We start from the raw sequence: 230,686 nt of genomic DNA on the forward strand, positions 1-230,686 counted from the left end.
AACCAGGTGATCTAGCCATGGGCAGGTTGAAGGTTGAGTAACATCAACTGGAGGACCGAACCGACTAATGTTGAAAAATTAGCGGATGACTTGTGGCTAGGGGTGAAAGGCCAATCAAACCTGGAGATAGCTGGTTCTCCCCGAAAGCTATTTAGGTAGCGCCTCGGACGAATACTACTGGGGGTAGAGCACTGTTAAGGCTAGGGGGTCATCCCGACTTACCAACCCTTTGCAAACTCCGAATACCAGTAAGTACTATCCGGGAGACACACGGCGGGTGCTAACGTCCGTCGTGGAGAGGGAAACAACCCAGACCGCCAGCTAAGGTCCCAAATTACTACTAAGTGGGAAACGATGTGGGAAGGCCCAGACAGCTAGGAAGTTGGCTTAGAAGCAGCCATCTTTTAAAGAAAGCGTAATAGCTCACTAGTCGAGTCGGCCCGCGCGGAAGATATACCGGGGCTCAAACTGATAACCGAAGCTGCGGATGCTCTTATGAGCATGGTAGAGGAGCGTTGTGTAAGCCGCTGAAGGTGAACTGTGAGGTTTGCTGGACGTATCAGAAGTGCGAATGCTGACATGAGTAACGATAAAGGGGGTGAAAAACCTCCTCGCCGGAAGACCAAGGGTTCCTGTCCAACGCTAATCGGGACAGGGTTAGTCGGCCCCTAAGGCGAGGGCGAAAGCCGTAGTCGATGGGAAACAGGTTAATATTCCTGTACTTGCAATTGCTGCGATGGAGTGACGGAGAAGGCTAGGCCAGCACGGCGATTGGTTGTCCGTGTTTAAGGTAGTAGGCTGGGGACTTAGGCAAATCCGGGTCCCTAAGGCCGAGAGCTGATGACGAAGCTTACTTCGGTAAGTGAAGTGGTTGATGCCATGCTTCCAGGAAAAACTTCTAAGCTTCAGGCAATTGCGAACCGTACTCTAAACCGACACAGGTGGTCGGGTAGAGAATACCAAGGCGCTTGAGAGAACTCGGGTGAAGGAACTAGGCAAAATGGTACCGTAACTTCGGGAGAAGGTACGCCGGTTTTGGTGATGGGACTTGCTCCCTAAGCTGAGGCCGGTCGAAGTGACCAGGTGGCTGCAACTGTTTATTAAAAACACAGCACTGTGCAAAATCGTAAGATGACGTATACGGTGTGACGCCTGCCCGGTGCCGGAAGGTTAATTGATGGGGTTAGACTTCGGTCGAAGCTCTTGATCGAAGCCCCGGTAAACGGCGGCCGTAACTATAACGGTCCTAAGGTAGCGAAATTCCTTGTCGGGTAAGTTCCGACCTGCACGAATGGCGTAATGATGGCCACGCTGTCTCCACCCGAGACTCAGTGAAATTGAAATCGCTGTGAAGATGCAGTGTACCCGCGGCTAGACGGAAAGACCCCGTGAACCTTTACTACAGCTTGGCACTGAACATTGACCCTACATGTGTAGGATAGGTGGGAGGCTTTGAAACGAGTACGCCAGTATTCGTGGAGCCGTCCTTGAAATACCACCCTTGTAGTGTTGATGTTCTAACGTCGACCCCTTATCGGGGTTGCGGACAGTGCCTGGTGGGTAGTTTGACTGGGGCGGTCTCCTCCCAAAGCGTAACGGAGGAGCACGAAGGTGCACTCAGCATGGTCGGAAATCATGCAATGAGCATAATGGTATAAGTGCGCTTGACTGCGAGTCAGACATGACGAGCAGGTGCGAAAGCAGGTCATAGTGATCCGGTGGTTCTGAATGGAAGGGCCATCGCTCAACGGATAAAAGGTACTCCGGGGATAACAGGCTGATACCGCCCAAGAGTTCATATCGACGGCGGTGTTTGGCACCTCGATGTCGGCTCATCACATCCTGGGGCTGAAGTCGGTCCCAAGGGTATGGCTGTTCGCCATTTAAAGTGGTACGCGAGCTGGGTTTAGAACGTCGTGAGACAGTTCGGTCCCTATCTGCCGTGGGCGTTGGAGAATTGAAAGGGGCTGCTCCTAGTACGAGAGGACCGGAGTGGACGAACCTCTGGTGTTCGGGTTGTGTCGCCAGACGCATTGCCCGGTAGCTAAGTTCGGGATCGATAACCGCTGAAAGCATCTAAGCGGGAAGCGAGCCTTGAGATGAGTTCTCCCTGATACTTTAAGTATCCTAAAGGGTTGTCGTAGACTACGACGTTGATAGGCAGGGTGTGTAAGCGTTGTGAGGCGTTGAGCTAACCTGTACTAATTGCCCGTGAGGCTTAACCATACAACAGAGATGGTTACTAACGATTACTGATCAGATGATCGATCAGTGGATTGTGCGCGAGACGAGACATACAGTTCTTGCGGTGTATTACTACAGAATGTTTTACCGACTTATTTGGGTTGACTGTTAACTGCGAGAGCAGTGGCAAACGGACAGTCAAGTGGCAGCGCAGAGCACAAGCTCATAAGACCAAGCCAACCCAAGCCAGTTTGCCTGACGACCATAGAACTGTGGAACCACCTGATCCCTTGCCGAACTCAGAAGTGAAACGAAATAGCGCCGATGGTAGTGTGGGGTTTCCCCATGTGAGAGTAGGACATCGCCAGGCTTCTAAATAAAAGAAAGGGCCACCCATTTGGGTGGCCCTTTTTTTATTTTGGATACGGTGAATTACTGTCACTACCACGCAGCACCCCACACCACCAGACCGAACATAAAAAAGGCCCCGATCGCTAACGCGACCAGGGCCTTTTTTATGTCTACACGGCGCTACTGAATTAGCTTCCTGGGCAGGTTTAAGTAAAGGAGGCGTTTGAGAAACGGGTGCTACCTGCCCGAGGCCGGACTGATCACATTGGCTGCGCCAATGTGCCCTTGCGGGCGCCTGCGGCGTCCCAACCGCTGGCGCGGTTACTCGAACCGAGTGCAGGGTCTCGCCGGTCTCAAGTGCCAAACAAAAAAGCCCTGACTGCTTTCGCAATCAGGGCTTTTTTGTTTGGTACCAGAGGCCGGACTCGAACCGGCACACCCGTTAAGGCGGGGGATTTTGAATCCCCTGTGTCTACCAATTTCACCACTCTGGCAGCTTCACGAGCGAAGATCGAACTCGGCTCGGAAAGGACGATGATTATAGCGATGGGCCAGTTGCGGTCAACAGGATTTGGCTGCGGGAGTGCTTTCCGTTAGGATTCGCGACCAATCAATAACCACCTAGACTGAATTCATGCAACGCCAGGATTTCTACTTTGATCTGCCGGAATCTCTGATCGCCAAGGCGCCAACCGAGGAGCGCCGGGGCAGTCGTCTTTTGTGCCTCGATGGTGAGACCGGTGAGCTGGCTCACCGCCGCTTTAGCGACCTTCTTCAACTGGTAGAGCCCGGTGATTTGCTGGTATTCAATGATACCCGGGTGATCCCTGCGCGCCTGTTTGCCCGCAAGGCCAGCGGAGGCAGGCTGGAAATTCTCATAGAGCGGGTGTTGGACGAACATCGCGCCCTGGCCCATATCCGTTCGAGCAAGTCGCCCAAGCCCGGTAGTGAAATTCTGCTGGAAGATGACACCGTCTTGAAGATGGTGGACCGTCACGATGCCCTGTTTGAGCTGGAGTTTCCGCAGGAAGGGGCATTACAGGTGCTGGAGCGCCTGGGGCACATGCCACTGCCTCCTTATATAGATCGTGCGGATACCGATTCCGACAAAGAGCGCTATCAGACGGTGTACAGCCGCAACGCCGGAGCGGTAGCTGCGCCCACCGCTGGATTGCATTTCGACGATGAAATGATCGAATCCCTACGGCACAAGGGGGCAGATACCGCTTTTGTCACCCTGCATGTGGGTGCTGGTACCTTCCAACCGGTGCGCGTGGATGATATCCACACCCACAAGATGCATACCGAGATTCTGGATGTGTCGGAAGAGGTGTGTGCAGCAGTTGCAGCGTGCAAAGCCCGTGGTGGGCGGGTAATCGCCGTGGGCACAACCAGTGTTCGCGCCCTGGAGAGCGCCGCGGCTTCCGGCGAACTGAAGCCGACTCAGGGGGAGACCGACATCTTCATCTACCCGGGGTACCAGTTCAGGGTGGTGGATCGCCTGATCACCAATTTCCATTTGCCGGAGTCGACACTACTGATGTTGGTGAGTGCCTTCGCTGGATATCGAAACACAATGAACGCCTACGCGGCAGCGGTGGAAAATGAATACCGTTTTTTCAGCTATGGCGACGCGATGCTGATAGAGCGCAACGATGCGGTAGATCCCGCTGAAGTGGGTCGAAAGTAATATTTCGGCCTGAATCGTATATTTAACAATATCGATACTACGACATTGATTTAGCGACAGTTTGCGAGGAGATCGTCTTGAGCCGCGAGTGTTTTATGAAGTTTGAATTGGATACCACGGACGGCAAGGCCCGCCGTGGGCGGCTGCATTTCCCTCGCGGTGTGGTCGAGACACCGGCGTTTATGCCGGTAGGTACCTACGGCACCGTGAAAGGCATGCTGCCGCGTGATGTGGAAGAGATCGGGGCTCATATCATCCTTGGCAATACCTTCCACCTGATGTTGCGCCCCGGTACCGTGGTCATCAAGGAGCACGGAGACCTGCACGATTTCATGCAGTGGCAGGGGCCGATTCTTACGGACTCTGGTGGTTTCCAGGTGTTCAGCCTGGGCAAGATGCGCAAGATCAGCGAAGAGGGGGTTTCCTTCAAATCGCCGGTGGATGGCAGCCCGGTATTCGTGGGGCCGGAAGAGTCCATGCAGGTGCAGAAAGACCTGGGCTCGGACGTGGTAATGATCTTCGACGAGTGCACGCCTTATCCGGCAACACCGGACGAGGCGCGCAAGTCCATGGAGTTGTCACTGCGCTGGGCAAAACGCTCCAAGGATGCCCACGGTGAGAATCCCTCCGCCCTGTTCGGTATCGTGCAGGGGGGCATGTATCCGGAATTGCGGGACGTGTCCCTGGCAGGACTGACAGATATCGGGTTTGACGGCTATGCCATTGGCGGGCTTTCCGTGGGTGAGCCCAAGGAAGAGATGATCAAGGTGCTGGATCATCTCGCATACAAAATGCCGGAGGACAAACCGCGCTACCTGATGGGGGTCGGCAAGCCTGAAGATCTGGTAGAAGGCGTCCGCCGCGGTGTGGATATGTTCGACTGCGTTATGCCTACCAGGAACGCGCGCAACGGCCATCTGTTCACCTTTGCCGGTGTTGTGAAGATCCGCAATGCCAAGCACCGTCACGATACCGGGCCGCTGGAGGAAGGGTGCGATTGCTACACCTGTGAAAACTTCTCCCGCAGCTATCTCCATCATCTGGACAAGTGTGGAGAAATTCTCGGTTCCCAGCTCAATACCATCCACAACCTTCGCCATTACCAGCGCCTGATGCAGCGCCTGCGGGATGCCATCGCGGCCGGCGCGCTGGAAGAGTATGTGGCCTCGTTTTACGCGGGGTTGGGGCGAGAGGTGCCGCCACTGGGGTGAGTGGCGGGGTGCTGATTTGTGCCACCTGCCTATCCCCGTATAATCAGCTCCCTGTTCAGATTTGGGGCGCCCGGTGGTTGTAATCACTGGCGCGCGTCCGCATATCGTGAGTTATCGAAAAAAATGTGCCCGTGGAACGGGCCACTCCAACAATGAGACCAGCATGAATCGCTTCCCCCTCTGGAAATATCTACTGATCCTGATCATTACCGGGTTGGGGCTGTTGTACGCAGCGCCGAATCTGTATCCCCCCGACCCTGCTGTACAGATATCCGGCCAATCCAGTGCACTGCAGATTGATCAAAATGTGCTCAACGAGGTGCAGGAAGCGCTGGACGAAGCGGGCATCGCCTATTTTGGCGGTGAGGTGCAGGACAAGGCGGTACTGATTCGCCTGAAGTCCATCGAGGAGCAGTTGCCGGCCAAGCGCGCGATCCAGGAATCCCTCGGTCACAGCGAATACGTGGTGGCTCTCAACCTGGCACCGACCACGCCTGAGTGGCTGCAGAGTATGGGCGCGAGCCCGATGAAGCTCGGTCTCGACCTCGCCGGTGGTGTGCACTTCCTGATGGAAGTGGATACCAACTCCATCGTCAAAACCAACATGGAAGGCTATGTCTCCGACGTAAAATCCAAGCTGCGTGGGGCCAAGGCGCGCTACCGCAGTGTGGATCTGGAAAACGACCGGGAAATCATTGCCAAATTCCGCTCGGAAGATCTGCGCGATCTGGGCATGCGCACGCTGCGTAAAGAGTTCCCAACCCTGCAGCTGACCGAAGCCGGTGGCGGCAGCAACCTGGAGATCCGTGCGACTCTTGCCGAGCAGGAGATCAAGCAGCTGGAAGACTACGCGGTAACCCAGAACCTCACCACCCTGAGAAACCGGGTGAATGAGCTGGGCGTGGCCGAGCCCATTGTTCAGCGTCAGGGGCGCAACCGTATCGTGGTAGAGTTGCCCGGTGTACAGGACACCGCGGAAGCGAAGCGGATCATCGGTAAGACCGCCAACCTCGAATACCGTATGGAAGCCAAGTCCGATGCGCTGGTAACCAGTAAAGAGTACTTCGAATACCGCGACGAGCAGGAGCGTGCGGCATACGGCGGTGCCTGGCTCGAGCGCAAGATCATCATCTCCGGTGAGCGAGTGACCGATGCGCGCGTTGGTTATGACGAGAGTGGTTTCCCGCAGGTAAATATCACCCTGGATTCTCGCGGTGGTGAAATGATGCACCGCGCGACCTGGAAGAATGTTGGTCGCCGTATGGGCACCCTGTTCGTAGAAAGCCGCTTCACCCCGGAGAAGCAGGTCGATGCCGAAGGCAATGAGATTATTGTCCAGAAGCGTACGGACGATAAGAAGATCATCAGCCTGGCGACGGTGCAGAGCCCGCTGGGACGTCAGTTCCGCACCACCGGCCTGGGCAGTCCGGCAGAAGCGCAGGAACTGGCGCTGCTGCTGCGCTCCGGTGCACTGGCCGCGCCGATGTACTTTGTCGAAGAGCGGGTTATTGGTCCGTCTCTGGGTGCGGACAACATTGACGTCGGTGTGACTTCTGTACAGATCGGCCTGCTGGCGGTCGTCATTTGTATGCTGCTGTTTTACCGGGTGTTTGGTCTCGCCGCCAACATCGCACTGGCTACCAACCTGGTTCTGTTGGTGGCGGTAATGTCCATTCTGGGCGCGACCCTGACCCTGCCGGGTATTGCCGGTATGGTGTTGACCATCGGTATGGCGGTGGATGCGAACGTGTTGATCTTCTCCCGTATCCGGGAGGAGTTGCGCAACGGATTGCCACCCCAGTCGGCGATCAACGCCGGTTTCGACAATGCGTACAGTGCGATTGTGGATGCAAACATCACTACATTGATTGTCGCGGTGATTCTGTACGCCATCGGCTCAGGCCCGGTTCAGGGCTTTGCGGTGACACTGTCTATCGGTATTCTCACCTCCATGTTCAGTGCCATCATGGGTACTCGGGCGTTGATCAATTTGTTCTACGGCGGCCGCCGTGTGCAGAAACTTTGGATTTAAGGGGACGGTGATGAGCAATACCAAAGAAGAGAACGGCAAGATCACCGAATATATGGGCAAGCGTGTGTACGACTTCATGCGCTGGCGCAAACTGGCCGCGGCCATTTCCCTGTTGCTGGTGGTTGCCTCCATTGTGGCCCTGGCCACCAATGGCCTGAAACTGGGGCTGGATTTCACCGGCGGTACCCAGATCGAGGTGGGTTACGAAAATGCGCCCAAGATTGAAGATGTCCGTACTCAGTTAACCGATGCCGGATTTGAAGGTGCTGCGGTGGTGCGGTTCGGCTCGGATAGCGAGCTGCTGATCAAGCTGCCACCGGAAGTCGCCGAGCGGCAGACACAGCAAAATGCACGGGATGCGGAAGCGACTAATTCCATTGGTGACAAGGTTGTCGGCGCCTTGCGCCAGCACTCAGATGGCAAAATTGATCTGCGTCGTGTGGAAATGGTTGGCCCGCAGATCGGTGAAGAGCTGCGTGATGATGGCGGCCTCGGCATGCTGTTCGCGCTTGCGGTGGTGATGGCCTACGTGGCATTGCGCTTCCAGTACAAATTCGCCGTTGGTGCGGTGGTGGCCCTGATTCACGATGTGATTATCGTGCTTGGCTTTTTCGCGATTCTGCGCCTGGACTTCGACCTCACCGTTCTTGCGGCAGTGCTGGCGGTGATCGGTTACTCGATCAATGACACCATCGTGGTGTACGACCGCGTGCGGGAGAATTTCCGCAAGGTGCGCCAGGCAGAGCCCGCGGAGGTGATCAATATCTCCATGAGCCAGACGCTGAGCCGGACGTTCATGACCTCGTTCACTACCTTGCTGGTGCTGTGGGCACTACAGTTCTTCGGTGGAGAGCTGATTCACAACTTCTCGCTGGCACTGATTGTGGGTGTGATCATCGGTACCTTCTCTTCCGTATACGTGGCAGCCAATATTCTGATGGCCATGAATACCACCAAGGAAGACCTGATGCCGCCGGTGAAAGAAGGGGCCGAGCTGGACGAAATGCCCTGAGGCGAGACTTCTTCAGGCATAAAAAAGGCGGGTTTTACCCGCCTTTTTTATGCCCGCCGATTGCCGATTCAGTTGATGGCGCCGGCATGTTGCGCCAGTGCTGCCACGGGTTTCACCGGGTGGCTGGCGTTTCGGTGGGCGAAGAAGACACTCAGGCGCGGGGTTTTTTACCCAGGGTGATGTGCTTGGGGCCGGAGGTGTTGGTCTGGCCGCTGACGCCTTTGGGCACCTGCTCGATCTTGCCGCCACTGGCGAGGAAGGCCTGAACCTGGGATTCGATAGCTTCGCGTGACTCGGTTGAAACCGTTTCCTTGCCGCGCTTGCTTGCGCTGGATGCTTTTTTAGCCACAGTTCTGTCCACTTTTATGTATGAACGGTAGATATTACCGCAATTTGTGCAAAAAATCACCCATTAACCCGGGGCCGCCTCAGGTGGGCCCGGCAGAATGTGGCCGGACCGCGGGCAAAAAATCGAAAAAACTTGAAAATTCAATAGCTTATCGACGTTTATCAATGCTCAGGTGTGCTGCCGCTAAGCGCCTCTCCATTGCTGCGTTCGACCCGTTGGTTGTGTTTTATGAAGAACTGGCCCAGGTACTTGGCATAGTTGATCCCTGTGCCGCTGATATAGCTACCGCTGGCACCCTCGCCCCCGGACCAGGAGTGATCCACGCCGTTTAGCCATACCATGGAGACCCTTCCGTCTTGCCAAAGGGTCTCCTTGGCGATGCTGGAGCCTTCTGAATAGGTGGTGCTTGCGGACACTTCCGCTGCATCATAAACCGCGGCCATGCCCTCTGCATTCTGGGTGTTGTAGCAGTCGTCGACGATGGTGTCGTCGGTGCCGTGGGCAATGGAGGCGATCTGGGTGTCTAAGTGGTCGGAATACTCGCCCGCATAGGCGTTGCAGCGGGCGGCAACATCTGCGGCTTCGCAGTTGCGGATAGCGCCACTGGCACTGGTGCCGATACTTGGGCCAGCGCTGATTCCCATGCCGGAGAATACGTCGGGAGCGATACACGCCGTGGTATTGGCAAATACTGCTCCCGATGAGAGTCCGGCGATGTAAACCTGGGCGGGGTCGATATTGCGTTCACTATCTCCGCTCATGGCATTCGCCAGATCAACCAGGTTTTTGTAGTCGCCGGTAAAGCGGGACTTGTCGCTCTCCCAGTAGGCCCAGCAGCCGTAACCGGCCTTGTTCATGGCGTCGGGCACTGCGACGACCATGCCGTATTCATCCGCAGCGCTTTCCAGATTGGCGGTCAGGTAAGTATCGATGGACTGGGTGCAGCCATGCAGCACCACCAGCAGGGATTTGCCGCTGCCGATCGGCGAGACACTGTCCGGAGTATAGATATGTACCTTGTCGAATCCGCCGATGGTTACATTCTGCTGCCAGCTTCCTGCATGGGACACGTTGGTGCCCAGATAAAGGCAGGCTGCGCCCATTACCCCGAGGCTGCTGCCCAGCAGCTTGCGCAGTTTCATCTTGTTCATCGCTCTCACCGTTATTCTTTTCGGAATTGGCCCCAGCCTAGCGGGGAGAATATGCGGTGGGTATGCGACCTAGGTATTAGGGGGTTGGCGGGCTGTGGGGCGGTCGGAGGTGGCGGCCAGGGGCGGAAGCCCAGCGCGATGGCTGGGCGTATGGTTCAGCTCGCGGAAGATTCACTGTCCGCGGAGACATCGCCGTCCTCAGCTGCGGGAACACTCAGGGGCCAGCCACCCAAGTCCCGCCAGCGGTTGACGATGCCGCAGAACAGTTCCGCGGTCTTCTCCGCGTCGTATTCCGCGGAATGCGCGCTGTTATTGTCGAACTCGATACCGGCAGTCTGGCAGGCTTTGGCCAGCACGGTCTGCCCGTAGGCGAGGCCTGCCAGGGTTGCGGTGTCCATGCAGGAGAAGGGGTGGAAGGGGTTGCGCTTCAGCCCGCAGCGCTCCACGGCGGCATTGATAAAGCCGAGGTCAAAGTGTGCGTTGTGCGCCACCATGATCGCACGGGTGCAGCTGTGAGCTTTTATTGCGCTCCGAATCTTGCGGAACAGCTCTGGAAGGGCAATCTCTTCAGGCCAGGCATCGCGATCCGGTGATTCCAGATCGACACCGATGAAATCCAGTGCGGATTGCTCGATATTCGCGCCTTCAAATGGCTCGATATGGAAGCTGTGGGTTTCCTCGGCAAACAGGGTTCCCTCATCGTCCATATTGAGGATGACGGCCGACACCTCCAGAAGGGCATCCGTGCGGGCATTGAATCCCGCTGTCTCGAGATCCAATACCACGGGGAGAAAGCCGCGGAATCGCTGAGCCAGAGGACTTTTGGGGCCGGTGGGGGCTTCTGCTGGGGTCACGGAAAATCCTGGTGTGTGGGTATCTGTTGGTTGTCGGTGTTTGCTTCGTCAGCGGTAACCGGGTGGTTACTGTGGCGCCGTCAGACGAGGCGCCAGTTCAGGGTCTCGCCCGCGGCCAGAGGGATCAGCGACTCGGTACCCATCTGTAAGCCCGACGGCAGAGTCCAGGGTTCCCGCACCAGGGTGATGGTGTCCGTGTTGCGCGGCAGGCCGTAGAAGTCCGGGCCAAATTCGCTGGCAAACGCTTCCAGGCGGTCCAGCTTGCCGGCCTGCTCGAAGGCTTCAGCGTAGAGTTCGATGGCGCTGAACGCGGTGTAGCAACCGGCGCAGCCACAGGCGGTTTCCTTCTTGCCCTGCGCGTGTGGTGCGGAATCGGTGCCGAGGAAAAACTTCGGGTTGCCACTGGTGGCCGCCTCGATCAGTGCGTTCTGATGGTAGCCGCGCTTCAGGATCGGCAGGCAGTAGTAATGAGGGCGGATGCCTCCCACCAGCATATGGTTGCGATTGTACAGCAGATGGTGGGCAGTAATGGTGGCTGCCACGCCGTCGCGCGCCTGGGCCACAAATTCTGCCGCATTGGCGGTGGTGATGTGCTCAAGCACAATCTTGAGGCTCGGGAAGTCATCCACCACCGGGCCGAGGATGGTGTCGATAAACACCTGCTCGCGGTCAAAGATATCGATATCCGCCGTTGTCACTTCTCCGTGCAGCAGTAGTTTCATGCCGCAGGACTGCATGGCTTCAAGCGCCGGATAGATATTGGCGATATCGGTAACCCCGGAATCGGAGTTGGTGGTGGCGCCAGCGGGATACAGCTTGGCAGCAACAACGCCCGCTTCGTGGGCTTGCTGCACCACTTCCGGGGTCGTGTTGTCTGTCAGGTAGATCACCATCAGCGGGGTAAAATTGCCGCCTTCTGGGATCGCTGCCTCGATACGGCTCCGGTAGGCGAGGGCGCCTTCGGCGTCGGTTACCGGCGGTACCAGATTGGGCATGATGATGGCGCGTCGAAACTGCTTCGCGGCATCGCCAACGGTGCGGGTAAGGGCCGCATCGTCGCGTAAATGAATGTGCCAGTCGTCAGGTGCGCGCAGGGTAATTTGCTGCTTGGAGTCCACCGAATATCTCCTCCCGGATTGATCGCGGCGCCGATGCTACCCGAAGCGCCAAAAAATTGCGAAAACTGCGGTGAATGCCTCATTCACCACCAGATTGAATATAAAGTAATCAGGGGCTGCTGTTTGCTTAGCAGGCAAATACCGGACTGGCCGTCTGGTGCTGGTCGTGGACGTTTCAAGGCGCTACAATCGCGCCCCGAAAAAAGCGGCCTATCCGCAGTTCCTGGGCACACATCCAACAATAAAACTCCCCAGACCAAGACTTTTCACAGGTGCTCGGCGTCCGGTGTGGCAGTCGTGTACCTGTTGTGACGGTATAGCCCGTGTATACGGGCCCACTATACAGAGGATAGTAATGAGCAAGATCGATAAGGTGGTATTGGCGTATTCCGGCGGACTCGATACTTCAGTGATCGTGCGCTGGCTCCAGGATACCTACGGCTGCGAGGTCGTTACCTTTACCGCCGACATCGGTCAGGGTGAGGAGGTGGAACCGGCACGCGCCAAGGCTGAAGCCCTGGGCGTCAAGGAAATCTACATCGACGATCTGCGCGAAGAGTTCGTGCGTGATTTTGTCTTCCCCATGTTCCGCGCCAACACCATCTACGAAGGCGAATACCTGCTCGGCACCTCTATTGCCCGCCCGCTGATTGCCAAGCGCCTTATCGAGATCGCCAACGAGACCGGCGCCGATGCCATTTCCCACGGTGCCACCGGCAAAGGAAATGACCAGGTGCGTTTTGAGCTGGGCGCCTATGCGCTGAAGCCAGGCATCCAGGTGATTGCCCCCTGGCGTGAGTGGGACCTGAACTCCCGCGAAAAGCTGATGGAGTATTGCGAGCAGCACAAGATCCCGGTGGACTTTTCCAACAAGAAGAAAAAGTCCCCTTACTCCATGGATGCCAATCTGCTGCACATCTCCTACGAAGGTGGTGTGCTGGAAGAGCCCTGGGCCGAGGCCGAGGAAGATATGTGGCGCTGGAGTGTCAGCCCGGAAGCGGCGCCGGATCAGCCCACTTACATCACCCTGCAGTACGAAAAAGGCGATCCGGTAGCGATCGATGGCGAGCGTTTGAGCCCCGCCACACTGCTGGAGAAACTGAACAAGTTGGGCGGCGCCAATGGTATTGGCCGCCTGGATATCGTCGAGAACCGCTACGTGGGTATGAAGTCCCGCGGCTGCTACGAAACTCCCGGCGGTACCATCATGCTTAAAGCGCACCGCGCGATCGAATCCATCACCCTGGATCGGGAAGTCGCGCACCTGAAAGATGAACTGATGCCGCGCTACGCGAAACTGATTTACAACGGCTACTGGTGGTCCCCCGAACGCGAAATGCTGCAAGCGGCGATTGACCAGTCCCAGTCTGTGGTAAATGGCGAAGTTCGCCTGAAGCTGTACAAAGGTAGCGTCACCGCCGTCGGTCGCCGCTCTGAAGACAGTTTGTTTGATGAGCGCATCGCCACCTTTGAAGACGATGCGGGCGCCTACGACCAGAAAGATGCCGAAGGCTTCATCAAATTGAACGCCCTGCGCCTGCGAATTGCCGCGGGTAAAGGTAGAGACTTGATCTAAATCAGTCGGAAACGGCGATTGAAGCGTTTAAATCGTCGTCTCTGTACCCGCCCGGTCTACCGTGAAGGGTATAGCCGCTATTTCGCTGGCGGACCCTTCGCGCTTGACGGAAACGAATCTTAAAAAGCAACGGAAGTTACACCATGAGCACAACGGTGGCAGAGGCCGGCAAGTTGCCGGACTATGACTACAACATCGTGCGCCAGTTCACCATCATGTCGGTGGTCTGGGGTATCGTTGGTATGGGCGTCGGCGTTCTCATCGCCGCACAGCTGGCATGGCCGGCGCTGAATGACCTTTGGCAGCCCTTCACGCACTTTGGTCGCCTGCGACCCCTGCACACCAACGCGGTGATTTTCGCGTTTGGCGGCAGCGTGCTGTTTGCGACTTCCTACTATGTCGTCCAGCGCACCTGTCAGACCCGCCTCTGGGGCGGCTGGTTGATCCCGTTCACTTTCTGGGGTTGGCAGGTTGTCATTATCGGTGCCGCGATTACCCTGCCGCTGGGTCTTACCTCAGCGAAGGAATATGCGGAGCTCGAATGGCCGCTGGATATCCTGATTGCGCTGGTGTGGGTCGCCTATGCCATTGTGTTCTTTGGCACCATCGTCAAGCGTCGCACCTCCCACATTTATGTAGCTAACTGGTTCTTTGGTGCATACATCATCACCATTGCTGTGCTGCATATCGTCAACAACCTCGAAGTGCCGGTGAGTGCGTGGAAGTCCTACTCCATGTTCGCCGGTACCACTGATGCGATGATCCAGTGGTGGTACGGCCACAACGCGGTAGGCTTCTTCCTGACTGCTGCCTTCCTCGGCATCATGTACTACTTCGTGCCCAAGCAGGCTGGCCGCCCGGTATATTCCTACCAGCTGTCCATCGTGCACTTCTGGGCGCTGATCTCCATCTATGTATGGGCCGGTGGTCACCACCTGCATTACTCCGCACTGCCGGACTGGACCCAGAGCCTGGCGATGATCATGTCCGTGATCCTGCTGGCGCCTTCCTGGGGCGGCATGATCAACGGCATCATGACCCTGTCCGGTGCCTGGCACAAACTGCGCACCGACCCGACCCTGCGCTTCCTGGTGGTATCCCTGTCCTTCTATGGCATGTCCACCTTCGAAGGCCCGATGATGTCCATCAAGACCGTGAACGCACTGTCGCATAACACCGACTGGACTGTGGGCCACGTGCACTCCGGTGCCCTTGGCTGGGTGGCAATGATCTCCATCGGTGCGCTGTACCACCTGGTACCGGTACTGTGGAACCGCAAAGAAATGTTCAGCGTGAAGCTGATCAACGCACACTTCTGGCTGGCTACCGTAGGTACCGTACTGTACATCGCCGCCATGTGGGTGAACGGTATTACCCAGGGCCTGATGTGGCGCGCCTTTAACGCCGACGGCACCCTGACCTACAGCTTTGTGGAAAGTGTGATTGCCAGCCACCCGGGCTACATCGTTCGCTGGTTGGGCGGTGCCTTCTTCCTGACAGGTATGTTCCTGATGGCTTACAACGTATTCCGCACCATCACCGATGCGCCGCGGGAAGGCGAAGTGCGTCACGACGAAAACCTGCCGGTTGCGAAGAACGTTTAAGGGGAATCGATCGTGAAGAATCATGACATCGTAGAAAAGAACATCGGTCTGATGATGGTGCTGATCGTTGTGGCGATCAGCTTCGGCGCCCTGGTGGAAATCGTTCCCCAGTTCTTTACCACCAATAACAATGAGCCCATTGCGGGCCTCAAACCGCTGGGTCCGGTGGAACTGGAAGGCCGCGATATTTATATCCGCGAAGGCTGCCACGTTTGCCACACCCAGATGGTGCGTCCGCTGCGCGCTGAAGTAGAGCGTTACGGCCATTACTCCATGGCCCAGGAGCATGTGTACGAGCATCCGTTCCTGTGGGGCTCCAAGCGCACTGGGCCGGATCTGGCGCGTGTGGGTGGCCGTTACTCTGACGAGTGGCACCGCGCGCACCTGTACGATCCGCGCAACGTTGTGCCCGAGTCGATCATGCCTTCCTATCCCTGGCTGTTCGACAACGTCATCACTGGCGAAGACACCGCAGCCAAGATGCGCGCCCTGCGTTTCGCGGGTGTGCCTTACACCGATGAAGATATCGCGAATGCCAGCAAGCCGTTTGTTGGTGGCCGGGTTACCGAAATCGACGCACTGGTAGCCTACCTGCAGCAGCTGGGTACCCTGGTGCAGCAGAAGCGCTAAGCGAGGTCATCGGTGGATATCGATATTCTGCGGCAGATCGGCGTTGTACTGGGTTCACTGGCATTTCTGGGTATCTGCTGGTGGGCCTTTTCCCCGAAGCGCAAAAAGCGCTTTGAAGAGGACGCCAAACTTCCGTTTGCTGACGAGCAAGAAACTTCTGACAAGGCCGCTCGCAAGAGCGAAACCAGTACCGGCGAAGAAGCCGGCGAGAAACAGGAACAGGGGCAGGACAAATGAGTACATTTTGGAGTGTTTGGGTAATTGTGCTCACCCTCGCCAATCTAGGATTGGTAACTTGGGTTCTTTTCGCTAACCGCAAAGTGGCGGTGGACGATCAGGACGATCCGGAAAACCGCACCACTGGCCATATTTACGATGGCATTGAGGAGTACGACAACCCGCTGCCGAAATGGTGGTTCCTGTTGTTCGTGCTGACCCTGGTGTTCTCTGCCATTTACCTGGTGATTTACCCGGGCATGGGTAACTTCAAGGGTATTGGCGGCTGGACTTCCGTGGGTGCGCTCAAGGCTGATCAGGCCAAGGCGCAGGCGGAGTTCAAGGAAACCTTCGGCCAGTACGTGGATATGCCGATCGAGAAAATTGCCGAAAGCCGCGAAGCGCTCAAAATGGGTGCGCGGATCTTTGCCAACAACTGCTCCGTTTGTCACGGTGCTGATGGTGGTGGTAACTACGGCTTCCCGAACCTGACCGATAACGACTGGCTGTACGGTGGCACCCCGGAGAAAATCCTGGAGACCCTGCACAACGGTCGCCAGGGCATGATGCCTGCCCAGGGCCCGATCATCGGTGAAGACGGCGTGAAGAATACCGCTGAATATGTGCTGGCCATGAATGGTCTCGAGCACGACGCGGCGATGGCAGAGCAGGGCAAACAGGTATTCGGTACCGTGTGTATGGCCTGTCACGGCGCGGACGGTAAGGGCAATATTGCGCTGGGTGCGCCGAACCTGACCGATGACATCTGGCTCTACGGCGGTACCCGCGAAGAGATCCAGCACACCATTCGCGGTGGCCGTAGCAACCACATGCCGGCCCAGAAAGACAAACTGCGTGAAGACAAGATTCGTCTGGTCGCAGCCTATGTCTACAGTCTGTCGCGTCAGGAAGACGTTCAGCAGTAAATCAGCGGACATTTAAACGCTGAGTCAAGGAATGGGCGGTGGCCTCGCGCCGCCGCCCAGATCGCTGGAAGGGCACGCAGGGAAGAAAAACAAGCCTCATTGCATGTCGTAAGTCATTGCAGTCGTGACCCGATCCGGTCTTTTTCGGGAAGAGAGGTTTTGTGAGCGATAGAATACCCACCCGCGAAGAGCAGGAAGGCGATGGCGAAGTCCGCTACCGCATGCTCTACGAATCCGACGACAAGGTTTATATTCGTCACATCCGTGGCGTTTACACCCGTATCCGTAAATACACCGGCCTGCCGCTGTTGTTGGCCTTCTTCTTTATCCCCTGGCTCAATATCGATGGGCACCAGGCGGTTCATTTCGATCTTCCCGCACGCCAGTTCCATATTCTGTGGATGACATTTGGTCCCCAGGACGGATTCCTGCTTGGCTGGTTACTGATCATCGCGGCCTTTGCGCTGTTTGCGGTGACAACCTGGCTCGGCCGGGTGTGGTGCGGGTTTACCTGCCCACAGACGGTGTGGACCCTGATGTTTATCTGGGCGGAGCGGGTATGTGAGGGTGACCGCAGCAAGCGTATGAAGCTCGATGCGGCCCCCTGGAGTGCAGAAAAGGTACTGCGTAAGGGTGGCACCCATGCCATCTGGCTGCTGATCTCGCTCGCCACCGCACTGGCTTTTGTCGGGTACTTTTACGGCATCCGCGACCTGGTGGTGGATCTGGCCACGTTGAAGGCCCATCCCCAGGGCGCTTTCTGGGTGGCGTTTTTCACCTTTGCTACCTACATGAACGCGGGATTCCTGCGCGAGCAGGTGTGCAAGTACATGTGCCCCTATGCGCGTTTCCAGTCGGTCATGTACGACAAGGATACCCTCGCGGTCTACTACGATGCGCGGCGCGGCGAGGCGCGCGGGCCGCGCAAAAAGAATATCGATTACAAGGCCCAGGGCATGGGCGATTGCATTGATTGCTACTGGTGTGTGCAGGTGTGCCCTGTGGATATCGATATCCGCGACGGCATGCAGTACGAATGCATCAATTGCGGACTGTGCGTGGATGCCTGTAACAGCGTCATGGACAAGATGGAATATCCCCGGGGGCTGATCCGCTTTACCTCCGAGGACGAGCTGGAAACCGGCAAAACCCAGTTCGCGCGGCCGCGCCTGTTTGGTTACGGGCTGGTGCTGGCATTGATGCTGGGGCTGTTTGCGCAGCAGGTGATGACGCGCTCGCCGGTTTCGGCGGAGGTGTTGCGAGACCGCGGTGCGCGGATGTACCGGATTTCCCAGGGCATGGTGCAGAACGTCTATACGGTCAAGATCAACAATATGGACCAGAAGCCGCACCAGTTCTCGATCAGTATCGAGGGCAAGCCCGGGTATGACTACTCGTTGCGGATGCAGCGGGGCATGCAGATCAAGCCCGGCGAGATATACTCCGTGCCAATCCGGGTGAGCGTGCCGAAGGCGCAGCTCGAAGAAACAAAACACGATATCGTCATTGTGATCCAGGCGAAGGATGCTCCGGAGCTGGAGGATCGCCACAAAACGGTATTTATCGGCCCCAAATAGCGGGATCCTGATCCCGGCTAGCCTCCCGGGGTGTCCCGCGCCCGCAGTCCGTGTTACACGGGCTTTTATCTATCAATGGTTGAGCAATTAGTGTCACACAAAGCGGATAAACAAACGCCGGCTCCCTGGTACCGCGAGCCCTGGTTCTGGATGGTAATGGCGCCACTGATTCTGGTGGTCGTGGTGTCGTTTACCATGGTCTCCATCGCCGTGCGCCACGGCGACGACGTGGTGAGCGATACGTATTACAAAGACAGCCGCATGTATCACTACAGTGCGGAACAGGATCAGCGTGCCCGGGAATTGAACCTGGCGGGAATGCTGTTGTTCTCCCCGGAAGACAAGACCGTATCCCTGGATCTTCGCGGTCAGGTCGAGTTCCCGGAAAAGCTGCTGCTGACCCTGAGTCACCCGGTGGAGGCAGATCTGGATGCGCATGTGGTGCTGGAGCAGATATCCATCGGCCGCTATCGGGGCAAGGTCGAGGCACCCCTGCAGCACCGCTGGTATCTGCAGGTTATGCCGGAGCTGGATCCGGAGCAGTTCCGCGATGCCCAGTGGCGTCTAAAAGGGGAAATCAACTTTGACATCGGCAATGGAGTGCCCCTGAAGCCCGTCGAGCCGTGAGCCTATGACTGACCCGCTCGCTTCTGCACCCGCCGCTTCTTCCTGCGATTCTCCAGTACATCCGGTGGATTGTTACCACTGTGGCCTGCCGGTGGCTGAAGGCAGCCACTATGCGGTGCTGATCGACGGTGTGCGCCAGCCCATGTGTTGCCCCGGGTGCGAAGCGGTGGCGGGCGCCATCGTGGCCGGTGGGCTCGACAATTTCTATCGCTTCCGCGAACAGAGCAGTGAGCGCCCGGAAGGCGCTCCGCAAGAAGCGCGCTGGAGCGCCTACGACCTGCCGGAAGTGCAGGGTGAATTTGTCCGCGCGTTTGACGACCATAAATCTGCCACTTCTTCTCCGGAAACACTGCAGGTGGCGAGCCTTCTGGTCAGTGGAATTACCTGTGCCGCCTGTGTGTGGCTGATCGAAAAGCACCTGCTGCGACTGCCTGGGGTAGAGCGGGTCTCGGTCAATGCCAGCACCCACCGCGCCCAGGTGGTGTTCGATCCACAGCAGACCCCGGTCAGCCAATTGTTTTCCTCGCTCGCGGCTATCGGCTATCGCCCGGCGCCCGCTACAGCGGCCAACAGTGAGCGCCTGATCCAGCAGGAGCGCCGCGCCGCCATGCGCCGGCTCGGTGTCGCGGGGCTGGGAACCATGCAGGTAATGATGTTTGCCATCGCCCTGTATTTTGGCGGCAGCAAGGGTATCGACAGCCAGTTCGAGCAGTTTTTCCGCTGGGTCTCCCTGGTGGTGGCCACCCCGGTGGTGTGTTACGCGGCGCAACCGTTCTTTGCCGCCGCCTGGCGGGCATTGCGCAGCGGCCAGCTGGTGATGGATGTCCCCGTATCCCTCGCCATCGGACTGGCCTATGGAGCCAGCGTCTACGCAACCGTGTTCGAGACCGGCGAGGTCTACTTTGAATCGGTTTCCATGTTTACCTTCTTCCTGTTGCTGGGGCGCGCGGTAGAAATGCGCGCGCGGCATCGGGCCGGGCTGGCCAGCGGCGGTCTGGCGCAATTGCTACCGCTCGCAGCCATGCGCCTGGACGATTCCGGCAACGCCGAATCGGTACCGGTGACGGCGCTGGTCGCCGGTGACCGGATACTGCTGCGCCCGGGCGACACCATTCCAGCGGACGGTATCGTGCTCGATGGCGAAAGCGGGGTGGACGAGTCGGTACTCACCGGCGAATCGGCCCTGCAACAGAAACAGATCGACAGCCCGGTGTTTGCCGGCAGCGTGAACGGCGATTCCTCACTCACCGTGCGGGTCAGTGCGGCCGGCAGCAGCACCCGCTTGTCCGCCATCGAAAAGCTGGTAGAGCAGGCTCAGCTGGACAAGCCCACTCAGGTGGCGTTGGCAGACCGGCTCGCGGGCCGGTTTATTGCCGCGGTCCTGTGTATCGCGGTGGCCGCATTTGTCTTCTGGTGGCAGCAGGCGCCGGAGCGCGCCTTCTGGGTGGCACTATCGGTGCTGGTAGTGACCTGTCCCTGTGCACTGTCCCTGGCAACGCCCGCGGCACTGGCCGCTGCCACCCTGCGCCTGCAGCAACTCGGCCTTTTGGTAGCCAAGGGGCATGTACTGGAAACCCTGCCGCGGCTCACGCGGGTAATTTTCGACAAGACCGGCACCCTGACCGAAGGCGAGCCGCGACTGCGTGCGGTGATACCACTGCGCGAGGGTGTGGCCGAGAGCGAGATCCGGGATATCGCGGCGGCGTTGGAAAGCCACAATAACCATCCCCTGGCGCGGGCTTTCCGCTCCTGGTTTGGCAATCGCCCGGTGCGGGAACTGCGGTCGGTCACCGGTCGCGGGGTTGCAGGCATCTGCGCAGAGACCCCCTATCGCCTCGGGCGACAGGATTTTGTGCGCGAGCTGGCGAAAGATTCGGCTCCGTCGCTGCAAGTACCCGCGGCGCCGGGGCAGTGGTTATTGCTGGGGGACCCAGAGGGACCTGTGGCCTGGCTGGGCTTGGGCGATACGGTGCGGCCGAGCGCGGCCGAATCGGTGGCCGCGCTGCGCGACCAGGGTCTGGAAGCAGAGCTGCTGAGTGGTGATCAGTCGGAGGAAGTGCCGCGCCTGGCGGAAGTCACCGGAATCGCCGATTTCCGCGGTGGGGCCTCGCCAGAACAGAAGCTCGCGCACTTGCGCAAGCTGCAGTCCGAGGGGCAGCGGCTGCTGATGGTGGGGGACGGCATCAACGACGTGCCCGTGTTATCCGGGGCAGATGTTTCAGTTGCCATGATGTCGGCAGCGGATCTGGCGCAGTCCCGTGCCGATGCGATCCTGCTGCAGGGCGATCTGCGCGCATTGCCTCGCGCCTTTGAATTGGCGCGCAAGTGTCGCACAATTATTCGCCAGAACCTGACCTGGGCGATTCTGTACAACGCCCTGGCGTTGCCGCTCGCGTTTCTTGGTCTGGTGCCGCCGTGGGCCGCTGCCATCGGTATGTCGCTGAGCTCGCTGCTGGTGGTGGTCAATGCTTTGCGTCTGTCGCGCTGGCAACCGGCCACCTAGCGCCTGCTAGATAGTGCAGTCGACGCGCTTGCCAATGGGGCGCGCGCCGTTCGGCAAATTTTTCCGAATTGTTTTTCGAGGTAACACGTGGACAGTATTTTCCTGCTGGTACCCATTGTCATTTTGTTTGTCGCCGGTGCGGTGAAGCTGTTCTTCTGGGCCGTTAACAACGGGCAGTACGACGATCTGGAGACTGAGGGACGTCGCATACTGTTTGATGACGATGCGCCGCGTCACACCCCGCCACAGGGGGAGAGCACCGAGCATCGGGATTTCGAGGCGCGCGCGGATTCCGGTGTGGATAACGTGGATGGAAATCGATAATGCTGGATTGGGGTACGCTCGCCGCGGCGCTGGCAATCGGTTTTTTCGGCAGTAGTCACTGCGTTGGTATGTGCGGCGGGATTTCCGGCGCGCTGGGACTGGCGGTGCCCGGACAAAAGCCCGCCTGGCCCCGACTGATCGGTTATTCCACGGGGCGTGTGGCCAGCTACACCCTGATGGGGTTGCTGGTGGGGGTTCTGGGGGCTTACCTGGCGACGGATATCGCTAGCAGCCTGGCGCCGCTTCGGGTAGTGGCCGGACTGATGCTGATCGCCATGGCGCTGTATCTGGCGGACTGGTGGCGAGGCCTGGTTTGGCTGGAGCGGGGTGGAGCCGTCCTTTGGCGGGCGGTCCAACCGCTTTCGCGCCGCTTATTGCCGGTTAACTCCACGTCGCAGGCAATTGCACTGGGCGCTGTCTGGGGGTGGCTGCCCTGTGGTCTGGTGTACAGCGCACTGGCCTTTGCCCTGGCGCAGGGCAGTGGCGAACAGGCGGCCCTGGCCATGCTGGCCTTCGGCCTCGGCACGGTGCCGGCGGTACTGGCGACCGGCGCTGCCGCGGCTCGCCTGCGTACACTGGTACAGAAACCGGGCGTGCGACTGGGGATGGCGCTGCTGGTGCTGGTCTTCGGCCTGTGGACCTTATGGGGCGCGGGCGGACACGGGGCTCACGGTACTCACAATACTCACAATGCAGACAGCTCCCATGATTCCTCCCACAGCGCCGGGACGCACCAGATGGTGGGGGATGTGGATAGTGGCCCGGCTGCGGAGCACGCCCAGCACATGCCGGTCGATCACTCGACCCACGGGGATCACCCGGGGCCGAATGCCGACGATGAGCCGTCTCAGGAGCAGGCAGGGGATTCCGCCGCGCAGGAGGAGGATCACTCCGGCGCTGCGCATGGACGCGCTCATCACGATCATCACCAGCACCGAGCTGACTCGAGTGGCGGGTCGGTTCACGACCATCCTGAGGTGGACCAGAAAGTGGAAAACGAAACTGGCGCCGCAACTGAGGACTGACTCCCGCTGGTGGGCAATGTGCGCCAGCGCACCGTGGAAGCGGCGCGACGATAGGGGTAAACTGGCGCAATTCTGACCTCTGGTCTGACCACTTTGGTTGTGATCAAGTGGCGGCCGGCAAGTCGCGATGTACCAGTTGGACTCAGTATGAAAAAAATAAAAAATAAATCCGCCGGTGCCAGACGGTCCTCCGGCCCCGACAAACGTGCGCAGCGATCATCTGTTGCGCCAGCAGAGACGCTCAGCTGCCCGAGCGCGCCTACCAGTGTCTGGATCAACCTGTGTGCGCTGGCGATTTCCCTGGCGGCCGTGGTCTGGCTGCGGGAGTACGGCCAGCACCTCGCAGTGAAAACCCAGTCCCTGGTTGTGGTTGCCGTCGCCCTGGCGCTGCCGATCATCGTGCTCGAGTGGCTGTTTCTCAAACCCTATCGCAACCCGTCCGCCGGGCTTGATTTCAACCGCAAGAACCACAGCCTGAGGCGCACCGCGGTAAAACTGCTGGGCTTTTATCTGGCCGTGGGCTCGGTGGCATTCGTTTACTGGCTGTTCCCGGAGTACCACGGTTCCTTCTACGACAACTATTTTTCCGTGGTGCGGGCAGTCCTGCCCTGGTGGATGCTGCTGGCGGTGCCTTATTTTTACCTGCTGGACGGCGCCATGCGTGAGCCCAAGGACAGTTACTGGCAGCTGGGCAGCTGGCTGCTGGGGCGTCGCAAGGGAGTTTCCGGCAAGGCGATCGGCCAGCTGTACCTGGGTTGGCTGGTAAAGCTGTTCTTCCTGCCGCTCATGTTTGTCTACATGGGCAACAACCTGAACACCCTGCTCAATTTTGATTTCGCACGGCTGTTTGGCAGTTTCAAGGCGGTGTTTGATTTCACCTTCAATTTCCTGTTTTACATCGACCTGTTGTTCGTAACCGTTGGGTATGTATGTACCCTGCGGCTGTTCGACTCCCATATCCGTACTGCCGAGCCCAGTTTCCTCGGCTGGGGGGTGGCTCTCATCGGTTACCAGCCGTTCTGGAGCCTGTTCTCGGGTACCTACCTGAAATACGATGATGCGCCAGCCTGGGGTTACTGGTTCTGGGATACACCGGTGGCTTACAGTATCTGGGGCAGTGCAATCCTGTTGCTGATTGCCATTTATGTATGGGCGAGCATCCCGTTCGGTATCCGCTTTTCCAACCTTACCCACCGCGGGATTCTCACCAATGGTCCCTACCGCTTTACCAAGCACCCGGCCTATATCAGCAAGAACATCTCCTGGTGGATGATCTCAATGCCGTTCATGGTCAGTGCCAGCGCGCCCGAAGCCTTGCGGCACTCGCTGTTGTTGTTGCTGGTGAACTTCATTTACTTCATGCGCGCGCGCACCGAAGAACGACACCTGTCCTGGGATCCTACCTACGTCGCTTACGCCCGCTATATTGAGCAGCGCGGTACCTTCGCATTCCTGGGGCGCTGGTTCCCGGTGCTGCGATTCGGCCACGGCCGCCTGTTCAACCGCGGCGAAGAATCCCCGCCGGCCGAGCCTCTCGTTTCCGGGATCTCGGCATCACAATCGAATGCGACCGGCACCGCCGGTGCCTGAAGAACTGTGGATCTCGTGTAGGAGCGGTGCGATGGGGTGGGGTGTAGCGAGTTCGAATTCAGCGGTGACCAGACTGCGGCAGTGGTGGCAGTTCACCCTCGCCGACCTGCGCGGGCCGAGCGGTTTCCGCGGATCGCTGATAGAGCGGATTCCGGCGGGTGCCAAGCGTATCGATGGCCGCTGGTGGATTTACGCGGGACTCTATCTGTTAATCGCCGTGGGTATCTGGCTGCGGGTGGAGCACGTGTTCACCCACAACCCCATGGACCATATCTGGAGCGATCCCCAGCGTCACTGGGAGCAGGGCACCCAGACCCTGCGGCGCGACCCGATGACGTTAACCGACCCGGTGATGTACCAGGTCTACGTGGGTATCCTCGGCAAGCTGACCCTCGGCGAGCCCTTTCTTGTCGCTCTCTACACCGCGTTGCTCGCCTGCCTGACACCGTGGCTCTGGTACCGGTTTGCGCGGGAGCTGTTGCCGGGACGCCTGCAGGCCACGGCGGTGTGGGCGTTGCTGTCCCTGTTGCCATCGTGGATCGCCATCTACGGCTATTTCATGCAGGAGACGTTGCTGCTGCCACTATTGGGGGCAGCGCTGTATGCCAGCTGGCGCTGTCGACGGAAGCAGACCCTGGGAAGTTTCCTGTTGATGGTGACGCTGTGGACCTGTGCCGGGCTGACCCGCGGCATCGCTATTCCCCTCGCTGCTGTCGTAACCACCTGGCTGTGGCTGGTACAGCCGCGCAAGCTGGCCAAGGCGGGCTACAGTCTCGCGTTACTGGCGCTGTTGATGGGGCCGCTCGCTTACCGCAGTTACGCGGCCATGCATATGATTTCCCCCCACGGTATCGGCCAGCTGGTGGCGTTGTATCTGCGCTCCGGCAAGCGCGAGATCCACGTGCATTACAGCCGCGAAGGCGCGCAGTGGAATTACTGGTTCGGCTCTCCTTCCACCGGGGAAAAGCCACTGGCGCCGCTCAGCGATTGGACGACCAGCCGCGATGGCCAGGTGCACGCAAGAATCCATATTGAAAACGGTGCTGACGATTGGGCGACGGCACTGGCGCGCTATCCGATGACGCTGGAGCGCTACCTGTCCCTGGCCAGTGAAAACCTGATCTACCTGTTTTTCGGCTCGTCCTGGCCGGATAACAACCGCGAGCGAACCCTTGAGAAAATCAATCACCACAGTCGCTGGCTGTGGGCGCCACTGACCCTGGTGTTGTTGATCGGTACGATATTGAGCTGGCGTCACCTGCGAGGTGCACGGCTGTTTGCGGTACTGCTGGGAACCTGGATCCTGGTGCAGGGACTGTTGCCGATCGCTGTCAATGAAGGGCGCTATCGCAAACCGGCCGAGGGCATGCTACTGGTGCAGGCACTCCTGGTAGCCGGTGCCCTGCGGCGGCGCGTCTCCCGCAAAAATACCGCGGCAGAAGAACTGGCCGGGGAGCGCGAGGCCAGCCCCGAATTTATTGCTGCCGCCAGGGGGCAAACGGATTCGATATTAACCGAAAGTGAGGACCGGCCAGTGAAGCAGCCACAGCGGGAAGCCGATGATGCGCCCGTCTGAATACTCACAGCACGAGCCTGTTTCAGGTGCGCAGAAACCAGGCAGGTCGCTGGCAGCGGTCAAGCTGATGTCACGCGCCGGACGTTTTGCCCTGGTGGGAGGGATAGCCACCGCTTTGCAGTACGGCTTGCTGGTGGCCATGATTGAAGTGCTGGGCGTGTTTGCGGTGCTAGCCTCGGCGCTATCGTTTTGCTGTTCGGCGCTCGCCAACTACCTGCTCAATTACTACCTGACGTTTCAAGGCGGAGTGCAACATCGCCGTGCGCTGCCGAGGTTTGTGCTGGTGGCGGCGCTCGGGCTTACCATCAACACCCTGTGTTTTTCCCTGGTGTTGGCCGTGGCTCCGTATCTTTTGGCTCAGGTCGTCGCCACTCTGGTCACGCTGGTGGTTAACTTTCTCCTGCATCACTTCTGGATATACCGGGAGCCCGAATGGAATCCATGACCGAACAGGCTTTGCCGACACTGGCGATCGTTGTCCCCTGTTACAACGAAGAAGAGGTAATTTCGGATACCACGGCCGAGTTGCTGTCCACGCTTTCACAACTTGAAAATAGTGGCCGTATCGCTGCCGGTTCGAAAATCTACTACGTGGATGACGGCAGTCGCGATGGTACCTGGCCAATCCTGCAAAAGCTGGCCGGGGAAGATACCCGTATCGTGGCGGTGGCGCTGTCGCGCAATCGCGGTCACCAGAATGCGCTGTATGCGGGGCTCTCGCAGACCAGTGAAGACATGGTCGTCAGTATCGATGCGGATCTGCAGGACGGCCCGGAAAACATCGCGTCCATGATTGACGCTTTCCTGGCGGGCAGTGAGGTGGTATTCGGCGTGCGCAAGGAGCGGGCAACGGATACCTGGTTCAAGCGCATGACCGCGGAAGGGTATTACCGCGTGATGCAAGCCCTGGGGGTGGATCTGGTATTCAACCACGCGGACTTCCGCCTGATGTCGCGGCGGGCCGTGGACACGCTGCTACAGTACCCGGAAACCAACCTGTTCCTGCGCGGTATGGTGCGCGAGCTGGGCTTCCGCTCGTCGACGATTTCCTATGCGCGTCGCCCGCGCCTGGCCGGGGAAAGCAAATACCCCCTGCGTCGAATGTTGTCCCTGGCCTGGAAGGGCGTCACCGCTTTTTCCATTGCCCCGTTGCGGGCGATTACCCTGCTGGGGCTGATTTCTGGTGGTATTGCCCTGGGTCTGATTGTCTGGGTGCTGATCGTGAAGCTGGTATCCAACAGCGTGGTGCCGGGCTGGGCGTCAATTATGGTCCCGGTGCTGTTTATTGGCAGTGTCCAGTTACTCTGCCTCGGCGTGATTGGCGAATACCTCGGCAAGATTTACGAGGAGGTCAAGCGTCGTCCCCGATTCCACCTGCGGGAAGTTGTTGGAGGGGAGAGCGTTTTGCCGCAAGCGGATGTGGGCCGCGTCATGCATGCGGAGAGCGCTGCCAGCGCGGCAGCGCAGTATGTGAAGAAAGAGCAGTGTGCAAACAGGTCGACAGTGGGTGAACGCCCCGAGGGCTGATCAGTCGGTTGCTCTACTCGGAAAGCAGGCGCAATGACAGGTCCACTGCGCGCAGGTGCTTGGTCAGGCTGCCGCTGGAAATATAATCCACCGCCAGTCCGGACAGTTGCTTGAGACGCTCCTCATTCACACTGCCAGAGATTTCGATCTTGGCGCGCCCCTGGGCCCGGTTCAGCGCTTCCGCCGTCATGGCGTCGGTGAATTCGTCCAGCATGATCACGTCGGCACCGGCATCCAGGGCCTGCTTGAGTTCGTCAATACTTTCCACCTCGACTTCCACCAGCGCGCCTGGTTTGATCTGGTGCGCCTGGGCCACTGCGTTGGCAATGCCGCCGGCGGCGGCAATATGGTTTTCCTTGATCAGGAACGCGTCGTAGAGGCCGATGCGGTGATTTTCACAGCCGCCGCAGAGCACCGCATATTTCTGCGCACTGCGCAGGCCGGGAATGGTTTTGCGGGTATCCAGAATCTTGATATCGGAGCCTTCCGCCAGGGCTGCATAGGCGGCCGCGGTCGTCGCGGTACCGGACAGGGTCTGTACGAAATTCAGCGCACAGCGCTCGCCGGTCAGAATGGTGCGGGCGTTGCCTTCCAGCTCAAACAGGGTGCTATCAGCGGCAACGCGATCGCCGTCCCGCACGTGCCATGTCACCTGCAATGCCGGGTCGAGCTGGCGGAATACTTCGTTCACCCAGGCTTTCCCACAGAACACACAGTCCTCGCGGGTAATCACGCGGGCCTTGGCCTGACGTTCCGCCGGTATCAGCTGGGCGGTAATGTCACCATCGCCAATATCCTCTGCCAGCGCGTCGCGGACGGAACGCTCGATATCCTGTTGCAGGTTGGGGATAGCGACAGTCGCTGGTGTCATGGCTGAACCTCGGTGATCGGGTGGCGTCTTGTTAGGGGGCGATATTGCTGGGTTGCGAATACTAGCAAAATGTAGCTCGCTGTCAGTATGGATGTGGTTATTTCCGGCCGGCAACGTCTTTCGGGGCACTGACGTGCCGGGTCCAGGATCAGTTCGGGGGCGCAGCTTTGCCGGGATTTGAGGCGGGCCTGTGATGATCGTCGCAAAACGATCTGCGCCAATGACGATACAGTTGTGCTATTGGTTTGCGTGTCCGTAGAATCTACCTTCGATCAAAATTGATCACTGCGTATCCACTGTCCCGCGACAGTTATAAGCCCTGCCTAGCGGGGCCCACGAAGCAAGAATAAACCAGGTCCGCAGGGCGCATCCCAGAGCCCCTGTGGTTGCATCACCCGGCACTCCTTTCACCAAGTCCGCCGGCCGAGGCTATATGGCAATGAATGACTCCAACAATGTGGTATCCATACAGGGTGTTTATCGGGAGCGGGGAATGAAGCGTACTCCCAAGCTACCGGCACCGGTCGCCGCAGTGAAGGATAAAGCCCAGGCGCTGCTCACAGAGCAGGCCAAGCGCGTATTTGCCAAAGTGGATGACTCGCTGTTTGCCATGGCCGAAAAAGCCCACGGGCAGGACGAGCAGGATGGCCTTTTCCAGGCGCTGCGCATGCTGCGCGTGGAGCGCCGCAAGGTGGTGGAGCGCTTTTCCGAAAATATAGCGGAGTCATTCCAGGTTCGCGAAGTGTCTGCAGACGATGCGGACGATCCATATTCCGCTGACAACCTGTCACTGGTGCACAACGATGACCTGGAACAACTGGTGGCGGTGGATACCATGGTCGCCAGTGCCAAGCGGGATTTTGCCGAGCCGCTGACCGAAATTTCCCTTCGTCTGAATACCCTTCTTTCTGTCAAGGTCTACGACAAAAACAATCCGATTGGCCCCGATGCAATCTGTGATGCATTTGTCGAGGCCTGTCGTCCGCTGGAATTGCATGTTCGAGCGCGACTGACTCTACTGAAAAAGTTCGAACACCTGGTAATGGAACAGCTCGGCCAGTTGTACGAGCAGTGCAATGAAGTATTTGTCGAACACGGTGTGCTGCCATCGCTCAAACAGCAGCGACGGGCGGCGCGCCAGCAGCGCACAGCCCAGCGCCAGCCAGCCCCGCAGCCCACAGCCGGGCAGACGAATGGGCGGGACACCGGCTACTCCGACACAGGGGGCTATTCGCCATCGGCAGCCCCAGCGGGAAACCACGGCTTGCTGCCGCTGAACTCCGGTGTCGCTCCGATGGGGGCTCAGGACCTGCTTTCGCACCTGGGGGCCTTGCAGGGCCACCTGCCAGAAAGTTACGACGAGAGCGGGATTCAGCTGCTGAACGTCAACCACCTGTTGCAGCAGCGTCTTGTGGATGCGCGCCAGTCTGCGTCACTCGCGAAGATGGACAGCGACATCATCAAGCTGGTGGAGATGCTGTTCTCTTTTATTCTCGAGGATCGCAATCTCGCCGAGCCGATCAAGACCCAGCTGGGGCGCCTGCAATTGCCGCTGCTGAAAGTGGCCATTGCTGACAGGTCCTTCTTTAGCAAGGGGGGCCACCCCGCGCGCAAACTGCTGAACGAACTCGCTGACGCCACAACCGGTTGGCAGGCGAAGGACAACTACGAATCCGATCCACTGTTCAAAAAAGTCGGCGAAGTGGTGGCGCGCGTCCTCGCCGAATTTGATCAGGATATCAATATATTTTCCGAACTGCTGGACTCCTTCCAGCAGTTCATCCTGCGCGAGCGCAAGCGCGCCGAGAAACTGGAGCGTCGGATAGTCGACGAGGCTGATGGCAAGGCGAAATCCCAGGCGGCCAGGGCGCGCGTGGCTGCGGTCATGGACGCATTGATGGCCGAACGGGATCTGCCGCCAGTGGTGGTGGAATGGCTGGAAAAGGTCTGGGCCAACATGCTGTTCCTGACATGTATCAAGGAAGGCACCGACAGCGAAAGCTGGAGCCGCGATGTGCGCACCGCAAGGGATCTGGTCTGGAGTGTGCATGCCCCCATGCCGGATAGCCGCAAGCAGCTGCTGGGCCTGTTGCCTGCACTGCAGGACCGGCTGAAGGCTGGCGTGGAGATGGTATCCCTCAACTCGTTCGATGCGCGACGCATGTTTACTGACCTCAAGCAGGTCTACCGGGAGCGTTTTGCGCTGGCTCAGTCCATTTCCGAAGAGCGCAGCCGTAAAGCCCGCGATGAGGTGCGGGAAGAGGCGCGGCGCGCGCAAGAGGTAGAAGCCGCCTCCACTGCGGTTGATTTGGCCGCCACTAAAGAGGAGGCTGCTACTCCCTCCATCAATGAGCAGGAAGCGACGGTCGCCGAGCTGCCACAAATGGAAGAACTGGAGCAGGCGGTTGCGGAAGCTGAACTGGTATCCGAGCCGAGTGGCGAGGTGGATTCCCTGCCGGAAAGCGACTCCCACTGGCAGCAGACATTCCGTCTGGCCCAGGGCAGCTGGTTTGAGCTGAAGCGTGAGGGTGAGGAGCAATTCCGCTGCCGTCTCGCCGCGGTGATTAAAGATATCGACCAGTTTATTTTCGTGAATCGCAATGGTGCCAAAGTCGCCGAGTTCACCCGCATCGAATTGGCACACGCCCTGCGCAATGCACAGCTGATGCCGCTGGATGACGGAATGCTGTTCGAGCGGGCCCTGCAGTCGGTTATCGGCACCGTGCGCAAGTCCCGTGGTGAGATGAACTGAGTGTCACTGGCTGTACTTGGACAGTGGCTGCGGGTGATGACATCCGACCGCTCGCAAGTCGCTTAAATCATGTAATAGAAATGTAATTTGGATGTGTTTCGGAGCGGTGGCCGATGGCAAAGTCGGCCTGCCAGCCTCCGCTTATCAATCCCTTCCCGTCGTTCTCCTGACTTACCATTAAATCCCCGCTTTATATAAAGAAAATCGCGAAGATTGGTCCTTTTGGGCACTTGCGTGTCACTTCTCTTTGCAGGATATTGAGTACTAGTTCCACTTTTTCTGAGCGGTCTATCCGGGCGGTGCCCGCATTTCTGGCACGCACCCCTCATTCTGATTGATGTAACCACAAGATTTATTGCTTTCGGGAATTCCGCTTTAGAGGTAGCTGGACATTCACCGAAGTAATGTGTTGCTGGGTTCGCGAAGTACTTGGTGGCCTTTGCAATCTCTATTCTCTGAGCCGATGCCAGGAGGGCAACAGAGGTGAGCATGGACGATATGGATCGAAATAATAACGAATTGTTTGTCATAACCGGCGGTGGGCAGGGTAACGGTCAGCGTGTGAGCAAGCCGCGCGGCAGTGCGCGTGCCGGTTCCCGGCAGAAACTTTCGAAAACCGTGACTTCCGTAAAGCAAAAGGCCATTGAGTGGCTGCAGGCCAAATCTGATGATGTTTTCGCCCAGGTCGACGACTCACTGTTTGCCATGGCGGAAAAGGCCCATCTGCAGGACGAGCAGGACACCCTGTTCCAGGCGATTCGCAATCTGCGGGTTGGACTGGGCGACCTGATTGATGGCTTCTGCGATGGTATCGAAGAGCGATTTCACGCCCCGCGTAATGACCGCCTGGAAGAGGAGGCGGGGCTGGAATCCGGCGCCTCCCTGAAAAATCTTTCACTGGTCAACGACGACGAGCTTGAAAAGCAGGTCGCGATTCGCACCATGGTATCTAACGTCAAGCGCGACCATGCCGAATCCATTGCGGCCTTGTCCCTGCGCATGGATACCTTGCTTCCCGGTAAAATTTACGACGAGAGCCTGCCCATCGGGCCCGCCGCTGTGTGTGTCGCTTTTGCCGATTCGCTCGATGATATCGAGTTGTCCCTGCGCGCGCGCATGACCGTGCTTAAAAAGTTTGAGCTGAACCTGGTCAATCACCTGGGAGAGCTTTACGACGCCTGCAATCGCCTGCTGGTAGAGCAGGGTGTGCTGCCCACAATCGAGGACCCGCTGCGCCGACAGCAGGGCCGCGCGGGTAGTCAGGTGCCAACCCCGTCTTCTGCCTCAGGCCCTTCTCCGCAAAGTGCGGCGTCGGCGCATAACCCTTCCTCTGTTGACGGAATCCCCACTGCACCTGCGGGACAGGCGGGCAATATGCATTTCAGTGGCGGCGGTGTGCCGGGCGCTTCCTCAGCTGCCGGCTTCGGTCAGGTTGCCCCGCCCGGCGGCGGACAGTGGACTGGCGGTGCATCGGGTAGCGGCAGCGTATCTGGGCCCGGGCTGGCGCCGGTGGGTTCCGGCGCCGCGCCGATGGCGACGCCTACGCTGTTGCAACATCTGGGACAGTTTCAGATGGCGCTGCCGGAGCACGCGGCCGGTCCGGGGCAGCTGATCAATGTGACGCAGTTGCTTGAGCAGCAACTGGTGTCAGCCAAGCAGAGCGCCTCCCTGCATGAACTGGATAGCGAAGTCATCCGCCTGGTGGATATGCTGTTCTCCTTCATGCTGGAAGACCGCAACCTGGCGGAGCCCGTCAAAGCCCTGTTGATCCGACTGCAGCTGCCAATGCTCAAGCTCGCCGTCGCTGACAAGGCCTTCTTCAGCAAGGGTGGCCATCCGGCGAGACGCCTGTTGAACGAAATGGCGGATGCGGCGATTGGCTGGCAGCCCCCGGAGCACTACGAGGAAGATCCGCTGTACCGTGAGATCTCCGCCATCGTTGAGGACGTGTTGGCGGAGTACGACCGGGACGAGCAGGTGTTTGTGCGCCTGCTGGAATCTTTCAGGGAGTACTCTGCGCGCGAGCGCAAGCGTGCTGCGGTAATGGAGCGTCGCACCATCGACGAGGCTCAGGGCGCCGCTCGCGTGGAGGCGGCCAAGGCGCGGGTTGCCGCGGTGTTTGATGCGCTGACCGCAGAGCGTAATTTGCCCAAAATTGTGTATCAATGGTTGAACCGGGTCTGGAGTAGTGTGTTGTTCCGGACTTGCCTCAAAGAGGGTACCGACAGTGGCTTGTGGCGTCAGCATGTGCTCACTGCGCGGGATCTTATCTGGAGTGTCGTTGCCCCAATGCCGGAAAGCAGCGTCAAGATGCGCCGCTTGTTGCCGGACCTGAAAAAGCGCCTGGAAGAAGGGGCCCAGTCTCTCTCCCTGAGTGCTGGTGATCGCCAGCGGCTTATTGGTGGTCTGGAGGCTCTGTACGGCGAGCGACAGAAGTTGGCTGAGCGGGTTGAGTCCGAACGCGAACGCCGTACCCGCGAGCGTCTGGTTCAGGAATTGCGGCGCGAGGCCGACAGTATACTGTCCATCCCGGTTGCGGAAGGTATCACGGCTGCGCAGGCAGAGCATGAAGCCAGTGATGCCGCGCCTGAGTCTATGGTTGATGAACCTCGCGATCTCCCACCCACCCAGCCGGCGCTTCCGGAAGTGGAGGAAATCCAGCAGGTGGTTACCCGGGCGAGTGCGGCGAAGCCGGTTCCGTTGCAGCCTATTGCCCAGGACGACGACCACTGGCAGCAGACTTACCATCTGAAGGACAGCTGGTTTTTGCTGCGGGATACGAACAAACTTCCCGTGCGCTGTCGCCTGGCGGCCATCATCAGCGATCTGGACCAGTTCATGTTCGTAAATCGTCGCGGCGCCAAAGTGGGTGTTTACTCGCGTCTGGAACTGGCACATGCACTGCGTAATGAAGAGTTGCTGCCCCTGGAACAGGGGCCGCTGTTCGAGCGGGCTCTGCAGTATGTGGTTGGTCACTGCGGTGAGAGCAAAATCGCTATCAGCGTATGACGTGACTTTTCCACAGCAGGTATGCTGTTGTGGAAACTGGAGTGAAAAACCCGGGTTTATCCCGGGTTTTTGCGTAAATATTGCACGCTTTGTCGTTTTAGCGCCCTAATCCTCAGAATTAACGACATCTATTGGCAGTTACTTCGTTGCTTCCATAAAATAACTCTCTGCTCAATTCCAGCGGAGTCGCGTTTGTGAAATATCAGGTCCAGTCAGGGTGGCTTTCCGGAGTACGCCGGGTACCCAGTCCGCATTGCAACAGTCGTCCCGACAATGCGGAAGTGGATCTTCTGGTTATTCACAGCATCAGCCTGCCGCCTGGCGAGTATGGTGGTGCCTATATCGATGAGTTCTTCCTGGGGCATCTGGACATGGATGCCCATCCCTACTTTTCTGAAATTGCTACTCTGCAGGTTTCTGCCCATTTTTTGATCGATCGCAATGGTCGCGTCACCCAGTATGTGCCGCTTAACGAGCGCGCCTGGCATGCGGGGCAGTCTGAATTTTGTGGACGCGATAACTGCAACGATTTCTCTATCGGTATCGAGCTCGAAGGGCTCGATACCGATACCTACACCGCTGCGCAGTATGAATCCCTGGCAGAGGTCTCCGCGGCAATCATGGAAGCGTATCCTGCGATTGATAAGTCGCGGATAACCGGGCACTCGGATATTGCCCCGGGCAGAAAGCTGGATCCGGGGCCCGGGTTCGACTGGCAGCGGTATTTTGACAAGCTGGACCAGCAGGGCGGTAATTCCCGCGAAGCTTGAGTCCGGTTACCACGGTGTTGTTCGACGTGTTATGCGACAATGCCATTACATAACAAATTGAACAGGTGGGGACGCTATGGCGCTGTTGATTGTGCTGTTGGCATTGGGCCTGGTACAGGTGTGGGGCTCGGGTGGACCGCTGCACCGTGATGGCTGGTTTTATCAGTGGCAGGATTTTGTTTACCGCAGTGGACTGATGCGCGAAAGACAGGGCATTGGTTTCGGGCTTGTGGTGTTGATTCCGGTGCTGGGGGCTGCTGTGCTTCTGGTGCTGGCGGACTCGATATTTGGCTGGCTGGGGGTGTTGCTGGTCAGTGTGCCGGTGCTCCTGTACAGCTTCGGTCGCGGGAATTTTAACGAGGCGCTGTCGGCATATTTACGGGCCTGGTATCAGGGTGACCTGGAGGCGGCCAGAGCTGCGGCAGAACCGCTGCTGGATGTGGCGGACATGGAGCGTGCGCAGAGCATCAAAGATGCGCAGGAACTCCACCCGCTGGTGTTCAGGGCCGCAGCCTACCGCGCTTTTGAACGCCTGTTTGCGGTGCTGTTCTGGTTCCTGCTGTTGGGCATTCCGGGAGCCATGCTTTACCGGCTCAGTCATTTGGCGCGCGAGAGATTGGCGAAGCAAGGTCAGGCGCAGGAAGAATCACTGTCCGCGGTGGCCGATGCGGACAGGTTCCTGGCTGCACGCTGGCTGTGGCTGATTGAGTGGCTGCCGGTGCGGGCGATGGGCTTCACGCTCGCGATCGTGGGGAACTTTGCCGGTTGCTACCGCGCATGGCGCGATCACCTGACCTGCAAACAGACCGCTACCGAGGATGTGCTCGAGTACTATCTCGAGGGTGCCCTGGGGGGGATCGACAGCAGTGAATGCAGTGCCGGTGTGGCCGTGAGCGAAGGGCAGCGGCTGTGCGGCGCGGAAATCGAGGGCATGCAGGCCCTGCTGTCTCGCGCCCTGCTGATGTGGATTACCCTGATGGCCCTGTACGGGCTTTTCAGTAACTAAGCTTTCCACTGTTCCTTTCGAATCAAATACTTGCGCGAGAGAGTGCGTGTCAGACGTTATCACCGACAATATTGATCTGCCGAGCGCAGCCGATGTATTCACCGCGGCCGAACGCATTGCGGGCCACATCCATCGAACACCGCTGATGAGCTCGTCCGGGCTCAACGCGCAGCTTGGTGGCGAGCTTTTTTTCAAGTGCGAGCATCTGCAGAAAGTCGGCGCCTTCAAGGCGCGCGGCGCGGCCAATGCCGTGCTGCAATTGCCGGCGGACACCGCAATGGTGGCGACCCATTCCTCGGGCAACCACGGTGCGGCACTGGCCTGGGCGGCTGCATTGCGCGGAATCGCCTGCCGGGTAGTGATGCCTGAAAATGCCCCGGAAGCAAAAAAAGCGGCGGTCGCCGCCTATGGTGCTGAAATCGTTCTGTGCGAAGCGACACTGGCTGCGCGGGAGTCCACGCTTGCGGCGGTGGTGGCGCAGACCGGGGCACATGTGGTTCCACCGTTTGACGATCCACGGATTATTGCCGGGCAGGGCACGGTGGTACAGGAAATCGTTGGGCAGTGCCGCGAACAAGGTTTCACCCCCGATATGATCGTCTGCCCGGTGGGTGGCGGCGGCTTGCTCGCCGGTGCGGGTCTTGCCGCATCGGCACTGGGGCCCGAGATCAAGGTATTGGGTGCGGAACCCTGCGGCGCGGATGATGCGCAACGTTCCTTCCGCAGCGGCGTGCGGGTGACCGAGCAGGTGCCCGACACCATAGCGGACGGCCTGCGCACCACCCTGGGCTTGCGGAATTTTGCACTGATTCGCCGTCACGTAAGTGATGTGGTGACCGCTTCCGAGCCGGCCATTCGCGAGGCGCTTGGCCTGATGTGGAATCGCACCAAGCAATTTGTCGAACCCTCCGCAGCGGTGGGGTTGGCGACGGTTCTGGAACATCCGGCGCGTTTTCGCAACAAGCGAGCGGTGATCGTGCTCACCGGTGGCAACATGGATATCTCTGCGGTGGCCGGCATGATCGCGGGTAGCGCTCAGTAGTCCGGACAATGTGGCGGGTGTCGGTGCAATCCGGTGCCTGAAGGGAGGAAGACAGGAGGATTGACGATGAAGCGGATCAACGACCAGAGAGGGCTGTTGGCGCGGTTCAGCAGCGTACTTAAAGGGACTGCTACACTGTTTGCAACTCGGCTGAAGGGAATATCCGTACCGCTCTTGATCCGCCTCTCTGTCGCCGCGTTTGCCCTGTCCACAGTGCATGTAGCGCGTGCAGATTCACTGCAGCTGGCGTCGTCGACCCTGACCGATGGCGGCCGTATGCCGCCGGCGCAGTTGTATTACGGTTTCGGTTGCAGCGGCGAGAATATCTCTCCGGAACTGCACTGGCAGGGGGCCCCAGAGGGCACTCGCAGCTATGCCCTGGTGATGTACGACCCGGATGCACCCACCGGCAGCGGCTGGTGGCACTGGGTGGTGTTCAATATCCCTGCCACCGTGAAAGCGATACCCGAGGGGGCCGGTGATCCCAAGGCCGGCCTGATACCCGAAGCGATACAAAGTCGTACCGATTTTGGCAGTCCGGGTTATGGTGGTGCCTGCCCACCGGAGGGGCATGGTGACCATCGATACCAGTTCCGCCTGTATGCTCTCAAGGTGGATCAGCTGCCGCTTGATGAGGATTCCCCTGCGGCGATGGTGGCTTATCACATCAATGCCAACAAGCTGGCGGAAGCCCAGTTGGAAGTGAAATTTGGCCGTTGACGCCTGATGTGTCAGGGCGCGGCTTTAAGGCAAGCAATAAAAGGAAGCACAGCCTGCCCATGCAAAAGCAAAAAATGACTTGGGGAGAAGCGCTCAAGGTTTACTCGCGGCCCAAAGTGGTAGCGATGTTTTTCTTTGGGATATCTGCGGGGCTACCACTGCTTCTGGTCTTTTCCACCCTGACCGCCTGGCTGCGGGATTACGGCATCAGTCGCACCACCATCGGGTTTACCGCGTGGATTGGCATCACGTTTTCGATCAAGTTTATCTGGGCCCCGATCATTGACTCCCTGCGCATCCCGGTCCTGACTGGGTTGATGGGGAAAAGGCGCAGCTGGATCCTGGTGTCGCAGATTGGCGTCGCGTTCGGCCTGTTCTCCATGAGCCAGATCAATCCCCAGCTGGCACTGCCCGCGGTATTCGGATTTGGCATACTGGTGGCTTTCTGTTCTGCGTCCCAGGACGTGGTGATTGATGCCTACCGGATCGAAGCCGTGGACAAGGAATACCAGGGCGCCATGGCCGCAATGTACGTCTTTGGCTACCGGGTAGCGCTACTGATCGCGGGCGCCGGCGCCCTGTTTATCGCTGAATATGCCAGCTGGAGTATTGCTTATATTTCCATGGCGGCGTTGATGGGAGTGGGTATTCTCACCACGTTGATGGTGTCGGAGCCCGACCATCAAAAGGCCCGCGCGCAGGGCAAGGAGTTCCAGCACGCTTGGGTCGATCGGGTGCTGGGCAGCGGCAAGCACGGCAAAATCAGTGAGTGGTTTGTGCGCGCGGTCGCCTGTCCATTTATCGATTTCTTTGAGCGAAATGGCCGATTTGCCCTGGTGCTACTGCTGTTTATAGGCATTTATCGGGTCAGTGATATCGCCATGGGTGTCATGGCCAATCCTTTCTATCTGGATCTCGGTTTCAGCAAGGATGATATCGCGCAGATCGGCAAGCTGTTCGGGTTTGTGTGTACGATGATCGGGGCCTTCCTTGGCGGAGCGATGGTAGTGCGTTTTGGTATTCTGCGCCCGTTGATCCTGGGGGCCGTGATGGTCGCGGCGACCAATCTGCTGTTCGCGCACCTGGCAACCCTGGGGCCGGACAAAACCTGGCTGGCGATTGTCATCAGCGCCGACAATATCAGTGCCGGCATATCCAACTCGGTGTTTATCGCCTTCCTTTCCAGTCTGGTGAATCAGTCCTATACCGCTACCCAGTACGCCCTGTTCAGCTCCCTGATGACCCTGCCGGGGAAATTCATCAGCGGGTTCTCCGGCATTGTGGTGGATGCAGAAGGCTATGAATCCTTCTTTATCCTGGTGGCCATACTCGGCATCCCGGCAGTGTTGCTGGCCATTTACATCTGGTACCGGAACCGGGACCAGGAAGCGGCGGAGGCCAAGGAGGCTGCCGCCGGGTGACCGGGGCGGTTTCGGCATTCGCTTGTCGGGCGAATGCGCGCCTTGTTCTTCGGCCTCGTAAGTTGGCTCCCCCAGTTAGCTACAGCTCATCTGGTTTCGGCCACGCGTAATGTCCCAGGTCAATTTTCCCTTTCACTGGCGTAATACCCTCATCGCGTAACCGCTCCAGCTGACGCTGTGCCGAGGGACCGGGCAGGGAGATCCGTCCCTGCGCATTGATCACCCGGTGCCAGGGAAGCTGCGTATCCCGCGGCAGCTTGCGCAGGGTCTGCCCCACCAGCCGCGCGGCGCGCGGGAAGCCTGCGAGTTCCGCCAGGGTGCCGTAGGTGACTACCCGTCCTGCAGGGACCCGTGCGAGTACAAGGCAGATCCGACTTGTGGCATCATGACTCCCAGTATCCTTATTCCCTGATTTGTTCGATCCTGGATCGGAACTAATCGTGTTGATTGATTTCTTAGTCAATTCTCTGTCATAACCCCAGGCTATCGAAAAGGTTGTTTCGTGCTTTCTGCTGTACCCAGAACTTCTTCCCGGATTTTACCCCGTTTAGGCGCTTTACCCAGGCTGCTCAGCGGCCTGGTTTGTGCGGCGCTGGTGGGGTTTGCATCTCACGCCAGTGCCGGTGTACTCAGCCTCGCCAATGGTGATCGCATTTACGGCGAGCTGGTGGTTGTGGAGCGTGACCATGTGGTGTGGAAGTCTGAAACCTTCGGTGATATTACCGTAGCGAAAGAGAAAATCCTGTCCCTCGAGACCGATAAAGACCTGAAAATTGCCGGTCGCGACGAGCCTTGTGTACTTGCGGGGCATCGCCGTGAACAGTGGGAGCTTTACTGTGATGAGGGATCTGGCTGGGTAATGGACTTCCCGGCGATTGATCGCGCCGAGCCGTACATCAACTTTGTCGGTAACCCCATCATCTTCCGCGGAAACGTGGCAGCTTCCGGTGTGTTCGAGGAGGGCAACCGAGAGCGTGAAGACTGGGATATCAATGCCAATTTTGATATCCGCAACGGCGACTTCCACCATCTGGTCGGCACCCAGTACCAGAACCAGAACAGTACAGAAGTCGACGACCTGGAAAAGTACCGATTCAATTACGACCTCCGCTGGATCTTTGCCGAAAAGTGGTTCGCCGCGGGCAACAGCTCATTTCTGCATGAAGAGGCGCGTAACCTGGATCTGAGTACCACGGTCGGTCTCGGTCTCGGTTACCTGTTTTTTGACACGGACAAATCCGCACTGTCGATCCAGGGCGGTGTGAGTAGCCTGAAAGAAGATTATATTGATCCCAGCCTGAATCCGGATCCCAGCAAGCGCTATGGAGCGGGACGAGCTGCTTGGGACTTCCGCTACAAGTTCGATATGGGCCCGGAAGTGTATTACAACCAGGAACTGCTGCAGTCTCTGGACCGCAGTGAGGATTACCAGAGCAACGCGGAAATCGGTGTGCGTACCCCCTTGGTAAAGGGCATCCTGATGGAAGTGAAATATGCCTGGCAGTACGACAATACGCCGTCTCTGGATAGCGAAAAAGAAGACACCAAAATGACGGTTGGCGTGGGCTATTCCTGGTAAAGGAAAGTACCGCTCGAAGACATTTGAAGAATTTTTTGAGGTTCACATGCAGGTTACTAACAGCATTATCGCCATTACCGGCGCCGGCCAGGGTCTCGGGCGTGCAATGGCCGAGTATCTTGCCGGGCGCGGTGCTCGCCTTGCACTGATCGATGTCAATCAGGAGCGGCTCGACGAGAGCGTTGCGGCCTGTAGTGCGCAAGGCGCCGAGGCGCGCAGCTACGTAATCAATGTCGCTGACGAAGATGCCGTAGACCAGGGCTTTGCCGAGATTGCCAAGGATTTTGGTGGCCTCGATGTCCTGGTGAATAACGCGGGCATCATGCGCGATGGCATGCTGTTGAAAGTCAAAGACGGCAAAGTCGCCGAGCGCATGTCCCTGGCCCAGTGGCAGTCGGTCATCGACGTTAACCTGACCGGTGTGTTTCTGTGTACCCGTGCGGCGGCGGGGATCATGGCGGAACGTGGAGAAGGCGGCGTGATCGTCAATATCTCCAGTGTGTCTCGCGCTGGCAACATGGGGCAGACCAACTACTCCGCCTCTAAAGCCGGTGTAGCCACCATGACCGTGACCTGGGCGCGGGAGCTGGCACGCTACGGTGTGCGGGTTGCCGCAATTGCACCAGGATTTATCGGTACCGAGATGGTGGCGCAGATGCGACCGGAGATTCTCGAAGGCCTGGTGAAGCAGGTTCCGCTGCGCCGGATCGGCGAGCCGGACGAAATCGCCAGTACGGTGTCCTTTATTATTGAAAACGACTATCTCACCGGTCGTGTACTGGAAATCGATGGTGGCGCCCGCATGTAAGCCTGCCGGGCACTGACAACTCTCATCTGAAGTCCGGCCAAAGGGCGCCTTGTCGGGCCCGCTGATCTTGTTTCACGCCCGGTATTGGCCGGGCCACAGGAGTCGCCCCTATGCGTCCTCTATTGCTGCTCTTCATCGTTCTGCCGATTCTCGAAATGTGGGTCCTTATCAGCGTGGGCGAACAGATTGGTGCCTTAGCCACCATCGGGTTGGTACTGCTGACCGCAGTGATTGGCCTGGCGCTGCTGAGAAGGCAGGGCATTTCCACCGTGATGCGCGCCCAACAAAAGATGCAGGCCGGAGAGATGCCGGCCAGGGAAATGGCAGAAGGTATTTTCCTCGCGGTTGGCGGCGCGCTGCTGTTGACCCCGGGCTTTATCACCGATGCCTTTGGCTTCGCCTGCCTTGTCCCCGGGGTGCGGCAGCTCATTATCGGGAAACTCCTTGGTCATGTTGTCGTGGTGCGGGGAGCCAGTTATTCAGAGGGCCCCTATCACAAACCCGGCGCGGGGAATTCACATCAGGGGCATCCGCACCAGGACAACTCCCAACAAGGGCATTCTCCCGACGTGATCGAAGGCGATTACGAGCGTGAGGACAAGAAGGGATCCGGCAAGGGTGACTGAAATTTGAGCAGTTTTGCCGAGTAACCCCGCCCAGTCCTCCAATTCTCCAAATTTCCTCCAGTTTTTTCTCCCGCCGCTGTTGAAATTCCACGGTATCCCCCCCAGATAGGCTGCACCCCAAGTTTTTCCTGGCCCGGTTAGCCGGGGCAGGGCTGGCGGAGGACCCGCAAAGCGGGCCCGAGCCACTTGTAATTGCAACCCTAAACGACTCATTGGAGAGCCAATCCATGAAAATTCGTCCTTTACACGATCGCGTTGTTGTACGCCGTAAGGAAGAAGAAGAGAAAACTGCTGGTGGCATCGTGCTGCCGGGTGCAGCGAAAGAAAAGCCGAATCAGGGCGAAGTGGTTGCCGTTGGCGAAGGCAAGTTGCTGGATAACGGCGATGTGCGCGCACTGTCCGTAAAAGTAGGTGACACCGTGGTGTTCGGCCGTTATGCCGACAGCAACACCCTCAAGGTGGACGGCGAGGAGCTGATCATCATGAGCGAAGGCGACATCTACGGCGTACTGGAAGGCTAAGACCCCCGGTACTTTTCCCGACAAGACGCAACCACGAGCAGAATTGAGGAATTAAGATCATGGCAGCAAAAGACGTAAAATTTGGTGACGACGCTCGCCAGAAAATGCTGAACGGCGTAAACATCCTGGCTGACGCCGTAAAAACCACCCTGGGCCCGAAAGGCCGCAACGTGGTTCTGGACAAGGCTTTCGGCGCTCCGACCGTGACCAAAGACGGCGTATCCGTAGCCAAAGAAATCGAACTGAAAGACAAGTTCGAAAACATGGGCGCCCAGATGGTGAAAGAAGTTGCCTCCAAGGCTTCTGACACCGCAGGTGACGGCACCACCACTGCGACCGTTCTGGCTCAGGCGATCGTAACCGAAGGCCTGAAATCTGTAGCTGCAGGCTTCAACCCGATGGACCTGAAGCGCGGTATCGACAAAGCCGTTGCTGCAGCCGTTGACCACATCGCCAGCCTGGCTACCCCGTGCACCGACAGCAAGTCTATCGCTCAGGTAGGTACCATCTCCGCCAACAGCGACGAGAACGTCGGCACCATCATCGCTGAAGCGATGGACAAGGTGGGTAAAGAAGGTGTGATCACCGTTGAGGAAGGCCAGTCTCTGGAAAACGAGCTGGACGTGGTTGAAGGTATGCAGTTCGACCGCGGCTACCTGTCTCCTTACTTCATCACCAACCAGGAAAACATGACTGCCGAACTGGACAGCCCGTTCATCCTGCTGGTTGACAAGAAAATCTCCAACATCCGCGATCTGCTGCCCCTGCTGGAGCAAGTAGCCAAGGCTTCCAAGCCGCTGCTGATCATCGCTGAAGACGTAGAAGGCGAAGCGCTGGCGACTCTGGTAGTCAACAGCATGCGCGGCATCGTAAAAGTAGCTGCGGTTAAGGCACCGGGCTTCGGCGACCGCCGTAAAGCCATGCTGCAGGACATCGCGATCCTGACCGGTGGCACCGTGATTTCTGAAGAAGTTGGTCTGGAGCTGGAAGCCACCACTCTGGAGCACCTGGGTACCGCCAAGCGCGTAACCCTGTCCAAAGAAAACACCGTCATCGTAGACGGCGCTGGCGATGCTGCTGACATTGAAGCACGCGTTAAGCAAATCCGTGCACAGATCGAAGAATCTTCTTCCGACTACGACAAAGAGAAGCTGCAAGAGCGCGTAGCCAAACTGGCTGGCGGTGTTGCTGTGATCAAGGTTGGCGCTGCCACCGAAGTCGAAATGAAAGAGAAGAAAGCCCGCGTTGAAGACGCCCTGCACGCCACCCGCGCTGCAGTGGAAGAGGGTGTTGTTCCTGGCGGTGGTACCGCTCTGGTTCGTGCTACCCAAGCGATCTCCGTAACCGGTGACAACGAAGACCAGAACCACGGTATTGCCGCTGCACTGCGCGCCATGGAAATGCCGCTGCGCCAGATCGTTACCAACGCTGGTGACGAAGCTTCTGTAGTCGTAGACAAGGTGAAGCAGGGCGAAGGTAACTTCGGCTACAACGCCGGTACCGGTGAGTACGGCGATATGCTGGAAATGGGTATCCTGGATCCGGCCAAGGTGACTCGCTCTGCTCTGCAGGCGGCTGCCTCCATCGCTGGCCTGATGATCACCACCGAAGCCATGGTTGCAGACATCCCGGAAGACAAGCCGGCTGCACCTGACATGGGTGGCATGGGCGGAATGGGTGGCATGGGCGGCATGATGTAAGCCGGCCTACCAGCCAAACCGAAAAAACCCCGCTTTATGCGGGGTTTTTTTATGTTTGATTAAGCGACTGAACGATAGAGAATGACCGGCTCTGAAATACCACCTGATTCGCCGGGGGAGAGTCGGTCCATCGGGCTGAAAACCCCTTTATTTCCTCGGTTCACCACGTGTGTATAGATTTCTGTGATACTCACGTCTGAGTGCCCGAGCAGTTCCTGAATGGTCCGAAGGTCGTATCCTGCCTCTAATAAGTGGGTCGCAAAGCTGTGCCGGAATGCGTGCGCCTTCGCCGGCTTCATTACCTTGGCCAGCTTTACTGCCTCGCGAATATGCCGGGACAGTGTGGATGGATGCAAATGATGCCTGCGCTCGACGCCACTCCTTGGATCTTTGCTAAATCCTCCCGCAGGGAACAGGTATTGCCAGGCTGCCTGCCGGCCCCCTTTTGGATACTTACGCTCAAGAGCATCCGGCATATAAACTTCGCCAAAGCCGTCTTCAATATCTCGCTGGTGAAGCTTCAGTACTTTCCGTACTTGTAGTTTTAGCTCCCCTTTCAGATCTTGCGGCAGCAGGGTCGTACGGTCTTTATTGCCTTTGCCACTCCGAACCACAATATTGTTGCTGTCAAAATCAATATCCTTCACCCTCAGCGAGAGTAACTCAGCAATACGTAAACCGCTGCCGTACATCAGCGCGACTTGTAACCGATAGACGCCATCTAGTTGTGCGAGAATTCTACAGATCTCATCCCGGCTATAAACTACCGGTAGCCGGCGAGGCTGTTTTGCGGTCCTGAAATCCAGGTCGGCGGTGTCTACCCCAAAAAACTGCTTATAGAGGTAAACTAGGGCATTGAGCGCAACTCGCTGTGTGTTTACCGAGCAGCGTCTATTTACTGAAATATGGGTCAAGAACGCCTGAACTTCAGACCTTCCCATATCCTTGGGGTGCTTCAGTTCATGAAAATGGATGAACCGCTTTATCCAGTGGACATAAGTCTGCTCGGTACGGTAAGAAAGACCCTTCTGTCGAATATGGAGTCTTAGTTGGTCCATGAACCGTACCGGTGAGCCTGGTATTGTGTGGCGCACATCATCCATTGGTATGCCTCATTCGTAGCTGTATTTATATACAGTATTTTTCGAGGTGTCCCCAGTGTCAAGACGTAGATCAATAGCTTCAGCTCGATTTGGCAGGGCTAAAGTGCTAACTAATTGATTTTTAAAAGATAAGTTCTTGGCGCGGTAAGTTACCTGAGAAAGATATACAGCAAGGCTGCCATATATTTGCAGGATGCAAAGAGCAGGTTGTGATATAACTTACTGAATTAACAGGCCTTTTAGGTCACATTTAAACAGTGGTGCCAAATTGGATATGTGGCAAGGTGATATATGACCTGGGCTTTTGAATAAACTGTTAAGTGAATACATGCAAAAAGAAAGTGCGAGCGTCAAAGAGACGTTGTCAGGAATTTTCTCAATGATCGGTGGCAGCGTGGCTGCACTTGCGCCTGTTCAAATTTGGGCGTCTGGGAAGTCCGTACTTGTAATCGGAATAATATTAGCTCTAGTAGCTACTTCAGTTCTTCTGTATGCGATAGAGAATGGCTATAAAGTGTCGCTGTATTTTTCGATTTGTGTGGCTGCATATTCAGCGGGATTTGGGTTCGTTGTATTTATACCTTTAGCCTTATTCCGTGTTGACTATCCGATTCCAACAGAGGTATATCTGATCAGTATATTGATTGGTATAGTTGTTATTTTTGCCGGCTATTTTATCGGGCAAAAATTTAAATTACTTAACAAAGCGCTGCAGGCCGACGTCTAACTTTGTGCACTTTATACGCGGTCGCTTCGCTCCCATTATCGCGCATAAAGCGCCCAAAGCTAGCCGCGGCTGAGCGCGGCGTTATGCTCAGTGAGTAAAAGTAATGAGAATATACATAGCGTTTTTCTTTTCTTTTTTTCTAATTGGCTGTCAATCTCAAGCACAGCATGAAATAGAATTACCTGTTGTCCTAACTCTGGAAGGTAAAGCTTTCATCTCAGCTGAAGCTATGGATGAGCACCAATTAAAGATTGAAAGGCCCGCGGGTGAAGTCTATTTAGTTACTACTCCCGAAAATGAAGCACCCTTGTACATGGGTAGCAATTGGTGTGGCGTTTATTCAACTTCATCAGAAGGCCTGGTATTTGGCCAAAAAATTATCGAGGATTCAAATTTAGTCTTGGACTTTAAAGGGGTGAGGGAAGTTTGGGTTCCCATTGAAGGCACGCCAAAGAAATTGTACGTGTTCGAAGTCCGCTAGCATAACAATCACGGGCAGTGAAGCTCTGGCCCTTCGGGCCTCCGCGGGACGGCTTACCTTATACGCGTTTTGCGCGGGTCGCTCCGCTCCCATTTTCGCGCAAAAAGCGCATAAGGTAAGCCGCCCCTGCCGTGGGCGTTAAGCCATTATGAAAAGAAAGAGCAGAATAATCGGGCTGATATCAATAATTCCTGGAACTGTCTGGGTGCTCTATCTAACAGCTGCTCTTGGAATGGTGGTCTTAAATGGAGGTAAGTCTGATTTTGGTCCAGATCCATATCAAACGGCTTTCCTGCTCATTGTTCCATGTCTAGCTTTGGTGCAACTTTGGAGGCTGCTCTACAAAGAAACTCCTTTGTCTAAAATTGGTACACTTGAAAAGGCGATTTCTACAGTTTTGGGTGTGCCCGCAGTATTGTTAGGAACTGGCATAACGCTCGTAATGCTATTTACTGTGCCTACGGCCATTGTGTTTTATGGGATTCTTGTACTCCCTTTAACTATCTATGGCGCGTGGTGCCTGTATGAGCTCTGGCTGGCTTAACAAGGTGCTGCAGGCCGACGGCTAACCTTGTGCACTTTATGCGCTGGTCGCTGTCGCTCCCATTATCGCGCATAAAGCGCACAAGGTTAGCCGCGGCTGAGCGCGGCGTTAAGCACTGAGAGTCACAATAAGGAAATAAAAAATGAAAATCATAGTTGCATCAGTATTACTTGTACTATTTTCCGGGGTCGCATCAGCTAGCGAGAACAATCAATTTAAGCTACAAGTTGTAGTGGATCAGAACCCTATCCAAGAATTTGTTGTAGAGACAGGCTCATATGGATCTCAAGAGTTTGTTCTTTCGGATGAGCTTCGTCTCTCAGTTATAGTAAATCCCCAAAACACGAAGAATTTTGAATCAACTTTGTATTCTAAAGGCAAAGTCATTCACTCTGCCGTCCAATCGAAAAATGCTGACTCAGATCCAAATTTCTACTTAATTTGCGCAGGAAAGTTGACTAAGTTTCTGTCGCCGGTAGTGGACAAGGAACCCTCTTGTCCAGCGCCAAGCGCTTAACAAAGCGCAGCAAAGGGACGGCTTACTTTATGCACGTCTTGCGCTGGTCGCTGCGCTCCCATTTTCGCGCAAAGCGCGCATAAAGTAAGCCGCCCCTGTGCGCGGCGTTAGGCAGCTATCTGAGAGTCATATGACGGAAGAACAGTTAATTTATAAGTCGATAGCCCAGCTAATCTACAATGTAACTCCAGATTCTCGGAAAAAGATTCATTTTATATTTTTCAAGAAGCCACACAGCCACGTCACAACAATATGGAACGGTAATTATCTTGAGAAAGAAGGTAGTTTCACTCTGAAACATGATGCAAGTAAGGCAATCAACGATCTTTTTTTAACATTGTATGAAAAGCAATCTGATTTTAACTTGGCAAACTGGAATGTAGTTCACTTTATACTTCACGAGAATGGATCGAAATTCGAAATTAAGTATGATTTTTCGAGTGAACTTGATGAAAAGAAGCTGCCATTTTGGAAGTATTGCAATAGATACAAGAAGCCAGAAAACAAGAAAGCAAAATTTCTTAGGTTTCTTCACTTTAAGTGGTTCCGTCGTGCCTAACAATCAGCGGCAGAGCGACAGCCAACGCTACGCACCTTTTGTGTTACTCGCTGGCGCTCAAACATTAACACAAAATGCGCTCCGCGCTGGCTGCGCCTGCGCTGGGCGTTATGTGTAATTAGTATGAAGAGTGAATTGGATAAAGCTTACTCATGGTTAATTGACACAATTTCCTATGAAAATTTGGGGATTTCTATCATTTTGTTGGAAATGGTCAAGTCAGGTTCATCATCTACTAAAGAAGAGGGCGCTCCAGTAGAAGGAGCACACCTAGTATATTCTCCAAGGAAAGCCCAAAAGCTGAAAATTAAATTTGATCTTATTTATACTTTTCAAGTAATCAATGAGTCTTGTGATAGTGGAGACTCCTCGCTTAAGTTAAGTAGTGATGGCTTCTTGTCGGTAGTTTCTGAATCAGATTACCTCAACTATCTCAGAGAGAAGTTCAGCTGGTATGAAGAAATAAATGGAAAAGCAAATTTATATCGTCTCTGGAGTGAGAATGAGATACTTGAAATCTATAGCCCCTGCTCTCCGGAGATCGAGAGTCAGCACCCTGAACGCACATAACAATTTGCTGCAGCCGACGTCTTACTTTATGCACCTTTTGCGCGGTCGCTACGCTCCCATTTTTGCGCAAAAGGCACATAAAGTAAGCCGCCGCTGAGCAAGGCGTTAAGTGTCAGTACTGATGAAAGCACTTGGAATAGTAATTAACGTAGCTCTACTTATTTTTTCAATCACTGCATTGGCTCAAGCGAATTGTGTATCTGAAGTTACTGCGCACCGTGCAGTTGAGGTAAAAATTGAAAGTAGCGGTTCGTGCACAAAATTGAATTGCACCAATGTAAAAGCAAGAAATATCCAGGCAGCATTAGCCATCTGCCACCAAACAGAAAAAGACTTCAATTTCTGTGGTTGGCATGAAAAACGTAGGATTAAACACGTAGAAATGTTGCAGCCTAAAGGTGGTGTGTATGAAGTGGGTATCGAGAAATGCCACACTTAACAATCACGGGCAGTGAAGCTCCGGCCCTTCGGGCCTCCGCGGGACGGCTTACCTTATGCACGTTTTGCGCGGGTCGCGCTGCTCCCATTTTCGCGCAAAAAGCGCATAAGGTAAGCCGCCCCTGCCGTGGGCGTTAAGCACAATGATGGCAAGAATAATCTTCGTGATAATTGTTGTACCTTTTATCGTAGGTCCAGCCCCTTCAGGAGGTTGCCGGTGGGTTCCTTCAACCTTTTTCAAATCATTGGACGAAGACGGGAATCGCAAGATTTCATATATTGAGTGGATGAGCTATTACGGAACGCCTTTACATTCACATCATATAAGTGAGTGTGCGAGAGTTGATTTTTATTATGGGGATTGTAATGTTGATGACCATCTATCTTGGCATGAATATTATAATTTTCGGATGCAGCATAGGTCGTGCGGAACGTCAGCGGTAAAAACTTTAAGGCGTATGTATGAAGAAAATCCAGAGTACATGGGAAGCCTAAATCGAGAACAGTTGAAAACCGTGCTTTCTGAGAAATACGAAGAGCTCTTGGAGAGAGAGGAGTTTTTAAAAAGCAAATATGGGTTGGATAGCGAGTAGGTGCTTAACAATCAGCGGCAGAGCGACAGCCAACGCTACGCACTTTTTGTGTTACTCGCTGGCGCTCAAACATTAACACAAAAAGTGCTCCGCGCTGGCTGCGCCTGCGCTGGGCGTTATGTTTCACTATGAATGAGCTGCTCACATACCTCGAAGAATGGAAGAATTCCAAATCAAAAATATTTAGAGCTGAAGGCTTTGCCGTTTTCATCATGGAAGAACTAGGTGATTCCGTTAAAGCTCGTTATGTTGAAATAGATGGGAATGGGTTACTTGCTAGAGCCACTCTGTGGGAGAGTGGGAACCTAGTAGTGGAGGCTTTGGATGTAAAAACAGAATCGCAAGTGCTACAAGAAGCCTTTGAAACACCTGAGCCCTGGCAGCTCAATGATAAGTTAAACTGGTGGCTCAGCGAGGTAGCAACCTATGAGCCCTAAAAACATAACAATCAGCGGCAGAGCGACAGCCAACACTACGCACCTTTTGTGTTACTCACTGGCGCTCAAACATTAACACAAAATGCGCTCCGCATTGGCTGCGCCTGCGCTGGGCGTTAGCTTTCCGAAGCATCAAAAAATATAGAAATTATAATGAGTCAGTATCAACAAAAATATTGGAGCCTCATAAGGGAGCTAAAAACTCACGTCATCTATCTCCACAATTATGCTGCGAGGTCAGAGTGGTGGGATAAGGCCATCAACATACTTCTCGCAATTACGTCATCTTCGAGTATTGCAGCATGGGCCATCTGGCAAGAATATCAGCTACTTTGGGCCGTAATTATTGCGTTGTCACAAGTGGTTACGGCGATCAAGCCGTTTTTGCCATTTAAACAAAGGTTAAAGCCAATCAGCGACCTCAATGATCAAATTCAGGATATTTCACTTGACTGTGAGAGGCATTGGTTTTCGGTTGCTGAAGGTGAGCTTACAGAAAAAGAAATTCACGATTTGTATATCAGTCTTAAGGATAAATCGCTAAAGGCGGAAAAGAAGGCACTAAAAGATCTAGTTCTTCCTAAAAAGAAAAAAATTCTGCAAGAAGCTGAAAAAGAAGCCGAACAATACCTTGTAAACACGTACTACTAAGGAGAAGTCAATGTCTGATAAAAACAAACCCGGTTCACCCAGCCGAGATAGAATAATCAAAGAAAATGGCAGAGGCTTGCCGATAACAGGCACTAATACGCCTATGCCATCTGTGAAGCCTCCCAAATCGCCAGGTGGATCGAGCAAAAAAAGCTAACAATGCGCAGCAAAGGGACGGCTTACTTTATGCGCGTCTTGCGCAGGTCGCTGCGCTCCCATTTTCGCGCAAAACGCGCATAAAGTAAGCCGCCCCTGTGCGCGGCGTTAAGCGTCACTAAAGGAATAGCATGAAATTTCAAGATCTAGTAACAGTAGGGATAAAGGTTTGCGGCATCCTGCTAATCTTTCTAGGCCTTCGCACCATTTCACTACAGTACTCGTTTTTAAGTACTTTAGTCGGAAGTAGTGATGATAGTGTTCGTGTATACACATTTATTACGATTCTTGAAATTTTATTGATTTTTCTTTGTGCATTGGTATTCGTCAAATTTCCAAACTTGGTGGCGAAAAAGCTATTTCCGAAAGAAGTCGAGTTAAATGTCAATTTATCTCAGGACGCCGAGCGTCTTATATCTGTGTCATGTTGTGTTCTCGGTATCTATATTTTGTCGTGGGCGATTCCAGATTTCATAAACAATGCACTTATGATTTCATTCCTTTCAAAATCCATGTACATGAGTGATGTTGTCTATATCGAAACGATATTTGCAGAAGTTGTCACGGTAGTTGAAATATGTGTTGGGCTGTTCTTATGCATGCGTAGTGCAGGCCTTAGCGAGCTAGTTTGGAGGTTTCGTGGAGCCCGCGGCGCTTAACAAAGCAATGCAGCCGACGCCTTACTTTGTGCACTTTTTGCACGGTCGCTGCGCTCCCATTTTCGTGCAAAAAGCACACAAAGTAAGCCGCGGCTGATCGCGGCGTTAAGCGAAGAAAAAGAATTAACCTATGTGGCAATGCGTTTTAGATTCAATAGATTTAATTACCAAGATCGCACAGACCTTGATTGCTGGCTTTGTCGCTTGGTTAGCATGGAGAACCTTCATTAAGGAGGAGACCCAGGAAGCTGAGGATTACGCTGACAATTCAACAATTGATCAAGGCGTAACAGAGTTAAAAATTTTCGAAACGACAAATCAAACAACAACGTTAAAGCGTACGATCAATGGAATCGAGTGCCACCTTGATGACAGGCGTCCAAATAAGAAGCAAGGCCACCGCTGGACATTAACGCCAAACATGGTCAAAGAAATACTTGAAAGCGGAGACATTTACGTAAATCCGAGTTATAAGTTGAAAACTGGATATTTATCAATCGGGACGCACACTAACTGGTTGTACTCAAAAAATTTGTTCCCTGAGCCCGCAGGTTTACACCACAGAGTCATTGAACTACTGAAGTCCGTAGGCGCTTAACAAGGTGCGGCAGACCGACGTCTTACTTTGCGCACTTTTTTGCGCAGTCGCTACGCTCCTATTTTCGCGCAAAAAATCCACAAAGTAAGCCGCCGCTGCGCACGGCGTTATAACTAATTAGTTGAGCCACGATGGAAGTAAAATTAAAGATCTATAGGAATAAAATAGAGCTATCAAATGGCTCGAAAATCGTTTCCGAAAGCTCAAAAGAGGCATTCTCAACGCAGAGATTATTGGTCGCTAATTTTGACGCGGCCTGGAACTGTTTAGTAACAGCCGAGAAGAAACTATCAATCAAGGGACTCTTTAAAAGAAAGCCCAAGGTTGTTGTAGAGCCTAAAGAGCTAATTGAAGGCGGCATTTCTCAGGTAGAGGATAGAATCTTCAGAGAGCTATCAATGGCGCTGAACCCAAAAAGTGTAGAAATTCGCGCGTAGGAGGCCCGGTTATAACAAGTGACTATGGCTCTGAGTCAACCGCTTAGGCCATGTTTCCCTCCCAGGCAGTACCATTTCGTACCATGCTGTTGAGGATAACAATCATCTTGCGCATGCATGCCACCAGAGCAACCTTCGGCCGTTTGCCGGCTGCTCTGAGTCGCTCATAGTGGTCTTTGAATTTCTTATTGCATTGGATGGTCGACATCATCGCCATGAACATAACTGTGCGTATTTGATGGCGTCCACCGCGTATTCGGCGAAGGCCCTGGTAGCGGCCGCTCTCTCGGTTGATCGGCGCCACCCCGACAAGTGCCGCGATCTCTTTGTTATTCAGGGTGCCGAGTTCTGGAAGGTCGCTAAGTAACGTGTAAGCCATGACTTTGCCCACTCCGGGCACACTTTGGAGAATTTCATTTTTCTCTTTCCAGTCGTCAGCTTGGGCAATCATGCCATCAAGGGCAGCATCTATCTTATCGATCTGCGCTTTGATCGTTTTCAGCATGGTGTTAATGCTGGTGCGCAGCTCTTTGGGCATGATGGATAGACGGTTCTTTTCCATCGTCTGCATCTCCATCAACTGTCGCCGGCGAACGAGTAAGTCACTGATTTTTCTGTCATTTTCCGGCGCCACAGCTGTTTGAGTAGGCTTGATGCTCTCGCCAAAGTGGGCGATCAGCTGAGCATCGATCTTGTCTGTTTTCGCGAGCTGCCCAATGGCTCCAGCAAACCGCCGTACATGAAGAGGATTGGCGACAACTACAGGTAGATTATGTTTTGCAGCAGCGAACACGAAGGTATGCTCCAGGCGGCCAGTGGCTTCAATAACGATGCGCGTTGGCTGATGTGCTTTGATGCGCTTAATAGCTTCGCGAACACCTTTCGCATCGTTGCTGACAGCAAAGTATTCGCCAAGAGGGCGTATATAAATATCGAGCTGGGTCTTGCCGGTATCTATGCCGACATTGACTTCATTGTCTTGTGAGTGGTTCATTGGTAAGTTAACTCTTGCTTGCAATACGAGCTCGAGGCCCTGATGACTATTCGAGTTGTTACTTTGAGTTTATGCGGCGTTCCCACTTGTTAACGGTCTCTCGACAGAGGAGCCAGACAGGCATCGAACTACCGCATAAAAGGCCTCTGGTTGCAGCCAGAGGTGGGCCTCAATTTTGCCCGTTTGAGAGAGCATGTACACCATACAATGCCAGGCAGTAAAGCTCCGGGCCTTCGGCCCTCCGCGGGACAGCTTACCTTGTGCACGTTTTGCGCGGGTCGCTGCGCTCCCATTTTCGCGCAAATCGCCCACAAGGTAAGCTACCCCTGCTGGCGGCGTTAAGTGAGTATGCAAGTGAAGAGAATCTGTGTTGCTCTCAACCTCTTATTGACGGCTCTTTCTTGCTCGGCGAATGAAGTCGTAGAGCTGAAAGTATACGATTGTGGGCCATTGGCTAGAGGGGAGTTGGGGGTTGTCTTTAGTACGGGTGAATACGGGAGCGGGCAAACGTATTTTTCAAAAGGTAAAGCAACAGTAGTATGTAGCAAACTTGTAAACGCAGAAAAAGTGTCTGGCTATGAATCAAATTACTGTGAAAAATACGAACCAGAGAATTCCCATGAGTGTAAGCATATAAAAGTATTTGAGATTCTAAAGTACCATGGGTCCTGATTCACTTAACGAGCAGCGGCAGAGCGACAGCCAACGCTACGCACATTTTGTGTTACTCGCTGGCGCTCAAACATTAACACAAAATGTGCTCCGCGCTGGCTGCGCCTGCGCTGGGCGTTAAATATTCAAGTTATCCGAAGAGCATATGAGCCAAGAACACCGAATAGAATTAGTAGAAAATGATGTATGTACAGTGTCCATGGCCGGTAACTGCGGTCGCTATTTCATGTGGCAAAAAGGGCTGACAGAACAAACCGGTTCAAAAGACGGCATCTACTTTGAGTACAATGATCAAATTAATGGCGGGTACAATACAGCATCTCATTGCGTTGTAGAGAGTACTGGCTTGCGAGTTACGTTGGTTAGCACGGAAACTATATTTTTGGGTTTTCCGAAAAATTTTAGTCAGCTTAATGAGCTAAAAGCTGCGCTAAAAAAGGTATATGCAGAGCGCGAGGATGCCCTAGAGTTCAGCATTTAACAAAGCCAGGCAGTAAAACTCCGGGCCTCCGGCCCTCCGCGGGACAGCTTACCTTGTGCACGTTTTGCGCAGGTCGCTTCGCTCCCATTTTTGCACAAAACACGCACAAGCTACGCTGCCCCTGCTGGCGGCGTTATGGTGCCGGGCCGTTAAATTTGTGGCGTGTGCCAGCGTGTAATTGAAAGCACTGTTTTGGCCCGCAGTATTTGGCTATTTGCCATGATAAAATCAAGCAGTTTCGTTCCTAGTGCTTTCGTTTAAGTCCGTAGGAATCGGGGCAACTCCGCTGCAGCAATGCGGAGTGCCAATAAGAGAATAATTGGTTGGGGGAAGCTGGAAGTTCTTTCCTTGTTTTAAAGGAGCTTCGGCGCATTCGGTGCCCGTAGGTACTTCGGAGCGCGTCAGCCATAACCAGGCGCTGCAGCCGACATCTTACTTTAAGCACTTTGTTGCGCAGTCGCTACGCTCCTATTTTCGCGCAACAAAGCGCCCAAAGTAAGCTGCGGCTGAGCGCGGCGTTATGAGTCCATGTAGTCATGCACAAATACAAGACTTCGGCTTTTCCATATTTATGTGAAATCGCCATTGATCCAGGTTTGGCGTATACGAAAAGAGATCTAAGAGTTTTCAACAGTAAGAATGAGCGTGGCGTGGCTGTCTATGGACATTCACCAAATGTTCTTATCGTCTCAAAGGAGAGCTACGACCACTGGAACACAATACGCGTTCTGGTTGGCGCCCTGGATACCGGTAAATTGGCTATCTGTGGAAGCAATTTCCCGAAAGATTTTCCTGAGTATTTAATGAGCTCAAATCCGGCGATAAAAGTACGCCTCTTGAATTATGATCAGAGTGCAGAAGGCAGGAAGTGGCTCCGGTGTTAAACCAAACTCATAACAATGCAATGCATCCGACGTCTTACTTTGTGCGCTTTTTGCACGGTCGCTGCGCTCCCATTTTTGTGCATAAAGTGTCCACGAAAGTGGTAGCAGATCATGCCGCTGCTCGCGGCGTTAAGTTTCTTAGTGTTCAGAGAAGCTTCCATTCAGTTGCTTGAAAAAAAGTGGATAGGGAAATTTCACATGAATAAGAAGGCATTCAGAGCATCAGCTTTAGTTATTGGCATAGCCTGGCTTTGCGCCATCATCTTCACGGCTATCTCTCCAATGCAAATTACTATGCTCGCCATACTCTTGTTGGTTTTGTCCTTTGTAGTCTTGGCTATATTGGGAGCCATAAAGTGAACCAGGGCGGCCAAAACGGCAGTAAGGCTACGGCCCTCCGCGGGACGGCTTACCTTATGCATGTTTTACGCGGGTCGCTTTGCTCCCATTTTCGCGCAAAACGCGCATAAGGCAAACCGCCCCTGCCGTGGGCGTTAGTAAGCAGACTCAAGTCTCTGCTCTAGATAGCGGACAAAACGGGTTATTATTGATAGGGTGACTGATGTCAGAAACTGGCCGTGAGTTACAATTTGATGAGTAGAACATGAAAGCGGATCTTGAAAAATTTCCTCATATCTACGTGTCGAAAAAGACCTAAAATGAAAAATGCACCTTTTCGCTAAACGTTACATTGAAAAGTAAGGACTCGATATTGAAAGAAGAGAAACCGTTTAAACCACTAAAGTCAGTTGCAGGTGAACCTGATAATTTGACTAGACTTGCATCTCGAAGTTCTCGTTTGATAGCGACGTTAATTGATTCAGCCACTGCGGCGTTCCTTTTATTTCCACTTCTTTGGTTTATATTGTTAGAGGAAGCTCGCGTAGGAAATATTACAGTGCTTCGTATGATCATCTGCTCTCTAGTTATTGGCATTTTAAGTTATGCTCTTGTTAATGCCTATTATTTACATAAAAAAGGTCAGTCTTTTGGAAAAATGTATGTAGGGATACGAGTGATAGGCTCCAAAAGCGGTCAGGTTATTCCTTTTTATAAGTATTTTTTATTGAGGATTCTTCCGATAATAATAGTTATTTTTCCTATATTTATTGGCCTTATAATAATAATTATTGATTCTTTGTTTATTTTCAGGAAAGACAAGCGCTGCTTACATGACTTATTAACGGGAACCCTTGTCGTTAATGTTAATGAAAAGTGAATATGCCTAACAAGAAAATGAAAAAAGACGCAAACAAAAGCACGCTTTTTATTTGAGCGTTAGTAGTCAATGGAAAGTAAACTTGATACCGGTGAGATACTAAAAATCAAGGACGAAGGCACCTTGCTTGAGGTATATACATCTGACGAGCTCGATCTACTCTTTTCAGTTCAGCCGCCCGAGTATTCGGGTTTCTATACTTTCGCACGCCATTCCATAGAAGGTGAATGTCCGATCGTTTCATTTGAACCTTCGCATAAAATTAATGGTTGGCAAGATTGGTATTACAAGGTAAATCTTAAAACCAAGAGTATTGAGCGTCTAAACCCGTGGCGCTAAAACTACTAACAAACGCAAGCAGAATGCTCCGGCCCATCGGGCCTCCGCGGAACGCCCAACGCTATGCACATTTTGTGCGGGTCGCTGCGCTCCCAGTTTCGCACAAAACGTGCATAGCATTGGTCGCCCCTGTTGCGGGCGTTAGCCATCATAAGGAAAGTCGAGCATGAAAATAATAAAAATACTGATGGTTGCCACCATTGGTCTATCTCCACTTTCTCATTCGGAGGAAGACCGAGAGCCCTTAAGAACAATGTCAGATTGCTTGATAATGCATAATTGGAGTTCTTGGGGTATGTGGAGATTCGATGTATATGCACTGGCTAGTGAAAAAATATTGATCGGGGATAGTAATAACTATTTTCTAGTGACATCTAGCGAGCCAGGTTACAAGCATGTAGTTTCTGGGGAAACTGTTGCACACTTCAAGGAAGCTGAATCGCTGAAGGAGTTGGGGGCCGAGTGTAAAGAAAATTGCCCCGTGAATTATAAAAAGCGTACCGGTTGGTTTAAGCGTCGGTGCAGCTCTTTTCAGTCCTGAGCCATGAAATGGCTAACAAGGCCGGGGGAAGATACTCCGGGCCATCGGTCGTCCGTGGTACGCAGTAGCTTGCGCTTGAGATGCTAGGATCACTGAGCTGCCACTTTTATGCAAAAAGTTCACAGATCAAGCTGCTTTCCTTAGTCGCTTGACGTGTTTTCAAGGAGGAAACAATGAGTCTTCATCAAATTGCACAACTCAATATCGCTACGCTGAGTGCGCCTATCGATTCGCCGCAGCTCGCAGATTTTGTGGCGAACCTCGATAGAGTTAATGCTCTGGCGGAGGCGTCTCAAGGCTTTGTGTGGCGGCTCCAAACAGAAGAAGGGGATGCTACCGGGGTTGATTATTTTGGTTCCGATAAGATCGTGAATCTATCCGTTTGGGAGTCGGTCGAGGCTCTACACAGCTACGTTTATCGCTCTGCCCATGTAGAGATCATGCGCCGTAAGCAAGAGTGGTTTGAAAAGATGGGCGAGGTCCACATGGTACTTTGGTGGGTTCCTGTTGGTCACATCCCCTCAATCGAGGAGGCGGCAGAAAGGCTAAATATTCTGCGAGAAAGCGGCCCATCGGCGGCGGCTTTTACATTCAGGAAGGTATTTCAGGCTCCCGGTGAGCTCAACTCGACTCCAGCGGTAACTTGAACTGGTAACTGATCCATCACTAAGCGAATTAATTGTGGTTGTGAGGACAGAAAAGAAAAAGGCCCGAACTTTCTCAAGTTCGGGCCTTTCTTGTATGGCGCGCTCGGGAGGATTCGAACCTCCGACCGCCTGGTTCGTAGCCAGGTACTCTATCCAGCTGAGCTACGAGCGCGTCGTTGTGGTTGCGAACTATAGTGACTTGCCTTGGCTTCGTCAACTCTTTTTTAAAGAAATTTTTAAAAAACTCTTTAAAAATCCGCAGGTTACCGAACTTCTTGGCTTTCCGGAGATCGCCGGTTCAGCTCGATAGGGCGCGCATTCTGCCGCGGGCCCCGGGTCTTTGCAAGCACTTTTTTCAGCTTTTTTTGCGGGCGGGTAATGTGCCCTGTTCGAGGCGCGGATTCAGCCTATGCGGCGCTGCTTTCAGCGTGGTCATGGCGTAGGTCGCTGCCCCCTTCCGCGGGCCTCATGTGCTCTGCAAAAGCCTGTTCCAGCAGCTCCGGGTCACGGTGGCGCTTGATCTGTTCAAAAAAGCGGATGGCTTCCGGGTAGCTGAGTTTGAGATACGCGAGCCACTGCTTGATGCGGTTGCCGAGATACTTGGCCGGGTAAATATCCTTGGTTGTGGAATAGTAGTCATACAGCAGGGTGGCTACCTGGTGCCATTGCAGCGGCTGGTAGTCGCGCCCCTCGCACAGGGCCTGAATCTGGAGTCCTATATCTGGTCGCGCCAGCAGGCTGCGGCCGAACATGTAAGCGTCACAGCCGGTGACCTCGCGGCAGCGCTTGAAATCGTCCAGGGTCCACAAGTCACCATTGGCAATCACCCTGATACCCAGTTGCTCGCGAATCTCGCCAATGTATTCCCAGTACGCAGGGGGACGGTAGCCATCCACCTTGGAACGGGCGTGTACCGCCAGCTCGGATGCGCCGCCGGCCTCGGCTGCGCGGGCATTGTCGAGGTAGCTGCTGCGGTCGCTGTAGCCCAGCCGGATTTTGGCGGATACCGGAATCTCTGCGGGCACCGCATTGCGAACCGCGGCCACGATGCCCTCCACCCGGGAAGGGGACTGGAGCAGGCAGGCGCCGCCGTCGCTATTGTTGACCGACTTCGCCGGGCAGCCAAAGTTGAGGTCGATGGATATGGCACCGGCGTCTACTGCTTTGGCCGCGTTGTACGCCATGGCCTGCGGGTTGCCGCCGAGTAACTGCAGTTTGACCGGGGTGCCGCTGGGGGTATGCGCGCCCTGGTCCAGTTCGGGACACAGGCGGGTGAAGACCCTGCGCGGCAATCGTGTGTGAGTAACACGCACAAACTCGGTCACACAGATATCCACACCGCCAATTCTGGACAGAAGTGCCCGCACATGGTGATCGATGACACCCTCCATTGGCGCCTGGTAAATCATCGGCGTATCCGGTGTCGCGTTCGGGATTGGGGGCTGCGTATTTTGCATGGGTCTCTGATAGCCAGTACTGCTAGCGGTTATAGGGCTTCGATGGCCGGCTATTGTACGAAATTCCACTGCCTGCTGTGCAATTAATCGACACCCGCATGGGATGGGAGCCCTGGTCGAATTTGGTAGCGAAAATGGTAGAAATCATCGTTAATTGGCGGGTTCTTGGTTGCTTCTGTAACTAATAAGTGTTTGATTTTGAAAGGATCTTGTATTGATAATATCGCCCGAAAAATCGGAACACATACATAAAAAGCATTTTGCGAGGGGATACAGGTGCAAGAGTCACTGATGCAGCAAGGTCTGGATATCACGCTGTTCGGCATGGGGATTGTTTTCACGTTCCTGCTGGTTCTGGTTATCTGCACGACCATCATGTCCCGCGTTATCACACGTTTTTTTCCTGAGCCTGAGCCCGTTATCGCTCCAGCCCCAGCCCCAGCGCCTGCTGCCGGGCCCGGGGATGCGCGCCTGAAAAAAATTATCGAGGCTGCCATCGAGCAGCACCGCAATAAGCGTCGCTAACACGCGGGCCAAAACCCAAGTACTCAACGAACGGCCTGGGTTGGCCGGGTGGGATTCGAAAGAACTCCCGGCGCCAGAGCAGCGCGTTATCGAACTTTTCAAGATCAACTTTCCAAGAGAGACGACCCATGACTGAGGTTAAAAAGCCATTGGGGATTACGGACGTAGTCCTACGCGACGCCCACCAGTCGCTATTCGCCACCCGCCTGCGGCTGGATGACATGCTGCCCATCGCAGAGAAGTTGGACAAAGTCGGTTTCTGGTCTCTGGAGTCCTGGGGCGGTGCGACTTTTGACGCGTGCATCCGCTATCTGGGCGAAGATCCGTGGGAGCGGATTCGCGAGTTGAAAAAAGCCATGCCGAACACGCCGCAACAGATGCTGTTCCGCGGCCAGAATATTCTCGGCTATCGCCACTACGCCGATGACGTGGTGGAAAAATTTGTCGAGCGCGCAGCCACCAACGGTGTGGATGTATTCCGCGTGTTTGATGCCATGAACGATATGCGCAACCTGCAAACCGCGCTCGCGGCCGTGAAAAAGCAGGGCAAGCATGCACAGGGCACCATTTCTTATACCGTGAGCCCGGTTCACAATATGGACCTGTGGGTAGATCTGGGGCGCCAGATCGAAGATATGGGTGCCGACTCCATCGCGATCAAGGATATGGCCGGCCTGCTGCGCCCCTACGAGGGCTACGAGCTGGTAAAACGCCTCAAGGATGCGGTGGATATCCCCATTCACATGCAGTGTCATGCCACCACCGGCCTGTCCACTGCTACCGCGCTCAAGTGTGTGGAAGCGGGCATCGACAATATCGATACCGCCATCTCCTCCATGTCCATGACCTACGGACACAGCCCCACCGAAGCGGTGGTAGCGATTCTGGAAGGCACCGAACGCGACACCGGCCTGGATATCAATCTGCTGGAAGAGATTGCCGCGTATTTCCGTGAAGTCCGCAAAAAGTATGCGAAGTTCGAAGGCTCCCTGCGCGGCGTTGACTCGCGCATTCTGGTGGCTCAGGTGCCGGGCGGCATGCTCACCAATATGGAGAACCAACTGCGCGAACAGGGCGCGGGCGACCGTCTCGACGAGGTGCTGGAAGAAATTCCGCGCGTGCGCAAGGACCTGGGCTTTATCCCGCTGGTGACACCGACCTCCCAGATTGTGGGCACCCAGTCGGTGCTGAACGTGCTGACCGGTGAACGTTACAAGTCCATCTCCAAGGAAACCGCGGCGGTACTCAAGGGCGAGTACGGCGCGACCCCGGCCGAGGTGAACAAGGAACTGCAGGACAAGGTACTGGACGGCGCTGAGCCGGTCACCGGCCGCCCCGCGGATCAGCTGGCGCCCGAGCTGGACAAGCTCGCCGCAGAGCTGCAGGAAAAAGCGGCGGCGGACGATATCTTGCTGACCGAAGGCGAGGGCCAGATCGACGACGTGCTGACCTACGCGCTGTTCCCGCAGATCGGCCTCAAGTTCCTGAAGAACCGCGATAACCCGGACGCCTTCGAACCGGTGCCCACCGGCAAGGAATCCTCGGAAGTGAAAAACGACGCGGGTGAAAGTGTTTACACCGTCTCCGTGGAAGGGCAGAGCTACACCGTTACCGTCGCCGATGGCGGCGATGTCACGGGCATGGTCAAGGTGGGTGGTGAAGCCGCTGCGGCGGGCGCCCCGGCAGCAGCGCCGGCTGCGGCTGGCACCGGTGAGGCGGTGAAGGCGCCGCTGGCGGGCAATATCTTCAAGGTGCTGGTCAAGCCCGGCGACCAGGTGACCGAGGGCCAGAACATTGTGATTCTGGAAGCCATGAAGATGGAAACCGCGGTCAGTGCGCCGCGCGCCGGTAGTGTAACCGGGGTGACCATCAAGGAAGGCGATGCAGTGGCGGTGGGCGATGCCCTGCTGACCATCGCTTAACGGGGGCGCTTGTGGAAAACATAACAAATCTCTGGCTCTCGTCCGGCGCCAACCAGATGGCATTCGGGCAGTTCGCCATGATGCTGGTGTGCCTGGGGCTGCTGTTCCTCGCCATCCGCAAAAACTTTGAGCCCCTGTTGCTGGTGCCGATCGGTTTCGGCGGCATCCTGGCCAACATTCCCGGTGCCAACCTGGCGGTGCCGGCGGTGGAAGCGGCGATTTACGCAGGCGATGCGGGCGTGCTGTCCCAGCTTGCACAGGCGCTGGGCTTGGGAGCATTTGAATCCGTCGAGGGCCTAAAGGCTGCGCTGGAAAGCGCTCCCGCTGCGGCCCATGAGCGCGCGGCCCAGGTGGCTGCGGATGCCGGTTACAACAACGGCATGCTGTACAACTTCTACAGCGTGGCGATTGCCTCCGGTGTGGCGCCGTTGGTGATCTTTATGGGCGTTGGTGCCATGACGGACTTCGGACCGCTGCTGGCCAACCCGCGCACCCTGTTCCTCGGTGCTGCGGCCCAGTTCGGCATCTTTGCCACGGTGCTTGGCGCGGTGGGCATGTCCGCCCTGGGTATCATGGACTTCTCCATCGCAGACGCCGCCGCCATCGGTATCATCGGCGGCGCTGACGGCCCCACGGCGATCTACGTGTCCAGCCTGCTGGCCCCGGACCTGCTGGGAGCGATTGCCGTAGCGGCGTACTCCTACATGGCGCTGGTGCCACTGATCCAGCCGCCAATCATGCGTGCGCTGACCACCGAGCAGGAGCGTCGTATCGAGATGGTCCAGCTGCGCCCGGTCAGCAAGCGCGAGAAGATCGTATTCCCGCTGGTGCTGTTGATCCTGGTTGCCCTGTTCCTGCCGGATGCAGCGCCGCTGCTCGGTATGTTCTGTTTCGGTAACCTGATGCGGGAGTGCGGTGTGGTATCGCGCCTGTCCGACACCGCGCAGAACGCGCTGATCAATATCACCACCATCTTCCTCGGCCTGTCTGTGGGCTCGAAGCTGGCGGCGGACAAGTTCCTGGATCCGAAAACCCTCGGTATCCTGGCACTGGGTATCGTGGCCTTCGCCATCGGCACGGCGGCCGGTGTACTGATGGCCAAGCTGTTGAATGCGCTCAGCAAGAACAAGATCAACCCGTTGATCGGGTCCGCGGGTGTGTCCGCGGTGCCGATGGCGGCGCGGGTTTCCAACAAGCTGGGGCTCGAGGCCAATCCGCACAACTTCCTGCTGATGCATGCTATGGGGCCCAACGTGGCCGGTGTGATCGGCTCGGCGGTCGCGGCGGGCGTCATGATCACCATGGTGCGTGCGATGACCGGTTGACCGGTTTTCGATGGCTGCTTTCGCACCCGCAGAAACCCCGCTCCGGCGGGGTTTTTTTGTATCTCGACCCACGCGCCGACCTGTTGGTCTGGTTTTGCTCTGGGGGTAGGGGCCCGCTGTTGCGCTCCGTGCTAAGATGGCCGCCGTTTTAGCAACACAGCAGCGCGGTTTTCAGCGCTGTGGAAGGAGAGGTTATGTCCTGGTTGGGAGCAGGTATTGGCGCTGGCATCGGCATGATGTTTGGCGGCCCTATCGGCGCTGCGTTGGGCGCCTGGGTCGGTGGATCTTTTGGCTCGGGGCTGAAAAAGCTCAGCGAGGCCGGCGTTACCCTGAACCGCGATGGCGCGCAGACGGTGTTTATCGTCGCACTGTTTTCCATGTTGGCGAAAATGGCCAAGGCGGATGGTCAGGTCTCCAAGGCGGAAATTCAGCTGATCGAGGATTTCATCAGCAACAACCTGCGCCTGAATGCGGAAGACCGCAAGCAGGCGATCAAGATTTTCCAGAACGCCAAAGACGACAACTTCAGCATCTACGATTATGCGAACCAGTACCGACAGCTGATTCGCAATCAGGCCATGCGCGAAATGGTGTATCGCCTGCTATTTGCGGTGGCCTTTGCCGACGGCGAGCTGCATCCGGCTGAAGAACAGATTCTGCGCAGGATCCCCGAAGCGCTGGGGCTGCATGAGTCGATTTTTACCGCGATGTTTAACGAGTTCGGGCGCGGCGCTGCGGGTGCGAGCGGTACCGGTGGCCTGCAGGCGCACTACGATATTCTGGAATGCAGCCCCGATGTGAGCGACCGCGAGTTGAAGCTCGCCTATCGCCGCAAGGCGGCAGAGTTCCATCCGGACAAGATGGCCTCCAAAGGCCTGCCGGAAGAGTTTATGCGCCATGCGGAAGACCAGATGAAAAGCGTCACTGTGGCATACGACACGATTGTTGCCGCGCGCAAACGCCAGGCGGCCGTCGAGCGGGCCTGATAGAGGCCCTGACAGAGGCTCGGTTGAAAGGAGTATTCGAACATGTCCCTTGCAGAACAGATTCAGCAGAAGCTCACTAGCGCCTTCACGCCCTCGCATGTGGAAGTGGACTGTGAAAGTCATATGCACAATGTGCCCGCCGGCTCGGAGATGCATTTCCGCGTAGTCCTTGTCAGCGAGGCTTTTAGCGGCACCCGCAAGGTGCAGCGGCACCAGAAAGTCTACGGTGTGCTGGCGGATGAAATGGCCGGGCCGATTCATGCCCTGGCGCTGCATCTCTACACCCCCGAGGAGTGGGCCGGACAGGCGCCCGCCAGCCCCCAGTGCCTGGGTGGCAGCAAGGGCTGAGCGCAGGGCAGGCAACTGCGCAATCGTTTATGATGCGGCCAGTTTGCGGTCGCGCGCCCATGACGGGTAAAACACAGAATTTTCAGGAGTAACCGTGGAAGACTTTATCGTCGATGTCACAGCCCAGAACGCCCAGCAGGTGTTGATCGAAGAGTCCATGAAACGCCCGGTGGTGGTGGATGTATGGGCCGAGTGGTGTGAACCCTGTAAACAGTTGATGCCGGTACTGGAAAAACTGGCCAATGAATACGCCGGGCAGTTCCTGCTCGCGAAACTCAACGCGGATACCGAGCAGGCGCTGGCGGGTCAGTTGGGCGTGCGCAGCCTGCCGACCGTGATGGTACTGAAAGACGGCCAGCCTGTGGATGGCTTTGCCGGTGCCCAGCCGGAAAAAGAAATTCGCGAGATGCTGGACAAGTACCTGCCGAAATCCTGGGATCTGCAATTGCAGCAGGCGCAGAAGCTGGTTGGTGAGAATCAACTGGACGAGGCGCTGCCGCTGTTGCGCCAGGCGTATACGGATTCCGGCGAGCGCGCCGATATCGCCAAGCAGTACGCGGCGATTCTGCTGGAAAAAAACCGGGTCAAAGACGCCGAGCAGGTGCTGGGCAAGATCCTTCTGGCAGACCAGGACTCCGACTACCAGCAGCTGATGGCACAGCTGGAGCTGAAGCAGCAGGCAGCTGACTCTCCCGAGATCAAGGCGCTACAGCAGGCGTTGGCGGAAAATCCGGACGACCAGGAAGCGGCGTACAAGCTGGCGGTACAACTCAGCCAGGCCGATCGCCACGAAGAGGCGCTCGAGACCCTGCTCGGCCTGTTGCGCAAAGATATGGGGTTTGCGGATGGCGCGGCCAAGCAGGCCTATCTGGATATCGTCAAGGCGCTCGGCGCCGGGGATCCGGTAGCGACCGCTTACCAGCGCAAGCTGATGACCCTGCTGTTCTGAACGATGGGTCGAGCGATCGTCATGTTCAAACTCTGTGTTTATATCCCCGAGTCACACCTGGAACCGGTAAAGCAGGCGCTGTTTGCCGCGGGCGCCGGGCGTATCGGGGATTACGACAGCTGCTGCTGGCAGGTGCTCGGCAGTGGCCAGTTCCGGCCGCTCGATGGTAGCCAGCCGTTTATCGGCCAGCAGGGCGAGGTGGAACAGGTGGCGGAATACCGGGTGGAGACTGTCTGCGCGGATGCGCTTGTGGACAATGTACTCGCGGCTATGCGCGAGGCCCACCCCTACGAAGAGCCCGCGTTCGACCTGTGGAAACTGGACGAACGCTGTGGCTAGTGGCTGGTATTTTTGCCGGGTCTCCTGACCCGGGCGGATCAGAGCTTTCGCTCGATTACCCCGCGGTGTAAGCCGTAACTTCCTTTCTCGCGGTCACTGAAGTAATGGTTCAGTGTCTGTGTCATCACCGGAAAGGCCATCTCATCCCAGGGGATGTCCTTTTCGTCAAACAGTTCCACTTCCAGCGACTCCGGCCCCGGGCCGAAATTGGTGTCTTTCAGCTCGCCTCGGTAGATCAGGTAAACCTGATTGATGTGCGGAATGTCATACACCGAGAAAAGCTCATCGACGCGGATATTCGCCCGCGCCTCTTCCCAGGACTCCCGCAGCGCACCCTGCTCACTGGTCTCGCCGTTTTCCATAAAGCCGGCGGGCAGTGTCCACAGGCCGTAGCGGGGTTCAATGGCGCGTTTGCACAGGAGAACCTGCTCGCCCAGATAAGGCAGCACGCCAACGATGACCCGCGGGTTGACGTAATGGATGGCGCCACAGTCGTGGCACAGGTGGCGGGGACGATCGTCGCCGGCCGGGATTTCAAAGACGACCGTATGGCCGCAGTGGCTGCAAAATTTCATGGCGCAAGTATACCCGCGTAGGGAGTGGGCGCCAGTCTGCCTTCTATAGTGTTTGTTAGGACATTTTTGTAGTAGGCGATGGCTGGTTTTCCATGGCGCGATTTTTGATCTCGATCCTGTTGCTGTGCGCGATTACTGGCTGCTCCAAGAAAGAAGAGCAGCCTGCCGCCAAGGCGCCTCCTGTAGAGGTGCTTGCGGTGCGCGAACACCAGGTAGTTCCCCGCTACGAGTATGTGGGGCGGGTGGAAGCCACGGATGAGTACATGGTGCGCCCGCGGGTTGAGGGCTATATCGAATCCCGCAACTTTGTCGAAGGCCAGCTGGTGCAGAAGGGCGAGCTGCTCTACCAGATCGACCCCAGGCCGTATATTGCTGCGCTGGACAACCAGCGGGCAAACCTGGCGCAGGCGCGCTCCGCGTTGCAGGTGGCGCAACGCAATTACCGGCGCGGCCTTGAGCTGGTGAAAACCGGCGCCATCAGCAAGGTGCAGATGGATGAGCTCACCGGGAATTTCGAGGAAGCCGAGTCCAGGGTGGCGGCGATGCAGGCGGACCTGGAATCCGCACAACTCAATCTCTCCTACACGGAAATCCGCGCACCGCTCACGGGCCTGATCGGCCGTTCCGAATTTACCGAGGGCTCTCTGGTTGGCCCCAGCACCGATCCCCTTACTTCCATTGTCCGCATGGACCCCATCTACGTAACTTTCCAGGTGCCGGAAAACCGCTTGTTCGCGGTGCAGGAGGAGGCGGAGCGCCGACGCCAACAGGGGCAGGCGGCGGTAAAGCGCGAGGTCCGGATCAAGCAGCCGGACGGCAATTTCTATCCCTATCCCGGCATCATCGTCTTTGTGAACAACCAGATTGATCAGGCTACGGGTTCCGCGTTGGTGCGGGCGCGTTTCCCGAATCCCGAGCGGTTGCTGGTACAGGGACAGTTCGCGCGGGTGGCGATCAGTGTTTTCGCCGGTGCCGATGCGGTAAAGCCGCTGGTGCCGCAATCGGCGGTCCTCGAAGACATTCAGGGACGGTTTGTTTACGTGGTTGACGACGAGAATATTGCCCGCAAGCGCTACCTGGAACTGGGGCAGCGAGAAAACATGCTGTGGGCCGTGCAAAAAGGCCTGAAAGCGGGCGAGCGGATTGTGGTGAACGGGCTGCAGCGGGTTTCTGCAGACAATCCGGTCACCCCCCAGAATACGGCCCTCGATCCCTACAAAGATATCCAGAAACAATCCGCGCCCCAGCAAACCAGCCCCGTCTCCCAGTTCCGGGAAGGCGAAGTGTCTCCGCAAGAGCGCCGCGAAGCGGGTGCCGCCGGTACGGACGGGCGCGCGGAAATGGAGCGATTTGAGTCGGAAGTGCGCGGGGGCAAAGCCCTCGATGATTCAGAGCCTTCCGAAAAAGACCAGGTCCCGGATGCGTATTTTGACAGCAAGTAGATTTCGCAGTGCCGGTTGCCAGGGGAGGCGCCGGTGATAAGCGCAACGTTTATCCGCCGCCCGCGCTTTGCGCTGGTGATCTCCATTCTTATCTCGCTGGCCGGGGTACTTTGCCTGCCGTTACTTCCGATCGCCCAGTACCCGGATATCGCGCCGCCGACGGTGGTGGTGTCTGCCAGTTATCCGGGGGCGAGTGCGGAGGTGATGCGGGATAGCGTGGCCGAGCCCATCGAAGCGCAGGTGAACGGTGTGGAGGGGATGCAGTATATGTCCTCCACCAGCAGTAACGACGGCACTTATAGCCTCACGGTGACCTTCGATAGTGGATACGACGGCGATATCGCCCAGGTCAACGTGCAGAATCGCGTACAGCAGGCAACCCCGAGCCTGCCGGATGAAGTCACACGCAGCGGCGTTACCGTACAGAAGCAATCGAACACCATCCTGATGGTGATCAACCTGATCTCGAAAGAAGATAAATTCGATACGCTGTTTCTGGCGAACTACGGCGACATCTTTATCAAGGATGAGCTGGCCAGGGTGGACGGCGTCAGTAATGTCGAAATACTGGGGGCACAGCAATATGCCATGCGCCTGTGGCTGAACCCGGACAAAATGGCTGCGCTGGACGTCACTGCCAATGATGTCATCTCCGTGGTCCGGCAGCAGAACCTGCAGGTGGCCGCAGGCAAAATCGGTGCGCCGCCGATCAAACAGGATCAGCAGTTCCAGTACACCGTGATTGCCAAGGGGCGACTGGAGAGCGTCGAGGAGTTTGAAAATATCAGCATCCGTTCGCGTCCCGATGGCGGCATCGTGCGCATGCGGGATGTGGCCCGGGTAGAACTCGGAAGCGCCAGTTACAGTGCCTATGGCGAGCTGGACGGAAAGCCGTCAGCGGTTATTGCGGTGTACCAGCTGCCGGATGCGAATGCACTGGATGTGGCAGATAAAATCCGCGCGCGGGTGGAAGAACTTTCCAAGCGCTTTCCCGAAGGCCTGGAGTCGGAAATCACTTACGACACCACTCTATTCGTACGCGCATCAATTGCGGAAGTCGTGGAAACCCTGGTCATCGCGTTGCTGCTGGTCATCCTGGTGGTGTTTGTCTTTCTGCAGGACTGGCGTGCAACCCTGATTCCGTCTATCGCCATACCGGTCTCGCTGGTGGGCACATTTGCGGTGATGTACGCCCTGGGCATGACCATCAATACGGTCACCCTGTTTGCGTTGATTCTCGCCATCGGGATTGTTGTGGACGATGCCATCATCGTGGTGGAGAACACCCAGCGACTGTTGGGAGATGGGCTGCCACCCAAAGAGGCAGCCATGGAATCCATGCGCGAAGTGACGGGCCCGGTGATCGCCACTACCGCGGTGCTGTTTTCGGTGTTTGTGCCGGTGATGCTGATGCCGGGCCTCACCGGCAAGATGTACCAGCAATTCGCCATGACCATTGCCATCTCGGTATTTATTTCCAGTATCAATGCATTGACCCTGAGCCCCGCGTTGAGCGCGATCCTGTTGCGCGCCCCGGAGGGGGGCGACGGCGAAAAGCGCCACGGTATCTTCGGTTTTTTCAATCGCTTCCTGCACCGCGCCACCAATCTGTACACCGCGATTGTGCAATTCTGCGTGCGTCGCCCGCTACTCGGGTTGGCCTCGATTGTGGGTGCCGGCGCTCTGTGTTTCTGGCTGTTTGCGGTGGTGCCCTCAGGATTTATCCCGAATGAAGATCAGGGATATTTCATGATGAACGTGCAATTGCCGGATGGCGCCTCGTTAAAGCGCACGTCTCCCGTGGTCAGCAAGTTGAGTGCAGAAATCCGCAAAATGGACGGGGTCGCTCATGTCACGTCGGTGCCCGGGTTCAGCCTGCTCTCCAACAGCCTCGCTTCCAACACCGCTTTTATGATCGTGATACTGGATCCCTGGGAGGAGCGCACGACACCGGAACTCAACCAGTTTGTGATCCTGCAGAAGGTGCAGAAGCTGGGGGCGATGGTGCCGGAAGCGCAGGTACAGGCGTTCCCCGTCCCCGCATTGCCCGGGCTCGGGACCATCGGCGGTTTTGAGTATGTGCTGGAGGACCTGGAGGGGCGGGATATTCAGGAGCTGGCAGGCGTGCTGTATGCCCTGTTGGGGGCAGCCAATCAGCGAGCAGAGATTGCCCAGGCGTTCACCACCTATCAGGCGGCATCACCGCAACTGGAACTGAAGGTGGACAAGGACAAGGCGCATATCCTGGGGTTGCCACTATCCGATGTGTACCTGACGTTGCAGACGTATCTGGGCAGCTATTACATCAACGACTTCAATCGCTTTGGCAAGGTGTTCAAGGTGATGGCCCAGGCCGACGCGCAGTACCGGGATAGCGAGGAAGATCTTGCGGGCTTTTTTGTGCGCGCGAACAGTGGTGGCCTGGTGCCGGTCAGCTCGGTGGCCGAGGTAGAGCCCATCGTCGCGCCGCAAACAGTACAGCGCTACAACCTGTACAACAGCATTACGATCAATGGTGCCGCGGCGCCGGGACACTCCAGTGGTGAGGCTATGCGGGCTATGGAAGAGCTGGGTAACCAGTTACCCGGGGGCTACGGCTTTGAGTGGACGGGCGCCAGCCTGGAAGAAATCAGCGCAGGCAACCTGGCTCCGATCCTGTTCAGCCTGGCAATCCTGTTTGCCTACCTGTTTCTGGTGGCGCAGTACGAAAGCTGGAGTATTCCCATCGCCGTTCTGCTGGCGATTCCCGTCGCCATCTTTGGCGGTCTGTTCGCCAGTTTTGTGATGGGGCACGACAGCAACCTGTACACCCAGATCGGGCTGGTGCTGTTGATCGCGATGGCGGCGAAGACGGCGATTCTGATGGTGGAGTTCGCGATGCTGCAGCGGGACAGCGGCCTCTCCATAGAAGAATCTGCGCTGCAGGCGACCCGCCTGCGCTTCCGCGCGGTACTGATGACGTCGCTGGCGTTTGTTCTGGGGATCTTTCCGCTGGTGGTGGCTACGGGCGCAGGTGCCGCCAGTCGCGTATCCCTGGGGCTGGCAGTCTTCGGTGGCATGCTTGCTGCAAGCATTCTCTCGACTTTCCTGGTTCCCATTTATTTCGCGTTGATCCAGTCCTTTCGCGAAAAGGTGCGGGGCGGATACAAGCCGATGGATAAGGGGAACGATAGCAACACTGCGGCGGTCTCTAACAAGCCAACTTGAGCTGTTTTTCTGCCGCAGTCTGATTGCCCACCGCTTACTTCGGCCATTTGGGCTATGGGCCATTTGCCGCCGAAGAGCGTATAGTAGTTTTATCGCCGGATGGCCTTTCACAGGTGTCGGAGTGGCGACAGAGTAGATCGATAATGCTGAATATCATTGAACAGAAATTTGCTGCAGTGAAGGATGACCTGCAGGCACGCGTGCCCCGGGGCCCGGATCTGCACGGCCACGCGGCGGTATTGCTGGCGCTGACAGATGAGCCCGACCCGCAGGTCATCCTTACCCTGCGCTCCCAGCAGCTATCCAGCCACTCGGGCGAAGTCTCGCTCCCCGGTGGCCGCTGGGATGAAACCGACCCCTCCCTGAAATTCACCGCCCTGCGGGAAACCCACGAGGAAATCGGCCTGCCCGCGTCAGAGGTGCGAGTTCTCGGCCCCCTGTGGACCCGGGCCACGCGCTGGCAGGTACAGGTTACTCCCTGGTTGGGGGTGGTACCGGCAGATGCGGAGCTGACTCCCAATCCCGGGGAGCTGGATGCCATCTTCCGGGTGCCGTTGTCATACTTTTTTGATGATCCGCGCGTCCGTACCGACCGTATCACCATCGACCAGCGCCGGATCTATCTGCCTGCTTACGAATACGAGGGGTACGAAATCTGGGGCTTCACCGCCGGCGTGCTGACCGAGTTTCTGGTGCGGGTGCTGGATGCGCCGATCGGGCGGCGTGATGACGTGCCGGTCAGGGCGCTGAGCTGAAATCGGGTCAACGCTAGCCCGAACGAGGTTCGGGTGCCGGTCAGGTATACTGCGCACCTGTATTAGCGAGATTGACCATGCCGAGACCGAAGTCCGCCGTTGCTCTGGAAGACGTCCACTGGAGCGCCCTCAAAACCCTGTTTCCCTACCTTCTGGAATTCAAGCGCCCGGTGCTGCTGGCACTGCTGTGCCTGGTGGGCGCCAAGGCCGCCAGCGTGGGCCTGCCATTTATTCTCAAGCATATTGTCGATGACCTGGACAGCGCCGGCGGCGCTGCAGCGGCCATTGCACTGCCGCTCGGGCTGCTGCTGGCCTATGGCTTCGTGCGTTTCTCATCGGTTCTGTTTGGCGAGCTGCGGGATACCATCTTTGGTCGCGTGACCGAGCGCGCCCAGCGCCGTGTGGGACTGGAAGTGTTTCGCCACCTGCACCGACTCGACCTGGACTATCACCTTAACCGCCGCACCGGCGGACTCTCCCGGGATATCGAGCGCGGCAACTCGGGCATCGGATTTCTGATGCGCTTTATGGTGTTCAATATTGTGCCCACCCTGGTGGAAATCCTGATGGTGGTAGGCCTGCTGTGGTGGAATTACAGCATCAGCTTTGCGCTGCTGGTGATGGGTGCGGTGGTTGTGTATATCGGCTTTTCCGTCGTCGCGACCGAGTGGCGCACCCATTTTGTCCGCGCCTTGAACCAGGCCGAGTCCCAGAGCAGTAGTCGCGCGGTGGACAGCCTGTTGAACTATGAAACCGTCAAATATTTTGGCAATGAAAAGCACGAGGCGGATCACTACGACCGGGAGCTGGCGGAGTGGGAGCGCGCGCGCCGGCAAAACCGGCTGTCGCTATTTGGCTTGAACGCCGGGCAGGCGTTGATTATTGCCGCCGCCATGTGTGGCGCCATGGTGATGGCCGCGGTCAATGTCACCCGTGGCAGCATGACCATCGGTGACTTTGTGCTGATCAATGCGGTGATGATGCAGATCTTTATTCCGCTGAATTTTCTGGGCTTTGTCTACCGGGAAATGAAGGGAGCCCTGGCTAATATCGAAAAAATGTTTTCCATCCTCGACGTCAAACCGGCGATCGAAGATCAGCGGGAAGCCGGGCAGCTCGCCATGGAGCAGGGCGCCATCGAATTCCGCGATGTGCATTTCGGTTACACCCCTGAGCGGGAGATTCTAAAAGGGGTGAGTTTTAGCGTATTACCGCGGCAGAAAGTGGCCATCGTCGGAGCCAGTGGCGCCGGCAAGTCGACACTGTTCAAACTGTTGTTCCGTTTCTACGATGTGGATAGCGGCAGCGTGCTGGTGGATGGCCAGGATATTCGCGAGGTCAGCCAGGATTCCCTGCGTCGCGCCATTGGCGTGGTGCCCCAGGACACGGTGCTGTTCAATCAGTCGATCCTGGAAAACGTGCGCTACGGCCGTGTGGATGCCTCTGACGAGGAGGTGCTGGAGGCCATTCGTCACGCCCAGCTGGACAGCTTTATTGCACAGCTGCCCGAGGGCGTTGATACCACCGTTGGCGAGCGCGGGCTGAAGCTGTCCGGCGGTGAGAAGCAGCGTGTGGCTATTGCCCGCGCGCTGCTCAAGCACCCGCCGATCATGGTGTTCGATGAGGCAACCTCAAGCCTCGACAGCCGCTCTGAGCAGGGCATTCTGCGCGCATTGCAGGAGATCTCCCGCGAGCAGACCACCCTGGTGATCGCCCACCGGCTGTCCACCATTGTGGATGCCGATACGATTCTGGTGATGGACCAGGGACGTGTGGTGGAGCAGGGCGATCACGCAACCCTGATCGCCGCGCAGGGGCACTACGCGGCCCTGTGGCAGATGCAGCAGCGGGAAAAGGCGCTGGACGCCGAGCCGCTATCGCCCTGACTTATCATTCTGTGCACCAGTTGGCGTGAATTGTTTGTTCTTGTCCCATTCGCGCCATCTAAATTCCTCCCGTTGCCCATACTTGCAGTCGAATATCTGGCACCCTGTGTACAGCGTCCCATTGCTGGACAACGCCAGAGGCCACATTTAATGTGGTCTGCAAGGCCTTGGCCGACTTTCAATAACAACAGATCAAACCATTAACAGGCAGGAATCTGAATGAAATCTGCACTCTTCGCCGCGTCTGCACTGGCGCTCGCCGTTATTGCCGGCTGTTCTTCTGACGATAAATCTACCACTGCAGCGGATGTTTCTGCGGCGGGTGAAGGCACTGAACAACAGGTTGCCGAGTCGTCCCAGAACACCGTCCAGCCCGCTACCGGTCCGCAGGCGGGTGGTATCGCCAAAGGGGTGGACCCCGCGCGGTTCGATATCTACGCGCCGGTCGAGTTGAACGCGGATCTGTCCGCACTCTCGGATAATCAGCGCAAAATGATCGGCCTGCTGATCGAAGCCAGCCAGATCATGGATCAGCTGTTCTGGCTGCAATCCTATGGCCCCGCGCAGGAGCTGCTGAGCGGCATCGACGATAGTGCGGCACGCAAGTTTGCCGATATCAACTACGGCCCCTGGGATCGTCTGAACGATAACAAGCCGTTTATCGAGGGCTATGAAGACAAGCCGCTGGGTGCAGAGTTCTACCCCGAAGACATGACCAAGAGTGAGTTTGAATCCTGGCAGCAGCCCGGCAAGGACGGACTCTACTCCCTGGTGCGTCGCGATGGCGAAGGCAAGCTGAAGCTGGTGCCTTACCATGAAGCGTATAAATCCGAGCTGGAAAAAGCCGCGGCCCTGTTGCGCGACGCTTCTGCACTTGCCGAAGACCCGGCGTTTGCCGGTTACCTCAAGCTGCGCGCCGACGCGCTGCTGAACGACCAGTTCCGCGACAGTGATATGGCGTGGATGGATATGAAGGATAACCGTATCGATGTGGTAATCGGCCCGATCGAGAACTACGAAGATCAGTTGTTTGCCTACCGTACAGCCTATGAGTCCTATGTGCTGCTGAAGGACATGGCGTGGAGCGAAAAGCTGTCCAAGTTCGCCGCCTTCCTGCCGGAACTGCAGCGCGGCCTGCCGGTGGACGACAAGTACAAGGCGGAAACTCCGGGAACCGATTCCGACCTCAACGCCTACGATGTGCTCTACTACGCGGGGCACAGCAATGCCGGCTCCAAGACCATTGCCATCAACCTGCCCAACGACGAAGAGGTACAGCTCAAGAAGGGTACCCGTCGCCTGCAGTTGAAAAACGCCATGCGCGCAAAGTTCGATCAGATCCTGCTGCCGATCAGCGGCGTGTTGATTGCCGAAGACCAGCGCAAGCACATCACCTTTGATGCCTTCTTTGCCAATACCATGTTCCACGAAGTGGCCCATGGCCTGGGTATCAAGAAAACCGTCACCGATGGAAGCAATGTGCGTCAGGTGCTGAAGGAAACTTCCTCCGCGCTGGAAGAGGGCAAGGCGGACATCCTCGGCCTGTACATGATCACCAAACTGCACGAGAAAGGTGAGCTGGAAGAGGGCGAGTTGATGGACAACTACGTCACCTTCCTCGCTGGCATTTTCCGCAGCGTGCGCTTTGGTGCGGCCAGTGCCCACGGTAAGGCGAACATGATGCGTTTCAACTTCTTCAAGCAGGAAGGCGCATTTGCTCGCGATGAAGAAACCGGGCAGTACAGTGTCGATTTCGAAAAAATGCAGGCGGCCATGACCAAGTTGTCCAACCTGATCCTGACCATCCAGGGCGACGGTAACTACAGCAAGGCCAAAGACCTGCTGGACAATATGGGCGTCGTTGGTACCGAGCTGCAGGCAGATCTGGACCGTCTCAAAGACGCCAGTATTCCGGTGGACGTCACCTTTATCCAGGGTAAGGAAGTACTGGGTATTCAGTAAGCCGTAGCGCTATCCGCGAAATTCAGGATTTTTTCACACAGCGCGTTATCCTCGAGTAAACGTGTGTGTCCCAATCCTGAGGTCAGGAACAATTGTGCGTTTGGCCGGTTGTTCCTGATTCGCTCCGCGTGTTCGACGGAGATTTTGCGATCCTTGCGGTCGTGAGTAACCAGTAATTGGCCGCTGAAGTTAGAAAGCGTGTTTTCCACATCTACCTGGGTGATTGCCACGCCCGCAAACCTTTCAATATTTTCCAGCATATATCGCCGTGCCGCCGGCGACAGGCGTAGCCAGTCCGCTATACCAGTGATGGTCGAAGCCACATCCGCAGGGGCGGAGATGGTTACCAGGTGCGAGGCATCCAGTCCCTGACGTACAGCCAGCGTTGCCGCCAGGCCTCCCATGGAGTGACCGACCAAGAGTTTGATTGGCCCCACAATAGCTGCTGCGGCCTTGAGGGCGTCGGCAAAGTGTTGCGGCGATGCTTTATCTCCGTCTGCGTCCCCGTGGGCCGGCGGGTCCACCGTAACCACGGCAAATCCTTTCTTCCGCAGTGCGCTGCCAATGATATGTAACTGGCTGTGGTGACCTTCCCAGCCGTGGATCATTAAGGCTACGGGTTGCGTGCTGGAGCCCCAGCGGCGAAAGCAGCCCTCTTGCCGATGCCAGAGACTATCGGGTTCGGCCAGCATCGCGCGGCCCTTGCGGGTGCGGCGAGGTATCTGTACCTGAGTTGCGGCCCAGTTGCCGATGGTGCGAGGAGCGATATGGCTGGCACCGCCAATCAGCGCGGGCACAAGTCTGTTTAGCATGCTGTGACTCCTTAAAAGCCGTAGTCGAAGCCGACAAGTAAATGGTCGCGGGCATCAAACTGGCCGAAACGTCCGTGCTGGCTGCCGTAAAACACGTTGGCTTCGATACGCAGTTCGAGATTTGCGAGGTAGTCGTAGGCGAGTTCCACGGAGAGCAGGCCATCGCCCGTGTCGATGTCCTGGATCAACTGATTGCGGAGCGTCAGCACCTCGTTGAGGAAAGTGCGTTCGACCAATAGCGTTGCGTCGGTTTCCATGGTGTCGCGAACGGCTGGTATGCCGTCCCGATCAAACCAGCTCTGAATCAGCTGCACCGATACCAGAGTGTCACTGAGTCCCATCCAGTCCACTCCGAGGGCGTAGGTAAATTCGCCTCCGCGGATCACACCGTCTTGCTCCACAGCCGCCGGCGCCTGGATATAGCGATTCGTGGTGTACCCCATTTCCGTTCGCAGGGTGAAATCACCAAAGGCATTGGAAGCGGAGCCGCCGAAAGTGTGGGTGCGCTCGTAGAACCCGTGGACATGCACACCGCTCTCCTGCTCGAACAGTCGAATTACCGGCGTATCGGCATAGTGGTAGAGGTAGTTCAGGCTGACATCCCAGCCGCGCACGCGGGTAGACAGCTGTAATCCCCAGTCGGCATCCGCCAATATGCGATCTGGCTTCTCCAGGTTGTAGCCAGTGACGGGGCGATCCGACCGTGTTACTGCAAGTTCCGGAGACGTGGGGGCATAGGCCGCGCCCGCAGCGGGCACTTCGTGATAGGTTTGGTCGGGCAGCAGGATCAGCTGCCCGTCCCAGTCTTTATTCATTGAAAATTCCCATTTGGCCGCCCAAAGCGGGATTCGGGAACTTTCAAAGTCTTCCAGAATAAACTCGCGATAGCGCTGGGGATTGACGCGGTCGAGTACCTTCAGGCCATCGGTCTGTCCCCACACAATCTGTTGCTTGCCCAGCTTGAGATAAGTGCCGAAGGGGTACGCCTCAATATAAAATTCACGCAATTCTGCTTCCGCGTGCGAGCCTAAAAAAGCTCGGCGTGACCAGGAGGATATTGCTGCCTGATCCGGCTCGCCAGGTTCCAGCCGGTTCTGGCCGTCGGCCCGAATACGAGCGATGGCGGTGAGGTCTATCCCGAACGGGCTGCGCCATTCCAGCTGGGGCAGGATGATGACCTCGCTTTTCTGGGCATCCGCATCGGTGGTCTGTACCGCGTGGGTTGCACTCACGATGCCACCGACCCGCACGGATGCTTCGCTGATCGGACCCATCAAAACGAAGATACAGCCCGCAGTAATTTTCCTGGTTACGCCACTCACTGGCGTACTCCCCGACGGAGTGTGCGCTCTTCAAAGCTGTCATCATCCAGAGGTATTTCGTAGGCCACGTCCGTGATCTGCAAATGAGTCTGATGGCCGGTTTTATGGTTGTCGACGGTGATTTCGTGCACCGTCCATATACCGTCGATTTCGCGAATATCGTTGAATAACGCTGTTTTTAATGGGTTGCCCTGGATGTCGAAGTTCTCGGAGCGGCGGATGGTGTTTGTGGCCGGATCGATATACCACCTGGCGCGCCCGTATCCCAGTTCGTCGGCGACCTGTTCTGTGATGGGGGTGCCCTCGACGGTGACGGTTTTGATACCGTCGACTTCAGATTCACCGACGTGAGTGAAGCGCCAGTCTTTCAGGGAAATCTTGTTCTGGCGTTTCATCTCTTCGTAAGTCAGGTCGGTTCCGAGAAAATAGTCACCGCGGTCTGACGCAGAGATACGTCGTGTTTTACGCAGTGCGGGCAAGTACAGCCACTGCTCGTCTTCGGTAGCGGGGTCGGCGTAATCGTATGTAAGAAACGCAGTGTCGCGCACATTGGTTGGTTCCAGGTAATACAGCACTTGCCGCTTGTCTTTACCGAAATATTTGCGCAGAACGATGGTCTGCTGAACCCGCTTTCTGCCGCGGCGATCGGTAAGTTCCAGGGTGAGGTTGGCACGCTGGGTAATGCCTTCCGGCCGTTCATACACTGCTTGCATGATCTGCAGGCCCGCATTGCTGTCGTCCGCCACGCTGGGAATCGCAAAGGCGAACAGAGAGAGCGTGGCCAGCAGTTTCAGCAATCCGATGTGCGCGAATCCCTGCTGGACCAGCGGTGTTGAAAGCCTGGTGGTAGATTTTTCTCGCTTTGCAAAAAGTGCACGGGGTCGCAGTACACCAATCAGTGCCGTCATACTGGTCATGCTGATCACAAAACTGGTCAGCACGGCGATGGCGACGAGCAGTCCGAAGTCTTGCAGTGGTGGCACTTTGGAAGTCATCAGTACCCCGAAACCCAGTGCCAACGCCAGCAGGTTGAACAGCAGCGCACGGCCCGTACTCGGAAACAGGATGGCGACAGCCTCCCCGTATTCGAGGTGCTGATCGCGGATCAACGTGCGTAGCCGGTCGATGGTATGAATCGCAAAGTCGACCCCCAGGCCGATCGCAATGGCCGCAAACATCGATGTACCGATGCCGATCCAGATGCCGGTATAACCCATGATTGCAAACACCATCAGTACCGAGAAGGCGACGGGCAGTGTGGCAATCAGCCCCAATACCAGGGAGCGGAAAAAGAGGGTAGAGGAAACCAGAACCAGTATTAGCGCCAGTGCCATTCCCGCCGCCGTGTTGCCGGCAAGGGGTTTCAGCCACGAGTAACTGAGATCAATGGCGCCGGTGCTGTTGCCACGAATGGCGGGAGAGTTGAATTCCTCGTCAAGGTATTGCTTGAGACTCAATACGATGGGCTCTACGTTCTGGAAGTTGTCCTCCCGAAGCTGGCCGCGCACGTGCGCCTGCCGGTAGTCGTAATCAATTTCCTCTTCGAAATCATCGGGATCGCCCGAGGCACTGTACAGGAGGAAGTACTGGGCGATCAGTGCCGGGTCATCAGGTATTGCATGGTAGGCCGGGTCACCTTCGTGCAATGCCTGGTGCATCTGTTTTATGTAATCCACGATCGAGGTGGTGTTGTAAATGCCCTCGCGCTGTTCCATCCAGGTTTGCAGCGCTTCGATCCTGCGCAGGTTTTCTGGCAGAAACAGGTCTTCCGGCTGTGGGGTTTCGATCGCGACATCTAGGTAGTAAGTGCCATCGAATCGCTGGTTGATTATCCCATCGGCAACCCGCAGGGGTTCCTGTTCCTGAAAACTGTGGATACGCTGATCGTTGAATTCAACCCGGGTTGCACCGCCCACCGCGATTACCAACAGCAATGTGGTGGCCATCAAGATCTGCGACGGGTAGCGCGCGACAATACCACCGGATGCCGTCATGATTTTTGTGGCAATTCCATGCGTTGCCTTATGTGTTTCAGGTGCCGGTTTTACTCGCGGTCTAAACAGCGACAGCAGTGCCGGTAACAACAGCAGGGTCCAGGCCCATGCCGCAAGAATTCCGATAGCAGCGAAAATTCCGTAGGACTGCATGGGCGGTAACGCGGCCGCGAGGGACAATCCAATAAAACCGGCCACCGTGGTGAGGGTCGTCAGGGTCACGGGCCGCCACATGGCGCTCATCGCCCGTGCAACCGCTTCACGCCCGGAAAGTTCCGGGTTGTTGGCCAGTTCCTCGTAGTACTGGGTGAAAATATGGATGGAATCGCAAACGGCTATACCGATAAGAATCACCGGCAGGGAATTGGTGATGACATACATGGGGACACCCGCTGCGGCCATACTGCCGAGCCCCACGGCAACGGTACCCAGCACGATCAGATTGGGGAGCAGCGTCCCGGCAAGTGTTCGAAAGGCCAGCAACAATACGACGGTGATAATCAGCGCGGCAATGGGGTTCAGGCGGCTGGCGTCTGCAGCAATATACGCAGAGAGATAGCCGGAAACCGCACCCTGTCCGGCCACATAGAGCCCGATATCCTCTGCCAGCCATCCCTCCTGCAGACCTTGCGCTTTTACCTGCTCGGTTAACGCGAGTAATGCGTGATAGACCTGCTCATCATCCGCGTCCGGGAGCGTTTCAGCGATAAGCAGCGTTGCGCTGCCGTCGCGCGCGACCAGTGTGCCGAGCATCAGAGGAAACTGTTCGACCCGCTCCCTGATGGCCTGCGTTTCGGCAGAGGTTTGCGGAGGGGATTCCCAGAAGGGTTCCACCAGCATGCCGTCGCTGGTACCGCGAATATCCTTTTCTGTGGCAAGGCTGGTAATCGCGTCGGGATCCACTCCCTCGACGGTGGTGAGTTCTTGCGTGAGGCGGTGCACAAGCTGCAGGGCGCCCGGGGTGTAAATTCCGCGTTCGCCGTCGGAAGTGATGGCAATCACCATGGGATCCTTGAGGCCGAATACGCTTTCCACATGATCGCGATAGGCCAGAGCGGGGCTTCCTTTGGGGACGAAGGCCTCTGGCGTTGTGTCTTTGGTCATTGTCGGCAAATAGCGCCCCACGAGGCCGATTGCCAAAAAACAGCCGATGATCACCAGCCATCGCCAGCGGAGTAGCCTGTGGAAAAAATGGATTGCGGTGGTGTCTGTCTCCGTGTGCTCTTTAGTATTCATTCCCTACCTACCGATCGTTAGTTTTTGGGGTTAATAAAAAGCGCAGGTAAAACTGCGCTTCAGCTGCTCGCCGTCAGGCCTGTTTGTGGCAGATGTAATTCAGCGTTTGCTGACAGAGTCGGGTAAACGTGGCCTCGCACGATTTTTTACTGGCGGATCTCGTATCGAAATTGATGCGGGCGGTGACCAGGGCGCCCTGCACGGCGGCCATCAACCACTCGGCCAGATCTGACGCCGATCCGTGTGCCTCATCGATACTGCCATCGGCAATACCGGCAGCAAGTGCGGTCTCAAGAAATCTGCGCTGCTCGCGAAAAACGGCCTTCACGGCATACTGCAGATCCGCTGGCAGAGTGCTCCAGCCGGAGGAGAAGGCACCGGCTGGGCAAAGCCTGGTGCCCGCCCCCAGCCATTTGAGATAGAGGTCGAAACAATAGGCCTCCAACTGCTTGGTGGGTGCCAGCCCCGCCCTGGAGCTGGACCACCGTACGATTCCCTCCCGGGCGCGCTCGAGCATCGCCACTGCCAGTGCTTCCTTGGACGGAAAGTGGTGGTAGATGCTCGCCTTGCGAATGCCGACCTGTTCCGCAAGGTCGCGAAAGCTGAAGCCGTCGTACGATGCCTTCTGAATCAGGGATTGCGCCGTATCGAGCAGCTGTTCCCGGGTATCAATTTTGCTGGTTGTTGTGTTGGCCATGTTGTCTACCTACCGAAAGGTAGGCTCAGGTTGCGCTAGTTTGTATGGGCTGTCAACAATCGCGATTGGGCGTGGCCGGGGGAGGGGTAGAATTTGCCGCCAGCCGAATCCGTTGAATAGCCCTCTGAGCGGACCTCCTTCCGTCCCATGCTGTGGGTGGAGCTGGCCAATCTGTCAGTTCCGAATCTGACTAGCCCTGTTCCTCTGTCAGCCATACACTGGCTATCACAGTATCAACCAGTGACCTTACCGTGCGCCCTGATTCCGAAATCTGTCACAGTGCCAGGCTCGCCCGCGACCGGCGGTTCGATGGCCGCTTTTATACCGCGGTGAAAACCACGGGTATCTTCTGTCGGCCCATCTGCCCGGCGCGCCCGCCACTGGAGAAAAATGTCGAGTATTTTGCGACTGCCGCGGAGGCCGCGGTCGCAGGGTATCGCCCGTGTTTGCGCTGTCGCCCGGATGCTGCGCCTGGAAGTGCAGCCTGGGGACTGGTTTCCACCACGGTGCAACGCGCGCTCAATCTGATGCGGGCAGAGCGCGAAGCCCAGTCTATTGAGAGGCTGGCAGAGCGCCTCGGCATCACCAGCCGTTACCTGCGTAAACTGTTCGCGGAGCATGTCGGGCTGAGCCCGTTGCAGGTCTGGCAGACGGAGCGTGCGTTGTTTGCGTTCAGCCTGTTGCGGGACACCCGTCTGCCCGTGGGGGATATTGCTTTCGCGGCGGGCTTCAGCAGCCTGCGGCGTTTCAATGCGGTGTTCAAAGAGCTTTACCAGCGCACACCGACAGCGGTGCGCCGTGAATCAAGGGTGCGCCGTGAACCAGAGGGGCGGCGGGAGTCTGCCAAAACCAAGCTCGAAGATGTGCGCGCTAAACCGATCCAGATTTACCTGAGCTACCGTCCGCCATTCGACTGGCCCGCGTTGCTGGCATTTTTTGCCGCGCGTACCTTGCCGGGGGTGGAGCAGGTAATTGCCGGGGAAGATCCGGAGCAGGGGGAATACCTGCGCAGTTTCCAGTTGCTCGGCCAGCGTGGCGTGTTGCGGGTGGCCCATGAACCGGAGAGGGGGCGCCTGCGGGTGAGCGTTTTCGGCGAGGGTTGTGGCGCAATACTGTATCCGCTGCGGGAAAAGCTGCGGCGACAGTTTGACCTGGATGCCGATAGCGATGAAATCCGCGGACACCTGCAGGCGGACCCACTACTGAGCGCAGTGCTCAAGGTAAGCCCCGGTGTGCGCCTGCCGGGAGCCTGGGATCCCTTCGAATACACGCTGCGCGCCATCCTCGGCCAGCAGATCTCGGTCGCTGCCGCCACCACCATAGCCGGGCGTGTGGCGAGCCGCTACGGCGAGACGTTTGCCGGGCCGGAAGGAGAGCTGTTGCTGTTCCCCACGGCTGAGCAGCTTCGCAATGCGGACTTCTCCGAAATCGGGGTTACCCGGACGCGTGCGCAAACGCTGCGGACCTTCGTCGCGGCCACCCTGAATGGCGAAATCGACTTTGACGAGCCGGATCTCGAATCTTTCTGTGCACAGATGACCGCGCTGCCGGGGATAGGCGACTGGACCGCGCATTACACCGCCATGCGCGGCCTCTCCATGCCCGATGCCTTTCCCGCATCCGATCTCGGGATTCTGATCGCGCTCGGTGATGGCGAGCGAAAGGCGACCGCAAAGCAGGCCCTTTTGCGCGCCGAGTCCTGGCGCCCGTGGCGGGCCTACGGGGCACTATTACTTTGGCAGTCGCTCAAACTGAAGTCCGATAAGGGAGCGTCAACATGATCTGTTACGAAATCTATCCCAGTCCGTTTGGGGAACTGGGTATCGCCGCGAGCGAGGCGGGGCTGGTGGGCATTGACCTGCAGGCGGGTAAGCGGCCACTACCGGTCAATGAAAACTGGCAGCGCGGAGCTACTCTGCTGACGGATGCGGCATCAGAACAGCTGGAGGCCTACTTTGCCGGTGCACGGCGCTCCTTCGATCTGCCATTTGATGCGGCCGGAACACCGTTCCAGCAGTCCGTATGGCGGGCCTTGTGTACCATTCCCTATGGGGAGACCCGCAGCTACCGGGAGCTTGCCGAGGCGATCGGTAACCCGAAAGCAGTGCGCGCGGTGGCCCGGGCCAACGGCGCCAATCCGTTGTCGATCGTGGTGCCCTGCCACCGTGTGATCGGCGCAGATGGCACCCTGACGGGCTATGCCGGGGGGCTGGAGATGAAGGCGCGGCTACTGACCCTTGAGGGGGTGTTGATCGGCTGAAAATGCCCGGTTGGTCACGGCGTTGCGGGGTGGTATTCCCGCCCTTTGGGCTGGATAATGGCCGGCTGATTTCTACCAACCAGAGTCCGCGAGCAGAACCGTGAGAGGGAGGCCAGATGCTGTACAGATTGGGCGATAAACAGCCGCAGCTGGAAGGCGAGGGCCACTATGTGGCGCCTGGCGCCCGGGTGGTCGGCAATGTGCTGATGATGCCCCACAGTTCGGTGTGGTTTAACGCGGTGATTCGCGGTGACAATGACCTGATCACCATTGGTGAGCGGGCGAATATCCAGGATGGCTCGGTGCTGCATACGGACCCTGGCATGCCGCTGGTCGTCGGCACCGGGGTGACGGTGGGCCACAAGGTGACGCTGCACGGTTGTCAGATTGGTGAGTATTCGCTGGTGGGCATGAATGCGGTGGTGCTGAATGGGGCCAAAATCGGCAAGTGCTGCATCATTGGGGCGAATGCGCTGGTGACGGAGAATGCGGAGATTCCGGATTACTCTCTGGTGCTGGGCAGCCCGGGTAAGGTGGTGAAGTCGCTGGATGAGTCGACGTTTGAGTTGTTGAAGGCCAGTAGCGATATCTACGTGGCGAATGGCAAGCGGTTTGCGGAAGAGTTGGTTGAGGTCTGAGTGATGGCCGAGAGTGACTGGAGTCGGGTGAAAGACAAAGACCCCGAAGCTGAATTCGAGTTTCCGGTGAAGTCTCCCTGTGTTTCCGTTTGCGCATTGAACCGCGACGATATCTGTGAGGGATGTTTTCGTTCCGGGACTGAGATCAGTCAGTGGGGCCGGATGTCTAATGCCGAGAAGAAGCAGGTATTGGGGAAGTGCCATGAGCGGGCTGTGGCGATGAAGCGGGTTTGGTGGTCTGACTGACCTTTTGTGGTTCGTTTTGTCCGACCTTGTGGCGGCGGATCAGCGGGTACGAGTTTTCAGGACCGGGCTAGGCGCCCCCCTGTGAATCCATCCCTGGGCGCTGCGGCGCAAACATCCTGTTTGCGACGCTCCTGAAAACTCGCACCCGCTGCTCCGCCTTCGCATTTGACCATATCACTTCGTCAGAAATTATTGGGCACCAAGCCAGTTAGTAGCTTGGGCTTACGAAGAAAAAATTTACCAGAATTGCACTAAGCGTTGAGCGGGAAGACCTTCCCGGGACCTTCACCGGCATGGATGCCGGTGCAGAGCGTACAGGGACTTATTTACAGCGTGTCCCGGGAAGGTCTTACCGCTCGGCGCGCCCCGGATCAGAGCGCCAATTCAAGGGCCTCCGGGGTCAAACCAAATAGAAAAAATATGACCCAACCCTTCGTACATTTAAGAATCCACACTGAATACTCTCTTATTGATGGCCTGGTGCGCATCAAGCCGCTGGTCAATCGTGTCGCCGAGCTGGAAATGCCGGCAGTGGCGATCACGGATCAGACGAATTTCTACGGCCAGGTAAAGTTCTACAAAGGCTGTATGGGCGCCGGTATCAAGCCGATTACCGGTGCGGATTTCTGGCTGAAGGAAGGTGGTGAGGAACAGCCGACACTGTTGACGCTGTATGCCATGAACACCACCGGCTATCGCAATATCACCGAGCTGATTTCCCGTGCGTGGATGGAAGGCCAGTACCACGGACATGCGTTTGTGGAGCGGGAGTGGATTGAGCAGGCATCGGAAGGGGTGTTGATGCTGTCCGGTGCCAAATATGGCGATGTGGGGCGCGCGCTGATTGCGGGGCGCAATGCACAGGCCGAGGCGCTGGCACAGGAGTGGGAGCGGATTTTCCCTGGGCGTTACTATCTCGAGCTGCAGCGTACCGGGCGCCCGGGAGATGAAGAATACCTGCACGCTGCGGCTGCGTTGGCGGGAAAGCTGAACCTGCCGGTGGTTGCCACTAACGATGTGCGCTTCCTCGAAGACAGTGAGTTCGAGGCACACGAGGTGCGGGTGTGTATCCGTGAGGGCCGTGCCCTGGACGATCCGCGCCGTGAGCGCCGCTATTCTTCCGAGCAGTATCTGCGTACCCCGGAGGAGATGCAGGAGCTGTTCAAGGATATTCCCGAAGCACTGCAGAATACCGTGGAAATTGCCCGTCGCTGTTCCTCGCCGATTCAGCTGGGTAAATACTTCCTGCCCCAGTTTCCGATTCCGGAAGGGATGACGGAAAACGAATTCTTCGAAAAGATCTCTTTCGACGGCCTCTACGAGCGACTCGAATTTATCCTGGATAAGTCCGCGCCGGATTACGAAGCGCGCAAGAAAGTCTATGAAGACCGCCTGCGCTTCGAGCTGGATATCGTTATCCAGATGGGATTCCCCGGTTACTTCCTGATCGTAATGGACTTTATCCAGTGGGCGAAGGATCACAATATTCCGGTCGGCCCGGGGCGGGGTTCCGGTGCGGGCTCGTTGATTGCTTACTCGCAGAAAATTACCGACCTGGACCCGCTGCAATACGACCTGCTGTTCGAACGTTTCCTTAACCCGGAACGTGTATCCATGCCCGACTTCGACGTCGACTTCTGTATGGAAAAGCGCGACCGGGTGATCAGTTACGTGGCCGACAATTACGGCCGTAACGCGGTGAGCCAGATCATTACCTTCGGTACCATGGCCGCGAAGGCGGTGGTGAGGGACGTGGCGCGGGTGCAGGGCAAATCCTATGGCCTCGCGGACAAACTCTCGAAAATGATTCCGCCGGATCCGGGCATGACCCTGGAAAAGGCATTCGAACAGGAAGAGGTACTGCGCGAATTCCTCGAGAACGACGAGGAAGGCCAGGAAATCTGGGAGATGGCGCTGCAGCTGGAAGGTGTGGCGCGGAACGTGGGCAAGCACGCCGGTGGCGTGGTAATCGCCCCCACCAAGCTGACCGACTTTGCGCCGCTCTACTGTGACGAGACAGGTGCCGGCCTGGTTACCCAGTTCGACAAGAACGACGTGGAAGACGCGGGCCTGGTGAAGTTCGACTTCCTTGGTCTGCGGACCCTGACCATCATCGACTGGGCCAAGGCGATGGTGGACGAGAAGCGCGCGCGCGAGGGTGAAGAGCCGCTGGTGATCGAGGCGCTGCCGCTGGACGATCCCGAAACCTACAAGATGATCAAGCGCGCCGAGACTACCGCGGTATTCCAGCTGGAATCCCGCGGTATGAAGGACCTGATCAAGCGCCTGCAGCCGGATAACCTCGAGGACATGATCGCCTTGGTGGCCCTGTTCCGTCCCGGTCCGTTGCAGTCGGGCATGGTGGACGACTTCATCAACCGGAAGCACGGTCGCGCGCAGGTGGCCTACCCGGATGCCAAGTATCAACACGAGAAACTGAAACCAATCCTGGAGCCCACTTACGGGGTAATTGTTTACCAGGAACAGGTGATGCAGATTGCCCAGGAACTCGCGGGCTACACTCTCGGCGGCGCAGACATGCTGCGCCGGGCCATGGGTAAGAAAAAGCCCGAGGAAATGGCCAAGCAGCGGGCGACCTTTGAGGAAGGCGCGAAGGAGCAGGGGGTAGACCCGGAGCTGGCGATCAAGATCTTCGACCTGGTGGAGAAGTTCGCCGGTTACGGCTTCAACAAATCCCACTCCGCGGCATACGCCCTGGTGTCTTACCAGACCGCGTGGCTGAAGGCGCACTACCCGGCGCAGTTTATGGCCGCCACCATGTCTTCGGACATGGACAAGACCGACAAGGTGGTGACCTTTATCGAAGAGTGTCGGGCGATGAAGCTCGACCTGGTGCCGCCGGATGTAAACCTGGGTACCTACCAGTTCTCGGTGGATGTGGATAACCGCATCATTTACGGCCTGGGCGCGATCAAGGGACTTGGTGAAGGCCCTATCGACAATATTATCGCCGAGCGCGAGCAGGGCGGCCCCTTTACCGACCTGTTCGATTTCTGCTCCCGTATCGATCCGCGCAAGGTGAACAAACGCGCGCTGGAGGCCCTGGTGCGTTCCGGTGCGCTGGATAGCATTGGCCCGGATACCAACGGCGTGGACGGTCTCGATTACTCCCGCGCGGTGTTGTTCAACGCGCTGGACGAAGCGGTGAAGTCCGCCGAGCAGCAGAGCAAGAACGACAGTGCCGGTATGATGGACCTGTTTGGGGAGGTGGTGCGCTCCGCCTCGGACGGCGATGTGTATGAAGACTTCCGCAACGCGCGCCCCTGGGGGATTCGCGAGCGTCTCGAGGGAGAGAAGAACACCCTCGGTCTGTACCTGACCGGCCACCCGATCGATGAATATGAAGAAGAACTCAAGCACCTGGTGAAGGCCCGTATCGCGGACCTGAAACCCGGGCGCGAAAACCAGAAGGTAGCGGGCCTGGTGGTGGGCATGCGGGTCATGAAGACCAAACGCGGGGATTCGATGGCCATTGTTACCCTGGATGACCGCAGTGCGCGTATCGAGGCGGCGGTGTTCAGCGAGGCTTTTGGCGAGCACCGGGAAAAGCTGGTGAAAGATTCCCTGCTGGTACTGGAAGGCTCGATCTCCCACGACGACTACAGTGGCGGCCTGAAGATGAGCGTGAACGGGGTGTCCACACTGGATGACCTGCGCAGCGGCAGCGTGATCGGTGTGACCCTGAAGCTCGACAGCGCCCAGGCATTGCCCAAGATGGGGCAGCGACTGAGTGCCTGCCTGCGCCCTTACGTCGGGGGCGGCTGTCCGATCCTTGTGGAAGTTGAACGCAGCGACGCGCGCGGCACCTTCCGGCTCGCGGATGAATGGAAAGTGGAACCAAACGACCAGCTGATCCAGTCCCTGCGGGAGGTGGTTGGTCGTGAGCGGGTACAGCTCAACTACACTCAACGGCAGTAATCAGAAGCCAACGGGTTCGAATTGGCCGGGTATTGGCTCTCGCCAGCACCCTCGCCAGCAATTGGGGCAATTTGGACACCGGAGTTACGGGTAGGTGCGCTGTGCACTCGACTGGGTGGTCCTATGCCGGTAAGCTAGCCGCCATTTTCAGTAGACGGGGCCTGTTTGCGACCATTTGGGGTATTTTGGTCGCATTTTCCAACAATTGGCAGGCCCACAGAATTATCAAGGCGCGAAATAAATGAACTTCAGTTTTCTCGAGTTTGAACAGCCGATTGCGGAACTGGAAAGCAAGATCAAGGAGCTTCAGCACGTAGGGGACGACAACGACCTCAACATCGCTGAAGAGATCACCCGTCTGCGGGAAAAGAGCGAGAAGCTCACCGAGTCCCTGTATTCCGACCTGTCTCCGTGGCAGATCGTGCAGGTGGCGCGTCATCCGCAGCGTCCCTACGCGAAGGACTATATCGAGCGTATTTTCACTGACTGGGACGAGCTGCACGGCGATCGTCACTTTGGTGACGATCAGGCAATCATCGCTGGTATCGGCCGCCTCGAAGGCCGCCCGGTGGCGGTGATTGGTGAGGAAAAAGGTCGCTCGGTCAACGAGAAGGTGAAGCGCAATTTCGGCATGCCGAAGCCGGAAGGCTACCGCAAGGCCCAGCGCATCATGGAAATGGCCGAGCGCTTCAAAATGCCGGTGCTGACCCTGATCGACACTCCCGGGGCATACCCGGGCATCGACAGTGAGGAGCGCGGTATCTCCGAGGCAATCGCCAAGAACCTGGCGGTTATGTCACGCCTGCGCACCCCGATCATCTGCACCGTGATTGGTGAAGGCTCGTCCGGCGGTGCACTGGCGATCGGTGTGGGCGACCAGCTGAACATGCTGCAGTACTCCACCTACTTTGTGATTTCCCCGGAAGGTTGCGCCAATATCATCTGGAAAACCGTGGAGAAGGCGCCGCTGGCGGCCGAGGCCATGGGGGTGACCTCCAGTGTGCTGGAAGAGCTGGGCATTGTGGACGAGACCCTGCCGGAACCGCTGGGCGGCGCTCACCGCGATCCGGATCTGATGGCCGCCCGTCTGCGCGATCGTCTGTCGGAACAGCTGGACAAGCTGACTGCGGTGCCGCTGGATGAGCTGCTGGAAAAACGCTACCAGCGTCTGATGAGCTACGGTAACGTCACCGGCTGATCCAACAGCGATCTGCAGCTGTAAAAAAGCGGCGTCAACTTCGGTTGCGCCGCTTTTTTTGTTCTCCAGGTTCCTTCCCCGCTATCCGCACTTACAGGCGCAGAATTTCCCGATAACCGGCAACCCGTGCGCGGAAGGGGGTATTGTCCTGCAGGTAGAGGCGCAGGCAGTCGGCGGAGTCGGGTTCACCGTGCACCAGTTGAATCTGCGTTCCCTTTTCCAGTTCCGACTGTAAAAGCCATTCTCCCAGTTCTACGTAATCCGCGTGGGCTGACAGCCCTTCCAGAAGTTCTATCTGTGCCTTGCAGGGGATGTACTCGCCGTGAATTTTCACGCTCTGGGAGCCGGCCAGTAGCCGGGCCCCGCGGGTGCCGCCGGCCTGGTAACCGGCAAACAGCACGGTCGCGCGGTGGTCGGGCAGCAGTCGCTTCATATGGTGCAGTATGCGGCCGCCACTGGCCATGCCGCTGCCGGCGATGATGATGTGTGGGTACTGGATATTTTCCAGTGCCTTGGACTGATCCACGCTGCGGGTGTACTGGATGCCGCTGCACATGAAGGTGCAGTTTGCGGCGCTCAGCCGGTGCTGGTCTGGATAGCGGGCATAGATTTCCGATGCATCGATGGCCATGGGGCTGTCGAGGAATACGGGTACCTTGGGAATTTTCTTTTGCCGCATCAATGTCAGCAGCAGGTGTTGCAGGGTCTGTGCCCGTCCCACGGCGAAACTCGGAATCAGTACCACGCCCCCGCGGCCGAGCGTGTTGTTGACGATTTCTGCCAGTTGTTGCGCGTGATCAATCTGCGGGTGGCGTCGGTCGCCGTAAGTGGATTCCAGTAGCAGCAGATCGAGCGCCGGTAATGGTCGCGGCGGATGCATGATGAGGTCATCCGGTCGCCCCACGTCGCCGGAAAACCCCACCCGCTTGCCATCGGCGTCGAGGATGACACTGCCGGCTCCGAGAATGTGGCCCGCGGGCTGAATTTGCAGCGTTGCACTGCCAATTGTGAACTTCTCATCAAACCCCACCGGCTGGAAAAGCGCCAGGCACTGTTCCGCGGTATCGCCGTTGTACAGGGGTTGTGGGTGGGCGTGCTTGCCGATTTTGTGGCGCTGGTAATAGCGGGCGTCTTCTTCCTGAATGTGTCCCGCATCGGGCAGCAGAATCGAGCAGAGATCGCGGGTTGCGTGGTGACAGTACACGGGACCGCGATATCCCATTTGGTACAGCCGAGGAATATAGCCGGAATGGTCCAGGTGTGCGTGGGTGAGGACTATCCCCTTGAGGTGACGGTAATCGAAAAGGGGGGCTTCCCAGTTCCGCTCCCGCAGCCACTTGTAGCCCTGGAACATTCCGCAGTCCACCAGAAACTCTGTTTTACCATCGTCTACACTGACCAGAAATTTCGAACCGGTAACCGTGCCCGTTCCGCCGAGAAAAGTAATATTCATGGGTACGCGTCTCTCAAGTCGCCATTTTCGATGTCCGCAAGCAGGTTGTTGATCACCGGAACCAGTTGTGGCGACAGGTCAAAGGTGCAGTAATCGCCGGGAATACTATTGCTCACTGCCAGCGGACCTGTGCTGGCCTCCAGTATTTTTCGATCGGCGTTTTCGGCGAACACTCCGTGCACCGCCGCACAGGCAATTTTTTTTACCCCGGCCCGCTGCAGCGCGGAAATGGTTTCCAGTATCGTGTGGCCGCTGGAAATAACATCGTCGACGACGATCGCGGCTGTCGCATGGGAAATATTGTTCGCAGCCCCCAGCGATACCTGGACATCGCGGTCGCCACGCCGTTGCTTCTTGCCGACGACGAAATGTTGGCCGGTTGCTTTCGCCAGCGTTTCCACCCATTGCCGGCTTTCGGCATCCGGTCCGATCAATAGAGTATCGGGCTGTGTGGCGATCCAGGATTGCAATGCTGGCATTCCGGAAACGGCCAGCGCCGGGATTGAATAAATTTCGTTGAGGTTTTGATAGCGATGCAGGTGCGGGTCTACGGTCACCAGCCAGTCGACGGCCGAGGAAATTACTTCGGCAAAAATACGTGAAGTCACCGCTTCGCCCGGGTTGAACACCTTGTCCTGACGCATATAGCTGAGGTAGGGCGCCACCAGTCCCACACTGGCGGCGCCCTGTGCCCGCAGGGTATGGGTGAGAAACTGGAGTGGGAGAATTTTGGTGTCTGGCTGCAGGAGATTGGCGAGCACTACGCAGTGGCGACCGCCGACTGGCGATAGTACCCGCAGATAAGTTTCTCCATCGGGGAAGCGTCGTGTCACCAGCCTTCCGCTTTCCGCATTCAGGCCCGCACTTAAAGGCGCCAGCAGTGGAAGCGCCTTTTCCAGGGTAAACAGAATTGGTTGTGACATCTGCAGTATTCCTGGTAAGTCCTTTCAAGCCCGGGCGGGGGTATCCACGGGAGCCACGTCAAACAGATCCCGGTTCTGGTGGAAGTACTCCCTTGCATAGGCCAGTTCCCCCGGCGTCTGAGCCAGGAGCGTGGCCAGTGATTGGCCCGCCTGGATGTTGTCACCCACTTTGACCTGCAGGCGCAGGCCGGCTTCCGGGGAAGACGGGGCGCCGGCTACTTTGGCCAGGTGTGCCAGGCGGCGGTTGTCCATGCTGCGCAAATGCCCGCCCCATTTACTGCGCAGTTCGATATGGTGACTGGCGCGGGGAATTTCGCGAAGGCCGCCCTGGGCTTCGCAGATATTCAGAAACTGTTGTAATGCCTTACCCGACTCGAGTATCTCGCGGGCATTCTGGTGCGCCTGCTCCGCGCTGATATCGCTGGCCATGCACAGGAGTTGCGCGGAGAGGAACAGTGCCCGTTGGGTCAGATCGGCAGGAGCGTGTTCTTCATTGCGCAACACGCTCAGCACATCTCGAGCCTCTTCCGCGGGCCCAATGCCCCAGCCTATTGCCTGAGTGCCATCGGTTTGCACACAGCGGACCTCCACGCCGAGTCCGCTCGCCACCGCCTGAAACAGCGATTTAAGCCTCTCCGCCTGCTTTTGGTCGCGCACTTTCGCGGTGGGGCCTACCGGTATATCAATCAGGATATGGGTAGAACCCGCGGCCATTTTTTTTGAAAGTACCGAGGCCACCAGTTGCCCCTCACTGTCCAGGTCAAGGGCGCGTTCGATACGGATCAGCAGATCATCGGTGGGGCTCAACCCGACCTCCCCGCCAGCCGCCAGGCAGGCCCCGGTACGGGTGATAACGTTGCGGAGCTGCTCCAGGGGCAGGTCGACATTCGTCAATACTTCCATGGTATCTGCGGTTCCCGCGGGGGACGTGATCGCGCGGGAGGAGGTTTTGGGTATCACCAGGCCCGCAGCGCTGGCGATAGCCACCACAATGGGTGTGGTGCGATTGCCCGGTAGGCCCCCGATACAGTGCTTGTCGAAGACACACTTGTAGTCCGGCCAGTACAGGCGGTTGCCATTGTCGATCATGGCGGTCGTCAGCGCCGTGGTCTCGGCACTGTCAAGACGCCCTCCGGCACAGGCCGTCAGAAAGCTGGCGATTTCGATATCCGAATACAGGCGTTTGCCGATATCGCGGATGATGCTGGTCACCTCCAGTGAATTCAGGCGGTGACCATAGATTTTCTTGCGCAGGGCACTGAGGGATGGCACGAGGGGAGAGTGGTGCACATGTACCACTACTTCGTCCTGTAGATCGAGGAATTCCCAGGCACTGTCAGAAAAACCAATATACCCCTGCGGCAGAATCTTCTCGGCCACGGTATTAAGCGTGGCAATAAGCGTCTGTTTACCGGCCTTAATTTGCAGGCGCGTATTGGCGGTATACCCCTCTGCACGGCAAATGGCGCAGTCCTTGCGCATAAATACGATGGGCTCTTCGTGGGTATCAATTCCCATTCTGTAGGCTTTCAGCGGCAGTGCCCGGCCCATAGCGTGGTCCCTGATTCCCCTAATTTTGCCGTGTGGCAATAACGCCCGGTGGATGTAAATTATAGGTGGTAGATGAACCTCTCGGTGTGTGCTTCGGTGATGATTTCGTGCATGGCGGTACTGGTGTCGGGCTTCATGAAAGCAGTGTAAAGTCCCCCCTTCAGGAATCGGGTGGAGTCCCTAATTAACCAGTTTGGGGCCCGTGACTACTGGGTTTGCCCCTGTCCTGAGCGTAGACTGGGCATCGCTGAAAAACCGACCAGTAAAGGGGTCGCTGCGGCGTAAACCAACCAATTCACACAAGACGGGCGAGGTCGGCTTTGGCAGAGCTGGGAGAGTTGTTCAATCTGTTACCCGGCCAGAATTCCGGTCTGATGCTGGGCGTGCTGCTGCTGGTGTGTGTGGTCAGCGCGTTTATCTCCGCGGTAACTGGGGGGGCAGGCGGTATCCTGATGTTTGCCGCCCTCAATGTGGCCATCCCCCTGCGTATGCTGGTGCCTATTCACGGTGCCGTACAGCTGCTCAACAACCTGGCCCGTATCGTCTACGTGCGTGAGCATATCCGCTGGGACCAGTGTATTCCGTTCTTTGTGGGGTGCACCCTCGGCTCCGCTGCCATGACCCTGGGGCTTGCCAATCTCGACTGGCAGCAACTACCGCTGATTCTCCTCGCCGGCTTGATCTTTTACACCGTCTTCAAGCCCAAGAAGCTACCGGAAATACGCCTTAAAGCGCGTAATTTTTTCTGGGTGGGTATCGCCACTGGCACCCTCGGTATTATCGCCGGCGCGGTAGATCCACTACTGGCGGCTTTCTTTGTGCGCAAGGATATGAGCCCGAAGGAAATTGTTGCGAACAAGTCGGTTATGCAGGCCTGGTGTCATGCGCTCAAAGTGCCCGCCTTCATCTATCTGGGCTTTGCGTTTTCCGACCATCTGGGGCTGATTCTGCTGCTCACTGTCGCCGCAGTGATCGGTACGCGTATTGGTATTGCCCTGCTGAATCGAATCGACAGCGAACTGTTTTTCAATTTGATGCGCGCGGCACTCGTGATCGCCGGCGCCCGCATTATTTACCAGTTAATAGCACAATAAAAATCAGGTGCTCACACTACAGGTACACACAATGGCCGATTACCAGATCATCAATCCTTTCAATGGCGAGCAGATTGAAGCCTACGACTTCCACACCCGCGAGCATGTGAAGGCTGCGATTGAAGTCTTGAAACAGGGGCGCGGGACCCAGCAGGCGACTCCGGCATTTGAGCGTTCGAATATTCTGCTCAAGCTCGCCCGGTTGATTCAGGAGCGCAAGGAAGACCTGGCAGCGTTGATTACCGAAGAGACCGGCAAAACCATCAGCGATAGCCGTGTGGAAATCGACCGCGCCTACAACACTGCACTGGCCAGTGCCATGGAAGCCCGCAGTATCAACGGCGAAGCGCTGGACTCCGATGCCTATCCGCCCATGCGTGAGAAAATTGGCGTAGTGCTGTGGAAGCCCCTGGGCTCTGTATTGTGTATTACGCCGTTCAACTTCCCTATCAATATCGCGGTGCACAAAATCGGCCCTGCTTTTGCCGCGGGTAATACCATTCTGTTCAAGCCCGGCCCACAGAACAAGCGCTCCGCAGAACTGCTGGTAGAACTCTGTTATGCCGCGGGCATGGACAAATCTGTCCTGCAAATGCTGATTCCGGATATCGATGCTACCAGCTATGCGGTATCCCACCCGGAAATCCACGCGATCAATTTCACCGGCGGCACTGCCGCGGCCAACGCCATTGCTGCCAATGCCGGCTACAAAAAAATGCTGTTTGAACTGGGTGGCAACGACCCCCTGATCGTCATGCCAGACGCCGACCTCGACGCCGCCGTCGGCGCCACTATCAACCAGCGTTTCGCCACCGCCGGCCAGCGCTGTACGGCGGCCAAACGTCTGTTTGTACACAGTGCAGTGTTCGACGCCTTTGCCGAAAAACTGGTGGCTGCCACCGCCAAACTCAAGGTCGGTAACCCGGCTGAAGAAGAAACCTTCGTCGGCCCGCTGATCCATACTGCTGCGGCGGATGAAGTCGAAGGGCGTATCCAGGCCGCCGTCGATGCAGGCGCCCGCGTCCTGTTTGGCCACAAGCGCGAAGGCAATATCCTGTGGCCGACGATTCTCGACAATATTGCCGACGATGCCGAACTCGTTGCGGAAGAAACCTTCGGCCCTGTGGTGCCGCTGCGCAAATTTGAGGATGAGGCAGAGCTGGTTTCCCTGATCAACAGCTCCCCTTTCGGCCTGCAGGCGGGTGTATTTACTCAAAACCTCGCACTGGCCAAGCGACTCTATAACCAGCTGGATGTGGGCCTACTTGCAGTCAACGATGGCCCCGGGTTCCGCGCCGAACACTTCCCGTTTGGCGGCGTAAAAGAGAGCGGTGTCGGCAGGGAAGGGGTGAGTTATGCGATTCGTGAAATGAGCTATCAGAAAACACTGGTAATTTAATTTTCTCAAAGTCCATAGCCTGAATCGAAGGCTGGGTACTGGGCGGCCGCAACTGAGCGTGCTACAAAGTCTACCAAGGACCAGAGGGCGCAGTCTGCCGCCAACGACGCTCAAAGACTTGTCCCTCTGGTCACATTACTACTATACTCGGCCCCAACTTGTCGGAGTGCCTTCGGGCTGAGATCGCTGTTGCGAGATCCGTTGAACCTGATCGGGGTAACCCCCGCGTAGGAAACAAGATCTGAATTCGCTACATTTTGAGCGCCACTTTTATCACGCTGCGCTCAAAAACTGCTCACCTCTACCGCACCCCCGGCAATCCATTCACGGAACCATTTATGGAAAATGCGTCAGGAAACGACGCAAGGGGTCAGTATGTCTCAAGTCGCAGAACCGCAGAACAAAGCCAGCAAAAGCAGCCGCAGTGCCCAGCGCGACAGCGCCAAAGATTTTCTGGATAACCTCACCGCCCAGCAATTCCCCAACTCCCGCAAAGTTTATCTACAAGGTGAACATCCGGGCGTAAACGTGGGCGTGCGTGAAATCTGCCTCGGCCAGAGCCTTGTCGGTGGCGATGAAAACAACCCCGTATTTGAACCCAACGAACCGCTCCAGGTTTACGATACCGCTGGCCCATATTCTGATCCGGACTACAAACCCAACGTCCGCGATGGTCTGCCCAAACTGCGTCAACAGTGGATCGAAGCCCGCGGCGACAGTGAAATCCTTGAAACCCGTCAGGCCGCATACAGCCAGAAACGTATGGCGGATCAGGGACTCGACCATATCCGTTTCGACAACCTGCCCGCACCACGCAAAGCGAAAGCGGGCAAAAACGTCACCCAGATGCACTACGCCCGTCAGGGTATCATCACCCCGGAAATGGAATTTATCGCCATCCGCGAAAACATGGGTCGCGCCGCACTTGCCGAACAACTGAGCGATGCGGATTATAAAAAGGCCCGTGAAGGCATCTATATTCCGCCGAAAATCACCCCGGAATTCGTGCGCCGCGAAGTGGCCGAAGGCCGCGCGATTATTCCCGCGAATATCAACCACACAGAACTGGAGCCGATGATTATCGGCCGCAATTTCCTGTGTAAAGTGAACTCGAATATCGGCAACTCTGCGGTAACCTCCTCGATTGAAGAGGAAGTCGAAAAACTGGTGTGGTCCATCAAATGGGGCGGCGATACCGTCATGGATCTGTCCACCGGCCAGAATATCCACGAGACCCGCGAGTGGATCCTGCGCAACTCTCCGGTACCTATTGGCACCGTGCCGATTTACCAGGCCCTGGAAAAAGTTGACGGCATTGCCGAAGACCTCAACTGGGAAGTCTTCCGCGATACCCTGATTGAACAGGCAGAGCAGGGCGTGGACTACTTCACCATCCACGCTGGCGTACTTCTGCGCTATGTCCCGCTCACCGCCAAGCGCGTCACCGGAATCGTCTCCCGCGGTGGTTCCATCATGGCCAAATGGTGCCTCGCACATCACAAGGAGAACTTCCTCTACACGCACTTCGAGGACATTTGTGAAATTCTCAAAGCCTACGATGTCAGCTTCTCCCTGGGCGACGGCCTGCGCCCCGGCTGTATCGCCGACGCCAACGACGAAGCCCAGTTCGGCGAACTGCACACCCTCGGTGAACTCACTGAAATCGCCTGGAAGCACGACGTACAGACCATGATCGAAGGCCCCGGCCACGTGCCCATGCACAAGATCAAGGAAAACATGGACGAGCAGCTGGAACACTGCCACGGCGCCCCGTTCTATACCCTCGGCCCGTTGACCACCGACATCGCTCCCGGCTACGACCACATCACCTCCGGCATCGGCGCCGCCATGATCGGCAGTATGGGCTGCGCCATGCTGTGTTACGTCACGCCCAAAGAACACCTCGGGCTGCCGAACAAGGAAGACGTCAAGGAAGGCCTCATGGCCTACAAAATTGCCGCCCACGCTGCCGACCTGGCCAAAGGCCACCCACGTGCCTACAAGCGCGATGACGCTCTGTCCAAAGCCCGCTTCGAATTCCGCTGGGAAGACCAGTTCAACCTCGGCCTCGACCCCGAACGCGCACGCATGTATCACGATGAAACCCTGCCGAAGGAATCCGGCAAGGTCGCCCACTTCTGCTCCATGTGCGGGCCGAAATTCTGCTCGATGAAAATTACTCAGGATGTGCGTGACTATTCCCGAAAACTAGAGGCAGCGAAGCAGGAAGCGGAGCAGGGTATGGAAGAAATGTCCATCAAGTTCAAAGAACTAGGCGCAGAGATTTATCACAAGGGGTAACCCCGAACCGATAGAAAGCGCAGCGTCAAAAGCGAAGGCAGCGATGCGGGTAAGCCTTTGCCAGACCTTCTGCGAGAGGGACCTCGCAGAAGAGTCCCCCATGGATGGGTTCACGGTGTGTCTGGCAAAGGCTTACCCGTAGCGCTGCCGCCCTAATTTAGCCGACAACGAACCCCGGAACTATGCTGTGGCACAAGCCGAACTAAACATCGCAATAGCAGGCGCCGGCCTGATGGGCCGTCTCCTAGCCTGGCGACTTTCCGAAAAAAGCCATCGGATTACATTGTTCGAATCCGGCAGCCTGGAAACTCCTGGGGGCGCTTGCCACACCGCTGCCGGCATGATCTCCCCGCTTTCGGAGCTGTTCCATTGCCCGCTGCCCATCTACGAGCTGGGCATGCAAAGCCTGCAACACTGGCCCCAGTGGGTAAAGCAACTGGAACACCAAACCGGAAGCCAGGTCGACTACCGCCAATCCGGCAGCGTCCTTATCGCCCACCCTCAGGACCGCAACGAACTTCTGCAATTCCAGCAGGAACTCAACGCAAAACTCGGGAGAGAAAGCGGCGGGCAACTGCAGTGGCTGGATAACCCCGCCCTGCGAAACCTGGAGCCGGAACTGGAACGCTTCGATCAGGGGCTGTTTCTCGCCAGCGAAGCCGACATAGACAACAGAAAACTGCTCCCCGCACTGTTGCAAGCACTCAAGCAAAATCACGTTCAACTCCGTGAAAATACCCCCGCAGAGTGCTGCCCCGGAAAAATAGAGAGCGCCGGCGGCTCAGAGTCATTCGACCTGGTCATTGACACCCGCGGACTCGGCGCCCGCAGCCAGATCCAGGGACTGCGCGGCGTGCGCGGTGAAGTCATGGTCGTGGAAACACCGGAGGTGCAACTTCAGCGACCGGTGCGACTGCTGCATCCAAGATACCAGCTCTACGCCGTGCCCAGAGCAAACAACCGCACCGTTATCGGCGCCACCGAAATCGAAAGCGATGACCTCTCGCCGATCTCCCTGCGTTCCACCATGGAGCTCTCCAGCGCCCTCTACTCGATCCATCCTGCGTTCGCCGAAGCGCGGGTTATCGAGACCCGCGTCAACTGTCGTCCTGCCACCATGGATAACTTGCCCGTAGTGGAAAGCGAGTCAGGCCTTATCTGCGTCAACGGACTGTTCCGCCACGGCTATTTGCTGGCGCCGGCACTGGTGCAAAAAGCGGAAAGCGAAATCGGAAAGCAGACTCAAACTTTAGCCACAGCACAGGTGACCTGATGCAATTACTGGTCAACGGTGAAACCGTCACCGCAAATCAAGGCGATACCGTCGCCGCAATACTGGAACAACTGGGCTATAGCGGCGAGACCTTCGCCGTCGCCTGCAACGGCGACTTTGTGCCGCGAGGTACCTACGATGAAGCCCGACTCAAACCCGGCGACCGCCTCGATATCGTTGCCCCGGTTGTCGGAGGCTGAATGATGGAAAAACTGAAACTCTACGGTAAAGAATTCCACAGCCGCCTTCTGGTGGGCACTGCGCTATACCCGTCACCGGCGATCATGCGCGAAGCCGTGGCGGCCTCCGGTGCGGAAATTATTACCCTGTCCCTGCGGCGCCAGAGCCCGGAACAACAGCAGGGGAAAATGCTCTGGGACTATATCCGCGCGTCCGGCTGTCAGTTGTTGCCCAATACCGCGGGCTGCAAAACCCCGAAGGAGGTCATCGCACTGGCAGAGATGAGTCGGGAAATCTTCGCAACCGACTGGCTAAAGCTGGAAGTGATCGGCGATGACTACAACCTGCAGCCCGACCCCTACGGTCTGGTGGAAGCCGCGCGGGAGCTGGTCAAGCGGGGCTTCAAGGTTTTGCCTTACTGCACCGACGATCTGGTGGTATGCCGTAAATTGCTGGATATAGGCTGCGAGGTACTGATGCCCTGGGGATCGCCCATTGGCACCGGTCGCGGATTGATGAACAAGTACAACCTGCAGACTCTGCGCGAGCGATTGCCGGATACGCCACTGATCATCGACGCGGGAATCGGCGCACCTTCGCAGGCGGCGGAGGCCATGGAGATGGGCTTTGATGCGGTGCTGTTGAACACCGCTATCGCCAAGGCTCAGAACCCGGTACTGATGGCCGAGGCGTTCAGGCTCGCCATCGAGTCCGGCCACGCGGCGCGCAAGGCGGGCCTGATGCTGAAGCGCCAGACCGCAAGCCCCAGTACCCCCACGCTGGATATGCCCTTCTGGCAGCAGACCGTCAGCGATGGAGAAAAGGCATGAGCGCAGTCAAACCGGCGCGTCCGGTTGTGCGTAAACCGATTGTCTGGACGATTGCCGGCAGCGACTCCGGTGGCGGTGCCGGCATCCAGGCCGATCTTCTGACCATGCACGATCTCGGTGTCCATGGCTGTAGCGCGATTACCGCCAATACCGCGCAGAACACACTCGGAGTGCCCGCAATCAATGCCGTTTCCGATGAGGTTTTGCAGTCGCAGCTCAATGCATTGTGTGAAGATCTGAAACCCGCGGCGATCAAAATTGGCCTGCTGGCCAATGCGGGGCAGGTCAAACTGGTGGCCAAGTTTCTGCGTGCACTGAAGGCGCAGGGTGCGCAAATACCGGTGGTCTATGATCCGGTAGCGGTGGCCACCAGCGGCGCGCGACTTACCGAAGACAGTACCGGCGCCGCGGTTTTGAACGAGCTTTTACCCCTGTGCGACCTGATAACCCCCAACACTGAGGAGCTGGCGTGGCTAGCTGATGTCAGTGCGGAGACAGTGCTGGGAAGCGCTGAGTCTATTGTGGCTGCTGCACGACGAGTGCGCGGTGATTGCGAGAGTGCACTGCTGGTTACCGGTGGCCATTTTGAAATAGAACCAGGCACCACCGCTGACCTGCTTTGTCGCGGTCGCGACGACACGGTGACGGAAGACTGGTTAATCGGGCAGAAAATTGATACTCGCAACACCCACGGTACCGGTTGCACCCTGTCGTCAGCCATCGCAGCACTGCTTGCTCAGGGTTACCCGCTGCAGGACGCCTGTGTGGTGGCTAATGCCTACGTGCGATATGGACTGCGGCTGGGCACTGGCGAACACATCGGCGCAGGCCCGGGCCCGGTAGGGCACTGCGGGTGGCCGCAGGAATTGCGGGATTTCCCGGAGGTACTGGCAAAAGGGAGTGAGCGGGCTAAGCGCTACGGCTACCATTCCCAACAGCTGGCGGAGCGATATGCCGCTGAGTTTGCCCAGCCCGACAGTAATCGGTTGGGACTCTATCCGGTGGTGGACTCGGTTGAATGGATTGAACGACTGGCAAAAGCCGGTGTGCGCACGCTGCAGCTGCGCATCAAGAATCCCGGAGATGACCTTCGCCGGCAGATCGAGCGAGCCGTTGCCATCGGCCGCGATTACAACCTGCGTCTGTTTATCAATGATTACTGGCAACTGGCGATTGAGTGTGGTGCCTACGGTGTGCACCTTGGTCAGGAGGACCTGCAGAGCGCGGACCTGAATGCGATCCAGGCTGCTGGGCTGAAACTTGGCATCAGCACCCACGGTTTCTTCGAGTTGCTGTACGCCTACCAGTTTCGTCCCAGCTACCTCGCCATCGGCGCCATCTACGCCACCAATACCAAGGATATGAGTGACCAGTTGCAGGGGCCCGAGAAGCTCGCCCGTATGGCGGCGCTGTTGCCTGACTATCCACTGGTCGCCATTGGAGGGATCAATCTCCAGCGTGCCCCGCTGGTTGCGGCGAGCGGGGTGGGGAGTATTGCCGTGGTCACGGCAATTACCAAAGCACCGGATTACCGCGAAGCTGTGGCACAATTGGCGACTGTATTAGAGTCCCACTGACCGGAGTGCCGTCATGTTGAGCCGTAAACAGCTGCAGCGCTACAGCCGCCAGATCATGTTGTCCCAGATTGGAGAATCCGGTCAGCAAAAACTGGCCGGGGCAAAAGTGATGATTGTGGGGCTCGGCGGCCTGGGCAGTCCCGCGGCGTTATACCTCGCTGCGGCGGGCGTCGGTGAGCTGCACCTGGTGGATGGCGATCGGGTGGAAATATCCAACCTGCAGCGCCAGGTACTCTACAAAACCAATCACCGGGACAAGGAAAAGGCACAGGTCGCCGCCCAGCAATTGACGGCGGCCAACCCCGAAATCCGGATTCACGCCCACTGTCAGATGGCGGATACGGCGTGGTTGACGGCGCAATTACCCGAGCTGGGAATCGACCTGGTGCTGGATTGCACAGATAACCTGGATATCCGTCACGTCATCAATCGCGTCTGCCGGGAAGTGCGGGTGCCGGTGGTAATGGCTTCGGTGCGCGGCTTTTCCGGACAGCTGGTAAGCTTTGATTTCCGCGCGGAGGGCGGCCCCTGCTACGCCTGCCTGTTCCCGCCACAGCTGCGCGACAGCGATCTGCCGGAAGTGGAGAACTGTTCCACCGTGGGTGTGATCGGGCCAGCGCTGGGGATGATGGGCAGTGCTCAGGCACTGGAAGCGATCAAGCTGCTGGTCGGCCTGCCGTTGTCCAGCCTGAATCGGTTGCAACTATTCGAGGCTGAGAGTCTCGAGTGGCGGGCACTGGCTCTACCGGTAAACAGCGCTTGCCCGGTTTGTGGTCAGAAGTAACTTTTTAGGGGCTCAGGAGAGAGCCCCTTATTGCGGCGGCACGTTATTCGGCGCAGATCAGTTATCAGCGCGCCGCCAGCTCCACGGCATTCAATAGTTCCGCGTACTGACCGGTAATCACATTCATATTGCGCAGCATGATATCGGTGGTGCCGGTTATCACATGAATCTGGCGCGCCTCTGACATATGCATCTCTCCGTCAAACCCGCGGCTGGCATAACTCAGGTGTCCCCGTGTTTTGAGCAGGTTGCGGGTAATTTCCGGGGTATTCAGCGGACTGTCCATTAAAAACGCCAGCATCTGCTCGAACTCAGCAAGATCCTCGTATAACAGCTTGCTGCCATCGCTGCCCGCTACTCCCCAGAACTGCGCCACGTAGTTTTTGGCAATTCGCTGGGACAGCATACGCTGCCGCCCGGCAACATTTACCAGTTCGGCACTGCTGTGGTGGGCTAGCGCCTGCAGGCGCATTACATAGGTATGCGCTGCGGGGAGCAGGGTATTGCTGCGTTTGAACAGCTCCGCTGCGGTAAATTTACTCACAGGTTGCCGCGCGATCGCTGAAAAATCCTGCCACTCCTGCTGTACCAGTTTGAGTGTACTGCGCACCGGTGCAGCGGCTTCGAACGCAGCAAGCTGATTCAGGTTGCGTTCAAATTCCGCCATCGAGCGCTCGAACACCTGCTGGTGCTTTTCGGCTTCTGGCTGTATGCCTCTGAGAATATAGGATTGGGTGATTCGCTGGGAGAGCATCCGTTGGCGACCGGCGATATTGATGGCATCGCCCATATTGAACCCGGGGGTTACCGATGGGGTGTCTTCAGCGGCAACAGCCATGTTCAACGGAAGCAGTAGAAGCAGCAGTATCAGGGCAAAGGTGTGTTTCATCTTTACATTCCTGAAATTGAAAATGGGAGGGAAAAATCCCCGGCCTTGCGGCCGGGTAAGACTCAACGAGTGGGTTGGGGTACTTCTGTGTATCCTGTGAGCAGGATCAGAATTGCGCTGCCGCAGTGAGCCAGAGCTTGTTGGTGTCAACGCTGAAGTCATCTGCGGTGTAGTTGCTGTACTTCATGCTGAGATTGACCCCGGCGAGTTTGCCTGCAACCAGAAACCCGGCTTCGCTGCCGAGCTTGTCCATGCCGGATACGCCGCTGTCATCAGAACTGAGCTGGTGATAGTTGAGTGCAAACTTGACGCCGCCCAGATTGGTGCCGACCGTCAGGTAAACATCTTCAATACCACCGACAATATTGCCGGTGCCGCCGCCGAGAAATTTATCGCTCCAACCCTGGAACTTATGCAGCGTCGCCAGGGGAGTAATGAATTGTCCATCTGCACCATCCGCGCCCAGCAGCTCGTAGCCCGCTGCGAGTGTCACTGCACCAAGTTTGTAAGCGCCTTCAGCCAGCAGGTAATCGGCGTCGTAATCCGCCGGGTTGTTGGCCGCAGAAGACTGGGTAGCATATTCCAGCGCATAGCTCAGGGCCTCCTGACTACCGGCGAAGCGGACACCGTAGGTATCGGTGGAGAAAGCCGCGGCATCCTCATTGTCAATCAGGTAGGCGTAGCCACTCAGGGCACCGGCGGACAGGCCTGCGTATTTTGCATTCAGCAGATAGGTGTCATTGGTGTGGTCGCCAATGGGACTGTCTTCACCGAAGATACGATTGACGTTGTGTACGTGTGCCAGGAACAGGGTGGTGTCGGCAATGCTGGTATTACTTGCACTAAATCCGTCGTACGTCTGTTCGTTCTGGCGGAAACCGACACCGCCAACAAAACGTTGGTTGTCCAACAGAATTCGCTGACGTCCGTATTTAAACGTGGTGGCACCGGCAGTGTAGGCCAGATAAGCCTGGTTGACTTCGGTTCCTTCGGGGTCGCCGATGCCACCTTCAAAATCGGTGATATGTGTAACGTCGTCCATTTCGATCAGAGTGCTAAAGCCCTGATAAGCGGCAGAAGAGTAAGTGAGCCGCGTCTGAAGGCTGGTCAAGTCCACGTCGTTACCATCTACGTCGACCATCTCGGTACGCGCACGGAAGCCGAGAGTGGCTTCACCCTGGGCGAGGGCTTCGCCGAAGCTGGTTACTGCGGGCGCTTCGGTTTCCGTCATTTCCTGCGCAAAGGCCGGTGCGGTTACCGTTGCGGCACTCAGGGTGCTTACAGCGAGTGCGAGTGTACGGCGTTGAACTGCGGATTGGAGAGCGGTTGTCAGAAGGTTCTGGCTTTTCATGTTGTTTTCCTTTTTCAGAGAATCGTGTAGTTCCTTTCGCCCCTTGCCCAGTTTTTTGGGCGCAGGGGCCCCTGTCGACAGCGTTGACCCACTGTCGGTCAGGCAATTCGGTTTACTATTTTATGCGGTAATTCAGGCTGCGTTATCAACAGTTTCCGGTACGCTCGTTTTGTTTTTCGACGTCGCGGAGGAAGAGGTTTCGGTTTTCTGGGGTTTGGACTTTGTTGTCGGAACATCGGGTTTACTGTGACGTTCGTGCAGGAACTTCAGCACTTTGGCCCGGTACTGGTTGTAAAGCTGGTCATCGGCCAGCTCTAGTCGATGCCGTGGTCGCTCGAGGTTTACGTCAAGGATTTCGCCAATAGTAGCGGCGGGGCCATTGGTCATCATCACGATGCGGTCAGAGAGCAAGACTGCTTCGTCCACGTCGTGGGTAATCATGATCACGGTGTTATTCAGCTCGGCCTGGATCTCCATCAGGGAATCCTGCATATGTGCCCGGGTGAGTGCGTCCAAAGCACCGAAGGGCTCATCCATCAGCAGCACTTTGGGCTGCATGGCGAGCGCGCGCGCGATGCCGACCCGTTGCTTCATACCACCGCTGATTTCCCCGGGACGCTTGTGCATGGCATGGCTCATGTGCACCAGTTCCAGGTTGTGCTCGATCCACTGGCGCATCTCCGCTTTGGATTTACTTTTACCAAAGACCTGCTTTACCGCCAGCTCGACATTTTCGTACGCCGTGAGCCAGGGCAGCAGGGAGTGGTTCTGAAAAACCACGGCACGTTCCGGGCCCGGTTCAGTCACTTCCTTACCATTAAGAATGACGCCGCCACGGGTTGCCTGGTAGAGCCCCGCAACCACATTCAGCACGGTGGATTTACCGCAGCCCGAATGACCTATTAGGGATACGAATTCACCCTGCTGAATTTTCAGGTCGACATCCCGAAGGGCTGTGAAAGGTCCCTTGGGAGTGGGGAATTCCATATCGATATGACTGATATCCAGAAGTACACTCATTGTCTCGATCTCCACAAATTTAATTCGGTTACTGTGCTGGTTTCTGCATGAAAAGTTTGCTGATCTCGTCGCTACTGTGCGGCGGAGTTGTCCCAGGAAACCAGCTTCTGTAGTGCCAGCATGCCCCGGTCCAGCAGAAAGCCAATAAATCCGATCACCAGTACCGCGGCCATAATGCGCGCGAGTGAATCGGAGCTACCGTTCTGAAATTCATCCCAGACAAATTTTCCGAGTCCCGGGTTTTGTGCAAGCATTTCCGCCGCGATCAGTACCATCCAGGCCACGCCCAGAGAAAGACGCATGCCGGTGAAAATCATCGGTACCGAGGCAGGTAGTACGATTTTCTGTACATGTCGCAGTGCCGGGAGACGCAGTACCTTGCTCACATTCACCAGATCGTTATCAATGCCCGCGACGCCTACGGCAGTATTGATCACCATGGGCCACAGGCAGCACAGAGTGACGGTAATCATCGAGTTGAGAAATGATTTGGCCACCATCGGTTCCGGGGTGGTGTACACGGCGGAAACTACCATGGTCACCAGCGGTAGCCAGGCCAGGGGGGACACCGGCTTGAATATCTGTACGATAGGATTCACGGCGCTGTTCAGGGTTTTGCTCAGGCCAACCGCTATACCCAATGGAATGGCAATGGCAACGGCTAACAGGAACCCACTCATGACCGTGATCAGGCTGGTAAAGATCTGGTCAATAAAGGTTTCCTTGCCGGTATAGTCGCGGATTTTGGGAACATAAGAGGGATCTTCGGCAACACGCTTTGCATTGCGTACTTCCTGGCGTTCGTAAAAGGCGTGCTCTTTTTCCCGCGAGCGCTGGTGTTCACTGTAGAGCGCATCGAACTGTTCCATCACTGCAGAGGGGCCGGGGAATTTTCCCAAAGAGGTATCGATTTTCTGTGCGGTGACAGACCACAAAAGCAGAAAGGCAAGGATGCCAGCCAGCGGCAGCGCCACCAGGCGAACGGCATTACTCAGCCAAACACTGTTCAGTTGTGGCAACCTGAAACCATAAAACTTTCCGGTATTCACAGTAGTGGTGTTCATCTTCTGTTACCTCGGCACTCTGAATGAGTGGATTCGTTGAGTTTCCAAATCGTTTTTGATTTTCATCTTTCGATGTGAACCGGGGCTCGGCTGGCGAGCCCGGTTCGCTCCAGGTCGATCAGAGCTTCTGGCCGGACTTCAGGCCGATGGAAAACTTGTCGATATATTCGTTGGGTTTCTGGCCGTTGTAGACGATGCCGTCAATAAAGTGTGTCTGCGGATCGCGGAAGCCGTCTTCGGTGGCAAAGTCGGGGAACTGTTCCGGCTTGGCCAACTTCTCTGCGATCAAAGACTTTGCGGCGGCCTCGTAGATATCCGGGCGGTAAACCTTGGAGGCGAGTTCCTTGTACCAGGTGTCCGGCTTGTCTTCGGAAATCTGGCCCCAGCGACGCATCTGGGTGAGATACCAGATGGCATCGGAGTAGTAGGGGTAGGTGGCGTTATAGCGGAAGAAAACATTGAAATCCGGTACTTCGCGCTTGTCACCTTTTTCGTACTCGAAGGTGCCGGTCATGCTGTTGGCGATGACATCGTAGTCGGCACCGACATAATTGGATTGCGACAGGATCTTCACCGCCTCCGGACGGTTGGCGTTGTTATTCTCGTCCAGCCACATGGCGGCGCGGATCAGGGCGCGGGTAATACGCACCGTGGTGTTAGGGTATTTCTCGGCGAACTCTTTGGTTATGCCGAAAACCTTTTCCGGATTGTCTTTCCAGATTTCGTAATCGGTAACCACTGGAACACCGATATCCTTGAATACCGCCTGTTGGTTCCAGGGCTCACCCACGCAGTAGCCGTAAATGGTGCCGGCTTCCAGTGTCGCGGGCATCTGCGGGGGCGGGGTAACAGACAGCAGCGCGTCTGCATCGATCTGGCCAGAGATATCTCCCTTGTGCGGCGCGTAGTAGCCGGGGTGAATGCCTCCGGCAGCCAGCCAGTACCGCAGTTCGTAGTTGTGCGTGGATACCGGGAACACCATACCCATATTGAACGGCTTACCATCCGCCTTGTATTTTTCCACTACAGGCTTGAGTGCATCGGCCTTGATCGGGTGCACCGGGCGCCCATCTTCCATCTTCGGAATATTCGGCTTCATCTGCTCCCAGATAGTGTTGGAAACCGTGATGCCGTTACCGTTCAGGTCCATGGAGAAAGGCGTGATGATGTCGGCCTTGGTGCCGAAGCCCATGGTGGCTGCGATCGGCTGGCCCGCCAGCATATGCGCGCCGTCGAGGCGACCGTCGATAACGCCATCCAGCAGGACTTTCCAGTTGGCCTGCGCTTCGATAGTGACGTACAGGCCCTCGTCTTCGAAGAACCCTTTTTCATAGGCGATGGCAATGGGAGCCATATCAGTGAGTTTGATAAAGCCGAACGTCAGCTCTTCTTTTTCGGGGTAGCCGAGGTCCTCTGCGTTGACTGAAACTGTTCCCGAGGAGAATCCCACGGCCAGTGCCAGCGAAGCGGCAAGTTTCTTGAAGGGCTTTTTCCATTGCATGGTTATTGTGCTCCTGGTCTTTTTTAAGTTTTCAGTTTTGTTAGTTCGAAAAATCTGGGCCAAAAAAAACGCCCACCGATGACCTGCCTCCAGGGACAGGATCGGTGAGCGCCTCTGCTCAAGGGCATCGCATTACGATGCCGGTCTGATTGTTATTCGGGCAACAGGTTGCCCGCTTGTTCAACGGAAATGAGGTGCCGGAATTGGCGAATCATTTCACTACGGAAATTTAGTTCCGCACTTACTGAGGGCATTGCAGGCTCTATGCCAACTTTTTCATCGGAGATAAGTATGGGGGCCGCGTGGGGCGCAGAGATGTACACGGTATGGCGGTTGCTATGTAGTTAGGCAGGGTGACGTAACTTATTGTATTTAAAAAGTTTTTGCATGTGTCCTGGCAAGGAAGTGTTCCTGGCTGGCATTCATCTAGCCGCTGCGACGGGAGAAGTAAGTGAGGTTGGAAGGCGCGCCAGGGGTGTGTCGAGCTGCGATTTTGAGCGCTTCGCTGCGGTGTTAACTCGGCATCAATAGGGCTCTAATGTGGTGCCGATGGAATAATCTTGGTGCACTTGAAAAATCGGGCCGGGCGCTTTCGGTGCGAACCGGCGGGGTGATTTGGTGCATGCGCTTTAAAAGCGGGCACGAGAGGATAAAAAAAACCGGGCACTGGGCCCGGTTTGAAAGCAAGTTCTGACGTTACCTGTTTCAGAAACTGTAATTTAGGGAGGCGCCAACCAACCAGGCTTCCAGGTTGGTGGTACCGCCGTCAAAGTAAGTGCCAAGCCCAACATCCGGAGTCAGAGGCAGTGCCTGGAATTCCTGGATGCGTTCATCGTCACCCCACAGATAAGCCAGACCGCCGTCGATGCTCAGCTGATTGTTGACTTTGTAGGTGCCACCGAAGGTTACCCACTGGCGATCTGCATCAGGGATGGAGAGGGTGCGCCAGGTTACCGGCAAGCCCTGGCCAGCTCCCAGGCCGAAGGCGGCGGACTCGGCGATAGCATCATTGTTGAATCCGTTTCTCGCTGCACCGTTGTCGTAGGCGTAGCCTACGCGCCAGGTGACCTCATCACAGGGGTAGTATTCAACCCCGAGGCTGTAGCGCCAGCCACTTTTGAAGTTTTCTTCCTTAATTTTTAGCGGGTTGTATTCCGGGAAGGGTTGACCGTTCACGCGCTGGCGGGGGAAGAAGGCTTCCAGGCGTTGGAAATCGTCCCAATCTGTCCACATGGCTCCGAGAGCTACGCCCCATTCATCGTGGAAGCGATGGTAAAGTCCCAGTTCGAGCGTGTCTGGCAGATCGAGCGTCAGATTTGCGCGCTCATTGTCAAACGGGAGCCCGGTGTTGACACTGGTTAACAGGTCCGAATTTACGTCGGCCTCGATTTCAGGGTCCAGTTCTGACTGGTAAGAAACACCAATATGGGTGCGGCCGTCCACGCTGCGCCACAGCATGCCTACGCTCCAGCCGTATTCCCAGTCATCGCCATCGGCATCAAGGATACGCGCATTCGAAGCGGGGCCACCCAGTACCTGTTCAGCCAGTGGGTCCAGCAGGAAGTTATTGGGTACTTTGCTCTTCAGCGTAGCGTCCGCATACAGGATATTTGCGGATACACCGATGCTGAACTGGTCGTTCCAGTCGAAGGCAACAGAAGGTGCAATATTAACGGACAGTAGTTCGGTTTTGTCAGCGATGTGGGTGACCGGCCAGCTGCTGTTGAAGTCGGTTTCCAGACCATAGTCGGTATTCATCGCCAAACCGAAGGACCAGCAATCGTCAAAGGGCACTGCAAGATAGGCGTTGGGCACCACGGCGCTACTTGCGTAGTCATCTGCGGTGTCAAAAATGGAACCCGCGAGGCTCGGGCCTGCAGCGGTAAGCAGGTAGTAATCGGTGGTGCCGGCCGCATCGATTTCAGGATTTACGTAGGTTGCACCAATAGAAAAGGCCATCTTGTTAAACAACGCGGAACCCGCCGGGTTGCGAGCGAGAATAGCCGCGTTATCGCCGATGGCATTTTCCGCGGCAAAGGCGCGGCCCAGTCCAGAAGTACTGGATTCCTGAAGGGCAAAGCCCGCTGCCATAGCACCACTAGAAAAAGTACCAGCGGATACGGAACAGATTGCGGCGGCCAATGCGGCTTTGCGCAGAGTTTTGATAGTCATGGGTTTCCACTCTATTTGCTGAATTGTGTGCCAACGGGAAAACTGCCCAATGTTTCACAGAGAAGCTTTTCCGGAAAAAATTGTTTAAAGCAAACAAATTCCTAGTAGACGAAGTCTAGCAGTGCCAAATTCACCTACTTGCTAAAACGAGCGTCTTTATAGTGACGAGTAGCGGAAAAATCTACCGGTTGACGTGGTTTTTTTGGAGAGTGTGAAAAAAATTTATGAAATTTCTAGTCGGCTTGTTCCGGGGAGGTTTTTGCAAAGAAGATTGGTATTTTTTGACCTTCTTTTAATCGGTATTTTTCGAATGGTGGATGGTCGCGATCCATGATGGATAGCGCGACCAGTTGATGTGAAATACGTGAAAAATTTGTGAGCGAGCTGGCGGAAGAATTATTGATCGACGTTAACTTCTTGCCCATCAATGGATAGTTTCGTCAGGGTGATCTGGTAGCTCTTGCCATCTTCGTATTGCTTGAGTTTTACCAGCGCGTAATTCCATTGCGGGGCGAACCAGATATTGGTGACGCGCTCCGCGTCCTCTTCACGGACACGCTGCACCTTGATGGTTTCCACCGCGCCCATGGGCGTTTTCACGGTCTCTTTGCCCGCCACACGAAACTCGTATTCGCGAATCCTCTTACCGTCGGCTACCTGGTACTTCAGTGGTGTTTTGCCGTTGGCGACATCCATTGCCAGCTGCAACTGATAACTGATTTTATCCTGAATATTGGCGGGCGCCTTTTCGATGCTGCGAGATTTGTCGTAAACATTGACCACGCGGCTGGCGCCATCTTCAAAACTCAGCGCTGTGTGGCGATCCTTGCCGAGGCCGGATTTCTGGTAATCGTAGTGTTGTGGTACCAGACGCTGCCCCTGTTGGGCGAAGCGGGAGTACTCCTCGATTTTGGCAAACATGGAGTGGGCGGAAAAATCCAGCCGCCAGCTGGTAGGAGAGCCACTGAGTTTGCGCTCTGCGGTTACCCCAAAGCCGCTGAACTCGGCTTTGTAGGTGGCGGTAAATGGCTGGAGCACCTGGGATTTGGCGGTTGTCGCTGTTTCAGCCTGGCTGAGAGGGGTCAACGGCGCGAGGGCCAACAGGGAGAGAAAGGAAAACAGCGAGCTGCTGATGATTTTTTTGCGCAGTACGTTGGGAGTCAAGGTTCCACCTCCGGCCTGAATGTCTGATTCCGTGATTCAGGCCGAAAGTGTAGTCGGCCTGTCAGTCGAGGCGTTTGCCGCTGCGTGGCAGCAGCTCGCCATCCAGCTCGGCGCGATCGCCGGCCATCTTCAGCCGCCCCTGGGCGAACCAGGTAGCGGCCATCGGATAGATGATATGTTCCTGTACCTGAACACGCTGTGAAAGTGTGCCCGCGTCATCACCGGCTTCGATGGGCACGGCGGCCTGTAGTACAGGCGGGCCACCATCCAGCTCTTCAGTGACAAAGTGTACCGTCGCGCCGTGTTCGCTGTCACCGGCGTCCAGTGCGCGCTGGTGTGTGTGCAGGCCCTGGTACTTGGGCAGCAGAGAGGGGTGAATGTTCAACATGCGGCCGCTGTAATGGCGCACAAACCCGGGAGTGAGGATGCGCATGAAGCCGGCCAATATCACCAGGTCTGGCTCGTAGGCGTCGATTACCTCAATCATCGCCTGATCGAAGCTTTCGCGATCCGAGAAGTCCCGGTGGCTGAGCACCTCGGTGGCGACCCCGGCATTCTTTGCCCGGGTCAGGCCGTAGGCGTCCGCTTTGTTGCTGATAACGGCTTCGATGCTGTAAGCGCACTCGGCTGCCGTTACTGCATCCAGGAATGCCTGTAGGTTGGTGCCGCTTCCGGAGATCAGGACTACCGCGCGGCACTTGCTGGAAGATGGATTCGACATCGTAGGATTACAGTCCCGCCAGCTCGACAGCTTCACCGGTGTCGCCTTCGGCGGCGGTCTCGATGCTGCCGACAATAAAGGCGTCCTCGCCCAGTTCCTTCAACTTGGCTACAGCCTTGTCTGCTTCTGCCGCCGGCACACAGATCACCATGCCCACACCGCAGTTGAAGGTGCGGTACATTTCGCGGCCCTCGATGTTGCCGGCCTCCTGCAGCCAGCGGAATACCGGAGGCAGGTCCCAGCTCTTGGTGTCGATTACCGCGCGCGCATTCTCCGGGAGTACCCGCGGCAGGTTTTCCAGCAGGCCGCCGCCGGTGATGTGGCTGAGCGCATTAACCTGAACTTCTTTCATCAGGCTCAGCAGGCTCTTCACATAGATGCGGGTCGGCGCCATCAGGGATTCCGCGAGGGTTTTGCCCTCGAGATCTTTGTGCAGGTCGGCACCGCTGATTTCCAGTACCTTGCGGATCAGGGAGTAGCCGTTGGAGTGGGGGCCGGAAGCGCCGAGGCCGATCAGCTTGTCGCCGGCCTGTACTTTGGAGCCGTCGATGATCTCCGACTTCTCTACCACGCCGACACAGAAACCGGCCAGGTCGTAGTCGTCGCCCTCGTACATGCCGGGCATTTCCGCGGTTTCACCGCCGACCAGCGCAGCGCCGGCCAGTTCACAGCCCTTGCCAATGCCCGCTACGACATCGGCGGCAATGTCTACATTGAGCTTGCCGGTGGCGTAGTAATCCAGGAAGAACAGGGGTTCTGCACCGGCGACCACCAGATCGTTCACACACATGGCGACCAGGTCGATGCCGATGGTGTCGTGGATGCCGAGATCCATCGCCAGGCGCAGCTTGGTGCCGACGCCGTCGGTGCCGGAGACCAGCACTGGCTGCTTGTAGCCGCTGGGCAGCTCGCACAGGGCGCCGAAGCCGCCGAGGCCGCCCATCACTTCCGGGCGCGCGGTGCGCTTGGCAACATGCTTGATGCGCTCAACCAGGGCATTTCCCGCGTCGATATCGACACCGGCGTCCTTGTAGCTGAGGGAAGGGCTAGTGGAGGAAGAGTTCGGCTTGGAGTCGCTCATGGTTCAACCTGTTAAGGGCCTGTTTGGAAGGGCGCGTATTCTAGTGGAAAATTGCCCGAATGTGCGAACTGAAGGCTGGGAGAAACAGCCGACACTGATACAATAGCCGGTAATTGACTGCCGGGGCTCGTCTTCGGCGTGTGAGCGCACCACCTGTTTTCAGGTATCGGGGCCCCTGAGAGGCCCGATCTGGTGCGAATCTGCGCAGGGATGTGCATCTGTAATATAAAAGAGGTAAGGGGACCGCGAGCCAATGCCATCGATCATAAACCCCCGGGTGCTGCTCTGTTTTTTGCTGCTGCTGGCAGTATTCATGTCTGCTCTGCCGGCATCCGCACGGGTGATGCCGGATCTGTACGAGGTGAGTGAGGCGGTCTCGAGCCGCGGCACCACCGACCGCGCTGGGGCCACCAGCCGCGGCCTGGAGCGGGTCTTCATTCGGGTAACCGGCGACCAGAACGTGGGGAACAACCCCAAACTGGCACCAGTGCTCAAGCAGGCACAGAAGTACGTCCAGAGCTATCGCTACGATACCGACGATAACCAGCTGTTCCTGCAACTGACGTTCGACCCGCAGGCGGTGAACGACCTGGTGCACCAGTTGCAGCTGCCCCTGTGGCCCAACAACCGCCCGGGCACTCTGGTGTGGATGGCGGTTGATACCCTCCAGAGTGGCCGCGATACCCTGCGCCAGGAAGATTATCCCGAGCTGTTCGGTCTGCTCGATGGCCTGGCGCTGGAGCGCGGCCTGCCACTGGACTTCCCGGTCATGGACCTGAACGACCAGCGCAATATGCCGCTGGGAGCGCTCTGGGCCCAGGACGAGAGCGCCGCGCAACGCGCCGGAGTGCGTTATCGCCCCGACGCCACGCTGATGGGACGCCTGCTGCAGACTTCCGGGCAGCGCTGGCAGGCCAACTGGCTGCTGATTCACGGCGGCCGCAGCTACGCGTTTGATGCCAGCGGCTCCTCCCTCGAGGAAGTTGCCCTGCGTGGGGTGAACGAAGCTGCCAACCAGCTCGCAGAGCGTTACGCAGTGCGCACCGACGATACCGGTGTCGCCAGCGCGGTACTGGTCGAGATTTCCGGCATCCGCAGCTTTGCAGATTACTCCAGTGCAACCAAGTACCTGCAGGGCCTGGCCCAGGTGAGCAGTGCGGATGTGCTGGCGGTGAATGGCGATCGCCTGACACTGGCGCTCACGACCAGTACCCAGCTTGAGTCCCTGCGGGATGTGCTGGCGTTGAATCGCAATCTGCAGCTGTCCAGAGACGACGGGCTGGTAGATCTGTCCGGCTACCGTGCTCCACTCGGCAGTGCCCAGAACCCCCTGCGTTACAACTGGCAGTAACCCGTGTCTGATAGCAGTAAATCCGGTGGTGTTCCACAACAGCTCTCGCTGGGGGTATCCCTGCGGGACGACGCCACCTTCGCCAATTTTTTTCGCTCTCCCGATGACGGCAACCGCCAGGTAGTGGACCTGCTGCGGGCCTTTGCCAGCGGCGACAATACCGAGCAGGCGATTTTCCTGTGGGGGGAATCCGGCAGCGGGATCACGCATCTGCTGCAGTCCGTGTGCCAGGTGGCGGAGAGCGCCGGGCGCCGTTTCCAGTACCTGCCGCTGATGGATCTGATCGAGGCCAACCCCGAGGTCATCGTGGAAGGGCTCGAATACCTGGACCTCGTATGTATCGACGACCTGCACCTGATAGAGGGGCGGGAGAACTGGCAAACCGCGTTGTTTCACCTGTATAACCGCCTGCGCGATAGCGGCCGCCAGTTGCTGTTGGGGGCGCGCAAGTCTCCGCGCGGACTTGATCTGGAGCTGGCGGACCTGAAATCGCGCCTGCAGTGGGGGCTGACCTTCCAGCTGCACCCGCTGAGCGATGCGGACAAGCTGGCAGCTTTGCGCCAGCGCAGCCGTCTGCGCGGCTTTGACCTGCCGGAGGATGTGGCCCTGTACATCCTGCACCGGGCGCCGCGGGATACCCGTGCATTATTTGCCTGCCTGGAGCAGCTGGATCGTGCCTCGTTGCAGGCCCAGCGCAAGATCACCATTCCCTTCGTAAAACAGGTCCTCAATATCTGAGTCTGTATCCCCGGGCGCGGTCGCCGATTGGCGGCCGCTCCCGCTTTTGGCATTTACTTCTACACTGTTAGCAATCACGTGAATTTATCCGCCGGAGACTTTTGCGGTTGCCGGCTTGCAGTGGAGGAATGTCATGAATCATCTCGCCAGAACGATTGTTGCGGGGGCCCTGGCCAGTGGCCTGGCGCTGGCCGCCCATGCCGAAACCGTGGTCAGTGTGCTGAAACTCGATAGCTCGGGTGTAGGTTCAATGCTGGGCACCGTCACGATTACCGAGTCCCCGCACGGACTGGTATTCACTCCGAGCCTGAAAGGGTTACCCAGTGGCCTGCACGGCTTCCATCTACACGAAAATGGCAGTTGCGAGCCGGCGATGAAGGACGGCAAGAAAGTGCCGGGCCTGGCAGCGGGGAGCCACTACGACCCGCAAAAAACCGGCAAACACGGTATGCCCTGGGGCGATGGCCACCTGGGAGACCTGCCGGCACTGTATGTGGACAACGACGGCAATGCATCCGAGCCGGTGCTGGCGCCGCGCCTGAAAAAGTCCGATCTCAAGGGGCGCGCGCTGGTGATCCATGCCGGCGGCGACAACTATTCGGATAATCCCAAGCCGCTCGGCGGTGGCGGTGCCCGCTTCGCCTGTGGGGTGATTCAGTAAGGGGCCGTAGCTTCCTGCGCAACTTCCCCATAGCCGCCAGTACCGCACTGGCTGCTCGCCGCGCTGCCGTCCGACGGCTGGTACAGATGGTCAAAGCAGCGCGCAAGCGGCCAGGTGGGCTTGGTGATATTCAGTCCCTGCTGTGGTGTGCATGGGTGATCTGACCCCGCTATGCACCAGCCGACGGGTTCCTGTTGTGGGGCCTCGTTGCGCTGGTGGCGGAACTCGGACACCGCGTGATAGACCAGCCGTCGGGCCCGGTTGAGGCTGCCGAGCGGCTCCCATTTTCCGACTGCGCGCCAGGGGTTCATGGACAGGTTTTCACAGAATTGCTGCTGGGCTTCCCCGGTGAAGGTTTGCGGCGGAATGTGAATCCGCGCGATGGGGACAAACGGCGCGGCCGTTTCCTCCCAGATCACCGTGGCATCATCCAGTGGCATGTCTGCCGCGGCCTCGCCGATGGCTCGCGGCTGTACCATAAACTCAAAGCAGGCTGAGCCGGATTCCAGCGTAGTGGCCATTTGCCGGGTGAGGAAATCATCCGCGGTCTTGTCCGCATCGGCAGAGTAGCGGACGCCGGCACAGGGGCGACTCGAAAATTTCACCGTGGTTTCGCCGAGCTGATAGGGCAACATGGAAAAATATTGCTCCGCCAGCGGATTGTCGATTTGCGAAGACACCGTTTGGTAGGCGCGCAGCATTTCTTGTAGATGCAGCCGCGGCGGCCACAGATTGATAAACCAGCCTCGGCGGTCCAGCTTGGCCAGGTGCTGCATATTTTCCGCGTAGTCGAAAATATCGCGGTTAAAGAAGGCCGGCGTATTGGTCATGATGAAGTCCTGATTGCCGTCGCCCAGTTCCGGCGCGATCACCGGTCCTTCGGTCCCCATCACTTTTACCGCCATCCCCCTGGCATCGCCCTTGCTGTCCGGTTGAACCAGCATGTCGCCGTTGGAAAAGCGGATCCAGGCTTTGTAGGTCTGTCCCGGTTGGGCAAAGACACTGTGCTGGAACTGCGCCGGAATATCCCCGTTGACTTCGAACTCCGCACGCAGACACCCGGTCGCCTTGGCATGGGCATCACGGCGGTAGTGATCGCCATATTCCGGACTGTTGTGCTGGTGGGCGATGCGGGAAATCTCCCGAGCCGAAACGATCGCCGAGGCGATGGCTTTGCGCTCGTCTGTGGATACATCCATTCCCAGCTTCTCGATACTGTTATCCAGCGCTTTAGCAATATCTGGCTCGCCGGAGTAGGGGCTTTGTACAGACCAAGCTTGCTTGGTAGTGAGCGCACCGAAGGCGCACGCGAGCGCGACGGCGCGTCCGCTGGTGAATATCCAGTTCATCGGGATTCCTCCCGTGCTGCCAACTGTGTACTGGAAGAGTGGCGGAACTGATCGCAGGCCAGCTCACCGATGGCACTGTCGGGCGCTGGCGGGTACTGGTCCCAGTTTTGCGGATCTCCACCGAGCGCCTCGGAAAAGTCCGGGTTGCCCATCACCTTGAGATACTCGAGCAGCGCCATACGCTCACCTTCGTCGAGGCGTTTGCCTATTCGCCCGTCCACGTCGGCATCCGTAAACAGGTGGCCGCTGTTTTTGTTGCCGGTTTGCGTGGTGTCGAATTCAAAGCTGCCCGGGCGCAGGTCGGTGATATAACCGAGTTTGGCCGGGTTGTATTCCCGATGGCCAACACCGAAGCGTACCGGGCGCGCCTCAAGCGGGGACAAGAGATCGTAAATGGTGGGTACGGAACCGTTGTGCAGGAACGGCGGGGTGGCCCAGACGCCATGCAGTGGACGGGCCTTGTAGGCGGTCTTGTTGACGATACGGAAGGGCACGTTGAGTCCGTCGTAATCCGCCACTCCATTGTTGTCCGCGGAGATATTGTTGTTTTCATAGAGAACCGGTACCAGGGTATTCAGCAACAGCTGCAACCCGTCGCCCGCATTGACCCGGCGATTTTCTGCATCGTTAGGATCTGTCGGGTCTCGCGGTACCAGGGGGCCCGGATCGAAGGTGTGATTGACGTAGTTTTTCGCTGCGGTGGCGTCGGTGCCGATCACGCTGACGTCAATCCAGGGGACTGCCCACATCGACTCGCGCCAGTCCTCGCGCACCGGGCGGTTTTGCTCGTCATAGGAAACTTGCCCGGACATATCCCACTGCCAGTTGACGCTGCGCTGGCCTGCGGGGTTGTCTTCGGGGCCGGCGGCCAGTGACCATGCGTATGGCTTGGACTCGTGGGGGCCATGGCAGTGGGCACATTGGTCAGCGAACAGGTTCTTGCCGCGACGCGCCTGCTGGATATCGATTTTACCCAGCACATCCTCTGGCCATTTCGGCGGCCGCAGTTTGCGCAGCGTGGTCTCGATACACTGCATGCCTTCCACATTGATGGTGGACTGGCCGAATTCCCCCTCGGGCAGCAGCGCACCGGTTTCGTCCACCAGTTTTACCGGCGCCATCACGCCCAGGCTTTCGCCCACGTTGCGCGCCATGGCCTGGTTGGTAAACCCGGTATATTGCACCCAGTCGAAGCGCCAGATGTCCCACAGGAACGGATAGCTGACCGGTGCATCGGCCTTGGTATAGTTGTCCTCGATACCCAGGTTGTAACCGAATACCACGTTGGCAATGCGCCCCACCGCATCGGTGCGCCCGCGGCCCTCGGTGGTGGGGAAATTGTCCGGGTTCCCCGGCCCCTTGGCGAACTCGAAAAAGCGTTTGCGGAACGCGGCAAAGTCTTTTTTCAGCTGCCGGCGCTGTTCAGGATCGTCGCCGGCCACACTATCCGCGAAGCGGTTCCATTTGGCCGGATTGAACATCATCTCCACTGCAGTGACGCCCAGGGAGTGGGTAAACTCGCCGGGGGCACCGGTAGACATCCCGTGTATCGCCTGGCCCCCGTCCACGCGCAGCGCTGTGCCCTTGTAGTGCAACTCACCGGTGTGGCAGAGCGCGCAGCCCAGGTCCAGGCGCACCGAGTCATCCTCCGGATTGACGTGATGCCCCATACCCACCGGGTGCACTCCCAGGTCCGGCTCGTTGGCCTTCTCGGGTTCGACGATAAATCCCCAACCGCGCATGTTTTCGGCGCTGGCCAGCTTTTCCTCTGAAAAGGGAAGTTCCAGGGCTTCCAGCCACTTGTAGTGCAGCCCCTGTAACTCCGTTCCCTGCGGGGTGGAGTAGAACAGCTGGCGATCCTCCTCGCTCCACCCCTGGTCCAGGTAGCGAACCTCTGTGATTTCTTCACTAGTGATATTGGGGGTGAAAAACTGGTGCGCGAATGAGCAGCCGGCAAGGGTGCCCCCTGTGATTACCGCGGTGGCCAGTATGCGTAGGGCACTGCGCGGAAAGTTGCGGGAAACTGGAGGGGTTGCCCGGCCTTCGCGAAGGGAGCGACGGTGCTTGAGGGAAAAATCCATTTAGATGACTTTTGTGTTTGTTGTTATGCAGTTGTAGTTGCGACGTCCTGTCAGCGAACCTCTGCCGTGTAGTCGCAGCCGTTATATAGTGGTCTTCAAGAGTTGGCTATTGTAGCGTGACGCGGTACTCAAAAAAAAGCCGGGCCAACATGATTGGCCCGGCGTTACAAAGTTACTTAAATGTAATGTTGGTTGGCGAGTGGATCAGAGATCAAAGCCAAATTAATTGAGCAGGGAATTAATTCCCTTTCTTTTCCTCAACCCAGTCATCCACCAGCTCTTCCAGCACATCCAGCGGCACCGCACCATTCGCCAGTACCACATCGTGGAATTCGCGGATATCGAACTTGTCTCCCAGTTCCTGTTTGGCGTTTTCGCGCAGTTCGACGATCTTCATCATGCCGATCTTGTACGCAGTGGCCTGGCCTGGCATCACGATGTAGCGCTCGATCGCCTTGACCACATCGCCGTGTGGGTTGGGGCTGTTTTCTGCCAGCCAGTCGATGGTTTCTTCGCGGGTCCATTTTTTGCTGTGCATGCCGGTGTCCACTACGAGACGGCAGGCGCGCCACAGTTCCATGGCCAGACGGCCGAAATCGGAGTAGGGGTCTTTGTAGAAGCCGATCTCTTTTGGCACCAGCTCTGAATACAGGCCCCAACCTTCGGTGTAGGCGGTGTAGCCACCGAACTTGCGGAAGCTGGGGACATTTTCCAGTTCCTGCATGATGGACAGCTGCATATGGTGGCCCGGAATGCCTTCGTGGTAAGCGAGCGCTTCCATCTGGTAGGTGGGCATGCTGCTCATCTTGTACAGGTTGGCGTAGTAGATGCCCGGGCGGGAGCCGTCTGGGGCAGGGCGCTGATAGAAGGCTTTACCGGCGGATTTCTCGCGGAAGGGCTCAACGGCTTTTACCACCAGGTCTGCTTTCGGCTTGGTGATAAACAGCTCGTCCAGGCGGCCTTTCATGGTGTCGATGATGGCGGTGGCTTCCTTCAGGTAGCGCTGCTTGCCTTCTTCGGTTTCCGGGTAGTAGAACTGTTCGTCGGTGCGCATGAACTCGAAGAATTCCTGCAGGGTGCCTTCGAACTTCACCTGCTTCATGATCGCGCGCATTTCATCGTGGATGCGTTTGACTTCGTCCAGGCCGGTCTGGTGGATCTGATCGGCGGTCATGTCGGTGGTGGTGTAAACGTTCAGGCGGTGCTGGTAGAACTCATCTCCGTCCGGGAGCTTCCAGGCACCGTCGTCGGTGGTGGCCTTTTTCTCCAGCTCGCCCAGGTAGCCGATCAGTTTTTCGTAGGCCGGTTTGACGCTCTCCAGCATGGCGGTTTTGGCTTGCTCGATCAGTTCGGATTTCTGTTCGTCACTGATGCTGAGCTTGTCGACCTTGCCCTTGAAATCGGCGAACAGGGTGCTGTCTTTGCCGTCATCATAGGGCGCGCCGGTAATCAGGTTTTTGCCGTCGCTGATCACGTAGGGGAAAACAAATTTGGGCACGATCACGCCCTTGTCTGCACGCTCCTTCAGGTTTTCGATCAATTGATCGAAATGCGCGGGCAGGCCGTTCAGGCGGGAGATATAGGCTTCCGCGTCGGACAGGTCATCCACCCGGTGCTGGTTGATCAGCAGGGAGGCAACGCTGGTGTGCCCAGCGTACATCTGATTGACCGGGTAGGTGTGCAGGCGCCACTTCCAGCCCTCGATATCCTGCTCCAGATTGCGGATAGCCAGCTCCAGAGAGAGGCGGGTGGGGGCATCCAGTTGCGCCGGATCAATCTTTTTCAGCGCTTCCAGCTGACGCTTGTTGATCTCGTGGGTTTCCTTGGCGAACTTCGGGGAGATATCGTCCCACTTGCCATAGTCTTCCTTGATACCCAGAAAGGTCTTGAACTCGGGGCTGCGGTTGACGTGGGTCTGGAACTGCTCTTCAAACAGTTCGTTGGTCTGGGCGATGACTTCCGGGTTGCCTTCGCTGGCCTGCGCGGATTCTGCGGTGGTATCGGACTGTGCATCTGTGGATTGTGCACTCTCCGCGGCGGCGACCTCCGCAGTGTCTTCTGCGACTTTTTCTTCCCGGTCGCATCCAGTGATGGCCAGGGTGCTTATGGCGGCGGCCAGCAACGTCATCTTCAGCTTCATTTTGTGCTCTCAGCTTCTGTTTTTGAGGGATGATTGCTCTGTACGAGCGCATGGTGTTGTAACCATAACCCCGACAGGATGCAAATTCCGTGCTCTGGTGCAGTCTGGCGCACGAAACCAGCTGAGGTTGGAGCGGACATAAAAAAAGCGGGCCAGAGGCCCGCCTTTTGCGTCAGTGAACGCTTGCCTGATTGGGGATCAGGCGAAGTTCTGGTTCACGAACTCCCAGTTCAGCAGCGCCCAGAACGCTTCCATGTACTTCGGACGCGCGTTGCGGTAGTCGATGTAGTAGGCGTGTTCCCACACGTCGCAGGTCAGCAGCGGAGTGACGCTGTCGTCGGTCAGCGGAGTTTCGGCGTTGGAGGTGTTGACGATGGCTACGGAGCCGTCGGCTTTTTTCACCAGCCAGGTCCAGCCAGAACCGAAGTTGTTCACCGCGCTGTTGGTGAATTCTTCTTTGAATTTGTCGAAGGAACCGAACGCAGCGTTGATCGCGTCGGCTACGGCACCAGTCGCTGCGCCACCGCCGTTCGGGCTCAGGCAGTTCCAGTAGAAAGTGTGGTTCCAGATCTGGGCTGCGTTATTGAATACACCGCCGGAGGAGGACTTGATCACTTCTTCCAGGGACTTGTCCGCGTCCGGAGTGCCGTCCAGCAGGCCGTTCAGTTTGTCGACGTAGGTCTTGTGGTGTTTGCCGTAGTGGTATTCCAGAGTCTCTTGAGAGATGTGCGGCTGCAGCGCATCCATAGCATAGGGGAGTTCGGGGAGAACATGTGCCATGTGATATTCCTTCCTTTGTCTGGGACCTGTACCGACCCAAGTACAGTAGCAGGTCAGTTATTGGTGGCAGGCATTCTACACCCGCTTGATGTCATTATTAAGCCGTTGGAATGAGCGGGAACGCCCCAATAGAGGCAAAACGTGCTGTCATTTGTAGTTAATTTCGAGAATGATTATCAATGACGGCACGGTCGGCCGTGTTTACTGTCCTATTCTGATAACTGGACCCGATTACTTTTTCGTCAGTTTTTGGTATAACTGCCGCTTATTTCTACCGTTTTCCGGCCCCTGAGGCCGCAAGCCAAAGCAGGACAACAGCATGCAACGTAGAGAGCCCACATTCGATGGCAGCAGCTCATCTTCTATGGACCCTCAGATCCCCAACGGCCCCGCTGGAGGTCGTCCTCGTCACGTAGCGCCTCAGCCCTCTGTACCGGCTGCGGCCGAAGAGCGCGGTTCCGGCGGTGGCTCTTCTTTTCTGGCGATCGTGGCACTATTGCTGGCGATGGCTGGCCTGGGCGGTGCGGGCTTCCTGTACACCCAGTGGCAGGATACCCGGGTACAGCTGGTGGACGCGGAAGCGCGTATCGTGCAGCTGGAGAAGCGATTTGAGATGTCTGGCGAAGAGTCCGCGGCTTCCGTGGAAGTTCTGAACGCCAAGGTAAAAGAGAACGCCTCCGAGATCCGCAAGCTGTGGGGTGTTTCCTACGACACCAACCGCAAGGACATCGCTGCCAACAAGGCTGCCGCGGCTTCTGCCAAGCAGCAAGTTGCCGCACTGTCCAAAAAGGTCAGTGGATTTGAGAGCAGCCTGAAGAAGGTGGCGGCGCTGGAGAGTGAGCTGGCCAAGCTGAAAGAGTCTACGGTCAGCGCTTCCCGCGACACCAAAGACAAAGTCACTAGCCTGGAACGCCAGCTGTCTTCCGTACGCGCAGACCTGACCGCCCGTGTCGGTGCCAACGAAGAAGCTGTGCAGTCCATCGACAGCTACCGTCGCACCGTGAACAAGGACCTGGTGCAACTGCGCGATGCCATTCGCAGCCTGCAGTCCAGCTCCAGTACCGCCTCTGCGCCCTGATCCGGGACTGAGCGCACCCTAAATAGTGGTTAGCGGCGATATCGCTCGTCGCTAACCATTCTCATTTTCATCTGCACTGTCTGTGCCGATTTTTTCTCCCTTTCCTTGCTTCGCCTAATCAAACACCCGCAGATAATTCGTGTAAAATCGCCGCCTTCGAGACGAGACGACAACCGGAGCCGGCAATGACGATTATCCGCCAGGACGACCTGATCGACAGCGTGGCCGACGCGCTGCAGTTCATTTCTTATTACCACCCGCAGGATTTTATCCAGGCCCTCAACCAGGCCTATGAGAAGGAAGCCAACCCGGCGGCGAAAGACGCCATGGCCCAGATCCTGATCAACTCCCGCATGTGTGCCCAGGGCCATCGCCCCATCTGTCAGGACACCGGTATTGTGACCGTGAAACTGAAAGTTGGCATGAATGTTCAGTGGGACGCGGAGATGAGCGTGACCGACATGGTCAACGAAGGCGTCCGCCGCGCTTACAACAATCCGGACAACGTCCTGCGAGCCTCCATCCTGGAAGATCCGGACGGTGCCCGCAAAAACACCGGCGACAACACCCCGGCGGTTATCCACTACGAAATCGTGCCCGGTGATACCGTGGATGTATACGTGGCGGCCAAAGGGGGCGGCAGCGAGGCCAAGAGCAAGTTTGCCATGCTGAACCCGTCCGACTCTGTCGTGGACTGGGTGCTGGATATGGTGCCGAAGATGGGCGCCGGCTGGTGTCCGCCCGGCATGCTGGGGATCGGTGTCGGCGGCACCGCCGAGAAGGCCATGTTGCTGGCGAAGGAATCTCTGCTGGACCCGATCGATATCCAGGATCTGCAGGAGCGCGGTGCATCCAACCGCGCCGAAGAGCTGCGCCTGGAACTGTTCGACAAAGTGAACAAGCTGGGCATCGGCGCCCAGGGGCTGGGCGGCCTCACTACCGTACTGGACGTTAAGGTCAAAGACTTCCCGACCCACGCTGCCAACAAGGCCGTGGCCATCATCCCCAACTGTGCCGCTACCCGTCACACCCACTTCACCCTCGACGGTTCCGGCGCTGCGCGCCAGACCCCGCCGAAGCTGGAAGACTGGCCGGAAATCACCCGCGAAGCGGGCGGTAACACCCGTCGAGTAAACCTGGACGAAGTGACCGCGGAAGACGTGCTGAGCTGGCAGCCGGGCGATACCCTGCTGTTGAACGGCAAAATGCTGACCGGTCGCGACGCCGCACACAAGAAGATGGTAGATATCCTGGCCAAGGGCGAAAAACTGCCCGTGGACCTGACCGGCCGCTTTATCTACTACGTGGGCCCGGTGGATCCGGTACGCGAAGAAGTGGTTGGCCCTGCCGGCCCCACCACTGCTACTCGCATGGACAAGTTCACCCGCACCATGCTGGAAGAAACCGGCTTGCTGGGCATGATCGGTAAAGCCGAGCGCGGCCCGACCGCGATCGAAGCCATCCGCGATAACAAAGCGGTATACCTGATGGCCGTGGGCGGTGCAGCGTATCTTGTTGCACAGGCAATCAAAGATGCCAAAGTCATCGCCTTCCCGGAACTGGGTATGGAAGCCATCTACGAGTTCGAGGTGGAAGACATGCCGGTAACCGTTGCTGTGGACAGCAATGGTGAGTCGGTACACAACACCGGTCCGGTGATCTGGAAGCACAAGATTGAAGAGGGCGCGGTGTAAGTCCGCTTCTTTTCAAAGACCTTAGAAAAGCCAGTCCCAGTTTTGGGGCTGGCTTTTTTTGTGTCTGGAGAGATGTTGGATGGTTGTCGCCGCCAATGTTTTGACTGCTTTTTGTGCAGTCAATGCCTTGATCAGAAGCCTACGGCTTGTGTGCATCTAACCGGATACGCTAACTTACTGATTTCCAAAGGGTCAGAAAAAACAAACAAGCCAATCGAGAAATAAGAACAAAAGCCACAGGCTTCTTTTGTTTTGAGCGCAAAAAATATATACGCACTTAACTATCTGACTGATAAGCAAATTGTTTGTTTATGATGCTTTTGGCGCCAGTGCAAACAAGTCAGATGAACAAAAGCCTATGGCTTATGAATAAAACTGTTATGCAAAGGAATGCTGAGATAGTGAAAATTGAAGACATATGGAAATTGGTGTTGAGCTATCAAGCAGCAGTTTCAGCGGTTCATGAGATCTCTCGTAGTGATGGATACCCTATTTATCCGGAAGAAATTTCAAATTTCATGAAATTGTTGCAGTCTCCCCCTTGGGTTGCATATGAATATCAGCCAAAAGAGATTAGCGGGATTCTAGGGTCAATAGAAAACGCGACCACAGAAGAAATTAAGTGGGCCTTAACTGCCGCGGCCAGGTCTGAAAGATTTTGTGATGGATCTTGGGAGCAAATTCTAAAAAATAGGAGGCTGGATCCGGTCTTTGAAAGGCTTCAGGAGCTGCATCATGCATAACAAGTGACTATGGCTCTGAGTCAACCGCTTAGGCCATGTTTCCCTCCCAGGCAGTACCATTTCGTACCATGCTGTTGAGGATAACAATCATCTTGCGCATGCATGCCACCAGAGCAACCTTCGGCCGTTTGCCGGCTGCTCTGAGCCGCTCATAGTGGTCTTTGAATTTCTTATTGCATTGGATGGTCGACATCATCGCCATGAACATAACTGTGCGTATTTGATGGCGTCCACCGCGTATTCGGCGAAGGCCCTGGTAGCGGCCGCTCTCTCGGTTGATCGGCGCCACCCCGACAAGTGCCGCGATCTCTTTGTTATTCAGGGTGCCGAGTTCTGGAAGGTCGCTAAGTAACGTGTAAGCCATGACTTTGCCCACTCCGGGCACACTTTGGAGAATTTCATTTTTCTCTTTCCAGTCATCAGCTTGGGCAATCATGCCATCAAGGGCAGCATCTATCTTATCGATCTGCGCTTTGATCGTTTTCAGCATGGTGTTAATGCTGGTGCGCAGCTCTTTGGGCATGATGGATAGACGGTTCTTTTCCATCGTCTGCATCTCCATCAACTGTCGCCGGCGAACGAGTAAGTCACTGATTTTTCTGTCATTTTCCGGCGCCACAGCTGTTTGAGTAGGCTTGATGCTCTCGCCAAAGTGGGCGATCAGCTGAGCATCGATCTTGTCTGTTTTCGCGAGCTGCCCAATGGCTCCAGCAAACCGCCGTACATGAAGAGGATTGGCGACAACTACAGGTAGATTATGTTTTGCAGCAGCGAACACGAAGGTATGCTCCAGGCGGCCAGTGGCTTCAATAACGATGCGCGTTGGCTGATGTGCTTTGATGCGCTTAATAGCTTCGCGAACACCTTTCGCATCGTTGCTGACAGCAAAGTATTCGCCAAGAGGGCGTATATAAATATCGAGCTGGGTCTTGCCGGTATCTATGCCGACATTGACTTCATTGTCTTGTGAGTGGTTCATTGGTAAGTTAACTCTTGCTTGCAATACGAGCTCGAGGCCCTGATGACTATTCGAGTTGTTACTTTGAGTTTATGCGGCGTTCCCACTTGTTAACGGTCTCTCGACAGAGGAGCCAGACAGGCATCGAACTACCGCATAAAAGGCCTCTGGTTGCAGCCAGAGGTGGGCCTCAATTTTGCCCGTTTGAGAGAGCATGTACACCATACAAGCAGAGGCAGAGCGACAGCCAACGCTACGCACCTTTTGTGTTACTCGCTGGCGCTCAAACATTAACACAAAATGCGCTCCGCGCTGGCTGCGCCTGCGCTGGGCGTTATGCATCGGAGCTATGAATAAACTAGTTATTTTCATAATTTTTTCCGTACTTTCATTTTCGGTAGCATCATCTCCGAGTTTCGAGGCGCGGTATGAATTTGGCAGGGAGCTTGAATTAACTATTTCTCCCTCTTTCGCCGATTCGGCGGTTTATACGTTGGTAACCTATGACGGCAAAAAAAATCTCGCTAAAAGGGTTTTTGAAGGCAGCTTCCAAAAATGGAGCAATGTGAAAAGTGAATCTCACATTGAGCTAACTGACGACACGTATAAAAAGCTACTTAAACTTTTAGATGATGCACTTACTTTTCGTATTAAAGATGATGTCCGAGTGGAAGACGGCATGACTTGGGAGTTGGAAACTTCGAGGTATCAATGGCTAAAAGTTCGAATAGGTACGCCAGAGTACGACACTGAATCCAGGGGATACAGTGGGCTTCTAGAATTGGGGGCGTTCGTCCAGGCACAATTCCCGTAAAATGCATAACAATGCAATGCGCCACGGAAATTAAGTTAAGATTTTTAGAGGTCAAAGCCTCCCAGATCCATGCCCATACCCATATCTCCACCGAGATCGGGCATTCCCATGTCGGGCGTGGAGGGTAGGGTTACGGCTTCCGGCATTCTTGGTGCTTCTACCCCCCAGTCCGGATCAACTTCGCGACCAATACCACCGCCGCCGCTGCCACCACCGGGTGGTACTACAATCACCGGGCGACGAAAGCCGATCCACGGGCGCCATGCGTGGCCGTAGTAATGGCTCCTGTAGCCTGTTCCGCCACGCGCTGCTTGTGTGTTTCTTACATTAGTACTGCTGCTTTGATTGCCGCTGCTGCCGGCGCAGCCGCTGCTGAGTGCGAGCGGGGCGATGATGGCAGCAGTCGCAGCAAAGGCCAGTATTCTCTTGAATGCAATCATGGTTACTCGCCTCCCGCTTGAATCGCAAATACGCCGCCTGTTGGGTCGGCCACGATGGCGATATCGGCATTTAAGTCCCCTTTCATCGGAGGAACGAGGATTCTGCCGCCATTTTTCACCACGGCACGGGCTGTCGCGCGAACACTTTTGACTTTCATATACAGTAGCCAATTCGATTCGACGTCGGCGAGTGGCGTGCGCAGTATACTGGCCCGCGCAGTACCATCCCGGCCGAGGATTCTGTAATCCTGCCCCTGTTGTCCTTTACGAGAGACTGCGTTGTAACCGACCACTTTGTTGTAGAACTTTGCGGTACTATCGGGGCGCTCCGTCCACAATTCCGGCCACAGCCATTCGTTGTAGCGAGCACGGCTATCAGCAGGATCGCCGTTGTCATTGCGTAACAGCATCACCACGGCGCCGTTCGGGTCCTCGATCACTGCCGCACGTCCTATGCCAGGTAATCGCTGTGACGGCTCTACAACCTTGCCACCGTTGAGCTTTGCTGCTTTGACGGCGGCGTCGACATCGACGACGGAGATAGAGGGTAACCAAATTGAGCCATCCTGGGGCGCCCGCGCACCGGTGTATGTCGCTAGCGTTGCGACTGGCTCACCACGAATATAGGCATCGATATAACCCTCTGGATCGTTACGCCGGAGCTGCCACCCGAACACCGCGCTATAAAAATTGGCGGCAGTATTGAGATTGGTTGTTAAAAGGTCGGCGCGTACGACCTTTCCTGGCAAATAGTCTGCAGCTGCTAGATATGATGGCCGCACGATGACGAACAGCAGCGCTGCCAAAGTTAGCAGTCGTCTCAGGCATGATTGGCCCGGTGGGGTGGCGTACATTTCTGCCTCCTGAGTTAAATTCCGCGCAGGTTTAGCATTAGGTATAGACGGTAGGGGGAGTGAACTCAATGAGTCGGCTGCGCTATCGGTTGATCGCGGCATCGAAAGAGGGCAGGCCGCGTTTGGGCATTGGCTTGTTTACTATGTTGTTGACTGCGCTCCCAACTCACCCAGCTTCAGGTGAAAATTTACGCTATCGATACGAAGATGTTTCGTGTCTATGTGTGTGCCTCGTCAATTTTTTTCTATCTCGGCCAGCATCAGCTCGCGAATTACCGGAACCGGGGCATTTCCATAACTCAGGAATTTTTCGTGAAACTGCTTGAGGTTAAACCGGTCGCCGAGCTTTTCTTTTATTTCGTCTCGCAGCGCCATGATGTCCATGTACCCGGCAAAGTAGCTGGTGAGCTGGACCTGGCTGAGGGTGGCGCGGCGCCATTTCCCCATGGCTTCGGTTTTCTGCTGAAAGGCCTGCTTCATCATCAGATCCATCGCCTGCTGTTCGGTAATACCCTTAACCTGGATCGAATAGTCGAGAAGCGTGTTGACCACCGTCCGCAGGTTCCACTTGTAGTACATCATCCACAGTTCCGGTGAGAAATCGCCGTAACCTGCCTCCAGCATCATACGCTCGGTATACACTGCCCAGCCCTCGATCATCGCGCCATTGCCAAGAATATTCTTGATCAGGCTGGGAGATTGGTTGGCGTAAATCAGCTGGGTGTAGTGTCCCGGAATGGCCTCGTGGATATTCAGTATCTGCATCAGGTAGGTGTTGTACTCGCGCAGGAAGCTCTCTGCGCGGTCATCTGGGAGCTCTTCCACCGGCATCACGTTGTAGTAAGTATTTGCGTCTTTGTCGTAAGGGCCCGGCGCATTGATCGAGGCCACAGCGAAACCGCGCATGTAGGGCGGGGTGGTGCGTACTACGAGGGGCTTGCTGGGGTCCAACGTCAGTAGATCTTTTTCATTTACAAAGGCTACAAGCTCGGGAATCTGTGCTTCCACCGCGGCTTTGAAATTCTCCTTGGTAGCGTGGTGTTGCGAGAGCTTTTCTAGTACCCGTGCGATTTTCTCGAGAATATCGTCTGGCCGCTTTTCACCGGTGAAATACTTTGGCCACAGTTTGTCGGCCAGATCGTCCATCTTCAAATGCAGGCGGTCTTTTTCTCGCAGCGCCCGCTGGTATAGCTCTTTAGCGGTCATGCCTATCTGGATTTCGTAGCCGAATTTCTCTTCATACAGTTTTTCGCCGATTCGGAAATTGTGAAAGCTGTCCGCCTTCTCCATTGAGGCGTAGAGTGTCTGCAGCATGGTGACATATTCGGTAATTGCCTGGCGGGTAGCCTCGAGTCGGGTCAGGAACATCTCCTTTTCCTGTTTGGAAAGCCCGCTCTCTGCTACTTTTTTTTCAAGTTCTTCACCGAACACTGATCGAGCGCCCTCGTTTTGCTCTATGGCCAATATCAATTGCGGTGACGCAGGGTTCCGCAGCGATTTTTCGGCTGCGGCATAGTATGCCGGTACTAGTTGCATCCGATTGCTGAAGGCGCGCAGTCGCTTATCTAGAGGGGCGTAGTCGGTATTGAGTATCAGGGCGAAGCCATGAGAGACATTGTATTTGGCCGGATTCCATTCGTGAGACTTGAATACCGTCAGATCCCAGATTGTCTTGTCCAGGAAGTTATTGATCAGCGCCAGGTCGGTGCGGGCGTTTTCACTCAAGTCCTTGTTATTGAAGCGAGAGAACTGGTTACGGTAGTTGCGCGCGAAGCTGAGCACTTTCTGACGGTAGTTTTTGTCCGGAGCTTCCAGTCGCTCGGCTACCGCGTAGTAGCCGTTGTTGATGGCCCAGGAGGGGAACAGGTGCCACATACGCTCGATCATCTGGTTGCTCAGATGCTGGAATTCGAGTTCGTCCGCGGAGAGCTTTCTTTCGTCCTTGTTCCGGGGCTTGCTTTGGACCTGGCTGCTGCTGTCGGTCACATCACTTGTGGGCGCGTTGGCATCGCGCTCTTCCGCGGGGGGCGCCGGCTGTGCGCTTTTGTCCCCACACCCGGCCAGGGCGGCGGTCACAAGTATGGCTGTCATCAGGCGTTTCATAAGCGGTCTCGAATTTTTCACGGAATCTGCTCAAAAACTAGCACAGTCAACTTATAGTTATCCGTTGATGCGACATTTATTTTGTGTGAACCAGGTCGCCTTGTCTCACATTGGGGCGGCGGCTAAAGTGGCAAAACAAGAATTTGTGGCCGAGTGCCGCGAATCGATTCAAACAATTTTGTATTTTTGTCTTAGGAGTCTGGTATGACAGAACTCGCAGCACAGGCATGTGAGGCCTGCAGAGCTGATGCGCCATTGGTGTCCGATGAGGAACTGGCCGAACTGATGCGGGAAATCCCCGATTGGACCCCGGTAGCCCGGGACGGTGTGATGCAACTTGAACGTGTGTTCAAGTTCCGCAACTTCAAGCAGGCGCTAGCGTTCACTAACCGCGTCGGCGAAATTGCCGAAGAAGTGGGCCATCACCCCGCGCTGCTGACGGAGTGGGGTAAGGTAACCGTGACCTGGTGGAGCCATGAGGCCGGTGGCCTGCACAAGAATGATTTCATTATGGCTGCGCGTACTGACAAGCAACTCGACGCAGAATAAGCGTCGCAGTAGTTAGGGCCCTTCTTCGCTCAACATTGCTTTGCAGCTTGTCTGGCCCCGGCGGCATTTGTCGCTGCGGGCCGAACGCGCCGCCAGATCCGCAAGATGTACAAAGAGTAAGTTAAGAAGGATCACAATGCTGAAGATGAAAGCCACCTGCGAGCGGTGCAGTGCGAAGCTCGGCCTTTCTGCCCAGGCCTTTATCTGTTCCTATGAGTGCACTTTCTGTCCTGAGTGTACGGAAGAGTTAAAGCACGAGTGTCCCAATTGCCAGGGTAACCTGGTTCTCCGCCCGGCTCGTCGCACCTCTCCGACAGAGGTTGCCAAGTCCGGTTTCAAGGCGAAGCTGGAAACCATTCTTCCTTAGTCTCTTTCTTCCCCAGTCACCTCTCCGGGCGTGGCGTAATTGGTCCTTGCCGGCGTCAGGCGGCCTTTTGCGCCCACAGCAAAAATTCCCTGTTGCCGTCGCCGCCGGTGATTGGGCTTTCCATGTAGCTGCGCACCTGAAGATCCAGTTCCTCGCACAGCGCGTAAATTCTTTCCTGAACCCCCTGGTAAAGGGCTGGGTCACGTACCAGTCCGCCTTTACCGAGGCCCTCGGGGCCCACCTCAAACTGGGGTTTCACCAGGCTCAGCAAGTGACCGCCGGTCTTCATCAGTGGCGGCAACTGCGGCAGTATCAGGGTCTGGGAGATAAAAGAAACATCCATTACCACGGCATCGAAGCCGTGATCTGCATAGGGTGCAATCTGCTCGGCGGTGATGTGGCGTGCGTTGAGGCCCTCGAACAAGTGCATGCGCGGGTTTTCACGCAGGGATTCCGCCAGCTGGTCGTGTCCGACATCCACGCCGACCACGAGTTCGGCGCCCCGTTGCAGCAGGCAGTCGCTGAAACCACCGGTGGAACAGCCGACGTCCAGCGCGTGCCATCCGGCGGGGTTGAGCCCGGTGTGGTCGAGAATACCCGCCAGCTTGAGGCCGGCGCGGGATGCATACTGGTCCTCGGGCAGCGGTTCGACCTGGATCTGGGTTTCCTCGCTCACTGTTTGGCTGGCCTTGCTGGCCGGGCGCCAGCTGTGACCGTCTGACAGAGAGACCCGGCCGGCATCGATCAGTTTGCGGGCGTGGGTGCGCGAGCTGGCGAGCTGTTGCTGGACGAGGAGGAGGTCGAGACGGATCATGCGTTGTACTCACTATATTATGGGGAGCACCGGGATTGGAGGAAGATTCGGCTGCCATGCTAACCTCTGCCCCTCAAACGGAAAAGTCTCAGTTAGAATCCCTATTCATTCCGGAACCGAATAACAGGAGTTGGCGTTAGATGGCAAAAAATGTGCTGAGTAAATTCAGGGTGCGCAAGGGCAAGGTCTTTGAGGCCCCGTTGGAGAACGCATTCGGCCGCCTCGTTACGCCATTCGAAGAGTTCATCCATCGCCAGAGCAGCAGTGGCCTCCTGCTGATGGCGTGTGCGGTGATCGCTCTGGTGATTGCGAACTCTCCCTGGCAGGAATGGTACAAGCATATTCTTCACCTGCCGGTCAGCTACAACTTCGGTGAGTGGTCGCTTTCGATGAGCTTCCACCACTGGATCAACGACGGCCTGATGGCCATCTTCTTTCTGCTGGTGGGGCTGGAACTGAAGCGGGAGTTCCTCGTTGGGGAGCTTTCGGAGCTGAAGCACGCGGTGCTGCCGGTTATGGCGGCTATCGGCGGTATGGTCGTGCCGGCGCTGATTTTTTACATGATGAACGGCGGCACGCCGTCAGAGCGTGGCTGGGGTATTCCGATGGCCACGGACATTGCATTTGCGGTGGGCTGTATCGCTATCCTCGGCAATCGGGTACCGCGCGCTGTGGTGACCTTCCTGGTGGCCCTGGCCATTGTGGATGACCTGGGTGCGATTCTGGTGATTGCCATCTGGTATACCGAGAGCGTGAACACCAACGCACTGATGGCTGCCTGCGCGCTGGTTGCGGTGATGTGGCTGCTGAAGTTCGCCGGTGTGCGCCGCTCCGCGGGATACATCTTCGTGGGGATACTGCTGTGGTATGCGCTCTACGTAACGGGGGTACACGCGACCCTCGCCGGGGTGATTACCGCCATGGCCATTCCCGCGCGCCCCAAGTATGACCCGGTGGCGTTCAGTACCTTTGTGAAAGACATCATTCGCAGCTTTGACCGCTGTTTCCGTCCCGGTGACAAGATCATTGCTAACGACGCCCTGCGCGCCCGGGTGACGGCACTCGACAATGGCATACACCTGGTGCAATCGCCGCTGCAGCGTATGGAGACCCGTCTGCATACGCCTGTGGCATTTATCGTGGTGCCCATTTTTGCCCTCGCCAATGCCGGGATTCCGATCGATAGCTTTACCAGTGCGTCTGCGGTGCTGAACCCGCTTACGCTGGGGGTTATCTGCGGCCTGGTGTTCGGTAAGTTGATCGGGATTGCCGGTGCAACCTGGATCGGCTGGAAGCTGGGATTGGGCGAGCTGCCCAAATCGGCAACTTTCCATCACATCGTGGGTGTGGCGTTGCTGGGGGGGATCGGTTTCACCATGTCGATCTTTATTGCCGAGCTGGCATTTGCCGGGGAAAACGAGATGTTGATCCAGGCGAAGGCGGGCGTGCTGTTGGCCTCGGTGATTGCCGGGGTGGCTGGATTCCTGATTCTGCGGCGAGCGCCAATCGTGGAATCGACCCAGAGCGATGAAGCCGGGCACCTGGATTCCCCCACAACGGATATCAAGCCCGGCGACAGCGAGGCAAAAGACCAGGATGAGGGGGAAGAGCGCAAGCTGCCCTGAAGCCTGGCGAAACCGGCCTGGATACTGCGGTGATTAGGCCGGTAGAGCGAGCCAGGCAATCGCCAGTAGTGATGCCCATGCAACCACCGCGCAGACCAGTTGCCAGCTGCGCGGTGTATTTTTCAATATTCCCGAGCCGTAAACCACGCCCACACACAACCCCACCAAAAGCAGGCTGGTTTGCTCGGTGCTTGGTGCCTGGCCATTTTTGTACAGCAGCACCGGCCAGAATGTGAGCAGCAGGCTGGTCAGCAGGGCGGCCACGAATGTGGTGATCCTGAGTGCTTTCATCCAATTGACTTTAGCGCCTTCTCGTCGTAACGACCGAGGCTCCGGCGCGCAGTTACTCATCAAACTCGGTCTCGTTCCTGTCCATATTCTCGGTGACTTCCAGCCATAGCGCGTTGACCACACCGAACAGACAGGCGAGTAGCACGCCGAGAATCCATGTGAAATACCACATAACCCTATTCTCCTGAGTCAGTAGCTACTGTGGGAGTTGTCTTCGATATATTCCTTGGTCACTCGGCCGAACATTTTGCGATAGCACCACAGGGTGTACAGCAGAATGATCGGCACAAAAATGACAGCGGCGGCAAACATCAGCCCGAGGGTCAGCTCGCTGGAAGTCGCGTCCCACAGTGTGAGGCTCATGTTGGGATCCCGGGATGAGGGCAACACGAATGGAAACAGGGCGATACCCGCGGTGAGAATCACGCTGGTCACTGCCAGGGAGCTCGACAGGAACACGAGCGCGCTTTCCGCGCGCGCGAACAGCCAGGTGGCTGCGGCCATCAATATACCCAGCAGCGGAATGGCCCACAGCAGCGGGTGTGCACTGTAATTCGCCTGCCAGCCATCATTGCCGTATGCGACGGTTTTCATCAGCGGATTGAGTTTATCGCCGAGGGGTTTGATGTCCACGATGTGCATGCCATCGATACCCACCAATAGCCAGATCCCCGCCAGCACAAACAATCCGATAACGGCGAGGGCGGAGAGCTGGGTGGCCTGCTGTGCGCGGAAATGCAACAGGCCGCGGGTTTTCAGTTGCAGCCAGGCTCCACCGTGCATGGCGAGCATGGCGACCGACAGCAGCCCGCAGATCAGGGCAAAGGGATGGAGCAGCGTCCAGAACGAGCCGTGGTAGCTGGGGCGCAGCAGGTCGTCCAGCTCAAACGGCAGCCCGAGCATCAGGTTGCCGAACGCCACGCCGAAAATCAGTGGTGGCACTACGCCGCCGATGGTCAGTCCCCAGTCCCACAGGTTGCGCCAGCGCGGGTCGTCAATTTTTGAGCGGTAGTCGAAGCCCACAGGCCTGAAGAACAGCGCGCACAGGGTGATCATCAGCGCAGCGTACAGTCCGGAAAAGGCGGCGGCATAGACCATCGGCCAGGCGGCAAAGATGGCGCCGCCTGCGGTAACGAACCACACCTGGTTTCCCTCCCAGTGTGGGCCGACGGTATTGATCATGATGCGCCGGTCCATGTCGGTTTTACCGATTACCCGGAGCAACATCCCCACGCCCATATCGAAGCCGTCTGTCAGCGCAAAGCCGATCAGTAGCACGCCGATCAGGGCCCACCAGATCAGTTTCAGCGTTTCATAATCCATAGCGCGTCTCCTCTCTGGTTCAGGCCTGGGCCCCGGGTTTATTCGCCGACAGCTCAAAATGGTATTTGCCGGTCCCGAGGCTGGATGGCCCGAGTCGGGTGAAGCGCAGCATCAGGTATACCTCGGCCACGGCCAGCGCGGTATAGAAAGCGATAATGGCGGTCAGGCTGCCGAGCACCTCCCCGCGGGTAATGGAGGAGGCGGACATATAGGTGGGAAGCACTTCGGCGATGGACCAGGGCTGGCGACCGTACTCGGCCACAATCCAGCCGCACTCCGCCGCGATCCACGGTAGCGGTAGGGACCATAGGCAGGCGTAAAGCACTGCGCGATTACCGGCGCTGCGGTGGCGCGCTGACTGGATGAAGGCGGCGGTAAACACGAACAGCATGATAAACCCGGCCCCGACCATAATCCGGAAGGTCCAGAACAGGGGGGCTACCCGGGGAATGGAGTGCTCCGCTGCCTGCTTGATCTGTTCTTCGGTGGCGTCGGTGATGTTTTCTGTATAGCGTTTCAGCAACAGGCCGTACCCGAGGTCGTACTGCATGTCGGCAAAGGCGTTGCGGGTTTCCTGGCTGGTGTCCCCGGCGCGCAGTTTCTGTAGCAGGTCATAGGCCTGAATACCCCGGCGGATACGTTGTTCGTTTTCCGGAATGATGCGATCAAAACCCGTCACCTCCTCGTCGAGGGAGCGGGTGGCAATCAGTCCCAGTGCCCAGGGGATCTGGATCTGGAAGCTGTTTTTCTTTCCCTCCTGATTGGGGAAGGCAATCAGGGTAAACGAGGCTGGGGGCTCCTGGGTTTCCCATTCGGCCTCGATGGCTGCCAACTTGACCTTCTGTATGTCGCCGACGGTGTAGCCGCTTTCATCCCCGAGCACGATCACAGAAAGAATCGACGCCAGGCCAAAACTGGAGGCGATCGCAAAGGAGCGCCGTGCGAAGGGAATATCCCTTTTCCTCAGCAAATAGTAGGAAGACACGCTGAGCACAAACATGGCGCCGGTCACGTAACCTGCGGCTACCGTATGTACAAACTTGACCTGCGCCACCGGATTGAACAGCACATCGCTGAAGCTGGACAGCTCCATACGCATGGTTTCGAAATTGAATTCCGCACCGATCGGATACTGCATCCAGCCATTGGCAATCAGAATCCACAATGCCGACAAGTTGGAGCCGATGGCCACCAACCAGGTGCAGGTCAGGTGCTGCACCTTGCTCAATCTGTCCCAACCGAAGAAGAAAAGGCCGATAAACGTCGACTCGAGGAAAAATGCCATCAAGCCCTCGATGGCCAGGGGCACACCAAAAATATCGCCGACATAGTGGGAGTAATAACTCCAGTTGGTGCCGAACTGGAATTCGAGTGTCAGGCCGGTGGTGACCCCCAGGGCGAAGTTGATCCCGAACAGCTTGCCCCAGAACTTGGTCATGTCCTTGTAGATGGCCTTGCCCGTCAGTACATAACAGGACTCCATGATCGCGAGAATAAACGACAGGCCAAGCGTCAGTGGTACAAACAGAAAGTGGTACAGGGCTGTCAGCGCGAACTGCAGGCGGGACAGATCCACTACGGTTTCATCGATCACTTAACGCTCCTTGTCTTGGTGACCTGATTCGGCGGAGTGCGAAGCTGGCACGGGTGCATCTTCGTCGGGTTCAATGTCCGGCCGGATTTCAGGAAAAAAGCGAGCCGGGTCAGGCGCTGCACGCTCCGGGGGCGGAGAGAAGAAATAGATTTTGATCAGGGTGATCAGAATGAGCTTGATGATCAGAACCGCGCCGAGTTCGATCAACAGGCGACGGTCGGAAAGCGTCATGGTGTTCCCGTCTGGTTTTCCACAAAAAAGGCGCCGCGCGGCCCAATATTAGCAGCGGTACCCGAGAGTGGCGGGTGACTGATGCCTTTTGGCGGGTAAAGCCGAAAACTGACGTAACTTGCTTTATATCGCTGTGTGAAGCGGGCCTTTAAGTAGCCGGGTGTCAGGCAAAGCGGTGGTCAACAAAGGGGGGGGCGGGCAACAGGCCGCATACCCGCAGTGCCAAACCAAGGTTGCTGAGCACGCTCTGCGCAAGATTCTGGGGGCGGTACGCCATGGGAGCCTCTTCATTTCTTGATTTTTATGGGTTACTGGTTGGTCGAAATAAAGCTCGTCCGGGCTCCGTGGTATTACCAGTTTTCGTGTGTTAAAACCCGATATCTGTTGGTTTTCACTGTGTTAGTATCGGTTTCCATAAGAAGTGGTAAGTCCAAAATTGCGAGGCGGTCTGTTTACCTCCATGTTGGCAGGCCGGTTGCGCCAAATGTCCTGTTTAGCAACGAATACGAATAAAGAGAGAAGACACGTAGGAATACCTATGTCGCACAAGATCTATCGTTATCACAACGGCAGCCAGCTGTGCTGGAAACAGGCACTGCGCTGGTTGGCACTGCCGGTAATCACCCTGGTCGGAATACTGCTATTGCTACCATCCTCAGTGCAGTCCGCAGCCGGTTATCCGGTGGACGATTCATTCAATCTTCACGCCGCCTTTAACAAGGCCCGCAAGACCTATCCCCGGATCAGCATTGCCAATGTGGTACCCGATCCATCTACCGTGGTGCAGAGGGGCGTGGTCTATCGCCAGCTGGGTGAGCGCACTCTGCATCTGGATATTTTCCGTCCCGAGTCTGCCGGGGCTGACGCGCGGCGCCCGGCCGTCTTGCTGGTGCACGGTGGCGGCTGGCGCTCGGGCAACCAGACACTGCAGGAGCCCATGGCGATTTACCTCGCGAACCGCGGTTTCGTAACGGCCACGGTAGAGTACCGCCTGTCAGTGGAGGCCCGTTACCCGGCAGGGGTGCAGGATGTCAAAGCGGCCTTGGGATGGCTGCGCAATCACGCGGACGAATACGGCATCGACCCGCAGCGCGTTGCGATTTTGGGCGCGTCTTCCGGTGCCCAGATGGCCACCCTGGTGGGGGTGGCCCCGGGAATGGAGGTATTTGAAACTGCCGAATCCAGCGGCCTGGACCGAATCCAGGCGATCGTAAACCTGGATGGCATCGTTAGCTTCACTACACCAATGGCACTGAAGTATGAAAATGCGCCACACAAGAACCCGTCAGCGGCGGGTGCCTGGTTTGGTGGACGCTATCAGGAGGTGCCGGAGCTTTGGAGACAGGCTTCACCGCTGGAATATGCCGGTGTGGGCTCGCCGCCCACGCTGTTTATCAACAGCAGTCTGCCGCGCTTTCACGCCGGGCGCGACGCCTATATTGAAAAGCTCGCGGCCGCCGATATCCCCACCGAGGTGATGACCCACGACGACTCTCCGCACCCTTACTGGCTGTTTGAGCCCTGGTTTACCCCTTCCGCTGAAAAGGTGGCGGAATTTCTGCAACGGACGTTGAAATAACCGTAAATAACGGTCGCAACCGGCCGAATTTGCTGGATATACTCGCGCGAATTGCCCCTGGCTTCTTGGGGCCTGCGAGCAAATCTACCTTCTCCTGATCGCGTGGAGTCCGTGCCCAATGCAACAGTCCGAACAGTTTATCGATCTCCTCAAACTACTGGTGCGCAGCCCCAGCGTCGTGGGAGCCGAACATTCCTTTTTCCGGGTATTGCAACGGGAACTGGAAGAGCGCGGCGCCCAGGTGACCTGGTACGAAGGGTTGCTGGTTGCTCAGGGGCGGCGCCCGCACAGTGCCAAATTTTCCGCACATATCGATCGTCACGGTCTGATCTGTACCGGTCCCAACGAGTTCCAGTACGCCGCGTTTGTTTCCGGTCGCCGTTCAGACCTGCTGGGTAACTCCGTATCGGAAAAGCTGATGACGAAAATTGTCGATCGGTTTCAGGGCGTTCCCGTAACCGCCTACGAGCCCTGGTCGGGTTCCTATTTTGGCTCCGGTGAAATCCGGCGGGCCTATGTGTGCAGTTACCGCAACAACCTGATTTTTGAAGTGGCCGGGTTGGAGCACGTCGTCGCCGGCACTCCGGTGGCGTTTACCGATCGCCTGAAAATCAGTGACGGCATTTTAAGTGCGCAACTGGATAACGTGCTCACCGCAGCACACCTGGTGCACCTGTACAGTCTCGGCTTCCAGGGCACCGCATTTTTTACCGCGCAGGAGGAGTCTGGCAGCAGCTGGCGCTATCTGCTGGAGTGGTTCCGTCGCTTCAACGGCGGTACCGAGAAACTTATTGTGGTGGACACCAGTCCCTATCCCGATCGCACCAGCGCCGACGCCCAGCAGGTGGTGCTGCGGCGGCGGGACGCCAATGCGGAGTTTCATCGGGTAACCACCGAGGGGCTGGCTGCCTTGTGCGAATCGAAGGGAATTTCGTACAGCTTCAAAGATACGTATATCGAGGCGCAGAACCGGAAAGCGCTGGCAGAAGGTCTTGAGCCCCAGTCGCTGGGCAGTACCGAGTTGGGGCGAATTGCCGCGGCCTCATCTGGTTTTGTGCAGGGCACCACGTTGCAGATTCCCACCACTGGCTATCACACCATGGAGGAGTCTGCATCACTGGCCGCTAACAGCGCGTTCAGTGAACTGCTGTTTGCCCTGGCCAGTGAGAACTAAAAGGACGCTCAGAACTCGTCTGCGATCTGGTAGCGATTGCAGCGGTTGTTGCAGTAGGGACGGTCCGAGCGCAGTTTGCCGGATTCCGGGTGTACGGTGAGCTGGCGTTTTTTCTGCCCGTGGTATGCCACCACATTCCAGTAACCATTGCGGAAATACATATTCGAGAAGGAGTGGAAGCCGAGCCTCTGTAAACGCAGTCGTACCGCGCCGGCGCTGAGGGCAATCTCCGACGGCGTGCCGCCATCCAGGTCAGGACCGTACAGATGGGGTGGTATCTGACCGGGCGATGGTCCAGAAAACTGGAAGTCATTGGCGCTGAACGGCCCCGGTTGCTGGGCGTAAGCGCCTGCGTTCAGCACCACCAAGAAGGTGAACGATAAGGTTTTCACGGTCAGGCTTGTGCGATGTCCGGACGTGGCAAACGGCATGGCTTTCCCCAAATTGCCTTTATCAGAAGATTGATAGGGTGCGGGACGACCGGGTCCAAGGGGTTTTTGTGCTGCCGGCGGAGACGTTGAGAGCTGCGTTGGCAGATGCGGTGAATGGAGTCTTGGCTGCGGTGGCCCTGACGGCACGGAATCGCCGGTCACCGGGGAACTGCTAAAATGGCGCGCTATTTATCATTATAAGTGAGAAATGGCGCCAATCATGACTCTGCATTCCCTTTTTCGTCGCTTCGGCGCGGTCCTGCTCGGCTTTGCTGGCAGCACCGGGGCCCTCGCCGCTGACCCGCTCAACGTTACCGGCGACAAGTTCCGCCAGCTGGAAGAGCTCCTGCCCACCCCGAATATCTACCGTGCCGCCTCCGGTGCGCCGGGCCACGCCTACTGGCAGCAGCAGGCAGACTACGACATCAAGGTCTCCCTGGACGACGACAAGCAGCGTATCAGTGCGTCCGAAACCATCACCTACAAGAACAACTCCCCGGATACCCTGCGCTACCTGTGGCTGCAGCTGGACCAGAACCGCTTCAAGCCCAACTCTTCCGGCAACCTGGCGGCGCCTGTAGACGTGCAGTCCATCGCCCCGGACACCATTCCGTTCGGCAGCTTCCGCCGCGAAGTGGTTTCTGCGGAGTTTGACGGTGGTTACCAGATTACCAAGGTGGCCGATGCCCGGGGCCGCGACCTGCGTCATACCATTGTTGATACCGGCATGCGCATCGACCTGCCGCAGCCGCTGAAGTCCGGGGAAAGCGTGAGCTTCCGCGTGGACTGGGAATACAACATCATCGAGCAGAAGGCGCTGGGTGGCCGTTCCGGCTACGAGTACTTCGAGCGCGACGGCAATTACCTGTACGAGATCGCCCAGTGGTTCCCGCGCATGGCCGCCTACAACGATGTGAGCGGCTGGCAGAACAAGCAGTTTCTCGGCCGCGGTGAGTTTGCACTGGAATTTGGCGACTACCGGGTAGCCATCGAAGTGCCGGCGGACCATATCGTGGCGTCCACCGGTGTACTGCAGAACCCCGCCGACGTACTCACCCGCGAACAGCGCAAGCGCCTGGACAAAGCGCGCACCGCGAAAAAGCCGGTGATGATCGTGACCAAGGAAGAGGCACTGGAAAACGAGAAAGATCGTGCGAGCGGTCGCAAGACCTGGGTGTTCGAAGCGGAAAACGTGCGTGATTTCGCCTGGGCCTCCTCGCGCAAGTTCCTGTGGGATGCACAGGGCTACAAGAAAGGCGGCACCGATACCATGGCCATGTCTTTCTACCCGGAAGAGGGCACTCCCTTGTGGGACAAGTACTCGACTGAAGCGATCATCCACACCATGGATGTCTACAACCGCTACAGCTTCGATTACCCGTACCCCACCTCCATTTCCGTGAATGGACCGGTGGGCGGTATGGAATACCCGATGATCACCTTCAATGGTCCGCGTCCGGAAATCGATGAAGAGGACCGCAGCAAGCGCACCTATTCCCGTCGCACCAAGTACGGCCTCATCTCGGTGATCATTCACGAGGTCGGTCATAATTATTACCCGATGATCATCAACTCCGATGAGCGTCAGTGGACCTGGATGGATGAAGGTCTGAACACTTACGTACAGTTCCTGGCCGAGCAGGAGTGGGAAGAAAAGTACCCGTCCCGTCGCGGCGATGCGCGCAAGATTGTCGAGTACATGAAGAGCGAGAACCAGGTTCCGATCATGACCAACTCGGAATCCATTCTGCAGTTCGGCAACAACGCCTATGGCAAGCCGGCCACCGCGCTGAATATCCTGCGCGAATCCGTTATGGGCCGCGAGCTGTTTGACTTTGCGTTCCGCGAGTACGCCGAGCGCTGGAAGTTCAAGCGCCCGATGCCGGCGGACTTCTTCCGCACCATGGAAGATGCTTCCGGTATGGATTTGGACTGGTTCTGGCGCGGTTGGTTCTACACCACCGACCACGTGGATATCAGCCTGGATGCGGTGAGGCACTACACGGTGGGCACCAAGAACCCGGATATCGAGGGGCCTTGGAAACGCAAGCAGTTTGAACAGGAGCCGGAGACGGTCACTGTGCAGAAAAACCGCGCTCAGCGCATGACCCGCATTGTGGATGGCAAGCCGGAGCTGTCTGACTTTTACAACGAGCACGATGAGTTCGATGTGTCCAATGCGGACCGCAACAGTTACCAGGGTATGCTGGATGGCCTGGAAGATTGGGAGAAGGATTTGCTGAAGGTGGAGAGCAATGTGTATGTGCTCGATTTCAGCAATATCGGTGGTCTGGTGATGCCGCTGTTCCTGCAGCTGGATTACGAGGATGGTTCCAGTGAAGAGCTGCGTATTCCGGCCGAGATCTGGACGCGCAATGCGCTGAAGACTTCGAAGATGCTGGTGCGCGGCAAAGACAAGGTCCTGAAGTCTGTGACCCTGGATCCGCACTGGGAAACGGCGGACACCGATGTAGAAAACAATTACTACCCGCGTCGTATCATCAAATCGCGTCTGGAGCTGTTCAAGGACGAGAAGTCCCGCAACCTGATGAAGGACTGGGGCGAAAAACTCAAGGAAGATTGATCGCCCTGATACCGAAATAGTTTTCGTGCGACCGCCACCCTTCGAGTTGCTTGGGTGGCGGGATCGCAACCTTTGCGCGTACTTCTGTGGTTGCCTGCCGAGTTTTCTTACACTTCTCTCTTTATCTTCACACTGGAATCCCTATGCGATTCAACAAGCCTAACTCTTTCGTATATTGTTTTATCGTTTTGCTCGTGACGTTGGCCTCTCAGGCTCACGCGCACCGCTACCATTTCGGTATCACCGAGCTTTCCGTAAACGAACGCACCCAGTCCCTGGAAATTTCCCACCGCTTTTTTGTCGCGGATATGGAGCGTGCGCTGTCACTGAGTGCCGACAAGGAAATGAAGGATGCACAGAAGCAGATGGCGTCTTATGTGAATCAGCATTTTCAGCTGAAGTCCGAGGCGGGGGTGCTGGTGAAGCCCACGTGGGTGGGGATGGAGGCCGACGTGCACGATGTCTGGGTTTACCAGGAGGTTCCGCTCAAAGAGGTGCAGGGCAAGTTGTTTGTGGTGCGCCAGTCCATGCTGATGGAGATTGAGGGCGATCAGGTAAATACCCTGAACCTTACCCGCGATGGCAAGACCGAAAGTTTCACGCTGAAGCCGGGTGCCAGCGCGGTGGAGATCCGTCTTTAACCGCCAAGGTGTCGCGGAAACACCACCGCAAGGGCTTGCCCCTTTTCGGAGAGGAAGCCTCTGCGGTGGTATTCACTGTGCTCCGGGACGCTGAGGACCGGGCCAGGGCCGAGCAGTTGCTACAGATCGTTCAGTAGCAGCCCGTGGGATCAGCTCTCGTCCTGCTTTACTTCCAGGATCTCGCCGCTGTTGGGGTCTACTTCCAGATCCCATTTCTTGCCTTCTTTGTATGCCTCCACTTCCCAGCGCCCGTTCTCCAGGGAAACGTCCACCACCGGCACATAGCCCTGCTGCTCCAGCTTGGTGACGATGGCCGAGAGCGCCATGGCGCCCGGGGGTGGCATTTCATCGCTCTCACTAGCCTGGGCCGCGGCGACAGTGGCAATGCTGCCCAGGGTTACGGCAAGGAGCGAGTTCTTGATGTTCTTCATCCAGGGTTTACTCCGTATTGCAAAGCCGGTCAGTCTCCGGTGCCGAGGCGCTGTTGCATCATGAAGCACCACTCGTCACTGCCGCCGTCGGGGCCATGGGCGCCGTCACCACCGGTCAGCTTATCTGCGGCCATAAACCATTCCTGGCTGCCAACGGAAGGCATGCCGTCCGGATACTGCTCGGCGATGGCCTCGCCGTACTTTTCCACCAGCTGCCCGTTGACCCATTCGAACCACTCGGCATTGCAGATCAGCTGGCCCTCACTATTGGGACTTTCTCCCGAGCTGCTGTCAGATTCGGGTGACGAAGCGCTGTCATCCGCTGGTTCATCCACAGTGATTTCTTCAATCACCTCGGTTTCTGTTTCCGGCGCCTTGTCCGGGTCATTGGTGTCGGACTGGCGGCTACAGCCGGCGATGGTGAAAGACGTCAGTAGAGCTGCAATCAGTAAAGGGCGAAACATAAATGCTCCTCTTGAGGTACTTGTAATGGCGCGAAATTGATTGGGCCACTGGGATTAAGCATAGGGCGGATTTCGCGACTTGCACGGTGGGTGGAGGAGTTTAGGTGCGCTTCGCGCTTTGGGCGAGGTCAGATAAACGAAAACAGGCGGCCCAGGCCGCCTGTTTTCTATGTGGGGGAGGGGAAAGTTACAGTGCCGGGACTGACCCTGTCTCGACAACCGGCGCGTCAGCCAGGGCTTCGCCGTCGTCGTTGGCCGCTGCTGCAGCCAGACGCTGCTCTTCGATTCTGCTGGTCCAGGTCAGCAGCGCCTGGTAGTGGCGAATGTTCTGTACGTAGGTGACCGGCTCCCAGCCTCGCGCATAACCGTGTTTCAGGTTCTTGTAGTACTGCCGCTTGGCCAGCAGTGGCAGGTGATCGCGCACGTCCTGCCAGCGGTCCGGGTTACCGCCCAGTTGCTGGGTGAGAACGCGGGCGTCTTCCAGGTGGCCGTAGCCGATGTTGTAGGCTGCCAGGGCCATCCAGGTGCGGTCGGGTTCACGGATGCGCTCCGGAATCTTGTCTCGCACCTGCAGGAAGTAGCGGGTACCGCCATCGATACTTTCGATCGGATCGAGGCGGTTGACGCCCATTTCGCGGGCGGTAGCGCGGGTCAGCATCATCAGGCCGCGTACCCCGGTGGGGGACTTGGCGCGGGGATTCCAGTGGGATTCCTGATAGCTGAGCGCCGCCAGCAGCTCCCAGTTTACTTCGTATTTGTCTGCGGCTTTCTCAAGCTCGTCGCGCCACTTCGGCAGGCGATCCCGGGTGAGCTGGGCAAAGGTCTGGGCACCACCCACGTTCATTTTGCTCACGTGGCCGAAATAGAGTTCGCGCAGCTCCGCGACCATGCCGCTGGTGTTTGCGCGCAGCATGAAGTTCCGCGCGGCGCGGTACAGGGTGTCGTCGTCCCCCTTGGGGAAGGCCCAGGAAACCGGCTGGAACTGGGTCAGGTTGAACGCGATATGCGTATTCGGATACAGGCCGCGGTGTACCGCATAGGCGTTGGAATCGACAATGGCGTAGTGGTATTTGCCCTCGTTGACCATCTCCACCAGTTCCATGGCGTCGACATCGGAAATTTCTTCCCAGGAGATGTCTTCGTAGCGGCGTGAGAGCTTGCGCAGCTGTTCGGCGTGGGCACTGCCGGCGATCACTGCAATGTTTTTACCGGCCAGGTCGGCCACACTGCGGGGGCGCGATTCGCCAAGGCGGTAAATAACCTGCTGGCGAATTTCGAAATAGGAGGGGGCGAAACGCACCTGCTGGCGGCGTTCGGGGGTAACGGTAAGACCCGCTGCCGCCAGATGGGCGCCGGATTCCGGGTTTTCCAGCTCGTTGAACAGGTGGCTCAGGTCGTGCACGTCGCGGATTTCGAGCTTCACCCCGAGTTCCCGGGCGAATGCCCGCAGCATGCCGTATTCGAATCCGGTGTAGTTACCGTTGGCGTCTTCGTAGTAGGTGGTGGGGCCGTTCTGAGACAGCACCACCAGTTTGCCGGAAGTCTTTACCTGTTCCAGCAGGCTAGGCGCCTTGCTGGCGACCAATAAAGAAGCACAACAGGCCAGTGCCGCCCCCTTGAGAAGGCGGCGGCTGTATCGCAACAGTCGGCTTTTCATGATCATAGGTTTTCCCCTCGAATCCTTTCTCTGCTTTATTTTGGGGTGCTCTGGGTTAAGTAAACCCGGGGCATCAAGCCCATCCAGAACACGATTTCCTGCGAGCGGCGGCTCCGTTGCCACCCGCGTGTAAAGCCTGCTGTCTATTATTTGCGCAGGCTTGAGTCAAAAGCGCGGCAATTTTACCCCAAACCCCTGCGCGCTGACCAATCGTCTTTCAATGTCGTCTGAAACTTTGTGACCGATCGGCTTGCTCTGACCCGTTAAGTGTAGTAGATCGCGCCTGTTGCGGAGGCCTCTGCGCCAGCCCGAAACGCTGTTGGGGTTGAGTTCGGTGTCTAAAACGCCTTTTTCGCTTTCGGCCGTATATTTACCCCGGGAAGGTCGACATTCCCGGCTAACGTCATCTTTACTGCACAAGTTAGTTTCCGGCAGTGTTGGAGCGGCGGAGCATCGGGTACAATGCGCGCGCTCCGATTCCCGGTGTACCTGTGTGGCAGCGTCTTCGTAACCCTGATACTTCCGCCCGCAGGCGCTCAAATCCAGACAAGAGGCCAAATCCCGCGATGCTAGTTCTGCGTGGTGCTCCCGCACTGTCGAAATTTCGCCATCAAAAACTCCTTACCCAACTCCGCGCCCTGCAGCCCGCGATTGCAGACGTGTACGCCGAGTTTGTGCACTTTGCCGACAGCGACAAGCTGGGCAAGAAGGACCAGGCGCTGCTGGAGCGTCTGCTGCAGTACGGCCCCACCGAGGAGAAGCACCAGCCGGAAGGCGAGCTGATCCTCGTGGTTCCGCGCCCTGGCACTATCTCTCCCTGGTCGTCCAAGGCAACCGACATTGCGCACAATGCGGGCCTGACCCAGGTGCACCGCCTTGAGCGGGGTGTTGCCTACTACCTTACCGGGGTCAAATTAACCGAGGCTGAACGGAGCGATCTGGTTGCTCTGCTGCACGACCGCATGGTTGAGAGCGTCTACTTCCAGATGGAGCAGGCCGAACAACTGTTCGTGGTGGAAGAAGCCCGTCAGATGGGCCGTGTGGACGTGCTCGACGGTGGCCGCGGGGCGCTGGAAGCTGCCAACGTGAGCCTGGGCCTGGCGCTGGCGGATGACGAAATCGATTACCTGCTCACCAGCTTCGAAGAGCTGGAGCGCAATCCCACAGATGTTGAGCTGATGATGTTCGCCCAGGCGAACTCCGAGCACTGCCGCCACAAGATCTTCAACGCCAGCTGGACCATCGATGGCGAAGAGATGCCGCACTCCCTGTTCGGCATGATCAAGAACACCTACCAGAAGGGCGGCGAAGACGTCCTGTCTGCCTACGCGGACAACGCCGCGGTAGTGGTCGGCCACGAAGCGGGTCGCTTCTACCCGGATCCGGTCACCAAGGAATACGGCTTCAGCCAGGAAGCCATCCATCTATTAATGAAGGTGGAAACCCACAACCACCCGACGGCCATTGCACCCTTCTCCGGTGCGGGTACCGGCGCTGGCGGCGAGATCCGCGACGAGGGTGCCGTGGGCCGTGGTTCCAAGCCCAAGGTGGGCCTGACCGGCTTTACAGTGTCCAACCTGCAGATCCCCGGCGCCCTGCAGCCGTGGGAAGTGAATTACGGCAAGCCTGAGCGCATCGTCACCGCGCTGGACATCATGATCGAAGGCCCTATCGGCGGTGCCGCGTTCAATAACGAATTCGGTCGTCCGAACATCTGCGGTTACTTCCGTACCTTCGAAGAAGATTTCGACGGCGAGCGCCGCGGCTACCACAAGCCGATCATGCTGGCGGGCGGCTACGGCAATATCCGCGAAGAGCATGTGGACAAGCCCGAATTCAAAGCCGGCGCCAAGCTGATCGTGCTGGGTGGCCCGGCGATGCTGATCGGCCTGGGTGGCGGTGCCGCTTCCAGTATGGCCAGTGGCTCCAGCTCCGAAGACCTGGACTTCGCTTCCGTACAGCGCCAGAACCCGGAAATCGAGCGCCGCTGCCAGGAGGTCATTGACCAGTGCTGGCAGCAGGGCGACAAGAACCCGATTGCGTTTATCCACGACGTGGGTGCCGGCGGCCTGTCCAACGCCTTCCCGGAGCTGGTCAAGGACGGCGGCACCGGCGGCAAGTTCGAGCTGCGCAATGTGCCTTCCGATGAGCCGGGCATGAGCCCCCTGGAAATCTGGTGTAACGAATCCCAGGAACGCTATGTTCTGGCGGTGATGCCGGAGGATCTGGATCGCTTCGAGAAGATCTGCGAGCGCGAGCGCGCGCCGTTTGCGGTGGTGGGTGAAGCCACCAATGAAAAACACCTGACCCTGAACGACAAGCAGTTCGACGCCAAGCCGGTGGACCTGCCCATGTCCGTGCTGTTCGGCAAGCCGCCGAAGATGCACCGAGTGGCGGAAAAGGTGGAAGCGAAGACCACCGCCTTCGACACCAGCAAGATCGATCTCGCCGAGGCGGCAGAGCGCGTACTGCGCCTGCCCACCGTGGCCAGCAAGAGCTTCCTGATCACCATCGGCGACCGCACCGTAACCGGCCAGGTTTCCCGCGATCAGATGGTCGGCCCCTGGCAGGTACCGGTAGCAGACTGCGCCGTAACCACCGTGGCCTACGACAGCACCGCCGGTGAAGCCATGTCCATGGGCGAGCGCACCCCGGTGGCACTACTGGATGCCCCGGCTTCCGGCCGCCTGGCGGTGGGTGAGGCGATTACCAACATCGCCTCGGCACCGATCAAGAAGCTGTCCGATATCAAGCTTTCCGCCAACTGGATGTGTGCCGCCGGCCACCCGGGCGAGGAGGAAAAGCTCTACCGCACTGTGGAAGCAGTGGGTATGGAGCTGTGCCCGGACCTGGGTATCACCATCCCGGTAGGCAAGGACTCCATGTCCATGCGCACCGCCTGGAACGATGGCGGTGTCGACAAGGCGGTTACCGCACCGCTGTCCCTGGTGATTTCCGCGTTCAGCCCGGTCACCGATGTGCGCAAAGTGGTTACCCCACAGCTGCGCAAGATGAAGAAGGGCGAGAGCGAGCTGCTGCTGGTAGACCTGGGTGCGGGTAAAAACCGCATGGGTGGTTCCTGTCTGGCACAGGTTTACAGCCAGCTTGGCGATACCCCGGCGGACCTGGATGACGCCAAGCGCCTGAAAGGCTTCTTCGAAGTCATGCAGGAGCTGCTGGAAGAAGAAAAAGTCATCGCCTACCACGACCGCGCCGACGGCGGCCTCTTCGCCACTCTGGCGGAAATGAGCTTCGCTGGCCGCGTGGGTGTCGATGTAGAGATCTACGACCTCGGCGATGACCCGATTGCCGCGCTGTTCAACGAAGAGCTGGGTGCGGTGCTGCAGGTACCGGCTGCCGATGCGGACATGCTGGCAATGCGCTTTGCCTCCGTGGGCGTGCCGGCCCACCGTATTGGTGAACTGAACGACAACGAGCACTTGCGCATTACACGCGAAGATAAAGAAATCTTCAGCCGCAGCCGCGCGGAACTACAGCAGATCTGGTCCGAGACCAGCTACCGTATCCAGTCCCTGCGCGACAACGCCGATTGCGCCAAGCAGGAATTCGATGCGATCGCCAAGAGCGCCAAGGAAGATCCGGGCTTGTCGGTGAAACTGTCTTACGACATCAACGAAGACATCGCCGCGCCCTACATCAAAAAAGGTGTACGTCCGAAGGTTGCCATCCTGCGCGAGCAGGGCGTCAACAGCCAGGTTGAGATGGCGCATTCCTTCCACCGCGCCGGTTTCAATGCGGTTGATGTGCACATGAGTGACATCCTGTCCGGTCGTGTTGAGCTGGATCAGTTCAAGGGGCTGGTTGGCTGTGGTGGTTTCTCCTACGGTGACGTGCTCGGCGCCGGTGAAGGTTGGGCCAAGACCATTCTGTTCAACGATCGCGCCCGCGACCAGTTCGAAGGCTTCTTCAACCGCAAGGACACCTTCGGCCTCGGCGTGTGTAACGGCTGTCAGATGTTCTCCGTAATTAAGGAGCTGATCCCCGGTGCGGATCACTGGCCGCGCTTCGTGCGCAACCTGTCCGAACAGTACGAAGCGCGCTTCGCGCTGGTGGGCGTGGAAGATTCCCCGTCCGTGCTGTTCAAGGGCATGGCCGGTTCCTACATGCCGGTAGCCGTTGCCCACGGTGAAGGTCGTGTGGAGTTTGCCAGCCAGCAGCAGCTGGAAGACTGCGAGCAGTCCGGCACCATCGCCATGCGCTACCTGAACAACAAGCAGCAGATTACCGAGACTTACCCGGCCAACCCCAACGGCTCGGTGAACGGTATTACCTCGCTGTGTTCCGAAGACGGTCGCGTGACTATCATGATGCCGCACCCGGAGCGAGTTGCCCGCGCGGTCAGCAACAGCTGGCACCCGGATGACTGGGAAGAGGACTCCGGCTGGATGCGCCTGTTCCGCAATGCGCGGGTGTTTGTCGATTGATAGACAGGCTCTGAGCACGTGATAAAAAGCCCCGGTTTACCGGGGCTTTTTTTTAGGGCGCGATACCGACGCTGTTGTGTGTTCATTCGCGCGTGCGCCCGCTATGCGACATCGACCAATGGCGCATGTTAGGGTAATACTTCAGATGTGATCGCAACCACATTGTGGGGGAGCAGCGATGAATACAGAGGAGCCCGCATTTAAAATGCCTCCGGTACGGGAAACCGCTTCCGGGAACCCGCGGCGAGTAGGGTTTGAGTTGGAGTTTTCCGGCCTTACCCTGAAAACCGCCGCCAACGCGGTAGCGGCCGCCCTGGGTGGCGAGTTGCAACAAGATTCGGCGGCAGAAATGTCTCTACATCACGATCTGGGTTGCTTCAACATCGAAATCGATTGGGACTTTCTGAAACGCTACGCCTCTGAGAGCGGCGCCAAAGAGGGGGGTGATGGCTGGCTCGACCTGTTGAGCCAGGTGGCCGCGCTGGTGGTTCCTATCGAAGTAGTCTGTCCGCCCCTGCCACTCGATCGGCTGCCCATGTTACAGGCACTGGTGCCCGCATTGCGTGACGCCGGTGCCCGCGGCACCGAGGAATCATTGATCGCCGCTTACGGTGTGCACATCAATGCGGAGATTCCGCGGCTTGAAGCGGAAACAGTATTTGCCTACCTGCGCGCTTTTGCGTTGCTGCAATGGTGGCTGGTAGACACGCACGAAGTCGATATTGCCCGGCGGGCAAGCCCCTACATCGACCTGTATCCGGAAGCCTACGTGCGTCTGCTGTGTGAGCAGAGGCAGCCGTCGATGGACGATATTTTCTCCGATTACCTGCAGCACAATGCCACGCGCAATCGTGCTCTTGATCTGCTGCCGTTGTTGGCGGAAATCGACGAGGCGCGGGTGCGTCGTGCGGTCGATGATCCGCGTATCAAGCCGCGTCCGGCGTTTCACTACCGCCTCCCCAACTGCCAGATAGAAAAACCCGATTGGTCGCTGGCGATTAGCTGGAATACCTGGTGTGCCGTAGAAGCGTTGGCGGCACAGCCAGAGCTACAGGCACAGCTGAGCGAGGAATTCCTATCGCGTAGCCAGCCAATACTGGGTGTCAATCGCAACAAATGGACTGACTTTGTCGAGCAATGGCTGAACGACCACGCATTGGTGTAACGGGAACCGCGCGGCGCTGGTCGCCGGGTTGGTGGTGTACTGCCGCAGCGCTGTGGCTGGCCGGCGCTGCGCCGGAGCGGATCAGTGTGCGACACAAGCCTTCGGGCAACCCCCTGCACGGACTGGTGATCGGTGGCGGCGACGATATCAGTCCCGAGCACTATCACGGTGATCTGCGGGAAAAAGTGAAATCCGATCCCGAGCGGGACCAGTTGGAAATTCATTGGATCAATTATGCCCTGGAGCAGCGACTGCCACTGCTGGGTATCTGCCGCGGTGCACAGCTGATCAATGTCGTACTTGGGGGCAATCTACACAGCGATATCCGCAACCTGCGTCGCCGTACTTACAATCGCCCCGGCCTGTTGCCTACCAAGCAGGTATTCGTGCAGCCGGAGTCAACCCTAGCGCAGCTCACAAGGCGTAAACTACGGGTTAACAGTCTTCACCACCAGGCGATAAAGCGCCTGGGCAAAGGCCTGCGGGTCGTGGGACGCGACCTTGATGACTTCACCCAGGCCGTGGAAAGCGATAGCGGGCGCCCAATTATCGGCGTGCAATGGCATCCCGAATATCTTTTCTATTTGCCAGCACAATTTGCCCTGTTTCGCTGGCTGAGAAACCAGGGGGCGAAGTGATCAGCTACCTGGTGCTGTTCGCATCCGCCTTTCTCGCTGCAACCATTCTGCCCTTTTATTCGGAGGTGGTGCTGTTTGCGCTGCTGCGCGATGGCGGTGATCCGCTGCTGCTGGTTGCCGTTGCCACGCTGGGCAATACCCTCGGTGCCGTGGTGAACTGGGTCTTGGGCCGCTACCTGCTGCACTTTCAGGATCGACGCTGGTTTTACTTCTCCCATAAGCAGATTGCCAGGGCGCAGGCGTGGTTCCAGCGCTATGGCTTCTGGAGCCTGTTGCTCGCGTGGATGCCGGTAGGTGGCGATGCGTTGACTTTGATCGCCGGTATCATGCGGGTACGCCTGTGGCTGTTTATTTTATTGGTGGGGGTTGGCAAGGGCCTGCGCTATGTCTCTGTGGTTTACCTGCAGCAGTCCGCAGTGTTCGGCTAGTCGTCCGTGCGAATCCGCCCCCGCCTCCCCAAAAAAAGCCCCGGTTTACCCGGGGCTTTTTCGTTCCTGCGTATCACCAGGTTTGTCTAGACTGAGTTACAGGTACGATGCGGTGGCGCGAAAGCCATCCATCTGTTTTCGGAGTTCCATAAACCCTTAACCTGGATCAGGTAGATAATCCCATGAGTAATAAACTCGATTCCTGCATCAGCCGCCGTCACGCCATCAAAACCGCGTTGGCAGGGGGTGCAGCCAGTTTGGTGGCGGGTACTGGCCTGATGAGTTTTTCCGGCGTGAGCTTCGCGGCAGCGCTCACCAAGGAAGAGCGCGATGCCATGAGCCCGGACGATGTCATTGCGATGATGCAAGAGGGGAACGAGCGCTTTCGCAGCGGCAAAATGCAGCAGCACGACTATCTCGCGCAAAAGCGCGCCAGCGCCAAGGGGCAGTTCCCGGCGGCGGCAATCCTCAGCTGTATCGATTCGCGCACGCCTGCGGAGATTTTGCTGGATATGGGGCTGGGCGAATCCTTCAATGCCCGGGTGGCCGGCAATATATGCAACGACGATATTGTTGGCAGTCTGGAGTTTGCCTGTGCTGCAGCAGGCGCCAAAGTGATCCTGGTGATGGGGCACACCGCCTGTGGCGCTGTTAAGGGCGCCATCGACAAGGTGAAGTTGGGTAAGCTCACGGGACTGCTGGATGAGATCCAGCCGGCGGTGCAAACGACCAAGTACGACGGCGATCGCACCAGCAAGAACGCGGAGTTCGTGGATCAGGTTGCCGCGAACAACGTGCGCCATTCCATCAAAGAGATTCGCGAAGAGAGCGAGGTGCTGGCGAAGATGGAAAAAGAAGGCAAGATCAAGATCGTCGGCGCCATGTATCACTTGAATGATGGTCGCCTGGAGCTACTGAGCTGACGCTTGCCGTCTGTGGCTGATCCTTCTGGGGGGCAGCCGCGAAAGCCACTTCTATTCAGGAACCATGCCCTAGGGACGGAAGCGCAGCGCACCCGGGCGTTTTTTTATTTCTTTGCTACACTTTAAATAATAACCGCAATAACGTTTCACGTATGGCAGCCATACTGCAAATCCTGGCTGAGTACATCAGCCCGCCTCCTGCCCGCCCAGTGATTGAGAGCGATCACTCAGCCGTTTCATTATCGGGAATTTTATACCAGCACCCCGACGTGGAAATCAACACAATGTATCTAGTGGCTACCAGAGCGTAGAGGGGTGGCTGGCACCTGCCTATGGGCGGCAAGGTGGCAGGAACTGAATTGCAGCGAGTTCAGCGAATCTCAGAGAAGGAGTACATCATGGCGTATAACGAAGAACTGGTGGAAAAAGTCCGCGATCTACTTCCCAAGGAAGATGGCCTCAGCGAGAAACAGATGTTTGGCGGTCTCGCATTCATGCTCAACGGGAATATGGCCTGCGGGGTGGTGGGCGAAGAACTGATGGTGCGGGTGGGCCCGGATAATTATCAGGCGGCCCTGGGAGAACGCTACACACGGCCGATGGACTACACCGGCCGGCCGTTGAAGGGCATGGTGTATGTCGAAGAGGATGCCATCGCCGAAGACCTCGATGGCTGGGTAACCCGCGGCGTGGAGTTCGCCGGTAGCCTGCCTCCGAAGTAAGCCCAGTATAGAGGGCAGGGGGAGGCCGGGAGGTCGCAAGGGTCTCCCGGCCGCTTGCTCAGTGATCCAGTTGTTCCGGATTATCCAGTTTCGACGGTGCTGCAATGCCGTCGATTTCAATAGTAAGGTGGAAAACTTGGGCGCACCGCCGTTTCAGCTCTGCCTCCAGCTGATCGATCAGCTCTTCCGTGGCCTCCAGAGTGGCCTGGATTGTCGCCCGGGTTTCCGCATATTCCAGTACCGCTTCCGTACGCCGGTGTTCCGGCACCCGATCCAGTAACTTGCGCTCGTGCTCGGCAATACGTTCGGGCATAGCGCGCATCAGTACTTCTTCCCTCACTTCGACCTCTGCCACCACCACTGTGTGGGTGTCATCCACGATCACCGAGCGCAGGTCGTGATAGCGCTCGATTGCCCGGTGTCCTTTTACAATTTCGTCAAAGGCGCGTTCGGCTTCCAGGTCCCGGATGTTGGTCAGATAGCGCATGTTGATCATGCCCAGAAACACCGCGGTAAAGCCCAGCATGACGGCAATCACTACAGAGAACCCGATATCCCACATGGGATTGCCGGTGCTCTGGGTCATGCCGATACCAGTGGCGGCGAGGATCACGCCGGTAACCGCGATGGAGTCCTCCAGCAGTACTGCAATCAGCGTGGGATCATCCGCAGCCGCCAGGTAGCGGAAGGGGTTGCGCCGACCGTCGGCCCGCATACGGGATAAGAACTCTTTACCCGCCACCAGCAGTACATAGCCTTCCAGTACAAAAGCGATGGTCAGCACCGCGCCAGAAATCCAGATGGGCGCAATTTCAAAGCCGAGAAACGCGATCGACTCGGGGCGCTCGATATGCCCGAGGTTTTTCCACGCATGCCATGCGTGGGCCAGGCCGAGGCCGCAACCGATGGAAAACAGGCCGATGGCACTCCACAGATTCCACAGATATTTTTTCTGTCCGTGGCCAAAGGCGTACTGATTGTCTGCGGGCCGCCCACCGCGCTTTAGTCCGATCAGCAGGAACACCTGATTCAACGTATCCATCAGGCTGTGCACCGCCTCGTTCATCATCGCGGCCGAGTGGGTGACCAGTGCGGCGACGCCTTTTAGTACGGTAATAATGGCGTTCACACAAATGGCATAGAGAACGGCTTTCTTGGAGCCCTGAGCCATGCTTTCCCCTTAAAGCTTTTGCTTGTTTTCCATGAATTAATAAATTTCCCCAAGATACTGTATCTACAGGGTTCCTGGCGACAGCTGATTATAGAACCGTTGAAACTTTCTCCTATTGACAGAGAGGAGGTCTCACCTGCCATTTACCCGGTACAGAAATATGCGGTGCCTATACTTGCCAAAGCCCGATTCCTGTCATTCCAAGCAAGCATTTCAGATTTTGTCAGAGGTATCCGTGAAAAAACTGTCGCACTTCGCTAGCGCTCTCTATCTATGCCTCGTTGCCGTCACTTCTTTTGCTGCAGAAAAGCCCAATATTCTTGTCATCTGGGGCGATGATGTCGGCATGTGGAATATCAGTGCTTACCACCGCGGAATGATGGGTGGTTCGACGCCCAACATCGACCGTATTGCCGACGAGGGCATGATCTTTATGGATCACTATGCCCAGGCATCCTGTACCGCTGGCCGTGCGGCCTTCATTACCGGGCAGTACCCGATGCGTACCGGCTTGAGTACAGTGGGCCTGCCGGGTGCTAAACAGGGTTTGCAGAAAGACACGCCGACGCTGGCTGAAATGCTGAAGCCTCTGGGATATGCCACCGGCCAGTTCGGTAAAAACCACCTGGGAGACCGCGACGAACACTTGCCGACGGCCCATGGTTTCGATGAGTTCTACGGCATCGTTTACCACCTGAATGCGGGCGAATATGCGGAACAGTACGATTACCCCAAGGATGAAGCGGTGCAGGAAAGGCTCGGCCTGAAGCTGCGCGGTATTGTGCACTCCAAGGCGCTTCCCGGTGGCAAGCAGGATATTCAGGATCTGGGGCCATTTGGTACAGAGGTACAGCGGACCCTGGATGAAAAAGTCCTGCAGGAGTCCATGCGATTCATCAGGGATGCGGTAAAAGCCGACAAGCCGTTTTTTGTCTGGCACAACACCACTCGCATGCACTACCGCACCAACCTGTCCAAGGAGTATCAGGGCAAAAGCGGCTATGGCATATATGCCGACGGCATGATGGAGCTGGATGACGATGTCGGCGAGCTACTTGATCTGATTGAAGAGCTCGGCGTGGCGGATAATACGCTGGTGATGTTCTCCACCGATAATGGTGCTGCGTCCAATTCCTGGCCGGATGGTGGCAATCAGCCTTTCCACGGTGAAAAAGGCGTAGGTGGTTGGGAAGGCGGCTTCCGGGTTCCGATGCTGGTCAAATGGAAGGGCCATATTCCCGCGGGTGTTTCAACCGGTGAATTTATGACAATGGAGGATTGGCTGCCGACCATTATGTCCTTTGTCGGTCAGAAAGATTTGAAAGAGGATCTTTTGAGCGGCGCCAAGATAGGCGGAACCCGCTATAAGGTGCATCTGGATGGCTACGACCAGACCGACCTTTTACTGAACCAGGGTAAGACCAAGCGCAAAGAGTTTTACTACTTTACCGAGACGACCTTCCACGGCATGCGCTACGGTGACTGGAAGCTGCTATTTATTGACCAGGAAGAGTGGTTCCGCGCGACTCAACTTCCCATGACATCCCCCTACATCATCAATCTGAAGCTGGACCCGTTTGAACGTTTTATTGACGCGCGCGGCTATGATGAATGGGCCGAGAACCGCAGCTGGATCCTGGGACCAGCGGGCAACCAGATCGCTGAATTTGTTAAATCTTTCGAAGAGTTCCCGCCGAACCAGGAAAGTATGTCATTGAGCGTCGAGCAGGTGAGTAAATTCATCAACTCCCAGGCAGTGAGCAGGTAGTCCAGTTTTAAGGGCACCTTTGGGATGTCGGCATCGCGTAAAATTTCAAGGAATGAATTATGAATAATCATGGGTTGCTACTTTCTGTGCTCGCTGCGGCCATTGCTTTATCCGCCTGTAGTGGCGAAAAAGAAGCGCAGAATGATGCCGGAACGGTTGGTACGGCTAGTGAGCAGTCGACCACCTCGCAAGGCGGTGGAGAATCTGGATCGGAGGGAGAGGTCATTATCGGTGAGGAGCTGGGGTCGGATACCTCTTCAGATATGACTTCTACGACCTCGAGTGGCGGAACCACCCAGGCGTACTTCGGCGACACCCATGTACATACCGGCTGGTCGGCGGATGCGGGGATGGATGGCGCAATCCTCTCCCCGGAGGACGCCTACCGCTTTGCCACCGGCGAGCAAGTGAAGTCAAACACCGGGCTCAAGGCAAAGCTTTCACGGCCTTATGACTGGTTTATGATCACGGACCACTCCGATGGTATGGGGGTCATCAATGAGCTAGTTGCCGGCAATCCCGAAATGATGGCGGACCCGACGCTGAAACGCTGGAATGAAGCACTCAATTCCGGTGACGAGAAAAAAGCCGCCGACGCCAAGAGCGAACTGATCGTTCTGCAATCGGAAGGGAAACTGCCGAAGGCTGTTATGGATCCCAAGTGGATGAAGTCTGCCTGGGAAAAAACCGTCGATGCGGCGGAAAAATTTTACAAGCCGGGCGAGTTCACCACGTTTATTGCCTATGAGTGGACTGTCAACGCGGATGGTGGCGACAACCTGCACCGCAATGTGATTTTCCGCGACGACGCCAGTAAGACTCGCAGTTTATTACCGCTGACGACCTTTGAAACCCAGGACCCGGAAAAACTCTGGGCCTGGATGAAGGCCTATGAAGATAAAACTGGCGGCCGCGTATTGGCCATTCCCCACAACGGCAATATGTCCAACGGCCGCATGTTCGAGGAGAAGCGCTTTGATGGTTCGCCGATGACCAAAGAGTGGGCGGAAATGCGTGCCCGTTACGAACCGCTTTATGAAGTCACGCAGATCAAAGGGCAGAGTGAATCCCATCCTAGCCTTTCGCCCGAGGACGAATTTGCCGATTGGGACCTGTGGGATCGCGGCAACCTGATTCTCAAACCCAAGCCCCCGGGCTCGTTCAAATATGAATACTGGCGCCCGGCGCTCAAGGCAGGTATGCGTCTTGAAGATGAGCTTGGTACCAACCCCTTCCAGTACGGAGCCAATGCCGGTACGGATACCCACACCGGGCTTTCCACCGCGGACGACGATAACTTCTTTGGCAAGTTCAAAACCCTCGAACCGAGTAACAAGACACGCTGGGATTTTCCGCTGCTGAGCGGCCCCACCGATACCTACATGGGCTGGGAAATGGCCGCTTCGGGTATTACCGGTGTCTGGGCAACGGAAAATACCCGCGAGGCCATCTGGGATGCCATGATGCGCAAGGAAACGTTTGCCACCACCGGGCCCCGTATGACAGTGCGTTTTTTTGGCGGGTTTGATTTTTCCAAGGGTGACGCGGAAGGTGATATCGCCGCAGCGGGCTATGAAAAAGGCGTTCCCATGGGCGGAAAGCTCAAGGGTGACAAGGGCGGCAAGCGGATCAAATTCCTGGTTGCGGCAATGAAAGACCCGGAGGGCGCCAATCTGGATCGTATCCAGATTGTTAAAGGCTGGGTCGATGGCAACGGCGATACCCACGAGAAGGTCTACAACGTCAAGTGGTCCGGTAATCGAAAAATGGATGGTCAGGGCCATATCCAACATGTGGGAAATACTGTTGACCTTGAAACCGCAGAGTACACGAACGATATCGGTGACGCGCAACTGGTGGCCTATTTCGAGGACAAGGAATTCAATCCATCACACAAGGCAGTGTATTACGTACGGGTTCTGCAGATCCCCACACCGCGCTGGACCCTGTACGATAAAGTCAGAAACAAGATAGAAATGGATAAAAAGGTACCGACGGTACAGCAGGAGCGCGCTTTCTCCAGCCCGATTTGGTATACGCCGTAAATACTCGATCAGCGGTCGAGCTGTCAGTGAAAGCGAAGATTTTTGATGAAATTTCTAGCCCTGATAGGTTCTGTAGCAGTACTGATAGCTTGTTCGGAGAATCGGGTTCAGAGCAACTGACAGCGACCTGAACTGATCCGGATTTCGACCCGGCCGAACACGCATTTTACTATGCACGCTTACTGGAGAATCCAGTGTGCCGCTGGAGTTTGTATGACGCGAAGAAAGCAGGCGTGGAACATTCCAAAGACGTGCCGAAAGCAATGCCGGCCGCTTCGGCATTGATACCTTTGGTATTGGCGAAGACACCGGACAGCCTGTTACTCATGAATACAAACCGCCGAACAAGTTTACCGGCGGGATTCAAAAGGTCGTGGTTGAGATGAAGTAGCAAAAGGGTTTCGGCGCTAAACCCGCTGGGATTCGCCGCCAGTGATGCCATCCGTGGCATCGGAGATTGCAACTTCCGCCGCCGCTCGGGCAGCAGAAGTCGCGCCTGGATCCCGGTAAGGTTCCGGCTTACCAGGTATCGATACAGGGGCGCTTCTTGCCGTCCCGGCGGTTCGGCGTGGGCGTGCAGGCGCGGCCGCGCGCGATCCAGTCGCGGGTCTCCAGCGGATCGATCACGGCGTCGATCTCCAGGTAGCTGGCTGCGTTCATCGCGTTGCCGTCCTGGTACATCTTGTCCACCATCGTGCGGAAGGTGGCTTCGCGCTCTTCCGGATCCTCGATAGCATCCAGCATCTTCCTGGCGCTGATGCGCACCGCACCCTCGATACCCATGGCACCGTACTCGCCGTTTGGCCAGGAGGCGGAGAATACTGGTGCGGAATAACCGCCACCGGCCATTGCCTGGGCACCGAGGCCGTAACACTTGCGCAGTACCACGGTAAACAGCGGCACGGTCATGTTGGCTGCGTTGACGAAGATCCGCGAAATATGGCGCACGGTGGCGTTTTTCTCCGACTCCGGCCCGACCATGAATCCGGGCGTGTCCACCAGGGAAATCATCGGGATATCGTGGGCGTCGCACAGCTGAATAAAGCGCGCCAGCTTGTCGCCGGCCGGCGCATCGATGGCGCCGCCGATAATACGCGAGTCGTTGCAGAACAGACCGTAGGGCTTGCCTTCGATGCGCACCAGGGCGGTGATCATGTTCCTGGCGAAATCCTTGCGCAATTCCAGCACTGAGTCCATGTCACACAGGGTTTCGATTACCTCGCGGATGTCGTAGACCGCCATGCGGTTTTCCGGGACCAGGTGACGCAGCTTGCGCTGGTCGTGGCTTTCCCACCTGTCCAGATCCCCCTGGAAGTAGGACAGGTACTGCTTGGCCACCGCCACGGCTTCGGCTTCGTCTTCCACCAGCACGTCGATCACGCCGTTGGGGCTCTGCACAGATACCGGGCCTACTTCTTCCGGGGTGCATTTGCCCAGGCCACCGCCTTCGATCATGGCCGGGCCGGCCATTCCGATGCTGGCTTGTTTGGTGGCGATGGTCAGGTCGCAGACACCGAACAGCGCGGCATTTCCGGCGAAGCAGTTGCCGGCCACGATGCTGATCGTCGGCACCAGGCCGCTGAGTTCCCCCAGGGCGGTAAATGTGTGGATGTTCAGGTAGCCAACACCGGGGTAGTCGGTATCGGACGGACGGCCACCGGCACCTTCGGCGAACAATACCAGCGGCAAACGCCACTTCTTTGCTACTTCCAGCAGGCGGTCGGTTTTCTTGTGGTTGACGAAGCCCTGCGAGCCGGCCATCACGGAGTAGTCGTAGGCCATCACCGCACAGCGGGCGGCCTCGCTGCCGAACTGTTCGGCATTGACGGTGCCGATGCCGGTGATCTTGCCATCGGCGGGACTGAGTTCGGTCAACTTGTCGAGGTCGTCGCCGTGCTTTTTCCGCTGCGCCGCCACGGCCAGTTGGCCGTATTCATTGAAGCTGCCCTCATCGATCAGATCGTTGACGTTCTCGCGCGCGGTGCGCTTGCCGACGTCGTGGCGCTTGGCCACCGCATCCGGGCGGCTGGCATCGAGGGTCTTGTCGCGGCGTTTGAAGAACGCGGCCAGATCGTCGCGGATATGATCAAGGTCGATCTCCATCTCGGACTGGACGCGCTCGAGGGACACATCGCCCGGCTGGATGATCGCCAGCAGCTGGTGTTCGTCAATGATATCGCCGGCTTCGTGCACCAGCACTTCGGTGATGACACCGTCGTGCCCGGACTTGACCGGAATCTCCATTTTCATCGCCTCGATGACGGCGATTTCCTGGCCCGCCAGCACCTCGTCGCCGGCACTGACGTTGACGCACACCAGGGTACCGGCCATCGGCGACTTGAGCGCCTCACAGCCGGCAGGAATCGATACGGTCTGTACTTCTTCGTCGGCGCCGCCGGCGGCTTCGAAGAAATGCTCGTCGTGGGCACCCTCGTTCAGCAGCTCGGCGATATGCCCCTCGACGAATTTGGTGTTGACCCGGTTGCCCTGCACTTCGTCGCGCAGCAGCAGGTTCATCAGCAGCGTCTTGTTGCTGCTGACACCGTCAATATTGAGCGCCTGCAGGCTGCGATAGACCTTGTTCAGCGCCGCGCCGTAATCCTCGCCCTTGGCAATTATCTTGGCGCCGAGCGAGTCGTAGCTTGGGCTGACCTTGTAGCCGGCGTAGAGGTAGTCGTCGACGCGGATATTGTGGCCGTTGGGTACCTGATAGGACCGGATCACGCCGGAAGCGGGCTTGGCGCTGCCGTCGGGCAGCATCTGTTCCAGGTTGATACGCGCCTGGATGGCACAGCCGAGCTTCGGCGGCGCCTGGGTAAGTCCCAGTTCTGACAGGGTCCGGCCGGCGGCCAGCAGTATCTGGTACTTGACCAGGTTGAGCCCGGTGATCTCCTCGGTGATGGTGTGCTCCACCTGAATCCGCGGATTGACCTCCATGAAATAAAACTTGCTGTGGTCGCCGGCATCGAGCAGGAACTCGAAGGTTCCCAGCCCCTGGTACTTCACGTCGCTGGCCAGGCGCAGCGCCGCCTCGATGATCGGCATGCGTGTGTCGTCACCAAGGCTGGGACTGGGGGCGATTTCCAGCAGTTTCTGGTTGCGTCGCTGCAGGGTGCATTCGCGCTCCCAGGCGTGGATCACCTCGCCGGTGCCGTCGCCGAGAATCTGCACCTCGATATGGCGTGCGTGCTGCACCAGTTGTTCGACGTACAACTCGCCGCTGCCAAACGCGATGGTCGCTTCATCGCGGCACTGGTTGTAGGCGCTTTCCAGTTGCTGGTAGTCGGTGACCGGGCGCATGCCGCGACCGCCGCCACCGGCGAGCGCCTTGATCATTACCGCTGCGCCATCGCCGAGCGATTTAAAGAATGCCTGTACCTCTGCGAGGGTACAGCTCTTGTTGATGCCACTGGTCAGTGGGGTGTCGGAGCGAATCGCCATTTCGCGCGCAATTGCCTTGTTGCCGAGCTGGTCCAGCAACTCGGCGGAGGCGCCGATGAAGGTGATACCCTCATCGGCGCAGCGGCGCGAAAATGCGCTGTTTTCGGACAGGAACCCGTAACCGGGATGAACCGCATCACAGCCGTGCTGTTTGGCGACGGCAATCAGTTGCTCGATATCCAGATAGGCCTTGACGCCACGACCGCTCAGCTGCACCGCCTGATCGGTCTTCTTGGTGTGCAGCGACTGACTGTCGTCTTCGGCGAAGACCGCCAGGCTGGCGATCCCCATATCGGCACAGGTCTGAGCGATGCGGATCGCGATTTCGCCGCGATTGGCGATCAGGATCCTTTCGAAAACTTTGCTCATAGTTCTTGCTCTAACTCCACCTTGCGGATTTTGCCGGTCGGGGTCATCGGCAGTTGGTCCTTGATGCGGATTTCCGGCACCTTGAACACCGCCATGGCACCCTTGCACCAGTCGTACAGTGACTCTTCGGTTTCCTCGAAGCCGTGTTTGAGGGTGAGGAAGGCAACCGGCACCTGGCCCTTTTTCTCGTCTGGGCGGCCGACGACGCCGCAGGCGCCCACCGCCGGGTGTTGCCCCAGCATAGCCTCGACCTCGGTTGGAAACACGCTCATACCATTCACCTTGAGCATCTCCTTGCGGCGGCCCAGGTAGCGGAAATAGCCCTGCTCGGTGAGCATGCCGAGGTCGCCGGTGCGGTACCAGCCGCCGTCGAGGAACAGGGTTTCATTGACGTCGGGCTTGTTCCAGTAACCCTTCATCATCGTCGGCGTGCGCACCAGAACCTCACCCTCGCTACCCAGCGGCAGTAGCTCGCCGGTGTCGAAATCGCAGATCTTGATTTCGTTGCCCGGGACCGGCAGGCCGAGGAACGCGGGCTCGATCGACAGATCGAAGTCGTCGTCCTGGAAGCCGGCGGTGAATGTGTCGCAGGTATGAGTTTCGGTCATGCCATACGCGACCTCGAACAGGGTGGTACCGGTCACTGCGCGCCAGCGCTGCCGATAGTTGTGATTCAGCTTTTTGATGAACGAGATACAAGGTGTGGTGTTCAGTGAGCTGAGGTCGTACTTGCCGTGATCCGGGTGGTTCAGGATCTCGTCGACACTGTCGACCAGCACGATGGAGAGGTTGACCTTGTAGTGCTGTACCAGCTCCATAAATGCCACTGCATCCCAGCGGGCCATCAGTACCAGAGTGGCGCCACTGTAGATTGGCATCAGCAGCCCGGTATTCTCGCCGGCAATCCAGAACTCCGGCAGGAAATTGAGCATTACCTGATCGGTACCCTCGGGGCCGACCTCGCCGAATACTACCGGGTAGTAGGCGGCCATGGAGCCAAGCATGTTGCGCTGGGTGTGCATGACGCCTTTCGGCAGGCCGGTGGTGCCGCTGGTGTAGTTCAGCGCGGCCAGGTCATCCAGATCCGGGGTGTAATCGAGCGGTTCGGCCGGAGCGGCGTTTACGGCCGGCAGGAAATCCACGATCGGGCTCTCGAGCTGCACTTTCGGGGCCAGGAACAGGTCGGGCAGGGTGGCGGTCGGGTTTTCCGGGGTCAACTCGGCGTAACTGGTGGCGAGCAGATGTTCGATACTCAGCTTTTCGCACACTGGTTGCATGATCGGCAGCAGCGCATCGAGACACAGCGCGACTTTTGGCTGGCTGTCGCCCAGTTGGTGCAGCAGCTCCATTTCCTTCGACAGCGGGCTGACCGGGATATGCACGGCGCCGCATTTGAGGATGCCAAAGAAGGCGATATGGTATTGCGGGCAATTGGGCATGAATACGGTCACGCCGTCGCCGGGCTGAATGCCGTAGCTGCGCAGCAGGTTGGCGAAGCGGGTGCTGAGCTCATCCAGTTCGGCGTAGCTGAGATCGTAGCCGTAGAAATGGATGGCGGGCTTGTTCGGGTTGATTCTCGCCCATTGTGCCAGGTATTCGGTAACCGGCTTTTCGCCGTGCGGATACAGCGGAGTCTGGGGGGCGCCCTGCGGCCAGTTGGCCTGGTGCAGTTCGCGGACCTGTTTCAGGTAGGCTTGTTCACTCATCATCGGCCTCTTCTTATCGTATTTATACACGCTGAAGTTGAATCTTCATTGCGGTTAACCTCACTTCACAGACTGTCAGCCCTCCATTGCTATCTAGCCATCTCGCAGCACTGCCCAGGCAATGGGTTAAGTGCATGGTTTCGGACGGACGTTATCGGTCCGTCATTTCGTCGTTAAAAAGCGTTGCGTCCCAGGGGGCGATACTCCGCCCGAAGGGGAAGCCAGAGGCAAAATCCCGCACTGGCTCAGTTGCGCATGGCTATTTCACAACCAAAAATTACAGCTACTGTAAAAATGTGTCAACAAGAATTCTGCTTTTGGTGTGTGTGGCGCGTGACTGGTTTAAGCTAAAAATTGCTGACACGTCTTTTAACCCTTGTACGCGGCGCCTTATTATTGATTCTTGGCTAAGGCGCTCGCGCATTGTGCTCGGTTCCACCAATAATGGTGACTGTGGGCGCAATCGCGGTCATAAATGTAATAAGAGTGAATCCGCTCAGGCTTCAGGTCATTTATTTTTTAGTGGGACAATGAATCTACGCGAACGCAAGAAACAGCAGACCCGGATGCGATTGCTGGAGATAGCCGAACAGCTGTTTTCAGATCTGCCGTATGAAGAGGTGATGATTGACGAGATCGTTGCCAGGGCCGATATCAGCCAGAAAACCTTTTTCAATTACTTTCCGAGCAAGGCCTACCTGCTCGAAGAGCTGCTGTTGAACTGGTTGCGGGAAGTCAACGTCTGGAGCCACGAAAGCGAACTGGAACTCAACCTGAAATCGGCCATAGTTCCGCCGAACATTGATGAAATTCAGGACTGGATCGTCAGGCACCGTCGTTTACTGCAGATGATCATGTATCACACGGACCTGTTCTCTTCGGTCTATTTTTCCGGATCCGCCCCGGCGGGCAAGAACGTGTTATTCCCACCGTCCTACCGCAAACCGAGGATGGAGCGGGTGCAGAAAGCGCAATCTATGGGAATAATCCGATCCGATATTGCCGCCGAGCTGGTGTGTGATATGTACGATTGGCTGCGTGTCGATGTCGTACAACGGTGGCTGGCGCTGCCGGACGAGCAGGCCACGGCGGAGGGATACAAAAAAAGTTACGATCAGGTAGTCGAGGTACTGTGCAGGGGCTTCGAACCCCAGCCGGTTACCGTTGCTGTCGATGCTTGATGCGACCTAATGATAAAAAAGCCCACACAAATGTGTGGGCTTTTCTTTGGTTTGAAAAAATTAGTTGCTATGTCCAGCACCTGAGCGTAATTGCTCTTCAATCTTCTTCAGGTTGAAGGATGCTGGCGTTTGGCTGGGTGGGTATTCCTCCATGGTTTTCAGGAACTTCGCAGCGAGTTGTTGCATTGGAACGAGTACAAAGAGGCGATCAATATACCAATCCCAGTAGGTGTTGGAGTTGTGCTGGGCACGCTCCAGTGGATCGCGCCGCAAGTTGAACAGTAGCGGTATACGAAGCTCAATAAACGGCTCCTGCCAAACCCCAAGACGTTTACCCCGGTTCTCCAGGAACACCGCCTTCCAGGCGTCGTAACGTATCGCCACAATCTGGCCATCGTCATTCAGGTAGAAAAACTCGCGGCGCGGCGATGCTTCGGATTTTCCGGATAGGTAGTCCAGCAGGTTGTAGCCGTCGAGATGAGACTTATAGTTGCGCCCAATCAACTTGGTGCCTTTGAGAAGTTTCTGCTTGATATCTGGTTCTCCCGCTGCGGCGGCAAACGTCGGCAGCCAGTCTTCGTGTGCTGTTATCCCGTTCAGGGATTTGTTCGCTGGGAACTTTCCGGGCCAGCGCACGAAGGCGGGAACGCGGTAGGCACCTTCCCAGTTCGAATTCTTCTCACCGCGGAAAATGGTTGTTGCTGCATCGGGCCAGGTGTTGAAATGCGGACCATTGTCGGTGGAGTAGAAAACAATGGTGTTGTCCGCGATTTTCAAATCATCGAGTAAGTCCAGCAGCTTGCCGACATGCATGTCATGCTCGACCATACCATCGTGGTACTCATTGCTGTTGGGCCCAGCCAGATTCTTATGCTCTTCCTTCACATGGGTGCGGAAATGCATACGGGTTGCATTCCACCAGACAAAGAAGGGTTTGCCGGCATCCACCTGTTTTTTAATGAAGTCCATTGCAGCGGCAAGAGTTTCCTCATCCACCGTTTCCATCCGCTTCTTGGTCAGGGGGCCGGTGTCTTCAATTTTGCCATCGGCAGTGGCCTTGATGACACCGCGGGGGCCGAACTTCTTGCGGAATTCGGGATCTTTCGGATAGTCGCGATTCTCCGGTTCCTCCTCCGCATTCAGGTGGTAGAGGTTGCCGAAGAATACGTCAAAGCCATGGTTGGTGGGGAGGTGTTCGTCACGGTCACCGAAGTGGTTTTTACCGAACTGACCGGTCGCGTAACCGAGGCTTTTCATTACCGCGGCAATGGTGACGTCACTTTCCTGCCAGCCTTCGGCAGCGCCAGGTAAGCCGACTTTTGTCATGCCTGTGCGAATGGGTACTGTGCCTCCCATAAAGGCCGCACGCCCGGCGGTGCAGGACTGTTGTCCGTAGTAATCGGTGAAAGAAACACCTTCTTTGGCGATACGATCTATATTGGGTGTCTGGTAGCCCATCATGCCACGATTGTTGTGACTTATGTTCCACATGCCTATATCGTCGCCCCAGATCACGAGGATATTTGGTTTATCCTGGGCTTGTGCGGCGCTATTGCCGAGACAAATTAGTGCTACGGAGGTGACCGCTATCGGCACTCGTAACATTCGTTTAAGGTAAGAGCGAACCATTTCTATCCTCCAGTGGGAATACAACAATGGATTTTTGGCTAGCAGTTTGATTGGCAAGACGTTACTGCTTGATGGTTGGGAACACAGTTTTCCAGTCGTTCTTCATGTCGATGACAACCCAGCCTTTCTTGCTGGCGTCGTCCAGTCCTTTATTAAGCTGGCCAACGTGCGAGTCGCGGTCGTATGCCCACTCGCGTTTGGCATCGGTGTGGTGAAGCAGCAGACCGAATCGCGGTCCGTCGCCTGCGGTGGTCCATTCCAGCATCTGGTAATCGCCATCCGAGTTGCCCGAGGCAAAAATAGGACGCTGACCGATGTACTGATGAATGCCTACCGGTTTACCTTCCTTGTCATCGACAAGATTGATCTCCGGCAATTTGATGATCACGGGTTTGCCGTCACGGGATTCGTACTTGGCCTTGAGGCTGGAGCCCACTACCTGATCCGGGGGAATCCCGTAGGTTTGCTCGGCAAAAACCCGCATGAAGTCCACACCGCCGCCGGAGACGATAAACGTCTTGAACCCGTTAGCACGCAGGTAGCCCAGCAATTCCAGCATCGGCTGATAGATCATTTCATTGTAGGGACGGTTGGTTTTCGGGTGGCGGGCGGTTTTCAGCCAGTCTGCCACATTGGCTTGGAATTCTTCCGCGGTCATATTGGCATGGGTTGCGGCGAGAATTTTCATCAGGCCCTCTTTGCCACTTGCCATGACCTGTTTTGTATCACCCTTCAGTATTGAGGCGAAGGGTTCCTGGGTTTTCCACTCGGGGTGCTCTGGAGCCATCTTCTTCACTTGATCCAGCGCATAGATCAATTGGAAGTAGACGGGCTGCTCCGACCACAAGTTGCCGTCGTTGTCGAAGGTGGCTATGCGTTGATTCTGCGGTACAAAGTCCGGCGAACCCTCGCGAGTCACTTTTTCCACGAAGTCGATGATAGTGGTTTTGGTTTTTCCTTCGTTCCACGATGGCAGCGGGTCGGCAGCGGCGGCGAGCATACAAAAAAGACTGAGTGCAATACCCAGCGTGATCTGAAGCTGGTAATGGTATTTTCGGGCTCGGACCTGTTGCGTCAACTGCATGGATACATCTCGCAGTGGTGTGTTCTGCCGGATCAGGCAGTTAAATCTACGTCTCTATACACTCTAGACGGCGTTTTTATGATTTGCCGCGCGCGCCGATAAATTTGTGATGGGTGTTATGTTGCTGTGCGGCGAATGGAAAGTCAGGGGTTCAATGGTGGCAGTGGCGTTTGCCGTAATCGGTGGGCCTCGGGTCTCAATGCCTCGACGGCTTGTATCAGTTGCTGCCAGGCGGCAGCCGCCGAGGCGTGAGCAGGGGTGTCGCCATATTGAACGGCGCCGAGGGCCAGCAGTGCCGGTTGCAGTGACTGTGCTGCCACCGGCGCGTGTTGACGGTACTTTCGCGCGGCCTGCAATGCAGCGGCGTAGTCCCGGGTGTTGCAGGCGGTATGCAGTCTTTGCCAGGCGGCGAGCCCGCTGGCCTCGGCCCGCCGGGCGCGCTCGCTCTGAAAGTGATGCACTCTTGGCACGCCCCAGCGCCAGAGTAACCAGAGCAAAAGCCCCGCGGCGGCGAACAGCAGCAGTTTTTGCCACAGGCTGGTCCCCGAGAGTGCGCCGGGGCCGCGGGCGTGTACCTTGATCGCCTCCACGGTGCTGGTTTTGATCTCGTCATCGTCCAGGTCGTACCAGCGCAGGGTTACCGCGGGCAGGGTACCGCGTACGCTGCCTTCGGCCACGTAGGTAATACGTTCGCTGCGGGTGCCGGTGATTTCATCGGTGCGGGCGTCGCTGGTGTCCGCGGCTTTGTGGGCGTCCGAGTAGGCCGCCAGTCCCTGCGGGGCGCGACTGTTCAGTAGTGGAGGAATCAACATCACCGTCGATCCCTCGATGGTGGCGGTCACACTGCGGGAAAAGGCATCGCCGGCGCGCAGGTTCTCCGGTTCCCCCTCGATGTTCTGCTGAAGCGTCAGATCGCGCGCGGCGATAAACGGTTTCAAATTCTCGGCGCCTTTCGGTGTCGCCACAGCGATGGGTAGCGGGGCAATGTCGAGCGTTGTCTGCAGGTCTTCAGCACCGTCGGGGTTTTTGTAAGTCACTTTGATTTTGCTCGCGGGCAGCTGGTAGTTGCCAGGTGCTAGCGGAACGATCTGGTACTCGCGGGTAACACCGGACCAGGTGTCGCCATCGATCACCTGGCTCACAGAAACCGTGGAGCGGCCGGGGAGTGATACGGAGAGGTTGGGTTGATCGAACTCGGGAAATAGCGGCGGTTGCGTCATCCACGTGGGCACCAGGATGGTGACCCTGAGGGCAATGGTCTCGCCGGGTACGCCCTGCGCGGTGGAGAGTTTGGTTTCGATTCTCGGCTGTGTATCCGTTTGTGCCGGCACCGTAGAGGCGGCAAACAGCAGTAGCAGTACGGTGAGGGCAAACGGTTTCATGGGTTTTGCTCACTGCCGGCGGCAGCCTCTGCCGCAAAGCGCTGCTTGAGGTATTCGCTGGTGCCGGTATCCAGAGTGGACATCCACTGGTCAGCGCTGACCGCTTCCTGTTTCTCCGGCGTTTGCTGTTGCTGGGACTCTTCTGGTGGTGCCTCTTCTGTCTCAAGGTCATCTTCGCTGTTGGCGGGCTGCAACTCCTCTTCTTCCTCGCCGCGGGATTCCTCCATGTAGGCGAGGATTTTTTTCGTTAATGCCAGGTTTTTTTCTGCCCCGGGAAATTCCGGATCCACTTGCAATACCTGCTGGAAGCCGGCGATGGCTCCTTCGTATTGCCCGGTTTTTGCCATGGCCATGGCGCGGGTGAACATGGCTTCCGGGGTGTCCAGTGGGGCGAGTACATTGGCGGCGTCTTCGAACTGCCCTGCCTGATACAGGGCGTAGCCCTCGTGGTAGGGATCTTCAAAGGCCATTGCGGCTCGCCGGTAATCCCTGTGCAGGCTGAACCACTGCCCCTGCTGATCCGGCGTGAGTAGCAGGCTCAAAAGGCCGGAGTGCTTGGTCTCAGGCGAGTTCGCTGACGTGTTCTGGGCGAGCGGCTTTTCGCTAAGCAAGGGAGTCAATAAACAGATGAGCGCGACGGCGCCGAGATGTGTGCTGCTGGGCTGGGGCAAATTGCAGCCGCGCCGAAACCACAGCAGGGCCAGCAGCGCCGCAGGCCACGCCAGCCACCAGCCGCGGTCTTCCCACTGCAGGTTCTCGTCTTGCGCCAGCGCCTGGCGGAAGGCACTGTCGAAATAGCGGTTGAGTGCCGTGATATCGCGTTTGTCCGCTGATACCCGTTCCACTTTTGCACCGCGCACCCGGGACAGGGCGCCGCCGGCGAGATTGCCCGGTGCCACCAGTAGAAAGCCCAATCCATTGTGGCTGTCCCGCTCATTCATTGCGGCGACGTCGCTCTCGGCGAGGCTGTCCAGCAAGAACAGAATGCTGCCGGGGGTTTGCTCCCGTTGCAGAATCTGCTCCGCCAGCTTGAGCGCGACAACCGGTGCATCGCCCGGTACCGGCATCACATCTGGAACCAGCCCTTCGAGATAGGGTTTCAGTAACGCCTGATCGTCCGTCAAGGGCACCACGCGGTGGGCGCTGCCGGCGTAGGCCACGAGCGCCGTAGGGGCGCCGTCGCGTGTGGCGAGCAGGTCGAGTACTTTCTGTTTGGCGCGCTCGAGCCGGGTCGGGGGTACATCCTTTTTCTGCATGGTGTCACTGACTTTCAGTACCACCACCAGTGGTGCGGTTTTTGTCATCAGTGGATTGGGTTGGCGCGTCCAGCTGGGGCCCGCGGTGCCGATGGCGAGCAGTACCAGCAGCAATCCGGTCACGTCGATGGGACGCAGCCGGCGCCGGTGCTGCTCGCCCACAGTGAGTGCGCGAGCCAGGTGTGGGGCTATGCCAGCTTCTCTGTCCTTATCCCTGTGTAGGTCACTGCGCAGCCACCACCAGAGGCACAGGATCAGCGGCAGTAACAGCAGCCACAGGGGGCGCAGAAAGTGCAATTGGGAAATGTCGGCCAGCAGCGCGTTCATGTGGTGGGCCTACGCAGGGTGGCTGCGCGCCAACCCTTATCGGGCAGCAGGCGCGCGGCGAGAGAAAACAGTCCCAGCAGCAGTGCCAGCCCCAGTGGCCAGTGGGCCAGGGAATGGCGCGGGCGATAGGTTTCGCTGTCTACCATTTTCGGTGCCAGGGCATCGATCTGCTTGTAGACCGCGGCCAGGGCGTTTTCATCGTTGGCGAAAAAGAACTGGCCGCCGGTGCGCCGGGCGATGGCTTGCAGCGTTTCCACGTCCACGCGGTTTTCTTTGTCCTCGCTTTGCGGGTCACCCACGCCGATGGTGAGGATTTTTACCTGGCGCTGGGCGGCAATGGCGGCGGCGTTGACCGGGCTCATGCTGCTGGCGGTATCACTGCCATCGCTCAGCAGGATCAGCAGGCGCTGTTCCACTTCACTGGTTTCAAACTGGCGGATGGCGAGGCCGATGGCGTCGCCGAGGGCAGTGTGGGGGCCGGCCATGCCCACGTCGGTTTGCTGCATCAGTTCCAGCACCGTATCGAGGTCGGTGGTGAGCGGTGCCTGCACAAAGGCTTTGGAGCCAAACACAATCAGCGCCACCCGCTCGCCCTCGCGCCCCTCGAGAAACGGTTCCAGTACGGATTTCACCCCAGCCAGTCGCTCAATCTTGTCGCCGTTGCCGGTGGCGAAATCTGCCTGCTCCATGGAACCGGAAATATCCACCGCCAGAATCAGGTCCCGTGCCGGCTTCTGCAGAGTGACCGCATCCCCCTGGTATTCCGGTCGCGCCAGTGCGGTGACGATGAGGCTCCACACCAGTGCGCCGAGCAACCACTGCCACCAGTGCCGTGCAAGTACCACGGCGCCGGCGCCCGGGGTAACGCCCATGGCCTCTACCAGACGCTGGAAAAAGGGTACCCGAACTGCGCGCACCCGTTCCCGGTGCGCCGGAGCCAGCCACCAAACCAGTAGCGGAAGCGGCAATAGAAGGAAGGCGAGAGGGGCGGCGAAGTCGATCATGCACTGGCTCCGTGCGAATGATCGCCCGTGGTCATTTGCCCACGGAAATGTTTTTGTGGGTGCGGCTCGCTTTTATGTTGGCGAATCCACACCTTTGCCTCGTCTGCCAATTCGGCGACGGTGGTTGATGCGATTTTCTGGTAGGGCGCCAGCAACAGTAATTGCCCCGCCTCACCCTGGAAACCATTCCCCGGATAATGCCGGTTAAGAAATTCGAGCCAGCGTGCGCCGGTAAGCCCGGCAACCTGTTGGCGTGGATATGCAGCGAGGGCGGTGCGGCGCAGTATTTCGGCAATCTGTGCGGGGTCATCTGCAATCCGGCCGAGTTCTGCCTCGGCGGCGCGACGGTAGGCGTTGGCGCGGTAACGCCTGAGCCAACGCCATGCCAGATAGAGCAGACCGGCCAGCAGTAAAAATGCCAGGCCCTGCGCCAGCGGTGTTGCCGGCCACAGGGAGATAGCGGCGGGTTCTGGCGGCGGTACCAGCTGGGCGAGCATATCCGGCAGGGTTTCCTCGCTGGCAGCGGGGTTGGTGTTGGCTGCCGGCGGCTGCGCGGTATTCTCGTTTGGGGGCGGTGTATGTTGCTGCATACCGGTCATCGCTCCCGGCTGTTTGCTGGCGGTGCAATACCTAACAAGCGCTGCATTTGCGGCAGGGTATCTTCGGCGGTGCTGAGCTGCGCCACCGGCAGGCCGTAACGTTTGTGCCAGCGGTCGATGATCGCCCGGCGTTTCCGGTTGAATTGCCCCAGCGCATTGGCGGTATCGCTGCTGCGGGTATCGAGAGTGGCCTGCCGATCGCCGTCGGAAATGGCGCTTACCAGATCCGGAGGTACCGTCTCGCCGGAGGGGTCGACCACCGGCACCAGAATTACATCGTTGTGCCGCGCGATACCGCTTAACAGGCGCTCGCTGGCGGGGCCCACCACATCGAAGTCGCTGATCAACAGTACCAGGTGATCGCGGCGCGCAATATTCGCAACGGCCTGCAGTACCTTGTCTAGAGAGGTTGGCTCCGCCACCGGTGCGTCGGCGTGGAGTGTCTGATTGGCATCGGCGATTTCCGCAAGAAACCGGGTCAGGGCGCGGCGGTTGCGCTTGGGGCGCTGGCTGATGACCGCCGTGTCGGTGACGACGATGCCGCCCACGCGATCGTCCTGGTCGAGAATGGCGAATGCTGCCAGCGTGGCGGCCTCGGCGGCGGTGACCGATTTCATTGCGTGCCGGGTGCCGAAGAACATGGACATACGCTGGTCCACCACGATCAGCGCCGGGCGATCGCGTTCCTCGGTGTAAACACGTACATGGGGTTCGCCGGTGCGTGCCGTCACCTTCCAGTCGATTGCGCGCACGTCGTCCGAGGGCCAGTACTCGCGCAACTCCTCAAAATTAAGCCCGCGTCCGCGCAGGTGGGAGCTGTGGCGCCCGGCAAGCACGCTGCGGGCGGGTTGGCGCGGCAGCAGGTTCAGGGTCTGTGCGGGACCCTCTAAAGACTGCAGGTGCGCCAGGTCCACGTGAATACGCGGGTCCTTGGCCGTCTCCGGCGCGGCAACGGTGGCGACACCGGCGCGGCTGCGATTGCGGTTGCGAATCTGGAAGTGGAACATGGGCGGCCGCCTCGTGCGGGGCTAGGGCAGGGCGACGACGTTCAGCAGCGTGTCGATCACCCGATCGGCACTGATGCCTTCCCCCTGGGCTTCAAAACTGAGCCCCAGGCGGTGGCGCAGGCAGTCGTGAATCACGGCATGAATATCCTGCGGGTCCACGTAATCGCGGCCCTCGAGCCAGGCGTTGGTACGCCCGGCCTTGTCCAGTGCGATGGAGCCCCGCGGGCTGGCACCGATTTCGATCCAGCGCGCCAGTTCTTCCGACAGCTTGGCCGGATGGCGGCTGGCTTCAACCAGATCTGCCATATAGCGCGCCATGGCATCCGACACATGAATGGCGGCGATTTCCCGGCGTGCATCGAACACCGCCTGTTGCGGAATAACGTCAGCCGGCTGCCGGGGTTCTGCCGCATTGCCCTCTGCGCTGGCTTCCGATTCACGTTTGGCTGCGGCAATTTCCTCGCTGCGCACCAGTTCGATTACCTGCACTTCATCTTCTACCGGCGGGTAGGTGATCAGCACGTGCATCAGAAACCGGTCCATCTGTGCTTCCGGCAGCGGATAGGTGCCTTCCTGCTCAATGGGATTCTGGGTGGCCATCACCATAAACAGGGGTGGCATCTTGTGGGTTTTGCCGGCTACGGTGACCTGGCGCTCCTCCATGGCTTCGAGTAACGCGGACTGCACCTTGGCGGGTGCGCGGTTGATTTCGTCGGCGAGCACGATATTGGCGAAGATTGGACCGGGGTGAAAACGAAACTCAGACTTCTGTTCATCGCGGTAGAGCATATCGGTGCCGGTGACATCCGCCGGCAGCAGGTCGGGTGTGAACTGGATGCGGCTGAAATCCGCCTCCAGGTTTTTCGCCAGTGCCTTGATGGCTCGTGTTTTGGCGAGCCCGGGCAGCCCTTCCACCAGCAGGTTGCCGTTGGCCAACAGGCCGATAATCAGGCGCCGGATCACATCCCGCTGGCCCACAATGGCGCGGCCCATGCCTTCTTCCAGCGTTGCAATCTGTTCCCTTGCTGACATGGCGCATCCTTCTTCAGCCACTGATACTGCGTCCCTCATTAACGCTAGCAGATCGCAGGCGGAGGAAGTGGACGCAAGAAGCTATACTGGGTGCCAATTAAAAGTATAAAACCGGAGGCAAGATGCGCACGCCGATCATCCTTTTGCTCGCTGCCCTGCTGGTTGGCGGGTGCAGTGAAACCGTGGACGAGAAGGGCGCAGAAACTACAAAAAGTTCAAGCCCGCCGCTGCGTGCGCAAGCGGATCGCGCATCAGCGATGGACGCGGTGGTTGCAGTAAAAGGGCATTCCGGCAAGGCGCCTGGCGCGGATGGCAACACCGACTATGTAGGGGCGGAAGCCTGCGCCGGCTGCCACCAGCAGGCGTTCGCCGACTGGCAAAAATCCCACCACGATCTGGCAATGAAAGCGCCAACGGCGGAAACCGTGGTGGGCAATTTCGATAACGCGAAATTCGACTATTTCGGCACCGAGTCCACCTTCTATCAGCGGGACGGCCAGTATTTTGTGCAAACGGACAATGCGGAAGGCGAGCTGCAGGAATTTCCTGTCGCCTACACCTTTGGTATTTACCCGCTGCAGCAGTACCTGATTGAATTGCCCGGCGGCCGTCTGCAGGCCCTGAGTGTTTCCTGGGATTCCCGCTCCAAAGAAGAGGGCGGGCAGCGCTGGTTCCACCTGTACCCGGACGAGGAAATCAAACCTGGTGATCCCCTGCACTGGACCGGAATCAATCAGAACTGGAACTTCCAGTGTGCGGATTGTCATTCCACCAACCTGCACAAGAATTACGACCCGGCATCGCAAACCTTTTCTACCGAGTGGTCCGAGATCAATGTTGGCTGTGAGTCTTGCCACGGGCCAGGGCAGAAGCATCTGGACTGGGCGGCTCAACCGGAAGATCAACGGGCAGCCGATGCCAACCAGGGCTTTGCGATCCGTTTTGATGGCCGCCGTCAGGCGCGCTGGGCTATGGATGGCAAGACGGGAATAGCGCACATCCAGAACGAGGTGCAGACCCAGCAGGAAATCCCGGTGTGTGCCCAGTGTCATTCCCGTCGCGGCACCCAGCATCCCGGTGTCAGGCCCGATGATGATTATCTGGATTTCTTCCATCCCGCTCTACTGAGCGACGGCCTGTATCATGCTGATGGTCAGATCAACGATGAAGTCTATGTGTGGGGCTCATTCCTGCAGAGCAAGATGCACACCGCAGGCGTTACCTGCAGCAATTGTCACAACCCACACAGCCTGGAATTGCGCGCGCAGGGTAACGATGTATGTGCCCAGTGCCATCTTCCGACAAAGTTCGATACGGCAGAGCATCACTTCCACCCGGCGGACAGCGAAGGCGCCCAGTGTGTGAGCTGCCATATGCCAGACAAGGTGTACATGCAGGTGGATGCGCGCCGCGATCACAGCTTCCGCGTGCCGCGCCCGGACCTGAGCGACACTATCGGCTCCCCCAATGCGTGCATCGGGTGTCACACGGACCAGTCCAATGCCTGGGCGGCGGCGATTCTTGAGAAAAAGTTCGGCGAACCTGATCCCCATTACGGGGAGGCGCTTTATGCCGGGCGCATGGGCGCGGCGGATGCGGAGAGCCAGTTACTGAAGCTGGTGATGGACGACAAGCAGCCGGAAATTGTGCGCGCCACCGCGGTATCCATGTTGCCGCGCTATCTGTCTCAGACCAGTGCGCAGGTTCTGCAGGTCATTGCCCAGGGTGACGACGCGCTCCAGCACCTCGGCCTGGCGCAGTCCCTTGATCAGGTGCCGCAGCAGGTACGCCCGGCGCTGGCGATCCCGTTGTTATATGAAGATGAGCGGGTAACCGCATCCCTTGCGGCCAGTGCCATGGCGGGGGCGCCGCTCAGCCAGTACCCGGAAGAAGTGCGCAAGCGTTATGCAAAGGCGCTGTCAGACTATGTGACTACTGCGGAATTCAACAGTGATCGTCCGGAAAGTCTTGTCAATCTGGCGTCTTTGCGAGGCCGTGAGGGAAATCTTCCTGAGGCTGAGCGGTTGCTGAAGCAGGCGGTGGAACGTGCTCCGTATTTCACCCCCGGCGTGATTAACCTGGCGGACCTGTATCGGGCAAGCGCTCGTGAGGCGGATAGCGAGGCATTGCTGCGCGACGCCTTGAGCAATACCTTCGACAAGGCACCGATCCAGCATACGTTGGGCCTGGGCCTGGTCCGACAGAAGAGAATGACGGAGGCGCTTGAAATGTTGCGGGCCTCTGCGCACAGTAATTCTGCGACACCACGCTACATCTATGTGTATGCAATTGCGCTCAATTCACAGGGCAAGCCTGATCAGGCGATCGATGAACTGGAGCGAGGGTTGACACAATTTCCCGGTGATCGCCAGATTCTTTCAGCCCTGGTATCGATTCACCGTGAGCAGGGGAATGCGGCACTGGCGCAAAAATATCAGCAGCAACTGCAATAGTTTCCAGGGTGGAAATAAAAGAGCGCGGTAGTTGCCGCGCTCTTTTTTGTCTGGAAAAGCTGGATAGGAGGGAGTTCTACCGGCTTTCGTTTACCTGCATGGCCGCTTCAATGGCCTTGTTGATATTCAGCGAGGCGGACTTCTGGCGCGGTGGGAATTCCTTGAAGGTTTCCAGGTGCTCGTTCAGGATCTGGATCGCCGGTTGGAACACCCAGCTCTTGCGCATGATCTGGTGGAATCCGGTAACGCCATCGTAGTGTTCCAGCGGGTCCTTGCGCAGGTTGAACAGCTTGGGCATGGTGTGGGTGACCATATCCTCGTAGTAGCGTCCGCCCGGTTTGGTGGCGAAGTGCATTTTCCAGGGGCCTACCCGCAGCGCGGTTAACTGGGATTCGTAGTAGTAAAAAATTTTGTTGCGTGCAGACTCCTCACTTTTACCCATCCAGTAATCGAGATTGTTTTCCCCGTCGATATACACCTTGTCTGACTTCTTGAGTTTTTCCCGCAGGTTTGGCTCGCCCAGTGCTGCAGCAATGGTTGGGAACACGTCTTCGTGAGAGGAGATCCCGTTGCGCTTCAGGCCGGCGGGGATCTTGCCGGGCCAGCGCACCAGGAATGGCACGCGTACGCCACCCTCCCAGGTTGTCATTTTTTCACCGCGGAACTTCGTGGTGCCCGCATCCGGCCAGCTGCTTTGCTCGGGACCGTTATCGGTGGTGTAGATGACAATGGTGTTGTCGGCAACACCCAGCTCATCCAGCTTGTCCAGCAGCTTGCCCACATGGCCGTCGTGTTCAATCAGGCCACTGCCAAACAGATCATCCTCTGAGCTAAGCTGGGTAGCCAGGTTACGGCTCTCGTCTTTCAAATGAATGTACACATGCATACGGCTGGTAGCGTGCCAGATAAAGAACGGCTTGCCCGCTTTTTTTGCGCGCTCCATAAAGTTCAGGCTGCGCTCCAGGATTTCCTCGTCAAAGGTTTCCATACGCTCGCGGGTAAGCGGACCGGTGTCGGTGATCTTGCCATCCGCGTAAGACTCGATGACGCCGCGGGGGCCAAAGTTTTTCTTGAACTCCGGATCCTTCGGGTAGTCCTCCTGCTCCGGTTCCTCCGATACGTTCAGGTGGTAGAGGTTGCCGTAGAACTCGTCGAACCCGTGTTTGGTCGGCAGGTGTTCGTCCAGGTCACCCAGATGGTTTTTGCCGTATTGCGCGGTCATGTAGCCCTGGTCTTTGAGAAACTCTGCCAGGGTAGGGTCGGCTTCCTTGATCCCCAGCGGGTTGCCCGGCTGGCCAACCGTGGTCAGGCCCGTGCGCACCGGAAGCTGGCCCATCAGGAAGGCCGCGCGACCGGCGGTACAGCTGGGTTGTGCGTAGTGGTCGGTGAACAGTACGCCCTCGTTGGCGATCCGATCAATGTTGGGCGTCGGGTAGGTCATGCCGTGGGAATAGGCGCTCAATGAGATCTGTGCCACGTCATCCACCATGATGGCGAGGATATTTGGTTTTTCGGCGGCTTGTGAACTGATCGACGCGGTGAGCCCGACCAGCAAGGCTGCGGTAGTGGCAAATAACGGTAAAGCTTTCACGAGAACTCCTGATACCACAATAAAGTGTCCCAGCAAGCATAGTTGAGCGTTTGTGGCGTTACGGCTAATCCCGTGCCAACGCAAGGCGACTTATCGATTGTGTGGTTGTACGCCTACTTGTTTGGTGGCACGTACTGATACCGTGCCTTCCAGTCGCGGGGAGATTGTCCGGTCCAGCTTTTGAAATTGCGGCTGAAAATTGCCACGTCGGCATACCCCAGATTGAGTGCCAGGTCGGTGATGCTGAGCTGCCCGTGCTGCAGGTTGCGCTGGGCCACTTCCAGTCGGGTTTTCTGTAACAGTTCGCGAAAGGTCGTTTTTTCTGCCTGCAATTTCTTTTGTAGCACCCGGGGATGGAGGTTGAGGGCAGCGGCGACGCGCTCGATATTGCACTCGCCACTGGGAAGCAGGTTGCCGATGATGTGGCAGACCTGGGCCTGCAGGTTACCTGGATAGATGGTTTCCAGTAGCTGGATCCGTTGTTGAAAGTGCTCCCTTAACAGCTCCTCATCCAATTGCGGCTTTCGTGAGAGCCAGATGAGGGGGAAGCTAATACCGCCGAATTCGCTCTGGTACAGGATATGTCCCTCGTACCTTGCGGGCATCTTCAGAGCTTGGGCGGGGGCTGCCTGTGGCAAGTGCAGCTTCAGGCTGCTCGCGGCGCTGCCGACCATTTGTGAAAGCAGGTTGAAAGCCTGCCCGGCACTCAGCTGCATTAACTGGACGAGCCCTGAGGCGTTGGAAAAATCGAAGCTCAGCTGTAGTTCCAGTGTGTCTCCACGGGTGGCCTGCTGTACGTGAACGCCGTAGGCATGCAGGCTGATGTGCTGCCTGGAATAGACCAGCGCGTCAGCCAATGTGGGCTGCTGGCGGATGGATAACCCGATTTCTCCCAGTGCCAGAGGACCCTGGTGCGCACACAGGCTAAGGCAGAACACCGGATCGCCGCAGGCGAGGGCGGTCGCGTCCAGCAGGTCGGCGAGACGGGTGTACGAGACATAGGTATTCGGGTCGCGCAGCTGGGCACTGCTGAAGCCGAATTGCTGCAGCAGGGTGGTCGGGTTCTGCCCGTACTGGCTCACCAGCTGTTCGTAGCCTTCGATGGCACCGCTGCGGATTAGGAACATGTTGGGCTCCTCTTCGGCTCGTCGTTCTCTACGGGCTCAATATAGTTCGCAAATAGTCAAGTTGTGTTCGCAAAAAGTCAAGTTAGTGCTTGCTCTCCTTCCTAGACTGGCGCTGTTCCCTCACTCCTGTGAATTGGTCGCTGAGGGCAGGGGGAAACACAATAAAAACTATTGACTCAACTACTGGAGAACGGCGATGAGTGAAGCAAAAACCCCGGTTATGGACCTGTTGGCCGCAATGCAAAGCGGCGGCGTGGTATCCCGCGATGACGCCAAAGAGGCGATCCTGATTCAAGAAAATGACCTGCCCTGGGTCAGCCTGCCCGACGGCTCACTGCTGCAGGTTCTGCATGTAGACCTCAACCAGAACCTCTGGATTATCCGCAACAAGTTCAAACCCGGTTTCGGTGTTGAAACCCACTATCACACCGGTCCTGTGTTTGCGGTGACCACTGCGGGTGAATGGTTCTACAAAGAATACCCCGAGAAGATCAACAAGGCTGGCTCCTACCTGTTCGAGCCTGCGCACTCCGTACATACCCTGACCGTTGCAGACGATGCCACGGAAGACGCGGAAGTCTGGTTCGCGATCTTTGGCAGCAACGTCAATATCGACGACGACGGCAACGTGACCAGCGTGCTGGACGCCAAAACCGTGATGACTATTTACCGCGCGCTGTGTGAAGCCGAAGGTAAAACCTGCGAGAACATGATCGTCGTTGGCGAATAACCGGTTGGCAGAGCGCGAGGTAACTATGAGTCAGTTGAACTCGGCTTTCGTGACCGGGGCTGGCGGTTTTATCGGCCGCCACCTGGTGCGCCAGCTACTCACTGAAAAAGTGAATGTTGTGGCGCTGATGATGCCCGGAGAGCGCGTACCCGAAGAGTGGGCGCTTTGGGGCGATCAGCTGCGTACGGTCATTGGCGATGTGCGAACGCTGACCAGCCTCGCGGATGAAATCGGGCCTGTGGATGCGATTTTCCATCTGGCCGCGGTGGTCGGTGACTGGGGTGCACTCCAGTCCCATGTGGATATCACCGTACATGGCACCGAGCAGGCCATTGACCTCGCCTTGCGCTGGGGATCCCACTTTGTGGTCACCACCAGTGTCTGCGCCTACGCCAGTGCACTTGCCAAGGGCAAGCTGGATGAGCAGACGCCTCTGGGCAAGCCCTGTTCCCCCTACGAATTCTGTAAGCAGGAACAGGAGAGGGTGACCCTGGAGGCTGTGAAGCATGGTGGGCTGAAAGCCACCATCGTGCGTCCGGGCAATGTCTTCGGCGTTGGCAGCGGACCCTGGGTCAATACGATGCTCGAGTTGTTGCGCGCTGGGCAGCCCTGCCTGCTGGGTCGTGGCGACTGGGATGCGGGCCTGGTGCACGTGGAAAACCTGGTGGCGATGCTGATTACTGCAGCGCGCTCAGAATGTCACAACGGTGATATTTTTATCGCAGCAGATGGTTATGGCGTTACCTGGCAGCAGTATTTACGTCGCCTTGCCGCAATTGCTGGTGCACCGGATCCCAAGTCTGTCCCCAATAGTCTGGCCCGCACTCTGGCCCCGGTGCTTGAGTTCTTTGGCCACCTGTTCAGGCAGAAACAGCGCCCCATGATTACCCGGCAGTCATACCGACTGATGGGCGGCCCTAACGAATTCTCCAATGAAAAAGCGCGTCGCGAGCTGGACTTCCGCCCCCTGGTCACGTTTGATCAGGCCATGGGCGAGCTGGAGAACCATTTCAAATCCGCGGCGAAAGTCTGAGGGTGAACAATATGAGTAGCTGGAAATATGGTGCGCCCAGAGTGGCGTTTGTATCCGGTGGTGGCAGTGGTATTGGCCTGAACCTGACCCGGGCACTGCTGGCCGACGGCGCTTCTGTGGCAATTTTTGACCTGAAGGTAGAAGACGCTCTACTGGAAGAGTTGCGCGGGCTTTGTAAAGCGAACAGCGCCAATGTCGAACGTTTTGTGGTGGATATTACCGATCCCGTAGCGGTTGAACGCGCGATGGATGAAGCCGCTGCAACGCTTGGGCATCCGGACTTTGCCATCAACTGTGCCGGTATTCTGCGCACTGCGGTATTTACCGAGATGTCGTATGAAATGTTCGACCAGAGTATCCGCGTCAACCTGTACGGCAGCCGAAACTTCGCTGCCGGTGCGCTGAAACATATGCGTACCGGCGGTCACATAGCATTGATTGCATCGCTGGCGGGCATGTGCGGCAGCTATACCCACGGTGCCTACGCAACCTCGAAATTTGGTGTTGTTGGTCTGGCCGAAGTACTGCGCACCGAGCTGAAACCCGAAGGCATCGACGTATCCGTAGTATGCCCGGGCGAAATCTCTACCCCGATGCTCGAGGAAGAGCGCCGGGTGGGCAGTCCGGTGACCGAAGCATTGAATGAGTTCGCTGGCGTCCTGCCGGTTGAGGTTGCGGTAGACGGCATTCTCGACGGATTGCGCCAGCGCGAATTCATGATTACCCCGGGGTTCCGGGCGAAGCTCACCCGTTACCTGGCCCGCAGCCATACCGGGCTGTTCCGCTGGATTGTGGACAGCAAGGTGGCGAAAGCGCTGGTGCGGTTTGGCGACAAGGCTACGGCGAAATAATTGGATACTTGCTGGCCAGATTGTCATTTAAATTACAAACTGCCACCGGGATATGATGATTTACTGCGGCACTAAAACCGGTTTTTAGTGTCGCAGTTGCTTGACCGGAAACCAAAACAATAAATGTCGGAGCGATTATGGGAGATCAAAACATGCAAGTACGGGAAATGAGCCGGGATGCAGCCAACCTGGCGGAGTTTATTGGCCAGTGCCTGGAAAAATTCCACGATAAACCCGCTTACCACTGCCTCGGGCAGACGCTGACCTTCGCCGAGATTGACCAACAGTCCCGGCATCTCGCCCAGTGGTTACAGCACGAATGCGGCCTCGAAGCCGGCGACCGTATTGCCATCCAGCTGCCAAATATCACCCAGTACCCCATCGCCGCTTATGCCGCACTGCGTGCCGGGCTGGTGGTAGTGAATACCAACCCGCTGTACACGCCGCGGGAAATGCAGCACCAGTTTTCCGATTCCGGTGCCAAGGCACTGGTGATTCTTGCTGACTTTATCGACAAGTTCGATGAGATCAAATCAGCCACCCAGATCGAGCACGTTGTGGTAACCGGACCGGCAGACCTGCTGGGCAAGGCCGTTAGCGCGCCAGACGGGTACCATGGTTTTGTCGATGCGGTGACCCTTGGCGCTGATTGTGCCGAGCTGGTGGAGAGCACCGCGACCCGCGAGGATATCGCGGTACTGCAATATACCGGTGGCACCACCGGTGTAGCCAAGGGCGCGAGCCTGACGCACGCCAATCTGCTGGCCAATACCGACCAGATGCTCCAGCGCATTATGCAGCGCGGAAACGAAGGCGAGGAGATCTTCGTCTGTCCGCTGCCGCTGTACCATATCTACGCGTTTACCGTGAATATGCTGACCTTCTTCGGTATGGGCAGCATGAATGTATTGATTCCCAACCCGCGGGACATCGACGGTTTCGTGAAAATGATTGCGCCGTTCCGCTTTACCGGTATTGCCGGCCTTAACACGCTGTTTGTGGGGCTTTGCCGTCACCCGGAATTCAAGCAGCTGGATTTCAGCAGCCTGAAAATGACCTTCTCCGGAGGTACCGCCCTGACCAGCAGCGCGGCCGAGCTCTGGCACCAGGTGACTGGCTGCCCGGTAACCGAGGGCTGGGGCCTGTCCGAGACCTCACCGGTTATCTGCCTGAATGAATTCGGCCGCGAAGAAATCGGTACCGTGGGCCCGGTACTCGAGAACACCGAAGTACAGGTGTGGGACGAGCAGGGCAATGCGCTGACCCAGGGCGAGAGCGGTGAACTGGTGGTACGTGGCCCGCAGGTGATGCGGGGCTACTGGAACCGGCCGGAAGAAACCGCCAAGGTCATGCACAATGGCTTCTTCCGCACCGGCGACGTGGGCATGATCCAGGACAACGGCAATATCCGCATTGTCGATCGTCTCAAGGATATGATCATCGTATCCGGTTTCAACGTGTACCCGAATGAGGTGGAGGATGTACTCTGCCGTCACCCGCAGGTCATCGAGGCCGCAGTGATCGGTGTACCCAGTGAGCAGACCGGCGAAGCCGTATGTGCCCATCTGGTGGTGGACGGAGAGATCGACCAGCAAGCACTGATCGAATTCTGCCGCACACAGCTGACCGCCTACAAGGTGCCCAAGCAGATCGTCATTCAAAGTGAGTTGCCGAAGTCTACGGTGGGCAAGATTCTGCGCCGGGAGCTCCGTACCGAGCCGGCTTGAAGCCAGACCGACCTACGAAAACGCAGCCTGTGGCTGCGTTTTTTTTGCCCGTTGCTTTTCCGCACTTTCGATTCCCCCCTGTCTACCGTCGTACTAAACCAGCGAGCGGCTAGACTGTAGGCAGTAGACCGACTTGCGTATTCCCGGATCAGTGAGATTGAGGAATTCAGCGTCGGGTCGCCATCAGCAACTGTTTGTAAATCATGACTCCAGCACCCATCCGCCTTTTGCTAAGCCTGCTTTCGTTATTGGCACTGCTATCCGGGTGTGGGGACTCCAGCGACATCGGAATGGCCGCACAAACTCGACCCGTGACAACCAGCCTGAAACCCGCCACCGATTCGCGACTTGCGGAAGGGATTCGCGATGCCGCGACGGGCAAGTCCGATAAGCTGTCGGGCTTTTACCTGCTGGATGATGGTTTGTCCGCTTTTGTTGCCCGGGCAGTGTTGATCGAAGAGGCGACAGTCTCGCTTGACCTCAAATACTACATTTACGAAGACGATAGTGTGGGCCGCCTGCTGACCAGCCTGTTGCTGAAAGCCGCAGACCGGGGCGTGCGGGTGCGCCTGCTGGTGGATGACCTGGGTACCCGTGTGGTCAATCCCTGGATTCTGGCACTGGATCGCCACCCCAACATGCATATCCGGGTATTCAATCCCGTCGAGGGACGCAGTGGCGTCAAGCGCGCGCTAGAACAGGCGGTTAATCTGGGGCGAATCAATCACCGCATGCACAACAAGTTGTTGGTAGCTGATGGCCTGGCAATGATCACGGGTGGGCGCAATATTGCCGACGGTTATTTTTCCAAGTCGTCAGTTGAGTTTCTCGATGTGGATGTGCTGGCGATCGGTGAGGTCTTGCCCCAGTCCGCACAGGTTTTTGATGACTACTGGAACAGCGCGGTTTCGGTATCTGTCTCAGAATTACTCATTGCCGATGATGAAACACACAACCTTGAAGAGCTGCGCAAGCGCACGCGCAAGTTGCTCGCGGACGAGGCGGGCAGCGAATTCACCCGCGCCCTCGATCAATCCAAGATGGCGGCGGAGCTTTCCAATGGCGATATTCCTTTCCGGTGGGGAAAGGCCAGGCTACTGGCCGACCCCCCGGAGAAGGCGCTGGGTAAGGACGATATTCCCCGCGAGGAGTATCCTGGATTCCAGCTTGAGGAAATCATTCGGGATTCGAAGGAAAGACTGAATATCAGCGCTGCTTACTTTATTCCCGGTGTGATCGGCACCGACCTGTTTACGGGCTTGGAAAAACGTGGCGTCAGCGTCGGTATTCTCACCAACTCTCTGAGCAGTAATGATGTGGCAATCGTGCACGGTGCCTATGCACGCTACCGCAAGCGCTTGTTAAGAGCGGGCGTAGATCTCTGGGAGCTGCGCACCGTGGCCGGGGAAGAGCGACGCAAAAAGTGGTTCCGCGGAGAGTCCAAGGCGACGTTACACGCGAAAACTTTTGTGATGGACCATCAGCTCGGGTTTGTCGGCTCGATAAATCTCGATGGCCGCTCACTGCTCTGGAATACCGAAATTGGCTTGTTGATGGAAAACGCGCAGGTCAATCAGCAACTGCATGAACTGTTTACGGAGTGGGTTGCGCCGGATTCGGCCTGGGCGGTGAAATTGTCCGACTCCGACAAGCTGGAATGGCATGCAGAAGATGAAGACGGTAACCCGATCGTGGAACACAAGGATCCGGAAACCACGCTTTGGCAGAGGAGCCTTTCGTGGCTGTTGTCCTGGTTACCCATCGAATCTCAGATCTGAGCTTGTTCCCGTCACTTTCTTGCGTGACGGTTTGCTGTGTTTTTGCGTCGCAATTCAGGGCGCAGGCACAACCTCATAGACTACCTGGGTGCCAGCATAGCTGGGACGGTACCAGGTGCCATCGCAGTCCTCATAGGCCACTCCGTTCACCACGCGCTCCGCACACTCCCCGGGCAGGCTGTACACCACTGCGCCGACCGCAGCGCCCGCAGTAACACCCGCCCAGTAACCGGGGGCAGGGTAGGGCCAGTAATGTCCGTGATGCTGCCCCCCGCCGCCACCGTGCGGAGGGCGATGTTCCGGGCGCGGGCCGTGATAGGGCGGGACCGGATGGATGTCGCCTCCCATTGGCCGGTCGGGACGAGAGGGACGCATCGGGCGCGCGGGACCGTTGGGGCGAAGTCCCATACCACCAGTAAAGCCCGGGTGAATATTCATGCGCGGACCGGCAAAATGACCGCCGCCGAAATCCGGTCGCGCCAGTGATTGGGCGGTAGCCCACAGCAGAGTCCCGCTCACCAACCCGATACACAGTGTTTTGGCGAGGAGGGTATGCCCGGAGCGCAGGTGGTTATTCATTTGGATCCTCCTCGCTAACCCCCTCCGCGCGGTTGACTTGCGCTGGCTTCAGTTTTTTAAACGGGATTTTGCGAAAATCCTTGTCCATCTTGGGGGTGAACAGGTTGTCGCTGAGAGAGGTCCGATCGTTCCACTTGATGGTTGCGGTAAAGCGGGGCTGCCCATAGGCGTGATAGCTGACCGTGGATATTTTCAGCGGTAGAGGATCGTCTCCCTGGGTTACCCATGCTTCCCAGTCCAGCTTGGGGCCGCGAAATGCCCAGTGATCAACGGTTTTTCCCTGTAGTTGAGACTCGCCGATATAGACCGCACTCTCTACGTCCAGCGCCTGCCCGCCTTTCGCTCCCCAACCGATCAAATCCACCAGGGGAATTTCCAGGCCGTAAACTTGTGCGGCACGCATAAGTGCTTCAACGGAGGAAGACCGGGCTTCGATGAGGCCGTAGTATTTTTCATTCGGGGCAATGATCGTCAGCTGTTCGCCATCGTGATAGATCAGTCGGCTAATACTTTCTGTCTCGAGTTTCACCAGCAGCTGGTTGGGGCGTTTGAAGTACACATGGGTTGTGCCGGCAATCTGGATTTTTTGTCCGTTGTCGAGTATTACATCGGAAGTGAGTTCGGTTTCGTAGACCAGGCGTGACTTTCCAGATAGATGTTTTTCCAGGCTGCGAACAATTTTGGTGGCTTCCTCAGCTGGATCTTCGCTAGTGGACTTTTGCTGTGAGTCTTGCGCAGCAACCGATGATGCCCAAAGAACCGGGTTGGCGAACGTAAAACAGAGAAGCAAAAATTTCAGAAACGTCATGGGTAAACCCGTTCCTCTCTTTACGCCCTTTCTTTACATTTGAAAGCAAACCGATTCGACAAATAAAAGCCGTGACGACAGCATATGATGCTTTTGGCCAACGCCAAAACTTTGCTAACTTTCTGGGTTTATTTGGGGAAAAGCATGATCCAGTTCAGGCGGAATCCCCAGTCCTGGGAACCAGTGGCCGGGCTTTCCGCGTAGTAACGCGGACCTGCCTGAACCTGATAGGTCTGTTTGCCGACCTTGAAAACTTTGGCCACGAGAAAATGCACCGGTACGTTCCACTGTTCGGTCTCCCAGTCGTATGTGGATTCCGTCTGTAGCGTAAATGTCCAGGATTTGGGCGTGTTGTATGCCAGGAAGGGCTGTACGAAGGTACTGTTCACGTCGGCGCGGTTGTCATCCCCGGCGAAAGACCAGATATGATTCACCAGGCTACCGATGGTCCAGGGACCTGTCTGCTTGAGCACTACCCCTGTGGGCCCTGCACCCCATTTCTCCGTACCCAGCAAGGGTTCGGTGCCGGTTGGTACGAGGAATACAGGGCCGACACCCCAGGTAATACCGCCAGCGCTGGGTTCAGCGGGCGAGAAAAATGCACTCTGCACCGTATCCCCCAGTCCCGTTTGATCGCCACTGCCAGGAAAAATATTCTCCTGGTTCATGACCGGCAAAATGGTGCGGCTGATCAGGTTCCATTTTTCGTTAAGGGAGATGGGAATTACCGGCTGGACGTTCAGGGTGAAGCGGCGTCCACCCTCGGTTGGGCCGACACGATTGTCCCAGTTGTATTGAAACGGCACACTGATCAGGTCAGCCACTGGATTACTGAGCTTTTTGGCAAGATCTTCATCGGCGCTGGACGCAGAGCTGAACAGTGCCAATAGCAGAATGGCGGCTAAATTTCGGTACATGCTTTCCACCTTTGACAGAGGTACTACGGAACATCTTTCTCCAGTCTAGATGTACCGTGACTTGAATGTTCTTTGGTGTCGTGGTTGTCGACATGCACTGAAAAATGGGAAGGATCACATGACAGCGAGGGAATAGCTCGGGGGAATGAAAGTTGGGCGAGGTCGCGTTCGTTTGACGAGAAAATTTCAGGGAGTCTCGCAGCGGGCGCAAAAACGCACCCGCTGCGGGCCCCGACTGCCAGTAGGTTTACTTGGCCGCCATCGCGAGAGCGACAGTTCCGGGACCGAGATTGATACCGCCAGAGAGGCTCATTACCGAACGGTAGAGTCTTACCTTGTGTGCTTCAGCGACTTTTTCGAGTTCCTTGAAACCCGGGGTCAACTCTAACTCTTTCAGGGGGCCTGCAATACTGACCACAATGGCCGGCATCAACAGTCCGCCGGCCTGTATTTTTTCTGCGGCCAGTTCAAACAGTCGTTGGGTGCAACCGTCGTAGGTCTTGACGGTATCGGCAACGGTGGAACCTTCGTAAGTCATGGAAATGATGGGGTGCAAACTGAGTGACCGGGCCATAAACGCCTTCAGCCAGCTCACGCTTTTTTCATTTTTCTGGCGACCGCGTTCGCGCAGGTAATATACATCCTGGATCGCGGCATAGCCGACGATTTTACGACCGAACTCTTCCGCGCGGGACTTGATCTGCGCCCCAGTCAATCCCTTTTGAATCAGCGACAGGGTATACAGCGCCAGCAGGCCCTGGCCTGAAAACAGGGTGTGGGAGTCCACAGTGTGAATATTCACCGAGTCGTTGCTCAACTTGCGAGCGACGTTCAGCGCATTGGTGTAGGTGGGGCTGTTGGCGGCATTGATGGTCTGGACAACGATGTCCTTTTGCCCTTGCTGGACCAGCTCGGTAAGTACCTGCTCGATTTCAGGCTCCCCGGCGGGGCCGGAATTGACCACCCGAGAGCGGTCTACCAGAGAGCGGGAGTAAAAGTGGTTCATTTGCGCGGGGTTGCGCTGGTCCCCAAACATGTCTTTGCCCACGCTGATGCTGTGGGGTAATACCGGCACCCGGTATTTGCGCAGCAATTCGTCGGGAAGATCACAGCCGGAATCGACAACTAACTGAACCATGGGATACCTCTTATTCTGCGGCTCACTGTCAGAAAACTGCGATCAAATTTAGCACTTTGTCACAATTTGCGACAGCTCCAATCGGGAGCTGTCTGGCTGCAAATGGTGACTATTTGGTCGGGTATTGCCCCCCTGAAGATGCGCCCCTAGCGGCGCTGCGAAAGCTGTTTGACCTGAGAGCGTACAAAATCCAGCAGGGCGGGGGATCCGCTGCGGACTTCGAGATCCTCCGGCAGATCTGTGACCAGCCATTCCACGGACCAGTCCAGTCCCTCGCCACCCTTGAGGCTATGGGCGGCACTCTGTACTTCCAGTTCAAGGAATGGCAGTTCGCCGCTCAGGTACAACTCGATGTCCCCCTCGCCGCTCGCCATTTCACGTATGGAGACCTTGGGATACACCTTGAGATACAACAGCTGATCCACCGCATAAGCCAGCCAGCCCTCGGTTCCGTTTGCAATTACCTTACCTTCGACCAGTGGTGCGCCAGCTTCCATGGGGAGCCAGAGAGTATCGTCCTCAAGTTCGTAGGCCACACGGCCGCGAACGGTCTTCACGCTGTCGGTGGTAACCGGGGCAAACGCCAAGCCGCGGTTGGGCACCCGCGTGATTTCCCAGGCGGCGATTTCCGGGAAATCCTGGCTGGCGTCAATGCGATAGTCCACGGTGGCGCTTTGCCCGCTGTTCAGAGTGACCGTCTTGCTTATCCGGGCACCGGCGCCATAGGCGCTAGAGAGGGTTGCAGTGTCCACTGAACGGACAGACACGGTGTAGGGCGCCGTGTCGTGCTCGGGGATCGGTGGCCAGTTCCACAAGGTCTGGGGGCTCAGCCAGAAGGTGGAGCCAAAGCTGTTCTCTCCCGGTTGCGGAACAGCCAGCAGGTCGCGATCCCCGTACCAGAGCTCGGTGATACGCCCGCCGTATTCCGGGTCCAGTGCCAGCTTCAGGGTATCTTTGCTCAGCCGGATGGTAGTGTCTTCAGCGGCGCTGGCGGAAGCCGCCAGCAGCGCTGACAGTCCGAGGACTGCCGAGGTGTTTTTCAGTATCTGGGTAACCATGATGCTTCAGCCCCCGCAGCGAATCTGTGCCTGTTCACCCGCGCCGGGTACGAACTTGATGTTTGCCACCGCCATGGCGAGCTTGCCCTCGCTGTGGAATGACAGGCCTTGGGATACCCGGGAAAAGTCTGCACCGGCTTTGGCAAAGCACTGCAGGTCGATGGAGATTTCTGACCAGTCTCCCTGCGGCAGGTCAGCCAGAGCCTGTTGTAGCGGCAGCGAGCCGTTGCAGTTATCGCCGTCACAGGCAATGCCAGCAAATACCGGTGCTTCGGGCGCCTGATCTACACGGATATCCATGGTGAGGGCGGAGCCCTCCTCGAGATAGCGGGTCAGGTCCTGGGGCTTTTGTGTCTGCAGCAATACACTGCCGGCGCGCAGGCCCTTCCAGGTGAGCGCGCGAGCATCTTCCTGGGACAGCATGTCGATGGAGGCAACGGTGATGTTGTCGTCGGCGCTGCTGGCCAGGTTGCCACTTACCCAGAGCGGATCCTGTTCACTGTCGGCAATAAAAAGTTTCCAGGGCGCGCGGGGACGCGACACCATCAGCCAGGCATCTTCGAGTTCACCGTCCACATAAGATTCGCCGTCTTCCCCCAGTTGATTGGCGACCAGGCGGTCGCTGCCCAGATTTTCGCTGGTGTAATCGAGTCCGTATCCGTAGGCGAACAGCGGCGCATAGTTTTCATCGTTCCGGTTGATAACGGTCTGGTGTACCTGCTCCGGCCAACTGAAGGACAGGCGTCCGGTAAAGTCGTAGCGCTTTTTCCCATCGCCATCGGTGAGGATAACGTCTGCTACCCCGGCTCCTTCGGAGCCCGGTAGCCACGCGGCCACAAAGGCGTCGGACAGGTTCATTTCCTTGTTTACCCACAGCGGGCGGCCGGACAGGAAGACGCTGACCACAGGGATACCCTGTGCTTTCAGTTTTTGCAGCAGTTCCTGGTCTTGTTTGCTGCCCAGCTGGAATTCAATGCTGGCCAGGTCGCCGTGCCACTCTGCATAGGGCTCTTCTCCATACACCACAATGGCCACATCGGGCTTGGCGGTATCGCCAAAGGCCCCGGCGGGAATATCGCCGTTCCCACTCAGCACTACATGGCCCCCGGCGGCGTCCACGGCCTGTTTGATACCGGTGTAAATGGAAGTTGCACCGGGGAAATCTTCTGCGGTATTGCCGGTTCCCTGCCAGGAGATGGTCCAGCCACCGCTTTGCTTGGAGATATTGTCGGCGCCGTCACCGGCTACGAGGATATTTTTGCGCGCATCTAACGGCAGAAGTTCGCCGTTGTTTTTCAACAGTACCAGAGACTTACGCACGGCTTCACGGGCGATGGCGCGGTGTTCTTGGCTGCCGAGGACCCCGGTCTTGCCTGCCAGCGGGCGGTCGCGTTCAAACAGACCGGCGCGGATCTTTACCCGCAGGATACGGCTTACCGCATCGTCGATCCGGCTCATGGGAATCTCGCCACTTTTTACCTGGGCGATGGTGTTCTTTAGCAGCGCCTTCCATTCGGCAGTGATCATAAACATGTCGAGGCCGGCATTGACCGCTTGGGCACAGCTGTCGACGGTACAGCCTTCTACAAACCGGTGACCGTTCCAGTCGCCAACCACAAAGCCGTCAAAGCCCAGACGTTCCTTGAGGACATCGGTGAGCAGGTATTTATGGCCGTGCAGGCGTTTTCCGTTCCAGCTATTGAATGAGGCCATCACCGACTGGACCCCGGACTCCAGCGCAGTGAAGTAGCCCGCGGCGTGGATTTCTGCGAGCTCTTTTTCACTCACCTGAGTGTCGCCGCGGTCGATACCGCGCGTGGTACCGCCGTCACCGACAAAATGCTTGGCGGCGGAAACCAGATGGCGGCCATCGAGAAATGCGTCGCTGTTCTTTTCACCCTGAATGCCCTTGATCATTTCGCGGGCGTAGGCGGCGACGATTTCCGGGTCTTCGGAATAACTTTCAAAGGTGCGGCCCCAGCGATCGTCGCGCACCACGGCGATGGTGGGGGCGAAGGTCCAGTCGACGCCGGTCACCGCAACTTCCCGGGCCGTGGCTTCGCCGATACGGCGGATCAGTTCCGGGTCGCGAGCGGCGCCGAGGCCGATATTGTGGGGGAACAGGGTCGCGCCGATCACATTGTTATGGCCGTGAACGGCGTCAGAGCCCCAGATGATCGGGATTGCCACGCCGCCATCGGAGGTATCCATGGATGCGGCAAAGTAGTCATCCGCCAGCTGGCGCCAGTCGTCCGGAGTGGCGAACTTATCGTTGTTAGGAAAGGTGCCGCCACCGTTCAGGATGGACCCGATGTGGTATTGCTTCACTTCTTCCGGGGTGATGTATTTGATTTCCGCCTGCATCATCTGCCCGACCTTTTCCTCGAGGCTCATGCGCGAGAGTAGCTCGCTGATGCGGGCTTCGAGCGCACTGTCGTGGGGGAGGGCGGGCTCGAGCTTGGGCCAGTTTTCCAGCGACCGCTGTTCAGTGCTGGCTGACTTCTGTACTGAGTGTTCCCGGGATTCGCTGCTGGAGGACGGATTACCCTGATCGCTGCATGCAGTGAGGCCTATGGTCAGGGCGATGGCGCCGGCAAGGCGCAGAGGTTTGATTTTTGCGAGGCTACCGGTTGGGTAATTCATGGTCACTCCGGGCGGGTATTTTTGTTGATCTTCGGTAAAAAAACAGGGCGCTCCTGAGAAAGGGTGGAACAGGAGCGCCCTCAAGAGCTGGGGCTAAGCCCCTTCAGGAGACGGTTGGTGAAGTGCAGCTGGCGCATGGCTTGAACAAATTCACGTCCCCGCTTTTATGACGTACAAGCCGCCGGAAAAGGCCCCGGCGGTTGTGGGGGATTCGGAAAAAAAGCATCCTTGCATAACGGGCGCCATCCACTGGCAGGCAAGGTGTACTTGGGAGAGCAAAACTTCATACAGCAAGTACTTTGACGTGGCCTCAGCCGCGCATCTGCTCCAGTTCCAGCCCCTTGGTTTCGTGGACCATGTAGATCACGAAGGCAACGGAGAGCAGGGCAAACAGGGTGTAGATCGCGTAGGCGCCCGCAAGACCGATACCCGTCAGCATGATCGGGAAGGTCATGGTGATGCCGAAGTTAGCTACCCATTGTGCAAGCCCCGATACTGCCAGGCCGGACCCGCGGATCTGGTTGGGAAACATTTCCCCGAGCATGGTCCACATGGCCGGGCCCCAGGAGCCGTTGAAGAAGAAGACATAGGCATTGGCGGCGACCAGCGCCAGCAACCCCATACCCTGGGACAGTTGCAATTGGCCGCTGCTGTCGAGGGTGGCGCGGGTAAAGGCGAAGGCAACCAGGCCGAGGGTGACGGCCATCCCGATGGAACCGCCCAACAGCAGGGGTTTACGGCCGATCCGGTCAATCAGAGTCATGGTAATCAGGCAGGCGCCGATACTCACCGCACCGGAGATAATATTGATCATCAAGGCGTCCGCCTCGGAAAAGCCTACGGCCTGCCAAAGCACGGCACCGTAGTAGAAAACCACATTGATGCCGACCATTTGCTGGAAGGTGGCGAGGCCGATACCCACCCAGACGATCTTGCGCATCTTGCCCACACGGCGTCCGGTACTTTCCAGCAAGTCACGCAAACGCGGGCGGTGATGGTCGGCCACCGAATCGCGGATGCTGTCCAGCTTTTCGGCAACCGCTGCCTCCCCGTAAAGCTTGCGCAGCACCGCAGTGGCCTTGGCGGTTTGTCTCGACAGCACCAGATAGCGCGGGCTCTCGGGGATCAGCAAGAGGGCGAGGAAAAACAGGGTCGCCGGGCCAATTTCGATCCAGAACATCCAGCGCCAGGCGTTGTAGCCCATCCACCATTCGTTGACCGCAGACCCGGCCACATTCGCCAGCCAGTAGTTGCTGACAAAAGCGGCGAACAGGCCGGAAATAATGGCGATCTGGTTGATGGTAATCAGGCGTCCGCGAATGGCCGCCGGGGCAATTTCGCTGATATAGGCGGGAGACATCACACTGGCCGCGCCTACTGCCAGGCCACCCAGAATGCGATAGAACACAAACTCCGGTGAGCTGGCGGCGACACCAGATCCCCAGGCGCTGATCACGAACAGCACCGCGGAGATTAGCAGCAGGGTCTTGCGCCCCCACAGGTCCGCCAGGCGCCCGGCAAAGAAGGCGCCCACGGCACAACCCAGAAGCATGGATGCCACGTTGAAGCCGGTACCGGCGGTATTCGAGTTGAATGCCTGTTGCAGGCCGGTCACGGTACCGTTGATTACGCCGCTGTCGAAGCCGAACAGAAAACCGCCGATGGTGGCAACACTGCAGATCAGAATGACGAATAACAGAGGGGGGGATTCCTGGCGGGCCGCTGCGCCCTCCAGTGAAGTCTCAATCGCTTGCATAGGGATACTTCCTGGTTCTTATCGTTTTTGCGCCACTAGGGCATTATTCCGCTTCCCAGTGTGACGTTTGACACCCCGAAAAGCGTCCTACTTTGCGCTAGATCGCAAAGTAGGACGTCGAAAACATCCAAAAGACCGCTCAATTCAGAGTGAAGTTGCCCTCAAGCCCTGACTGGGCATCGGGTGCTATCCACACCTGGTAATTGCCCGGTTCGATGACCTGCTCCATATCGGTGTTATGGAACGCCAGCTGACTGGCCTTGAGAGAGAAGGTCACCCGGCGGGACTCACCCGGGGAGAGGGATACGCGCTCAAATCCTTTCAGTTCCCGCACCGGCCGCGACACACTGCCCACCAGGTCCCGCACGTACAACTGGGCGGTTTCGGTGGCACTAGCCCGGCCGGTATTGGTGATGGTGGCCGATACCGTGAGCTGGCCGTTGGCACCCAGCGCAGTATCGGACAGGGTCAGGTCGCTGTACTCGAACTCGCTGTAGGTCAGACCGTAACCGAACGGGAACAGCGGTTTGTGCCCGTAATCCAGCAGGTTGGACGAGTTACCCGGCTGGTGCTGGAACACCTCGCGGCCGATTTTTTCGATACGGGTGTAGTTGTCTTCGGTGGCGGGACGACCCGTGGCCAGGTGGTTGTAGTAGATGGGAATCTGACCCGCACCCACCGGCCAAGTCAGTGGCAGCCGCCCGGAGGGTGATGTCTCGCCGTAGAGGACGTCTGCCAGTGCCGGCCCGGCCATGGTGCCCGGGTGCCAGGCCATCATCACCGCATCGGCCTGTTGCAGGGTTTCGTCCAGTTGAAGAGGGCGGCCTGCCAGCAAGACCATTGCCAGCGGCTTGCCGGTTTTCGCCAGTTCCGCCACCAGCTCGGGCTGGGCACCGGGCAGGCGAATATCGCCGCGGCTGTGGCCCTCGCCGGAGAGGATTGCTTCCTCACCACCCACGTACAGGATCACGTCGGCTTTTTTCGCCGCTTTTACCGCCGCCTTGAAGCCGCGGGTACTGGTGTCGCGGCTGTAGTCGAGACCACTGGCGTAAAGGATTTCCCCCTCATCGCCCACCATTTCACGCAGGGCGGGCAGCAAGGTATGTGAGTATTTCTTGTCGCCGTTGTAGATCCAGGTTCCGAGCTGGTCGTGGGCGGCATCGGCCAGCGGGCCGATCACGGCGACGGTCTGGCCTTTCTTGAGCGGCAACAGTTGCTTGTCATTCTTGAGCAATACGAAGGTTTCTTTGGCGGCTTCCCTGGCCGCACTCAGGAATTCGTCGTTGCGGATGATCTGCTCGCGCTCTGCTTTGGACCTGGCGCGGGGGTAGGGGTGGTTCCAAAGGTCCAGGCGTAGTTTCACCCGCAGAATATTGGCCACAGCCGTATCCAGCTGGGCTTCACTGAACTTGCCTTCATCCATCAGTTGCGGGAGGAACTGCTCGTAGGTGTCGGTATGCATTTCCATATCGATCCCGGCATTGGCCGCCAGGGTGGCCGCGTGCTTGGCATCGCGGGCGAAGCCGTGAGGAATCATTTCCATCACCGCATTCCAGTCGCTTACTACAAAGCCGTCAAACCCCCACTCGTCACGCAATACCTGTTTGAACAGGAAAGGACTGCCGGTGCCCGGTACATCGTTGAGGGTGCTGTAGGTGCTCATGATGCTCTGCATACCCGCATCGATACCTGCTTTGAACGGCGGCAGGTAGATATCCCGCAACAGGCGCTCGGGGATGTAGGCACTGTTGTAATCGCGCCCGCCCTCGGCGGCGCCGTAACCGGCAAAGTGCTTGCCACATGCGGCGAGGCTCGTTGGGTCGGCCAGGTTGACGCTCTGGAAGCCTTCCACCATCGCCACGCCGAGGATGGAGGTGAGATAGGGGTCTTCACCCAGAGTTTCGGCAATGCGGCCCCAGCGCGGGTCTCGGCTGATGTCGATCATCGGCGCGAATGTCCAGCGGATACCGTCTGCACTGGCTTCCAGGGCGGCGATACGAGCGCCGTTTTTGATCAACTCCGGGTTCCAGCTGGCGGCCTGGCCTAGTGGGATCGGGAAGATGGTTTCATAGCCGTGGATCACGTCCTGACCGAACAGAAGTGGCACCCCAAGCGGACTCTCTTCCACGGCGATACGTTGCAATTCCTCAAATGCGTTTTTGTCTACGGAGCTGAAATTGACGTTAAGAAATCCGCCCACGCGGCCTTCGCGTACGGCCTGCTTGATGGCCTTCATATCCGAGGCCTGGAAAGTACCCCAATCGCGCAGGGCCAGCTGGCCAATTTTTTCCTGGACGGACATCTGTGCAAGGAGGTTTTGGATACGGGACTCAACGGAGTCTTGTTGCCGCTGGGACTTGGCTGTTGCCACAGGTTCGTTGGCGGCCTGAAGCGGCAGTGCGGCGGCGAGCGATAGTAGCCCGGCCATTACGCCAATAGTTATCGGATGTTTTTTCATGATAATCACTCTCGGGTACTGCTGGCATCGGTTCGCTTGTGCGCCGTTTGTGTTCAGGTGGGGCGCAGGGAAAAAAGGCCCCCACCGATAGCAGTGGGGGCGAGGGAGACAAGCGAAGATGACGATCGCTTTTAGAAGTTAGCGTTTTTAAAAGTTGTAACTGCCGCGGATGCCGTAAAAGCGCGGCATGGAAACCGGGCCCTTGATCAGGCCGTCACCACCGCCTGCCCAGTATGTCTCTTTCTGGTCAGTGAGGTTGTAGACAAAGGCTTCCACATTCCACTTGTTGTCTGGTGCTTCCAGCTTCAGGGTGCTGTTCACACTGTGGAATGCCGGGCGCACATCGCTGAAGGCATCCGGGGTTTCCGTGGCAAAGGCGTCGTAGTGTTTATCCACATTCTGGAAAGTGTGGTAAGACTTGTCGCGCCAGAAGTAACTGAGGTGCGGGACGATCGCGAAACCGTTGTTGAAACGGAAGGTATGGGTGTAGTTCAGCTTGGCGCTGAGTTTTGGTGATGCGGCCAGCTCGTTGCCTTTCAGGTTGACCTTCATGGCATCGTTGTCTGGATTGGTGGCGGCACCGTGATCCACTTCGAACAGGTCGGTGGCGGCGAAATCCCAGTGGTAGATAAAGTCACTGGTGATTTCGGTATCCAGCCAGGTCACGTAGCCGTCGAAGCGGCCGTTTTCGATTGGTGCCCAGTCAAACTCGATTTCCAGGCCCTTGATCGCGGCGCTGCCGATGTTGGCGGTCTGGAATACGGTCTGCGTCTCGGTGGTGATCTCGCCGGTGAGTTCTCCGGTCTGCTCGTCTCGCTCTTCCACGTAGTAGGGGAATATGCCCTTGGCGGAAGCTGCCTGCATATCCTCGTAGTCGCTGTAAAAGAGCGTTGCCATCAGATTCAGGCTGCCATCGAGGTAGGAGCCCTTGGTACCCAGCTCGTAAGTGGTCACCACTTCCGGGTCGTAGGTGTTCTGGTGGCGTTGCTTGACGATGCGATCGCCATTGGCATCCAGGTCGTATTCGGCGGTGAGTGGATCCTGTTCGTACTGTACAAAGACATCGCCGATACCACCGGATTTGAAGCCATTGGCCACATAGCCGAATACCATCAGATCATCGTTGACGATGTAATCCAGTCCCAAGCGGTAATTGGTAAAGTCCCAGCTGCCCTTGGTCTGGTTATCGCTGATGATGGTGTAGATGCCGGGATCATCGAAGTAATCCGTGGGCAGCTGATTGAACGCATCGCGATTCCACGCCGGGAAACAGGCCTCGCCGGTTTGCGGATTGATGGTGTCACCGTTACAGGCCATGTTGTGGCCGCCGACATCCTGCTTGGTGTCTTCGGTGTAGCGCACACCGAGGGTCAGGTTGAGCCGGTCCGTGACCGCGTAGGTGCCCTGGGTGAAGAAGGCCTGGGATTTGAGGGTACGTGCGGGCTGGTTCCAGTAGTCCGCATTCTGGCCGCTGTTGATCCAGCCACCCTGCATGTTGTTGTCTTCTTCAAAATAGAAAGCGCCGGCGATCCACTGCAGGGGGCCTGAGCCGGTGGACTGCAGTTGAATTTCATGGGATTGGGATTCAAAGGTCGCATCGCGGAAGAAGATGGACATATCCCAGCCGGTGATACCGCGGTCCTGGTCGGAGTGCTGGGAGCGCACCTGCTTGGCCCAGCCTGCGTTGTATACCAGCGCAATCTCGTCGGACAGATCCCAGCTCAGATTCGAGCGCACGGACTCGATATTGAGATCGAGGAAGCCGGGCACACTGACGTTGACGGTGAAGTCGTCGGCACCGGGGCCGTAGACACTTTCACAGCCGAGCTGTCCGGGTACCGGCACGTCTGAAATATTGCCGTCGGCATCCAGGTAGTTGCCGTCTCCGTCCTTGCGGATGCGTTTGGCGGCCATGTCACAGTTGAGGGTGTCGGCACCGCCGGCACTGTCATCCTGGAACTGCTCGTAGGCCAGCATCCACGACAGGGCTTCGGTGGGCTCCCACAGGGCGCTGACCCGGAAGGCGTACTGATCCGAGTTGTTGTAGAAGTCCGAGGGGTCGGCTTTGACCAGCTCCTGGACTTCACCGTCGCCCCAGCGCTCGCGCTGGCGCAGGCTGCGGTCTTCATCGGCGCCGGTGTACACCGGGGCGTTCTGGATTTCTTCCGGCAGGTAGCGCACATCCCACTGGTTGGGATCGTAGTAGCCGTCCAGGTAGGAATCGCGGGTTTCCTGCATAAAGGAGCCGCGCAGGGCGAAGGTGTCGCTCACCGGGATATTGATCATGCCGCGGGTCTGCTGGTGGTTCCAGCGACCGGCCTCGATGCCGAGGGACGCGTCGAACGCCTCGAAGTCCGGGCGTTTGGAAATGATGTTCACATTGCCCACGGTGGAGTTACGCCCGAACAGGGTACCCTGCGGTCCGCGCATGGCCTCTACCCGCTCAACATCAAACATCAGTGCCATGGCGCCCTGCGGGCGGGGAGAGTAGATGCCGTCCAGGTGCAGGCCTACGGAGGGGTCGCCCAGTTCGGTGATGTTGGTGGATCGCACACCGCGCATTGCAACTACCGGCGCGGTCTGGGAGGAGTCCATGGAGATTTCCATGTTCGGCACCATTTGCGCCATGTCCTTGATGTTGGTCAGGCCCTCGCGGTCCAGTTTCTCCTGGCTGAATGCGGTAATGGAAATCGGGGTTTCCATCAGGTTGGTTTCGCGCTTGGTGGCAGTGACGGTCACTTCTTCCAGGGCGCTGGTCGCCAGAGTTTCCTGGGGCTCGTCGGGCACTTCCTGGGCCAGTGCCCAGCCGGAATTCACCAGCGCAATGGAGAGCGCCAGAGGCTTGTGCAGTCTCTTCATCGGTATTCCTCTCATGTTTATTGTTTTCGGTCGCCAGTGTGGCGACGGAGGAAATTTGCCAAATGGCGGTCCGGCAGGCGTCCGGGTGCGGTTATTCGAACGCAAAAATCAGGATTTTTTTGGCGTTCGACTATCCTACGCCCAGGCGAACCTCCGGTAAATTAATAAAAATCAAAGACTTAACGGTTTTTGCGGCGGAAGTTCCAATCTGGAAAGCGGGCGAAAAAATAGGCCGCGGGAGAGTATCTCGCGGCCCAAAGGAAGAGAGAATTGATTAAAGTGGTTAGTTTTCAAACAGCCACAACTGGTTGTCACCGCCGTGGTAAGTCCACTGCTGAATATTGCCGCCGGCGTTAGTGGAGCCGTCCTGCACGTCGAGGGACTTGCCACTCAAGGCGGAAAGGATGCGAAAGCGGTTGCCGGAGACCGGTTCGACAATCCAGTGCTGGTTATCGCCGCCACCGTACTCCCACTGCTGGATATTGGCGCCGTTGCTGGAGGAGACATCCTGCACATCCAGGGCCAGGCCGCTGTAGCTGTTTTCAATGCGATAGTTACCGTCATTGAGAATGATCACCTGCCACGACTGACTGCCACCCTGAATTACATTGCCGCCGTTGTTGGTTGCATTGTTGGCGACGCCCAGTAGCAGGCCACTCGCCAGATTCCGGATCTGGTATTCACCATTCGCAATGTTGCCGGCTGGCGGCTCCTCGGGATTGCCGGGCTCGCCGCCATCAGCTTCCAGCGCAAACCAGTTCAGATTAAACCCGGGACCGGCCACTTCCAGGCGCAGGGTTTGGGTGCCAGCGGTCAGATTGATATTGGCGGTGACCGACTGCCAATTCTGCCAGCCGCCGGTGTTTGGCAGGCTGGTACTGGCCAGTTGCGCACCACCGCTGACCAGTTGCAGTTGTCCGGTACTAGCGGTGCTGGCGATGCGGTAGGTCAAGGTGTAGTTGCCGGTTTCCGGGACATCGACGCGGTACTCCAGCCAGTCGCCGCTATCGGTCCAGCCCACATTCTGGCCACCACCGTTATCACTGGTGTCTTCCAGTTGAATACCGGACATGGCGCAGAAGCTTTCCGCCTCGATTTGACCGGTAGTTTGCGGGGCTACGTTGTCGCAATCGGCAGGTGGAGGCGTAGCGCTACCGCCGGTTGTAATGGCGTCGTAGAAACCCTGGTGCCAGCTCACATTGCTCGCTCCGTTGCCAATATTGTTCTTGGCAAAGTCGATCATGCCGGCGTAAGCATTGGCCGGTGGGGTCCCACCGTGATTGATGTAGTTCACTACCTGGCTGTAGATACTGTTGGGAGCAATGGTCCACAGTGTGCGGTCGTGGCTCATTTTCTTGAACGACCAGGGGAACTGGCCGGCAATATTGTTGAGCGACCAGTCGGTAAGTTGGCGAATGATATCGTTGTTGTCCTCACCATACTCCCCCAGGATCAGCGGTACGCCCATGGCATTGGTGCGGTCCGCACGGGGATACAGGTCGGCGATCCACCCGGCATTGCCGAATACATAGTGGTGGGTCTGGTACACCAGGTTGTAGTCCCAGCGGGCGCTGATGCCGGTGTTGGTCTGGGTATCGGCATCGGTCCAGTCGATCTTCTGCATGTCCGATGCCCACCAGCTGCCCTCGGCAATGATCGCGTGGTTGTTGTCCACCTGGCGAATGGCATCGCGCATGGCTATCAGCGACGGCAGCAGCTCGTACTCGCGCCCAGCCTGGGGCACCGGCTCGTTGATCAGGTCATACCCCCAGATCACTGGCTCGTTTTTGTAGCGGTCGGCGATATGCCGCCATACCTGGCTGGCGATCTGTACGTTGTTGCCGTCCCAGAACTTGACCGAATCCCGTGGTTGGCCGGCGTTGGAGTCCATATTGTCGCTGTGATCACCAGGATTCTGGTAACCGGGGGCGGCGTGCATATCCAGCAGGACATAGAGGCCATGGGTGCGACAATAGTCGATCAAACGATCGAAATACTGGAAGCCGTGATCCGACAATTGCCCGTTTTCCCAGAACAGGTTGTAGTGGAAGGGTACCCGCACGGTATTGAAGCCGAGACTTTTCAGGTCCGCGATCTCCCTTTCGGTCACGTAGTTCAGGCGCCACTGGTGTTCGAACTCCTTTGCTTGGGCCATACTGCCAAAGGTGTCGGCGAGGCTGTTGAGGAACTGGGTATGGGTGCGGTAGTTGAAGTCACCCATCATCAGGTAGCCTTCCCACAGCAGCCAGTTACCCAGATTGATGCCGTTCAGGTGGATGGGATTGCCATTGCCGTCCACAATTTGGGTCCCATCGGTGTGTATGTACTGGGCGTGGGCCTTTTCCATCGCGGTCAGTGGGGACAATAGGACGAGCAGCGTCAATAGACTGCCCAGCCTGTTTGCAGAGTTAAATCTCATCATGCTTTCCTTTATTATGCGTTTGATGTTGAGAGTCTCGGGCGAGTGAATCGCCCACTGAACCCTAAGAGGTAGGGGAGAGCTGCGTCGTTCTAACGGCGTCAAATATTGGGTGTGTAATCAGTCGAACCCGTTCGGCTGCCGCGGAATAGTCGAACGCGCCGGTTTTACAAACAAAATCTCAAAAAATCATAAGAATGAACCAGGTACTGTTTAACTTTCACGATGTCGTGCTGCTGATGACGGCCATGCAATGCCTGTTTTTTGCGGTACTCCTGCTGGCCACCAATACCGGCAAGCAGGCGAGCACATACTTCCTTGCGGCATTCCTGTTTGCGCACGCATTTATCCCTTTGCACGAGCTGGTGTTGTGGGGTGCGGAGTTCAAATTTGCGGTGCGCGAGTTGTTACCCCAGGTCTATTTCCTCGGCGGCTTCGCCTATTACCTGGACGGCATGCTGCTGTTCTTCTGTGTCAAATCCCTGATTTATCGCGACTTCTCCCTGCGTCCGCGGGATGCGGTGCACCTGCTGCCGTTTGTATTGGCACTGGTGTACATGAGTGCGGTGTTCTTCCGTCTGCCGCTGGAGCAGCGCCTGGAGCTGATCAGCAGCGAATCACTGGTGTACGGCTGGCACTACGTGCTGGTGGAGTTTTTGTGCAAAGGCTTGCGCGTTGCGTACTGCCTCTGGTCTCTTCTGCTGATCGTGAAGTACACCCAGCGATTGAAGTCGACCCACTCCAATGTGGAAAAGGTCGATGTCACCTGGATCCGGACACTGGTGTTTGGTTTTATGCTGGTGATGTTGATGGAGGTGGTACTGAGCATCGCGAAGATGTTCAGCCTGTATCAGCACTACGACCTGGGGGTGTTTGAGAAAATCGGCCTTACCGGCTACTACACCGTGTTTGTCTTGGTTAACCTGCTGGTGTTTACCGGCGTGCGTTATTTCGCGAGTTTTGAATCGGTGCGCGAGCCGGATAAAACGCGCAAGACGCCCGGTGAGCAGGTGTGCAATCCTGCGCTGGCGGAAGAAATTAATCGCAAGATGCTCTCGAAAAAACTCTATCTGCAGCCCGATGTGACTATCGATCTGCTGGCGGAAAATCTTGAAGTCCCCACACGGGACTTGTCGATGATTATCAACCGTCACTTTGAGGTGAACTTCTACGAGTTCATCAATCGCTACCGGATTCAGGAGGCCATGCGTCTGTTGCGCAGCGCGGATGGGGACGGGAAAACCATTACCGATATATATCTGGAAGTAGGCTTCAATAGTAAATCGGTATTCAACACCTTCTTTAAAAAGGCCGCCGGTATGACGCCGTCCCAGTACCGTCGGGCCGACGCCATCCCAGAAACCGCATAAGCGTGTTTCTACCTGTCATTTCACTCCGGGTTTATTGGCTGAGCAGCGCTTCGGCGACTCCGTCAAATGCAGCCTTTTCCTGGTAGGGGCCATTGGCGGGGCCGGTGAACAACAGCGGCCAGTCGTCCACGCCTTGGCGGCTATCGAAATCCAGCAGCCAGCTGTCTCCATCCCAGAGGCCCCACACGGTAATACCGCCGCGCAGTTGGGGGGGCACCACATCCATATAGGTTTCGACGATGGATTTGTAGCGGGCTTTCTGCATCGCGGCGACTTCCGGGGTGTAGCTGGTGTGCTGGGGGAAGGGCGTAGAGGCATAGGGATTGTTCACCGGTACATCCAGTTCGGTGATTTTCACCTTCAGCCCGCGATCCACGATGGCCTGGAAGGCAGTGCGTATCTGGGAGGTGGAAGGCCAGTCAATCTGTACGTGCATCTGGAATCCCACACCGTCTATGGGCGCGCCATCCGCGAGCAGTCCGTCCACGAGCTGCAGCAGGCAATTCAGCTTATTGCCGTTGCCGCCCTCGGTGTCGTAGTCGTTGTAATACAGCTCGGCACCAGGGTCCGCGGCATCGGCGGCGAAAAAGGCTTCCGAGAGGTAGTCGCTACCGACCCGTTGATAAAACAGGGAGTTGCGATAACAGCTGGACTGGTTCTCGTCGATCGCCTCATTGACCACATCCCAGCTTTCCACGCGACCGGCGAAGTGTTCGGCGATGGTGGAGACGTGGGTGTTCAGCATGGCCTGAAAGTCGCCGCTGTAATTTTTCATCCAATTGGGTACCTGGTAGTCCGAGTGCCAGATAAAGGTGTGCCCGTGAATCCCGATGCCATTGCTCTCTGCCCAATCCACCATCTGATCTGCGTTGGCGAAGTCGTAGGTGTTTTCCTGTGGGTGCAGGTAGCTCATCTTCATGATGTTGCCGGCGGTAAGCTGGCTGAAATGCTGGACAATCGAAACCTGCTTTTCCGGAAGGCTGAGGAAGCTGCGGTTTTCATTGCCGGCGGAAACCGCTACGCCAATCGGGAAGGGGGCCAGGCTGTACAGGTTTTCCGCAGAGGCTCCCGACGAGCTGCCACTTGAAGAGCTGCCAGAAGAGGAACTGCTCGAACTTGATGTGCCCCCGGATGAACTGCTCGACGAAGAGCTGCTGGAGGACGAGCTGCTGCTGGAACCGCCGGAAGACGAGCCGCCCCCGTCGCACAGGCTGCCGGTGAGCTGGGGGATCTCGACAGTGCCGCCGGCTGTGCCCTGAAATCCGAATTCTGCGGTCTGCCCGGGTTGCAGGGTGCCGTTCCAGGCCGCATTGCTGGCGACGTACGGATTGTTGCCACTCAGCTCAGAGCTCCAGTGATGAACGATGCGGTTGTCGCCACCGTACTGCCATTGCACCTGCCAGTTGGTGACTGTTTGTGCGGTATCGTTGCTAACCCGCACACTGGCGACAAAGCCGGAGTCCCAGGCGTTACTGATACTGTATTCACAGCTGGCGACGGCATTTCCGGCACTGGTGCCAAGCAGTGTCAGTGCGAGAGCCCCGCTCAACCGGCGGAGCAGCGGTCTGGGCCGCTGAAGCATTTTGGGAATATTGAAGTTTTTCATCGCTATTCTGTTCTCTTATTTCTCCAATGGGTGAAACCTTGTGCTCCCCAAATCCGGCGGGCACATGGTTGGGACGTATTGCATTAATCGGCTGATACACGCGCTGTCTTATTTTGTGCGCCAGGTCTACCTTATAGTCGCATGGACTATCTTATTCGCGAAGGATGCGTGCTCCGGACCCTGAGCGTGTCCCCATCGGGGCGGGTATACTCCCCGCAAATGACCGCCGGACCCGATAAGTGACAGCCGTTAGCGAAACTCTCACCAACCTGCTCAGCGATGCCCTGGCGCGCCACCCGGCGTCGGGACGCTTGTGGGTGGGATACTCTGGCGGCCTGGATTCCACCGTCCTTCTACATTTACTGGTCAGCGCGGAAGTACCTTTCACCGCAGTCCATGTGAATCATGGCCTTAGTCCACAGTCCGATAAATGGCAGGCCCATTGCGAAGCCGTGGCGAGGGAGTTGGGGGTGCCTTTTATAGGGCGCAAGGTGCAGGTCTGTCGCGAGGATGGTGGCCTGGAACGAGGGGCACGCAACGCACGCTACCGTGTGTTCGAGTCGGTAATGGCCCCGGGGGATCAGATACTGTTGGCCCATCACGGGGACGACCAGGCGGAAACACTTTTGCTGCGACTGATGCGCGGCGCCGGTACCCGGGGGCTTGCGGCAATGGATGAGTGTCGGGCACTGGGGCCGCACTGCAGCGTATTGCGTCCTTTATTAAGTGCGTCGCGAGCCGAGCTTGAGGCGTATGCCGGTGCTCATGAACTCACGTGGATTGAAGACGAAAGTAATACCGACCCGGCGTTCGACCGGAATTACTTGCGCAGTCAGGTACTTCCGGCGCTGGCAGCGCGCTGGCCAGTCGTTGATCGAGTTTCCCGCGCGGTGGACAACCTGCGGGAATCCGCGAGCCTGCTGCAGGAGGTCGCGATGGATGACCTGCAAAGCTGCGCGCGCCGCGAGGCCAGATTTGGAGAAAGTATCGACCTTCCGGGCTTCGTGGCGTTGTCAGTTCCCAGGCAGAAAAACCTGCTGCGGACATGGATCCGGCGGGTGGGGGGAGGCATGCCCGAGTCCGCGCAGCTGCACCAGGCCCTGGAGCAGGTACATGCGGAGGTCGATGCCCAGCCCGCCGTGACACTGGGGGAGCGGGTGCTGCGGCGCTATCGTGATCGCCTCTATCTCACACCACAATTACAGCCTCTGACTGACTCGGCAGCTGGGGAGGGCTTGTGGCGATGGGATGGTATGCGCACTCTGGAATTGACCGATGGCTGGATCCTGCAGCCCGGCCCCGGGTGGCCGGCGGGCGAATACATCGTCCGCTACCGGCGCGGTGGCGAACGGGCGCGGCCTTCGAGCCGCGGCCACTCCCAGATACTGAAGAAGCTGCTTCAGGAGTATGCCTTGGAGCCCTGGCTGCGCGGTCTGGTTCCGCTGATTTATGCCGGCGACGAGTTGGTGGCGGTAGGGGACCTGTTCGTCACTGCCGGAGGTCCAACTCAACCCCCAATTTGGCGGTTTTTAGATTGAGCAGAATCCCGCTTTCTGGTAGTCTGGCGTCCCATCTCAAAGGCCCCGGGTTGCGCAAGAACGCGCCCCCAGAGCCAGTCCCGCACGCCCGAACTCGTCGGGCATTCAACTGACCAAGGTTTTGCATGACGCGCTATATTTTTGTCACTGGCGGCGTGGTTTCCTCATTGGGGAAAGGTATCGCTTCCGCCTCTCTGGCTGCAATTCTTGAAGCCCGTGGCCTCAAGGTTACGATTCTCAAGCTGGATCCGTACATCAATGTGGACCCGGGCACCATGAGCCCCTTCCAGCACGGCGAGGTCTATGTGACCGAAGATGGCGCCGAGACGGATCTGGACCTGGGCCACTACGAGCGCTTTATCCGCACGCGCATGTCAAAGCGCAACAATTTCACCACCGGCCGGGTATACGAAACCGTGCTGCGCAAAGAGCGCCGCGGGGATTACCTGGGCGGCACCGTGCAGGTGATTCCGCACATCACCGACGAGATCAAGCGCCGCGTGATTGAAGGTGGTCGCGATGTAGACGTTGCCATCGTCGAAATCGGCGGCACAGTGGGGGATATCGAATCCCAACCGTTCCTGGAATCTGTGCGCCAGCTACGTGTGGAAATGGGTACCAACCGTGCGCTGCTGATTCACCTGAGCTATGTGCCTTATCTCGGCACCGCCGGTGAAACCAAAACCAAGCCGACACAGCACTCCGTAAAAGAGCTGCGCTCCATTGGCCTGCAGCCGGATATCCTGCTGTGCCGTTCCGAGCGCGCCATCGACGACGACTCCCGTCGCAAGATTGCCCTGTTTACCAACGTTGAAGAGCGCGCAGTTGTGCCGCTGCCGGACGCCAAGACCATTTACGGCGTGCCGCGCATGCTGCACGAATACGGCCTTGATGAGATCGTGGTGGAAAAACTGCAGCTCGAATGCGAGGCCCCGGACCTGTCCGAGTGGGACGCGGTGGTTGACGGCAAGCTGAACCCGCAGCACGAGATCAAGATCGCCATGGTCGGCAAGTACATGGAGCTGCTGGACGCTTACAAGTCCCTGATCGAATCCCTGGTGCACGCAGGCATCAAAAACCGCACCAAGATCACCATTGATTACATCAATGCGGAAGACGTGGAAGGGGAAAATGGCCTCGACCTGATCAAGGGTGCAGACGCCATTCTGGTGCCCGGTGGTTTCGGTGAGCGTGGCTTGGAAGGCAAGCTTGAATCCGTACGCTATGCCCGCGAGAACAATATCCCGTTCCTCGGCATCTGCCTCGGGCTGCAATCTGTGGTCATCGAGTACGCGCGCAATGTACTGGGCCTCGAAAATGCCAACAGTACCGAATTTGATACCAAGACGCCGCACCCGGTAATTGGTCTGATCACCGAGTGGATCGACAGTGAAGGTAAGGTCGAGAAGCGCGATGAAAAGTCCGACCTGGGCGGAACCATGCGCCTCGGCGGTCAGGAGTGTCGCCTGGCGAAAGATTCTAAAGCCCGCGATATCTATGGCAAAGACGTCATCGTTGAGCGCCATCGCCACCGCTATGAAGTCAACAACAACTATGTTGACCGCCTGCAGAAAGCCGGCCTCAAAATCGGTGGCTGGTCTGCGGATGACACCCTGGTAGAAATGGTTGAACTGCCCGAGCATCCCTGGTTCGTCGCCTGCCAGTTCCACCCGGAGTTCACTTCGACACCGCGCGACGGCCACCCGCTGTTCGAAAGCTTTGTGGCGGCGGCACTGAAGCACAAGCAGGCTTAAAAAGAAGAAGGTGGGAGAGCGCAACACGCTCTCCCGTCGCTTGCTGTCCTGTCAAAGAATTAAAGCGATGACCAGAAGCGTTCTGGCTCAGGAAGAGAAAACATGAAAACCGTTGAAGTCGGTAACCTTCAGGTTGCCAATGATCGCCCGTTCACCCTGTTCGGCGGCATGAATGTTCTGGAATCCCGCGATATGGCCATGCGGGTTGCCGAGCATTACGTCAATGTGACCGACAAGCTCGGTATCCCCTACGTTTTCAAGGCTTCTTTCGACAAGGCCAACCGTTCTTCCATTCATTCCTATCGTGGTCCCGGGCTGGAAGAAGGTCTCAAGATCTTTGAAGAAGTCAAAAAGACCTTTAACGTACCGCTGATCACCGACGTGCACGAGCCTTATCAGGCGGCGCCGGTGGCTGAAGTTGTGGATGTTATTCAGCTGCCCGCATTCCTCGCCCGTCAGACCGATCTTGTCGCTGCCATGGCGGCAACCGGAGCAGTGATCAACGTTAAGAAGCCTCAGTTTATGAGCCCGCCGCAGGTCAAGAATGTGGTGGAGAAGTTTGCCGAGGGCGGCAATGAAAAAATTATTCTGTGCGAGCGCGGCGCCTGCTTTGGTTATGACAACCTGGTAGTGGACATGCTCGGCTTCCGCACCATGATCGACGCTTCCGGTGGTGCTCCGCTGATTTTTGATGTCACCCATTCGCTGCAAATGCGCGATCCCGGTGGCGCTGCTTCCGGCGGTCGTCGCAGCCAGGTTACCGAGCTCGGCCGCGCAGGCCTCGCGATCGGTATTGCGGGCCTGTTCCTCGAGGCGCACCCTGATCCCGAGAAAGCCCTGTGTGATGGTCCCAGCGCGTTGCCGCTGGAAAAGCTGGAGCCGTTCCTCGCGCAAATGAAAGCGGTGGACGATCTGGTGAAAGGGTTCGATCCGCTCGACACCAAATAAACGAAGAACCAAATAACTAAAACGAGTGGCCCCGAAAAAGTGGCCACCATTATCCAAACCTCACAGAAGTGATTTATTAGGTCTAACTTTTTTCGAAACAAGGAGCCCGTTAAAAAAATGAGCAAGATTGTTGCTGTTAAAGCTTTTGAAGTACTGGATTCGCGCGGTAACCCTACCGTTAACGCCGATGTGATTCTCGAATGCGGCGCGGTAGGTTCAGCCTGTGCACCATCTGGCGCTTCCACCGGCTCTCGCGAAGCTCTCGAGCTGCGCGACGGCGACAAAAGCCGTTACCTGGGCAAGGGCGTCCTGAAAGCTGTTGAAAACATCAATGGCGACATCGCCAAGCTGCTGGTGGGCATGGACGCAACTGACCAGCGCGCCCTGGACAAAGCGATGATCGATGCTGACGGCACCGAGAACAAATCCAAGCTGGGCGCCAACGCCATTCTGGCGGTTTCCCTGGCCGCTGCCAAAGCGGCAGCCATCTCCAAGGGCATCCCCCTGTATCAGCACATCGCAGAAGTAAACGGCACCGCCGGTGAGTACACCCTGCCGGTACCGATGATGAACATTCTCAACGGTGGTGAGCACGCTGACAACAACGTCGATATCCAGGAGTTCATGGTTCAGCCGGTGAAAGCAAAGACCTTCGCCGAAGCGCTGCGCCAGGGTGCTGAAATTTTCCACGCCCTGAAGAAAGTCCTGTCCGCTCAAGGCCTGAACACTGCCGTGGGCGACGAAGGTGGCTTCGCACCGAACCTGCCTTCCAACGAAGGCGCGCTGAAAGTTATCGCTGAAGCTGTTGAAGCTGCCGGTTACAAACTGGGCGACGACATCACCCTGGCCCTCGACTGCGCCTCTTCCGAGTTCTACAAAGACGGCAAGTACAACCTGTCTGGCGAAGGCAAGGAATTCGATAGCGAAGGCTTCGCTTCTTACCTGGCCGAACTGTCTGAAAACTACCCGATCATTTCTATCGAAGACGGTATGGACGAGAGCGATTGGGACGGCTGGAAGATCCTTACCGACAAGATCGGTGACAAAGTACAGCTGGTAGGTGACGACCTGTTCGTGACCAACACCAAGATCCTGAAAGAAGGTATCGAAAAGGGCGTGGGTAACTCCATCCTGATCAAGTTCAACCAGATCGGCTCCCTGTCCGAAACCCTGGACGCGATCAAGATGGCCAAGGACGCTGGTTACACCGCCGTCATTTCCCACCGCTCCGGTGAGACCGAAGACACCACCATCGCCGATCTGGCGGTTGCCACTGCGGCTGGCCAAATCAAGACCGGCTCCCTGTGCCGCTCCGACCGTGTAGCCAAGTACAACCGCTTGCTGCGCATCGAAGCCGAGCTGGAAGGCAAGGCGCCTTACCGCGGCATTGCCGAGTTCAAGTAATTCGGAAAGCCCGGTAAACTGGCTGATAGTTCGTTTCGCGATATCTGCGAGGCGAAGGCTTCGGTACCGGGCGCTATTTGCGAGACCTTCGAAAACAGGGATGTTTTCGAAGAGCCCCCAGGGATGGGTTCACGGCGTGTCTCGTAAATAGCGCCCGGTAGCGGAGCCGCCACGGAACTCGATCCGTGCGAACCGTATAAGCCAGAGAGAACAAACGAAATGAAATGGCTGCTGGCAATTCTCACCGTCCTGTTGCTGATGACCCAATACCGGTTGTGGGTGGGTGACGGCAGTTTTGCAGAAGTGACCCGTCTGGAACGGCAGCTCAATGTCCAGCAGCAGAAAAATGCTGCGCTCGAGCGGGAAAACCGTCAGTTACTGCGCGAAGTGCGCAGCCTCAAAGAGGGCACCGACGGCGTAGAAGCCAAAGCCCGCTATGACCTCGGCCTGATTAAAGAAGGCGAAACCCTGTTTATTTTTCTCGACCAGGACAAAAACAAAGCGCCTGAGTCTCAGCGAGAAAAACAATGAACACTCCAGAGAATTCGCCTGAACCGACCCCGGTTGCAACCAGCTACTGGGCTATCGTTCCCGCGGCCGGTTCCGGCAAACGCATGGGCGCAGGCAAACCCAAACAATATTTGCCCCTCGCCGGCAAACCCCTGATCGCCCATACCCTAGAGAATATCCTCCAGTGGCCCGGTCTTACCGGCGTCGTCGTCGCCATTGCTGCTGACGATCGTGAATTTGAACACCTCGCCGCTGCGCAGGACTTCAGAGTACATACCGTCACCGGAGGCGCCGAACGGGCAGACTCCGTCCTCGCCGCCCTGAATTTTCTCAGCGAGCGTGCAGACCCCGAGACATTGGTCCTCGTCCACGATGCAGCGCGCCCCCTGGTGAGCCGCAAGGATATAGAAAGCCTGCTGGCCGCCGGCGCCACAGCCCTGCTTGCCCAGCCCGCCAGCGATACCATCAAGCAATCGCGGGATAAGAACGGTGAGCCTGCGGTAGAGCGAACCCTGTCCCGGGAGCGGATCTGGCTCGCGCAGACGCCGCAGAAAGCACCGCTCGCAGTATTGCACGAGGCCCTCAAGACAGGCCTCGCGCAGGCCCCGGAAACCATAACTGACGAAGCCAGTGCGCTGGAAATGGCCGGATACCACCCGCAACTGGTCCCCGCCTGCCGCAGCAACTTCAAGATTACCCATCCCGCCGACCTGATCCTGGCGGAAGCGCTGCTGCAACATCGTCAAACCCTCGAAAGAATTCAGTCAGGAACAGATACATGAGTTTCAGAATTGGCCAGGGCATCGACGTGCATGCCTTCGGCCCCGGGGACCACGTCGTCCTCGGTGGAGTCACCATTCCCTACGAACTGGGCCTTGTTGCCCACTCCGATGGTGATGTTCTGCTACACGCGCTCGCTGATGCACTACTGGGTGCGCTGGCACTCGGTGATATTGGCAAACATTTCCCCGATACCGATGAGGCCTACTCGGGGGCCGATAGCCGCATGCTGCTGCGCCATGTGATTGGGCTGATCACTGAAAGGGGGTATCGCCTGGTCAATGCCGACGCCACCCTCGTAGCCCAAGCACCTAAAATGGCTCCCCATATCGATGCCATGCGGGAAAATATTGCCTCGGACTGTGGTGTGGATGCTGAATGTATCAGCGTCAAAGCCACCACTAGCGAAAAGCTCGGATTTACCGGCCGCAAGGAAGGTATCGCTGCCCAGGCTGTAGTGTTGCTAGAAGCGAGGGGAAGTTGCGCCAGTGAGTGATCAACAGGATACCCCTTGGAATCTCGATTGGCCGAGAGCGCTGGGCGGCGCAGCCATCAGCGCCGATTTCCGCAGCGAGCCGGAAGACTTTGTTGTGGAGGAGCTGGCCGCACCGCAGCCTGGCGAGGGTGAGCATGTACTGCTACAGATTCGCAAGCGTGGTGCCAACACCGGTTTTGTCGCGCAGCAGCTCGCTCGACTGGCGGGCGTACAGAATAACGATGTGGGCTTCTATGGGCTCAAGGATCGCCACGCGGTAACCACCCAGTGGTTCAGTGTGTGGCTTGCGCAAAAGCCGGAGCCGGACTGGCGCCAGATAGAGAGTGATGAAATCACCCTGCTGACGTATTTTCGCGGTCCGCGCAAACTGCGTCGCGGTGAGCATCTCGGTAATCGCTTCAAGATTCGCCTGCGCAATGTCCGCGGCGACCAAGCCGCTGCGGCAGCGGTACTTGAGCGGGTACCCGCTGGCGTTCCCAATTATTTTGGTGAGCAGCGCTTTGGGCACAACGGCGGTAATCTGGATCTGGTAAACCGTTTCAGTGGTGAGCAGGAAGCCGGGAAGCGGCGGCGGATCCCGCGCAATCAGAAAGCTTTCGCCATGTCTGCGGGACGTAGCTGGCTGTTCAACCAGGTGCTTGCCGAGCGCGTGGCAGCGGATAACTGGCGGGATTTGATGGAAGGGGAGCCGGAATCGGCGGCCTCTGGCCCGTTGTGGGGGCGAGGGCGCAATCCCGCCTCCGGGGCTCAGCTGGATCTCGAACAGGCGGCAATGGCCCCCTGGAAACAATGGTGTGACTGGTTGGAGCATTGTGGTCTCAGTCAGGAGAGGCGTCCGCTGATGCTTCAGCCTCAGGGATTCCAGGCTGACTGGGAGGAAGAGGATCTCGTCCTCTCATTTGCGCTCCCGCCAGGAACTTTTGCCACCGCGGTGCTCAGGGAAGTAGCAGAACTGGTCAACCAGTCCACTGGCGCAATAAAATAAACGACAACAAAATGTGATCGGCGCCGCAAATGCGATGTCGGTCAGTCACCGGATCTTCGTTGGGGATTCAATCCGGTGCACCGCTTGCAGGGAGATATGGCGTCCTTATGGATCGATTGAGACACGAAGGCCTGGGCATGACGTCCCAGCGCACCCGCAATCGCCTGATTCAGCGACTGCGGGAAGAGGGGATAAGCAGTGAGGAAGTGCTGGATGTAATGGCATCTACGCCTCGCCATTTGTTTCTGGACGAGGCTCTGGCGATACGCGCCTATGAGGACACTGCACTGCCGATTGGTTATGGCCAGACCATTTCCCAACCCTATATTGTCGCCCGCATGACCGAACTGCTGGTCAGTCGCGCTCGCTCCCGTGCTCGGGTACTGGAAGTGGGCGCTGGCTCCGGTTACCAAACCGCGATCCTCGCACGTCTGGTGGACAAGCTCTATTCAGTGGAGAGGGTGGAGCCACTTCTGGTCAAAGCGCGCCAGCGAATGCGTGAGCTGGGTATTTTTAACGTAGAGATGCGCCTCAGTAGTGGAGGCTTTGGCTGGCCGGAGCAGGGCCCGTACGATGCCATCCTCTGTGCAGCCGCGCCCGCCAGCGTGCCGGATGAGTTGCGAGAGCAGTTGGCGCCGGGCGGCGTGCTGGTCATCCCGGTGGGCAGTGACTCCCAGTACCTGACCATTGTGAGTCGCAGTGAAGACGGTACCCGATTCGATGTGGAAAAAGCCGAACCTGTCCGTTTTGTGCCCCTGCTCAGTGGGGTAGTGCGCTGATGTCCAGCCTGTACCGCAATCGCTATATCGGCGTCGCCGTGCGCGGGCTTGCCATGGGCGCGGCAGATGTCGTACCCGGCGTATCTGGAGGCACCATTGCCTTTATCACCGGTATTTATCAGGAATTACTAGATTCCCTCAGCCGTATAGGGCCGCATACACTGACCATCCTGTTCAAGCAGGGGATTGCGGCCGCGTGGCGTTATATCAACGGTACCTTTCTTTTGGCACTGTTTTCTGGCGTCCTGATCAGTATTTTCAGCCTCGCCAAGGTGATCTCTTACCTGCTCGCCAGCTACCCGATTGTGGTGTGGGGGTTCTTTTTCGGCCTGATCCTGGCATCGGTAGTGCCCATTGCCCGCCGGGTCCCGAACTGGACCTGGCAATGCTGGCTGGCGCTGGTGCTCGGCGGTGCCCTGGCGATCCTGGTCAGCGAAATGCGGCCCACAGAAATCGTTGCCACTCCTTATACCCTGTTTTTCTCTGGCGCCCTGGCAATCTGCGCCATGATCCTGCCGGGGATCTCCGGGTCCTTTATATTGCTGATGATCGGTATTTACCCCCAGGTCATTTCCGCGGTACACCAGATGCAGGTGAGTGCGTTGGCCTGGTTTGGTGCCGGCGCCGTATGTGGCCTTCTGTTATTCAGTCGCCTGCTGTCGTGGCTGATGCACCGGTTTCCCTCAGTGACCCTGTCATTCCTTGTGGGAATTCTGCTGGGGAGCCTGAAAATTGTATGGCCCTGGAAGTTGGCGGCAAAAGGAGTCGATATCTCTGGTGAGAAACTCGCTCCGATGATGTCCAACGTTCTGCCTGCCGAGTTTGCTGCGGTAACTGGCCAGCCTTCTTTTATGCTGGGGGCGCTAAGCGCTGCTGTCGCAGCGGTGTTACTGGTACTGAGTATCGAGTGGTTGCACTGGCGCCATGTAGGTAATGTCGCACACCAACAATAAGCCGCGGCTTACACGACCTGCGCCCAAAACTCACCGGGTAAGTGACGGAGTCTGGCGGGGGTTTTAGGTGGATACCGGCACCGTATTGAGTGGTTGCCGGGCTCCGGTATTTTTTACCGCCGGCAAGGGGTAAAACGGCAGTTTTCTTTAGACACTTTTTCCATAAATGCACCCCTTTGATGTAAAAAGAGAATAATGAAACGGCGCATCTATCGACATAAAAACACCGCATTTTCCGGGATTCCGAAAAGCGTATTGCGCCAGCTCGGAACTCGCGTGTTTAAGATTTTAATCATATGCTTGCTGTCGGCTTTCGCGACAGCGTGTGCCAGTAACCTGGCCCCTACCTCTTCTTTAAGCCAGCCACCCAGTCAGAAACTACAGCACCATCTGGTCAGTAAAGGCGAGACCCTGTATTCGATTGCCTGGAGATACGGTAAAGATTTCAAAGACTTAGCCGCTATCAACGGTATAACTTCGCCCTACCGGATTTTCCCGGGGCAACGATTGAAACTTGCCGGTCGTGCCCCGGTTCAGGTGGCCAGAAAATCGGCACCACCCCGTCGGCAACCGCGTGCCGTTACACCTCCTTCACGTGTTGCTGTGGCGAAATCTTCACCAAAGAAAGTTCAGAAAACGTCAATTCCGGACCGTCACAGTTTTGACACAAATTGGCGCTGGCCGGTGAAGGGGAGGGTGATTTCCAGTTTCCAGGCCAACAACCCCCTGCGAAAGGGTGTTGATATCGCCGGGAAAAAGGGGGAATCTGTTCAGGCAGCAGCGGATGGCACAGTGATTTACGCCGGAAGCGCACTGAGAGGTTACGGCAAGCTTCTGATTCTCAAGCACAGCGAGGAGTTCCTCAGTGCTTACGCCCACAACGACAAGTTACTTGTCGGTGAGGGGGCGAAAGTCAAAGCAGGGCAACGGATAGCGGAACTGGGTTCGAGTGGTACCGACCGCGATATGCTCCACTTTGAAATTCGCAAGAATGGCCAGCCTGTAGACCCCATGGCGTACTTGCCTTAATCGGTGAAAGATCGGCCTGTCTTTACGCTGTTGTGCAATAAAAATGGACTTTTATTTATAACCACTTGAGGTAGTCACCGGGATCGGCAGTAACTGCCCTGCAGTGACACTACTCACCAACGAGGGTGAGGTGCCGGGAACGGAGGCTGTCGCCTAGACAGCGACCGATTCAGCGATCGCGAGCTATCGAAGCGGCTGATACAGGCAAAGTACAAGGAGTTGGGGAAATGGAAGCACAACGACACGATCACCTGGACTTCAGTTCCAGAGCAGATCTTTCACCCGAACCTGTGGAGCAAGAAGCTACCGCAGCGTCCACTAAAACAAGCCGTCCCCGGAGTAAATCGGCAAAAAAAAACTCCGAAACAATCTCTCATAAAGCAACCCCTACCAAAGCAACAAAAAAAGAACCTGCCCAGAAGTCTGGCGTGCGTAAACTGGATGATACGTACGGGCAGAAAAACCTGGATGCAACCCAGCTATATCTCAACGAAATCGGTTTCTCTCCTCTGCTGACTGCAGAAGAGGAGGTCTACTACGCTCGTAAAGCCTTGCGAGGTGACGCGGCTGCGCGTAAGCGCATGATCGAAAGCAACCTGCGACTGGTTGTAAAGATCGCCCGCCGTTATGTCAGCCGCGGCTTGGCGCTGTTGGACCTCATTGAAGAGGGTAATCTCGGCTTGATCCGCGCGGTGGAAAAATTTGACCCTGAGCGGGGGTTCCGCTTCTCCACTTATGCCACTTGGTGGATCCGACAGACTATTGAACGCGCCATCATGAATCAGACGCGTACCATCCGTTTGCCTATTCATGTAGTGAAAGAGCTGAATGTGTACCTCCGGGCATCCCGCGAACTGGCACAGAAGCTTGATCATGAGCCTTCTGCAGAAGAAATTGCCAACCTTCTGGAAAAGCCGGTGGAAGACGTTGAGCGGATGCTGGGGCTCAATGAGCGTGTGACTTCTGTAGATACGCCTATCGGTCCCTCGTCTGAAAAAACTCTGGTTGACACCATCCCCGATCAGCAGGAATCGGATCCCGCGGAATTACTGCAGGACAAGGATCTGTTTGACAGTATCAACCGCTGGTTGGGTGAGCTGCCGGATAAGCAGTGCGAAGTGGTTTCCCGCCGATTTGGCCTGCGTGGATATGAAGCCAGTACACTGGAAGAAGTCGGGCGTGAAATAGGTCTGACCCGTGAACGCGTCCGTCAGATACAGGTGGATGCGCTCAAGCGTCTGCGTGAAGTGATGGAGAACCAGGGCCTGGATGGGATGTCTCTGTTCGCCAATCTCTGAATCGTGCCTGGTTGGCCCGTGTGAGATTGTGTTGAGTTAACCCGATTCCGTTTCCTTGATCAAAACCCGCAACCTGTGTTGCGGGTTTTTTCGTTTTACTGGTCTGCTTTCTGCCATCAACCCGATTGTTGATAACAGTTTTACTTCTGTTTCCAGCGACCGAGATTGTCCTGGTAATACTCTCCGCGGGACAGGCGCGCTTCCAGCTTTTCTGCGGCACGTGCGGCAACCTGGCTGATATCGATATTGTTGCGCTTGGCAATCGCTGCGTATTCACGCTTCCGCTTGGCATTGACCTCAGCTATCAGGGCATCTACTTCTGGCGAGCTGCCCTGAACAACGGCGATATACCCACTGTTGGCTTCGCCCACTATACCCTTGCTCTGCGCCTCTTTCAGGGTGATTGCAGCGGCCGGCAGGGCAATCAGCAGAGTGAGTGAAAAAAGTCCTGCAAGCAGTTTCTTGATAGTCGGTTTCATGGCTGTATTTGATTCCTTATCTCGATCGGTAATACCGGCTGATTTCCTCGTTCCCATGGTGCGGTCACTAGTACCGCATAGCGTAGGGGACGTCAGAAAATCCCTTCCTTATCTTCGAACAGGTCGTCCAGTTCCTTGTCGACCCTGACACGAATCTCGTGCTCGATCTTCACGTTGAGGTTGACGGTAATGGGCTCGCTCGGTGCCTGTACTGCGACTGTGGGCGTACACGCGGTGGTAACGGCGCCACCGAGCACGAGCAGCAGGCAGATTGCCGAGCGCTTTATGGTTCCTGTCTGTTTCACTGAATACTCCGGTTTCTTCCAGGATTTTTCGTCAGGGTGTCGTACAGGTTGCCAGGGCTCTGTAAAGGACCGGGCCCGACGGAGGCGCCTGGGAGCTGTTGATGATTACTATAGATTCTGTCGGATTAACCGTAACTGAACAGTGTACAGAATTTGGTGCGTTTCTGTGCAATCGCTACTGCGACTCATTGCCTTACTGTACCTGTTGTTCCAGTACATCCGTCAGATCCCGGCTGGCCCGCAGGGAGCGCAGCATGGTGGGCACGTTGTTTTCGAGGTTCAGGTTGATGATCAGGTCGCGATTGGCGTCGATAGCATCACTGCGCCCGGTCAACTTCATATTGAGCAGCAAGTCCCCACTCAAGGGATAGTTCACGGTGCCCTGTATATCCCGGTAGTTGTAGTCCTCGAGCGCGCCGGCAATCAGTTTTAATTGCGGGTTATTCCCCAGCATGGCTTGGGAGAATGCCCCGTAGTAGCGTAAGCGCCCGCCCGGGGGACGGGATTGGAGATTGCCATCCTGAATGGTGACACCCTGCCGATCCGTGGTCAGTGGTAGTGTCGCATCGAGCAGGCCACTGGCGGCAAAGTTGGTGGATTCCATCTCTCGGGCGAGGGCACCGATGGATATCCCGGTGAACTTGACGAGAGAGCGACGCTCTTCCCCATCCTGGTTCCAGGTAAGTTGCTGCGACGTCAGGACACCTTCCAATAGCTCGGCGGCGAAGTCTTTCAGGGTGATGTCCCCGTCCGGTTGCAATGCCAGTGTAAAGTGGAGGTTGTTGACTGCAACGCCGGTATCCACTTTGTCGATAGACACCCGTGCCGGTTTTTGGCTGATCCAGTGGCCCTTGCTTTGTTGCAATTGCAATGCGGCATTCACTCCGACGGCAAAGCTCTCATTGTATTGGAGACCTGTATTCCGCATGGTCAGGGAAAGCTGATCCTGTCCTTTTGCAGGCCAGTGCAGGCGCGCCGAGGCGCTCAGGTGGCCGTCGACAATATCGACTGGCAGGCCCTGTATCGCATGGGAGAGTGCATTGTCAGGCGAAAAGGTACTCTCGGGTAATTCAAGATCGAGCTGTCCTTTCCCTGTGTCCATATTGTGCTGCCAGCTGGAAGTTACCTTGATGGGACCACTGGATAAAGCACTGGTGCCGGAGATAAGGCCGTCTTTCATCTCCAGCTGTCCGTCGGTGGCGAAGGAGGCCTCGAACTTTCCGAGTGCCTTTACATTGAGGCCTTCTCCGTGAAACTGGGCCCGGGCGCTAAGCCCATATTTCGTGTTCGAGTTGCCCTGAATCGACAGGTCCTTGAGGAATACCGCCCCTTCAATCCGGTTTTCCTTCAGTGACAATGGCGCGATGCTGATGGCCAGCTGAGGCGCATTACAGGAAAACCCGGGTCCCTGAATCTGGCAGGAGGCCTGCTGGGTAAAAAATTCCGGTGTCAAAATGTTTAACGGACCCGAGATCATTTTTTCCGCCACCAGGTTCAAGTTGGTGAAGGATGCATCAAACCCCTGACTGCCGGAGGGCTTTGTGATTGTCGCTGCGGTTTCCAGCTTGACGGCGGTCAGGGCTGTTTTCGAATCCGCCAGATCCAGCGTGGTCAATTGCGTATCGAGGCTTAGGGCACACGCAATATCAGGAAGGGCATCGCATTGCAGGTCGCGCAGTTTGCCGATCAACTTCGGGGTTTTCGGTAAAGCTTCGCGCTGGCTTTTCTGTAGCATTGCCGAGTCAAATTCAAGGAGCGGAATTCGCAGTGCCACGGTACCGGGAATCCTGTCTGCGGTGATTGTTAGAGGCTGTGCCAGACTGGCTTTTACCAATAGGTTTTGCCAGCCGGTTGCAGCCAGTGGGTTGGATTTCTCCGGCAGGGAGAGCAGAAACCTTACGGGTTCTTTTGTTGCTACCTGCACCGACAGATCGCGCAGCCCGGGTGGCGTGCTGCTGGATGTGAAGGTGTCGAATGCGGGGAGACCGGCGCGACCGGTAAAGCTACTCCGCCCGCTGAGTTCCGCCAGCCCGTAATCGCCAAGGATTGATTTCCATTTCTCGCTCGAAGCCAGTGGCGCAAGCTGGGCAAGGTTAACAAAGCCATCAAACAGTGCCTTCGGCGCGGATTGCTCTGTTGCCAGTGCGATGTCCGTTTCCAGTATGGGGGGCGCAGATGCCTTGTCGGTGGGGGCGTTCGAATCGGTTGCTGGAATTAGCTTTACCTCAAACTCTCCCTGCACCGAGTTCACTAGCAGTGGGGATATCGACTGCACATCGAGTGCTAGCGGCGCTTCCGAAGCATAAGTTACCGTGAGCGGTATTCCTGCCATCTCCTCAGGAACATCAAGGGAAAGAGCCGGAGCATGGAGCGTTGCGGACAAGTTCCTGATATCAGCGATATTACGCAGCTCCTCGGGCACTTCGCCGAGTAGCGTCAGCTGTATGTCTCCGTTTAGAGATTGGGCAATGGCGATCCAGTCTGTGGCGTTCGCCGTAGAGGAGGAGGGCGCAACTTCAAGCTGCTCTATTAGCGGCGCGAGGCGCTGCGCTAATACGTGCAGTCGGCTGTCTAGTCTCCAGTTAACCGCTCCCGGAACCCCGGGTAAAGTATCTTTGATCTCCAGTGTTCCCTGGAATTCGGATGCGCGTTTGCCTTGATGGGATAGCAGTATCTGAATCGAGACTGTGCCCTCGTCAGGTGCCAGAATTTCCGTTTCCAGGGTGCAGCTCGTGCACCGGGAGCTCAGGATTTGCGCAGATATCTGGTGCCCCGGAGCATTTAGCGCGGTCACGGACAGGTGCCCGTCGATTTTTTGCGGCCAGTAAAGCGCGTCCACTGCTACCTTATTGATCGGAATGTTGCGCAGGCTGTGGAGTGTGTCGCTAATCAGGAATTGAGATGGTTGGGTGCCGTTCGCGACGGTGGACGCCGGGTGTTCTGGTGTGCGTCCTGTCGGCGAGCTGGGCGAAGTCGGGGATGGTGCGCCAGTCTGGGCGGTGGCAGAACTTTGCAGCGATACACTATTTATGTGCAGTTGACTCGTGGCTTCGCTGCGCAGCAGTGCCGGCAGGTCGGTGAGGCGGGCCCCTTCAAAGGTAATGCCAAGTCCGGAATCGGTAAGCAGGTGCAACTGCTCAATTTCTGCACTGAGACTACCTGTGGCGCGGGTTACTGTAAGCCCACGCAATTCGGTAACTTCAACGCCCGTCAACGCCTGGTTGAGAGCGAAAGGTACCCAGTGATGCCGGGTCAGCCAGCCGGATATACCCGCCAGCAGGAGCAAAAGCAGCAGTCCTGCCACAACAGTAAACAGGCGGGAGACAGATCGCACGAAAACCTCGGTTGACTGGCTTGAGAATCATCGACTAAACGTAGAGACTTGTTCTGAGAATAACGACAGGGGCAGTAATTGTGAAATCCATGATGACAGTTTTACGCGCAGGGTATAGAAAAAGCCGGTTTAGCCTGACAACAGCCATTGTGGCACTTATGGGCACCTTGTCCCTGGTCAGCATTGCCAATGCGTATGACCGCGTGAATGGCGAAGGGTTCGCCAGCCGTTCCCCGGTTCTGGCGACACACGGCATGGCCGCCACCAGTCAGCCCCTCGCCACCCAGGTGGCGCTGGATATTTTGAAGAAGGGCGGCAGTGCGGTAGACGCAGCGATAGCTGCCAATGCCGTGCAGGGGCTGATGGAACCCACCGGCAATGGCATCGGCGGTGATCTGTTCGCCATTGTCTGGAGTGCCGACGACAAGAAGTTACACGGGCTGAACGCCAGTGGGCGGTCGCCGAAATCGCTGCCGTTCAGTTATTTTGCCGACAATAATCTGGACAAGATCCCCTCGCACGGACCATTGCCCGTGTCGGTGCCAGGCGCCGTAGATGGCTGGTTTGAGCTGCACGAAAAATTCGGCAAACTGCCTATGGCGGAGCTTCTCGCACCAGCGATTACCTACGCCAACGAAGGGTTTCCCGTTACCCAGCTGGTGGCCTATTACTGGAATCGATCCGTACCTGTTCTGGAGAAGTTCCCCGGTTTTCGCGAGACCTATATGCCGGATGGCCGCGCGCCGAAAGAGGGCGAACTGTTTCGCAATCCGCGCCTTGCAAAGACATTGCAGAAGATTGCCGATGGCGGACGCGATGCCTTTTATAAGGGGGATATCGCCCGGGAAATTGATCGTTATATGAAGGCCAACGACGGCTTTCTCTCCTACGAAGACCTCGCCAGCCACAAGTCCGACTGGATTGAACCGGTATCAACCAATTACCGCGGCTATGATGTATGGGAGCTGCCGCCTAATGGACAGGGCATTGCTGCACTGCAGATCCTGAACATCCTTGAAGGGTATGACCTGAAGAAACTCGGTCGACAGAGCCCGGAATATGTACACCTGTTCGCGGAAGCCAAAAAGCTGGCGTTTGAGGATCGCGCCAAGTATTACGCGGATCCGGATTTCAACAAGCTGCCGGTTAAAGAGCTGATTTCCAAGCCCTATGCCGATAAACGCCGCAAGCTCATTAATACTGAAAAAGCGGCAAAACGTTACGACGCGGGCAATGTGGCCCTGCGCCACGGCGACACCATTTACCTGACCACCGCCGATCAAGACGGCAACATGGTTTCCCTGATCCAGAGTAATTACCGCGGCATGGGCTCGGGTATGACCCCTGGCGAACTCGGATTTATCCTGCAGGACCGCGGAGAAATGTTCAGCCTGAAAGAGGGGCACTTCAACCAGTACCAGCCGGGTAAGCGCCCCTTCCATACCATTATCCCTGCGTTTGTTACCAAAGAGGGAAAACCCTGGCTCAGCTTCGGGGTGATGGGTGGTGCCACCCAGCCGCAGATGCATGCGCAGATTGTTATCAATATGGTGGACTTCGGCTTGAACGTGCAGGAGGCGGGTGATGCACCGCGCATTCTGCACAGCGGCTCCAGCCAGCCCACCGATGAGCTGATGGAGGATGGTGGATACCTGAGCCTGGAAGATGGTTTCCCCATGGAGACCCGGCGTAAACTTGTCCAGATGGGCCATCAGGTGCGTTTTGAGAGCGGTCCCTATGGCGGCTACCAGGCCATTCTGAAAGCCGACAATGGCGTGTATCAGGGGGCCTCGGAAAGCCGCAAGGATGGTCAGGCCGCAGGCTACTGAGCCGTTGCCGATAAAGCATTCGGACTCGCAATACAATTAATGGAAGTCGGGTGGCCCAGCGGCCACCCGGAGGTACACAAGAGACTGTAAAGAATGAGAGATTCCCAGCCCAGCACGATTTATCTGTCTGACTATCGGGCACCGGACTACCTGGTAGACAAGACCGAGCTGACGTTCGACCTGGACCCGCACGCGACACTGGTTAAATCCCGCTTGAAAATACGCCGCAACCCAGCGGTGGCGACAGTCGGTGAATCCCTGCCGCCACTGTGGCTGGATGGGGTGGACCTGGAATTACTATCCATTGCCGAAAATGGCGAACTGCTGCCGGCACAGCGCTATCAGGAAAAGGACGGCGGCCTTTCACTGGCAGTTGAGCAGCCTGAATTTGAACTGGAAGTACAGACCCGCATTGCGCCGGAATCCAACACGTCGCTGGAGGGGCTTTATCTCTCCAATGGCATGTACTGTACCCAGTGTGAGGCGGAAGGGTTTCGCAAGATCACCTTTTACCCGGATCGCCCGGATGTCATGTCCGTATTCACCACCACAATCGTTGCGCCCGCCACATTCCCGGTATTGCTTTCCAACGGAAACAAGGTCGACAGCGGTACGACCGATGATGGCCGCCTGCGTATCACCTGGGAAGACCCGTTTGCCAAACCTTCCTACCTGTTTGCCCTGGTCGCGGGGGATCTGAAACATGTGGAAGACACCTTTACCACAAGCAGTGGTCGCGCGGTAAAACTCCAGCTGTTTACTGAGGCCCGCAATATTGGCAAGTGCGCCCATGCCATGACCTCGCTCAAGCACTCCATGCGCTGGGATGAAGAGGTTTACGGGCGCGAATACGATCTCGATATCTTTATGATCGTGGCAGTGGACCACTTCAATATGGGGGCCATGGAAAACAAGGGGCTCAACATATTCAACTCCGCCTGCGTACTGGCCAGCCCGGAAACGGCCACCGATGCCGCCTTCCAGCGTATTGAATCCATCGTTGCCCACGAGTATTTCCACAATTGGTCCGGCAATCGGGTGACCTGCAGAGACTGGTTCCAGTTGAGCCTGAAAGAGGGTTTTACCGTGTTCCGGGACGCGGAGTTTTCCGCAGATATGAATTCGCGCGCGGTCAAGCGCATTGAGGACGTGACGCTGTTACGTACTGCGCAGTTTGCTGAGGACGCGGGGCCCATGTCCCATCCGGTGCGACCTGATTCGTACATGGAAATTTCCAACTTCTATACCCTCACGGTCTATGAGAAGGGCGCGGAAGTGGTGCGGATGATACACACCATACTCGGTGCCGAGGCCTTCCGTCGCGGCAGTGATCTGTACTTCCAGCGGCACGACGGGTGTGCAGTGACCTGCGAAGATTTCGTTGCCGCGATGGAAGACGCCAACAATGCCGATCTCAAGCAGTTCCGCCGCTGGTACAGTCAGGCGGGAACACCGGTACTCGAAGTGGCGGATACTTATGATGCTGAGGCCGCTCGCTACACGCTGACGATCCGGCAACACACACCTGACACCCCGGGGCAGAAAGACAAGCAACCCCTGCATATCCCCGTGACTGTTGGCCTGCTCGGCGAGAGCGGTACCCCGCTTGCACTGGATGAGTCTGGCGCGCTGGAGACGGTATTGCACCTCACCGAGTCCGCCCAGGAGTTCCACTTTGACGGCATAGCAGAACAGCCGCTGCCTTCTCTTCTGCGTGGGTTCTCTGCACCGGTAAAACTGCATTATGGCTACAGCGTAGAACAACTCCAGTTTCTGATGCAGCACGATACGGATCCCTTCAACCGCTGGGATGCTTGCCAGCGATTGGCTCTGAATACGCTGCAATTTCTCCAGCGCCAGTACCGTGAAAACGGTGCAATGCAGGTACCCGAGGCGTTGATAAAGGGGTACGCCGCAGTACTCGATAACACCTCGCTGGATCCAGCGCTGGTCGCCAAAATGCTGGCGTTACCCAGTGCCCAGGAACTGGCGGAGCACGGCGAATCTATCGATGCAAATGCGATCATCGCAGCGCGGGATTTCGCCAAAGTGTCTATTGCCAGTGCTCTCAAATCGCGCTTTCTCAACCGCTACCAGCAGCTGGATCAGCGCAAGCCCTACCAGCCCAGTGCCGATGACATCGCGCAGCGCAGCCTGAAAAACACCTGTCTTGCGTATCTCTGTGTTGATGGGGATCAGGACGGGTTGGCGATGGCGAAAGCGCAGTTCGAGCGTGACGAGAACATGACCGATGTCGCCGCGGCGTTGGGCGCCCTGGTGGAATACGCTCCGCGCGAAGAGGCTGTAGAGCATCTGGAGACTTTTTATCAACAGTGGCAGCAGGATACCCAGGTGGTGGAAACCTGGTTTGGCCTGCAAAGCAGCAGCGCGAGTTTCGGCACATTGGAACGAGTGCATGCCTTGATGGAACATCCGGCATTTGAACTGAAAAACCCGAATAAGGTTCGCGCAGTTATCGGCGGCTTTGCCATGCGAAATTTCTCGCAGTTTCACCGGGAAGATGGCAGCGGCTACGAATTCCTTGCTGAGCAGGTTATTGCGTTGGACAAGCTGAATCCACAGATCGCCTCACGGCTGGTGACGCCGCTGACTCGCTGGAAAAGGTACCGGGCACAGGAATCCAAGCAGGTTCACGCGGCCTTGCGGCGTATCAATGAAAGCGGTGAGCTATCCCGGGATCTATATGAAGTGGTCAGTAAAAGCCTCTCCTGAGGCTTTTATATGAGTATTCAAAATAGGGCGGGATGTAGATAACGGGTTGTCGGCAGTGTCTTCCTACTGAATCAGGTTATCGATATCCCGCTCATCTCCCAGCTCAATAATTTTCAGTGTCCCACCAGCCAGGCTCAACTCCGTGCGGGATGTGTAATCCGGGTGGAACTGAGCCACCTTGAGGTCATTGCGAATATCCGCTATGACCGAGTTGATCACCATAAAGTGACAGAACACCAGCGTGGTATGTGCATTACCGGTGTTCTCCCTCTGCTCCCCCAGTCCCAACAGGTAATCCTTTACCGTGTTCCGCCACTGAACCTGAGCCGGAGTGAGGCTATTCCAGCCGTCATTCAGTAATGTTTTAATCCAGTGTCCCCGCTGCGCCAGGGGCATACCCTGCGGTGAGGGAATCTCGATTACCCGGGGCTCTTCTTCTATTTCCTGTTCCCAGCGTGCAGCGATCGGTAGGGCCGTCTGAATGGCTCGGGTTTTGGGGCTGCTTACAAGACGTACGCCCTGTCCTTCGGGAAAGTGTTTGTCCAGGTCGGCAGCCAACTGCTGGGCCTGCAGCTGGCCGCGCTCCGTCAATCCTGGATCCGCATCGGTAGCGGATTTTGCGGCTTCTCCGTGACGAACAAGAACGATCTTATGCAAAACTCGGGTCTCCCTGGTGCACTCTTTTATCTGACTGCCC

Annotated in this window: 191 protein-coding genes, 2 tRNA genes, 2 rRNA genes and 1 riboswitch (1 of these 196 running past the window's edge); of the genes, 121 read left to right on the forward strand and 74 right to left on the reverse strand. The window is 57.2% G+C overall.

Features of this window, described 5'->3' with window-relative positions; translation table 11 throughout:
• Positions 1 to 2,226 (forward strand): 23S ribosomal RNA (locus tag HUW35_RS12390); it begins 662 nt to the left of the window's first position.
• Positions 2,227 to 2,438: 212 nt separating this feature from the next.
• Positions 2,439 to 2,554, forward strand: a 5S ribosomal RNA gene (rrf, locus tag HUW35_RS12395).
• Positions 2,555 to 2,942: 388 nt separating this feature from the next.
• Here rrf and HUW35_RS12400 read toward each other — a convergent pair.
• A tRNA-Leu gene (locus HUW35_RS12400) sits at positions 2,943 to 3,029 on the reverse strand.
• Positions 3,030 to 3,169: 140 nt separating this feature from the next.
• On the opposite strand from HUW35_RS12400, the gene queA reads away from it, so the two are divergent.
• The 4 genes from queA to secF all read left to right on the forward strand — a co-directional run bounded on the left by queA (position 3,170) and on the right by secF (position 8,480).
• Positions 3,170 to 4,225, forward strand: coding sequence for a tRNA preQ1(34) S-adenosylmethionine ribosyltransferase-isomerase QueA (queA, locus tag HUW35_RS12405; protein WP_181252606.1), 1,056 nt, complete (start codon positions 3,170 to 3,172; stop codon positions 4,223 to 4,225).
• A 77-nt stretch (positions 4,226 to 4,302) separates the two neighbouring features.
• Positions 4,303 to 5,436 carry a tRNA guanosine(34) transglycosylase Tgt gene (gene tgt, locus HUW35_RS12410; protein ID WP_181252607.1) on the forward strand — a complete coding sequence of 378 codons (1,134 nt, stop codon included), beginning with the start codon at positions 4,303 to 4,305 and terminating at the stop codon, positions 5,434 to 5,436.
• Positions 5,437 to 5,599: 163 nt separating this feature from the next.
• A complete protein-coding gene (gene secD, locus HUW35_RS12415; RefSeq protein WP_181252608.1) occupies positions 5,600 to 7,468 on the forward strand; it encodes a protein translocase subunit SecD in 1,869 nt (622 codons plus the stop codon).
• A gap of 10 nt (positions 7,469 to 7,478) precedes the next feature.
• Positions 7,479 to 8,480: a protein translocase subunit SecF gene (secF, locus tag HUW35_RS12420; RefSeq protein WP_181252609.1), complete on the forward strand. Its 1,002-nt coding sequence runs from the start codon at positions 7,479 to 7,481 to the stop codon at positions 8,478 to 8,480.
• A gap of 151 nt (positions 8,481 to 8,631) precedes the next feature.
• Here the strand turns inward: secF and HUW35_RS12425 are convergent, their stop codons facing one another.
• From HUW35_RS12425 to pyrC, 4 genes are all read right to left on the reverse strand, one after another.
• Complete coding sequence (locus tag HUW35_RS12425) at positions 8,632 to 8,829, reverse strand: hypothetical protein (RefSeq protein ID WP_078085300.1); 198 nt, start codon at positions 8,827 to 8,829, stop codon at positions 8,632 to 8,634.
• A gap of 161 nt (positions 8,830 to 8,990) precedes the next feature.
• Positions 8,991 to 9,980, reverse strand: a complete 990-nt coding sequence (locus tag HUW35_RS12430; protein WP_255463268.1) for a PHB depolymerase family esterase — start codon at positions 9,978 to 9,980, stop codon at positions 8,991 to 8,993.
• Between the two features lie 155 nt (positions 9,981 to 10,135).
• Entirely contained in the window at positions 10,136 to 10,834 is a 699-nt protein-coding gene (gene rnt / locus HUW35_RS12435) for a ribonuclease T (RefSeq protein ID WP_181252610.1), read from the reverse strand.
• A gap of 80 nt (positions 10,835 to 10,914) precedes the next feature.
• Positions 10,915 to 11,952 (reverse strand): dihydroorotase, encoded by a 1,038-nt coding sequence (pyrC, locus tag HUW35_RS12440; protein ID WP_181252611.1) that lies wholly within the window; start codon positions 11,950 to 11,952, stop codon positions 10,915 to 10,917.
• A 355-nt stretch (positions 11,953 to 12,307) separates the two neighbouring features.
• Here pyrC and HUW35_RS12445 point away from each other — a divergent pair, with 355 nt between their 5' ends.
• The 14 genes from HUW35_RS12445 to HUW35_RS12510 all read left to right on the forward strand — a co-directional run bounded on the left by HUW35_RS12445 (position 12,308) and on the right by HUW35_RS12510 (position 27,653).
• Positions 12,308 to 13,528: an argininosuccinate synthase gene (locus tag HUW35_RS12445; protein WP_181252612.1), complete on the forward strand. Its 1,221-nt coding sequence runs from the start codon at positions 12,308 to 12,310 to the stop codon at positions 13,526 to 13,528.
• Positions 13,529 to 13,671: 143 nt separating this feature from the next.
• Positions 13,672 to 15,132 carry a cytochrome-c oxidase, cbb3-type subunit I gene (gene ccoN, locus HUW35_RS12450; RefSeq protein ID WP_181252613.1) on the forward strand — a complete coding sequence of 487 codons (1,461 nt, stop codon included), beginning with the start codon at positions 13,672 to 13,674 and terminating at the stop codon, positions 15,130 to 15,132.
• A gap of 12 nt (positions 15,133 to 15,144) precedes the next feature.
• Positions 15,145 to 15,762, forward strand: a complete 618-nt coding sequence (gene ccoO, locus HUW35_RS12455; protein WP_181252614.1) for a cytochrome-c oxidase, cbb3-type subunit II — start codon at positions 15,145 to 15,147, stop codon at positions 15,760 to 15,762.
• A gap of 12 nt (positions 15,763 to 15,774) precedes the next feature.
• A complete protein-coding gene (locus tag HUW35_RS12460; RefSeq protein ID WP_181252615.1) occupies positions 15,775 to 15,999 on the forward strand; it encodes a cbb3-type cytochrome c oxidase subunit 3 in 225 nt (74 codons plus the stop codon).
• Positions 15,996 to 16,904, forward strand: a complete 909-nt coding sequence (gene ccoP, locus HUW35_RS12465; protein ID WP_181252616.1) for a cytochrome-c oxidase, cbb3-type subunit III — start codon at positions 15,996 to 15,998, stop codon at positions 16,902 to 16,904. The genes HUW35_RS12460 and ccoP overlap by 4 nt, the downstream gene beginning before the upstream one ends.
• Before the next feature lie 161 nt (positions 16,905 to 17,065).
• Positions 17,066 to 18,481, forward strand: coding sequence for a cytochrome c oxidase accessory protein CcoG (ccoG, locus tag HUW35_RS12470; protein ID WP_181252617.1), 1,416 nt, complete (start codon positions 17,066 to 17,068; stop codon positions 18,479 to 18,481).
• 75 nt (positions 18,482 to 18,556) lie between these two features.
• The gene (locus tag HUW35_RS12475) at positions 18,557 to 19,108 is read left to right on the forward strand and encodes a FixH family protein (protein ID WP_181252618.1); all 552 of its coding nucleotides are present in this window, start codon (positions 18,557 to 18,559) and stop codon (positions 19,106 to 19,108) included.
• 4 nt (positions 19,109 to 19,112) lie between these two features.
• Positions 19,113 to 21,611, forward strand: a complete 2,499-nt coding sequence (locus HUW35_RS12480; protein WP_181252619.1) for a heavy metal translocating P-type ATPase — start codon at positions 19,113 to 19,115, stop codon at positions 21,609 to 21,611.
• A gap of 87 nt (positions 21,612 to 21,698) precedes the next feature.
• A complete protein-coding gene (ccoS, locus tag HUW35_RS12485) occupies positions 21,699 to 21,935 on the forward strand; it encodes a cbb3-type cytochrome oxidase assembly protein CcoS (protein ID WP_181252620.1) in 237 nt (78 codons plus the stop codon).
• The gene (locus tag HUW35_RS12490; RefSeq protein WP_255463269.1) at positions 21,935 to 22,960 is read left to right on the forward strand and encodes a sulfite exporter TauE/SafE family protein; all 1,026 of its coding nucleotides are present in this window, start codon (positions 21,935 to 21,937) and stop codon (positions 22,958 to 22,960) included. Before ccoS ends, HUW35_RS12490 begins: the two co-directional genes overlap by 1 nt.
• Before the next feature lie 147 nt (positions 22,961 to 23,107).
• Positions 23,108 to 24,550, forward strand: a complete 1,443-nt coding sequence (locus tag HUW35_RS12495) for an isoprenylcysteine carboxylmethyltransferase family protein (RefSeq protein ID WP_181252621.1) — start codon at positions 23,108 to 23,110, stop codon at positions 24,548 to 24,550.
• Positions 24,551 to 24,614: 64 nt separating this feature from the next.
• Positions 24,615 to 26,126, forward strand: a complete 1,512-nt coding sequence (locus HUW35_RS12500; protein ID WP_181252622.1) for a hypothetical protein — start codon at positions 24,615 to 24,617, stop codon at positions 26,124 to 26,126.
• Complete coding sequence (locus HUW35_RS12505; protein WP_181252623.1) at positions 26,110 to 26,571, forward strand: GtrA family protein; 462 nt, start codon at positions 26,110 to 26,112, stop codon at positions 26,569 to 26,571. The genes HUW35_RS12500 and HUW35_RS12505 overlap by 17 nt, the downstream gene beginning before the upstream one ends.
• Entirely contained in the window at positions 26,559 to 27,653 is a 1,095-nt protein-coding gene (locus HUW35_RS12510) for a glycosyltransferase family 2 protein (protein WP_255463270.1), read from the forward strand. The genes HUW35_RS12505 and HUW35_RS12510 overlap by 13 nt, the downstream gene beginning before the upstream one ends.
• 13 nt (positions 27,654 to 27,666) lie before the next feature.
• On the opposite strand, the gene nadC is transcribed toward HUW35_RS12510, so the two are convergent.
• The gene (nadC, locus tag HUW35_RS12515; protein ID WP_181252624.1) at positions 27,667 to 28,524 is read right to left on the reverse strand and encodes a carboxylating nicotinate-nucleotide diphosphorylase; all 858 of its coding nucleotides are present in this window, start codon (positions 28,522 to 28,524) and stop codon (positions 27,667 to 27,669) included.
• A gap of 493 nt (positions 28,525 to 29,017) precedes the next feature.
• On the opposite strand from nadC, the gene HUW35_RS12520 reads away from it, so the two are divergent.
• The 7 genes from HUW35_RS12520 (at position 29,018) to HUW35_RS12550 (ending at position 39,244) form a co-directional block, all read left to right on the forward strand.
• Positions 29,018 to 31,276 carry a DUF1631 domain-containing protein gene (locus tag HUW35_RS12520; protein ID WP_255463271.1) on the forward strand — a complete coding sequence of 753 codons (2,259 nt, stop codon included), beginning with the start codon at positions 29,018 to 29,020 and terminating at the stop codon, positions 31,274 to 31,276.
• Between the two features lie 489 nt (positions 31,277 to 31,765).
• On the forward strand, positions 31,766 to 34,285 hold the full coding sequence (locus HUW35_RS12525) for a DUF1631 domain-containing protein (RefSeq protein WP_181252625.1): 2,520 nt from the start codon (positions 31,766 to 31,768) through the stop codon (positions 34,283 to 34,285).
• 194 nt (positions 34,286 to 34,479) lie between these two features.
• Complete coding sequence (gene ampD / locus HUW35_RS12530; protein WP_181252626.1) at positions 34,480 to 35,055, forward strand: 1,6-anhydro-N-acetylmuramyl-L-alanine amidase AmpD; 576 nt, start codon at positions 34,480 to 34,482, stop codon at positions 35,053 to 35,055.
• 76 nt (positions 35,056 to 35,131) lie between these two features.
• Positions 35,132 to 36,061 carry a regulatory signaling modulator protein AmpE gene (gene ampE / locus HUW35_RS12535; protein ID WP_181252627.1) on the forward strand — a complete coding sequence of 310 codons (930 nt, stop codon included), beginning with the start codon at positions 35,132 to 35,134 and terminating at the stop codon, positions 36,059 to 36,061.
• 46 nt (positions 36,062 to 36,107) lie between these two features.
• On the forward strand, positions 36,108 to 37,103 hold the full coding sequence (locus HUW35_RS12540; protein WP_255463272.1) for a threonine/serine dehydratase: 996 nt from the start codon (positions 36,108 to 36,110) through the stop codon (positions 37,101 to 37,103).
• A gap of 66 nt (positions 37,104 to 37,169) precedes the next feature.
• The gene (locus HUW35_RS12545; protein ID WP_181252628.1) at positions 37,170 to 37,823 is read left to right on the forward strand and encodes a YbhB/YbcL family Raf kinase inhibitor-like protein; all 654 of its coding nucleotides are present in this window, start codon (positions 37,170 to 37,172) and stop codon (positions 37,821 to 37,823) included.
• 59 nt (positions 37,824 to 37,882) lie between these two features.
• Positions 37,883 to 39,244: an AmpG family muropeptide MFS transporter gene (locus HUW35_RS12550; RefSeq protein WP_181252629.1), complete on the forward strand. Its 1,362-nt coding sequence runs from the start codon at positions 37,883 to 37,885 to the stop codon at positions 39,242 to 39,244.
• Between the two features lie 79 nt (positions 39,245 to 39,323).
• Here HUW35_RS12550 and HUW35_RS12555 read toward each other — a convergent pair whose 3' ends face one another.
• Complete coding sequence (locus tag HUW35_RS12555) at positions 39,324 to 39,614, reverse strand: MGMT family protein (RefSeq protein WP_255463613.1); 291 nt, start codon at positions 39,612 to 39,614, stop codon at positions 39,324 to 39,326.
• Positions 39,615 to 39,839: 225 nt separating this feature from the next.
• Here HUW35_RS12555 and HUW35_RS12560 point away from each other — a divergent pair, with 225 nt between their 5' ends.
• The 5 genes from HUW35_RS12560 (at position 39,840) to groL (ending at position 44,478) form a co-directional block, all read left to right on the forward strand.
• Positions 39,840 to 40,823 (forward strand): DUF481 domain-containing protein, encoded by a 984-nt coding sequence (locus tag HUW35_RS12560; protein ID WP_255463273.1) that lies wholly within the window; start codon positions 39,840 to 39,842, stop codon positions 40,821 to 40,823.
• A 46-nt stretch (positions 40,824 to 40,869) separates the two neighbouring features.
• Positions 40,870 to 41,631, forward strand: a complete 762-nt coding sequence (locus HUW35_RS12565; RefSeq protein WP_181252630.1) for an SDR family oxidoreductase — start codon at positions 40,870 to 40,872, stop codon at positions 41,629 to 41,631.
• A 110-nt stretch (positions 41,632 to 41,741) separates the two neighbouring features.
• Positions 41,742 to 42,257 carry an FxsA family protein gene (locus HUW35_RS12570; protein ID WP_181252631.1) on the forward strand — a complete coding sequence of 172 codons (516 nt, stop codon included), beginning with the start codon at positions 41,742 to 41,744 and terminating at the stop codon, positions 42,255 to 42,257.
• 227 nt (positions 42,258 to 42,484) lie between these two features.
• On the forward strand, positions 42,485 to 42,778 hold the full coding sequence (groES, locus tag HUW35_RS12575; protein WP_078085279.1) for a co-chaperone GroES: 294 nt from the start codon (positions 42,485 to 42,487) through the stop codon (positions 42,776 to 42,778).
• Between the two features lie 59 nt (positions 42,779 to 42,837).
• Positions 42,838 to 44,478 (forward strand): chaperonin GroEL, encoded by a 1,641-nt coding sequence (gene groL / locus HUW35_RS12580; protein WP_181252632.1) that lies wholly within the window; start codon positions 42,838 to 42,840, stop codon positions 44,476 to 44,478.
• Between the two features lie 59 nt (positions 44,479 to 44,537).
• On the opposite strand, the gene HUW35_RS12585 is transcribed toward groL, so the two are convergent.
• Positions 44,538 to 45,536 (reverse strand): integron integrase, encoded by a 999-nt coding sequence (locus HUW35_RS12585; RefSeq protein ID WP_255463274.1) that lies wholly within the window; start codon positions 45,534 to 45,536, stop codon positions 44,538 to 44,540.
• Between the two features lie 373 nt (positions 45,537 to 45,909).
• On the opposite strand from HUW35_RS12585, the gene HUW35_RS12590 reads away from it, so the two are divergent.
• The 12 genes from HUW35_RS12590 (at position 45,910) to HUW35_RS12645 (ending at position 52,948) form a co-directional block, all read left to right on the forward strand.
• Positions 45,910 to 46,308, forward strand: a complete 399-nt coding sequence (locus tag HUW35_RS12590; protein WP_181252634.1) for a hypothetical protein — start codon at positions 45,910 to 45,912, stop codon at positions 46,306 to 46,308.
• Positions 46,309 to 46,411: 103 nt separating this feature from the next.
• Positions 46,412 to 46,789, forward strand: coding sequence for a hypothetical protein (locus HUW35_RS12595; RefSeq protein WP_181252635.1), 378 nt, complete (start codon positions 46,412 to 46,414; stop codon positions 46,787 to 46,789).
• Between the two features lie 148 nt (positions 46,790 to 46,937).
• A complete protein-coding gene (locus HUW35_RS12600; protein ID WP_181252636.1) occupies positions 46,938 to 47,333 on the forward strand; it encodes a hypothetical protein in 396 nt (131 codons plus the stop codon).
• 142 nt (positions 47,334 to 47,475) lie between these two features.
• The gene (locus tag HUW35_RS12605) at positions 47,476 to 47,850 is read left to right on the forward strand and encodes a hypothetical protein (RefSeq protein ID WP_181252637.1); all 375 of its coding nucleotides are present in this window, start codon (positions 47,476 to 47,478) and stop codon (positions 47,848 to 47,850) included.
• A 130-nt stretch (positions 47,851 to 47,980) separates the two neighbouring features.
• On the forward strand, positions 47,981 to 48,409 hold the full coding sequence (locus HUW35_RS12610) for a hypothetical protein (RefSeq protein WP_181252638.1): 429 nt from the start codon (positions 47,981 to 47,983) through the stop codon (positions 48,407 to 48,409).
• Between the two features lie 123 nt (positions 48,410 to 48,532).
• Positions 48,533 to 48,979 carry a hypothetical protein gene (locus HUW35_RS12615; protein WP_181252639.1) on the forward strand — a complete coding sequence of 149 codons (447 nt, stop codon included), beginning with the start codon at positions 48,533 to 48,535 and terminating at the stop codon, positions 48,977 to 48,979.
• A 121-nt stretch (positions 48,980 to 49,100) separates the two neighbouring features.
• Positions 49,101 to 49,418 (forward strand): hypothetical protein, encoded by a 318-nt coding sequence (locus tag HUW35_RS12620; RefSeq protein WP_181252640.1) that lies wholly within the window; start codon positions 49,101 to 49,103, stop codon positions 49,416 to 49,418.
• A gap of 720 nt (positions 49,419 to 50,138) precedes the next feature.
• Positions 50,139 to 50,447 (forward strand): hypothetical protein, encoded by a 309-nt coding sequence (locus HUW35_RS12625; RefSeq protein WP_181252641.1) that lies wholly within the window; start codon positions 50,139 to 50,141, stop codon positions 50,445 to 50,447.
• A gap of 153 nt (positions 50,448 to 50,600) precedes the next feature.
• Positions 50,601 to 51,098: a hypothetical protein gene (locus tag HUW35_RS12630; protein ID WP_181252642.1), complete on the forward strand. Its 498-nt coding sequence runs from the start codon at positions 50,601 to 50,603 to the stop codon at positions 51,096 to 51,098.
• Positions 51,099 to 51,385: 287 nt separating this feature from the next.
• The gene (locus HUW35_RS12635) at positions 51,386 to 51,913 is read left to right on the forward strand and encodes a hypothetical protein (RefSeq protein ID WP_181252643.1); all 528 of its coding nucleotides are present in this window, start codon (positions 51,386 to 51,388) and stop codon (positions 51,911 to 51,913) included.
• A gap of 130 nt (positions 51,914 to 52,043) precedes the next feature.
• A complete protein-coding gene (locus HUW35_RS12640) occupies positions 52,044 to 52,511 on the forward strand; it encodes a hypothetical protein (RefSeq protein ID WP_181252644.1) in 468 nt (155 codons plus the stop codon).
• 131 nt (positions 52,512 to 52,642) lie between these two features.
• A complete protein-coding gene (locus tag HUW35_RS12645; RefSeq protein WP_181252645.1) occupies positions 52,643 to 52,948 on the forward strand; it encodes a hypothetical protein in 306 nt (101 codons plus the stop codon).
• A 43-nt stretch (positions 52,949 to 52,991) separates the two neighbouring features.
• Here the strand turns inward: HUW35_RS12645 and HUW35_RS12650 are convergent, their stop codons facing one another.
• Positions 52,992 to 53,942, reverse strand: a complete 951-nt coding sequence (locus HUW35_RS12650; protein ID WP_181252646.1) for an IS110 family transposase — start codon at positions 53,940 to 53,942, stop codon at positions 52,992 to 52,994.
• Positions 53,943 to 54,759: 817 nt separating this feature from the next.
• On the opposite strand from HUW35_RS12650, the gene HUW35_RS12655 reads away from it, so the two are divergent.
• From HUW35_RS12655 to HUW35_RS12680, 6 genes are all read left to right on the forward strand, one after another.
• Entirely contained in the window at positions 54,760 to 55,095 is a 336-nt protein-coding gene (locus HUW35_RS12655; protein ID WP_181252647.1) for a hypothetical protein, read from the forward strand.
• Between the two features lie 536 nt (positions 55,096 to 55,631).
• Positions 55,632 to 55,979: a hypothetical protein gene (locus HUW35_RS12660; RefSeq protein WP_181252648.1), complete on the forward strand. Its 348-nt coding sequence runs from the start codon at positions 55,632 to 55,634 to the stop codon at positions 55,977 to 55,979.
• Between the two features lie 712 nt (positions 55,980 to 56,691).
• Positions 56,692 to 57,198, forward strand: a complete 507-nt coding sequence (locus HUW35_RS12665; RefSeq protein WP_181252649.1) for an RDD family protein — start codon at positions 56,692 to 56,694, stop codon at positions 57,196 to 57,198.
• A 69-nt stretch (positions 57,199 to 57,267) separates the two neighbouring features.
• Complete coding sequence (locus HUW35_RS12670) at positions 57,268 to 57,537, forward strand: hypothetical protein (protein WP_181252650.1); 270 nt, start codon at positions 57,268 to 57,270, stop codon at positions 57,535 to 57,537.
• Between the two features lie 166 nt (positions 57,538 to 57,703).
• Positions 57,704 to 58,078 (forward strand): hypothetical protein, encoded by a 375-nt coding sequence (locus HUW35_RS12675; RefSeq protein ID WP_181252651.1) that lies wholly within the window; start codon positions 57,704 to 57,706, stop codon positions 58,076 to 58,078.
• Positions 58,079 to 58,251: 173 nt separating this feature from the next.
• Complete coding sequence (locus HUW35_RS12680) at positions 58,252 to 58,725, forward strand: DUF3291 domain-containing protein (protein ID WP_181252652.1); 474 nt, start codon at positions 58,252 to 58,254, stop codon at positions 58,723 to 58,725.
• A 95-nt stretch (positions 58,726 to 58,820) separates the two neighbouring features.
• Here the strand turns inward: HUW35_RS12680 and HUW35_RS12685 are convergent.
• Both HUW35_RS12685 and HUW35_RS12690 read right to left on the reverse strand, forming a co-directional pair.
• Positions 58,821 to 58,897 (reverse strand) — tRNA-Arg (locus tag HUW35_RS12685).
• Between the two features lie 235 nt (positions 58,898 to 59,132).
• Positions 59,133 to 60,182: a tRNA-dihydrouridine synthase gene (locus HUW35_RS12690; RefSeq protein ID WP_255463275.1), complete on the reverse strand. Its 1,050-nt coding sequence runs from the start codon at positions 60,180 to 60,182 to the stop codon at positions 59,133 to 59,135.
• 291 nt (positions 60,183 to 60,473) lie between these two features.
• Here HUW35_RS12690 and HUW35_RS12695 point away from each other — a divergent pair, with 291 nt between their 5' ends.
• The 7 genes from HUW35_RS12695 to HUW35_RS12725 all read left to right on the forward strand — a co-directional run bounded on the left by HUW35_RS12695 (position 60,474) and on the right by HUW35_RS12725 (position 66,576).
• Positions 60,474 to 60,707, forward strand: coding sequence for an OadG family protein (locus HUW35_RS12695; protein ID WP_181252653.1), 234 nt, complete (start codon positions 60,474 to 60,476; stop codon positions 60,705 to 60,707).
• 128 nt (positions 60,708 to 60,835) lie between these two features.
• Positions 60,836 to 62,629 carry a sodium-extruding oxaloacetate decarboxylase subunit alpha gene (gene oadA / locus HUW35_RS12700; RefSeq protein ID WP_181252654.1) on the forward strand — a complete coding sequence of 598 codons (1,794 nt, stop codon included), beginning with the start codon at positions 60,836 to 60,838 and terminating at the stop codon, positions 62,627 to 62,629.
• Between the two features lie 56 nt (positions 62,630 to 62,685).
• Positions 62,686 to 63,954 (forward strand): sodium ion-translocating decarboxylase subunit beta, encoded by a 1,269-nt coding sequence (locus HUW35_RS12705; RefSeq protein WP_370464620.1) that lies wholly within the window; start codon positions 62,686 to 62,688, stop codon positions 63,952 to 63,954.
• A 194-nt stretch (positions 63,955 to 64,148) separates the two neighbouring features.
• A complete protein-coding gene (djlA, locus tag HUW35_RS12710) occupies positions 64,149 to 64,940 on the forward strand; it encodes a co-chaperone DjlA (RefSeq protein WP_181252656.1) in 792 nt (263 codons plus the stop codon).
• 42 nt (positions 64,941 to 64,982) lie between these two features.
• A complete protein-coding gene (locus HUW35_RS12715; RefSeq protein WP_181252657.1) occupies positions 64,983 to 65,288 on the forward strand; it encodes a BolA family transcriptional regulator in 306 nt (101 codons plus the stop codon).
• A 94-nt stretch (positions 65,289 to 65,382) separates the two neighbouring features.
• A complete protein-coding gene (trxA, locus tag HUW35_RS12720; RefSeq protein ID WP_181252658.1) occupies positions 65,383 to 66,237 on the forward strand; it encodes a thioredoxin in 855 nt (284 codons plus the stop codon).
• A 21-nt stretch (positions 66,238 to 66,258) separates the two neighbouring features.
• Entirely contained in the window at positions 66,259 to 66,576 is a 318-nt protein-coding gene (locus tag HUW35_RS12725) for a YqfO family protein (RefSeq protein WP_181252659.1), read from the forward strand.
• Between the two features lie 38 nt (positions 66,577 to 66,614).
• Here HUW35_RS12725 and HUW35_RS12730 read toward each other — a convergent pair whose 3' ends face one another.
• On the reverse strand, positions 66,615 to 67,151 hold the full coding sequence (locus HUW35_RS12730) for an NUDIX hydrolase (RefSeq protein WP_181252660.1): 537 nt from the start codon (positions 67,149 to 67,151) through the stop codon (positions 66,615 to 66,617).
• Between the two features lie 92 nt (positions 67,152 to 67,243).
• Between HUW35_RS12730 and HUW35_RS12735 the strand changes: the two genes are divergently transcribed.
• The 5 genes from HUW35_RS12735 (at position 67,244) to HUW35_RS12755 (ending at position 76,403) form a co-directional block, all read left to right on the forward strand.
• Positions 67,244 to 68,593, forward strand: coding sequence for an efflux RND transporter periplasmic adaptor subunit (locus HUW35_RS12735; protein ID WP_181252661.1), 1,350 nt, complete (start codon positions 67,244 to 67,246; stop codon positions 68,591 to 68,593).
• Positions 68,594 to 68,626: 33 nt separating this feature from the next.
• On the forward strand, positions 68,627 to 71,800 hold the full coding sequence (locus HUW35_RS12740; RefSeq protein ID WP_181252662.1) for an efflux RND transporter permease subunit: 3,174 nt from the start codon (positions 68,627 to 68,629) through the stop codon (positions 71,798 to 71,800).
• 143 nt (positions 71,801 to 71,943) lie between these two features.
• Positions 71,944 to 72,555 (forward strand): CoA pyrophosphatase, encoded by a 612-nt coding sequence (locus HUW35_RS12745; RefSeq protein WP_181252663.1) that lies wholly within the window; start codon positions 71,944 to 71,946, stop codon positions 72,553 to 72,555.
• Positions 72,556 to 72,632: 77 nt separating this feature from the next.
• A complete protein-coding gene (locus tag HUW35_RS12750; protein WP_181252664.1) occupies positions 72,633 to 74,441 on the forward strand; it encodes an ABC transporter ATP-binding protein/permease in 1,809 nt (602 codons plus the stop codon).
• Between the two features lie 219 nt (positions 74,442 to 74,660).
• Entirely contained in the window at positions 74,661 to 76,403 is a 1,743-nt protein-coding gene (locus HUW35_RS12755) for a Zn-dependent hydrolase (RefSeq protein WP_181252665.1), read from the forward strand.
• Here HUW35_RS12755 and HUW35_RS12760 read toward each other — a convergent pair.
• The 4 genes from HUW35_RS12760 to HUW35_RS12775 all read right to left on the reverse strand — a co-directional run bounded on the left by HUW35_RS12760 (position 76,397) and on the right by HUW35_RS12775 (position 82,464).
• Positions 76,397 to 77,215 (reverse strand): alpha/beta hydrolase, encoded by an 819-nt coding sequence (locus HUW35_RS12760; RefSeq protein ID WP_181252666.1) that lies wholly within the window; start codon positions 77,213 to 77,215, stop codon positions 76,397 to 76,399. The two genes, HUW35_RS12755 and HUW35_RS12760, sit on opposite strands and share 7 nt — an antisense overlap.
• 11 nt (positions 77,216 to 77,226) lie before the next feature.
• On the reverse strand, positions 77,227 to 78,537 hold the full coding sequence (locus HUW35_RS12765) for a DUF1302 family protein (protein ID WP_181252667.1): 1,311 nt from the start codon (positions 78,535 to 78,537) through the stop codon (positions 77,227 to 77,229).
• Positions 78,534 to 81,635, reverse strand: a complete 3,102-nt coding sequence (locus tag HUW35_RS12770; protein ID WP_181252668.1) for an outer membrane lipoprotein-sorting protein — start codon at positions 81,633 to 81,635, stop codon at positions 78,534 to 78,536. Before HUW35_RS12770 ends, HUW35_RS12765 begins: the two co-directional genes overlap by 4 nt.
• A gap of 205 nt (positions 81,636 to 81,840) precedes the next feature.
• On the reverse strand, positions 81,841 to 82,464 hold the full coding sequence (locus HUW35_RS12775) for a TetR/AcrR family transcriptional regulator (protein ID WP_181252669.1): 624 nt from the start codon (positions 82,462 to 82,464) through the stop codon (positions 81,841 to 81,843).
• Between the two features lie 251 nt (positions 82,465 to 82,715).
• Between HUW35_RS12775 and HUW35_RS12780 the strand changes: the two genes are divergently transcribed.
• The 6 genes from HUW35_RS12780 to HUW35_RS12805 all read left to right on the forward strand — a co-directional run bounded on the left by HUW35_RS12780 (position 82,716) and on the right by HUW35_RS12805 (position 90,745).
• The gene (locus HUW35_RS12780) at positions 82,716 to 84,245 is read left to right on the forward strand and encodes a DNA-3-methyladenine glycosylase 2 (protein WP_181252670.1); all 1,530 of its coding nucleotides are present in this window, start codon (positions 82,716 to 82,718) and stop codon (positions 84,243 to 84,245) included.
• Complete coding sequence (locus tag HUW35_RS12785) at positions 84,242 to 84,724, forward strand: methylated-DNA--[protein]-cysteine S-methyltransferase (RefSeq protein ID WP_181252671.1); 483 nt, start codon at positions 84,242 to 84,244, stop codon at positions 84,722 to 84,724. The genes HUW35_RS12780 and HUW35_RS12785 overlap by 4 nt, the downstream gene beginning before the upstream one ends.
• Positions 84,725 to 84,840: 116 nt before the next feature.
• Positions 84,841 to 85,362, forward strand: coding sequence for a gamma carbonic anhydrase family protein (locus HUW35_RS12790; RefSeq protein ID WP_181252672.1), 522 nt, complete (start codon positions 84,841 to 84,843; stop codon positions 85,360 to 85,362).
• A 3-nt stretch (positions 85,363 to 85,365) separates the two neighbouring features.
• Positions 85,366 to 85,608, forward strand: coding sequence for a DUF1289 domain-containing protein (locus HUW35_RS12795; RefSeq protein ID WP_181252673.1), 243 nt, complete (start codon positions 85,366 to 85,368; stop codon positions 85,606 to 85,608).
• A gap of 420 nt (positions 85,609 to 86,028) precedes the next feature.
• Positions 86,029 to 89,547, forward strand: a complete 3,519-nt coding sequence (gene dnaE / locus HUW35_RS12800) for a DNA polymerase III subunit alpha (protein ID WP_181252674.1) — start codon at positions 86,029 to 86,031, stop codon at positions 89,545 to 89,547.
• A gap of 241 nt (positions 89,548 to 89,788) precedes the next feature.
• Positions 89,789 to 90,745 (forward strand): acetyl-CoA carboxylase carboxyltransferase subunit alpha, encoded by a 957-nt coding sequence (locus HUW35_RS12805; RefSeq protein ID WP_181252675.1) that lies wholly within the window; start codon positions 89,789 to 89,791, stop codon positions 90,743 to 90,745.
• A gap of 91 nt (positions 90,746 to 90,836) precedes the next feature.
• Here HUW35_RS12805 and HUW35_RS12810 read toward each other — a convergent pair whose 3' ends face one another.
• Genes HUW35_RS12810 through HUW35_RS12820 form a run of 3 tightly spaced genes read right to left on the reverse strand, consistent with a single transcriptional unit; the run spans position 90,837 to position 94,672 of the window.
• Entirely contained in the window at positions 90,837 to 92,198 is a 1,362-nt protein-coding gene (locus tag HUW35_RS12810; protein WP_181252676.1) for an MBL fold metallo-hydrolase, read from the reverse strand.
• Complete coding sequence (gene prs / locus HUW35_RS12815) at positions 92,195 to 93,121, reverse strand: ribose-phosphate diphosphokinase (RefSeq protein ID WP_181252677.1); 927 nt, start codon at positions 93,119 to 93,121, stop codon at positions 92,195 to 92,197. The genes HUW35_RS12810 and prs overlap by 4 nt, the downstream gene beginning before the upstream one ends.
• Positions 93,122 to 93,145: 24 nt before the next feature.
• Positions 93,146 to 94,672 (reverse strand): thymidine phosphorylase family protein, encoded by a 1,527-nt coding sequence (locus HUW35_RS12820; RefSeq protein ID WP_181252678.1) that lies wholly within the window; start codon positions 94,670 to 94,672, stop codon positions 93,146 to 93,148.
• A gap of 320 nt (positions 94,673 to 94,992) precedes the next feature.
• Between HUW35_RS12820 and HUW35_RS12825 the strand changes: the two genes are divergently transcribed.
• The 8 genes from HUW35_RS12825 (at position 94,993) to HUW35_RS12860 (ending at position 104,110) form a co-directional block, all read left to right on the forward strand.
• Positions 94,993 to 95,766, forward strand: a complete 774-nt coding sequence (locus HUW35_RS12825; protein ID WP_181252679.1) for a sulfite exporter TauE/SafE family protein — start codon at positions 94,993 to 94,995, stop codon at positions 95,764 to 95,766.
• Positions 95,767 to 95,797: 31 nt separating this feature from the next.
• Positions 95,798 to 97,165: an aldehyde dehydrogenase family protein gene (locus tag HUW35_RS12830; RefSeq protein WP_181252680.1), complete on the forward strand. Its 1,368-nt coding sequence runs from the start codon at positions 95,798 to 95,800 to the stop codon at positions 97,163 to 97,165.
• 152 nt (positions 97,166 to 97,317) lie between these two features.
• Positions 97,318 to 97,416: riboswitch (TPP riboswitch) on the forward strand.
• A gap of 124 nt (positions 97,417 to 97,540) precedes the next feature.
• A complete protein-coding gene (gene thiC / locus HUW35_RS12835; RefSeq protein WP_255463278.1) occupies positions 97,541 to 99,466 on the forward strand; it encodes a phosphomethylpyrimidine synthase ThiC in 1,926 nt (641 codons plus the stop codon).
• Positions 99,467 to 99,653: 187 nt separating this feature from the next.
• Positions 99,654 to 100,739, forward strand: a complete 1,086-nt coding sequence (gene thiO / locus HUW35_RS12840; protein WP_181252681.1) for a glycine oxidase ThiO — start codon at positions 99,654 to 99,656, stop codon at positions 100,737 to 100,739.
• Positions 100,739 to 100,939 (forward strand): sulfur carrier protein ThiS, encoded by a 201-nt coding sequence (thiS, locus tag HUW35_RS12845; RefSeq protein WP_181252682.1) that lies wholly within the window; start codon positions 100,739 to 100,741, stop codon positions 100,937 to 100,939. Before thiO ends, thiS begins: the two co-directional genes overlap by 1 nt.
• Positions 100,940 to 101,749, forward strand: coding sequence for a thiazole synthase (locus HUW35_RS12850; RefSeq protein ID WP_219932561.1), 810 nt, complete (start codon positions 100,940 to 100,942; stop codon positions 101,747 to 101,749).
• Positions 101,746 to 103,326 (forward strand): thiamine phosphate synthase, encoded by a 1,581-nt coding sequence (thiE, locus tag HUW35_RS12855; RefSeq protein ID WP_181252683.1) that lies wholly within the window; start codon positions 101,746 to 101,748, stop codon positions 103,324 to 103,326. Before HUW35_RS12850 ends, thiE begins: the two co-directional genes overlap by 4 nt.
• Before the next feature lie 13 nt (positions 103,327 to 103,339).
• A complete protein-coding gene (locus HUW35_RS12860) occupies positions 103,340 to 104,110 on the forward strand; it encodes a HesA/MoeB/ThiF family protein (RefSeq protein WP_181252684.1) in 771 nt (256 codons plus the stop codon).
• A gap of 64 nt (positions 104,111 to 104,174) precedes the next feature.
• Here the strand turns inward: HUW35_RS12860 and HUW35_RS12865 are convergent, their stop codons facing one another.
• The 9 genes from HUW35_RS12865 to purM form a co-directional block, all read right to left on the reverse strand.
• Positions 104,175 to 104,999 carry a type IV pili methyl-accepting chemotaxis transducer N-terminal domain-containing protein gene (locus tag HUW35_RS12865; protein ID WP_181252685.1) on the reverse strand — a complete coding sequence of 275 codons (825 nt, stop codon included), beginning with the start codon at positions 104,997 to 104,999 and terminating at the stop codon, positions 104,175 to 104,177.
• Between the two features lie 106 nt (positions 105,000 to 105,105).
• Positions 105,106 to 106,350 carry an alginate export family protein gene (locus tag HUW35_RS12870; RefSeq protein ID WP_181252686.1) on the reverse strand — a complete coding sequence of 415 codons (1,245 nt, stop codon included), beginning with the start codon at positions 106,348 to 106,350 and terminating at the stop codon, positions 105,106 to 105,108.
• 132 nt (positions 106,351 to 106,482) lie between these two features.
• Positions 106,483 to 107,370 (reverse strand): ABC transporter ATP-binding protein, encoded by an 888-nt coding sequence (locus HUW35_RS12875; protein ID WP_181252687.1) that lies wholly within the window; start codon positions 107,368 to 107,370, stop codon positions 106,483 to 106,485.
• Between the two features lie 71 nt (positions 107,371 to 107,441).
• Positions 107,442 to 108,434, reverse strand: a complete 993-nt coding sequence (locus HUW35_RS12880) for an ABC transporter permease (RefSeq protein ID WP_181252688.1) — start codon at positions 108,432 to 108,434, stop codon at positions 107,442 to 107,444.
• Positions 108,435 to 108,552: 118 nt separating this feature from the next.
• Positions 108,553 to 109,935 carry a CmpA/NrtA family ABC transporter substrate-binding protein gene (locus HUW35_RS12885; RefSeq protein ID WP_181252689.1) on the reverse strand — a complete coding sequence of 461 codons (1,383 nt, stop codon included), beginning with the start codon at positions 109,933 to 109,935 and terminating at the stop codon, positions 108,553 to 108,555.
• Between the two features lie 705 nt (positions 109,936 to 110,640).
• Positions 110,641 to 112,107 carry an OmpP1/FadL family transporter gene (locus HUW35_RS12890; RefSeq protein ID WP_181252690.1) on the reverse strand — a complete coding sequence of 489 codons (1,467 nt, stop codon included), beginning with the start codon at positions 112,105 to 112,107 and terminating at the stop codon, positions 110,641 to 110,643.
• Positions 112,108 to 112,503: 396 nt separating this feature from the next.
• Positions 112,504 to 113,271: a DUF3108 domain-containing protein gene (locus tag HUW35_RS12895; protein ID WP_255463280.1), complete on the reverse strand. Its 768-nt coding sequence runs from the start codon at positions 113,269 to 113,271 to the stop codon at positions 112,504 to 112,506.
• A gap of 61 nt (positions 113,272 to 113,332) precedes the next feature.
• A complete protein-coding gene (purN, locus tag HUW35_RS12900) occupies positions 113,333 to 113,992 on the reverse strand; it encodes a phosphoribosylglycinamide formyltransferase (protein WP_181252691.1) in 660 nt (219 codons plus the stop codon).
• A 7-nt stretch (positions 113,993 to 113,999) separates the two neighbouring features.
• Positions 114,000 to 115,073, reverse strand: a complete 1,074-nt coding sequence (gene purM, locus HUW35_RS12905) for a phosphoribosylformylglycinamidine cyclo-ligase (protein WP_181252692.1) — start codon at positions 115,071 to 115,073, stop codon at positions 114,000 to 114,002.
• 253 nt (positions 115,074 to 115,326) lie between these two features.
• Here purM and HUW35_RS12910 point away from each other — a divergent pair, with 253 nt between their 5' ends.
• The 3 genes from HUW35_RS12910 to sodC all read left to right on the forward strand — a co-directional run bounded on the left by HUW35_RS12910 (position 115,327) and on the right by sodC (position 117,823).
• The gene (locus tag HUW35_RS12910; RefSeq protein ID WP_255463281.1) at positions 115,327 to 116,424 is read left to right on the forward strand and encodes a DUF2066 domain-containing protein; all 1,098 of its coding nucleotides are present in this window, start codon (positions 115,327 to 115,329) and stop codon (positions 116,422 to 116,424) included.
• 3 nt (positions 116,425 to 116,427) lie between these two features.
• A complete protein-coding gene (gene hda, locus HUW35_RS12915; protein ID WP_181252693.1) occupies positions 116,428 to 117,162 on the forward strand; it encodes a DnaA regulatory inactivator Hda in 735 nt (244 codons plus the stop codon).
• Positions 117,163 to 117,295: 133 nt separating this feature from the next.
• Positions 117,296 to 117,823, forward strand: coding sequence for a superoxide dismutase family protein (gene sodC, locus HUW35_RS12920; RefSeq protein ID WP_181252694.1), 528 nt, complete (start codon positions 117,296 to 117,298; stop codon positions 117,821 to 117,823).
• Here sodC and HUW35_RS12925 read toward each other — a convergent pair.
• From HUW35_RS12925 to HUW35_RS12940, 4 genes are all read right to left on the reverse strand, one after another.
• Positions 117,817 to 119,172: a catalase family protein gene (locus HUW35_RS12925; RefSeq protein WP_181252695.1), complete on the reverse strand. Its 1,356-nt coding sequence runs from the start codon at positions 119,170 to 119,172 to the stop codon at positions 117,817 to 117,819. The genes sodC and HUW35_RS12925 overlap by 7 nt on opposite strands.
• The gene (locus tag HUW35_RS12930; RefSeq protein ID WP_255463282.1) at positions 119,169 to 121,253 is read right to left on the reverse strand and encodes a di-heme-cytochrome C peroxidase; all 2,085 of its coding nucleotides are present in this window, start codon (positions 121,251 to 121,253) and stop codon (positions 119,169 to 119,171) included. Before HUW35_RS12930 ends, HUW35_RS12925 begins: the two co-directional genes overlap by 4 nt.
• Before the next feature lie 238 nt (positions 121,254 to 121,491).
• The gene (locus tag HUW35_RS12935) at positions 121,492 to 123,393 is read right to left on the reverse strand and encodes a DUF885 family protein (protein ID WP_181252696.1); all 1,902 of its coding nucleotides are present in this window, start codon (positions 123,391 to 123,393) and stop codon (positions 121,492 to 121,494) included.
• Between the two features lie 198 nt (positions 123,394 to 123,591).
• Positions 123,592 to 124,173: a superoxide dismutase gene (locus HUW35_RS12940; protein ID WP_078084125.1), complete on the reverse strand. Its 582-nt coding sequence runs from the start codon at positions 124,171 to 124,173 to the stop codon at positions 123,592 to 123,594.
• 319 nt (positions 124,174 to 124,492) lie between these two features.
• Here HUW35_RS12940 and HUW35_RS12945 point away from each other — a divergent pair, with 319 nt between their 5' ends.
• The 3 genes from HUW35_RS12945 (at position 124,493) to HUW35_RS12955 (ending at position 127,688) form a co-directional block, all read left to right on the forward strand.
• Complete coding sequence (locus HUW35_RS12945) at positions 124,493 to 125,251, forward strand: hypothetical protein (protein ID WP_181252697.1); 759 nt, start codon at positions 124,493 to 124,495, stop codon at positions 125,249 to 125,251.
• Positions 125,252 to 125,436: 185 nt separating this feature from the next.
• Complete coding sequence (locus HUW35_RS12950; RefSeq protein WP_181252698.1) at positions 125,437 to 126,945, forward strand: fumarate hydratase; 1,509 nt, start codon at positions 125,437 to 125,439, stop codon at positions 126,943 to 126,945.
• A gap of 401 nt (positions 126,946 to 127,346) precedes the next feature.
• Positions 127,347 to 127,688: a DUF6508 domain-containing protein gene (locus HUW35_RS12955; protein ID WP_181252699.1), complete on the forward strand. Its 342-nt coding sequence runs from the start codon at positions 127,347 to 127,349 to the stop codon at positions 127,686 to 127,688.
• 28 nt (positions 127,689 to 127,716) lie between these two features.
• Here HUW35_RS12955 and HUW35_RS12960 read toward each other — a convergent pair whose 3' ends face one another.
• A complete protein-coding gene (locus HUW35_RS12960) occupies positions 127,717 to 128,667 on the reverse strand; it encodes an IS110 family transposase (protein WP_181252646.1) in 951 nt (316 codons plus the stop codon).
• 193 nt (positions 128,668 to 128,860) lie between these two features.
• Here HUW35_RS12960 and HUW35_RS12965 point away from each other — a divergent pair, with 193 nt between their 5' ends.
• Positions 128,861 to 129,460 carry a hypothetical protein gene (locus tag HUW35_RS12965; protein WP_181252700.1) on the forward strand — a complete coding sequence of 200 codons (600 nt, stop codon included), beginning with the start codon at positions 128,861 to 128,863 and terminating at the stop codon, positions 129,458 to 129,460.
• Positions 129,461 to 129,504: 44 nt separating this feature from the next.
• On the opposite strand, the gene HUW35_RS12970 is transcribed toward HUW35_RS12965, so the two are convergent.
• The 3 genes from HUW35_RS12970 to HUW35_RS12980 form a co-directional block, all read right to left on the reverse strand.
• Positions 129,505 to 129,900, reverse strand: coding sequence for a hypothetical protein (locus tag HUW35_RS12970; protein ID WP_181252701.1), 396 nt, complete (start codon positions 129,898 to 129,900; stop codon positions 129,505 to 129,507).
• A gap of 2 nt (positions 129,901 to 129,902) precedes the next feature.
• Positions 129,903 to 130,754 (reverse strand): VOC family protein, encoded by an 852-nt coding sequence (locus HUW35_RS12975; protein ID WP_181252702.1) that lies wholly within the window; start codon positions 130,752 to 130,754, stop codon positions 129,903 to 129,905.
• A 234-nt stretch (positions 130,755 to 130,988) separates the two neighbouring features.
• Positions 130,989 to 132,845 (reverse strand): DUF885 domain-containing protein, encoded by a 1,857-nt coding sequence (locus tag HUW35_RS12980; protein WP_255463284.1) that lies wholly within the window; start codon positions 132,843 to 132,845, stop codon positions 130,989 to 130,991.
• 216 nt (positions 132,846 to 133,061) lie between these two features.
• On the opposite strand from HUW35_RS12980, the gene HUW35_RS12985 reads away from it, so the two are divergent.
• The gene (locus tag HUW35_RS12985) at positions 133,062 to 133,406 is read left to right on the forward strand and encodes a 4a-hydroxytetrahydrobiopterin dehydratase (RefSeq protein ID WP_181252704.1); all 345 of its coding nucleotides are present in this window, start codon (positions 133,062 to 133,064) and stop codon (positions 133,404 to 133,406) included.
• 136 nt (positions 133,407 to 133,542) lie between these two features.
• Entirely contained in the window at positions 133,543 to 133,773 is a 231-nt protein-coding gene (locus tag HUW35_RS12990) for a DUF1272 domain-containing protein (RefSeq protein ID WP_181252705.1), read from the forward strand.
• Between the two features lie 55 nt (positions 133,774 to 133,828).
• On the opposite strand, the gene HUW35_RS12995 is transcribed toward HUW35_RS12990, so the two are convergent.
• Positions 133,829 to 134,587: a TlyA family RNA methyltransferase gene (locus HUW35_RS12995; RefSeq protein ID WP_181252706.1), complete on the reverse strand. Its 759-nt coding sequence runs from the start codon at positions 134,585 to 134,587 to the stop codon at positions 133,829 to 133,831.
• Between the two features lie 140 nt (positions 134,588 to 134,727).
• Here HUW35_RS12995 and nhaA point away from each other — a divergent pair, with 140 nt between their 5' ends.
• Positions 134,728 to 136,212 (forward strand): Na+/H+ antiporter NhaA, encoded by a 1,485-nt coding sequence (nhaA, locus tag HUW35_RS13000; protein ID WP_181252707.1) that lies wholly within the window; start codon positions 134,728 to 134,730, stop codon positions 136,210 to 136,212.
• Between the two features lie 33 nt (positions 136,213 to 136,245).
• Here the strand turns inward: nhaA and HUW35_RS13005 are convergent, their stop codons facing one another.
• Genes HUW35_RS13005 through cydP form a run of 5 tightly spaced genes read right to left on the reverse strand, consistent with a single transcriptional unit; the run spans position 136,246 to position 139,651 of the window.
• A complete protein-coding gene (locus tag HUW35_RS13005; protein WP_181252708.1) occupies positions 136,246 to 136,503 on the reverse strand; it encodes a cyd operon YbgE family protein in 258 nt (85 codons plus the stop codon).
• 52 nt (positions 136,504 to 136,555) lie between these two features.
• A complete protein-coding gene (gene cydX, locus HUW35_RS13010) occupies positions 136,556 to 136,675 on the reverse strand; it encodes a cytochrome bd-I oxidase subunit CydX (protein WP_181252709.1) in 120 nt (39 codons plus the stop codon).
• 17 nt (positions 136,676 to 136,692) lie between these two features.
• Entirely contained in the window at positions 136,693 to 137,826 is a 1,134-nt protein-coding gene (cydB, locus tag HUW35_RS13015; RefSeq protein WP_181252710.1) for a cytochrome d ubiquinol oxidase subunit II, read from the reverse strand.
• A gap of 19 nt (positions 137,827 to 137,845) precedes the next feature.
• Positions 137,846 to 139,420 carry a cytochrome ubiquinol oxidase subunit I gene (locus tag HUW35_RS13020; protein ID WP_181252711.1) on the reverse strand — a complete coding sequence of 525 codons (1,575 nt, stop codon included), beginning with the start codon at positions 139,418 to 139,420 and terminating at the stop codon, positions 137,846 to 137,848.
• Entirely contained in the window at positions 139,421 to 139,651 is a 231-nt protein-coding gene (cydP, locus tag HUW35_RS13025; protein ID WP_181252712.1) for a cytochrome oxidase putative small subunit CydP, read from the reverse strand.
• Positions 139,652 to 140,189: 538 nt separating this feature from the next.
• Here cydP and HUW35_RS13030 point away from each other — a divergent pair.
• Positions 140,190 to 141,230 (forward strand): alpha/beta hydrolase, encoded by a 1,041-nt coding sequence (locus tag HUW35_RS13030; RefSeq protein WP_181252713.1) that lies wholly within the window; start codon positions 140,190 to 140,192, stop codon positions 141,228 to 141,230.
• A 118-nt stretch (positions 141,231 to 141,348) separates the two neighbouring features.
• Positions 141,349 to 142,404, forward strand: coding sequence for a peptidase M42 (locus tag HUW35_RS13035; RefSeq protein WP_181252714.1), 1,056 nt, complete (start codon positions 141,349 to 141,351; stop codon positions 142,402 to 142,404).
• Between the two features lie 8 nt (positions 142,405 to 142,412).
• On the opposite strand, the gene HUW35_RS13040 is transcribed toward HUW35_RS13035, so the two are convergent.
• On the reverse strand, positions 142,413 to 142,835 hold the full coding sequence (locus HUW35_RS13040; RefSeq protein ID WP_181252715.1) for a hypothetical protein: 423 nt from the start codon (positions 142,833 to 142,835) through the stop codon (positions 142,413 to 142,415).
• Between the two features lie 220 nt (positions 142,836 to 143,055).
• On the opposite strand from HUW35_RS13040, the gene HUW35_RS13045 reads away from it, so the two are divergent.
• On the forward strand, positions 143,056 to 145,419 hold the full coding sequence (locus tag HUW35_RS13045; RefSeq protein WP_181252716.1) for a M1 family metallopeptidase: 2,364 nt from the start codon (positions 143,056 to 143,058) through the stop codon (positions 145,417 to 145,419).
• 194 nt (positions 145,420 to 145,613) lie between these two features.
• Entirely contained in the window at positions 145,614 to 146,060 is a 447-nt protein-coding gene (locus tag HUW35_RS13050) for a DUF6702 family protein (RefSeq protein ID WP_255463285.1), read from the forward strand.
• Positions 146,061 to 146,209: 149 nt separating this feature from the next.
• Here HUW35_RS13050 and HUW35_RS13055 read toward each other — a convergent pair whose 3' ends face one another.
• The 3 genes from HUW35_RS13055 to mltF form a co-directional block, all read right to left on the reverse strand.
• A complete protein-coding gene (locus HUW35_RS13055) occupies positions 146,210 to 146,491 on the reverse strand; it encodes a PepSY domain-containing protein (RefSeq protein WP_181252718.1) in 282 nt (93 codons plus the stop codon).
• Between the two features lie 29 nt (positions 146,492 to 146,520).
• Entirely contained in the window at positions 146,521 to 146,955 is a 435-nt protein-coding gene (locus tag HUW35_RS13060; protein WP_181252719.1) for a hypothetical protein, read from the reverse strand.
• 187 nt (positions 146,956 to 147,142) lie between these two features.
• On the reverse strand, positions 147,143 to 148,612 hold the full coding sequence (gene mltF, locus HUW35_RS13065) for a membrane-bound lytic murein transglycosylase MltF (protein ID WP_255463286.1): 1,470 nt from the start codon (positions 148,610 to 148,612) through the stop codon (positions 147,143 to 147,145).
• Between the two features lie 566 nt (positions 148,613 to 149,178).
• Here mltF and purL point away from each other — a divergent pair.
• From purL to HUW35_RS13095, 6 genes are all read left to right on the forward strand, one after another.
• Positions 149,179 to 153,057 carry a phosphoribosylformylglycinamidine synthase gene (gene purL, locus HUW35_RS13070; protein WP_181252721.1) on the forward strand — a complete coding sequence of 1,293 codons (3,879 nt, stop codon included), beginning with the start codon at positions 149,179 to 149,181 and terminating at the stop codon, positions 153,055 to 153,057.
• Between the two features lie 178 nt (positions 153,058 to 153,235).
• Complete coding sequence (locus HUW35_RS13075) at positions 153,236 to 154,222, forward strand: amidoligase family protein (protein WP_181252722.1); 987 nt, start codon at positions 153,236 to 153,238, stop codon at positions 154,220 to 154,222.
• Positions 154,195 to 154,860, forward strand: coding sequence for a gamma-glutamyl-gamma-aminobutyrate hydrolase family protein (locus HUW35_RS13080; RefSeq protein WP_181252723.1), 666 nt, complete (start codon positions 154,195 to 154,197; stop codon positions 154,858 to 154,860). Before HUW35_RS13075 ends, HUW35_RS13080 begins: the two co-directional genes overlap by 28 nt.
• Positions 154,857 to 155,288, forward strand: coding sequence for a YqaA family protein (locus tag HUW35_RS13085; protein WP_181252724.1), 432 nt, complete (start codon positions 154,857 to 154,859; stop codon positions 155,286 to 155,288). Before HUW35_RS13080 ends, HUW35_RS13085 begins: the two co-directional genes overlap by 4 nt.
• Before the next feature lie 182 nt (positions 155,289 to 155,470).
• Positions 155,471 to 156,211 carry a carbonic anhydrase family protein gene (locus HUW35_RS13090; RefSeq protein ID WP_181252725.1) on the forward strand — a complete coding sequence of 247 codons (741 nt, stop codon included), beginning with the start codon at positions 155,471 to 155,473 and terminating at the stop codon, positions 156,209 to 156,211.
• A 398-nt stretch (positions 156,212 to 156,609) separates the two neighbouring features.
• Positions 156,610 to 156,933, forward strand: coding sequence for a TfoX/Sxy family protein (locus HUW35_RS13095; RefSeq protein ID WP_181252726.1), 324 nt, complete (start codon positions 156,610 to 156,612; stop codon positions 156,931 to 156,933).
• A gap of 58 nt (positions 156,934 to 156,991) precedes the next feature.
• Here HUW35_RS13095 and HUW35_RS13100 read toward each other — a convergent pair whose 3' ends face one another.
• Positions 156,992 to 158,104: a cation diffusion facilitator family transporter gene (locus HUW35_RS13100; RefSeq protein ID WP_181252727.1), complete on the reverse strand. Its 1,113-nt coding sequence runs from the start codon at positions 158,102 to 158,104 to the stop codon at positions 156,992 to 156,994.
• Between the two features lie 235 nt (positions 158,105 to 158,339).
• Here HUW35_RS13100 and HUW35_RS13105 point away from each other — a divergent pair, with 235 nt between their 5' ends.
• The 3 genes from HUW35_RS13105 (at position 158,340) to HUW35_RS13115 (ending at position 162,303) form a co-directional block, all read left to right on the forward strand.
• Positions 158,340 to 159,872, forward strand: a complete 1,533-nt coding sequence (locus HUW35_RS13105; RefSeq protein ID WP_255463287.1) for an arylsulfatase — start codon at positions 158,340 to 158,342, stop codon at positions 159,870 to 159,872.
• Between the two features lie 59 nt (positions 159,873 to 159,931).
• Positions 159,932 to 161,917 carry a DUF3604 domain-containing protein gene (locus tag HUW35_RS13110; RefSeq protein ID WP_181252729.1) on the forward strand — a complete coding sequence of 662 codons (1,986 nt, stop codon included), beginning with the start codon at positions 159,932 to 159,934 and terminating at the stop codon, positions 161,915 to 161,917.
• 182 nt (positions 161,918 to 162,099) lie between these two features.
• Positions 162,100 to 162,303, forward strand: coding sequence for a hypothetical protein (locus tag HUW35_RS13115; RefSeq protein WP_305075984.1), 204 nt, complete (start codon positions 162,100 to 162,102; stop codon positions 162,301 to 162,303).
• 133 nt (positions 162,304 to 162,436) lie between these two features.
• Here the strand turns inward: HUW35_RS13115 and HUW35_RS13120 are convergent, their stop codons facing one another.
• Positions 162,437 to 165,727 (reverse strand): carboxyl transferase domain-containing protein, encoded by a 3,291-nt coding sequence (locus HUW35_RS13120; protein ID WP_181252730.1) that lies wholly within the window; start codon positions 165,725 to 165,727, stop codon positions 162,437 to 162,439.
• The gene (locus tag HUW35_RS13125) at positions 165,724 to 167,436 is read right to left on the reverse strand and encodes an AMP-binding protein (protein WP_219932565.1); all 1,713 of its coding nucleotides are present in this window, start codon (positions 167,434 to 167,436) and stop codon (positions 165,724 to 165,726) included. Before HUW35_RS13125 ends, HUW35_RS13120 begins: the two co-directional genes overlap by 4 nt.
• A gap of 527 nt (positions 167,437 to 167,963) precedes the next feature.
• On the opposite strand from HUW35_RS13125, the gene HUW35_RS13130 reads away from it, so the two are divergent.
• Positions 167,964 to 168,614 (forward strand): TetR/AcrR family transcriptional regulator, encoded by a 651-nt coding sequence (locus HUW35_RS13130; protein WP_181252731.1) that lies wholly within the window; start codon positions 167,964 to 167,966, stop codon positions 168,612 to 168,614.
• A 60-nt stretch (positions 168,615 to 168,674) separates the two neighbouring features.
• Here HUW35_RS13130 and HUW35_RS13135 read toward each other — a convergent pair whose 3' ends face one another.
• The 8 genes from HUW35_RS13135 to HUW35_RS13170 form a co-directional block, all read right to left on the reverse strand.
• Complete coding sequence (locus HUW35_RS13135; RefSeq protein WP_255463614.1) at positions 168,675 to 170,219, reverse strand: arylsulfatase; 1,545 nt, start codon at positions 170,217 to 170,219, stop codon at positions 168,675 to 168,677.
• Positions 170,220 to 170,304: 85 nt separating this feature from the next.
• Entirely contained in the window at positions 170,305 to 171,327 is a 1,023-nt protein-coding gene (locus HUW35_RS13140; protein WP_181252732.1) for an HAD family phosphatase, read from the reverse strand.
• Between the two features lie 143 nt (positions 171,328 to 171,470).
• A complete protein-coding gene (locus tag HUW35_RS13145; protein ID WP_181252733.1) occupies positions 171,471 to 172,709 on the reverse strand; it encodes a BatD family protein in 1,239 nt (412 codons plus the stop codon).
• The gene (locus HUW35_RS13150) at positions 172,706 to 174,292 is read right to left on the reverse strand and encodes a VWA domain-containing protein (RefSeq protein ID WP_181252734.1); all 1,587 of its coding nucleotides are present in this window, start codon (positions 174,290 to 174,292) and stop codon (positions 172,706 to 172,708) included. Before HUW35_RS13150 ends, HUW35_RS13145 begins: the two co-directional genes overlap by 4 nt.
• The gene (locus tag HUW35_RS13155) at positions 174,289 to 175,296 is read right to left on the reverse strand and encodes a VWA domain-containing protein (RefSeq protein WP_181252735.1); all 1,008 of its coding nucleotides are present in this window, start codon (positions 175,294 to 175,296) and stop codon (positions 174,289 to 174,291) included. The genes HUW35_RS13150 and HUW35_RS13155 overlap by 4 nt, the downstream gene beginning before the upstream one ends.
• Positions 175,293 to 175,886, reverse strand: coding sequence for a DUF4381 domain-containing protein (locus tag HUW35_RS13160; RefSeq protein ID WP_181252736.1), 594 nt, complete (start codon positions 175,884 to 175,886; stop codon positions 175,293 to 175,295). Before HUW35_RS13160 ends, HUW35_RS13155 begins: the two co-directional genes overlap by 4 nt.
• Positions 175,887 to 175,891: 5 nt before the next feature.
• Entirely contained in the window at positions 175,892 to 176,902 is a 1,011-nt protein-coding gene (locus HUW35_RS13165; protein WP_181252737.1) for a DUF58 domain-containing protein, read from the reverse strand.
• A 21-nt stretch (positions 176,903 to 176,923) separates the two neighbouring features.
• Positions 176,924 to 177,934: a MoxR family ATPase gene (locus tag HUW35_RS13170; RefSeq protein WP_181252738.1), complete on the reverse strand. Its 1,011-nt coding sequence runs from the start codon at positions 177,932 to 177,934 to the stop codon at positions 176,924 to 176,926.
• A gap of 122 nt (positions 177,935 to 178,056) precedes the next feature.
• Between HUW35_RS13170 and HUW35_RS13175 the strand changes: the two genes are divergently transcribed.
• A complete protein-coding gene (locus HUW35_RS13175; protein WP_181252739.1) occupies positions 178,057 to 180,387 on the forward strand; it encodes a multiheme c-type cytochrome in 2,331 nt (776 codons plus the stop codon).
• Positions 180,388 to 180,463: 76 nt separating this feature from the next.
• Here HUW35_RS13175 and HUW35_RS13180 read toward each other — a convergent pair whose 3' ends face one another.
• Complete coding sequence (locus tag HUW35_RS13180) at positions 180,464 to 181,978, reverse strand: arylsulfatase (protein WP_255463289.1); 1,515 nt, start codon at positions 181,976 to 181,978, stop codon at positions 180,464 to 180,466.
• Positions 181,979 to 182,091: 113 nt separating this feature from the next.
• Positions 182,092 to 183,105 carry an AraC family transcriptional regulator gene (locus HUW35_RS13185; RefSeq protein WP_181252741.1) on the reverse strand — a complete coding sequence of 338 codons (1,014 nt, stop codon included), beginning with the start codon at positions 183,103 to 183,105 and terminating at the stop codon, positions 182,092 to 182,094.
• 196 nt (positions 183,106 to 183,301) lie between these two features.
• Between HUW35_RS13185 and HUW35_RS13190 the strand changes: the two genes are divergently transcribed.
• From HUW35_RS13190 to HUW35_RS13210, 5 genes are all read left to right on the forward strand, one after another.
• Complete coding sequence (locus HUW35_RS13190; protein WP_219932567.1) at positions 183,302 to 183,835, forward strand: 2,4'-dihydroxyacetophenone dioxygenase family protein; 534 nt, start codon at positions 183,302 to 183,304, stop codon at positions 183,833 to 183,835.
• Positions 183,836 to 183,860: 25 nt separating this feature from the next.
• Positions 183,861 to 184,868, forward strand: a complete 1,008-nt coding sequence (locus HUW35_RS13195) for an NAD(P)-dependent oxidoreductase (protein ID WP_181252742.1) — start codon at positions 183,861 to 183,863, stop codon at positions 184,866 to 184,868.
• An 11-nt stretch (positions 184,869 to 184,879) separates the two neighbouring features.
• Positions 184,880 to 185,719: an SDR family NAD(P)-dependent oxidoreductase gene (locus tag HUW35_RS13200; RefSeq protein ID WP_181252743.1), complete on the forward strand. Its 840-nt coding sequence runs from the start codon at positions 184,880 to 184,882 to the stop codon at positions 185,717 to 185,719.
• A 137-nt stretch (positions 185,720 to 185,856) separates the two neighbouring features.
• Positions 185,857 to 187,446, forward strand: coding sequence for an AMP-binding protein (locus HUW35_RS13205; protein ID WP_255463290.1), 1,590 nt, complete (start codon positions 185,857 to 185,859; stop codon positions 187,444 to 187,446).
• A 311-nt stretch (positions 187,447 to 187,757) separates the two neighbouring features.
• A complete protein-coding gene (locus HUW35_RS13210; RefSeq protein WP_255463291.1) occupies positions 187,758 to 189,224 on the forward strand; it encodes a phospholipase D family protein in 1,467 nt (488 codons plus the stop codon).
• Between the two features lie 54 nt (positions 189,225 to 189,278).
• On the opposite strand, the gene HUW35_RS13215 is transcribed toward HUW35_RS13210, so the two are convergent.
• From HUW35_RS13215 to HUW35_RS13260, 10 genes are all read right to left on the reverse strand, one after another.
• A complete protein-coding gene (locus HUW35_RS13215; RefSeq protein WP_181252745.1) occupies positions 189,279 to 189,803 on the reverse strand; it encodes a hypothetical protein in 525 nt (174 codons plus the stop codon).
• The gene (locus HUW35_RS13220; protein ID WP_181252746.1) at positions 189,796 to 190,611 is read right to left on the reverse strand and encodes a DUF2092 domain-containing protein; all 816 of its coding nucleotides are present in this window, start codon (positions 190,609 to 190,611) and stop codon (positions 189,796 to 189,798) included. The genes HUW35_RS13215 and HUW35_RS13220 overlap by 8 nt, the downstream gene beginning before the upstream one ends.
• Before the next feature lie 128 nt (positions 190,612 to 190,739).
• Entirely contained in the window at positions 190,740 to 191,528 is a 789-nt protein-coding gene (locus HUW35_RS13225) for a transporter (RefSeq protein WP_181252747.1), read from the reverse strand.
• A 247-nt stretch (positions 191,529 to 191,775) separates the two neighbouring features.
• The gene (locus HUW35_RS13230) at positions 191,776 to 192,666 is read right to left on the reverse strand and encodes a DegV family protein (RefSeq protein WP_181252748.1); all 891 of its coding nucleotides are present in this window, start codon (positions 192,664 to 192,666) and stop codon (positions 191,776 to 191,778) included.
• A 146-nt stretch (positions 192,667 to 192,812) separates the two neighbouring features.
• Positions 192,813 to 193,724: a DUF4380 domain-containing protein gene (locus HUW35_RS13235; RefSeq protein WP_181252749.1), complete on the reverse strand. Its 912-nt coding sequence runs from the start codon at positions 193,722 to 193,724 to the stop codon at positions 192,813 to 192,815.
• A 6-nt stretch (positions 193,725 to 193,730) separates the two neighbouring features.
• The gene (locus tag HUW35_RS13240) at positions 193,731 to 196,367 is read right to left on the reverse strand and encodes an exo 1,3/1,4-beta-D-glucan glucohydrolase (protein ID WP_181252750.1); all 2,637 of its coding nucleotides are present in this window, start codon (positions 196,365 to 196,367) and stop codon (positions 193,731 to 193,733) included.
• 310 nt (positions 196,368 to 196,677) lie between these two features.
• Positions 196,678 to 198,123 (reverse strand): sugar porter family MFS transporter, encoded by a 1,446-nt coding sequence (locus HUW35_RS13245; RefSeq protein ID WP_181252751.1) that lies wholly within the window; start codon positions 198,121 to 198,123, stop codon positions 196,678 to 196,680.
• A gap of 139 nt (positions 198,124 to 198,262) precedes the next feature.
• Positions 198,263 to 200,581 (reverse strand): beta-glucosidase BglX, encoded by a 2,319-nt coding sequence (gene bglX / locus HUW35_RS13250; RefSeq protein ID WP_255463292.1) that lies wholly within the window; start codon positions 200,579 to 200,581, stop codon positions 198,263 to 198,265.
• A 147-nt stretch (positions 200,582 to 200,728) separates the two neighbouring features.
• Positions 200,729 to 203,440 (reverse strand): TonB-dependent receptor, encoded by a 2,712-nt coding sequence (locus HUW35_RS13255; RefSeq protein ID WP_181252752.1) that lies wholly within the window; start codon positions 203,438 to 203,440, stop codon positions 200,729 to 200,731.
• 283 nt (positions 203,441 to 203,723) lie between these two features.
• A complete protein-coding gene (locus tag HUW35_RS13260; RefSeq protein WP_255463293.1) occupies positions 203,724 to 205,859 on the reverse strand; it encodes a carbohydrate-binding protein in 2,136 nt (711 codons plus the stop codon).
• A 197-nt stretch (positions 205,860 to 206,056) separates the two neighbouring features.
• Between HUW35_RS13260 and HUW35_RS13265 the strand changes: the two genes are divergently transcribed.
• The gene (locus tag HUW35_RS13265) at positions 206,057 to 207,229 is read left to right on the forward strand and encodes a helix-turn-helix domain-containing protein (RefSeq protein ID WP_181252754.1); all 1,173 of its coding nucleotides are present in this window, start codon (positions 206,057 to 206,059) and stop codon (positions 207,227 to 207,229) included.
• A gap of 31 nt (positions 207,230 to 207,260) precedes the next feature.
• On the opposite strand, the gene HUW35_RS13270 is transcribed toward HUW35_RS13265, so the two are convergent.
• Complete coding sequence (locus tag HUW35_RS13270) at positions 207,261 to 208,835, reverse strand: endo-1,4-beta-xylanase (RefSeq protein WP_255463294.1); 1,575 nt, start codon at positions 208,833 to 208,835, stop codon at positions 207,261 to 207,263.
• 239 nt (positions 208,836 to 209,074) lie between these two features.
• Here HUW35_RS13270 and tilS point away from each other — a divergent pair, with 239 nt between their 5' ends.
• The 12 genes from tilS to rpoS all read left to right on the forward strand — a co-directional run bounded on the left by tilS (position 209,075) and on the right by rpoS (position 221,309).
• Positions 209,075 to 210,373, forward strand: coding sequence for a tRNA lysidine(34) synthetase TilS (gene tilS / locus HUW35_RS13275; RefSeq protein WP_255463295.1), 1,299 nt, complete (start codon positions 209,075 to 209,077; stop codon positions 210,371 to 210,373).
• A 125-nt stretch (positions 210,374 to 210,498) separates the two neighbouring features.
• On the forward strand, positions 210,499 to 212,127 hold the full coding sequence (locus HUW35_RS13280) for a CTP synthase (RefSeq protein WP_181252755.1): 1,629 nt from the start codon (positions 210,499 to 210,501) through the stop codon (positions 212,125 to 212,127).
• A gap of 102 nt (positions 212,128 to 212,229) precedes the next feature.
• On the forward strand, positions 212,230 to 213,075 hold the full coding sequence (gene kdsA / locus HUW35_RS13285) for a 3-deoxy-8-phosphooctulonate synthase (protein WP_181252756.1): 846 nt from the start codon (positions 212,230 to 212,232) through the stop codon (positions 213,073 to 213,075).
• 117 nt (positions 213,076 to 213,192) lie between these two features.
• Entirely contained in the window at positions 213,193 to 214,479 is a 1,287-nt protein-coding gene (gene eno / locus HUW35_RS13290) for a phosphopyruvate hydratase (RefSeq protein ID WP_181252757.1), read from the forward strand.
• A gap of 219 nt (positions 214,480 to 214,698) precedes the next feature.
• Positions 214,699 to 215,010, forward strand: a complete 312-nt coding sequence (locus tag HUW35_RS13295) for a septum formation initiator family protein (RefSeq protein WP_181252758.1) — start codon at positions 214,699 to 214,701, stop codon at positions 215,008 to 215,010.
• Entirely contained in the window at positions 215,007 to 215,771 is a 765-nt protein-coding gene (ispD, locus tag HUW35_RS13300) for a 2-C-methyl-D-erythritol 4-phosphate cytidylyltransferase (protein ID WP_181252759.1), read from the forward strand. The genes HUW35_RS13295 and ispD overlap by 4 nt, the downstream gene beginning before the upstream one ends.
• A complete protein-coding gene (gene ispF / locus HUW35_RS13305; protein ID WP_181252760.1) occupies positions 215,768 to 216,265 on the forward strand; it encodes a 2-C-methyl-D-erythritol 2,4-cyclodiphosphate synthase in 498 nt (165 codons plus the stop codon). The genes ispD and ispF overlap by 4 nt, the downstream gene beginning before the upstream one ends.
• Positions 216,258 to 217,250 (forward strand): tRNA pseudouridine(13) synthase TruD, encoded by a 993-nt coding sequence (gene truD, locus HUW35_RS13310; protein WP_181252761.1) that lies wholly within the window; start codon positions 216,258 to 216,260, stop codon positions 217,248 to 217,250. The genes ispF and truD overlap by 8 nt, the downstream gene beginning before the upstream one ends.
• 107 nt (positions 217,251 to 217,357) lie before the next feature.
• Positions 217,358 to 218,029, forward strand: coding sequence for a protein-L-isoaspartate(D-aspartate) O-methyltransferase (locus HUW35_RS13315; RefSeq protein ID WP_181252762.1), 672 nt, complete (start codon positions 217,358 to 217,360; stop codon positions 218,027 to 218,029).
• Positions 218,029 to 218,982 carry a DUF368 domain-containing protein gene (locus tag HUW35_RS13320; RefSeq protein ID WP_181252763.1) on the forward strand — a complete coding sequence of 318 codons (954 nt, stop codon included), beginning with the start codon at positions 218,029 to 218,031 and terminating at the stop codon, positions 218,980 to 218,982. The genes HUW35_RS13315 and HUW35_RS13320 overlap by 1 nt, the downstream gene beginning before the upstream one ends.
• 276 nt (positions 218,983 to 219,258) lie before the next feature.
• Complete coding sequence (locus HUW35_RS13325) at positions 219,259 to 220,011, forward strand: peptidoglycan DD-metalloendopeptidase family protein (protein ID WP_181255711.1); 753 nt, start codon at positions 219,259 to 219,261, stop codon at positions 220,009 to 220,011.
• Positions 220,012 to 220,238: 227 nt separating this feature from the next.
• Positions 220,239 to 221,309 carry an RNA polymerase sigma factor RpoS gene (gene rpoS, locus HUW35_RS13330; RefSeq protein ID WP_255463297.1) on the forward strand — a complete coding sequence of 357 codons (1,071 nt, stop codon included), beginning with the start codon at positions 220,239 to 220,241 and terminating at the stop codon, positions 221,307 to 221,309.
• A 140-nt stretch (positions 221,310 to 221,449) separates the two neighbouring features.
• On the opposite strand, the gene HUW35_RS13335 is transcribed toward rpoS, so the two are convergent.
• The 3 genes from HUW35_RS13335 to HUW35_RS13345 all read right to left on the reverse strand — a co-directional run bounded on the left by HUW35_RS13335 (position 221,450) and on the right by HUW35_RS13345 (position 225,427).
• Complete coding sequence (locus HUW35_RS13335) at positions 221,450 to 221,788, reverse strand: YdbL family protein (protein ID WP_181252764.1); 339 nt, start codon at positions 221,786 to 221,788, stop codon at positions 221,450 to 221,452.
• A gap of 92 nt (positions 221,789 to 221,880) precedes the next feature.
• Positions 221,881 to 222,093, reverse strand: coding sequence for a YnbE family lipoprotein (locus tag HUW35_RS13340; protein WP_181252765.1), 213 nt, complete (start codon positions 222,091 to 222,093; stop codon positions 221,881 to 221,883).
• 193 nt (positions 222,094 to 222,286) lie between these two features.
• Positions 222,287 to 225,427, reverse strand: a complete 3,141-nt coding sequence (locus HUW35_RS13345) for a YdbH domain-containing protein (RefSeq protein WP_181252766.1) — start codon at positions 225,425 to 225,427, stop codon at positions 222,287 to 222,289.
• Positions 225,428 to 225,585: 158 nt separating this feature from the next.
• On the opposite strand from HUW35_RS13345, the gene ggt reads away from it, so the two are divergent.
• Positions 225,586 to 227,256: a gamma-glutamyltransferase gene (gene ggt / locus HUW35_RS13350; protein WP_181252767.1), complete on the forward strand. Its 1,671-nt coding sequence runs from the start codon at positions 225,586 to 225,588 to the stop codon at positions 227,254 to 227,256.
• A gap of 93 nt (positions 227,257 to 227,349) precedes the next feature.
• On the forward strand, positions 227,350 to 229,989 hold the full coding sequence (gene pepN / locus HUW35_RS13355) for an aminopeptidase N (protein WP_181252768.1): 2,640 nt from the start codon (positions 227,350 to 227,352) through the stop codon (positions 229,987 to 229,989).
• Between the two features lie 63 nt (positions 229,990 to 230,052).
• Here the strand turns inward: pepN and HUW35_RS13360 are convergent, their stop codons facing one another.
• Positions 230,053 to 230,646 (reverse strand): histidine phosphatase family protein, encoded by a 594-nt coding sequence (locus HUW35_RS13360; protein ID WP_181252769.1) that lies wholly within the window; start codon positions 230,644 to 230,646, stop codon positions 230,053 to 230,055.
• Positions 230,647 to 230,686: the final 40 nt, after the last annotated feature.

It is taken from the genome of Microbulbifer sp. YPW1 (assembly GCF_013367775.1).
Lineage (GTDB): Bacteria > Pseudomonadota > Gammaproteobacteria > Pseudomonadales > Cellvibrionaceae > Microbulbifer.

What these genes read in the sequence shown, in the direction of transcription:
- queA (WP_181252606.1), top strand. Translation starts at nt 3,170, where the DNA reads ATGCAACGCCAGGATTTCTACTTTGATCTGCCGGAATCTCTGATCGCC.
- secD (WP_181252608.1), top strand. Translation starts at nt 5,600, where the DNA reads ATGAATCGCTTCCCCCTCTGGAAATATCTACTGATCCTGATCATTACC.
- secF (WP_181252609.1), top strand. Translation starts at nt 7,479, where the DNA reads ATGAGCAATACCAAAGAAGAGAACGGCAAGATCACCGAATATATGGGC.
- HUW35_RS12430 (WP_255463268.1), bottom strand. Translation starts at nt 9,980, where the DNA reads ATGAACAAGATGAAACTGCGCAAGCTGCTGGGCAGCAGCCTCGGGGTA.
- HUW35_RS12445 (WP_181252612.1), top strand. Translation starts at nt 12,308, where the DNA reads ATGAGCAAGATCGATAAGGTGGTATTGGCGTATTCCGGCGGACTCGAT.
- ccoN (WP_181252613.1), top strand. Translation starts at nt 13,672, where the DNA reads ATGAGCACAACGGTGGCAGAGGCCGGCAAGTTGCCGGACTATGACTAC.
- ccoP (WP_181252616.1), top strand. Translation starts at nt 15,996, where the DNA reads ATGAGTACATTTTGGAGTGTTTGGGTAATTGTGCTCACCCTCGCCAAT.
- HUW35_RS12475 (WP_181252618.1), top strand. Translation starts at nt 18,557, where the DNA reads ATGGTTGAGCAATTAGTGTCACACAAAGCGGATAAACAAACGCCGGCT.
- HUW35_RS12480 (WP_181252619.1), top strand. Translation starts at nt 19,113, where the DNA reads ATGACTGACCCGCTCGCTTCTGCACCCGCCGCTTCTTCCTGCGATTCT.
- HUW35_RS12490 (WP_255463269.1), top strand. Translation starts at nt 21,935, where the DNA reads ATGCTGGATTGGGGTACGCTCGCCGCGGCGCTGGCAATCGGTTTTTTC.
- HUW35_RS12495 (WP_181252621.1), top strand. Translation starts at nt 23,108, where the DNA reads ATGAAAAAAATAAAAAATAAATCCGCCGGTGCCAGACGGTCCTCCGGC.
- HUW35_RS12505 (WP_181252623.1), top strand. Translation starts at nt 26,110, where the DNA reads ATGATGCGCCCGTCTGAATACTCACAGCACGAGCCTGTTTCAGGTGCG.
- HUW35_RS12510 (WP_255463270.1), top strand. Translation starts at nt 26,559, where the DNA reads ATGGAATCCATGACCGAACAGGCTTTGCCGACACTGGCGATCGTTGTC.
- nadC (WP_181252624.1), bottom strand. Translation starts at nt 28,524, where the DNA reads ATGACACCAGCGACTGTCGCTATCCCCAACCTGCAACAGGATATCGAG.
- HUW35_RS12520 (WP_255463271.1), top strand. Translation starts at nt 29,018, where the DNA reads ATGAAGCGTACTCCCAAGCTACCGGCACCGGTCGCCGCAGTGAAGGAT.
- HUW35_RS12525 (WP_181252625.1), top strand. Translation starts at nt 31,766, where the DNA reads ATGGACGATATGGATCGAAATAATAACGAATTGTTTGTCATAACCGGC.
- ampE (WP_181252627.1), top strand. Translation starts at nt 35,132, where the DNA reads ATGGCGCTGTTGATTGTGCTGTTGGCATTGGGCCTGGTACAGGTGTGG.
- HUW35_RS12545 (WP_181252628.1), top strand. Translation starts at nt 37,170, where the DNA reads ATGAAGCGGATCAACGACCAGAGAGGGCTGTTGGCGCGGTTCAGCAGC.
- HUW35_RS12550 (WP_181252629.1), top strand. Translation starts at nt 37,883, where the DNA reads ATGCAAAAGCAAAAAATGACTTGGGGAGAAGCGCTCAAGGTTTACTCG.
- HUW35_RS12565 (WP_181252630.1), top strand. Translation starts at nt 40,870, where the DNA reads ATGCAGGTTACTAACAGCATTATCGCCATTACCGGCGCCGGCCAGGGT.
- HUW35_RS12570 (WP_181252631.1), top strand. Translation starts at nt 41,742, where the DNA reads ATGCGTCCTCTATTGCTGCTCTTCATCGTTCTGCCGATTCTCGAAATG.
- groES (WP_078085279.1), top strand. Translation starts at nt 42,485, where the DNA reads ATGAAAATTCGTCCTTTACACGATCGCGTTGTTGTACGCCGTAAGGAA.
- groL (WP_181252632.1), top strand. Translation starts at nt 42,838, where the DNA reads ATGGCAGCAAAAGACGTAAAATTTGGTGACGACGCTCGCCAGAAAATG.
- HUW35_RS12585 (WP_255463274.1), bottom strand. Translation starts at nt 45,536, where the DNA reads ATGGACCAACTAAGACTCCATATTCGACAGAAGGGTCTTTCTTACCGT.
- HUW35_RS12590 (WP_181252634.1), top strand. Translation starts at nt 45,910, where the DNA reads ATGCAAAAAGAAAGTGCGAGCGTCAAAGAGACGTTGTCAGGAATTTTC.
- HUW35_RS12595 (WP_181252635.1), top strand. Translation starts at nt 46,412, where the DNA reads ATGAGAATATACATAGCGTTTTTCTTTTCTTTTTTTCTAATTGGCTGT.
- HUW35_RS12600 (WP_181252636.1), top strand. Translation starts at nt 46,938, where the DNA reads ATGAAAAGAAAGAGCAGAATAATCGGGCTGATATCAATAATTCCTGGA.
- HUW35_RS12605 (WP_181252637.1), top strand. Translation starts at nt 47,476, where the DNA reads ATGAAAATCATAGTTGCATCAGTATTACTTGTACTATTTTCCGGGGTC.
- HUW35_RS12610 (WP_181252638.1), top strand. Translation starts at nt 47,981, where the DNA reads ATGACGGAAGAACAGTTAATTTATAAGTCGATAGCCCAGCTAATCTAC.
- HUW35_RS12615 (WP_181252639.1), top strand. Translation starts at nt 48,533, where the DNA reads ATGAAGAGTGAATTGGATAAAGCTTACTCATGGTTAATTGACACAATT.
- HUW35_RS12620 (WP_181252640.1), top strand. Translation starts at nt 49,101, where the DNA reads ATGAAAGCACTTGGAATAGTAATTAACGTAGCTCTACTTATTTTTTCA.
- HUW35_RS12625 (WP_181252641.1), top strand. Translation starts at nt 50,139, where the DNA reads ATGAATGAGCTGCTCACATACCTCGAAGAATGGAAGAATTCCAAATCA.
- HUW35_RS12630 (WP_181252642.1), top strand. Translation starts at nt 50,601, where the DNA reads ATGAGTCAGTATCAACAAAAATATTGGAGCCTCATAAGGGAGCTAAAA.
- HUW35_RS12635 (WP_181252643.1), top strand. Translation starts at nt 51,386, where the DNA reads ATGAAATTTCAAGATCTAGTAACAGTAGGGATAAAGGTTTGCGGCATC.
- HUW35_RS12640 (WP_181252644.1), top strand. Translation starts at nt 52,044, where the DNA reads ATGTGGCAATGCGTTTTAGATTCAATAGATTTAATTACCAAGATCGCA.
- HUW35_RS12645 (WP_181252645.1), top strand. Translation starts at nt 52,643, where the DNA reads ATGGAAGTAAAATTAAAGATCTATAGGAATAAAATAGAGCTATCAAAT.
- HUW35_RS12650 (WP_181252646.1), bottom strand. Translation starts at nt 53,942, where the DNA reads ATGAACCACTCACAAGACAATGAAGTCAATGTCGGCATAGATACCGGC.
- HUW35_RS12655 (WP_181252647.1), top strand. Translation starts at nt 54,760, where the DNA reads ATGAGCCAAGAACACCGAATAGAATTAGTAGAAAATGATGTATGTACA.
- HUW35_RS12660 (WP_181252648.1), top strand. Translation starts at nt 55,632, where the DNA reads ATGCACAAATACAAGACTTCGGCTTTTCCATATTTATGTGAAATCGCC.
- HUW35_RS12670 (WP_181252650.1), top strand. Translation starts at nt 57,268, where the DNA reads ATGGAAAGTAAACTTGATACCGGTGAGATACTAAAAATCAAGGACGAA.
- HUW35_RS12675 (WP_181252651.1), top strand. Translation starts at nt 57,704, where the DNA reads ATGAAAATAATAAAAATACTGATGGTTGCCACCATTGGTCTATCTCCA.
- HUW35_RS12680 (WP_181252652.1), top strand. Translation starts at nt 58,252, where the DNA reads ATGAGTCTTCATCAAATTGCACAACTCAATATCGCTACGCTGAGTGCG.
- HUW35_RS12690 (WP_255463275.1), bottom strand. Translation starts at nt 60,182, where the DNA reads ATGCAAAATACGCAGCCCCCAATCCCGAACGCGACACCGGATACGCCG.
- HUW35_RS12695 (WP_181252653.1), top strand. Translation starts at nt 60,474, where the DNA reads ATGCAGCAAGGTCTGGATATCACGCTGTTCGGCATGGGGATTGTTTTC.
- oadA (WP_181252654.1), top strand. Translation starts at nt 60,836, where the DNA reads ATGACTGAGGTTAAAAAGCCATTGGGGATTACGGACGTAGTCCTACGC.
- HUW35_RS12705 (WP_370464620.1), top strand. Translation starts at nt 62,686, where the DNA reads ATGGCATTCGGGCAGTTCGCCATGATGCTGGTGTGCCTGGGGCTGCTG.
- djlA (WP_181252656.1), top strand. Translation starts at nt 64,149, where the DNA reads ATGTCCTGGTTGGGAGCAGGTATTGGCGCTGGCATCGGCATGATGTTT.
- HUW35_RS12715 (WP_181252657.1), top strand. Translation starts at nt 64,983, where the DNA reads ATGTCCCTTGCAGAACAGATTCAGCAGAAGCTCACTAGCGCCTTCACG.
- HUW35_RS12725 (WP_181252659.1), top strand. Translation starts at nt 66,259, where the DNA reads ATGTTCAAACTCTGTGTTTATATCCCCGAGTCACACCTGGAACCGGTA.
- HUW35_RS12730 (WP_181252660.1), bottom strand. Translation starts at nt 67,151, where the DNA reads ATGAAATTTTGCAGCCACTGCGGCCATACGGTCGTCTTTGAAATCCCG.
- HUW35_RS12735 (WP_181252661.1), top strand. Translation starts at nt 67,244, where the DNA reads ATGGCGCGATTTTTGATCTCGATCCTGTTGCTGTGCGCGATTACTGGC.
- HUW35_RS12745 (WP_181252663.1), top strand. Translation starts at nt 71,944, where the DNA reads ATGCTGAATATCATTGAACAGAAATTTGCTGCAGTGAAGGATGACCTG.
- HUW35_RS12750 (WP_181252664.1), top strand. Translation starts at nt 72,633, where the DNA reads ATGCCGAGACCGAAGTCCGCCGTTGCTCTGGAAGACGTCCACTGGAGC.
- HUW35_RS12755 (WP_181252665.1), top strand. Translation starts at nt 74,661, where the DNA reads ATGAAATCTGCACTCTTCGCCGCGTCTGCACTGGCGCTCGCCGTTATT.
- HUW35_RS12760 (WP_181252666.1), bottom strand. Translation starts at nt 77,215, where the DNA reads ATGCTAAACAGACTTGTGCCCGCGCTGATTGGCGGTGCCAGCCATATC.
- HUW35_RS12770 (WP_181252668.1), bottom strand. Translation starts at nt 81,635, where the DNA reads ATGACCAAAGACACAACGCCAGAGGCCTTCGTCCCCAAAGGAAGCCCC.
- HUW35_RS12775 (WP_181252669.1), bottom strand. Translation starts at nt 82,464, where the DNA reads ATGGCCAACACAACAACCAGCAAAATTGATACCCGGGAACAGCTGCTC.
- HUW35_RS12785 (WP_181252671.1), top strand. Translation starts at nt 84,242, where the DNA reads ATGATCTGTTACGAAATCTATCCCAGTCCGTTTGGGGAACTGGGTATC.
- HUW35_RS12790 (WP_181252672.1), top strand. Translation starts at nt 84,841, where the DNA reads ATGCTGTACAGATTGGGCGATAAACAGCCGCAGCTGGAAGGCGAGGGC.
- HUW35_RS12795 (WP_181252673.1), top strand. Translation starts at nt 85,366, where the DNA reads ATGGCCGAGAGTGACTGGAGTCGGGTGAAAGACAAAGACCCCGAAGCT.
- dnaE (WP_181252674.1), top strand. Translation starts at nt 86,029, where the DNA reads ATGACCCAACCCTTCGTACATTTAAGAATCCACACTGAATACTCTCTT.
- HUW35_RS12805 (WP_181252675.1), top strand. Translation starts at nt 89,789, where the DNA reads ATGAACTTCAGTTTTCTCGAGTTTGAACAGCCGATTGCGGAACTGGAA.
- HUW35_RS12810 (WP_181252676.1), bottom strand. Translation starts at nt 92,198, where the DNA reads ATGAATATTACTTTTCTCGGCGGAACGGGCACGGTTACCGGTTCGAAA.
- prs (WP_181252677.1), bottom strand. Translation starts at nt 93,121, where the DNA reads ATGTCACAACCAATTCTGTTTACCCTGGAAAAGGCGCTTCCACTGCTG.
- HUW35_RS12820 (WP_181252678.1), bottom strand. Translation starts at nt 94,672, where the DNA reads ATGGGCCGGGCACTGCCGCTGAAAGCCTACAGAATGGGAATTGATACC.
- HUW35_RS12830 (WP_181252680.1), top strand. Translation starts at nt 95,798, where the DNA reads ATGGCCGATTACCAGATCATCAATCCTTTCAATGGCGAGCAGATTGAA.
- thiC (WP_255463278.1), top strand. Translation starts at nt 97,541, where the DNA reads ATGTCTCAAGTCGCAGAACCGCAGAACAAAGCCAGCAAAAGCAGCCGC.
- thiS (WP_181252682.1), top strand. Translation starts at nt 100,739, where the DNA reads ATGCAATTACTGGTCAACGGTGAAACCGTCACCGCAAATCAAGGCGAT.
- HUW35_RS12850 (WP_219932561.1), top strand. Translation starts at nt 100,940, where the DNA reads ATGATGGAAAAACTGAAACTCTACGGTAAAGAATTCCACAGCCGCCTT.
- thiE (WP_181252683.1), top strand. Translation starts at nt 101,746, where the DNA reads ATGAGCGCAGTCAAACCGGCGCGTCCGGTTGTGCGTAAACCGATTGTC.
- HUW35_RS12860 (WP_181252684.1), top strand. Translation starts at nt 103,340, where the DNA reads ATGTTGAGCCGTAAACAGCTGCAGCGCTACAGCCGCCAGATCATGTTG.
- HUW35_RS12865 (WP_181252685.1), bottom strand. Translation starts at nt 104,999, where the DNA reads ATGAAACACACCTTTGCCCTGATACTGCTGCTTCTACTGCTTCCGTTG.
- HUW35_RS12870 (WP_181252686.1), bottom strand. Translation starts at nt 106,350, where the DNA reads ATGAAAAGCCAGAACCTTCTGACAACCGCTCTCCAATCCGCAGTTCAA.
- HUW35_RS12875 (WP_181252687.1), bottom strand. Translation starts at nt 107,370, where the DNA reads ATGAGTGTACTTCTGGATATCAGTCATATCGATATGGAATTCCCCACT.
- HUW35_RS12880 (WP_181252688.1), bottom strand. Translation starts at nt 108,434, where the DNA reads ATGAACACCACTACTGTGAATACCGGAAAGTTTTATGGTTTCAGGTTG.
- HUW35_RS12885 (WP_181252689.1), bottom strand. Translation starts at nt 109,935, where the DNA reads ATGCAATGGAAAAAGCCCTTCAAGAAACTTGCCGCTTCGCTGGCACTG.
- HUW35_RS12890 (WP_181252690.1), bottom strand. Translation starts at nt 112,107, where the DNA reads ATGACTATCAAAACTCTGCGCAAAGCCGCATTGGCCGCCGCAATCTGT.
- purN (WP_181252691.1), bottom strand. Translation starts at nt 113,992, where the DNA reads ATGTCGAATCCATCTTCCAGCAAGTGCCGCGCGGTAGTCCTGATCTCC.
- purM (WP_181252692.1), bottom strand. Translation starts at nt 115,073, where the DNA reads ATGAGCGACTCCAAGCCGAACTCTTCCTCCACTAGCCCTTCCCTCAGC.
- HUW35_RS12910 (WP_255463281.1), top strand. Translation starts at nt 115,327, where the DNA reads ATGCCATCGATCATAAACCCCCGGGTGCTGCTCTGTTTTTTGCTGCTG.
- sodC (WP_181252694.1), top strand. Translation starts at nt 117,296, where the DNA reads ATGAATCATCTCGCCAGAACGATTGTTGCGGGGGCCCTGGCCAGTGGC.
- HUW35_RS12925 (WP_181252695.1), bottom strand. Translation starts at nt 119,172, where the DNA reads ATGAACTGGATATTCACCAGCGGACGCGCCGTCGCGCTCGCGTGCGCC.
- HUW35_RS12930 (WP_255463282.1), bottom strand. Translation starts at nt 121,253, where the DNA reads ATGGATTTTTCCCTCAAGCACCGTCGCTCCCTTCGCGAAGGCCGGGCA.
- HUW35_RS12935 (WP_181252696.1), bottom strand. Translation starts at nt 123,393, where the DNA reads ATGAAGCTGAAGATGACGTTGCTGGCCGCCGCCATAAGCACCCTGGCC.
- HUW35_RS12940 (WP_078084125.1), bottom strand. Translation starts at nt 124,173, where the DNA reads ATGGCACATGTTCTCCCCGAACTCCCCTATGCTATGGATGCGCTGCAG.
- HUW35_RS12945 (WP_181252697.1), top strand. Translation starts at nt 124,493, where the DNA reads ATGCAACGTAGAGAGCCCACATTCGATGGCAGCAGCTCATCTTCTATG.
- HUW35_RS12950 (WP_181252698.1), top strand. Translation starts at nt 125,437, where the DNA reads ATGACGATTATCCGCCAGGACGACCTGATCGACAGCGTGGCCGACGCG.
- HUW35_RS12960 (WP_181252646.1), bottom strand. Translation starts at nt 128,667, where the DNA reads ATGAACCACTCACAAGACAATGAAGTCAATGTCGGCATAGATACCGGC.
- HUW35_RS12965 (WP_181252700.1), top strand. Translation starts at nt 128,861, where the DNA reads ATGTACACCATACAAGCAGAGGCAGAGCGACAGCCAACGCTACGCACC.
- HUW35_RS12970 (WP_181252701.1), bottom strand. Translation starts at nt 129,900, where the DNA reads ATGATTGCATTCAAGAGAATACTGGCCTTTGCTGCGACTGCTGCCATC.
- HUW35_RS12975 (WP_181252702.1), bottom strand. Translation starts at nt 130,754, where the DNA reads ATGTACGCCACCCCACCGGGCCAATCATGCCTGAGACGACTGCTAACT.
- HUW35_RS12980 (WP_255463284.1), bottom strand. Translation starts at nt 132,845, where the DNA reads ATGACAGCCATACTTGTGACCGCCGCCCTGGCCGGGTGTGGGGACAAA.
- HUW35_RS12985 (WP_181252704.1), top strand. Translation starts at nt 133,062, where the DNA reads ATGACAGAACTCGCAGCACAGGCATGTGAGGCCTGCAGAGCTGATGCG.
- HUW35_RS12990 (WP_181252705.1), top strand. Translation starts at nt 133,543, where the DNA reads ATGCTGAAGATGAAAGCCACCTGCGAGCGGTGCAGTGCGAAGCTCGGC.
- HUW35_RS12995 (WP_181252706.1), bottom strand. Translation starts at nt 134,587, where the DNA reads ATGATCCGTCTCGACCTCCTCCTCGTCCAGCAACAGCTCGCCAGCTCG.
- nhaA (WP_181252707.1), top strand. Translation starts at nt 134,728, where the DNA reads ATGGCAAAAAATGTGCTGAGTAAATTCAGGGTGCGCAAGGGCAAGGTC.
- HUW35_RS13005 (WP_181252708.1), bottom strand. Translation starts at nt 136,503, where the DNA reads ATGAAAGCACTCAGGATCACCACATTCGTGGCCGCCCTGCTGACCAGC.
- cydX (WP_181252709.1), bottom strand. Translation starts at nt 136,675, where the DNA reads ATGTGGTATTTCACATGGATTCTCGGCGTGCTACTCGCCTGTCTGTTC.
- cydB (WP_181252710.1), bottom strand. Translation starts at nt 137,826, where the DNA reads ATGGATTATGAAACGCTGAAACTGATCTGGTGGGCCCTGATCGGCGTG.
- cydP (WP_181252712.1), bottom strand. Translation starts at nt 139,651, where the DNA reads ATGACGCTTTCCGACCGTCGCCTGTTGATCGAACTCGGCGCGGTTCTG.
- HUW35_RS13030 (WP_181252713.1), top strand. Translation starts at nt 140,190, where the DNA reads ATGTCGCACAAGATCTATCGTTATCACAACGGCAGCCAGCTGTGCTGG.
- HUW35_RS13035 (WP_181252714.1), top strand. Translation starts at nt 141,349, where the DNA reads ATGCAACAGTCCGAACAGTTTATCGATCTCCTCAAACTACTGGTGCGC.
- HUW35_RS13040 (WP_181252715.1), bottom strand. Translation starts at nt 142,835, where the DNA reads ATGCCGTTTGCCACGTCCGGACATCGCACAAGCCTGACCGTGAAAACC.
- HUW35_RS13045 (WP_181252716.1), top strand. Translation starts at nt 143,056, where the DNA reads ATGACTCTGCATTCCCTTTTTCGTCGCTTCGGCGCGGTCCTGCTCGGC.
- HUW35_RS13055 (WP_181252718.1), bottom strand. Translation starts at nt 146,491, where the DNA reads ATGAAGAACATCAAGAACTCGCTCCTTGCCGTAACCCTGGGCAGCATT.
- HUW35_RS13060 (WP_181252719.1), bottom strand. Translation starts at nt 146,955, where the DNA reads ATGTTTCGCCCTTTACTGATTGCAGCTCTACTGACGTCTTTCACCATC.
- mltF (WP_255463286.1), bottom strand. Translation starts at nt 148,612, where the DNA reads ATGAAAAGCCGACTGTTGCGATACAGCCGCCGCCTTCTCAAGGGGGCG.
- purL (WP_181252721.1), top strand. Translation starts at nt 149,179, where the DNA reads ATGCTAGTTCTGCGTGGTGCTCCCGCACTGTCGAAATTTCGCCATCAA.
- HUW35_RS13075 (WP_181252722.1), top strand. Translation starts at nt 153,236, where the DNA reads ATGAATACAGAGGAGCCCGCATTTAAAATGCCTCCGGTACGGGAAACC.
- HUW35_RS13080 (WP_181252723.1), top strand. Translation starts at nt 154,195, where the DNA reads ATGGCTGAACGACCACGCATTGGTGTAACGGGAACCGCGCGGCGCTGG.
- HUW35_RS13090 (WP_181252725.1), top strand. Translation starts at nt 155,471, where the DNA reads ATGAGTAATAAACTCGATTCCTGCATCAGCCGCCGTCACGCCATCAAA.
- HUW35_RS13095 (WP_181252726.1), top strand. Translation starts at nt 156,610, where the DNA reads ATGGCGTATAACGAAGAACTGGTGGAAAAAGTCCGCGATCTACTTCCC.
- HUW35_RS13100 (WP_181252727.1), bottom strand. Translation starts at nt 158,104, where the DNA reads ATGGCTCAGGGCTCCAAGAAAGCCGTTCTCTATGCCATTTGTGTGAAC.
- HUW35_RS13110 (WP_181252729.1), top strand. Translation starts at nt 159,932, where the DNA reads ATGAATAATCATGGGTTGCTACTTTCTGTGCTCGCTGCGGCCATTGCT.
- HUW35_RS13120 (WP_181252730.1), bottom strand. Translation starts at nt 165,727, where the DNA reads ATGAGCAAAGTTTTCGAAAGGATCCTGATCGCCAATCGCGGCGAAATC.
- HUW35_RS13125 (WP_219932565.1), bottom strand. Translation starts at nt 167,436, where the DNA reads ATGATGAGTGAACAAGCCTACCTGAAACAGGTCCGCGAACTGCACCAG.
- HUW35_RS13130 (WP_181252731.1), top strand. Translation starts at nt 167,964, where the DNA reads ATGAATCTACGCGAACGCAAGAAACAGCAGACCCGGATGCGATTGCTG.
- HUW35_RS13135 (WP_255463614.1), bottom strand. Translation starts at nt 170,219, where the DNA reads ATGTTACGAGTGCCGATAGCGGTCACCTCCGTAGCACTAATTTGTCTC.
- HUW35_RS13140 (WP_181252732.1), bottom strand. Translation starts at nt 171,327, where the DNA reads ATGCAGTTGACGCAACAGGTCCGAGCCCGAAAATACCATTACCAGCTT.
- HUW35_RS13145 (WP_181252733.1), bottom strand. Translation starts at nt 172,709, where the DNA reads ATGAAACCGTTTGCCCTCACCGTACTGCTACTGCTGTTTGCCGCCTCT.
- HUW35_RS13150 (WP_181252734.1), bottom strand. Translation starts at nt 174,292, where the DNA reads ATGAACGCGCTGCTGGCCGACATTTCCCAATTGCACTTTCTGCGCCCC.
- HUW35_RS13155 (WP_181252735.1), bottom strand. Translation starts at nt 175,296, where the DNA reads ATGATCGACTTCGCCGCCCCTCTCGCCTTCCTTCTATTGCCGCTTCCG.
- HUW35_RS13160 (WP_181252736.1), bottom strand. Translation starts at nt 175,886, where the DNA reads ATGCAGCAACATACACCGCCCCCAAACGAGAATACCGCGCAGCCGCCG.
- HUW35_RS13165 (WP_181252737.1), bottom strand. Translation starts at nt 176,902, where the DNA reads ATGTTCCACTTCCAGATTCGCAACCGCAATCGCAGCCGCGCCGGTGTC.
- HUW35_RS13170 (WP_181252738.1), bottom strand. Translation starts at nt 177,934, where the DNA reads ATGTCAGCAAGGGAACAGATTGCAACGCTGGAAGAAGGCATGGGCCGC.
- HUW35_RS13175 (WP_181252739.1), top strand. Translation starts at nt 178,057, where the DNA reads ATGCGCACGCCGATCATCCTTTTGCTCGCTGCCCTGCTGGTTGGCGGG.
- HUW35_RS13185 (WP_181252741.1), bottom strand. Translation starts at nt 183,105, where the DNA reads ATGTTCCTAATCCGCAGCGGTGCCATCGAAGGCTACGAACAGCTGGTG.
- HUW35_RS13190 (WP_219932567.1), top strand. Translation starts at nt 183,302, where the DNA reads ATGAGTGAAGCAAAAACCCCGGTTATGGACCTGTTGGCCGCAATGCAA.
- HUW35_RS13195 (WP_181252742.1), top strand. Translation starts at nt 183,861, where the DNA reads ATGAGTCAGTTGAACTCGGCTTTCGTGACCGGGGCTGGCGGTTTTATC.
- HUW35_RS13200 (WP_181252743.1), top strand. Translation starts at nt 184,880, where the DNA reads ATGAGTAGCTGGAAATATGGTGCGCCCAGAGTGGCGTTTGTATCCGGT.
- HUW35_RS13205 (WP_255463290.1), top strand. Translation starts at nt 185,857, where the DNA reads ATGGGAGATCAAAACATGCAAGTACGGGAAATGAGCCGGGATGCAGCC.
- HUW35_RS13215 (WP_181252745.1), bottom strand. Translation starts at nt 189,803, where the DNA reads ATGAATAACCACCTGCGCTCCGGGCATACCCTCCTCGCCAAAACACTG.
- HUW35_RS13220 (WP_181252746.1), bottom strand. Translation starts at nt 190,611, where the DNA reads ATGACGTTTCTGAAATTTTTGCTTCTCTGTTTTACGTTCGCCAACCCG.
- HUW35_RS13225 (WP_181252747.1), bottom strand. Translation starts at nt 191,528, where the DNA reads ATGTACCGAAATTTAGCCGCCATTCTGCTATTGGCACTGTTCAGCTCT.
- HUW35_RS13230 (WP_181252748.1), bottom strand. Translation starts at nt 192,666, where the DNA reads ATGGTTCAGTTAGTTGTCGATTCCGGCTGTGATCTTCCCGACGAATTG.
- HUW35_RS13235 (WP_181252749.1), bottom strand. Translation starts at nt 193,724, where the DNA reads ATGGTTACCCAGATACTGAAAAACACCTCGGCAGTCCTCGGACTGTCA.
- HUW35_RS13240 (WP_181252750.1), bottom strand. Translation starts at nt 196,367, where the DNA reads ATGAATTACCCAACCGGTAGCCTCGCAAAAATCAAACCTCTGCGCCTT.
- HUW35_RS13245 (WP_181252751.1), bottom strand. Translation starts at nt 198,123, where the DNA reads ATGCAAGCGATTGAGACTTCACTGGAGGGCGCAGCGGCCCGCCAGGAA.
- bglX (WP_255463292.1), bottom strand. Translation starts at nt 200,581, where the DNA reads ATGAAAAAACATCCGATAACTATTGGCGTAATGGCCGGGCTACTATCG.
- HUW35_RS13255 (WP_181252752.1), bottom strand. Translation starts at nt 203,440, where the DNA reads ATGAAGAGACTGCACAAGCCTCTGGCGCTCTCCATTGCGCTGGTGAAT.
- HUW35_RS13260 (WP_255463293.1), bottom strand. Translation starts at nt 205,859, where the DNA reads ATGAGATTTAACTCTGCAAACAGGCTGGGCAGTCTATTGACGCTGCTC.
- HUW35_RS13265 (WP_181252754.1), top strand. Translation starts at nt 206,057, where the DNA reads ATGAACCAGGTACTGTTTAACTTTCACGATGTCGTGCTGCTGATGACG.
- HUW35_RS13270 (WP_255463294.1), bottom strand. Translation starts at nt 208,835, where the DNA reads ATGAAAAACTTCAATATTCCCAAAATGCTTCAGCGGCCCAGACCGCTG.
- HUW35_RS13280 (WP_181252755.1), top strand. Translation starts at nt 210,499, where the DNA reads ATGACGCGCTATATTTTTGTCACTGGCGGCGTGGTTTCCTCATTGGGG.
- kdsA (WP_181252756.1), top strand. Translation starts at nt 212,230, where the DNA reads ATGAAAACCGTTGAAGTCGGTAACCTTCAGGTTGCCAATGATCGCCCG.
- eno (WP_181252757.1), top strand. Translation starts at nt 213,193, where the DNA reads ATGAGCAAGATTGTTGCTGTTAAAGCTTTTGAAGTACTGGATTCGCGC.
- HUW35_RS13295 (WP_181252758.1), top strand. Translation starts at nt 214,699, where the DNA reads ATGAAATGGCTGCTGGCAATTCTCACCGTCCTGTTGCTGATGACCCAA.
- ispD (WP_181252759.1), top strand. Translation starts at nt 215,007, where the DNA reads ATGAACACTCCAGAGAATTCGCCTGAACCGACCCCGGTTGCAACCAGC.
- ispF (WP_181252760.1), top strand. Translation starts at nt 215,768, where the DNA reads ATGAGTTTCAGAATTGGCCAGGGCATCGACGTGCATGCCTTCGGCCCC.
- HUW35_RS13315 (WP_181252762.1), top strand. Translation starts at nt 217,358, where the DNA reads ATGGATCGATTGAGACACGAAGGCCTGGGCATGACGTCCCAGCGCACC.
- HUW35_RS13320 (WP_181252763.1), top strand. Translation starts at nt 218,029, where the DNA reads ATGTCCAGCCTGTACCGCAATCGCTATATCGGCGTCGCCGTGCGCGGG.
- rpoS (WP_255463297.1), top strand. Translation starts at nt 220,239, where the DNA reads ATGGAAGCACAACGACACGATCACCTGGACTTCAGTTCCAGAGCAGAT.
- HUW35_RS13335 (WP_181252764.1), bottom strand. Translation starts at nt 221,788, where the DNA reads ATGAAACCGACTATCAAGAAACTGCTTGCAGGACTTTTTTCACTCACT.
- ggt (WP_181252767.1), top strand. Translation starts at nt 225,586, where the DNA reads ATGGGCACCTTGTCCCTGGTCAGCATTGCCAATGCGTATGACCGCGTG.
- pepN (WP_181252768.1), top strand. Translation starts at nt 227,350, where the DNA reads ATGAGAGATTCCCAGCCCAGCACGATTTATCTGTCTGACTATCGGGCA.